This is a genomic window from Burkholderia sp. MSMB1072 (assembly GCF_001524725.1).
Taxonomy (GTDB): Bacteria; Pseudomonadota; Gammaproteobacteria; order Burkholderiales; family Burkholderiaceae; genus Burkholderia.
Genome location: NZ_LOYC01000035.1, coordinates 113,593 through 341,828, shown reverse-complemented (window position 1 = coordinate 341,828; position 228,236 = coordinate 113,593). Strand labels below are relative to the sequence as shown.

The following is a 228,236-nucleotide window of genomic DNA, read 5'->3' as shown; positions in this document are numbered from 1 at the left end:
GGCCGCGTAGCAGCGGCCGCCGTTTTTTTGCATCGAATCGACGTCAGGCCGACGCGTGCACGACGCGCAGCATGTCGTGCACGCCGGACGTCATCAGCGCGAGGAACGCAAGCAGGCCGACGTAGCAGAGTGCGTAGGTCGTCTTCGTCTCGGTCGACGTCGCGTAGTACTCCCGATTCTCCGGCGCGTCGGGATCGTAGCGCCACGCGCGCTTCAGTTGCGGCAGCGCGAGGATCGCCATCACGATCAGCAGCGGGCTCGGCCGATACACGAACAGCGCGATCAGCACCGGCACGCCGGCGAACCAGATGCGCGGCGACAGCACCGCGGTGATCCGCCCGCCGTCGAACGGCGACAGCGGAATCATGTTGAAGAGATTCAGGAAGAAACCCGTGTACGACAGCGCGAGCAGCAGGTTGCTGTCGTAGTGGCGCGCGGCCGCATAGCAGGCCAGCGCGCCGAGCGTACCGACAAACGGCCCGGCGAGCCCGACGTATGCCTCCGTTTCCGCGTCGTGCGGCATTTCCTTCAACTGGATCCACGCGCCGACGAACGGGATGAAGGTCGGCAGCCCGACGTCGAGCCCGCGCCGCTGCGCGGCGACGTAATGGCCGGCTTCGTGCACCAGCAGCAATGCGACGAAACCGGCCGCGAAACGCCAGCCGTAGAACAGCGCATAGACCGCGATCGACGCGAGCATCGTGCCGGCCGATACGAGCACCTTGCCGAGCTTCAGGCCGCCGAAGATCAGCAGCAACAACTTGGTCATTCCTTGCGCTCCGTGGCGGACGCGTCGGATGCGTCGGCGACGGCCGGCACTGCGGCCGCCTTCGGCTTGCGCCCGAAGAAGCGCTTGAGCGCCGCTCCGCCGGCCAGCAGCGCGACCGCGCCGATCTTGAAGAACTTCGCCGCGAACGCGCCGATCAGCGCGAGCAGCCCGAGCTTTTTCGCGCCGACGCCGACGATCAGCGCCGCGAGCCCGTACTCGGCGACGTGGTCCGTCGACTTGTTGAAATCGGCATAGCGCTTACCGTCGTTGAAGCTGATGTTCGCCAGCAGCGCGTCGGCCGATGCCTTGTACTTGGGCAGATCGGCGAGCGTCGACGCCATCGTCAGCGACAGGTAGCCGTCGCGGCCGAGCACGAGCGTCCGATAGTTCACGCCGTCGTTCCCGGCATTCGGCGCCGCGCCCTTGTCGCGGATGATCGCCGACCACACGAGCCGGTGCGTGGCCGCGTCGTATGCGGGCGCCTTCGCCCAGCCGACCACCTCGGTTTCGGGCAGGCCGCGCTCCTTGCGCGCCGGGTTGTTCGCCTCGGTGCCGGCCTGCAGGCTTTTCAGCAGTTCGTCGGGCTTCCAGTCCTTCGCGTCGTCGTCGCGGATGTAGCCGCTCGGCTCGAACGACACGACAGAGATCCAGTCGGCGTCGGGATCGTCGGGCAGCACGAGGCCGACCAGCTTCGATTCGTCGATCGCGTTGCCCATCGAACGCAGGTAGCGGCCGGCCTCGGCTGCCGGCACGAACGATTCGCCGGCCTTCAGCTTCAGCACGGCTTCGTGTTTCACGTCGATGTCGGTCGGCCCCTTCACGACCGCTTCGTTGGCGGCCGCGGCGGCGGCCCTCATTTCCACCTGCGCAGCTTCGGTCTGCGCGTGGCCGCTGGTCGCGGCGAGTGCGAGCGTCGCCACGCAGGCGAGCCGGACGGCGAGTTTTTTCATTGTTGGATTCCCCTGGAATGCCTTGTTGTCGATGTGCGCGGCGGCCGGCCCATGCGTTGTCGTCGCGGGTCCGGCGCCGCCTCTCAGGTGGCACGGGGGCTATGGTAACGCAGCGGCTGTGCGCGTCGGGGTGGGCGTGGCGCGGCGCTTACCTCGCAGGTAATGCCAAAGCGGCGCGGGATTGCCTATCATCTGCGCCATGAACCCGACCGCCGCCCTCCATTCGCCCTCCCCGTCCGCCGGCCGCGCGTCCGGCATCGGTCCGCTGCTGCGCACGTGGCGGCAACGCCGGCGCCTGAGCCAGATGGCGCTCGCGCTCGACGCGGAGGTTTCCGCGCGCCACCTGAGCTTCGTCGAATCGGGCCGCGCGCAGCCGAGCCGCGAGATGGTGCTGCATCTGGCCGAACGCCTCGACGTGCCGCTGCGCGAACGCAATGCGCTGCTCGTCGCGGCCGGCTTTGCGCCGCTGTTTCGCGAACGGCCGTTTTCGGACCCGGAACTGGATGCGGCGCGTCATGCGGTCGAGGCCGTGCTGCGCGGGCACGAGCCGTACCCGGCGCTTGCGGTGGACCGCCACTGGACGCTGCTCGCGGCGAACCGGATGCTCGGCGCGCTGGTCGCGCAGGCCGATCCGGCGCTGCTGCAGCCGCCCGTCAACGTGCTGCGGTTGAGCCTGCATCCGGACGGTCTCGCGTCGCAGATCGTCAACTGGCACGAATGGCGCGCGCACATCCTGCATCGGTTGCAGCGGCAGATCGATGCGAGCGGCGATCGCACGCTGCATACGCTGCGCGACGAACTCGCCGCGTATCCGGCGCCGGCCGGCCAGCCCTACGACGCGCCCGCGCGCACCGATTTCGCGGATATCGCCGTGCCGCTGCGGTTGCGCACGGCGAGCGGCGAGCTGACGTTCTTCAGTACGACGACGGTGTTCGGCACGCCGGTCGACGTGACGCTGTCGGAACTGGCGATCGAGGCGTTCTTTCCGGCGAATCCGGAAACGGTGGATGCGATGCGGGCGCTGGCGGACGCGTTGCCGGCGGCGTAGCGCCGGCCGGCGTGCCGGCATCGTGCCCGATCAGCGGCGCTCGAGCGCCAGCTTCACGCCCAGCGCCAGCAAGACGACGCCGCTGACGCGATGCATGCGCGTCAGGATGCGCGGGTTGCGGCGGATCGACGCCGACAGCAGGCCGGCGAACAACGCGACCGGCCCCTTGACGAGAAACGTCAGCCCGGCGAACGTCGCGCCGAGCACGAACAGCGACAGCATCGGATGCGGGGCGCCCGCCGGAACGAATTGCGGCAGGAACGCCAGATAGAAAAGCGCGACTTTCGGGTTCGACACGTTGGACAGCGCGCCTTGCACGAACGTCCGGAGCCGCGATGCCGGCGCATTGCCGTTGCCCGCGAGCGTCAATTCGCCCGACGAACGCAGCAGCGTGATGCCGAGGTACAACAGGTACAGCGCGCCGATCGCCTTCAGCGCGGTGAACAGCCATTCGGATGCCTGAAGCAGCGCACCCAGCCCGAGCGTCGCGAGCATCGTATGGACGAGCAGCCCGACGCTGACGCCCGCGGCGGTCACGAGGCCCGCGCGCGTGCCGCCGGACAGCGTGCGCGACATCACGAGCACCATGTCCTGGCCCGGCGTCAGAATGATCAGAAGGGAGGTGGCCATGAACGGCAACCAGGCGACGTGCAGCATCGGGAAGCTCCTGAAAGTGGCGCCGCGGCGGGCGGGGATCGCGCGCCCGGGCCGGGCAGTCGTCAGATTATCGGCAACTTCCGTTGGAGATTGGATGCAAACTCGGCTATTTTCCGCTATGTATTTGGAGTTATTCTCCAATAATCGTATTGCGGGTAGCCAAAAATGCCAATCAAACTGGATGCGATCGATCGACGCATTTTGCGTGCATTGCAGCAGAATTCGAACCAGACGAACGCCGACATCGCGCAGCAGGCCGGACTGTCGCCCACGCCGTGCCTGCGCCGCGTTCACCTGCTCGAGGAACAGGGCGTAATCGACGCCTATGTCGCGTTGCTGAACCCGGCGGCCGTCGAACTGCGCTTCACGGCATTCGTGCGCGTCACGCTGGAGCGCCAGGACAAGACGACGGTCGAACGCTTCGCGCGCGAGATGGAACGGGCGCCGGAAGTGCTCGAATGTCATCTGATGGCCGGCAGCTACGACTATCTGCTGCGCGTGATCGCGAAGGATCTCGACGACTATCAGCGCTTTCAGATGGAAACGCTCACGCAGATCGAGGGCGTACGCAACGTCGAAACCGAGATTCCGCTGAAGCGCATCAAGCAGACGGTACGGCTGCCGATCTAGGTGTCGAGAAACGTCACGGCCTCCCCGGCCGGCTGCCCGTTCAATTCGCCGTCACGCACGACGACCTGCCCGCGCACGACCGTATGCACGGGCCAGCCCGCGACCGCGCATCCGTCGTACGGCGTCCAGCCGCTCACGCTCGCGATCCATTCGTCGCGGATGACCCGCCGCGCGCGCAAGTCGACGATGCTGAAATCGGCGTCGTAGCCGGCCGCAATGCGCCCCTTTCCTTCGATGCCGAAGATGCGCGCCGGCCCGGCGCTGGTCAGGTCGACCAGCCGTTCCAGGCTCAGGCGGCCGGCATTCACGTGATCGAGCATCAGCGGCAGCAGCGTCTGCACGCCGGTCATCCCGCTCGGCGAGCGCGGATACGGGCGGCGCTTTTCGTCGCGCGTATGCGGCGCGTGATCGCTGCCGATGACGTCGACCACGCCGTCGCGGACGGCCTGCCACAGCGCGTCCCGATGATGCCGTTCGCGCACCGGCGGATTCATCTGCGCGAAGGTGCCGAGCCGCTCGTAGCAATCCGGCGCATGCAGGCTCAGGTGATGCGGCGTGACTTCGACCGTCACGCGCCGCCGGTGCCGCGCGAGAAACGCCATTTCATCCGCCGTGGACACGTGCAGCACATGCAGCCGGCGCCCTGCCTCCGCGGCCAGTCCGACGATGCGCCGCGTCGCGGCCAGCGCGCTTTGCGCGTCGCGCCAGCGCGGATGGTCGCGCACGTCGCCGCTGGCCTCGGCGATCGCCTTGCGTTCGCGTAGCCGCGCCTCGTCCTCCGCATGCACGGCCATGCGTCGTTGCCCGTTGCGCAGGATCCGGCGCAACACGGTTTCGTCGTCGGCCAGCAGATCGCCGAACGAACTGCCCATGAAGACCTTCACCCCCGCGCAGCCGGGCAAACGTTCGAGCACCGGCAACCGTTCGGCATTGGCGGCCGAGCCGCCGATGTAGAACGCGTAGTCGCACCACGCACGACCGCGCGCAAGATCCCGCTTGGCGTTCAGATCCTGCTCGCTCAACGTCAGCGGATGAGTATTGGGCATCTCGAAGATCGTCGTGACGCCGCCGAGCACTGCACCGCGCGTGCCGGCCTCGATGGTCTCCTTGTGCGTGAGCCCCGGTTCGCGGAAATGCACCTGACTGTCGACCACGCCGGGCAGCACGTGCAATCCGCGCGCATCGAGCAGCACGTCGGCGCTCCACGTCCCACGCAACACGCCCAGCGCGACGACGCGGCCATCCACGCACGCGACGTCGATCCGCTCGGCGCCGTTGGGCGTCATCACCGTGCCGCCGTACACCAGCAGATCGACGTGGCGTCGTTCCACCCGGTCGCAGCGTTCCCGTCGCACCCGCTCGCCCATGAATCAGAACTCGTTCTGGATGTGCTTGTAACCGCGCACCAGCGCATTGTTCGTCCGTGCGACGTCCTCGGAGAAATCGCTCGCGTCGGGCGTCACCTGCGGCAACGCGGCGAGGTCGGTTTCCGGCCCGATGCGTTCGGTCGAGCGCACGTAGAAGCCTGGCGGCAGGCGGCAGCCGTCGACGACCGCGTTGTAGCGCACCACGCAGCCGTCGTCGATCGTGCAATTGAACAGCACGCTGTTGAATCCGACGAACACGCCGTCGCCGACCGTGCACGGCCCGTGGACGATCGCGCGATGCGCGATCGACGTGTGCCGGCCGATCGTCACGCTCGCGCCCGATTTCGAATGGATCACGACGCCGTCCTGGATGTTCGAATGCGCACCGATCACGATCGGCGCGATCTGGCCGTCCGCATCCGTTTCGTCGGCGCGGATCACCGCGTACGGGCCGATGAACACGTTCTCCTCGACGATCACACGCCCGCACAGGATGGCGGTCGGGTCGACGAACGCGTTCGGATGAATCTGCGGCAGGTCGCCGCGCGGGTTCTTCCTGATCATGAGGATTCCTGTATGGAAAGGACCTGGCCGCGCTTGAGCCGCTCGAACAGGCCCGGATCGCGCCACTGCGCGACGATGGCGGGCGCGAAGACGATCGCGTCGAGGTCGATGCGGCCCATGCGCGGGTTGAATGCATCGTCGCGGAAGCACTGTGCGTAGCCGGTCTCGGTTTCGTGAACGATCACCGAATACAGTCGCACGTCGGCTTCGCCGTTCGACATCGGCGTGCCCGACAACGCGGCATCGACGAGCCGGAACAGCACGCGCGAGAATTGCTCGGCGCTCGGCGACACCGGCAGCCGCACCCAGCGCTCCGAATGCCGGCTCATGCTTTCGACGTAGCGCGGATCGTCGTCCGACCACAGCGTCACCGCGTGGTCGAACGCGTCGATCAGGTCGCGCACGTCGCCCTTGAGCAGCCCGAAGTCGTAGATCATCTGCCCGTGATCCAGCGCATGCGCTTCGAGCAGCAACTCGACGCGGTACGAGTGGCCATGGATCGAATGCGAGCAACGCCGCGTGCTGCAGCCGCGTACGACGTGTGCGTTCTCGAACCGGAACAGCTTGCGGATCAGCATGCGTCGCCTCCTTCGCGTACCGGTGCGGCCCACGCCACTGCATTGTGCGGATGCAGGCTTTCGAGATGGCGCACGTGCACGCGCGGGCTTGCATGGCGATCTTCCAGCGCGGCCTGCACGCGGCGCGCGGCATCCTCGACGAACATCAGGTTCTCGCCGTTCAGCACCGCGAACGCCTGCTCGTCCGCACGCTTGACGGCCGTCTGCACCGGCGTGCCCAGCGCATGCTCGACGCGATCGATGAGGTCGATCAGCCCCAGTGTCGCGCCATCGGCCGGCAGCGCCACGCCGACGACGGCTTCGCTGCGCTGGCTGTGCGGCGTGGCGGCCGTCGCATGCCGTTTCAGCCACGCGGCGACCGCCGCCGGCTCCACGCGATCGTCGCGGCCGAATGCCGCCAGAAACGCCTGTTCGACCCAGTGCCGCGACAGCGCCGCCGAGCACGGGCACGTCGACGAATAGACGATCGTCGCCTGCGCACGCAGCGCGAACGCATCCCCGGCCAGCGTCGCGTCGATCTGCACCGGATAAGCCTTCCAGCCGGCCAGCCCGTCGGTCACGAGCGCGGCACGACGGGCCAGCAGGTCGAAGCGCAGCCGCACGCGCGCGCTGCGCGTGTCGCAGTCGCGGTGGCTGTCGATCATCGCGCGCAGCATGCGCTGCAAGCCTGCCGGCGACAGCGCTTCACCATCGGCCAGCCGGTCGAGCAGCCCGTACAGCCGCGACATGTGGATGCCTTTCACCCGCGGCGCAGGCAGATCGACCTGGACGTCGGCACGCGCATGCGCGTCGCGCCGGCAGCCGGGCTCCGCCACGACGACGGGCAGATCGATGCCCTGCATGCCGACCCATTCGAGCGGGCCAAGGCCCGGCGCGGCATCGGTCAGTGAAATATCGGGAAGCGCTGCATTCATGTCTGGAATCCGGTGGAGCGCCTTCTCCATCCGGATCGATGCAGGCAGCGCGCGTTCAGGTCAGGGCCAGTCGCGAAACGGGTTGTCCCACGTGGTCCAGTGTTCGGGGCCGGTCGCCATCTCGGCATCGGTCAGCAGGCACGCGTCGAAGCGCGCGCGCAGCGCCGGCTCGTCCATGTCCATGCCGATCAGCACGAGCTCCTGCCGTGCGTCGCCGACGTGCTCGTCCCAGCGTGCGCGGATCTGCGCGACGGCTTCCGGATCCTGCGGCCAGCGCTCGGGCGGCACGGCCGCCCACCAGTGGCCGGCCGGCCCGTGCCGCGCAACCGCGCCCGCCTGCGACCACGAACCGGCGACGGTCGGATGCGTGGCCAGCCAGAAGAACCCCTTCGAGCGGACGACGCCCGGCCATTCGCTTTCGACGAGATCGAGGAAGCGCTGCGGATGGAACGGCCGCCGCGCGCGATAGACGAAGCTGCGAATGCCGTATTCGTCGGTCTCCGGCGTGTGCGTGCCGCGCAGCTCCTGCAGCCAGCCCGGCGCGCGCGACGCCGCGTCGAAGTCGAACAGGCCCGTGTCGAGCACACGCTCGAGCGGCACCTTGCCGAATTCGGCGATCTCGATCCGCGCACGCGGGTTCAGCCCGCGCAGCAGCGCGACCAGCCGCTCGCGCGCGCTGCCGTCGATCAGGTCGATCTTGTTGATCACGAGCACGTCGCAGAACTCGATCTGGTCGATCAGCAGATCGACGACCGTGCGTGCGTCCTCGTCGCCCATCGATTCGCCGCGCGATTGCAGGCTGTCGCGCGACGCGTAGTCGCGCAGGAAATTGAACGCGTCGACCACCGTCACCATCGTGTCGAGCCGCGCGACTTCGCCGAGACTGCGGCCGTCCTCGCCTTCGAACGTGAACGTCTCGGCCACCGGCAGCGGCTCCGAGATGCCGGTCGATTCGATCACGAGCTGATCGAAGCGCCCTTCGCGCGCAAGCCGGTCGACTTCGATCAGCAGATCCTCGCGCAGCGTGCAGCAGATGCAGCCGTTGCTCATCTCGACCAGCTTCTCGTCGGTGCGCGACAGCCCCGCGCCGCCGTCGCGCACGAGCGCCGCATCGATGTTGACCTCCGACATGTCGTTGACGATGACCGCGACGCGCCGGCCCTCGCGGTTGTTGAGGATGTGGTTGAGCAGCGTCGTCTTGCCCGCGCCGAGAAAGCCGGACAGGACGGTTACGGGAAGCCGCGTGGACGGGTGAAGGGCGGGGCTCATCGGCGATTCCGGAACAGGGCGTTGAGAATGAAATGATATATTGTATCGATACGATATAACATATCATTCCGGACGTCCAGCAGGCCGGCTCATCGATGTGGCAACGGCGAAGGCGGCAGCACGCGGCGCCTTGCCGGTGCCGCCGCGCTGCGTATCACGTATAGAGCGACGCCGGCGGCAATTCCGCGGTGAGCGCGAACCGGCCCACGTCGCGCAGCCGGTAGTCGAGCGGGTCGTGCAGCGTATGGGTGCGCGCATTCCGCCAGAAGCGGTCGAGGCCGAGCGATGCGGCCGTCGCGCGCGCGCCGCACGCATCGAACAGCGCCTCGCCGTTGTCGAGCGCCGCGCGCTGCGCGACGATCTTCGCTTCCGATACCGCGAGCGCGACTTCGGCGCGTTCGTCGGCCGTCAGCGCATCCTGCCGCGCCCACGCGTGCTGCAACGTGCCGGCCGCGCGATCGGCCAGCGCCGCCGCGGCGATCGCGCGCACGCGCATGTCGCCGAAGCGCTGGAGCGTGTACGGATCGTCTTCGGCCCGCTCGACGCCCGAGTGAATCCACGGGCGGCCATGCCGTCGTACGTAATCGCGCGCCTCGGCCAGCGCGCCTTCCGCCAGGCCGACGAACAGGTTCGTCAGCACGAGCTGCGACACGAGCGTGCGCAGCGTCGCGCGCGGCGTCGGCGGAGTCTCGGAACGATGCAGCACCTCGTCCGCCGCGAGCGCCACGCCGTCGAAGCGCACGCTGCCGCTGTCGGTCTGGCGCTGGCCGATCGGGTCCCAATCCTCGTTGACGGTGATCCCCACCCGATCGGTCGGCACCACGCCGAACACGGTCCGGCCGGTGGCGGGATCGTGCGCGGACACCGTCATCCGCTGCGAGCCGCGCGTGCCGGAACAGAAGCCCTTCACGCCGTCGAGCCGGTAGCCGCCGTCGGCCGTCGCCGTGGCCACGAGCCGCGTGTCGAGCGGATTGACCGCGTTGCCCCACCACCAGCGCTCGTCGACCGTGCCGCGCAGGTAGCGCTCGCGCTGCGCGGCGCTGCCCCACACGTCGACGCTCACCACTTGCAGGCACTGGAACCCGACGAGATGCGCGAGCGCGCTGTCGACCCGCGCGACCTGCCGGATGACGTCGTAGATCGCGGGCCACGCCGCTTCCTGACCGCCGAATGCGCGCGGCACCGCGAGCGTCAGCAGGCCCGCATCGGCGAGCCACTGCTTCTCCTGCGCCGCATGACCGCCCGCGCGGTCGCGCTCCGCGGCGCTCGCGCGCAGTGCGTCGATCGCGCGCGCCAGCGCAGCGCGGTCGACGGCCGGCGGATCGGTATCCGGCTCGAGAGTCGCCGGGCGGCGTGGATCGTTCATGCGACGGCTTCCTGTTCAGCGGTTTCGCCCGACAGCGGTACGAGCGCGCCGAGCCGGCGGCCGGTCAGCCGCGACAGGATCTCGCGCCGCCAGTCGTCGTAGATCGCACGATATTCCGCGATATCCGCGCCGAACACCAGCGCCGTGTGCGCGTACTCGTCGTGCAGGTAGCCGTCGAGCCGCGCCTGGGTTTCCTCGTCGGCCGCGATCACACGATCGATCAGCGCGTCGCGCTCGGCGGCCGGCAGCGCCTGCAGCGTGTCGAACCACCACTGGACGATCTGCACGCGATGCCACTCCTCGTCCGGGCGAATCCGGTTCTCGCCGTGCTCGCGCATCGCACTGTCGCCGATGCGGCCGGTCTTGCGCTGAATCCACAGCTTCGCGAGGATGTGCAGCTCGTAATGCCATTCGAACGCGAGAAACCCCGCGATGTCGCGCACCGCGATGTCGCCGATGCGTGCCCAGTGCGCGGCGACGAGCCGGTCGACTTCCGGCAGCGGGTCGCGCCCGGTGAGTGCGGTCACGCGCTCGCGGCCGATCACCGCATGCGCGCCGTCGTCGCCGAGCTGGCGCGACAGGATCAGCTGGAAATGCGGATCGTCGCGGAACAGCGTGTCGATCGCCTTCGCGACGACCTGCACGATGAACAGGTCGTGCGACGCCATCTTCGTGTAGTAGTCGGCGACGGCGGCCAGCTCGTCGTCGTTGCGCGGCTCGCGCGGCGGCGTCGCCAATTTGTCGGGGAAGTCCGGACGATGGCGTCGCGCCACGTCGAGAAACAGCGCTTCCTCGAATTGTCCGTTCCATTCGCGCGGCGCGCCGAGGGGCAAGGTCATCGTTTTTCTCTCTCAGGATCGTGAAGGAAGCGAGCGGACGCTCGTGGCGTCGCTCAGGTGCGCCGGGTCACGCGTCGGACCAGGCGGTCGCCCGTGATTTGCACGGCCGAGACGAGCGCGATCAGGATCACGATCACGGTCGCCATGACGGTGGTGTCGAAACGTTGATAGCCGTAGCGGATCGCGAGATCGCCGAGCCCGCCCGCGCCGACGGCGCCCGCCATCGCGGTCGAGCCGATCAGCGCGACGACGGTGATCGTGAACCCGCCGAGCATGCCGGGCAGCGCTTCGGGCAGCAGCACGTGCCACACGATGTGGCGGCGCTTCGCGCCCATCGCGAGCGCGGCCTCGATCAGCTCGCGATCGACTTCGCGCAGGCTCACTTCGGCGATCCGCGCGAAAAACGGGATCGCGGCGATCGACAGCGGCACGACGGCCGCCCAGACACCGATCGTCGTGCCGATCAGCACGCGCGTGAACGGCAGCAGTGCGACCAGCAGGATGATGAACGGCGTCGAGCGGAACACGTTGACGAGCGCGCCGAGCACCGCGTTCACGCCGCGCCGCGCGTAGATGCCGCCGGGCGCGGTGGTCACGAGAATCACCGCGAGCGGGATGCCGATCAGCGCGGCGATCGCGGCCGACGCGGCGACCATCGACAGCGTGTCGCGGATCGCGTCGAGCAGTTCGGGCCACCAGAGCTCAAACATAGCCGAGCACCTCCGCGCGATTCGCATGGCGGCGCGCGCGTTCGAGCAGCGCGGCGACCGCACCGCCGCGCGCCGCCGACTGGCCGGCGTCGTCCGCACGCGGCGTCGCGGCGATCACGAGCCGCCCCTGCGCATGCCCGCGGATGCTTTCGATGCCGCCGTGCAGGAACCGCACGGAGCCGCCGAGCGCCGCTGCTAGCGCGCCGACGTCCGGCTCGCCGCCGCTCTCGCCCGTATAGCGGACGTCGAGCACGACCTGCGCGCCGTCGGGCAGCGCGGCCGGCTCGGGCAGCGGCCGCACGCGCGCGGCCAGCTCGGCCGGCAGGTCGTACCCGAGCGTGCTCAGCAACGCACGCGTCGCACCGTGGCGCGGATCGCCGAACACGCGCCATACCGGCCCCGTTTCGACGACCTCGCCCTGTTCGATGACCGCCACGGTGTCGCACACCGCGCGAATCACCTCCATTTCGTGCGTGATCAGCACGATCGTCAGCCCAAGGCGGCGGTTGATGTCCGCGAGCAGCGCGAGGATCGATTGCGTGGTTTCCGGATCGAGCGCCGACGTCGCCTCATCGCACAGCAGCACCTCGGGATCGTGCACGAGCGCCCGCGCAATGCCGACACGCTGCTTCTGTCCGCCCGACAGGCTCGCCGGATACGCATCGCGCTTCGCGGCGAGCCCGACGAGATCGAGCAACGCCTCGACCTTGCGCACGCGTTCGGCCTTCGGCACGCCGGCGATCTTCAGCGGCAGCGCGACGTTCTCGAACACCGTCTTCGCGGACAGCAGGTTGAAATGCTGGAACACCATGCCGGTGCGGCGCCGCAACGCGACGAGGCCATCCTCGTCGAGCGCGCCGACGTCGACGCCCTGCACGCGCACGCGGCCCGAGCTCGGCCGTTCGAGGCCGTTCACGAGCCGCAGCAGCGTCGACTTGCCGGCCCCGCTGCGGCCGATGATCCCGAATACCTCGCCGCGCCGCACGTCGAGCGTCACGTCGCGCAGCGCGACGGCGTGGCCGCGCGGCGTCGCGAACACCTTGCCGACCTGCTCCAGCGACACGGCCGCGCCGTCGGCCGGCGCGGCCGTTTCCTCATGCGCCGTCGCAGCGGCGCCGGCGCGTACGGCCGATGCCTCGATGAAACCCAGCGTATCGAACAATTGCGTCATCGCTTCGCTCCGTCACGTTCAGGCATGCGCGGGATGCGCGGGTTCCGATACAGCCGTCGGCCGGTGCTGCGCGCCGGTGTGCCACGCGGGCAGGCGCGGGCCTGCGCCGAACAGCTTCTCGCGCAGCGTCGGCGCGGGATCGTAGTCTTCCTTGTAGACGCCGCGGTTCTGCAGCTCGGGCACGACCCAATCGACGAAATCCTCGAACGATTCCGGCATCACGGTGCGCGTCAGGTTGAAACCGTCGATGCCCGTCTCGTCGATCCACGACTGCAGTTCGTCCGCGACCTGCGACGGCGAACCGACGATCGGCGCATAACGGCCGCCGAGCGACATCTGCTCGAGCATCCGGCGCACCGTCCACGTGCCCGTCGTGCTCTTGCGCGAGATCGCGTCGACCGCCGACTGGATCGAATCGGTCTTCACGTACGAGATCGGCTCGTCGAGGCCGTATTTCGCGAAGTCGATGCCGGTCGAGCTCGCGAAGTGCGCGAGGCCGGCTTCCGGGCTCGCGTAGCGCCGGTACTCGTCGAATTTCTCGCGCGCGAGCCGCTCGGTCTCGGCGGTCACGACGCTCACCCCGGCGAAAATCCTGATCGATGCCGGGTCGCGCCCCTGCCGCGCGGCGGCCGCGCGGATGTCGAGCGCCGCCGCGCGCGCCGCGGCCTTGCTCTGCCCGTTCACGAACACGCATTCCGCGTGGCGGCCCGCGAACTCGACGCCGCGCGCGGACGAGCCGGCCTGGTACAGCACCGGCGTGCGCTGCAGCGACGGTTCGCTCAGATGAATCGCATCGATCGAATAGAACGGGCCGTCGTGCTTCACGCGCCGCACCTTGCCCGGCTGCGCGAACACACGCGCCTGCGCGTCGCGGATCACCGCGTCGTCGTCCCAGCTCCGTTCCCACAGCTTGTAGACGACGTCCATGTAATCGTCGGCGCGCTCGTAGCGGTCGTCGTGGCCGATCTGCTGCGCGAGGCCCATCCCGCGCGCGGCGCTGTCGAGGTAGCCGGTCACGATGTTCCAGCCCACGCGCCCTTTCGTCAGATGATCGAGCGTCGACATGCGGCGCGCGAACAGGTACGGCGGCTCGTAGGTCAGGTTCGCGGTCACGCCGAAGCCGAGATGCCGCGTGACCTGCGCCATTGCCGGCACGAGCAGCAGCGGATCGTTGACGGGCACCTGCACCGATTCGCGCAACGCGGCGTCGGGCCCGCCGCCGAACACGTCGTACACGCCGACGATGTCCGCGAGAAAGATCCCGTCGAATTTGCCGCGTTCGAGCGTCTTCGCGAGATCGGCCCAGTAGTCGAGATCGGTGTAGTGCGCGGAGCGGTCGCGCGGATGCGTCCACAGCCCATGGTTGATGTGCCCGACGCAGTTCATGTTGAACGCGTTGAGCAGGATCTTCTTGCGGTTCGCCGTCGTCATGTCTCGCTCCATCACCACGCGATCGCGTACAGCGAGCCGAACGCGTTGTCGAGTGCCCGGCGCACGGCCGGCGAGTGCTGGTAGATCGCGATGAACTTGCGGATGCGCGGGTCGTTCGCGCTCTCGGGCCGCACGACCCACTGGATCGCGAAGTTCTTGTTCTCGGTGCCGTCGAACAGCAGCGCGCTGTTCGGGTCGGCCGTGCCCGCGAGCTTGATGAAGCTCGGGTAGCCCTGCGCGAGGTCGACGTCGTCGAGCGAACGCGCGAGCTGCGACGCTTCGAGCGGGATGATCTTCAGGTGCTTCGGATTGGCGACGATGTCGTGCGTCGTCGCACGGTAGTCGGCGCCCGGCTTCAGCGCGATCAGCCCCGCGCGCTGCAGCAGCAACAGCCCGCGCCCGCCGTTGACCGGATCGTTCGCGATCGCGACGCGCGCACCGTCCTTCAGCTCGGCGAAGCTTTTCACCTTCTTCGAATAGAGGCCGATCTTCATGATCGTGCCGGGCGCGATCGCGATGAAGTCGTAGCCGCCCTGCTTCTTCGCGTTCTCGAGAAACGGGATGTGCTGGAAGTAGTTGACGTCGATGTCCTTGTTCGCGAGCGCCGCGTTGGGCGTATTCCAGTCGGTGAATTCGACGATCTTCACGTCGAGGCCCTGCGCCTTCGCCTCCTTCGCGGCGATCTTCAGCGCCTCGATCTGCGGGCTGGTCGAGATGCCGACCTTCAGCGGCGCGGTGTCGGCGCGCGCGCCGTTCGGCAGCACGAGGCCAAGCCATGCCGCGAGCAGCGCGGCCGTCAGCAGGCGGGCCAGGCGGCCGGCGGAAAAGCGGGCGGAAAAAACGGGATGCAGCATGGAAACCACTCTCCTGTCCAAAGACGGTATCGACGGATGAGCGACGCCGCGGCGAACGCACGGGCGTTCTCCGGACAGTCGTCGTTGCATCGGAAAAGGATCAGCCGATGATAGAGAGCGGCGGGAGGGCGGTCTACGAAGCGATTGTGCGAAGAAAATCGCGCGCGGCGATATGGCGGCGTCGGGCGCGCTGCGCCGCCCGGCAGACCGAATACCGGCCATGCCGCGCCGATCGCCGGCGCGCGCCGTAGCGGAGCAACAGCCGGCTGCCCGGGCGCCGCCAGGCCGAAATCTCGGCCTGCCCGCCGCGCCGATTCCGAAATCTCGGCCAGCCGGTGTGGAGAACCCTTTCCGCAGACGAAATAAATCCCTTATGAATCAATGCATTAAAAATATTCCGGCGGGCTGCGATGTTGGCACGGGGGTTGCGTAATAGACGGCACACGATGCCGCGATGCGAATGCAGGCATTCCAAACATCAGGAGACACGTCTTGCAGACCTCTATCCAAACCCCGTCCCATCCCGAGCCGATTGCCGCAGCCGGTCCCGCCACGCGCGAACGCTTCTGGCCGCAAGGCTGGTGGAAGCTGATGGAAATCCGCATCGGCATCATCCCGCTGCCTGTCTACGTGATCCTGTTCGGGCTGATCGTCGGCTTCGCGGTGACGGGCAAGGTGCCCGGCGAAATCTCGATGGCGATCGCCGTCCTCGCGTTCTTCGGCTTCACCTGCGCGGAACTGGGCAAGCGCCTGCCGCTGCTGCGCAACATCGGCGCGGCCGCGATCTTCGCGACCTTCGTGCCGTCGGCGCTCACCTATTACCACGTGCTGCCGAAGCCGGTGCTGAACCTGACGGTCGAATTCACGAAGTCGACCAACTTCCTGTACCTGTTCATCGCGTCGATCATCGTCGGCAGCATCTTGAGCATGGACCGGCGCGTGCTGATCCAGGGCTTCGTGAAGATCTTCGTCCCGCTCGCCGTCGGCTCCATCGCGGCCGCGATCGTCGGCACGGCGGTCGGCACCGCGCTCGGCCTCGGCGCGCGCCACACGCTGCTGTACATCGTCGTGCCGATCATGGCGGGCGGCGTCGGCGAAGGCGCGATTCCGCTGTCGATCGGCTATTCGGAACTGATGCACCTGCCGCAAGGCGAGATGTTCGCGATGGTGCTGCCGTCGGTGATGCTCGGCAGCCTGACCGCGATCATCCTGTCGGGCGCGCTCGACATGCTCGGCAAGCGCCTGCCGCACCTGACCGGCAACGGCCGCCTGCAAGTCGGCGAAAGCGGCGACATGACGCCGGAAAGCGAGGAGATCCGCGGCCACGTCGACGTCACGCACATCGCGGGCGCCGGCATCACGGCGATCACGCTGTACCTCGTCGGCTTGATGGCGCACAAGCTGTTCGGCCTGCCCGCGCCGGTCGCGATGCTGTTCCTCGCGGTGCTGGTGAAGCTCGCGCGTGCGGTGTCGCCGCCGCTGCAGGAAGGCGCGTTCGTCGTCTACAAGTTCTTCTCGACCGCCGTCACGTATCCGCTGCTGTTCGCGATCGGCGTCGCGATGACGCCGTGGGACAAGCTGACCGCCGCCTTCACGATCGTCAACGTGGTCACGATCGTGTCGACCGTCGCGACGCTGATGGGCACCGGTTTCGTGGTCGGCCGCCTGCTGAAGATGTACCCTATCGACACCGCAATCGTGAACGCCTGCCACAGCGGGCAAGGCGGCACCGGCGACGTCGCGATCCTGACCGCCGCGAACCGGATGCAGCTGATGCCGTTCGCGCAGATCGCCACGCGGATCGGCGGCGCGATCGTCGTCACGGTGACGCTGATCCTGGTCGCGCACTTCGGATAACGCGCGGCCGCGCGCATCGTCGCGCCGGCTGCTTCGCACGCGCCGCCGCCGGCCCTGCCGGCGCGCGGCGCGCGTCGTTCGGAGCGGGTGGTTGCGGAGGGCCGGTTGCGGAGGGCCGGTAGCGGACGACCGGTAGCGGGCTTGATGAGGGCGAACGTGCAGAAGAGCTTCAAGGGAATCCCGTGGTGGGGCTGGGCATCGGCCGCGGTGCTGTATGTCGGCGTGGCCGGCGCGGCCGTCGATTTCGCGTGGGAACGCGCGATCGACGCGCTCGAGGAGGCCGGCGCGCACCGGCTCGACCTGTACGCGTCGAGCCTGAAAAGCGAGCTCGGCCGCTTCGAGATCCTGCCCGGCCTGGTCGCGCGGCAGGACGGCGTGCGGGCGATGCTGAAAGCCGCGCCGAACGATGCGCCCGAACTCGTGCATGCGGTGAACACCTACCTCGAAGCCGTGAATCGCGACGCGGGCAGCGGCGCGGTCGACGTGATCGATCTGCAAGGCGACGTGATCGCCGCCAGCAACTGGAACGAGACGATCAGTTTCGTCGGCACCAACGTGTCGTACCGGCCGTATTTCAAGGACGCGCTCGCGCGCGGCAGCGGCCGCTTCTTCGGCATCGGCACCAACACCGGCGTGCCGGGCGTCTACTTCGCGAGCGCGGTGCGCAGCGACGGCGTGCCGATCGGCGTGGCCGCCGTGAAGATCAGCGTCGACCCGCTCGAATCGGCGTGGCGCGCGCCGGGCGTCGCCGCGCTGGTGGTCGACGGCAACGGCGTGGTCGTGATCTCGACCGAGCCTTCGTGGAAATTCACCGCGCTGCGCCCGATCACCGCGCAGCAGCAGCGCGACATCCAGGCGTCGCGCCAGTACGCGGGCCGCACCGTCGACGCGCTGCCCTATCGCCGCATCGGCGACCGCAGCTCGGCCGCCTGGTTCGGCACCTTTCCCGATCCGCACCGCGCCGGCCGCACCGCGCGCTATCTCGTGATGTCGCGCCCCGCGCCGCAGGCCGGCGATTCGCTGATGGTGCTGCTCGACATCGCGGGCGCGCGGCGCCAGCAGCAAACCGCGTTCGTGTTCGTCACCGGCGCGTTCCTGATCGTCGCGCTGCTCGTCGGCTATGCAATCCAGCGCCGCCGGGCGATCATCGCGCGGCTGAGCGCGCAGGACGCGCTGCGCCGCGCGAACGACCAGCTCGAGCTGACGGTCGCGCAGCGTACGGCCGCGCTCACGGCCGCGAACGAGCGGATGCAGCGCGAGATCGACGAGCGCGAACGCACCGAGCAGCGCCTGCGCGCGTCGCAGCAGGAGGTCGTGCACGCGGGCAAGCTCGCGGTGCTCGGGCAGATGGCCGCCGGCCTCACGCACGAGCTGAACCAGCCGCTCGTCGCGATCCGCACGCTGTGCGACAACGCGCGCACGTTCTTCGAACGCGGCCAGCCGGCGCCGGCGCTCGCGAATCTCGAACGGGTCGGCAAGCTGGTCGACGGCATGGCCGTGCTCACCGGCGAGTTGAAGACCTTCGCGCGCAAGCCCGACGTCGAGCGCGTCGCGGTGTCGCTGAACGAGGCCGTCGCGCATGCGCGGCTCATCTACGACGCGCGCATTCGCGACGAAGGCGTGCGGCTCGACGTGAACATCGCACCCGGCACGATGGTATCGGCCGAATCGAGCCAGTTGCAGCAGGTAATCGTGAACCTGCTCGGCAACGCGCTCGACGCGGTGCACGACGCGCCGGTGCGCCGCATCGTCATCGAGGCGGCCGGAGCGGACGATGCCGGCCGCGTGCGCTTCACGGTGGCCGACAGCGGCGCCGGCATCGCGCCCGACGTGCTGCCGCACCTGTTCGAGCCGTTCGTCACGACCAAGCCGCGCGGCCAGGGCCTCGGGCTCGGCCTCGCGATCACGTCGCGTATCGTCGAGGCGTTCGGCGCGAAGATCGCCGCGGCGAACCGCGACGAAGGCGGCGCGCAGTTCACCATCGAATTCGCGGCGGCGACGCCGCAACAAAGGACAGAGCATGGAACATGAGATTCGGGTGCTGGTCGTCGAGGACGATGAGAACGTCCGGATCGGCGTCGAGCAGGCCGTCGCGCTCGCCGGGTTCCCGGTCGACGCGTTCGCATCCGCCGCCGACGCGCTCGCCCACGTCGCGCCCGGCGCGCGGGTGGTGATCGTGTCGGACGTGCGGATGCCGGGCATCGACGGGCTGCAGTTGCTCGACCGCGTGATGGCCGTCGATGCGCAGATCCCGGTCGTGCTGATCAGCGGCCACGCGGACATCTCGACGGCCGTCGGCGCGATGCAGGTCGGCGCGTACGACTTCATCGAGAAGCCGTTCTCGTCGGACCTGATCGCCGGCCGCGTCGCGCGCGCCGTCGAGAAGCGCCGGCTCACGCTCGAGGTGCAGGGGCTGCGTGCGGCGCTGAACAACTGGCAAGGCATCGAGGCGTTCGTGCTCGGCAAGTCGCCCGCGATGGCCGACGTGCGCAAGAAGATCCTGCGCCTCGCGGATACGTCGGTGTCGGTGCTGATCACCGGCGAGACGGGCACCGGCAAGGAGCTGATCGCGCGCAGCCTGCACGACTTCGGCGGCCGGCGCGATGCGCATTTCGTCGCGCTGAACTGCGGCGGCCTGCCCGAGCAGGTGTTCGAGAGCGAGCTGTTCGGCCATGAAGCCGGCGCGTTCACCGGCGCGATCAAGAAACGCATCGGCAAGATCGAATGGGCGAACGGCGGCACGCTGTTCCTCGACGAGATCGAGACGATGCCGATTGCGCTGCAGATCAAGATGCTGCGCGTGCTGCAGGAGCGCGTGATCGAGCGGCTCGGCGCGAACGAACTGATTCCGGTCGACTGCCGCGTCATCGCCGCGTCGAAGGCCGATCTCGCCGAACTCGCGGCCGACGGCCGCTTTCGTGCGGATTTGCTGTATCGCCTGAACGTCGCGCAGATCGAGCTGCCGCCGCTGCGCGAGCGGCGCGAGGACGTGCCGCTGCTGTTCGAGCATTTCGTGCTCGCGGCCGCGCGGCGCTTCGGGCAGCCGGCGCCGGTCGTCACCGCCGCGCAGGTGTCCGAGCTGATGACGCACGCGTGGCCCGGCAACGTGCGCGAGCTGCAGAACGTGGCCGACCGCTTCGTGCTCGGGCTGACCGGCGACAGCCTGCTGTCGTCCGGCGGCGCGCCGACGGCCGGCAGCACGCTCGCGGAACAGCTCGCGTATTTCGAGCGGATGCTGATCGAGGACATGCTGCGGCGTCACGGCGGCAACGTCGCGGATGCGAGCGAGGCGCTCGGCATGCCGAAGAAAACGCTCTATCACAAGCTGCGCCACCTGCGGATTCCCGCGCGCGGCGATGCCGCGGCCGACGGCGGCGAATGACGCGAACGAGAGGATACGCACATCGGCATGGATCGCATCGACATCACCGAACGGGGCCGTCTCGCCGGCCACCTGATCCGCGGCGTCACGCACGCGCGGAAAACCTTTCGCCCGAGCGACTGGCCCGAGCGGCTCGCGGGCGTCATCACGCTGTTCGTCGGCGAACGGCGGCCCGGCTATCCGTGCGCGCTGTCACGGCTCGCGATGCCGGTCGTCGACGGCGGCGTCAAATGCCTGTTCGTGTCCGACGAGTTGCGCGACGTGTGCGCGGATGCGTTCGATTTCGCGATGCGGTTCGCGGCGGACAATGATCTGCCGGTCGAGGTTCGGAGCGCGCCGGTGTTGGCGGTGCGCTGATGCGTGCGAAACCTCGAATAACGATCGCGAGTCATTTCATCTGTTACCCATGCGACCCATCGATCAGACCACGTAGGTAGCGAGATGAAACAGAATCTCCAACAAGGTCACGATGACGAACGCGATACACCATTTGCGTAACGACCAACGTCTATATGCAATAGCATTGAGCACAGCACAAGCGATCGATGGCCATAGAAGAATGAAGAGCATCGTCGCGACCGAGCCAACGTGAGATGCGCAGGACTCTCCGCAACCGACTGCCGGGAGTGACGGCTTGGCCCAATCCGTGCGGTTGAATACATAGAATGATGCCCCCGTCACCAGAAGTCCCCACACGAAGCCTAGAACAACGACAGCTATACGCTTCATTTCACTTCCCAAAATAAAATCTCTTTGGATTCCGCCAGGTCTGATATCCAGTTCTCGTTCCTGCCGGGACGGAACCAGGACCGTAGGTCCGGCATCGTCCGTCGACCCAGGCGAAACCGCCAGAACGATGCAAAGGACGGCGTAAGCGTGTCTTTGTTCCATAGGTCGATATGACCGCCGCTCAGTGAATCGGCTGAGTCGCCATCCTGACGCCAATATCCGAAGAAGTAGATGATACCGGTTCGGTTTTTTATCTTGTCCTGCCAATTCGGACCGGTGATGTTTTCGGGTTTGCCAAGCCCCAGGAACGGGCGAAGCTTCAACCACTCAGCGAGCTCGTAAGCGCGTGTCGCCGTCGCTTTCCCGCCGAGTATCAGGCGACCCAGCGTCTTCTTGCCGGGCATCGGCTTCAGCACGTTTTGAGAAAACGACTTCATGTCGCTTCCGATGGCGTGAAACGCGACGCTCATGCGAATGGCGCATTGATTCTCATATTCGCCAGTGGGTCGTCGTAGGGGTCATTCTTCGGGTACGCGTTCCAAAGCGCTTGAAAGGACAATGCTCGCAGTTGCACGGACTTCTTCGAATTCGGGGTGTCGTTCGTGCGGACCTTCGCCGGGGGATTAGGCATGGCTTACCCCGTCGTGTTTTTTTTTGCGATGGCTTCGTCACCCCAAAAGACGGTGTAATTTCCTGATCCGTCGCCGGTGTTGACGCGCGGTAGCTCGCCGCTTGCATCGAGTACGCCGGAATGAATGCGGCCGTCTGCCGTCTCGATGTAATAGGGATAGCCCTCCTGACCGGTGGCAGCACAGCCAAGGGTCACCGCCTCGATCTGTTCATCAAACGTGCCTTTCTTGAGCGACATGACTCCGCCCGTTGCTGTGCGGCTCGAAACAACTTCACCGAGCCCCTGAAGTCGATCGTCGCACCACACTTCACCCGCAAGTTCGGCGACGATGCTCGGTGGAGTCGAACAGCCGCAAAGGACGATATCGCGGCCGAGTGCAACCTCGCCTTGAAACTTGAGTCGATAGGGGCCGCCAGCTTTTGCGATGATGCCGGTGCTTTGGCAGGCGGTGCAGAACGCACGACCGCCGATCAAGGCTGCCTGATGCTCGTGGGCCAGAAATCGTGGTCCGTTAAATGAGCTGATTGTTCCGCCACTTGAAAGACTATCGCCAACAACCGCAATTCTTCTATTCATTGACCGGCCTCCTCGGAAAGCCGTAATCGTAGCTTCGCGACGCAACTATATATCTCGATATTGTTCGGATATCTCAATTAAACGAACGCAATTTTCCTGCGAGAAGCCATCTTCTCCTTCATCAACGTTCGGTGCTTGTGCAGATCTCCAGCGCGCCACGAGCCTCGCCCGACCAAGTGTCACTTCTACACTGACACCGTTACCGACAGGCATCCAACCGGATGCCTTCGCATATAGAGCCTGAACATCGGACGCCGATACCGCGAGCAGATCGTTCTGCCCTCTCGGTCCGACAAGGGTTTCTGGCCGAGCCATCAAAAAAATTGATCGTCACGATGAAAATTATGCGTTTTGCTTGCAGCTCGCCGTGATGCATAGTTGCGTCGTGTTGACGCACCTTTGAGTCTTTCAGTCATGAACATGCGAATCGAGCCTTCGGTGCTCGCGAACCCCGACCTGCAATTTGCGACGCTTTCGTCAGGCATCAGCCTGCCGTATGTCGAGCGGGGCAGCGGCGCGCCGATGGTGTTCGTTCACGGTTCGCTGTGCGACTACCGTTACTGGGATCCGCAACTCGCATCGCTGTCGGCTCATTACCGCTGCATCGCGCCGAGCCTGAGCCATTACTGGCCGGCCGTCGAAGCGGGCATCCAGGACGAGTTCAGTTGGCAGAACCACGTCGACGAGCTCGCCGAATTCATCGACGCGCTCGATCTCGGCCCCGTGCATCTGGTCGGCCATTCGCGCGGGGGCAGCGTCGCGTTCAACGTCGCACGTCAACATCCGCACCTCGTCGAATCGCTGACGCTCGCCGATCCGGGCGGCCCGCTCCAGCAACCCGGCGTGCGCGAAGCCGCGCTGCCGGCCGCCGCGCTCGCGCTGCGCACGAAAGCCGTGAACCTGATCGAGCAAGGCGATGTCGAGGCCGGCCTCGAGATGTTCGTCGATTCCGTGAGCCTGCCCGGTGCATGGAAGAAGAGCACGTCGCGCTTTCGCACGATGGCGATCGACAACGCGAGCACACTGCCGAAGCAGCTGCGCGATCCGCTGCCCGCCTATTCGGCCGAAACCGCAGGCGATATCGCCTGCCGCACGCTGTTGATCGACGGCCAGCGCAGCCCGAAGATGTTCCGCCACAACGTCGACACGCTGTCGCAATGGATCGGCAATGCACAACGGCAGACCGTCGCCGGCGCATCGCACGGGATGAACGCGGCAAGCCCCGCGGTGTTCAATCGTTACGTGCACGAGTTCGTCGCCGCGTAACGCGATCGGGCGGGGTTCGTCCCGCCCGTCTCCCCTTCTTTCCTGAAGTCCCACAGCAATGCACGCATTGCGCTTCACCACCAGCCGCCGCGCGTAGCCGCGGTACCGGTGGTCGATGCTCGCCGACTCGACCGTTAGTTGCAACTACCGCACTGTCGCTGCGGCAGTCTGAATCGCCATCCGCGACCGATCACGAATTGCATCGGTGCGTAGCCGTGCAACCGCACGCAGGCGCGCTGCCCGTAAAAAAACCCGATCCGCGTCGCCACGGATCGGGTTTTCGTTTCGACATGCGGCCGTTTCGGCCGCCGTCGCATGGCGCTGCGCGCGCCACTGACACTCACCGCGCAGCCACATCCTCCTTGCCGGTCGCCGCACCGCCGACCGCCGTCGGCGCCGCACCCCACCCGCCACCCAACGCACGGATCAGGTTGACGGTCGACACCGCCTGCGCCCCCGTCAACTGGTTCGCCTGCAATTGCGACTGCAACACCGAGCGCTCGCTGTCGATCACGTCGAGATACGCGACTTCGCCCTCTTGGTACTGCGTACGCGACAGCTTCGCCGCCCGGCGCGACGCGTTGACGGCGGCATCCTGCGCGCGGATCTGGTCGTCGAGCAGGCGCAGATCGGCGAGATTGTCCTCGACCTCGCGGAACGCGACGAGCACCTGCTGCCGGTAGTTCGCGACCTGTTCGTCGTACTGCGCGCGCGCCTGCTGCACGCCGGCCGCCCGTCGCCCACCGTCGAACAGCGGCAACGTCAGCGCGGTGCCGGCGAACGGCCCGAGCAGGAACGTGCGGCTCGACCACAGGAACAGGTTGCCGAGCGTCGACGCCTCATAGCCGAACGATCCGGTGATATCGAGCTTCGGGAAGTACGCCGACTTCGCGAGCCCGATCCGTGCGTTCGCGGCCGCCATCGCGCGCTCGGCCGCCGCCACGTCCGGGCGGCGTTCCAGCAGCGCGGACGGCAGGCCCGGCGGAATCTTCACCGCGACCGGCACGATCGGCGTCTCCTTGAACGCGAAATCCGCGGGCGCCTTGCCGAGCAGGATCGCGAGCGCATGCTCGGACGCCGCGCGCCGGCGCGCGACGCCGACCGCATCGGCCTGCGCGCTGGCCAGTTCGTTCTTCGCGCGCGACACGTCGAGCTCGCTGATGTCGCCTTCGTTGAAGCGGCGTTGCACGAGATTCAGCGCCTGCTGACGCAGCTCCACCGTGCGGCGGTACAGATCCTGGTCCGAGTCGAGCTGACGCAGCTCGAAGTAGTTCTGCGCGACGTCGGCCTGCAGGGCGAGCTGCACCGAGCGGAACAGCGCTTCGCTCTGCGCCTGGTCGGCACGCGACGCCTCGACGTTGCGGCCGACGCGGCCGAACAGGTCGGCCTCGTACGACACCGTGCCCTGCGCGCGCCACAGCGTCGCGTTGGTCGGGCCCGTGCCCTGCGGCTGGAACTGCGATGCCGACGACAGCCCCTCGCGCGTCGGCCCGAACCCGGCGCCGATCTGCGGGAACCATTGCGAGCGCGCCGAACGCGTCGCCGCACGCGCTTCCTCGACCCGCGCGGCCGCGGCCTTGAGGTTCTGGTTCGCGGCGAGCGCCTGCGTCTCGAGCGAATCGAGCACCGGATCGCCGAACACCTTCCACCATTCGCCGCGATGTTCGCCGTCCGACGGCTCGGCCGTCTTCCACGTGCCGGCCTGCTCGCCGGCAGCGAGGGTCGGCGCTTCCTTGAACGCGGCGGGCGCCGCCGCATCCGGACGCTTGTAGTCTGGGCCGACCGCGCACGCGGCGAGCAGCGTCGCGAGCAGGGTGCTCGCGGCCGCCACCTTCGCGAAACGCATCAGGCCATTCGTGTTGTGCAAGTTATTCATTTTCTGGTCCTCAAGCATCGGGCGCCGGTACGCCGTACCCCGTCGAATCCTTGCCGGCGACGTGGATCTTGCCGCCCGCGAGCGTACGCAGCACGACGTAGAACACCGGCGTCAGCATCAGCCCGAACAGCGTCACGCCGAGCATCCCGAAGAACACCGCGACCCCCATCGCATGGCGCATTTCCGAACCGGCGCCCGTCGACGTGACGAGCGGCACCACGCCCATGATGAAGGCGATCGACGTCATCAGGATCGGGCGCAGCCGCAGCCGGCTCGCCTCGATCGCGGCCTCGAGCGGCGTCCTGCCGTCGTGTTCGAGCTCGCGTGCGAATTCGACGATCAGGATCGCGTTCTTCGCCGACAGCCCCACCAGCACCATCAGGCCGATCTGCGTGAAGATGTTGTTGTCGCCCTGCGTGAGCCACACGCCCGTCAGCGCCGACAGAATGCTCATCGGCACGATCAGGATCACCGCGAGCGGCAGCGTCAGGCTTTCATACAGCGCGGCAAGCACGAGAAACACGAGCAGCACGCTGATCGGGAACACGTACATCGCCGAATCGCCCGCGAGGATCTGCTGGTACGTGAGGTCGGTCCACTCGAAGCGCACGCCGCGCGGCAGCGTTTCGTGCGCGATGCGTTCGACCGCGGCCTGCGCCTGCCCCGACGAGAAGCCGGGCGCCGGGCCGCCGTTGATGTCGGCCGCCGTGTAGCCGTTGTAGCGCACGACCATTTCCGGGCCGAACGTCGGCGTCACCGTGACGAGCGACGACAGCGGCACCATCTCGCCACGGTCGTTGCGCGTCTTCAGTTGCAGGATGTCGTCCGCGCGCTGGCGGAACGGCGCATCGGCCTGCACGCGCACCTGGTACACGCGCCCGAAGCGGTTGAAGTCGTTCACGTACAGCGAACCGAGATACACCTGCATCGTGTTGAACACGTCGGTCACCGGCACGCCGAGCTGCTTCGCCTTCACGCGATCGAGATCGACGTTGAGCTGCGGCACGTTGATCTGGTAGCTCGTGAACAACGGGCCGAGCTCAGGCGCCTGCTGCGCACGCTTGATGAAGTCGTTGGTCGCATCCGACAGCTTCGCGTAACCGACCGCGCCGCGATCCTCGATCTGCATCTTGAACCCACCGAGCGTACCGAGGCCGAGCACCGGCGGCGGCGGGAACACCGCGACGAACGAATCCTTGATCGCGCCGTATTTCTGATTCAGCGCACCGGCGATCGCGCCGGCCGACAGCGCTTTGCCGTGCCGTTCCGAGAACGGCTTCAGCGTGACGAACACGATGCCCGCGCTCGAGCTGTTGGTGAAGCCGTTCACCGACAGCCCCGGGAACGCGACCGCGCTCTCGACGCCCGGCTGCTTCAGCGCGATCGAACCCATGTCGCGGATCACCTTCTCGGTACGGTCGAGCGACGCACCGTTCGGCAGTTGCGCGAACGCGATCAGGTATTCCTTGTCCTGCGCGGGCACGAAGCCGCCCGGCACGACCTTCGACACCAGCACCGTCGCCCCCACCAGCACGAGGTACACGCCGAGCATCAGCGTCTTGCGCGACAGCACGCCGCGCACGCCGCGGCCGTAGTTCTCCGCGCCGCGATGGAACACCTTGTTGAAACGGCGGAAGAAGCCGCCGAGCACGCGGTTCATCACGCGCGTGAGCCAGTCTTCCTTGTCGCCATGGCCCTTGAGCAGGATCGCGGACAGCGCCGGCGACAGCGTCAGCGAGTTGAACGCCGAGATCACCGTCGAGATCGCGATCGTCATCGCGAACTGCTTGTAGAACTGGCCGGTCAGGCCCGACATGAACGCGAGCGGCACGAACACGGCGACGAGCGTCAGCGCGATCGCGATAATCGGCCCGCTCACTTCCTGCATCGCCTTGTAGGTCGCCTGCCGCGCGGTCATCCCGTTCTCGATGTTGCGCTCGACGTTCTCGACGACCACGATCGCATCGTCGACCACGATCCCGATCGCGAGCACCATCCCGAACAACGACAACGCGTTGATCGAATACCCGAACGCCAGCAGCAACGAGAACGTGCCGACGATCGACACCGGCACCGCGATCAGCGGAATGATCGACGCGCGCCACGTCTGCAGGAACACGATCACGACGATCACGACCAGCGCGATCGCCTCGAGCAGCGTGTGCACGACGGCCTTGATCGACGAACGCACGAACTGCGTCGGGTCGTAGACGATCTTGTAGTCGACGCCCGCCGGCATGTCCTGCTTCAGCTCGGCCATCGTCTTGCGCACTTCGTCGGAGATCTGCAGCGAGTTCGCGCCCGGCGACTGGTTGATCGCCATCGCGACGGCCGGCTTGTTGTCGAGCAGCGAGCGCAGCCCGTACTCGGACGCGTCGAGCTCGATCCGCGCGATGTCGCGCAAGTGCGTGACGCCGCCGTCCGGCGTCGTCTTCACGACGATGTCGCCGAACTCTTCTTCCGTCTGCAGACGGCCGCGCGCATTCACCGACAGTTGCAGCGGCGTGCCGGGCAGCGACGGCGATGCGCCGATCACGCCGGCCGCGACCTGCACGTTCTGCTCGCGGATCGCCTGCACGACGTCCTCGGCCGACAGCCCGCGCTGCGCGACCTTCTGCGGATCGAGCCACACGCGCATTGCGTAGTCGCCCGAACCCCACAGCTGCACCTGGCCGACGCCCTGGATCCGCGACAGGCGATCCTTCACGTTGATCAGCGCGTAGTTGCGCAGGTAGGTCATGTCGTAGCGGTTGTCCGGCGAGATCAGGTGGACCACCATCGTCAGCGTCGGCGAGCTCTTCACCGTGGTGATGCCGAGCCGCTGCACGTCTTCCGGCAGGCGCGGCAGCGCCTGGTTCACGCGGTTCTGCACGAGCTGCGTGGCCTTGTCCGGATCGGTGCCGAGCTTGAACGTGACGGTGATCGTCATGTTGCCGTCGCTGTTCGCCTGCGACTGCATGTAGAGCATGTCCTCGACGCCGTTGATCTGTTCTTCCAGCGGCGACGCGACCGTCTCGGCGATCACTTTCGGGTTCGCGCCCGGGTACTGCGCCTTCACGATCACGGAAGGCGGCACGACTTCCGGATATTCCGAAATCGGCAGCAGGAACATCGCGATCACCCCGCCGAGCAGGATGACCACCGATAGGACTCCTGCAAAGATCGGCCGGTCGATAAAGAATTTGGAAATGTTCATGTGTGGCTCTGTCTGGTTGAACGCGGATGCGAAGCGGGCGCGCCGCTTACGAATCCGCCTTCGCCGGTGCGGCCGGCTTCGCGGTGTTCGCGAGCGGCGCGGACGGCTCGTCGCCGCCCGTCATCGGGACCATGTGCGGCTTCACCTGCTCGCCGGGGCGCACGCGCTGCGTGCCGTTCACGATCACGCGATCGCCGGCGGCGAGACCGCTGACGATCACGCGCCGGTTGCCGTGCTGCATCCCCGGCTGCACTTCGCGATACGACACGCGGCCCTGCTGGTCGACGACGAACACGAACTTCTTGTCCTGGTCGGTGTTGATCGCCGCGTCGTCGACGAGCAGCGCTTCGTGCGGCGCGCTGCCGCCCACCTTCACGCGGGCATAGAGGCCCGGGACGAGCGTGCCGTCCGCGTTGTCGAAGCGTGCGCGCACGCGGATCGTGCCGGACGACGTGTCGAGCCGGTTGTCGACCGAATCGATCTCGCCGCTGCGCGAGTAGCCGGTTTCGTTGGCGAGACCGAGCTCGACCGGCACCTTGCGGCCGCTGCGCGCGCCGTTGATGTATTGCAGGTAGGTCTGCTCGTCCGCATCGAACGATGCGTAGATCGGCGACACCGACACCAGCGTCGTCAACGGCGCGGCCGATGCGCCGGCCGACACGACGTTGCCGAGCGTGATTTCCGCGCGCGACACGCGGCCCGATACCGGCGCGGTGATGCGCGTATAGCCGAGGTTGATGCGCGCCGTTTCCAGCGCGGCTTCGGCAGCCTTCAGGTTCGCGCTCGCTTCGCGTGCCGCGTTCTGCTTTTCGTCGTAGTCGCGTTTCGCGATCGCGTTGTCGCCGATCAGCCGCTGCGCGCGCTGCCAGTCCGTCTGCGCGTAGCCGTTGCGTGCCTGCGCGGCCGCGAGCTGCGCGGCCGCGCGGTCGACTTCCGCCTGATACGGGCGCGGGTCGATCACGAACAGGACGTCGCCCTTCTTCACGAGCGCGCCGTCCTTGAAGTTCACCGCGACGATCGTGCCCGACACCTGCGGGCGCACGTCGACTTTCTCGACCGCTTCGAGACGGCCCGAGTAGCTTTGCCAGTCGGTCACGGTCTGCGGCACGACGGTCGCGACGTCGACTTCGGGCAGCGGCGCCGCCGCTTTTTCGGGTGCGTTCGCGTTGACGCGCATCGCGCCGAACGTGCCGAGGCCGACGACGGCGAGCGTGACGATCGCCGCGGTCGCGATTCGGGAACGGGTGGTGCGTAGGATGGCCATGTGGATCTCCGGTAAGCGTGGATTGGTCTGGTTATTCGGAACGGTTCGGCTGGCGCGCCTGGAAGCGGCACTGGAAGAAGCGCACGGCTTCCTCGAACGCGGCTTCGTGCGTGGCGAGCGCGGCGTGCGTGATGTCCGGATAGCGGATCACCTGCGTGAGCACGCCCGACGAAATCAGGCAGCCCGCATATTTCTCCGCTTCGACGTGCAGCACGTCGTTCTGCGCGGTGACGACGAGCGTCGGCGGCAGCCCCGCGAGGCGCACCGATTCGATCGGCGCCGCGTACGGGTGCATCCGCTGCGCCGCCTGCGGCAAGTACGCGCGATAGCACGCCGCGCATTCGCGCGCGGTGATGTCGGACGCGAGGCGCTCGGCGTCGCCGATGCGCGTCATGCTCGGGTCGAGCATCGGCCCGAACAGCGCTTGCGCGACGATCGACACTTCGCCGCGGTCGCGTGCGATGAAGGCCAGGCAATTCGCGAGCTGGCCGCCCGCGTCGTGCCCCGCGACCCCGATCTTCTTCGGATTGCCGCCGAACGCGCGGGCGCGCGTCGCGGCCCATACGGCGGCGCGATATGCATCCTCCGGCGCGGCCGGAAAAGGAAAGGCCGGCGCGAGCGAATAATCGACCGACACTACGAGAGCTGGTAAGCGTTCTGCTAAAAAGCGCGCGGCGAAGTCCGCGTCTTCGAGCGAACCGCGGACGAAGCCGCCGCCGTGGAAATAAAGCACTACTGGCAACCCGGTCTTGTCCGGGCGGCGGTAGAGGCGCAGCACGATGTCCTGTGCGTAGCCGGGAATTTCGACTTCGGCCACCGTCAGTGCCGCGCCCGCCATGGCTTGCGCGGGCAATGCGGCTTTCAGGAATTTGCTGAATTCAGAAGCGTCCATGACGATGCAGCATCCATTTCGAGATGGAACGAATTCTGGGTCCGGCAGACATTGGGATAAATGCCTATAATCCGGCAACACAATTCAACGCCCCCGAACAATCCGAGGCTGCGTTTACCCACGAGGTAGCGCAGCCTTGTCGTTCGCGGGCTCATTAGATTGCGGAGGTTGTGATGGACCGGCTTCAGGCCATGCAGGTGTTTACTCGCGTCGTCGATACAAGCAGCTTCACCAAGGCAGCAGAAACGCTCGGCTTGCCGCGAGCGTCCGTCACGACGATCATCCAGAATCTCGAAGCATTCCTCGGCGTGCGGCTGATGCACCGGACCACGCGCCGGCTCTCCCTCACGCCGGACGGCGCCGCCTACTACGAACGTTGCGTGCGGATCCTCGCGGACGTCGAGGAAACCGAAGCAAGCTTCCAGGCCAACAACCGGAAGCCGCACGGAAAGTTGCGTATCGACATGCCGGGCTCGATCGGGCGGCTGCTCGTGATTCCGTCGCTGTGCGAGTTTCATACGCGCTATCCGGACATCGACCTGCAACTCGGCCTGTCCGATCGGCCGGTCGACCTGCTGCAGGAAGGCGTCGACTGCGTGATCCGCGTCGGGGCGCTGCAGGATTCGTCGCTCGTCGCACGCCGCGTCGGCCTGTTCGAATGCGTGACGGTCGCATCGCCCGACTATCTCGAGCGCCACGGCGAGCCGCAGACGATCGACGACCTGAGCCAGCACAAGGCCGTCAACTACTTCTCGAGCCGCACCGGCCGCACGATCGACTGGACGTTCCTGATCGAAGGCAAGGAAGTCGAGATGAAGATGGAGGGCATCGTGTCGGTGAACGACGCGGATGCGTACGTGACGTGCGGAATCGAGGGCTTCGGCCTGATCCAGCCGCCGCTGTTCATGGTGCTGCCGCACCTGCGCGAAGGCCGGCTCAAGGAAGTCCTGCCCGGCGTCAAGCCGCTGCCGATGCCGATCTCGGTCGTGTATCCGCACAGCCGTCATCTGTCGCCGAAGGTGCGCGTGTTCGTCGACTGGATTGCCGAGGTGTTCGACCGGTGCCCGCTGTTGAGCGGCAAGGGCAGCCTCGACGCGACGTGCAGCAAGCGCACGTTCGAGGAAGCCGAGCGCGCGCCGGTGCTCGATACGCCGGTCATCAACGAGTGGGTCGCGTAATTGTCCGACCTCCACGCGCGGGCCGCAGCGCCCGCGCGCCATCCTGCCTGAGCGCGGCCTGGGCACACCTTTCGCGCGCGGCGCCGCGATCCTTCCCGAATCCGCAGTAAATCCTTGCGCGGCGTGCGGCAATCGGCCGCGTGCGTCGTTGCGTGTCGTTGCGCGTCGCCGCCGCACCTCCCTGCGAAGCCCGTGCCGCGGAACTCCCGGCCATTTCCGCATAACCCTGCCGGCGGTGCGGATGGCGATTGTTCCACTGACACGACAATTCAATTCGCGCCTGCTGCATTTATCGCGACGGAACGGCAACCTAGAGTAAACCCTGTCGCGCACCTCGTTGCGCATCGAACAGATCCCGCCCGCGGGACCGGAGTCAGCGCTCAGGCGCGCGCTCCGACATCTCCAGGAGTTACGCCATGAACCGCCGCCATCTTCTCTCGGCCCTTGCGCTCACGCTCGCCGTGTCCGCACCGGCCTTCGCCGATTCGGACACCCCGCACGCCGGCAACTACGGCAACACGTCGTGGTACGCGCAGCACAACGGCCCGCGTACGCGCGCCGAAGTGAGCGCGGAAGTCGAGCAGGCACGCAAGGACGGCACGCTCGCGTACCTGCGCAAGGCGACTTCGTATCCGCAAGGGCTCGAACTCGCGCAAGGCCCGTATCGCCCGATCCCGGAAGGCAACCAGCTCGCCGGCGGGGGCCGGTAAACGCACGACGCCGCGCAGCGGATTGCCCGGTGCGCGGCGTCTCGAACGACGTTGTCGACGACTCGTCGAGTCAGTCAGTTAGTTGCAGGAGTACATGATGAACGACCCACTTCCTTCGCCGCTCGATCACTGGGACGACACGACTCCGGTGTGGACGCCGTTCCGTTCGGCCCCGCAATCGCATTGACGCCGGTTGAATCATCGTCCGGCCGTCAACGGCGCGGCACGCCGTCGCGCCATTCGCCCCAGTGCGTGACGATGTCCTGCACCAGCGGATTGCCCGCGCGGTACAGATTTTCGGTCGCCGGGGCGAAACCGCCCTGGTCCGCGTAGTTCAGCAGGTTGTCGGCGCTCGTCTGCCCCGCGTACGGCCGATCGAAATCGGACCCCGTGCGCAGCACGGCCACGCGCGACAGGTCGACCCGCTTCACGCTCGCCGCGCGCTTGAGCGCTTCGTACGTCGCGTTGTCTTCCTGCGCGGTCATGCAGTAGGTGCCCTTGCCGTCCGTCAGGATCTTGGTCCACTGGCGTGCGCGCTCGCCGATCAGCGTGCCCGAGAACCACGTGTTGCCCGATGACGTGTCGCACTGGATCACCGTCGGCGGCCGGTTCGCCGGCGCATACGTGAACTTCGCACGCGCGGCCTGCGCCTGCGCGCTATCTGCCAGCACGACGTTGCGCGACAGCGCGTAGGCGGCGTCGGTCAGTTGCGGGTTGAGCTGGAACACTTCGGTGCGATAGTCGAGCGGCGGCTTGTCGTTCGGGCTCTTCGTGTTGATGCCGAGATAGCCGGTGTTCCAGCCGGCCGGAATCTCGCGCGCATCGAGTTCCCACTGCAGGCTGAAATCGACGAGGTATTTCGACCACGCGGCCGATCCGACCGTACCTTGCGCGGGGTCGACGCCCGCGATGCCCGAGACCAGGAAATACGTGCGGCGCAAATCGAAGCGTTGCGAGAACGTGAGCGCCATGATCGTCGCCGACGCATTCGCATAGCCCATGCCGGTCGTGACCACGCACACGTCCTGCTTGTTGCAGTGGACGGCCGGATAGTCGGGCGACAGGCCGGGCACGGCGATGTCGCGCCACGGGCCGAGCCGGTCGAGCCACGCCTGGCCCTCCGGCCCGAACATCGTGATGATCATGACCTTGACCGGGCGGCCATGCGAGCCGGTCTCGGCGAATGCCGCGTTGCCGGCATCGTTGCCCTGGTTGTCCTGCGCGATCGACGGCGCGGTCGCGCAGGCGGCAAGCGAGAATGCGGCGGCGGAAAGAATGGAGCGAGTCAGCATCGGCGTTCCTTGTTTCGGTGACGTTGGGTGAGAACGGCTGTCGGAGACTGCGCGACGAGTATAGAACGGGCATGCGCGATGCGGAACCCGACTACGAAACGACTGGCGATGTTTCGTGCGAACGGATGCGTGTTGCGCGACGGAAAATCGCGCGTTCGTCACCGCCTTTAAAACATCAGGAATGCTATCGGGTTCGTCGCCGCGTGCGACGTCGGCTGCTTCGCGCCGCCCTACACGCGCATCAGCCCAGCCACGCCGTAACCGAGCACGACGAGTGCGGCGACTACATGGCTCGCGGCGAGCCACCCCGGCGATTTCACGAAGCGCCCGATCGCGCTGCCGCCGAACGCGAACACGAGCTGCCCCGCCAGGCTACCCGCAAACACGCACGCGGCGCCGAACAACCAGTGCCGATGCGCACCGGCGGCAGCCGTCGCATAACCGTAGAACAACAGAATGGTCAGCGGGTTCGCGAGCGTGACGAAGAACATCGACATGAACGGGCGATCGCCCGGCGGCGGCGCTCCGTCGCCGTCGAGCGAGCGGCGCCGGTCACGCAGCGCCTCCCACAGCATCCGCGCGCCCATCGCGAGCAACACGAGCACACCGACCATACGGAACAGCGCCAGATGCGACGCAAGCGTGTTCGCGAGCATCGCACCGATCGTGAACGCGACGACCGCATAGCAGCCATCGGCAGCGGCTACCCCGATCGCCGCGCGCACGCCGGCCGCCGTGCCGGCGCGCATGCCGTAATTCGCGATCATCAGCGCGACGGGCCCGACCGACAGCGCGATCGTCAGCCCGAACAGGAAGTCGCTCATCGGTCGTCCAGCGCATCAATTCAATACCGTCGATGGAAGACATCGATTCCAGCGACGTCGAAACGATTCGGTGTGTGAATCGGCACTCAGGCGACGTCGACGCGTGCGGGCCCGTCCACCATCTCGCCGATCACGGCCGCGCGGTCGAACCCGTCGGCACGGAAGCACGCGAGCACGTCGTCGACCGCTTCCGGCGCGCACGCCACCAGCAACCCGCCCGACGTCTGCGGATCGGTCAGCAGCGCCTGCGCGACGGGCGGCAGCCCGTCGGCGAGCCGCACATCGGCGCCGTACGCGGCCCAGTTGCGGCCCGACGCGCCGGTGAACACCCCGTCGGCAACGAACGTCTCGACGCCCGCGAGCCACGGCAGCGACGCATAGTGCACGCGCGCGGCGAGTTGCGCGCCGCGCGCCAGTTCGAGCGTATGGCCGAGCAGCCCGAAGCCCGTGACGTCGGTCAGCGCATGCACGCCCGGCAGCGCGGCGAGCTCGGCGCCCGGCCGGTTCAGCTTGGTGGTGGTCGCGACCATTTGTGCGTAACCGTCGGCATCGAGCTGGTTCTTCTTCAACGCGGCCGACAACACGCCGACGCCGAGCGGCTTGCCGAGCACGAGCACGTCGCCCGCGCGCGCGGCCGCGTTGCGCTTCACGCGCGACGGATGCACGACGCCGATCGCCGCGAGCCCGTAGATCGGCTCGACCGAATCGATCGAATGGCCGCCCGCGACCGGAATGCCGGCATCCGCGCACACCGATTCGCCGCCGCGCAGCACGGCGGCGATCGTCTCGTGCGGCAGCACGTTGATCGGCATGCCGACCAGCGCAAGGGCGAGGATCGGCTTGCCGCCCATCGCGTAGACGTCGGACAGCGCATTGGTCGCCGCGATGCGGCCGAAGTCGAACGGATCGTCGACGATCGGCATGAAGAAATCGGTGGTCGCGACGATCGCCTGCTCGTCGTTGAGCCGGTAGACGGCCGCGTCGTCGGAGGTTTCGGTGCCGACCAGCAGGTCAGGGAACAGCGCGGGCGGCGTCGCGCGCTTGAGCAGCTCGGACAGCACGCCCGGCGCGATCTTGCAGCCGCAGCCGCCCCCGTGCGACAGGCTCGTGAGGCGCGGAACGGCAGGCTGGGCTTGAGTGGCTTCGGTCATCGTCGGCATCCGGTGAATACGGTGAATAACAACGCTCCATTATCGACAATTCCGCGCGAGCGCGCCCGATACCCACATAATTGACGGCCCTTGGCCGCTCCGGCCCTCGCTCGCACCTTCATCGATCGATGGATCACCTCTTCGTCGCCCTCGTGCTGTGCTCGGCTCTGCTGCACGCGATCTGGAACGCGTTCCTCCACGTCAGCGAAGACCGGTTGGTGCAACTCGGCACGATGTCGCTGCCGTATCTCGCGTTCGGCATCGCCGGCGCCGTGCTGCTGCCCGCGCCGGCGCCCGCCGCATGGCCGTACGTCGCCGCATCCGCGGTGCTCGAGGTCGCGTACTGCTTCACGCTCGCGCGCGCATACCGCAACGGCGAATTCGGGCAGATCTATCCGATCGCGCGCGGGATGTCGCCGCTGCTGGTGTCGGTGCTCGCGTTCGCCGTGCTGCACGAACGACCGACTTCGCTCGGCTTCGCGGGCATCGCGCTCGTATCGTTCGGGATCATGTCGCTCGCGCTGCGGCGCGGCTTCAGGTTCTCCGGAGAAGGCGTGCCGTACGCGTTGCTCACGGGCGTGTTCATCGCCGCGTATTCGCTCTGCGACGGCATCGGCTCGCGCGTGTCCGGCAGCGCGCTCGGCTACATCGCATGGGTGTACCTGCTGTGGAGCGTGCCGCAACTCGCGCTCGTCTGCGCATGGCGCGGCGGCCCGCGCGCGGTGCTCGGCTCGCGCACCGCCCTTGCGCAGGGCGCGATCGCCGGCACGATCTCGCTCGCCGCGTACGGGATCGTGATCCTCGCGTACCGGCACCTGCCGGTCGCGACCGTGTCGGCGCTGCGCGAAACGAGCTCGATCTTCGCGGTCGCGATCGGCTGGTTCGCGATGCGCGAGCGGCCTGGTCCGCAGCGGCTCGTCGCATGCGCGCTGGTGGTGACGGGCGCGGCGTTGATCCGGCTGTAACGCCCGCACCGGGCCCATAGCCGGTGCCGGCCTTCACGACCGATTCCGCGAGATGCCCTCTCCGCGCCGCTGCGCCTTGCAATACTGCCCGCCGCTCTTGCCCGAGGGGGAGCCGCATGAACCGGTCGGCGACTCCGGTTCAACGACGCGGAAGCAGGCGGGCTGGCAGCGCGCGAAAAACACGCGCCTCGTTGCGGAGCGTATCGAGCTTCGACGGAATCGCAACGAGTCGATATCGCCGTACTCGCACGTCACGCCACCGCAACGGCCCCGCCGAACGCCCGCTCGTCGATCGCCTCGGCCAGCGTCGCGAACGCCGTCGCGATCTCGTCCTCCGGCACGCATGCATAGCCGAGCAGCAAGCCCGACGCCGCGCGCTCGCGGTGCGCGTAGTAGCCGGACAACGGCCGCACGACGATGTTGCGCTCGAGCGCGGCCTGCGCGACGGCTCGATCGTCGGCACCGTCCGGCAGCCGCGTGACGAGATGCAGCCCCGCGTCGCTGCCGAGCGCGTGCAGCGTATCGCCGTAGCGGCGCGCGACCGCGTCGAGCAGCACCTCGCGGCGTTGTCCGTACAGCGTGCGCATCTTGCGGATATGCGACACGAAGTGCCCTTCCGCGATGAACTCGGCGAGCACGGCCTGCTGCAGCAACTGGCCTTCGCGATACAGCTCGGCGCTCGCGGTCGCGAAACTCTCCGCGAGCGGCTCCGGCGCGACCAGATAGCCGACCCGCAGCCCCGGGAACAGCGTCTTGCCGAAACTCCCGACGTAGATCACCTGCCCGGCCGTGTCCAGCCCCTGCAGCGACGCGAGCGGCCGGCTGCCGTAGCGGAATTCGCTGTCGTAGTCGTCCTCGATGATCCAGCAGCCGTGCTGGCGCGCGTATTCGAGCAACATCCGGCGGCGCGCGAGGCTCATCACCATCCCGAGCGGATACTGATGCGACGGCGTGACGAGCATCAGCTTCGGCGGCGCGGCGAGATCGGCGGCCGACGGCGCGATGCCTTCGTCGTCGACCGGAATCGGCCGCGTGGTGAGCCCCGACACGTTCAGCACGCTGCGCACGCCCCAATAGCACGGATCCTCGGTCCAGATCGCATCGCCCGGATCGGTCAGCAGCCGCACCGCGAGGTCGATCGACTGGTGGATGCCGGTCGTGATCACGATCTGCTCGGGCGTGCAGCGCACCGAGCGCGACGTGCGCAGGTAGTCGGCCAGCGCCTCGCGCAGCAGCGCGAGCCCGCCGCCGGGCGCATAGGTCAGCAGGTCCGGGCGCAAGCGCCGCCAGTACTTGTTGTGCAGCCGCGTCCATACGCGCGCCGGAAATCGCGACACATCGGGCACGCCCGGCATGAACGCGCCGCCCTGACGCTTCGACACGCCGGCGCCTTCGACGAGCCGCGTGCCGCGCGCGGACAGGCGCCGCACGGACGGCGTCACGACGGCCGGCCCGGCCGCCGTGTCGGGGGGCGCGCCGACGATCTCGTCCGGCGCGCTGTCGGCGACGAACGTGCCGCGACCCGTCGCCGAGTGCACATAGCCTTCGAGCACAAGCTGTTCGTATACCTGCGTGACCGTGTTGCGCGCGATCCCGAGCTCGGCGGCCAGCAGCCGCGACGACGGCACGCGCGTGCCGGCCGGCAGTTCGCGCGACAGGATCGCCTGTTGCAGCAGCCGGTGAAGCTGGCGGTAGATCGGCTGTTCGCCGCCGCGCACGAGGCGCTGCGCCAGCCAGTCCGACAACACGCTTGCGCGCATGATTGGCTCCTGAATATTTATTGAAATGGCTCTGATTGCCGGAGCCAAATGTGATTATAGTCGCGTCCATGGGCTGCCAAGGCGCCCGATTTTCTACCCACCGGACCGAACATCAAGGAGATGACCGTGAAGAATGCCGACCTGCAGGCCCGCAAGAACGCCGCCACCCCGCGCGGCGTCGGCGTGATGTGCGACTTCTACGCAGCCCGCGCCGAGAACGCGGAGCTGTGGGATGTCGAAGGCCGCCGCTTCATCGATTTCGCCGCCGGCATCGCGGTGCTGAACACGGGCCACCGCCACCCGAAGATCGTCAAGGCGATCGCGGATCAGTTGAACAGCTTCACGCACACCGCCTACCAGATCGTCCCGTACGCGTCGTACGTCGAGCTGGCGGAAAAGATCAACGCACGCGCGCCGGGCGACTTCCCGAAGAAGACGGCGTTCTTCACGACCGGCGCCGAAGCCGTCGAGAACGCGATCAAGATCGCGCGTGCGGCGACCGGCCGTCCGGGCGTCATCGCATTCTCGGGCGGCTTCCACGGCCGCACGATGATGGGCATGGCGCTGACCGGCAAGGTCGCCCCGTACAAGCTGAACTTCGGCCCGTTCCCGGGCGACGTGTTCCACGCGCCGTACCCGAACGCGCTGCACGGCGTGACGACGGCCGACTCGATCAAGGCGATCGAGATGCTGTTCAAGGCCGACATCGATCCGAAGCGCGTCGCCGCGATCATCTTCGAACCGGTCCAGGGCGAAGGCGGCTTCAACCCGGCGCCAGCCGAGTTCGTGCGCGCGCTGCGCAAGATCTGTAACGAACACGGCATCCTGCTGATCGCCGACGAAGTGCAGACGGGCTTCGCGCGCACCGGCAAGCTGTTCGCGATGCAGCACTACGACGTGCTGGCCGACCTGATCACGATGGCGAAGAGCCTTGCCGGCGGCATGCCGCTGTCGGGCGTCGTCGGCCGTGCGGACGTGATGGACGCGGCCGCGCCCGGCGGCCTCGGCGGCACCTACGCGGGCAACCCGCTGGCCGTCGCGTCGGCGCACGCGGTGCTCGAGATCATCGACGAAGAGAAGCTGTGCGAGCGCGCGACGCAGCTCGGCGACGTGCTGAAGGCGAAGCTGAATGCGCTGCAGGCGGACGTGCCGCAGATCGCCGACGTGCGCGGCCCGGGCGCGATGATCGCGGTCGAATTCCTGAAGCCGGGTTCGGGCGAGCCGGATGCCGAGTTCACGAAGCGCGTGCAGGCGCGTGCGCTCGAGCGCGGGCTGCTGCTGCTCGTGTGCGGCGTGTACTCGAACGTCGTGCGCTTCCTGTTCCCGCTGACGATCCCGCAAGCCGTGTTCGACGAAGCGCTCGCGATCCTCGAGGAAGTGCTGAAGGAAACGGTCGGCGTGCCGGCCTGAGTGCCCCTCCCCGACTGAATGCGCCGCCGCCGTCGTGAAGACGGCGGCGGCCGTTTGCATCCGTCCTTTTCAAAGCAGGTGATTCATATGAGCACGGTTCAGGAAACCCTGGCACTGAAAGATCCGTCGCTGTTCCGCCAAGAGGCGTACGTCAACGGCGAATGGCAACGCGCAACGAACGGCGAGACGTTCGACGTCCGCAACCCGGCGACGGGCGGCCTGCTCGGCACCGTGCCGGCGATGGGCGCGGCGGAAACGCGTCACGCGATCGACGCCGCGAATGCCGCATGGCCGGCGTGGCGCAAGAAGACCGCGAAGGAACGCGCGGTCATCCTGCGCAAGTGGCACGACCTGATGATGGAGAACGCCGACGACCTCGCGCTGATCCTCACCACCGAGCAGGGCAAGTCGCTGGCCGAAGCGAAGGGCGAGATCGGCTACGCGGCATCGTTCCTCGAGTGGTTCGCGGAAGAGGGCAAGCGCGTGTACGGCGACACGATCCCGACGCCGGCGAGCGACAAGCGCATCGTCGTGACGAAGGAAGCGATCGGCGTGTGCGCGGCGATCACGCCGTGGAACTTCCCGGCGGCGATGATCACCCGCAAGGTCGGCCCGGCGCTCGCGGCAGGCTGCCCGATCGTCGTGAAGCCGGCCGAGGCGACGCCGTTCTCCGCGCTCGCGATGGCCGTGCTGGCCGAGCGCGCGGGCGTGCCGGCCGGCGTGTTCAGCGTCGTCACGGGCGACCCGAAGGCGATCGGTGGCGAACTGACGTCGAACCCGATCGTGCGCAAGCTGTCGTTCACGGGCTCGACGCCGGTCGGCCGCCTGCTGATGGCGCAGTGCGCGGCGACGGTCAAGAAGGTGTCGCTGGAGCTCGGCGGCAACGCGCCGTTCATCGTGTTCGACGACGCCGATCTCGATGCGGCCGTGCAGGGCGCGATCGCGTCGAAGTACCGCAACAGCGGCCAGACGTGCGTGTGCACGAACCGCTTCTACGTGCATGAAGCCGTGTACGACCAGTTCGCGCAGAAGCTCGCGGCGGCCGTCGGCCAGTTGAAGGTCGGCCGCGGCACGGAGCCGGGCGTCACGCAAGGTCCGCTGATCAACGAAGCAGCCGTGCTGAAGGTCGAGGCGCACATCGAGGACGCGCTCGCGAAGGGTGCGACCGTCGTGACGGGCGGCAAGCGTCACGCGCTCGGTCACGGCTTCTTCGAGCCAACCGTGCTGACGGGCGTCACGCCGGCGATGAAGGTCGCGAAGGAAGAGACGTTCGGGCCGCTCGCGCCGCTGTTCAAGTTCGGCAGCGACGACGAGGTGATCCGCCTCGCGAACGACACCGAGTTCGGCCTCGCCGCGTACTTCTACAGCCGCGACATCAGCCGCGTGTGGAAGGTCGCCGAAGCGCTCGAATACGGGATGGTCGGCGTGAACACGGGCCTGATCTCGAACGAAGTCGCGCCGTTCGGCGGCGTGAAGCAGTCGGGCCTCGGCCGCGAAGGTTCGCACTACGGCATCGACGACTACGTCGTGATCAAGTACCTCTGCCTGGCCGTCTGACGGTTCAGGGCCTGGCGCGCGAGCGGCAGGCCCCGGCCGCCCGGCCGGAACCGGGCGGTCACGACGCGGGCCGGTATCCTTCTCCGCCGTGCCCGCGTCACCTGCCTTCTCCGCAATCAGCGGAATACGTTCACCGCCTCCACCAGCCGCGTCGCCTGCTGCTTCAGGCTCTCCGACGCCGCCGTGCTCTGCTCGACGAGCGCCGCGTTCTGCTGCGTGATGTTGTCCAGATGCACGACCGCCTGGTCGACCTGCGCGACGCCCGTGCTCTGCTCGGCCGTCGACGAGCTGATTTCCGCGATCAGACCGGACACGCGCTTCACCTGCGTGACGATGTCCTCCATCGTCCGGCCCGCCTCGTCCACGCGCCGCGCGCCCGACTCCACCCGCTCGACGCTCGCGCCGATCAGCGTCTTGATTTCCTTCGCCGCGTTCGCGCTGCGCTGCGCGAGCGCACGCACCTCGCCTGCGACCACCGCGAAACCACGACCCTGCTCGCCCGCGCGTGCTGCCTCGACCGCCGCATTCAGCGCGAGGATGTTGGTCTGGAACGCGATGCCGTCGATCACGCCGATGATGTCGGCAATCTTGCGCGAACTCTCGGTGATCTCGCTCATCGTCGCGACGACCTCGCTCACCGCCTGCCCGCCACGCTCGGCCGCGTCGCTCGCGGAAACGGACAACCGATTCGCCTGCAGCGCCGTTTCCGCATTGCTCGACACGGTGGCCGTCATTTCCGCCATCGACGCGGCGGTCTGCTGCACGCTGGACGCGGCCTGCTCGGTACGCGCGCTGAGGTCGTTGTTGCCTTGCGCGATCTCGTTGCTCGCGCGCTGCACGTTGTGCACCTGCTCGCTGACGTCGTCGACGAGCCAGCGGAACATCAGCCCGAGCTGGTTGATCGTGCGCAGCGTCATGCCGATCTCGTCGACGCGATTCATCCGCACGCCGCGCCGGCTCTCGCCGGTCGCGACGTTCAGCGCCTGCTCGTGCAGCCGCTTCAGCGGTTGCACGATCTGCGCATCGAGCCACCAGCCGGCGGCGGCCGCCACGCCGATCGTCACACCGGCAAACGCCGCGAGCCCGTTGCCGGTCAGCCCGCAGGCCCAGCCCGCGCCGACGACCGCCGGTGCCAGCACACACGATGCCGAATGAACGCGCGCACGCACCGACATCGTCTGCGGCAGCGACGCGATCCGCAGCAGCCCGGTGCGGATGACGAGCCCCTTGTGGAACCGGCGCCGACCGTTCTTGCCTTCGCGAAACGCGCGATACAGCGCGTCCGCGGCCTGGGTCTCGTCGCGCGTCGCCTTCGTGCGCACCGACATGTAGCCCTTCGGCTGCCCGTTGCGCATCACCGGAATCGCGTTCGCGCGCACCCAGTAATGGTCGCCATTCTTGCGGCGGTTCTTCACGAGCGCGGTCCACGGCTCGCCGCGCCTGAGCGTCGCCCACATGTCGGCGAACGCCTCCTTCGGCATGTCCGGGTGCCGCACCACGTTGTGCGGCTGGCCGACGAGTTCCTCGTTCGAGAACCCGCTCACCTGCGCGAACGTCGTGTTCGCGTAGGTGATGACGCTGTCGGCATCGGTCGTCGACATCAGTGTGACGTCGTCGGGAAAATCGAATTCCTGTTGAGTAACGGGCTGGTTGTTGCGCATGCAAGGCTCCGAAAGGCGGATCTGTCGTCCGCATCGCGCTGAAATCGCGCTCAGTAGCCGAAAAACGGTTGATCGCTTTACGACACTCTCGTCCTTTGTCGGCAATGCACCGGGAAACCTTAATCCTGTCGCGCATCATGCATGCAATTCCGCCATTACCATGATTTCGATCAAATATTCCGGCGATAATCGCGGCACGTGTTTATCGACTTGTCACAACGCGCCGCCCGGCGTGCCGATGCCGGCATCCGTTGCGCGCGGCGAAACGATTTGACTTATCCTGCTTCATTCCACCGGAATTCGAATTCGATGAAAAAGGCATTGCACGAACTGAATCGGTTGTCCTGGAATAAGGCGACGGTCGCGCATAACAGCCATAAAGGCGATCAGGCTGCATTTTTCCGCAATGGCGGCTCGACGCTGTTTCCGGAAGAACGCGAACTGCTCGGCGATCTCGCGGGTCTGCGGCTCTTGCACCTGCAATGCAACGCGGGGCAGGACACGCTGAGCCTCGTGCGCGAGGGCGCGAACGCAACCGGCGTCGACATCTCCGACGAGGCGATCGACTTCGCGCGGCAACTGTCGGCCGACGCGGGCCTTCCCGCGCGATTCGAGCGCGCCGACGTACTCGACTGGATGCCCGAAGCCGCCGCGCGCGGCGAGCGCTTCGATCGCGCGTTCACGTCGTACGGCGCGATCTACTGGCTGTCGGACCTGACCGCATGGGCGCACGGGATCGCCTCGCTGCTCGCACCGGGCGGCCGCTTCGCGATGGTCGAGTTCCATCCGTTCTCACTGTATTTCGACGAACACTGGCAGCCGCACTACGACTACTTCAAGGACGACGCGACCGAGGAACCCGCAGGCGTCGGCGATTACGTCGCGGCGTCCGGCACGGGGCTCGGCGCGCAACACGACCGCCCGGGCATCGTCGATTTCGCGAACCCGCATCCGAGCTACGAGTTCATGTGGGGCATCGGCGAAGTAGCGAATGCACTGATATCGGCCGGTCTCGCGATCGATCGCTTGACCGAATATCCGTACGCGAACGGCTGGAAGGGCTTCGACGGCATGCGCGAGCTGGACGGCCGCCGGATGGTGCCGCCCGAAGGCATGCCGCGGTTGCCGTTGATGTACGCAATCGCCGCGCACCGGGTGGCCGCATGACGCGCCGCACCGCCGCCGCGCGCGACGCGCTGTCGGCCCGCCTGCTGGCCCGCGACGACGTGCCGCTCGTGTGGACCATCGACCGGCGTGAAATCATCGAACACCTGTACGTGCTGCGCGACGGCGCGCTGCATCTCGTGCCCGAGTTCTACGACGTGGCCGGCTGGCCCGACGGCGAAGCCGAGCACTACACGCCGATCCTGCTCGACTGTCACGACCGCGGCGGCTGGTTTCTCGGGCGGTTCGACGGCACGCGGCTCGTTGCGGCCGTCGTCGTCGACAGCCGGCCGCTCGGCCCGCGGCGCGACATGCTGCAGTTGAAGTTCCTGCACGTGAGCCACGATTGGCGCGGTTGCGGGCTCGGCGAACAGCTCTATCGCGCGGCGCAGGCGCAGGCACGCACGATGGGCGCCGAGCGTCTGTACGTGTCGGCCACGCCGTCGCAGCGCACGATCGACTTCTACCTGCGGCTCGGCTTCACGGTCAGCGCGGCGCCCGATCCCGAGCTTTACGCACTCGAGCCCGAAGACATTCACCTCGAAGGGCCGACGGCGTGACCGCCCGGCATGCGGATGAAGCGTAGAATTTTGCGCGCCGCCACAGCCCCATCAGTTGCCGTCAGCACGTCACGGAGTGCGACATTGAACGACGACCCGCCACCGCCCGCCACGCCGAAGATCCTCGTCAGCATGTGCGTGGTCGGCCATCCGGTCCGTTACAACGGCTCGGCGAAGACCGCCGCGCACGAGGCGCTCGAACGGTGGCAACGCGAAGGGCGTCTCGTGGCCGTCTGCCCGGAACTGGCGGGCGGCCTCGGCGTGCCGCGCCCGCCTGCCGAGATCGCCGGCGGCGCATCGGGGCAGCAGGTGCTGTCGGGTCACGCCCGCATCGTCGACGTGGACGGCACCGACGTGACGGCCCCGTTCGTGGCCGGCGCGCAAACCGCGCTGGCCCTCGCGCAGGCACACGGCTGCCGCTTCGCGATCCTCGCCGATGGCAGTCCCTCGTGCGGCAGCACGTTCATTTACGACGGAAGTTTCGAGAGCCGGCGGCACGCGGGCGCCGGCGTCACGGCGGCGCTGCTGCGCGCGCATGGCATCGAGGTGTTCGCGGACACCGAGATCGACGCGCTCGACGCACGCCTCAGACAACTGTCGCCGGCCGGTTAACGACGATGGGCGGCACGAGACACCTCGTGCCGCCCATCGTGGCGGAAACGGCGCGGCGGTAAAGCGGCGCGTATCCGGCCGCTTCACCCCATCGCGCCGGTCAGACGCGTTCGATCGCGATCGCGATGCCCTGACCGACGCCGATGCACATCGTGCACAGCGCAAAGCGGCCGTTCGTGCGATGCAACTGGTACATCGCGGTCGTCACGAGGCGCGCACCCGATGCGCCGAGCGGGTGACCGAGCGCGATCGCACCGCCGTTCGGGTTCACGCGCGGATCGTCGTCGGCGACGCCGAGCATGCGCAGCACCGCGAGACCCTGCGACGCGAACGCTTCGTTCAGCTCGATCACGTCGAACTGGTCGATCGTCATCCCGAGCCGCGCGAGCAGCTTCTGCGTGGCCGGCGCGGGGCCGATGCCCATCACGCGCGGCGCGACGCCGGCCGTCGCGATCCCCAGCACGCGGGCGCGCGGCGTCAGGCCGAAGCGCTTCGCGGTTGCCTCGTTCGCCAGCAGCAGCGCGGCGGCGCCGTCGTTGACGCCCGACGCGTTGCCGGCCGTGACCGAGCCGTCCGGGCGCACGACGCCCTTCAGCTTCGCGAGCGCTTCGAGCGACGTTTCGCGCGGATGCTCGTCACGCGACACGACCACGGGATCGCCCTTCTTCTGCGCAATCGTGACTGACACGATTTCCTCGGCGAGCGTACCGTCCTGCTGTGCCCGCGCGGCCTTCTGCTGGCTGCGCAGCGCGAACAGGTCCTGATCCGCGCGGCTGACGTGGTAATCGACTGCGACGTTCTCGGCCGTCTCCGGCATCGAATCGACGCCATACAGCTGCTTCATCAGCGGATTGACGAAACGCCAGCCGATCGTCGTATCGTAGATGTCGGCCTGACGCGCGAATGCGCTCGCGGCCTTGCCCATCACGAACGGCGCACGCGTCATGCTCTCGACGCCGCCCGCCACCATCAGCGCGGCTTCGCCCGACTTGATCGCGCGCGCGGCCACGCCGACCGCATCCATTCCGGAGCCGCACAGGCGATTGATCGTCGAACCCGGCACGCCCTCCGGCAGGCCCGCCAGCAGCGCCGACATGCGCGCGACGTTGCGGTTGTCCTCGCCGGCCTGGTTCGCGCAGCCGTAGATCACGTCGTCGATCGCCGTCCAGTCGACGTCGCGGTTGCGCTCGACGAGCGCCTTGAGCGGCACCGCGCCCAGATCGTCGGCGCGCACGCCGGACAGTGCACCGCCGTAACGCCCGATCGGCGTACGGATCGCATCACACAGAAAAGCTTCGGTCATCAGTGTCTCCGGTCCCGTGAAAGGCTGGGAAATGAACGGGGCGCCCCCTTGCATTGCCCGCCGGGATGCGCTTAAATGTTCTATATACGAACATAAGATCGTGTATCGAACGTTCAACGCATCATAGGGAGTGCAGGGACGACCTGTCAAGGGCGCGGTCCGCCGTGCGGTTGGCGTGTCGGGCCCCTTGCGCTATCTTCTCGGCTGCACGACATTCCAGGCGCTCATGACAACCGACGATATTCAAACGAAACCCGGCGACTCCTATGTGCAGTCGTTCGCGCGCGGCCTCGCGGTGATCCGCGCATTCGACGCGGCGCGCCCGGAGCAGACGCTCACCGAGGTCGCGTCGGCCACCGGCCTCACGCGCGCGGGCGCGCGCCGGATCCTGCTCACGCTGCAGACGCTCGGCTACGTCGAGGCCGACGGCCGGCTGTTCCGGCTCACGCCGAAGATCCTCGAACTCGGCTTCGCGTACCTGACGTCGATGCCGTTCTGGAATCTCGCCGATCCGGTGATGGAGCAGTTGTCCGCGCAAATCCACGAAAGCTGCTCGGCCGCGGTGCTCGACCGCACCGAGATCGTCTACGTGCTGCGCGTGCCGACCCGCAAGATCATGACGATCAACCTGTCGATCGGCAGCCGGCTGCCCGCGTACTGCACGTCGATGGGCCGCGTGCTGCTGTCCGCGCTCGACGACGCGACGCTCGACGAAACGCTCGCGCAAAGCGGGATCCGCGCGCATACGCCGCGCACGATCACCGACATCGGCGAACTCAAGGCGACGATCGCGCAGGTGCGCCAGCAGGGCTGGGCCGTGGTCGACCAGGAGCTCGAAGCGGGGCTGATGTCGCTGTCCGCGCCGATCCGCAACCGGCGCGGGCAGATCATCGCCGCGATGAACATCAGCGGCAACGCACAGCGGCATACCGCGAAGCAGATGGTGAAGGAATTTCTCGGGCCGCTGCAGCAGGCCGCGCAGACGGTATCGGAGCTGGTGGCGCGGCGCGGCTGAGCGATCGTTCGCCCGGCGAACCGGCAAGACGGGGAGGGAGGGATCGCGTGGCGCGAAGCGGATAAAAAGACGGGCGGCATGCGCCGCCCGCTCAACTCTCTGACTCTGTTTGCAACGTCCTTCTCACGGAACACGGAGCGCGCTCCGCATCGCCCAATTTAGGAGCGCGGCAACGCCCGGTCAATTTGACGAGAACGAAATTGCACGGCGCATTTCGGACACCGCGCGCACCCGGCGCCGCTCACGCGCCCAGCAGCATCCCCGTTCGCACCGGCACCGTGCCCGTCACGCGCCCGAGCGGCGCACCGGCCGTCACGAAACGGATCGCGCGCCGCATGTAGAACACGCCATCGGTCGCGCTCGAGATCGTCGTGACCGCATCCGTCAGCGGATCGACGATGTCGAACAGCGGATCGCCCGCACGGATCGTCGCGCCGATCGCCGCACGGTGCACGAGAATCCCGCTCACCGGCGCGTAAAACTGCTCGCTGCCCGCAAGCGGCGTGGCCGGCGCGACCAGCGGCGGCAGCGGCGCACGTTCGCCGCGCACCGCGCCGCACCACACGAGATAGTCGACGAGCGCGTCGGCGTCGCGTTGCGCATAGTCGTACGTCACGTCGCGCTGGCCGCGGCACTCGACGGTCACGGCCACGGTGCCGGCGGCCATCGGCGTGCCCTCCGGCAAATGCGCGCGCAATCGCGACCACAGCAGGTGATGCGCGTCGTCGAACGCATGGCCGCCCGAATCCTCGGCGAGCAGCGACACCTCCGCACCGAGATAACGCGCGAGCGGCTCGACGTCCGGCCACGCGGTATCGCTCGTGTATACGTGCATCACCGCTTCGAGCGAGCAATGCAGGTCGATCACGACGTCGGCGTCGTGCGACAGCTTCAGCAGCGCAAGCTGCAGCGCATCGAATTCGGTGCGCGGCGCGATGTCGTCGAGCGCCGCGCCGACGCATTCGCGCACGATCGCGCGATTGCGCGCGCCGTCGCCGCCCAGCCGGTCGCGCGCCCGCGCGGCGATCTCCGCGAGCGGCAGGAAGCCGCGATTGAAGTTGCGGCCGCTCGCGAGGTCGAAACGGCCGATGAACTGCCCGAGCAGATGATGATTGAGACCGACCGGGTTCGACACCGGCACGAGCACGACTTCGGCCGCGAGCCGGCCTGCGGCATCGAGCTGCGCGAGGCGCTGCTTCAGCACGACCGCCGCGAGCATCGCCGGCGTCTCGTCCGCGTGCAACGCGGCCTGCAGGTAGATCTTGCGGCCGCTGCCGGCCGGCCCGAAATGAAAGCTCGTCAGCGTGCGCTGCGTGCCGATCGACGGCGACAGGAGCGGCGTGGTGCGAATCTGCATCGATGGTCTCGAACGGATGAAAACGGGGAATCGGAACGACGGGCCTGCACGGCGCTCAGTCGCCGTACGGATTGAAATCGAAATACTGCTTCGCGATCCGGTCATACGTACCGTCCTTCAGCATCGACGCGATCGCGCCGTCGATCGACGCCTTGAGCGCGGTATCCGACTGCCGCATGCCGATGCCGACGCCGCGATCGCCCATGTCGAGCGGCGCGCCGACGAATGCGAAGCCCTTGCCGCGCGGCTGGCGCAGGAACCCGTAGTCGGCTTCCACGGTGCCGAGCAGCGCCGCGTCGAGACGGCCGTTCACGAGATCGGCGAACACGTCGTCCTGGCTCTTGTACGGCACCACGCCGACGCCGGCCGGCGCCCAGTGCGCGAGCGCCCACGATTCGAACTGCGTGCCCGACTGCACGCCGACGCGCTTGCCGGCCAGCGACGCCGCCGTGCCGTCGAGCCCGCTGCCGGGCCGCGCGACGAGCCGCGACTTGAAGCGGAACAGCTTCGACGAGAACAGGATCTGTTTCTCGCGCTTCGCGGTGATCGCCATCGACGACAGGATCGCGTCGATCTTGCGCGCCTGCAACGCGGGGATCATCCCGGAGAATTCGAGCTCGACCCACTGGCAGCGCAACTGCGCGCGGCGGCAGATTTCGTTGCCGAGATCGACGTCGAAGCCTTTCAGGCTGCCGTCGGGCGCTTTCGCATCCATCGGCGGATAGGTCGGGTCGATGCCGAGCCGCACCACGTGCGCGTCGAGCGCAAACGCGGACGTGGCCGCCAGGCCAATGCACAGGGAAACGAGCGGGACGAGGAGACGTTTCATGGTCGACGATGGGCAGGTAGCGGGACGAACGGCATGCGCCGGACTGCCTGCGATCGTAGGGGCCGCCGGCTGCCGCCGGAACCATCGGCTGACTTATCATGATCGGTATTTCCGATCACCGGCCTCGCAGCTTCCCATGGCGTTCACGCTGTCCCAGCTCCGCATCTTCCAGGCCGTCGTCGAGCACGGCAGCCTGCGCGCGGCCGCACGCGCGCTCGGTCTCGCGCAAAGCGGCGTCTCGCAGCAACTGCAGAGCCTCGAGGCGACGCTCGGCGCGACGCTGTTCACGCGCACCAATCGCGGGATCGTGCCGACGGCCGTCGGCCAGCGGCTGCTCGCGCGCTCCGGTTCGATCCTCGGCGAATGCGATCAGGCCGAGCGGGAAATTCGTCAGTTGAGCGGCGCCTACGAAGGCACCGTCACGCTCGGCCTCGTGACCGAGCCGCTGATCGACGCGTTCGCGCCGGTGCTGACCGCGTTCCGCGCGCGCTTCGACAAGGTGGACGTGCACCTGCGCACCGGCACGTCGCGGATGATGATCGGCTGGCTGCGCGAAAGCGCGGTCGATTTCGCGATCGCGCTGGTCGCGAAGCAGACCGACACGACCGATCTCGCGGTCACGCCGCTGCGCACGTCGGCGCCGGTGGTCGTCTGCCGCAACGGGCACCCGGCGATGCATGCGCGATCGCTCGCCGAGCTGGCCGGCCACGCGTGGGTGTCCACGCGCTCGCCGAACCTGAGCGCCGACCCGGTCGTCAACCGGCTGCTCGCGTACTTCGACGCGCACGGCCAGCCGCCGCCGAAGATCCTCGCGACCGTCGAAGGGATGTTCGAGACGCTGCAGATCGTCACGCAGACCGATTCCCTCGCGCTCGAAACCGAAACGATCACGCGGCACGGGCCGTTCGCCGGCGCGCTCGTGAAGGTGCCCGTGCGCGAACGGGCCGAAGCGCAGGACGTCTGCCTGCTGCAGCGCGCGGCCGTACCGCTGACGCCGGCCGCGCAGGAACTCGCGACGATGCTCGCGTCGTATCTGAGGGTGGTGAGCGGACGGTAAGCGCATACGGCCGCGCGCGCCGCCCCCATCACGCCTCGCGCGTCAGTCCAGCGATTCGCGCGCGGTCTCGCGCAGCATCGCGACCGCGATCAGCGACAGCACCACGCACGCGGCCACGTAGCCCGCCGGTGCGAGCTTGCTGCCGGTCGTCTTCACGAGCCAGGTCGCGATCAACTGCGCGGTGCCGCCGAAGATCGTCACCGCGAGCGCATACGCGATCGAGATGCCCGTCGCCCGCACGTGGCGCGGCAGCGACTCGCACATCAGCGCCATTTCCGATGCGGAGCCGAGCGAATAGAACAGCAGCATCAGCGCGGTCAGCGGCAGGATCACCGACAGCGTCGGATGATGGTTCATCAGCCAGAATGCCGGAAACAGCAGCGCGACCAGCACGCCGCGGCCGACGAAGATCGGCAGGCGCCGGCTGCCGAGCTTGTCCGACAGCCAGCCGAACAGCGGGCACGTAACCAGCATCACGCAGCCCGACGCGACGCCGACGAACATCGACAGCTTCATCGGCAGGCCGAGCGTGTGGATCGCGTAGGTCGGCATGTAGAACGTCAGGATGTAGGTCGACACCGTGCCGCCCATCACCGTGAGCATCAGCAGCAGCACCGTGCGCGCGTGCTTCGAGAACAGCTCGTGCAGCACGCCGCGCTCGATGCCGTGATGGCGGTCGCCGGGCGCGTCGTCCGCGAGCCGGCGACGCAAAAACATCCCGACCGGCGCGATCAGCACGCCGACGAGGAACGGCAGCCGCCAGCCCCAGCCTTCCAGCGCGTCCTTCGTCATCGTGTTCGACAGCAGCGCCGCGAACCCCGAGCCCATCAGCGCGGCGCCGCCTTGCGTCGCGAGCTGCCAGCTCGCGCGGAACCCGCGGCGCGACGTGCCGCCCTGTTCGAGCAGCGTCGACGTCGCCGCGCCGAATTCGCCGCCTTGCGAGAAGCCCTGCAGCAACCGCGCGAACACCACGAGCAGCGGCGCGGCCACGCCCACCTGCGCATAGGTCGGCGCGATCGCGATCAGGCCGGTGCCGAGCGCCATCAGCATGATCGTCAGGTTCAGCGCGGCCTTGCGCCCCTTGCGGTCGGCATAGACGCCCAGCACGACGCTGCCGAGCGGCCGCGTGAAGAAGCCGGCGGCGAACGTCGCGACCGACAGCAGCAGCGACGTGGTCGGGTCGCTCGACGGGAAGAACAGCTTGCCGATCAGCACCGCGAAGAAGCCGTACACGGTGAAATCGAAGAATTCCAGCCAGTTGCCGATCACGGCCGCGGCGATCGCGCCGCGCCGCGTGACGGCAGGCGCGCCGGGCGCCCCGGCTTCGGCGGCGCCCGGCGACGCGGGGTGCAGCGCGAGATGGTCTTTCTGCATCGCTCTCCTCTCCTCTCAATGCGGCCGGAAGCGCCGGCTGCGCGCCGCCGTTGCGATCACTGCCCGAGGTAACGCTCGACGAGGCGCGTCCAGAACGCGGCGCCGATCGGCAGGTTGCGATCGTTGAAGTCGTATTTCGGGTTGTGCACCATGCAGCCGTCCTCGCCTTCGCCGTTGCCGAGCCGCACGAACGAGCCGGGCCGCTGCTGCAGCATGAATGCGAAATCCTCGCTGCCCATCAGCAGGTCGGCCTGCTCGACCACGTGCGCATCCCCGACGAGTTCGCGCGCGACCTGCGCGGCGAAATCCGTTTCGGCATCCGTATTGACGACGACCGGATAGCCTTCGATGTACTCGACGTTCGCGGTCGCGCCGTAGCTCGCGGCCTGCGTTTCGGCCAGCTCGGTGATGCGACGCTTGAGCAGCGCGCGCACCTCGGGGCTGAACGAACGCACGCTGAGTTCGAGGCGCGCGCCGTTCGGAATCACGTTGTTCGCGGTGCCCGCGTGCATCGAGCCGACCGTGACCACCGCCGGCTGCGACGGGTCGACGTTGCGCGCGACGATCGTCTGCAGCGCCATCACGATGCTCGCCGCGACCACCACCGGGTCGACGGTCAGATGCGGCCGCGCCGCGTGGCCGCCGACGCCTTCGATCGTGACGATCGCCTTGTCGCCCGCCGACATGAACGGGCCGCGCCGCGTGAGGAAGACGCCGGGCGCCGCGCCCGGATGGTTGTGCATGCCGAACACGGCGTCGCACGGGAAACGCTCGAACAGGCCGTCGTCGATCATCTTCTTCGCGCCGCTGTCGACGCCGTGCTCTTCCGCCGGCTGGAAATACAGGTGCACGGTGCCCGAGAAGTTGCGCGTCTTCGCGAGATGCTGCGCGGCGCCGAGCAGCATCGTCGTGTGGCCGTCGTGGCCGCATGCGTGCATCTTGCCGTGCGTGCCGCTCGCATACGGCAGGCCGGTCGCCTCGACGATCGGCAGCGCATCCATGTCCGCGCGAATGCCGATGCTGCGCGCGCCGTCGCCCACCCGCAGCGTGCCGACGACGCCCGTCTTGCCGACCCCGCGCGTCACCTGCCAGCCCCATTGCTCGAGCTTGTCCGCGACGAGCGCGGCCGTGTCGTGCTCTTCGTACGCGAGTTCGGGATGGTGATGGATGTGGTGACGGATCTCGCGCAGCCCGCCTGCGGCGGGCATCAGATCCTCGACTTCGGTGAATCGGGTAGCGGTGGTCATCAAGGGGCTCCTGCCGTTCGTCTGCGCACGCGGGGATGCGTGCGGGAAAGCGAGCCACTATAGCGAGCCGATATCCGCGCAATAAGATGCGGAATTTTTCACCGCGATAAGGTTTTTTAATCAGGGTTAATACGGGGGCATCGGTCCGGTGTGGCTTTCGATCGGATAGGGATACAGGCTCACGATGGATAGCCCGTACACCCAGTCGAAAACGGCTTTCCACCCTGACCGGGAAGCCCGACCCGGCAAGTGGCGCCGCCCTTTCATCGCGTGCCGCGGCGAAGGATGTATCGCAATCGCTTCAAGCCTCGGCCGCCGACGTGACCAACATGTCGATCAAATTGCGGGACGCGGCCGACAGGCGGCGATGCGGCGCGTAGACGACCGAAAACGGCCGTGTGCGCCCGCGCAGATGGGGTAACACTTCGACGAGATTTCCGGCCCGGATCCGATCCTGAACGATGAAGTCGTAGGTCTGGCAGATACCGCCGCCACTCTGCGCCATCGACACGACACCGAGCACATCGTCGGACACCGCGACGTTCGAAGCCGGCAGCCAATCGATGTCCCGATCGCCGTCACGGAATACCCAGGGCGCGATACGGCCGCTGCTGGGCAGCATGAACGGCAAACAAAGATGGTGCTCCAGGTCGGCCACGTTTGCGGGCGTGCCGGCGTGGGCGACGTACTCGGGCGACGCGACAAGGCACAGCGCCGCATCCTCGAGCTTGCGCGCGACCAGACCGCTGTCCGGCAATTCGCCCAGACGGATCGCCAGGTCGAAACCTTCGGCCACGAGATCCACGTTCCGGTTCGCGATGTTCAACTCCACGCGAACGTGCGGGTGTTCCCGCGTGAACCGTCGAAGCAGCGGCGGCAGACGATAGTGCCCGTACGTCGTCGGTACGCTCAGCCGGACATGGCCGGTCAAGGTACCGCCGTGCCCCTGAATGGCCCGCTCGGCGTCATCGATCAGCAAAAACGCCGCGCGCGATTGCTCCAGATAGAGCCTGCCGTGCTCCGTCAGGCTCAACCGCCGCGTGGAACGACGCAACAACTGCGTGCCCAGCCGGGCTTCCAGACGGGTGATGGCCCGGCTCAACACGGACGGCGTGCTGCCCAATGCCACCGCGCCGGCCGTCATCGAGCCTTTTTCGACCACCGTCACGAACGCTTCCACGTCACCGAGATGGTCGAATTTGCGCGCCATCTTGTCCTCCAAAGAACAAAAGATTTACTTTCGCGCGAGTTTATCTCCGCTGGCGAGCCAAATAAAGTGCGTGCGTCGTGACTGCATCGCCGAGTCACCCATTGAAATCCAGGAGCACAGCATGAATGGCCAACATCGCGACCGGCAGGATCTGTCGGTTCTATTCGTACTCACGAGCCACGCGAAGAAAGGCTCGACCGGCGAGCCGACCGGTTTCTATCTCGGCGAAGTGACGCATCCGCTGGCCGAACTGGACGCCGCCGGCATTCCCGTCGAATTCGCGTCCATTCAGGGCGGCGAACCGCCGGTCGACGGGCTCGATCTCGACGACGAAATCAACGCGCGCTATTGGCGCGATGCCGCTTTCCGCGATGCATTGCGCCATACGCAGCGGCTCGGCGACGTCGATGCGTCGAAATACGCGGCGGTCTTCTTTGCCGGCGGTCATGGCGCAATGTGGGATTTTCCCGGCAATGCCGACGTGGAAAAGGTGACGCGCACGATCCATGAAGCGGGTGGCGTGGTCGGCGCCGTCTGTCACGGCCCGGCCGCATTGGTCGACGTGAAGCTCGACGACGGGACATATCTCGTCGCCGGCAAGAATCTGAGCGCATTCACGGACGAAGAAGAACGGGCGGTCCAGCTCGATCGCGTCGTCCCCTTCCTGCTCGCGAGCACCTTGAAGCAGCGTGGCGCACTTCACGATCCCGCGCCGAACTGGACCGCGAAGGTCGTCGTCGACGGACGGCTCGTGACTGGCCAGAACCCGCAGTCGGCTTCCGGCGTAGGCGCCGCGATGCGTCATCTGTTGCTCACCCGTTCACGACAAGCCTGAAACTTCCCGATGGAGAAAACGATGTATTCGATGCGCAAGCTCGCCGTGGCGGCACTGCTCGGCATGGCCGCATACGGCGCTCACGCGGCCAACGTGCTCGTGGTGTTGTCGGATTCCGATCACCTCGACCTGAAGGATGACAAGGTTTTCGCGACGGGCTTCTACCTGAACGAGCTGATGCAGCCCGTGAAGGCGCTGCTCGATGCCGGCCATCAGGTGACCTTCGCCACGCCGCAGGGCAAGGCGCCGACGCTGGACGTCACGTCGGCCGACAAGATGTACTTCGGCGGCGACGACCACGCGATGCGCGACTACCGGGCCTTGCTCGACCGGCTACACATCACGTCGCGCGAGCATTCGCCGGTGATCAGCCTGGCTCGGGTGGAGCAGATCGGTTACGGGAACTTCGACGCCGTCTATGTTCCCGGCGGCCATGCGCCGATGCAGGACCTGTCGACCAGCCCCGCCGTGGGCAGATTGCTGGCCGACTTTCACGCGCGCGGCAAAACCACGGCGCTCGTTTGCCATGGCCCGATCGCGCTGCTGTCGACCCTGCCCGATGCGCCCGGCTTTGCACGAAAGCTCGCGGCGGGAAACGCAGGCGACGGCGACACGAAATGGATCTACGCCGGTTACCGGATGACGGTGATCAGCAACGCGGAAGAAGAGCAAGCCAAAGGGCTGCTCGGCGGCGGCGCGATGAAGTTCTATCCGCAGACTGCATTGCAACGCGCGGGCGGCATTTATAGCAGTAACGAGGTGCCGTTTACCGCGCACGTGGTGACCGACCGCGAATTGATCACCGGACAGAATCCGGCGTCGGCGCTGGACGTCGCCGGCGAAATGCTGAAGCGGCTCAAGTAAGCCGTGCAATCGACCGGCAATGCCGGTTCCTCGATGAGCCAAGGAGAAGCAAACCGTGGATCTGCAACTTGAAGGAAAAACCGCGATCGTCACCGGCGCCACTGCCGGCATCGGCATGGCGATCGCGCGAACGTTGGCCGCGGAAGGTGTCGCGGTCACGATCACCGGGCGGCAACGTGACAAGCTCGACGCGGCCGTGGCCGAGCTTTCCGCTAGCGCGCAGCGTGGCAACGTCCGCGGCATCGTCGCCGACGTGAGCAACGACCGAGGTGCCGCGGAACTGATCGATGCCCAGCCGGACACGGATATTCTCGTGAACAATCTCGGCTACTACGAAGCGAAGCCGTTCGCGGAGATCACCGATGACGACTGGCTGAAAATGATCAACGTCAACGTGATGTCGGGTGTCAGGCTGTCACGTCATTACTTTCCTCGCATGCTTGCGAAGAACTGGGGGCGTGTGATCTTCATGTCCAGCGAAGTCGGCGCATTCACACCGCCGGACATGGTGCACTACGGTGTCAGCAAATCGGCTCAACTCGCGGTCTCGCGCGGAATGGCCGAACTGACGAAGGGAACCGGCGTGACCGTCAACAGCGTACTGCCATCCGCCACGCGATCCGAAGGCATCGTCGCCTATCTTCGGCAAACCGCGCCACAGCCCGATATGACCGATGCGGAAATCGAATCGCACTTCTTCGACACGTATCGTCCAAGCTCGCTGATTGCCCGCATGATCGAGGCCGACGAGATTGCCGCGATGGTGGCGTTGCTGGCCAGTCCTCTTGGCGCGGCATCCAATGGCGCCGCGGTGCGCGTCGAGGGCGGCACCTACCGCTCGATTCTCTGATCGCGAATGCCGACAAGCGGTCCTTGGCGACCGTCGGCTTCTCGCCCCGATACCACGCGACACGGTCGTAGCCGTCCCTGAGCAAGCACTGGCTCCGTCCGCCTTCAAACGTATCGCCCGATTGCGGACGACATCGTTTCGTTGGCGGCTTCAAGTTCGCGACATCCTCCCGCGCTATGCAAATCCGTACAACTTCGCCGGGTTCGTGACGAATATCAATTGCTGCCAGTCCCGCCGCTCGATCCAGCCGGCGATCACGTCCAGCATGCTTGCATCGTCCGGCTTGTCCGTCTTCTGCGTCGGGTGCGGCCAGTCGGTGCCCCAGAGCATGCGTTCCGGTGCCATGTCGATCAGCGCCTTCGCGACCGGTGCGACGTCGTCGTATGCAGGCGCGCCCGTCTTGCTGTCGACGTACGGTCCCGATAACGTGATCCACGTATGGCCCTTTTCAACGAGGCGTTGCGCGGTACGAAACGCGGCCGACGACAGCCCGCCGGGCTGCGGCACATGCGCGATATGGTCGATGACGAGCGGACAAGGCAGCACCGCGAGATGACGCTCCAGCTCCGGTAGCCGCGCGCCCTGAACCACCAGCTCGATATGCCATCCGAGGTTCGCGATACGGGCGGCGAGTGGCGCCAGCATGTCGAGCGTCGTCGCGCCCGGATAGCTCAGGTTGAACCGGATCGCACGGATGCCGCCGCGATCGAGCGCCCGAAGTTCGTCGTCGCTCACTGTGCCGTCGACCACGGCGACGCCACGCGCGTCGGCGCCGAACTGCGCGAGCGCCGCCAGCGTGCAGCGATTGTCCGTTCCGTACGTCGACGGCGTCACGACCACGTTGCGCTTCACGCCGATACGCGCCTGCACGCTTCGGTATTGCGCGACGGTCGCATTCGGCGGTCGCAGCGTCGTGCCCGGCGCGACCGGGAACCGGTCGTCGTAGATGTGCATGTGACAGTCGACCGCCCCTTCTGGCAACTGGAACGCCGGCCGCTCGGTGCCGCCCGACCACGTTTCGGCGGCGGCGGCCCGCCTCGGCAATGCCGTCGAAGCCAGCGTCGCGCCGGCGATCCGGAGGAACCCGCGTCTCGCGATGCGTGCCATGATCAGATGGTCCCCGTCTTGCCGACCAGCTTGCCGGCCGCATGATTGCGCGTGAGCAGCAACAGCGTCGCGACGCTCACGAGCGTGAGGATCGCGAGCGGCATCAACGCGAGCGCGTAGCTGCCCGTCGCCGCCTTCACCCACCCGTACACGTTCACCATCAGCCCGCCGCCGAGCAGGTTCGCGATCGCGTTGACCGTCGCAAGCCCGGCCGCCACGGTGCTGTTGGACAGCATGTCGGTCGCGAGCGCCCAGAACGGGCCCTTGAACGAATACGCGCCGACCAGCACCGCGCAGAGCATGCAGATCGTCGGCAGCAGCGATCCGCTCAGCGATGTCGCGAACAGGCCCACGCCGATCAGCAGCATCGGCACGACCGTGTGCCAGCGACGTTCGCCGACGCGGTCCGAGCGCCGGCCCCAGTAGACCATCAGGATCGAGGCCACGGCGTACGGCACCGAGTTCAGCAGGCCCGTTTCCATGACCGTCAAGCCGAACGACTTCAGCAACTGCGGCTGCCACACGGACAGCGTGCTGCCTGCCGCGGAAGCACACGTGTCGACGAGCGCAAGGCACAGTACGTAGCGGTTGCGGAACAGCTGCGTGAGCGGCAGCGACGGCACTTTCTTGCGTGTCTTGTGGCCGGCAGCCAGCGCGCTCGAGAGCCACGCGCGTTCGTCGTCGCCAAGCCACCTCGCGTTTTCCGGCTTGTTCGTCAGCATGAACAGGCACGCGATGCCGAGCAGCACGGTTGGAATGCCTTCGAGGATGAACAGCCAGTGCCAGCCACGCAGCCCCCAGACACCGTCCATCTGCAACAGCAGCGCGGAGATCGGCGAGCCGATGAAACTCGCGGCCGGAATCGCGACCATGAACGTCGCGACGATCCGCGCACGGTACTGCGCGGGAATCCAGTACGACAAATAAAGTAGCACGCCCGGGAAGAAGCCGGCCTCGGCCGCGCCCAGCAGGAAACGCAGCACGTAGAACGTCGTCGCGTTGTGCACGAGCGCGGTCGCCGCCGACACGATGCCCCACGTGATCATGATCCGGGCGATCCAGATCCGCGCGCCGTATTTCTGCAGCGCGAGATTGCTCGGCACTTCGAAAAAGAAGTACGAAATGAAGAACAGGCTGCTGCCGAAGCCGAAGACCTGTGCCGACATCCCGAGATCGTGGTTCATCTGCAGCGACGCCATCCCCACGTTGCCCCGATCGATGAAGGCAAGCAGGTAGCAGAGCATCAAGAAAGGGATGAGTCGCCAGACGACCTTTCGTATGGTCCGGCGCTCGATCGCGGACGCGTCCATGAAACCGGTTTGCATGTTGTCTCCGTTTATTGTGCGCCTGAGCGCGTTCCTGTGAACCGTTGCCACGCGATGACCGCGATGACCCCGCACGCGAGCACGGCGGCCATGGCGGCAAAGGTGTGTCGCACGCCGAGCGCTTCCGATGCGCTTCCGACGAGCAGGTAACCGAACGGCATCGTGCCGTTGTAGGCCATGCCGTACATCCCGACGAGCCCGCCGCGCACCCGATCCGGACACTGGCGCTGAATGGTCGCGTTCGTCGACGTGGCCGCGAACGTGAGGCTGAAGCCGAGCGCATAGAACGCGGGAATCGATCCCGCCGCATCGGTCGTCGCGGCCAGCACGGCGAGCGCGCCGACTGCCGTCCACGGCGCATACGCGATGAACCGGTGCGACGCGCGCGGCCCGAGCGCCGACGACAGCAGCACCGCCGCGCTCAACGAGCCGGCGCCGGCGCAAGCGAAAAACACGCCGGTAAAGCGTGCTGCGTCGTGAAAACCCTGGTCCGCGAGCAGCGGCACGAGCGTCTGGTAGCTGCCGGCGAACAGGCCGATGCACGCGAGAATCGGCAGATAGCGGGCCGAGAACGCATCGGACAGCACGTAGCCGACCGCGTCACGCAGGCCGCTCTCGGCGCGCGACGGGCGGTCCGCCGACGCGGTCCGGATCGACCGCACGCACGTCGCCATGAAGCAGAGCGCGAGCGCATAGATCGCAAACGACGTCCTCGGCCCCAGCGTCGGATAGACGAACCCGGCGATGGTCGGGCCGACCATGCGCCCGACGTTGTAGACCATCGTGTTCATCGCGACCGCGTTGGAGGTGTGCGTCGCATCCTGCAGGCTCGTCAGCAGCAGCACCTGCCGCGCGGGCGTTTCCACCGCGCTCGACACGCCAATCGCGAGCGCATGCGCGAGGATCAGCTTCACGCCGAGCAGGCCGAGCAGCGACCACGTGAAGAGGCTGCCCGTCAGCAGCAGCGACGCCATCAGCACGCATAGCGTCACGCGGCGCGCGTTGGCCGAGCCGATGCGCGAACCCGCTACCGGCGCGACGATCAGCTGCGGCCCGTACAGCAGAAAATTGAGCAGCGCGAGGATCGCTCCGGAGCCGGACAGGTGATAGATCAGCAGATTGAGCGTGACGTTCTGCGTCCAGCTGCCGAGCACCGACGCGACCTGCCCGCTCAGATAGCGCCGCAGCGACGCCTCCGACAGCGCGGGAAACAGCCTGTTCACCCACCCGGCTTGCGTTGCCACGTTCATGACAGCGCCTTTCCGCGCGTTTCGGGCGCGAACAGCACGACCGCGGCCGCGGCGATGAACGCGACGATCGTCGTCGCGAGCCCGAGCACGAAACCGCCCGACGTCGACGCCAGCGCACCGATGACCAGCGGCGCGATGAACCCGCCGAGCCGGCCGCCGTTATACGCGAGGCCCATGAAGAACCCGCGCGAGGCCGTGTTACCGATGATCTCCGCGAGGAACGGGCCGGCGCCCGCGAAGATGCCGTTCACGCTGAAACCGGTCACAAAGATCGCGGCCATCAGCAGCCACGGATTCGCCGACACGATGTACACGCCGACGGCCATCGCGCCGACCAGCAGGTAGGCCAGGAACATCGGCCGCCGGCCGAGCCGGTCGACCCATGCCGAGAACAGCAGAAACCCGGTGATCGCGCCGAACTGCAGCGCCAGCACGAACTTCAGGCTATGCACGAAGTCGAGGTGCTTTACCGTGATGAGGAACGTCGGCGTCCACGTGAATACGCCCCAGTAGAGGTATTGCAGAAAGAAGATGAAGCAAAACGCGGTGAGCAGGCCGCGCACGTTCAGCTTCTCGCGACTCACCGTGTCGAGCTTGCGGGCCTGCGACTTCGCCTGCCGGCGCTCGAGCCAGATCGGCGATTCCGGCGTCTTGCGCGCGACCCAGAACAGAATGAAAAACGGCGACGCACCGATCAGGAACAGCAGACGCCAGCCGTCGCCGGCCAATCCGCCCTGAGCGGCGCCGACGATGCCCGAGATCGCGATTGCGAGAATCGCGCCGATCGGCAAGCCCATCTGCATCAGCGCGCCGCCTTTGCCGCGCCGGCTCGGGTGCCAGGTCTCCGCGATGAGCGCCGCGCCGGCGGTCCAGGTGCCGCCCATGCCGAGCGCGCCGAAAAAGCGCAGCGCGGCAAACGAGTGCGCGTCGGGCGCGAATGCGATCAGGCCGGAGAACAGCGAGTAGATGCCGACGCAGAGCATCGCGGTACGCACGCGTCCGATCCGGTCCGACACGAAGCCGAACAGAATGCCGCCGACGATCTGTCCGGCCGCCGTGACGCTCGTGAACATGCCGAGCTGCGCCTTGCTCAGCCCGAACTGCAGCGCGAGCGTCGGCAGCAGCAGCGAAAGCAGGAACGAGTCGTAGCTCTCGAACGTCCAGCCGAGCCCCGCGAGCGACAGCGCACGCCACTCGATACCGGTCACGCGCGTCAATCCTTTTTCCGCGGCTGCGGAATCGATTTCCTGCGTCGCCACGGTTGCACTCGTCTTCATGGGTTGTCTCCGGGAATCGCGACGCGATACGTCGTTGCGGCTGTCCGGCTGAACAGCGCGGCCTTTTCATCGGCCGACATCGCGGCCGCGAGTCGTTTGAAGGCGTTCCACAGTACGCGATAGCTGAACATCCCCTTGTCGACGGGGAAGTTGCTTTCGAACATGCAGCGATCGACGCCGAAGCGTTCGACGCAGGTGTCGAAATACGGCTGCCACGCCGCCGCCAGCTCCTGCGACGACGGCGGCAGGTCGCGCGCGGCGAAGTCGGAACCGAATACGGTCATGCCCGCGCCGCCGAGCTTGATGCGCGTGTTCGGCAGCGCGGCGAGACGCGCGAGTTGCCGTTTCCATTGCGCATGCACTTCGGCACGCCGGCCGGCATGCGGACCCACGCCGACCGGGCCGCCGAAATGGTCGATGACGACGATGACGTGCTCGGATGCGCGTGCGAGTTCGTACAGGTCGTCGAGCTGCGTGTGATAGACCCACGCGTCCAGCGCCAACCCATAGCGAGCGAGCGCGGTCACGCCCTGCCGGAAAGCGGGATCCGACATGCGGTCGCGCGGCGGCGTCACCGGGCTCGATCGCACGTCGGGGCTCGCATGCCAGGCGAGCGGATTGCGGATTCCGCGCAGTCGCCCGCCGGACACCTGCAGCATCGTGTCGAGCACCGCATCGAGTTCTGCGCCGAGCGACAGATCGGCGCCGCCGACGATGGCCTCGCAGCATCGCACGGGGCCGTAAGCGCCGCTGTCGAACATCGCGGCGATGCCGCTCGCGAATTCCACTTCGCCAACCGGCTTGAGCGCGTCCGGCCCGCTTGCGCGCAACATCGACCGGCACTGTACGTAGACCGTCGACACGATCCGATGCCCGCTGCGCAGATCCGCGCCGAACTCGTCCGCGAGATAGCGTCCGGTCTGGCGGTCCCACAGGTGATGATGGGCATCGACGATGGCCAGCTCGGGTTCGAGCACCGGCTCGTCGCGCAATGCGAGCCACTCGGGCCGGACAGGAAGATGGGGTGCGTGAACGGTCTGCATCGCCCTCGCCTCAGAACTTCTGGCGCATGCCGATCACCACGCCCGTCTGGTTGTGATCGGGTGCGACCGTGCCATAGCCGTTCACGCCGAGCGCGGAGCCGCCCTTGTTGCGCGCGAAACCCGCCGTCGCATAGATATCGGTGCGCTTCGACAGTAGATAGTCCGCACAGAGCACGGCGAGCCACGGATCGGCGCCGGTCGAATGCACGTCCTGGTAATAGGCGGTTGCCGTGACCACGAATGCCGGCGACACCGCGTATTGCGCGCCGGCCCAGTACAGGTTCGCCGCGCTGGCTTCGGCGCCGTTCGCGACGCGAATCGGGTTCGCCGGCATGAACACGTTCGACGCACGGAGATAGCGATAGCCGGCGAAGCCCTTCACCGACCCGATCGCATACGACGCGGCGGCCGTGGCGCGCCGCTCGGTGCCCGTGTTCGTCGCGACGGTGTTACTGTTGCGCTGCTCGTACGACACGCTCGCGGCGAGCGGCCCTTGCGCGAAAGTCAACGCCCCGCTGAAGAAGCGGCCGGTGAGTTGCGCGCCCGGCACCTCGGCGCCGTACCCGGTGTCGTAGCGGGTGCTGACCATCGCCTGCGCCGTCACCGGACCGAACACGCCGGTGTACTTCGCCGAATTGTCGATACGTGCGGCCGCCGCGTAGTCGAGCGACAGCACCGAGTACCGCGATGACGCGCCCATCGGGTCGAAGGCCACGGCCTGGTCGTAGAAGAGTGCGTTCTGGCGGCCGAACGTCAGTTGCTGGCCTCGGTACGACAGCCCGACCCACGCCTGCCGGCCGAAAATTCGCGACGTCGTGGCGGCGTTCGGACCAAGGCCTTTCGTCGACTGCGCAGTCGTGCCGTCGTTGATGTTGAAGCCGTCTTCCAGCTGGAAAATGGCCTTCATGCCGCCGCCGAGCTCCTCGACGCCCTTCAGCCCCCAGCGCGAACCGGACAGATTGCCCGATGCTTCGCGCGTCTGCGCGCCGCCGGTGCTCGTGTTGTTGATGTGCTCGATCCCGACGTCGGCAATGCCGTACAGCGTGACGCTGCTTTCTGCATGGGCGGCACCGCACCACGAGGCCGCGCTCGCGACGGTGAGGGCGCCGAGCACGAAGCGGGATGTCGGGCGGGTATTGCGGCTGACCTGATTCGACAACATGGAGTCTCCAAACTGTTTTTTATGGGTGGGTCTGACGAAGAGAAATTCACGTCCGGCGGGCTGCGGCCGCTTCGCCGGCGCCCGAGCCCGGATCGCCGAGCCACGCAATGGTCAACGCGCCGAGCAGCAGCACACCCGACACGGCGATGAGCGGCGCGGTGAAGCCACCGGAGAATTGCTTGAGCGCGCCGATCAGCGACGGCCCGACGAAGCCGCCGAGATTGCCGACCGACACGATCAGCGCGAGTCCGCCCGCGGCGGCCCGGCCGGTGAGGAATCCTGACGGGATCGCCCAGTACGTCGCCTGGAACGCGAGGATCCCGCTCACCGTGATGCACAGCGCGATCAGCTTGAACACCGGCGCATGAATGAAGGCGCTCGCGCACAACGCCACGGCGGCAACGGCCAGTGCGCCGGCGACGTACGGAATGCGGTTGGCCACGCGATTGGCCACACGCGCCCACCAGAGCATCATGACGGCACCAATTGCATACGGAATGGCCGCCAGCCAGCCGACCACCGCGTGTTCGACGCCGAACTGCTTGATGATCTGCGGCATCCACAAGCCGACACCGAGCGAGCCGACGATCCCGCAGAAGTTGATGAACGCGAGCACGAACACGCGCCAGTTCGTCATCGCGTCGCGCAGATTGCTGCCGTGCTTCGCGCCGATGTCGCGCTGCTCGAACGCGAGTCGCTTCGCGAGCGACGTCTTCTCTTCGTCACTGAGCCACGCCGCTTTCTCGGGACGGTCGGCCAGCACGAACAGGCACGCGATGCCGAGCAGCACCGCAGGGATGCCTTCGATCAGCAGCAGCCACTGCCAGCTGCGCAGCCCATGCAGGCCGCCGAGTTCGAGCAGCGCCCCGGAAATCGGCGAGCCGACCATGTTCGCGACGGGAATGCCGACGAGGAATGCCGCCGTCGCCTTCGCGCGCCACTTGCCGGGAAACCAGTGCGTGAAGTACAGGTAGATGCCGGGCGTGAACCCCGCCTCGGCGAGCCCGAGCAGGAAGCGCGCCGCCGCAAAGCTCTTCGGTCCGACGACGAACGCCGTCGCCATCGAGAACAGGCCCCACGTGATCATGATTCTTGCGATCCACACACGCGCGCCGACCTTCTGCATGATCAGGTTGCTCGGAATCTCGAACAGGAAATAGCCGATGAAGAACAGGCCGGCACCGAAGCCGAACTGCTCGGCCGTCAGCCCGAGATCCTTGTTCATCGTGAGTGCGGCAAAACCGACGTTGGTCCTGTCGAGATAGCTGATCACGTAGCAGACGAAGATGAACGGCAGAATGCGCCGGAACGCCTTGGCGAGCGTGCGCTCGCTGGCCGCGAAATCTTCGGCGGCAAGGCGCCCCGTGGCTGGCGCGTCGGCGCGCGGCGCGTCATCGCCGGCACGCAGCACGTGCGAAATGGTCATGCTTGTCTCCTTCGTCGCGCGGCTGGCGGCGCGATCTTTCGGCATGCGGACAGGAAGCCGGCGAGCGGCTTCCCGGCTCGTGGGTCTCAGTCCTTCTTCGCGGCCTGTTTCGGCAGCGGGCCGGCAATGCTCATGTCCGCTTTCAGGACGGAACCGGACGTCGATTCGGTGATGAAAAGCGTCTTCATGTCCGGCCCGCCGAAGCACACGCTCGTGAGCGACGCCCCTTTCGGACCGGTCAGGATCTCGACCGGCTCCGCGCAGTGGTTGAGTACCCACACGCGGCCGAGCCCCGGATTCGCGACGAACAGGCGGCCTTCGAGATCGACGGTAAGGCCGTCGGGGCCGCTCGGTCCGTACGACGTGAAGAACTGGCTGACCTTGGTGACCGACCCGTCGGCCTGCAGCGGCATGCGCCAGACGGCATTGCCGCGCGTCATCGCGACGAACAGCACCTTCTCGTCGCGCGACAGGACGAGCCCGTTCGGGCTCGGGCACGTGCCGAGCAGCATGTCGAGCTTGCCGTCGGGCGACAGCCGATACACGCGGCCCGTCGGATCGTGCAGCCCGGTCTGCCCCTGGTCGGTGAAATAGAGGTTGCCGGCCGAATCGAACGTCAGGTCGTTCACGCCCTTGAAGCGCTCGGTGTTGCGACGCTCGAGATAAGAACGCACTTCACCGCGCTCGATATCGAGCAGCATCAGGCCGTTCCGGTAGTCGGTGATGATCAGGTGCGATGCGTCGAAGCGCTTCATCCCGTTGGGCTCGCCGTCGTATTCGGCGACGAGATCCCAGTCGCCGGACGGCGAAATACGGAAGATGCGTCCGTGCGGAATGTCGGTGACGAACAAATAGCCGTCCGGATCCCACACCGGCCCTTCGAGAAAGGAGTCCGTGACCATGCCGCCGCGGTTCGCGCGCGCCCATTCGGTGCGGACGTCCGGCTTCCGGAACTTCTCCGGCATGCGCGCGAACACGTCGGCTTCGCGCACCTCGGGACTCGTCAGATAAAACATGCGTACCTCGATGTTCAGGGTTCAAGCCGCGCTGTGCGCGCGTTCGTCGAGCACCGCGAGAACGTTGGCGGCCGCGCCCTTCCCCATGTTCACGTACGCGGCATCGCTCACGCCGCCGATATGCGGAGACAGAATCACGTTCGGGATCTGCTGGAACGGGTGCGGCGCCGTCATCGGTTCCACGTCGAAGCTGTCGAGCCCGGCCGCGCGCAAGTGGCCGCTCGCCAGCGCGTCGGCAAGCGCGGCTTCGTCGATCAAACCGCCGCGTGCGGTATTGACGAGAATCGCCCCGCGCTTGAAACGCGCGAGCGTGTCGCGGTTGAGCATCCGGCGGTTGTCGGCCGTCAACGGACAATGCAGCGACACGACGTCCGACTCCGCATACAGCGTGTCGAGCGGCACCCGCTTCACACCGGCCGGCGCTTCCTTCGCGAACGGATCGAACGCGAGCACCTTCATGCCGAACGCGGCGCCGATCGTGGCCACGCGCCGGCCGATCGCGCCGAGTCCGACGAGGCCGAGCGTGCGCCCGTCGAGTTCGACGGATTTGTGCGTCGACTTGTCCCAATGGCCTTCGCGCATGCGGACATCGAGCTGCGGAACCGACTTCGCACAGGCGAGCAGCAGCGCCCATGCGTGCTCGGCGACGGCGGCCGCATTCGCGCCGACCGCGGCGCGCACCGCGATGCCGCGAGCGGCGGCAGCGTCCTGATCGATCACGTCGATGCCGCTGCCGTGCTTCGAAATCACCTGCAGGTTGTCGGCCGCATCCATGATGCGGGCGTTGACCTTGCCGTACCGGACGATGATCGCGACCGGCTTGTGCCGGGTGCAGAGCGCCACGATCTCGTCTTCGGTCGGTTGCTTGCCGGCGAACACGACATCGAACTGAGCAAGCATCTTGAGCGCTTGCGGCGCAAGGTCGGCGGCGGTCACGAGGACCACGGGCTTATGCGAAGCGAGCTGCATCACAGTGCCTCGCCTTCGGCCAGCATGCCGGCCGCGCGCAGTTCCTTCTCGATCCAGCCCGGACGAAGGTCGCCCTTGTGGATCGCCTCGATACGCGCGGTTTCGACGTCGAGCTTTTTCTGCGCGAGATCGACGATGCGCGCGACGTCGGCGCGCGGAATGACGACGACGCCGTCGGCATCGCCGACCACCAGATCGCCCGGATTGACCGTCGTGCCGCCCAGCGAGATCGGCGCATTCACGCGCCCCGCGATGCTTTTGGTCGGGCCGCACGGATTGAGGCCGGCCGAGAAGATCGGATAGTCGCCGTTGGCCAGTTCGTGCGCATCGCGCACCGCGCCGTCGATGACGATGCCGGCGATGCCGCTCGCCTTCGCCTGCGCCGCCATGATTTCGCCGAGCAGTGCGCACGAGATGTCGCCCTTGCCGTCGACCACGACGACATCGCCCGGCTTCGCGACGGCGAGCGCCGCATGGATCGCCAGGTTGTCGCCCGGACGAACTTCGACCGTGATCGCCGGACCGGCGACCTTCATCTTCGGCGACAGCGGCCGCACGCGGCCATGCACCGTACCGCGGCGGCCCGCGACGTCCGCGAGGATCGCGGCCTGGTAACGCGCGGCCGCCTGAACGAGTTCCGGCGAGATGCGTTCGATGTCGCGATTGATCAGCGATGTGCTGACGAATGGGTTGCTCATGATTCGACCTCGGGTTGTGTGTTGTACTCTGTACAACTGTGGTGTACATAGTGAAATCACTATAACCAGAGGACGTACGGCATGGCACTGGCGTTTACCCTTTTACGTGGTAAACCAGCGTTTTACCTAGTACAATTTCTGTCGTGTATCGATGGGAGAGAAGAAATGGGAAATGACGGGGTCGTTGCCGTGGAAAAGGCGCTTTCGCTGTTGGACTGCTTCAAGCCGGGCGCCGAATCGCAGTCGCTCGCGACGCTGTCGCAGGCATCCGGCATGCACAAGACGACGGTCTACCGGCTGATGAACTCGCTGGAGCGAATGGGCTATGTCGTGCGCGCGCAATCCGGCAACTATTCGCTCGGACATCGCGTGCTGTACCTCGGCAAGCTGTACGAGCAGTCCTTCCATCTGTCCACGGTGGTGGAACCGGCGCTGCATGCGCTGGCCGCGCTGACGAAGGAAAGCGCATCGTACTATGTGCACGACAGCGGGCAGCGGCTTTGCCTGTTTCGGGTCGAGCCGTCCGAAGGTCTGCGTGAAACGCGGCTCGCCGGGACGATGCTGCCGCTCGACGACACGGCCATCAGCCACGTGATCCGCTTCTGGGGGCTCGGCGAACCGATCTATGACAAGCCGCCTGCACTGCCCCTCTTCACCGCCGGTGCGCGCGATGTGCACACGGCGGCGTTCGCGGTGCCGATCTTCGGCGCCGGCGACAAGTTCATGGCGGCGCTGACGCTGTCCGGTCCTGCGTCCCGCCTCAGCGTCGCGCACGAATCGGGCGAACTGGATCGACCCCAACTGGATGCGGCCGCCGATCTATCGCGGAAGCTGGGCGCCAGTGTCGCGCTCTGCGAGAACATCTACGGCAGTTGATCGCCCCATCGCGAACGTGACGAACATGCGGCCCAACGCCGAGTTTTACGCGCTGAGCCGCTGAGCAAATCGGCAGCGGCAAGCGGCACGGCTTGCGCGAGCGACGCGGTCGAGGCGCTGCCCGCGACGACGGCCGCCGTTACTCGATCGCCTTCAAAGCATCGAGCCCGTCCGGCAGCGTCGCATCCGGAAACTGCGTGGACAGCGTCGCATCGCGCCACCGCGCCGCCTCTTCCGCGCGCTGCCGCTCCGCCTGCTCGCAGACGAACAGCGCATCGCCGCCGAGGAGCAGGCGCATCGGCACGTCGTCGCGACGGGACAGCTCGACGATCAGCGCCGCGATCCGGGCGGGATCGCCGACCTCGTGGCCGCCATACGCGCCGAGCAGGTCGAGAATCTTTCCGACCGACGGCCGATAGTCCGGCAGCAGATCGTCGATCCCGCGCTTCGCCCGCGCGGCCCATTCGGTACGCATCCCGCCCGGTTCGAGCGTGCACACGCGCACGCCGAACGGCGCGACTTCCTTCGCGAGCACGTCGCTGAACCCGCCGACCGCCCACTTCGCGGCCTGGTACGCGGACAATCCCGGCGTCGACGTCCGCCCGCCGACCGACGATACCTGGAAGATGTGCCCCGCGCGCTGCGCACGCATCGTCGGCAACACCGCGCGCGTCAGGTTGATCACGCCGAACAGGTTCGTTTCGATCTGGTCGCGAAAGACGTCGGCGCCCGTCTGCTCGAACGGCGCCGTGTGGCCGTAGCCCGCGTTGTTCACCAGCACGTCGATGCGCCCGAACGCGGCGCGTGCCGCGGCGACGGCTTGCGCGGCTGCCGCTGCGTCGGTGACGTCGAGTTCGACCGGCAGCAGCCGGTCGCCATGACGCTCGGCCAGATCGGCCAGTCGCGCCGGATCGCGCGCGCCGGCCACCAGCCGGTCGCCGGCTGCCAGCACCGCTTCCGAAATCGCTCGCCCCAGGCCGCGTGCAGCCCCCGTTACCAACCAGACTTTCGACATTTTCCGCTCCTTGATCGTGATGAAACGACGAAAATGAATGATTACTCACTCATTAATATGGGCGACGTAGCAGCCCTTGCAGACTGCATCGCCCTCCCTGAAACGCTCTGCCGGTCGTCGCAGCACGCGACGCCACGACGGCGATCCTCGACTCACACCGCGCGCAACACGGCCCACAACGCGCGAAACCCCGCTTCCCGGTAGGCATCGGCCCGCGCCGGATCGCGTGCGATGGACTCCATCGCGGTTTCCGCGATCGACGTAAACAACGCCGAGCAGAACGCATGCGCTTCGTCCCGGTTCAGCGCGCCCGACGCGGCCACCTGCTCGCGCAGCAGCGTGCTGATCGCGCCGAAGCCTTCCGCGCCGGCCGCGCGATGCGCGTGGTCGATGCGCCCGCTCACGCCCAACTGCTGCAGCGCGCGCCGGCCGTCCGGATTCGCGATGCCCCACGACACATAGCCGTTCCACGCATGTCGCACGGCCTGCTCGGCCGGCGCGCGCTCCGGAAACCCGGCCATCATCGCTTCGCGCAAGTCGGCCTTCAGGCTCAGATACAGTGCGTTCAGCAACGCATCCTTGGTCTCGAAGTACGTGAACACCGTGCCTTCCGCCACGCCGGCGAGCCGCGCGATGCGTGCGGTCGTCGCGGTTGCGCCGTCCTCGGCGAGCGCGCGCGCGGCTGCGGCGAGGATGGCTTCGTGCTTGTCGGGACTACGCGGTCGGGCCACGTTCGATTCCTTTAATGAGTGAGCGCTCAATCATAAGCAACCCGACGTCGAGAATGCAAGCCCTGTTACATCCGGGGGAACGCATACGCAATCCATCAAAACGGTGCACTATTAGCGTTTTGCCGTACCGGCGCCGGCCATCCGGCGCCCGATGCCTCGACGTTCGTTTCACGTTCACCGTTTCAAACCGCGAACCTCCCATGACGAATCAGCCTTCCCAGACCGCGGCCGACCGGCCCGTCGACATGATCATCTTCGGCGGCGGCGGCGACCTCGCCGCCCGCAAGCTGTTGCCCGCGCTGTACATGGCGCACCTGCACTGCAATCTTCCGCCCGAGACGCGCATCATCGCCGTCGGCCGCCGCGACTGGGGCATCGACGGCTACCGCAAGTTCATGGACGAGCAGTCGCGCCCGTTCATCGACGAGAAGGCGTTCGACGCCGACGCGTGGAGCCGCTTCCTCGACCTGTTCAAGTACGTGCTGATCGACGTGAACGCGCCGGACGACTACCGGCGGCTCGCCGAAGCGGCACGTAGCGACGCGATCCGCGTGTTCTACCTGTCGACGTCGCCGGAGCTGTTCACGACGATCTGCGACAACCTGTCGGCCGCGCACCTCGTCGACGCGCATTCGCGCGTCGTCCTCGAAAAGCCGCTGGGCCACGATCTCGCGTCCGCGAAGGCGATCAACGACGCGGTCGGCAAGCACTTCGAGGAATCGCAGATCTACCGGATCGACCATTACCTCGGCAAGGAAACCGTGCAGAACCTGATGGTGCTGCGCTTCGGCAACCCGATCTTCGGGCCGCTGTGGCAGGCGCCGAGCATCCGCAGCGTGCAGATCACGGTCGCGGAAACGGTCGGCGTCGGCAGTCGCGCGGGCTTCTACGACCACACCGGCGCGCTGCGCGACATGGTGCAGAACCACCTGCTGCAACTGCTGTGCATCGTCGCGATGGAGCCGCCCGTGTCGCTCGACCCGGACGCGGTGCGCGACGAGAAGCTGAAGGTGCTGCGCTCGCTGCGGCCGATGTCGCTGTCGGACGTCGCGCGCGACACGGTGCGCGGCCAGTACACGGCCGGCGCGGTCGACGGCCAGCCGGTCAAGGGCTATCTCGAGGAAGACAACGTGCCGGCGGACAGCCGCGCGGAAACCTTCGTCGCGCTGCGCGCGTACATCAACAACTGGCGCTGGGCGAACGTGCCGTTCTTCCTGCGCACCGGCAAGCGGCTGCAGCGCCGCCAGTCGGAAATCGTGATCGAGTTCGCGGACATGCCGTTCTCGATCATCCCGACCGGCCCGCGGCACTACAGCAACCGCCTCGTGATCCAGCTTCAGCCGGAAGAGTCGATCCAGTTGCAGATGCTCGCGAAGGAGCCGGGTAGCGGGATGAACATGGTGCCGGTGAGCCTGAACCTCGACCTGCAGCAGGCGATCCCGGAGCGGCGCGCGGAAGCGTACGAACGGTTGCTGATCGACGTGATCCGCGGCCGCCTCACGCACTTCATGCGCCGCGACGAGCTCGAAGCGGCGTGGTCGTGGGTCGAGCCGATCCTCGACGGCTGGAAGCAGCTCGGCGACCGGCCGCGCCTGTACACGGCCGGCACGTTCGGGCCCGCGGCCTCGTCGGCGCTGCTCGCGCGCGACGGGATGTCGTGGGCCGAAGAGGCGTAGGCGCAGCCCGACGGCGCGCCGCCGCGCGGCACGCCCGTTGCCGGCCGGGGCCGCGCCGCCTGGGCCGCGTCGCTACGGCGACAGCAGCCACGTGGCCTTGCGCCGAGCCGGCGCATCGCGCCCGCTGCCGGCGCCGAGCATCTCGATCATGTAATCGACGAACGACGCGATCCGCGACGAGATCGCGGTGTTCCGGTAATACACCGCGTTGATCGGCTGCTCGACCTCGAGCGTCTGCCGCGCGAGCACCTGCACGAGCCGCCCGGCCTCGCGATCCTGCGCGGTCACGAAATCCGACAGGCACACGACGCCCGTGCCCTCCAGCGCGAGCTGCCGCAGCGTCTCGCCGCTCGACGACCAGACGTCGGGCTCGATGCGGTAAGGCTCGCCGTCCGTGCCGAGGATCGGCCATACGTTCAGCGATTCGGGCTGCGTGAAGCCGAGCAGCGTGTGCTTCGCGAGATCCTCGACCTTGCGCGGCTGGCCGTGCGCTTCGATGTAGGCGGGGCTCGCGAGCATGCGCACCCGGCTGTTGCCGATGCGCCGGCTGTGCAGCGTCGAATCCTTCAGCCGGCCGATCCGGATCGCGACGTCGGTGCGCCGCTCCAGCAGGTCGGTGATGCCCTCGTTGCTGTTCAATTCCAGCTCGACCTTCGGAAAGCGTTCGCGGTAGCCGCGCACGAGCGGCACGATCACGTGCAGCATGAACGGCGTCGCGGCGTCGACGCGCAGGCGTCCGGACGGCATCTCGCGCCGCGCGAGCATCTGCTCTTCCGCACTCTCGACCGATTCGATGATCGCGCGCGCGTCCTGCAGGAATGCGCGCCCTTCCTCGGTCAGTTCGAGCCGCCGCGTGGTCCGGCGCAGCAGTGTGGTCTTCAGCTTCTCCTCGAGCCGCGCGAGCGTGCGGCTCGTCGCCGACACGGTGAGGTCGAGGTGCTGGGCGGCGGCCGTGATCGAACCGGTGTCGACCACGGCGATAAAGGCCTGGAGTTCGTCGAGGGTGGTCTTCATTGTTGATTTGAAATCAAAACAATTTGGTTTATAGACCAGTTTTTCAGCAAAAGTAAAGCCGGCACACTGCGATCCATTCCTACTGAAACCCGGATCCTGTCATGCCACTCGCGTTGCTTGCGTTGACCATCAGCGCCTTTGCCATCGGCACCACCGAATTCGTGATCGTCGGGCTGATCCCGACGATCGGTGCGGACCTCGGCGTCAGCCTGCCGTCCGCCGGCCTGCTCGTCAGCCTGTATGCGCTGAGCGTCGCGATCGGCGCGCCACTGCTCACCGCGCTCACCGGCCGCGTGCCGCGCAAGGCGCTGCTCGCCGGGCTGATGGCGCTCTTCACCGTCGGCAACCTCGTCGCGTGGCAGGCGCCCGGCTACGAATCGCTGATCGTCGCGCGCGTCCTCACCGGCCTCGCGCACGGCGTGTTCTTCTCGGTCGGCTCGATCATCGCGACCACGCTCGTGCCGAAGGACAAGGCCGCCAGCGCGATCGCGACGATGTTCAGCGGCATGACCGTCGCGTTCGTCGCCGGCATTCCGCTCGGCACCTTCATCGGCCAGCACTTCGGCTGGCGTGCGACGTTCCTGATCGTCGCGCTGTTCGGCCTCGTCGCGTTCGTCGGCGCGGTCGCATTCGTGCCGCGCGGGCTGCCGCAGACGCCGCCGGCGCCCCTCGCCCGCCAGTTGCGCGTGCTGGCCCAGCCGCGCCTGCTGCTCGTCTATGCGATGACGGCCGTCGGTTATGGCGGCTCGCTGATCGCGTTCACCTATATGGCGCCGCTGCTCGAACGGATCGCCGGCTTCACGCCGTCGCAGGTCAGCCTCGTGCTCGTCGGCTACGGCGTATCGGTCGCGGTCGGCAACGTGTGGGGCGGCAAGCTCGCGGACGCCGTCGGCCCCGTGAAGGCGCTCAAGCGGATCTTCCTGCTGCTCGCGATCGTGCTGCTCGCGTTGACCTTCACGATCCACGCGAAATGGCTCGCAGTCCTGACGATGCTCGCGTGGGGTGCCGTGGCGTTCGGCAACGTGCCGGGGCTGCAGGTGTACATCGTCAAGCAGGCACGCCACTTCGCGCCGGACGCCACCGACGTCGCATCGGGCTTCAACATCGCCGCCTTCAACCTCGGCGTGGCCGGCGGCTCGTCGCTCGGCGGCCTGATCGTCGCGAACGTCGGCCTCGGCCACACGCCGTGGATCGCCGCCGTCGTCACGCTCGGCGCATTCGCACTCACCGCGCTGAGCGGCCGTCTCGACCGCCGCCACGGGCTGCCCGAGCGCACGGCCGGCCCCATCGAACTCGCCCATTGAACGCCACTTTTTTACAGGAGCCACCAGCATGAACGCATCGACCTCACGCCCGCCGTTCGCCGGCAAGACTTTCGAAGTCCGTTACGACGGCCTCACCGCGCTCAACGCATACGACGAAGACGGCCGTCACATGCGCTACGAGATCACCGAAGGCCCGTACGCGGGCGCGAAGGGCGAAGTCGAATACACGTGGCAGCGCGTCGCCGGCGAGACCTACGCGATCTCGTGGCAGGAAGCCGATCGCGCCACCGTCGTGCATATCGACGATTTCGCCGCCGGCACGTCGCGCTCGTTCTTCACCGCGTCGTCGCTCGATTTCTACCGGCTCGACGGCAGCCTGCGCGCGGTCTGAACGGAGGCGCCATCATGTCCACGTCGCTCGACAAGCTCGCAGACGGCGGCTTCAGCATCGGCATCGAACTGCCGATCGACAACGACTGGTCGCCGGCCGGCGACGCGAAGCGCCAGCATGACGGCCGCCGCCCCGGCGTGCCCGATATGGAGATCCACGCGGAGCTCGCGCAACTGGCCGACACGCTCGGCTTCCGCGCGCTCTGGGTGCGCGACGTGCCGGTGTACGACCCGTCGTTCGGCGACGCCGCGCAGGTGTTCGAGACATTCTCGTATCTCGGTTACCTCGCCGGGATCACGCGCGACATCCTGCTCGGCACCGCGGCCGTCGTGCTTCCGCTGCGCGAACCGCTGCTGACGCTGAAATCGGCGGCGACGATCCAGGAATTGAGCGGCGGGCGCCTGCTGCTCGGCGTCGCGAGCGGCGACCGGCCGGTCGAATATCCGCTGTTCGGCCGCGACTTCTCCACGCGCGGCGCGACCTTCCGCGACCAGGTCGCGCTGCTGCGCGACGGCGCGCGCGGGCATCTGCCGCCCGGCCTGGACGTGCTTCCCGCGGCCCGTTCGCCGGTGCCGCTGCTCGTCGCGGGCCTCGCGCAGCAGACGCCCGCGTGGATCGGCGAGCACATGGACGGCTGCCTCGCGTATCCGGGCACGCCTGCCGATCATCTGCAGCGCGCCGCGAGCTGGCGTGCGGTGGCCGGCGACAAGCCGTACGTGAGCTTCATCCATCTCGACCTCGCGGAAGATCCGCACGCGCCGCTGCAGCGGCACCGCTTCGGCGCCCGCGCGGGACGCGTCGCGCTGACGGAGGAACTCGCGGCGATGCGCGACGCGGGCGTGCAGCACATCGGCCTGCATTTCCGCCGCAACCGGCGGCCGCTCGACGAAACGATGGCCGAGATCGCGGCGGACGTGCTGCCCGCATTCCATCCGCAAACGAATCCGCAGACGCGGGCCGCATAAGGCCGACGAGCGTCTTCCCATAGGCGAAGCGCCGACCAATATTTGATTTCAAATCAAATATTTTTGATATCTAAAGGCGTTTATTTCATCAGTTTCAAGCGCCAGAATGATTCCGATACCGCAATCGTTCCCCCTCTTTCAGGAGCACAGATGAGCAAGATTCCCGCCTTCGGCCTCGGTACGTTCCGCCTGCAAGGCCACGTGGTCATCGACTCGGTGCGCAACGGCCTCGAAGTCGGCTACCGCGCGATCGACACCGCGCAGATCTACGGCAACGAAGCCGAAGTCGGCGAAGCGATCGCCGCGTCGGGCGTGCGCCGCGAAGACCTGTTTCTCACGACGAAGATCTGGGTCGACAACTACGCGCCGGACAAGCTGGCGGCCAGCCTCGAGGAAAGCCTGCGCAAGCTGCGCACCGACTACGTCGACCTGACGCTGATCCATTGGCCGGCGCCGGGCAACGGCGTGTCGATCGACGCGTTCATGACCGCGCTGGCCGACGCGAAGGCGAAGGGCCTCACGCGCAGGATCGGCATCTCGAACTTCAACATCGAACTGACGAAGGAAGCGATCGCGGCCGTCGGCAAGGACGCGATCGCGACGAACCAGATCGAGCTGAGCCCGTACCTGCAGAACCGCAAGCTGGTCGAGTTCCTGAACGCCGAAGGCATCCACGTGACGTCGTACATGACGCTCGCGTACGGCAAGGTGCTCGGCGATCCGGTGCTCGGCGCAATCGCGCAGCGCCACGACGCGACGCCGGCGCAAGTCGCACTCGCATGGGCGCTGCAGCTCGGCTACTCGGTGATTCCTTCGTCGACCAGGCGCGAGAACCTCGCGAGCAACCTGCTCGTGCAGACGCTGCGCCTGACCGACGAAGACATGGCGCAGATCGCCGCGCTCGAACGCAACGGTCGCGAAGTCGACCCGGCCGGCCTCGCGCCGAAGTGGGACTGAGCGCGCCGCGCCCTCATCCGACATGACCCGTCGCGGCCCGCCGGCCGCGGCACCGACAGGACACCACCATGACCCAGGACCCGCTTTTCCAACCGCTGCGACTCGGCGCGCTGACACTGCCGAACCGCATCGTGATGCCGCCGATGACGCGCTCGCGCGCGAGCCAGCCCGGCGACGAAGCCAACGAACTGATGGCCGCGTATTACGCGCAGCGCGCGAGTGCGGGGCTGATCATCAGCGAAGGCACCTACATCGCGCCGCTCGGCAAAGGTTACGCATGGACGCCGGGCATCCACACGCCATCGCAAGTCGCCGGCTGGCGCAAGGTGACGGACGCCGTGCATGCCGCGCACGGCCGCATCTTCGCGCAGCTGTGGCACGTCGGCCGGCTGAGCCACACGAGCCTGCTCGGCGGCGCGCAACCCGTGTCGTCGTCGCCGCTCCAGGCGAAGGGCGTGAACGTGTTCATCGCCGGCGAAGACGGCAGCACGCCGGGTTTCGTGCAGGCGTCCGAGCCGCGCGCGCTGTCGATCGACGAGATCCGCGAGATCGTCGATCAATACCGCGCCGCCGCCCGCCACGCGATCGAAGCCGGCTTCGACGGCGTCGAGCTGCACGGCGCGAACGGCTACCTCGTGAACCAGTTCATCGACTCGAACGCGAACACGCGCACCGACGCGTACGGCGGCTCGCTGGAAAACCGGCTGCGCTTCTTGCGCGAAGTCGCGCAGGCGCTGATCGAAGGGGCCGGCGACGCATCGCGCGTCGGTATCCGCCTGGCGCCGCTGACCACGCTGAACGGCTGCGTCGACGACGATCCGGAAACGACCTACGTCGCCGCCGCGAAGCTGCTCGGCGAACTCGGCGTCGGCTACCTGCACATCGCGGAAGCCGACTGGGACGACGCACCGCTGATGCCGGTCGCCTTCAAGCAGCAATTGCGCGCCGCGTTCCCGGGCGTGCTGATCTATGCCGGCGCGTACACCGCCGAGCGCGCACGCGAAGCGATCGCCGCCGGCTGGGCCGACCTCGTCGCATTCGGCCGCCCGTTCGTCGCGAACCCCGACCTGCCCGAGCGGCTGCGCACCGGTGCCGCGCTCGCGCCGCACGACCGCAACACGCTGTTTGGCGGCGGCGCCCACGGCCTGACCGACTACCCGACGCTCGCGCAAGCCGCGGCCTGAACGATTCTCCCGTTCGTGCCCGGTCAGCCGCTGTCCGTCGGCTCCACGCAGGTCAACATCAACCCGGTCGCGATCCGCTGATCGCACATCCGTCCTTCGGCAATCGCGGCGACTATCGCCGCGATTGCCATTTCCGCATTGCAGCCTGTGCGATCGACGTCTAACGTTGACGGGATCGACGCCGTACGACCGTCACCCGACCTGAAAGGACGCTCCGTCATGCCAAGCCTCTCCCCGACACGCGACATGCTGCTGGCCCTTGCGGCCGGTTTTTCCCTGGTGGCCTTTACCTCGCCCGCACAAGCCGACGAGGCCGCCGGCCTCACGGCGCCAGCGCCGGCCACGCCGGTGCTGACGACCACTGCGACCGGCGTGCAGATCTATTCGTGCGAATACGATGCCGACCACCGGCTCGCGTGGACCTTCAAGCGCCCGGAGGCGATGCTGTTCGACGGCGGCGGCACGCTCGTCGTCCGGCACGGTGCGGGGCCGTCGTGGGAAGCACTCGACGGTAGCCGCATTACCGGCAAGAAGCTCGCGGAAGCGCCGAGCGCAAGCCCGGCCAGTATTCCGCAACTGCTGCTCGCGGCGACGCCGGCCGCAACCGGCACGCTCGCCGGCGTGCGCTTCGTGCAGCGGCTCGACACGGCGGGCGGCACGCCGCCGGCCGCGACGTGCACGACCGAGCATGCGGTCGGCCGCTTCCCGTACTTCGCGCGATACGTGTTCCTGAAGTGACGCGCGCGGCGTCGCAAGCGACGGGTGTCATCCCGTCGCCTTCCGCCACGCTTCCATTTAATCAGTTTTCCTATATTTGATGCGGGGAACCGTGAAATCGCCAGCCCTCTCGTTCCCTCTGGTCAGCGTAGCCGCATCGACACTTCGACGTCGCCACCGAACGGCACCGACAGATAGCCGTTTTCCGCCGCACGCACGTAAGCAAGATAGTCGGGGCTGTATTCCGCGTTGTCGGCCACGACGAACGCCCCCGCCCTGAGCCGCGGCTCGAGCAGCGCGAGAATCTCCGGGTACAGCGCCTTCGCCCCGTCGAGCAGCAGCAGGTCGACCGAATCCGGAAGACCGGCGGCCAGCGTGCGCAGCGCATCGCCTTCGCGAATCTCCACGAGATCGGCCAATCCGCCCGCCGCCAGGTTCGCGTGCGCACGCACGACCTTCGACGGCTCGAACTCGCTCGTGATCAGCCGCCCGCCGCCGTTGTCGCGCAGCGCGGCCGCGAGATGCAGCGTCGAAATGCCGAACGACGTGCCGAATTCGACAATTACCTTCGCACCGACGCCGCGCGCGAGCATGTACAGCAGTGTGCCCGTCTCGCGCGACACGGCGAGCGGATAGTCCTTCAGGCGCGCATACAGATCGGCGTAGTCCGTCTTGCTGCGCATCAGCCGCGCTTGCTCGTCGCGCGACACGTTGGCGAAGTCCGGGCTCGTCGCGGGCGACGACGCGTCGGCTTCGTCGAACAGGCGCGCCAGCAGCGAAGCCAGCGGGTCGAGCATCAGGGTGGTCATGCGAATCTCCTGTATCGGGTTGAGTGCGACTAGAATATGACGAACTATTCAGGTTTTACTATTCGCATTGGCAGACCGCTCATGGCCGACCGCCGAAACACCCCGATTGCCACGCGCAAGCAGCCTCGGCAGGCGCGTTCGACCCGTCTCGTCGAGGACGTCCTCGAGGCGGCTATTCAGGTTTTGGCGAGCGAAGGCGCGCAGCGCTTCACGATGGCGCGCGTCGCCGAGCGGGCCGGCGTGAGCGTGGGCTCGCTGTACCAGTACTTCCCGAACAAGGCGTCCGTGCTGTTCCGGCTCCAGCACGACGAGTGGCGGCAGACGCACGACATGCTGTGCGGGATGCTGCAGGACACGCGGAAGACGCCGCCCGAGCGGCTGCGCACCGCCGTCCACGCGTTCATCCGTTCGGAATGCGACGAGGCGCCGATGCGCGTCGCCCTCGACGATGCCGCGCCGCTCTATCGAGACGCCCCCGAGGCGCAGGCAGTGAAGGCGGAGAGCCACCGGGTGTTCAACGCGTTCATGCGCGAAGCGCTGCCCGACGTATCCGACGCCACGCATGCGCTCGCGTGCGAGCTGATCATGACGACGCTCACGGCCGGCGGCAAGGCGTTCTCCGAAACGGCGCGCACGCCGGCGGAAATCGACGCCTATTCCGCCGCGATGGCCGACATGTTCTGCGCATATCTCGCACATCTCGCGCACGATTGAGCCCGCGCCGGCACGGAGGCCGCGCACGCGCGCCAGCCGTATCGCCCGCATGCAGGTTGCGCGGCCGCGAATTCCGCCGCCCGCCCCTGTTCGCACCGGCGCTCCCGGCCATATTGAAAGTCGTTCGTAATATCCAATGCGTCGCCCGCTTCCACCCCGCCCGCCGACCCTGCATTCAAATAGTCGCCTTAACGGATTCGAACTAGGCGTATACACGCGTGTCGGCGCGACGAAGCCCCGTCGCACGCCGATATAAGCGTTGCGACATGCGCTGCATGCTCGTCCCCCGATGGGACGTGATCGGCGGCTCGCCTAACCTTCGCTACGGCAAAGCACACGTGACGGGGTCGACCACACCACGCGTCGTCCGACGCGACACCCTCGCGATCGTTTCGATTCGCACGTCACGACGCGCATCGCGCGTCATTCGTCTCCACGACGTTGCCGAACAATCCCAACCAGATACGAGACACCCTGACGACGGTTCGCTACGGACCGTTTCAGCATGCTGATAAAGGAGCAAGCTCATGAGCGATACCCCGGTGCAGCCGACGGTCGGCGTCGGCGCGGAAGAAACTGACTTTGGCGCCCAGGGAGTCATCGACCGGTACTTCGGCATTTCGTCGCGCGGCAGCACGCAGCGCCGCGAGATCATTGCCGGCGTGACCACCTTCCTCGCGATGGTCTATTCCGTGTTCGTCGTGCCCGGCATGTTCGGCAAGGCCGGTTTCGACACGAGCGCCGTGTTCGTCGCGGTCTGTCTCACCACCGCGTTCGGCTCGCTGCTGATGGGCCTGTGGGCGAAGCTGCCGATCGCGATCGGCTGCGCGATCTCGCTGACCGCATTCACCGCGTTCGGCCTCGTGCTCGGCAAGGGGCTGCCTCCGACTGTCGCGCTCGGCGCCGTGTTCCTGATGGGCCTCGTGTTTACCGGCATCTCGGTCACCGGCGTGCGTTCGTGGATCCTGCGCAATCTGCCCGCGGGCGTCGCGCACGGCACGGGGATCGGCATCGGACTGTTCCTGCTGCTGATCGCATCGAACGACGTCGGCCTCGTGATCAAGAACCCGGGCGCCGGCCTGCCGGTCTCGCTCGGCCAGATCACCGCGTTCCCGGTCATCATGTCGATCGTCGGCCTCGCCGCGATCTTCGGCCTCGAAAAGCGTCGCGTGCCGGGCGGCATCCTGCTCGTCGTGATCGCGATCTCGGTATTCGGCCTGATCTTCGATCCGGGCGTGAAATACCGCGGCATCTTCGCGCTGCCGTCGCTCAGCGCGCCGGGCCACGCATCGCTGATCGGCGCGATGGACATCAAGGGTGCGCTGTCGATGGCCGTACTGCCGAGCGTGCTCGCGCTGGTGATGACCGCCGTGTTCGACGCGACCGGCACCATCCGCGCGGTCGCCGGGCAGGCCGGCCAGCTCGACGAAAACGGCCGCATCGTCAATGGCGGCCGCGCACTGACCGCCGATTCGATCAGCTCGATCTTCTCCGGCTTCCTCGGCGGCGCGCCGGCGGCGGCCTACATCGAGTCGAGCGTCGGCGTGGCCGCCGGCGCGAAGACGGGCCTCGCGGCGGCCGTGGTCGGCTTGCTGTTCCTCGTCGTGATGTTCTTCTCGCCGCTCGCGGGACTCGTGCCGTCGTACGCCACCGCACCGGCGCTGATGTACGTCGGCCTGTTGATGCTCGGCAGCGTGAGCAAGCTGCACATGGACGACATGGTCGACGCGATGTCGGGCCTCGTGTGCGCGGTGTTCATCGTGCTGACCGCGAACATCGTGACGGGCATCATGCTCGGCTTCTCGACGCTCGTGATCGGCCGCATCGCCAGCGGCGAATTCCGCAAGCTCAACGTCGGCACCGTGCTCATCGCGGCCGTGCTCGTCACGTTCTATCTCGGCGGCTGGGCAATCTGAGCGCGACACCTGCTCGACGTCGCCTGCACAAGGGTGACGCGCATCGGGACGAGATCGTCTCCTCCACCATCGTCGTCGATGGTCTCCAGGCCTGGGAACGCGAGTTTCCAGGCTTTTTTTGCCCGTACGGCGCCGCGTGACGCGCTTCGCGACAACGGCGCGATACCCGTTCGCGCCCGGCGCCACGTTCGCGGCGTCGCGCCGTCAGAACGGCTTGATCACGGCCAGCCCGACGACGAGCGCGATCGCGACGATCGCCGCGCCCGCCGCTTGCCCGAGCCACGGCGCCGGCATGACGACGAGATCGTCGCGCTCCATGCGCCGCAGCGTGCCGGCCAGGATCCCGTGCAGCACCGACAGCGCGGCGACGAGCGCAAGCTTCGCCGACAGCCACGCGGCGCCGAACCAGTGACCGCTCAGCGCGAGCGCGATGCCGGCGATCCAGACGAGCGCGAGCGCGGGCGCCGTCACCGTGCGATCCCAGCGCCGCACCGCGCGATGCACGGCGAGGTTCGCAATCCGGACCCCGACGGACGACAACAGCAACCCGCCGACGAACGTGACGACGGCGACCAGATGCACGGCCTTCAGCACCAGGTAGATCATCGTGCGTGCCGCCTGCGCGCGATCCAGCCCGCGCTCGCCAGCCCCGCGAACGGCACGACGGCCGACAGCACGAGCCGCGCGACCTCGCTCTTGCTCCACAGCCCGCTCGACGCGGTGCCGACCACCGCCCATCCATACATGACGAACGCGATGCCGTGAACCGGGCCCATGATCGATACCGCGACCGGATAGCCGGCCAGATGCTTGAGCGGCACGGCCACGCACACCAGCACAACGAGTGTGGTCGCCTCCAGCAGCGACAGGTATTGCAGGTTCCGCAACGCGTTGCGATCGTCTTGTTTCATCGGCGGGCTCCAGGTAGGTTCGCCGCGATTGTCGCGTGTGGTGCGGGTCCGAGCCATTGGCTAGAATGACATCTTTCAACGGATTCCGGCCACGGCCGCACACGCCATGCACACGGTCGCCGTTCTTGCGTTGCCCGATGTCGTCCCGTTCGATCTGGGCGTCGCCTGCGACACGTTCGCGCGCGTGCGGGCGCCCGACGTCGCGCCCGCGTACCGCGTGCGCGTGTGCAGCGAGCAGCCGCGCGTCGGCGGCGAGCTGTTCGAGCTGCGTCCGCCGTTTCGTCTCGATGCGCTGGCCGACGCCGATACGATCATGGTGCCCGGCACGTCGGCGCCGCTCGCGCCCACGTCGCGCCGCGTGCTCGACGCGCTACGCGCGGCGGCCGCGCGCGGATGCCGGATCGCGTCGATCTGCAGCGGCGCGTTCGTGCTCGCGGAAGCGGGGCTGCTCGACGGCCTGCGCGCGACGACGCACTGGCTCGCAGCCGCCGAACTCGCGCGCCGCTACCCGACCGTCGACGTCGACCCGAACGTGCTGTTCGTCGACAACGGCCAGATCCTGACGTCGGCCGGTGCAGCGGCCGGCCTCGATCTGTGCCTGCACATGATCCAGGCCGACTATGGCGCGGCGGTCGCCGTGGACGCCGCCCGCAGCGCGGTGGCGCCGCGCGTGCGCGAAGGCGGGCAGGCGCAGTTCATCGCGCCCGAATGGCCAGCCGGCGGCGACGGCCTGCACGACCTGATGGACTGGCTGCAGGCCAACCTGCGCAAGCCGCTGACGCTCGACGCAATCGCGCGCAAGGCGTCGACGAGCGTGCGCACGCTGACGCGGCGCTTCCGGGAGCAGACGGGCACGTCGCCGGGGCAATGGCTGCAGATCGCGCGCGTGCGGCATGCGCAGCAGTTGCTGGAGGTGACCGAGCTGTCGATCGAACATGTGGCGACGGAAGCCGGGTTCGGTTCGGTCACCGCGTTTCGCGAACGCTTCGCGCGCATCGTCGGCACCTCGCCGCAGCGTTACCGGCAGGCGTTCCGCGCGCGCGCCGATGCGTGACGCGCATCGGGATCGCCCCGCCGCAGCATGAATCCGTCGCCCCCTTCCGCGCCAACCGGACTCGCTCCATGACCCGCATCCGCAACCCCTTGAACATCGCGCAGCTCCAGGCGTTCGTCTCCGCCGCGCACCACAAGAGCCTGCGCGCCGCCGCCCGCGAGCTCGGCGTCACGCAGCCGGCGATCACGCACACGATCCGCGAGCTCGAAACCGCGCTCAACGCGGAGCTGCTCGCCCGCAGCGTGCGCGGCGTCGAGCTGACCGCCTGCGGAGAGGCGCTGCTGCCGCGCGCCGAGCAATTGCTCGGCGACATCCGCCGCACGGTCGAGGCGGTCGAGCAGGTGAAAGGCGAGATGTCGGGCCGCGTCGCGGTCGGCACGATGCCGTCGATCGCGCTGACCGCGTTGCCGCACGCGGTGACGGCATTCCGCGGGTCGATGCCGAACGTCAGCCTGCATCTGGAGGAAGTGACGGTACCCGACGCGCTCGCGCAGTTGCGCAACGGCACGCTCGACATCGCTGCGATGCACCATGTGCCCGCGCTCGACCGCGATTTCACGCAATTGCCGCTGCTGTCGACCGAATTCACGATCGTGATGCGCGACGGTCATCCGCTCGCGCATGCGCGCCGGTTAGAGGAACTGCTCGACGCCGAATGGATCGTCACCGTCGGCGCCGAGCAGTTTCCGCACAGCGTGATGGTCGGGATGTTCGAGGCGCACGGGCTGCCGCTGCCGAAACGTTTGCTGCGCTCGCCGATGTCGTTCGCGGTGACGCTGGGGCTCGTCGCGCGCTCGGACGTGATCGGCTGCTTCACGCGCCCGCTCGCCGCGATGGTCGCCCCGCTCGGCATCCGCACGGCCGAACTCGACGAAAGCATGCCGCGCTTCGACCTGTCGATCATCGCGCGGCGCGACCTGCTGCCCACGCCGGCCGTCTCGCACTTCGTCACGTGCCTGCAGCGCGCGGTCAACGAAACGCTCGGCTGAATCGTTCCTGTGTGTGAAACGGCGGCGCGTCCGACGCGCCGCCGCCGGGCCCGGTATCGGGGCTTGTCCTAGGCGCCCTGCCGGTATTTTGTCTTGATAATCTTGCGCACGTCGCGCGCCCCCATCGGGCGGGCGAAACGGACTGTCCGACGCGAAGCCGCGGCGGGCCGAAGGCTTACGGCGCGGCACAACCGCGCACCCATCGAACAAAACGAGGAGTCACCGAGTGAAAAAGATTCTTGCGGCTGTGACCGTGGCCCTGCTCGCCGTATCGGCCGGCAGCGCGTACGCGAAAGACTGGACGACCGTGCGGTTCGGCGTCGACGCAAGCTACCCGCCTTTCGAATCGAAAGGCGCCGACGGCAAGGTGGTCGGCTTCGACGTCGATCTGGGCAACGAAATCTGCCGCCGCTTGAACGCGAAGTGCGTGTGGATCGAAAACGACTTCGACGGGATGATCCCGGCGCTGAAGGCCCGCAAGTTCGACGGCGTGCTGTCGTCGATGTCGATGACGCCGGCGCGTCAGGAACAGATCGCGTTCTCGGCGAAGCTGTTCAACACGCCGACGCGCCTCGTCACGAAGAAGGGCGCCGGCCTGATGCCGACGGCCGAATCGCTGAAGGGCAAGTCGGTCGGCGTCGAGCAGGGCACGATCCAGGAAACCTACGCGAAGACGTACTGGGCGTCGAAGGGCGTGAACGTCGTGCCTTACCAGAACCAGGACCAGGTCTACGCCGACCTGATCTCCGGCCGTCTGGACGGCGCGCTGCAGGACGCGGTGCAAGCCGAGATCGGCTTCCTGAAGACGCCGCGCGGCGCGAACTTCGACTTCGCCGGCAAGGATCTCGACGATCCGAAGACGCTCGGCAACGGCGCCGGTATCGGCCTGCGCAAGGAAGACACCGACCTGAAGGCGAAGATCGACGGCGCGATCGCCGGCATGCGCAAGGACGGCACGTACGACAAGATCGCGAAGAAGTACTTCGATTTCGACGTCTACGGCAAGTAATCCGGCCGACGCACGCGCGAATCGGCGCAAAAAAACGGGCTCCGCGAGGAGCCCGTTTTTTTTGCGCGCGGCGCCGGCGACGTTATTTTTTCCGCGTCAACCCGATGATTCGCAACGGAAAACCGCGCGTTCTGGCGCCGGTTTGATGGCGGCGAGAAAGGCAACGTACAATCGATCTTCCACGCACATGGATCATTCGCGGCTGCGCCGCACTCCCCTCATCATGCAAACGCAGACCCATCCGCTGATTTCCCCCGCCGTCGGTACCGAACGCCAGATCACCAGCTTCCATTACGGCCCGCGCGGCGGCAAGAAGGTCTATATCCAGTCGTCGCTGCACGCGGACGAGCTGCCCGGCATGCTGGTCGCCACGCTGCTGCGCCGCAAGATCGCCGCGCTCGAAGCAGCCGGCAAGCTGCGCGGCGAAATCGTCGTCGTGCCCGTGCCCAATCCGATCGGCCTGTCGCAACACGTGTTCGGCGATCACCTCGGCCGCTTCGAGCTCGGCTCGATGCAGAACTTCAACCGCAATTTCTACGATCTCGCGGCGCTCGTGCTGCCGCGTGTCGAAGACCGCCTCACGAACGACGCGCAGCGCAATCTGGCCGTCGTGCGCACCGCGATGCGCGAAGCGCTCGACGAGCAGAAGCCGCGCACCGAACTCGACTCGCAGCGCCTCGCGCTGCAGAAGTTGTCGTTCGACGCCGATATCGTGCTCGACCTGCACTGCGACAGCGATGCGGTGATGCATCTCTACACGAATCCCGATCTGTGGCCGGACGTCGAGCCGCTGGCGCGCTATCTCGATGCCAAGGCGTCGCTGCTCGCGCTGAATTCGGTCGGCAACCCGTTCGACGAAATCCACAGCTTCTGCTGGTCCGACCTGCGCAGCCGCTTCGGCGACCGCTTCCCGATCCCGAACGGCGCGATTTCCGTCACGGTGGAGCTGCGCAGCGAACGCGACGTGTCGTACGAGTTCGCGGAAAAGGACGCGCAGGCGATCGTCGAATACCTGACCGAGCGCGGCATCGTCGAAGGCACGCCGGCGCCGCTGCCGCCGCTCGCGCACCCGGCCACGCCGCTCGCGGGCACCGATCCGCTCGTCGCGCCCGTGTCGGGCGTGATCGTGTTCCGTACGCCGGTCGGCGCGATGATCGAGGCAGGCCAGGCCGTGGCCGACATCGTCGATCCGCTGACCGATCGCGTCGTCACGCTGAAGAGCAGCGTGTCGGGCGTGCTGTACGCGCGTCAGGTCGTGCGCTTCGCGACGGCCGGCATGGAAGTCGCGCGCATCGCCGGCGCCACCGCGATCCGCACCGGCTCGCTGCTGTCCGCCTGAGCCTGGGTGCGCGGCCCGCGCGCCGGGCCGTCCCGCACTGCGCATGCACTCGCATGCACCAACGCAATCGCCCGCTAGCGCGGGCGATTGGCTTTCCGGAGCGCGCGTCGGCGGCTGGCGATCGTCCGCCGGCGGCCGTGCGCGAACGCCGTTCAGAACGCCGGCACGATCGCGCCGCCGAACTTCCGGTCGATGAACTTGCGCACGTCGTCCGATTCATAGGCCGCGACGAGCTTCTTCACCCACGGCTTGTCCTTGTCCTGCGCGCGCACCGCGATCAGGTTCGCGTACGGCCCGCGCAGATCCTCGATCGCGATCGCATCCTTCACCGGCGTGAGCCCGGCCTTGACCGCGTAGTCGGTGTTGATCGACGCGGCATCGACGTCGGGCAGCGCGCGCGGCAGTTGCGCGGCGTCGAGCTCGACGATCCTGATCTTCTTCGGGTTCTCGGCGACGTCGAGCGGCGTCGCGTTCACGCCGTTCGTGCCGACGCCGGCCTTCAGCTTGATTACCCCGTACTTCTGCAGCAGCAAGAGCGCGCGGTTGCCGTTCGACGGATCGTTCTGGATCCCGACCTTCGCGCCGACCGGCAAATCCTTCAGCGACTTGAGCTTCTTCGAATAGAAGCCCATCGGCGCGGTATAGGTGAGCCCGACGTTGACGATCTTGTAGCCGCGCTGCTTGATCTGGCTGTCGAGGAACGGCTGGTGCTGGAAGCCGTTCGCATCGAGATCGCCGGCATCGAGCGCCGCGTTCGGCTGCACGTAGTCGTTGAATTCGATGACCTTGATCGCGAGACCTTCGCGCGCGGCGACCTTCGTCACTTCGGTCCAGATCTGCGCGTCGGGGCCGCTCATCGTGCCGATCTTCAGCGTTTGCGGGTCGGCGTGCGCGCCGGGCGCGGCGAATGCCAGCGCAGCGGCGAGTGCGCCGAGGCCGGTCAGGATCGAACGTCGCATGGTGTCCTCTTGTCCCGTGTCGTTGTTGAAGCGCGCATCGTGGCACGGGGCCGGAACGGCACCAACCAAGCTTATTTCATGTGCATATTCCTGGCCCTCATCGAATCTCAGGCGGAATCGGTATAACTCCCTGCTGTACAACCGGGCAAAATCCAGTGTCGCATCGGCACCACACATTCTTCATATGACAGTCGCTGTCATATTCATTACGTGGCCCGCCGATAAAGTTGCGCCGGTCCGTGAAAGCGCCCATAGAGTGCGCCGGAACCGCAACTGGACACGCCATTCATTCGCTCGGAGAATCCTTTGAACAAGAAACTGTTGACCCTCGCCGCCCTGGCAGCAACGGCCGGCACGGCACACGCACAAAGCAGCGTGACCCTGTACGGCGTCATCGATGCCGGTATCAGCTATGTGAACCACAGCAAGACCGCCAATGGCGGCACGGGCAAGCTGTTCAAGTACGACGACGGCGTGGCCCAGGGCAGCCGTTGGGGCCTGCGCGGCACCGAAGACCTCGGTGGCGGCCTGAAGGCGATCTTCGTGCTCGAAAACGGCTTCAACAGCGGCAACGGCACGATCGGCCAGGGTGGCGCGATCTTCGGTCGCCAGGCTTACGTCGGCCTGAGCCAGTCGCAATACGGCACGGTCACGTTCGGCCGCCAGTACTCGTTCTCGACCGACATCCTCGGCTCGAACTACTCGACGGGCGGCAACACGGTCGCGGGTAACTACGCGTACCACGTGAACGACATCGACCAACTCACGTCGAGCCGCATCAACAACGCCGTGAAGTTCCAGAGCGCGAACTACTCGGGCTTCACGTTCGGCGCGTTGTACGGCTTCTCGAACTCGACCGACTTCGCAGGCGCACCGGCGACGACGACGGGCACGACGACGACGGCAGGCTCGTCGCGCGCATACAGCTTCGGCCTGAACTACGCGAACGGCCCGTTCTCGCTCGGCGCTGCCTACACGGACATCCGCTTCCCGAGCCAGTCGACCCCGGCCTTCTCGACGACGATCGCGAACCTGAGCACCGGCAACGTCCGCGACCTGCGCACGTACGGCGTGGGTGGCCGCTACGTCTGGGGCCCGGCGACGGCATGGCTGCTGTGGACGCGTACGCAGTTCTCGACCGTGTCGGGCGCGGGCGGCACGTTCTACAACGCATATGAAGCAGGCGCGAAGTACGCGTTCACGCCGGCACTGTCGGGCGGCCTCGGCTACACGTACACGAACGCCACGCAGAACGGCAACTCGTGGCACTGGAACCAGGTCAACGGTATCGCCGACTACGCACTCAGCAAGCGTACGGACGTGTACGGCCTGGTCGTGTACCAGCAAGCGTCGGGCAAGGGCGTGCAAGCGCAGATCGGCTCGAGCACGAGCTACTTCAACACGTCGGGCACGGGTTCGAAGAACCAGATCGCCGCACGTATCGGTATCCGTCACAAGTTCTAAAGCATCCGCTTAACTGTCCGCGCCACGCGCGGATCACGACGGCAAGCAGCGCCCCGCTTCACGCGGGGCGCTTTTTTATGGGCTTTTAAGTTTCGCTTAATTCTGGGCTGAGAGGATGCTCTCACCCCCCCTGTTGGCCGCCTGAGCATCGGCGGCTTTTTTTTTGAGACACCCCTACGGCACCGCCATCAACTGCCCACAAGACAGGATCGGAGGCCACGATGATCGAAGATACCGTTTTCAGCCATCTGCACGCGATTCTGACGTGCCAACACTCGCTGCCGGTCCAGAGTTGCCGGGTCTCGGTGGAAATGCAGCGCCCCTGGGGCCGTCCGTATCGCCTCGTCGAGTGGACGATGCATCTCGACGCACCCGCGCGGCGCCAGATCGTGCCGGCCGAATCGACCGACGAAGAGATCGCCGAGGTCGTCGCGTCGCACGTGCCGGGCCGGCTTTACGGCGACGGCCGGCTGCAGTTCTGAGCGCGTTTGCGCTCCACCCGCCTCCCGTCTTTTGGCCGCGCCGCACGTATCGTGCGGCAGTCGGTCTCGTTTGACGCGGCAACGAAACCTGCTACGCTGCGCGTTTTCGTCCACGCAACACACGATGGAAAACGCATTCAACGAACGTGGCGTCATGGTCACGCGCAACGGCCTGTCGGCCGCCGGGCAGGTATTCGCACTGCGTGACATTCGCCATGTCGACGTCGTCAAGATTCCGAAGAACCGGCTCGTGCCGTCGCTGATCTCGCTGATCGGCGCGGCCATCGCCGTCGCCGGCGGCGTCGGCGCGTCGAGCGCCGCGCTGGTGGTCGGCGTGATGCTCGTCGTCGTCGGCTATCTCGCCTGGGCCACGCAGGACATCACGTATCGCCTGATGGTCGAGATGCCCGACGGCAAGCGCGAAGCGCTGTCGAGCGTCGACGCCGCGTTCGTCGAACGCGTCGCGCAGGTCGTGCGCGATGCACAGGCCGCGACGGCGGCCGGCTGATTCCATTCGCATCGCGGCACGCTTCGGTTCGCGATCCGCGGATGCACGCGGCGCGTATCGGCTCGCGCGGCACCTCGTCGTTTCGGGCCGAGGCATCGTCGTCGAATCGGCTTCCCGCGTCACCGTCTCGCGTGCCGCGCGTGCGCGGCGACTGTCGACCGCCTAGTATGGAAAGAGCGGCCCGCCGCCGCATCGTCCGAGGAGGCCAGCATGAACGCCCAATCGCTGTCCGGCATGCTTCGCGCACAGGAACTGCTGATCGTGTCGATGATCCGCGCGCTTCCCCTTGACGAACGCCGTGCGCTCGTCGATCTCTACACCGAACAGATCGCGTTCGCCGAACAGGCCGGTATCGAAGGCCACGGCGATCGCGCGACACACGATGCGTTCATCGCGCATGCGCGCAACCTGCTGATTCGCATCGAAGCGCTCGCTTAAGGCCCCATTTCCCCGGAATTTCCGTCCCGGCTCGCGCGAGCCGCGCATGCGAGCACTCACTCGCGTGGGTCGCTTCGTGTCCTTGTATTGATAATAATTCTCATTTACACTGACAAAATTGTCAGTTGCCTTTCAAATCGCCGTTTGCCGCATGCCGCGCGCAAACGGGCCAGCCAGGTGAACGCGTCACCCAGCCAGCCTTCGGGCTTGTTATCGTCAATGGGAGACCACCTGTGCATTGCTATACGCTGGCGCGGCGGCCGATCTGTGCCGCGCTGTTCGGCGCGTTCGGCCTGTCCGCCGCCACGGCTCACGCCGATTCGTCGCCGCAAGGCGCCACCCCGCCTGCCGCCGTCCTGACCGCCGCCGCGTCCACGCGCGGCGATGCGGCGCTGCTCGACCCCGTCACCGTCACGGCCACCCGCACCGCCACCGCGGCGAGCCGCACGGCGGCGTCCGTGTCGGTGATCACCGACGAGGATCTCGAAGCGCAGCAGGCCACCAACATCAAGGACGCGCTGCGCTACGAGCCCGGCATCACGGTGCGCCGCACCGCGTACCGGCCCGGCAGCGCCGCGCTCGGCGGCGGCCGCGACGGCGATTCGAGCATCAACATCCGCGGCCTCGAAGGCAATCGCGTGCTGCTGATGGAAGACGGCATCCGCCTGCCGAACGCGTTCTCGTTCGGGCCGCTCGAAGCGGGTCGCGGCGACTACGCCGATCTCGACACGCTCAAGCGCATCGAGATCCTGCGCGGGCCGGCGTCGGCGCTCTACGGCAGCGACGGCCTGACCGGCGCGGTGAACTTCATCACGAAAGACCCGAGCGACCTGCTGTCGATCCACGACAAACCCTATTACTTCTCGTTCCGGCCGAGCTACGACTCGACCGACCGCAGCATCGGCGCGACCGTGTCGGCAGCAGGCGGCAACGACCGCATCCAGGGGATGATCATCGCCGACGGCCGGCGCGGCCACGAGGTCGACACGCGCGGCGGCAACAACTCGGCGAGCACGCTGCGCACGACGTCGAACCCGCAGGACGTCTATTCGGAATCGCTGCTCGGCAAGCTCGTGCTGACACCGACTGCGCGCGACACGGTCAAGTTCACCGCCGAAACGGTGCAGCGGCGCGTGAGCACGGACGTGCTCTCCGCAATCAATGCGCCGGCGACGCTCGGCCTCACGACTCACGACCGGCTCGAGCGCAACCGCTTCAGCGTCGACTACGACTTCCGCGACGACGCATTCCGCTGGTTCCAGACCGCGCACGTGCAGTTCTACTACCAGGACGCGAAGCAGGACCAGTACGCGTTCGAGACGCGCAGTGCGCCGCTGAAATCGCGCTCGCGCGACAACCAGTACAAGGAACGCACGTTCGGCGGCGCCGCGTTCGCCGAAAGCGGCTTTGCGACCGGCCCGCTCGCGCACAAGCTGCTGTATGGCGTGGACGGCAGCCTGTCGCGCGTGACGAACATGCGCGACGGCACGGTGCCGGGCGTCGGCGAAGCGTTCCCGAACAAGGCGTTCCCCGACACCGACTACACGCTGTTCGGCGCGTTCGTGCAGGACCAGATCGGCTACGGCCGCCTGCTCGTCACGCCGGGCCTGCGCTTCGACACGTACCGGCTGAGCCCGACCGAAAACGATCCGCTGTTCACCGGCAAGGCCGTGTCGACGAGCGCGAACGAACTATCGCCGCGCGTCGCCGTGCTCTACGAGATCACGCCCGCGGTCATTCCGTACGTGCAGTACGCGCACGGCTTCCGCGCGCCGACGCCCGACCAGGTGAACAGCAGCTTCTCGAATCCGGTGTACGGCTACACGTCGATCGGCAATCCGAACCTGAAGCCCGAAACCAGCGACACGTTCGAAGCCGGCCTGCGCGGCAAGGCCGGCACCGGCTACGGCGTCGTGCGCTACAGCGCGGCCGCGTTCACCGGCCGCTACCGCAACTTCATCTCGCGCACGACGATCGCTGGCAGCGGCCGCCCGGTCGACCCGTTCGTGTTCCAGTACGTGAATTTCGCCGACGCGCGCATCCACGGCCTCGAAGGCCGCGCCGAATGGGTGATGCCGAACGGCATCACGCTGAAGACGGCGATGGCGTTCACGAAAGGCTCGACGCAGAACGACGGCGCGGCCAGCCAGCCGCTCAACACCGTGAACCCGTTCTCGGCCGTGTTCGGCGTGCGGTACGAACCGGGCGAACGCTGGTTCGTGCAGACCGACCTGCTGTTCCAGGCCGCCAAACGCGACAAGGACATCGACAAGTCCGACTGTTCGAACAAGGCGTGCTTCACGCCGCCGTCGTCGTTCGTCGTCGACCTGCGCGGCGGCTACCGCTTCAACAAGCACGTGAGCGCGACGATCGGCATCCGCAACCTGTTCGACCGCAAGTACTGGAACTGGTCGGACGTGCGCGGCATCGCGGCCGATTCACAGGTGCTCGATGCGTATTCGTCGCCCGGTCGCACGGTCGCCGTCAGCATGAAAGTGGATTTCTGATGCGCGGTGCCCGCGCTGCCACCCCAACCGTTACTTGAAGGAGTCCGACATGATGCCATCCGCCCTTCCCGGTCAATCGGCCACGCCGGCCCGCGCGGCCGCCGCGCTGCGCGACGCGTTCATCAAGCTCAAGACCGAGCGCCAACTGCGCAACCGCGACGTCGCGCAAGCGCTCGGCGTCAGCGAAGCCGAGGCGCTCGCCGCATTCGTCGGCGAGCACGTCGTGCGGCTCGACGCGCGCTTTCCGACCATGTTCGAGGAAATGCCGCGTCTCGGCCGCGTGATGGCGCTCACGCGCAACGACACGGCCGTCCACGAAAAAGACGGCGAGTACGCGCAGATGAGCCACGACGGCCCCGTCGGCCTCGCGCTCGGCGACATCGACCTGCGCATCTTCTATCGTCACTGGGTGTCGGCGTTCGCGGTGCGCGACGAAACCGCGCACGGTCCGCTGAAGAGCCTGCAGTTCTTCGACGCGCAGGGCCATGCGGTCCACAAGGTCTACCTGCGCGCGCACAGCGATCATGCCGCATACGACGCGTTCGTCGAACGCTGGCGCGCGCCGTCGCAGGAGCCGGGCCTCGAGGTCGCGCCCGCCGCGCCGAAAACGCCCGAGCGCGCGGACACCGAGATCGACGTCGCGGGCTTTCGCGCCGCGTGGGACGCGATGACCGACACGCACCAATTCTTCGGCATCACGCAGCGCTTCGGCGTGAGCCGCATGCAGGCGCTGCGCCTCGCCGATCCGCAATACGCGTATCCGGTCGAAACCGCGCATGCGTTGCGCCACGTGCTCGAACAGGCGGCCAAAAGCGGCCAGCCGATCATGGTGTTCGTCGGCAACGCGGGGATGATCCAGATCCATACGGGCCCCGTCGCGAACGTGCGCGAGGTCGGCGCGTGGATCAACGTGCTCGATCCGGGTTTCAACCTGCATGTGCGCGAAGACCTGATCGCCGCCGCCTGGGTCGTGAAGAAGCCGACGAGCGACGGCATCGTCACATCGCTCGAGCTGTTCGACCGGCAGGGCGACCATGTCGCGCTGCTGTTCGGCGAACGCAAGCCGGGAAAGGTCGAACGCGACGACTGGCGCGCGCTCGTCGCGACGCTGCCGCCGGCCGCACGCGGAGCCGCGCGGTGAGCGCGCGGCCATTCGATCCGCGCCGCCGTACGCTGCTGGCCGGCGCGGCGGCCGGCGCGCTCGCGGCGGGGCTGCCCGGTAGCGTGCTCGCACAAGTTGCGCCCGCCGCACCGAAGCGCGTGATCGTGATCGGCGGTGCGCTCGCGGAGACCGCGTTCGCGCTCGGCGGCGCCGAGACGCCGCGTTACCGGCTCGTCGGCGCCGACACGACCTGCACGTATCCCGACGCCGCGAAGCGCCTGCCGAAGGTCGGCTACCAGCGCGCGCTGTCGGCCGAAGGGCTGCTGTCGCTGCGGCCCGATCTCGTGCTGGCATCGGCGGAAGCCGGCCCGCCGACGGCGATCGCGCAGGTGAAAGGCGCCGGCGTGACGGTGACGACGTTCGACGAACACCACGACGTCGAATCGGTGCGCGCGAAGATCGCCGGCGTCGCGCAGGCGCTCGACGTGCGCGACGCCGGCGCCGCGCTGCTGCGGCGTTTCGATCGCGACTGGCAGGCCGCGCGCGACGCGGTCACCGCGCGCGTGCCCGGCGGCGCGCAGCCGCCACGCGTGCTGTTCGTGCTGAACCATACCGGCACCCAGGCGCTCGTCGCCGGCCAGCGCACCGCCGCCGACGCGATGATCCGCTATGCGGGCGCGCGCAACGCGATGCAGGGCTTCGATCACTACAAGCCGCTGACGACCGAGGCGCTCGCGGCGGCCGCACCCGACGTCGTGCTGATCTCCGACGAAGGGCTGGCGGCCGTCGGCGGTCACGCCGCGCTGCTCGCGACACCCGGCTTCGGCGCGACGCCGGCCGGCCGCGCGCGGCGCGTCGTCTCGCTCGACGCGCTGTTCCTGCTCGGCTTCGGCCCGCGCCTGCCGCTCGCCGTCACGACCCTGCATCGACGCCTGTCGGATGCGCTCGCCTGATTCCGGATCGACCCGATGCCCGCTCACGTTTCGCCCTTCAACGCGCCATCGTCCGCCTCGCGCGCCGGCGCCGCGCGCATCGGCACGTCGCGCCGCTTCGCGCCGTTCGTCCTGGCCGCGCTCGCCGTTCTGGTGGGCGCGATGTCCGTCGTCGCGCTGTGCGTCGGCGCGTACCGCATTCCGCTGGCGCAAGCCTGGGCCGCACTGAGCGGCGACGCAGCCGCGCAACAGGCGCGCGCCGTGCTGTTCGACATCCGCGCACCGCGCGTCGCGCTCGCGCTGCTGGTCGGCGGCGGCTTCGGCGCAACCGGCGCCGCAATGCAGGCGCTGTTCCGCAATCCGCTCGCCGATCCGGGACTCGTCGGCGTGTCGAGCGGCGCCGCGCTCGGCGCGACCGTGCTGATCGTGCTCGGTCCCGCGCTCTTCGCCGCACACGCGAGCGCGGCCGCGCTGCCGGTTGCCGCGTTCGCGGGCGGCCTCGCGGTCGCGGCGCTCGTCTACCGGCTGGCCGCATCGCGCGGCCGGCTTGCGCTGCCGCTGCTGCTGCTCGCCGGCATCGCGATCAATGCGCTGGCCGGCGCGGCGATCGGGCTGCTCACGTTCGTCGCCGACGATGCACAGCTGCGTTCGCTGACCTTCTGGAGCCTCGGCAGCCTCGGCGGCGCGCAATGGTCGACGCTGGCGGCCGTCGCGCCGTGCGTCGCGCTCGGCTGCATGCTGCTCGTGCGCGAACGCGATGCGCTGAATGCGCTGCAGCTCGGCGAAACCGAAGCGCTGCATCTCGGCGTACCCGTGCAGCAACTGAAGCGGCGCGTGCTCGTCGCGGTCGCGCTCGCCGTGGGCGCGCTCGTGTCGTGCGCGGGCATCGTCGGCTTCATCGGGCTCGTCGCGCCGCATTGCGTGCGCCTCGCGTGCGGTCCCGACCAGCGCATCGTGCTGCCCGGCGCCGCATTGCTCGGCGCGTTGCTGACGCTCGCTGCCGATCTCGCCGCGCGCACCGTCGCTGCGCCCGCCGACATTCCGCTCGGCGTGCTGACCGCGCTGCTCGGCGCGCCGTTCTTCCTCGCGCTGCTGTGGAAGAACCGCGGCGCGCTCGGCGGGTAACCCCTTCTTCACGACGACCATGCTGACCGCCCACCACCTCGACGTCACTCGCCGGCACGGCACGATCCTGCGCGACCTGTCGCTGTCGATCGAACCCGGCCGCGTGACGGCGCTGCTCGGCCGCAACGGCGCGGGCAAGAGCACGCTGCTGAAAACCTTCGCCGGCGAGCTGATCGGCAGCGTCGCGCCGAACGGCGTGCGCGTGAGGGGCGACGTCACGCTGAACGGCGAACCGCTCGCGCGCATCGACGCGCGGCGGCTCGCGTGCCTGCGCGCGGTGCTGCCGCAGGCCGCGCAGCCGGCCTTCCCGTTCAGCGTCGACGAAATCGTGCTGCTCGGCCGCTATCCGCATGCGCGGCGCGGCGGTGCGCGGCACGTGATCGCACACCGCGATCGCGACATCGCGTGGCGCGCGCTCGAACGCGCGGGCGCCGATGCGCTCGTCGGCCGTGACGTCACGACGCTGTCGGGCGGCGAACTCGCGCGCGTGCAGTTCGCCCGCGTCCTCGCGCAGCTGTGGCCCGACCACCACACGACGGAACCCGGCCCGCGTTACCTGCTGCTCGACGAGCCGACCGCCGCGCTCGATCTCGCGCACCAGCACCGCCTGCTCGATACCGTGCGCGCCGTCGCGCGCGAATGGCAGCTCGGCGTGCTCGCGATCGTCCACGATCCGAACCTCGCCGCGCGGCATGCGGATGCGATCGCGATGCTCGTCGACGGCACGGTCGTCACGCATGGCGCACCGCGCGACGTGATGACGCCTGCCCATATCGCGCGGTGCTATGGCTTCGCGGTGAAGATGGTGGAAACCGGCGACGGGACGCCGCCGGTGATGGTGCCCGCGTAGCGCGGGCGTGTGTCGCACGATCGTTGCGTCGCTCGATGTCGTACGCTGCCTTTGGCTGCGGCGTTCTTTCCAGATCCGTCGTATCTCCCCTTCGAGGAGCCCTCGTGCCGCTTCCGATGACCCGCATCATCCTGTACGTCCGCAACGTCGCGTTGCTGAAGGCGTTCTATCGACGGCATTTCGCGCTGCCCGTCATCGAGGAAATCGACGGCGAATGGGCCGTACTCGACGCGGGCGCAATCGAGCTGGCGCTGCATCGGGTCGGCCCGGCGTTCCGCCATGCGGCCGCATCGGCAAGCACGAACGCGAACGCGGCCGCCGGCAACGTGAAGCTCGTATTCACGATCGACGCCGATATCGACGCGTATCGCGACCGGCTCGCCCGCGACGGCGTGACCGTGCGCGCGCTGAAGCGCTACGACGGCTTCCCGTACCGGATGGTCGACGGCATCGATCCGGAAGGGAACGTCTTTCAGGTGATGCAGCCGGACTGAATGCCGGCGCGCAGGCCCGGGCGCGAGCGCTCAATGCTCGACGTCCGCCGCGCCGAAGCGCCGCATCTTCCAGCCGAGCCGCACGGCGAGCATCCGCATCGAAAAGCCGGCCGCCAGCGCGACGAGCGCCGCGCATCCCGCGTCGATGCCGACATGCTGCATCCCGACATACAGCGCGCCCGTGACGAACGCGACGCTCGCATACAGTTCCTCGCGCAGGATCAGCGGCATCTCGTTGCACAGCAGGTCGCGCAGCATCCCGCCGCACACGCCCGTGATCGCGCCGGCCAGCACGACGATGATCGGCGCCGTGCCGGTCGACGCGCCGACGTCGCAGCCGATGATCGTGAACGCCGCGAGGCCGATCGCATCGACGGTGACGAACAGCGTCTTCATCCGCGCGACGTGCCGCGCCGCCCACGACGCGACGGTCGCCGCGACGAGCGTGATCACCAGGTATTCGGGATGCGCGATCCAGCCGAGCGGATAGTGGCCGAGCAGCACGTCGCGCACGGTGCCGCCGCCGAGCGCCGTCACCGCGCCCACGAGTGCGAGCCCGAAGCGGTCCATCCCGCGGCGCATGCCCATCAGCGCCCCCGACATCGCTTCCGCGACGATCGCAATCAGATAGAGCGTATGCATGGCGCGCGTCAGTCGTCGGTCCGGAACAGGTCGAGCACGCGTTCGCGCTCGGCCGCATCGACGACGGCAGGCATCGGTGTGTCGCGCTTGCCGTGGTCGGCCGGCGCATCGGCGGCTGCCGCGCCGCCGCATGCAAAGCGGCTGCGGATATACGGCGGCACGTCGGCCGTGCACGTGCCGTGCGTGTATTCGGCGTAGACGAAATCGCCGTCGACGAGCGCGACGTCCTGCGGCGGCGTCGCAGCGACCGGCGTGCGCCCGTCGACGGCCGTCTTCATGTAGTCGAGCCAGACCGGCAGCGCCAGCGTCGCGCCGGTCGCGCGCCCCATCGGGCGCGGCGTGTCGTAGCCGAGCCACGCGACCGCGACGATGCCCGACGAGTAGCCGGCGAACCATACGTCCTTCGACCCGTTCGACGTGCCCGTCTTGCCCGCCGTGTCGTCACGCCGCAGCGCGAGCGCGCCGCGCGCGGTGCCGGCCCGCACGACGTCGCGCAGCATGCTGTCCATCACGAACGCATTGCGCGCCGACACGACCCGCTCGCCCGCCGGCACGGTCGCCTCGTACATCGCGCCGCCGTGGCGCTGCTTCACCGACAGGATCAGGCGCGGCTCCATCCGCGTCCCGCCGTTCGCGAACACGCCGTATGCGCTCGCGAGTTCGAGCGGCGTCACGGCGCCCGCGCCGAGCGCGAGCGGCAGCGACGCCGGATTGCGCTGCGCGTCGAAGCCGAAACGCACCGCGTGCTGCTGCACGTAGCGCGCGTCGGCGGCCTGCATCAGGCTGACCGCGACCAGGTTCTTCGAGCGCACGAGCCCGCGCCGCACCGGGATGAAGCCTTCGTAGCGATTGCCGAAATTACGCGGACGCCACGGCCGCGCGCCGGTTTCCGCGTGCGTGAGCGTGCGCTGCGTATCGTCGACGAGCACGCCGGGGAAGTAGCCCTTCTCCAGCGCGGCCGAATAGACGAACGGCTTGAAGCTCGAGCCCGGCTGGCGATACGCCTGCAGTGCATGGTCGAACACGTTGCGCTCGAAATCCGCGCCGCCGACCAGCGCGAGCATGTCGCCGGTGGCCGCATCGAGCGACACGAGCGCGCCTTCGAGCCCGTTGCGCATGTCGCGCTTCGCGCGCGGCTGCCGGCTCAGCGTGCGCTCGAGCGCGGCTTCGGCCGCGCGCTGGTCGCGCATCGAGATCGTCGTCGTCACGTCGAGGCCCAACGTGTACGCGTCGTCGTGAAACCGCTCGACCATCATGCGGCGCGCGCGCTCGGCGACGTACGGCGCCGCGACGATCCCCGGCGGCGGCGTGGTCGCCAGCACGATCGGCGCGTCGACGGCCGTGCGATACGCCGCGTCGTCGAGCCGGCCGAGCGCATGCATCCGGCCGAGCACGTAGTTGCGCCGCGCGGTCGCGCGCGCCGGGTTGACGACCGGATTGAACGCGGACGGCGCCTTCGGCAACCCGGCGAGCACGGCCGCCTCGCCCGCGCTCAGCGCATCGAGCGGCTTGCCGAAGTACACGTGCGCGGCCGCCGCGAAGCCGTACGCGCGCTCGCCCAGATAGATCTCGTTCATGTACAGCTCGAGCAGCTTGTCCTTGCTGTATTCGCGTTCGAGCTTGGCCGCCATCAGGATCTCGGCGAGCTTGCGGCTCAGCACCTTGTCGCGCGTCAGGTAGAAGTTGCGCGCGACCTGCATCGTGATCGTGCTGCCGCCTTGCCCCGGCTGCCCGGTGACGACGTTCGCGAACGTCGCGCGCGCGAGGCCGCCGACATCGACCGGGCCGTGTTCGTAGAATTTCGCGTCCTCGGCCGCGAGCAGCGCATGCCGCATCAGCGGCGGGATGCGTTCGAGCGGCACGAACTCGCGCCGCTCGACGCCGTATTCGGCCAGCAGGTCGCCGTCGCGCGAGAAGATCCGCAGCGGCAGCGCGGGACGATAGACGGCCAGGTGTTCGACGGACGGCAACTGCGTCCAGATGCGATCGATCGTCCATGCGCCGATGCCTGCGCACGCAAGCGTCAGGCCGAGCAGCGCGCCCGCGAGCGTACGCCATACGCGACGGCGGCGCAGCGGTGCGGATGGAGGCGCGGGCGGCGGCGGACTGGCAGTGGGGTCGGTCATGTCGGGCTCCTTCTTCAATGCCGCGACGGCCGGCGCGCGAGCGGCGCCGATCGGTCGCGAAAGGCGCGCATTGTCGAAGGGATCACGTGAAACCGGAACATTCTTTAGCCAAAGTTTGGCTGGCTAAATTTTATTTTGGAAAGCGCTTTGGGGCCCGCTCGCGCCGTGTATGCGGGTCTGCGGCACGTCGTCGCGACCGAGCGCACCGGGCGCATGAACCGGTTCGCTTGTACCATCGTCGGATGTTCGATCGATATCTCGACCTGTGGGGCCTCGCCCCCGACGGCGGCCCGATCCTGACCGCGAGCGGCGGCCTGTTGCCGGTCGTCTGGCACGCGCGGCCCGCGATGCTGAAAGTCGCCACCTGCGACGAAGAGCGCCGCGGCAATGCGCTGATGGCCTGGTGGAACGGGCAAGGCGCCGCGCAGGTGTGGCGGCACGACGGCGACGCGATCCTGCTCGAACGCGCGCAGCCGGCGCCGTCGCTGGCCGCGTTGTCGGCGGCGGGCCACGACGACGACACGATGCGCATCGCCTGCGACGTCGTCGCGCGGCTGCACGCGCATCGTGCGCCGCAGGTGCCTGCGGTCGTGCCGCTGCACGACTGGTTCTACGCGCTGCTGTCGAGCGATGCCGACAACGACACGCTGCGCCGCTCCGCAACGATCGCACGCCAGTTGCTGGCCGAGCCATCCGTCGACGAAGTCGTGCTGCACGGCGACATCCATCACGACAACATCCTTCATTTCGGCGATCGCGGCTGGCGCGCGATCGACCCGAAAGGGCTGCGCGGCGAGCGCACGTTCGACTACGCGAACCTGTTCTGCAATCCCGCGCACGACATCGCGGTCGATCCGGTGCGTTTCGAGCGGCGCGTCGTGCTCGTGGCCGACGCGGCGCAACTCGACCGGCGGCGGTTGCTGCAATGGATACTCGCGTGGTCGGGGCTGTCGGCAATATGGTTGATCGAAGACGATCTGCCGCCCGATACGCGGCTGCAGGTCGCCGCGCTGGCTGCGGCCGCGCTTGACCGGTAACCCCACACCGCGCGCATCGCCGATGAAAAAAGCCCACCGGCTCACACCGGCGGGCTTTCGCGTCCCACTTGCGCGGCGCTTCAGCGCGCCGGGTTCAGCGTCAGGTTCATGTGACGATTCACATCCTTGTACAGCAGATAACGGAACCGCCCAGGCCCGCCCGAATAGCACGCCTGCGGGCAGAACGCGCGCAGCCACATGAAGTCGCCGGCTTCCACCTCGACCCAGTCCTGATTCAGGCGATAAACGGCCTTGCCTTCCAGCACGTACAGGCCGTGCTCCATCACGTGCGTTTCGGCGAACGGAATCACGCCGCCCGGCTCGAACGTCACGATGTTCACGTGCATGTCGTGGCGCATGTCGCTCATGTCGACGAAGCGCGTCGTCACCCATGCGCCGTTGGTGCCCGGCATCGGGATCGGCTCGACGTCCTGCTCGTTGGTCACGAACGCTTCGGGCAGCGGAATGCCGTCGACGGCCTGGTAATGCTTGCGGATCCAGTGGAAACGCACCGCCGCATCGCTGACGTTGTGCAGCGTCCAGTCCGCGCCCGGCGGAATGAACGCGTAGCCGCCCGGCTTCAGCGTGTGCTGCTTGCCTTGCAGCGTCAGCTCGGCTTCGCCTTCGACGACGAACAGCACGGCTTCGGCGTTCTTGTCCTGCTCGGGCTTGTCGCTGCCGCCGCCCGGATTCACTTCGACGATGTACTGCGAGAAGGTTTCCGCGAAACCCGACAGCGGGCGGGCGATCACCCACAGGCGCGTGTGGGTCCAGAACGGCAGCCAGCTCGTGACGATGTCGCGCATCACACCCTTCGGAATCACCGCGTACGCCTCGGTGAACATCGCGCGATCGGTCAGCAGATCCGTTTGCGGCGGGTGGCCGCCGTGCGGCGCGTAATACGTTGTCTTAGACATATTGCATCCAGGCAATGGGTTGGTCCGGCCCCGGGCGCAAACGGCATCGGGCGGTTCGCATGCGCGTGGGGCACGCATGCGACGGCGGGACATCGTTGCCGGGGTGGCTTGAAAGCGCATGCGCCTTCGATCGGTCGGCCAGGCTTCGCGTCGGGTCCGTCCGGTTCGGGGGACGCGGCGGCCCGGGTCGTCGGGCCGGCGGCCGGGCCGCCGCACTCGCGATCATGCGGCGAGGCGCGGACGACGGCACGGTTCGACTCCGTACGCGAGCATCGCCGACGATAGCGAAGCCGATCGCGATCGACCAATTAAATGTTGCGATGACATCCATTCGATTTACCACTACCCGTCGGCGCCTGCGACGCGCGGTCGGGAGGCGTCGCGAGGCGCGCTGACTATCAGGGAAATCCTGACGGTCGCGACGTTCGTGCAATGCGTCCATACACGGCAACGCGGCGCGCAAGCGACGGTCTCGGTGCATTTCGTGACGCGGATCGAAGTCGGTTGCTACGTGCGCGGCAGCGGATCGCTGCGGCAGGATCGCGGGAGACGATCAGGTCAAGTCAGGTTGGAACGAGTCGACGTGTCGAAGGAAAAGCAGATGTCATTCGGCCGATCCTGTGCGGACGCATCGGACGCGTTACGACGCGGCGACTGGTGTCGTCGAGAAACGGGCAAAACGGCGGGAGGAGAATGGCCGGCCGTCGATCGGGCACATGACAGCGGCTGATGCAGTTGGAGGACAATCGCCGGTCTGGCCGGCGAAGCGGCCCGGCAGGACGCCGGGCTGAAGCTCGCGTCGGGATGCCGACGCCGTCGGCGCGCCGGTGCGCGGCTCGCGCACCGTACCGCGCCAGCGGCGATCAGTCCCAGTCGCGGTGGTGACGATGCTTGCGGTGACGGTAGCCGCGGTCGCCGTGATCGCGATCGTACGAACTGCGCGACATGTTGCCGCCGAGTGCTGCGCCGGCGCCGCCGCCGACTGCCGCGCCCAGCAGGCCGCCCGTACGGCCGCCCATTGCGTTGCCTGCGGCGGTACCTGCGCCGCCGCCAAGGGCGCCGCCGATGATCGCGCCGGTGCGCTCGCGACGGTTCGACGTCACCGCGCCGCCGGCGCCGCCGCCGATCGCGCCGCCGATGACGGAGCCGGTGCTGCCGCCGACCGCGCCGCCGACCGCTGCGCCGGCAACCCCGCCGAGCGCGCCGCCGAGCGCGTTGTTCAAGTCACCGGCCACTGCCGGCAGTGCGGTCGCGCCGGTCAGCACGGCGACGACGAGAGCGGGGGCGATTTTCTTCCACATTCCCGTATTCTTCCTTGTTCGCAATTCTGGTTATCGAAGTCCGCTCGTTACGACGATCTGAATCGATCGACGTCGGGCCAGGCATTGTGCCGAACCGCGGACCAATTCATTTCAATGAGCTTGCGGCGAAGAATAGCACCGGTCCCGCATTCCTGCCGTGGACATTCTGGTAACAAGTTGTTTACGAATCGCGCATGTCGAACGCGTACCGGAAATCGCTCGAAATCCTTGCTGGTATTGACTCAAGCAAGGGTCCGGCCCCACACCGTCGCAGACCGCTCATGCGCGCGAACGCACGTTTGAGACACACGTGGCAACACATCTGCACATGCCGTAAGGGGCATCCAAACGACGGGCGGAGAAAAGATGGCGGGGTCAGTACACGCCAGGCAGCAACCGCCACGTCCGCGCGCAGTACGCGTCGTATTCGGCGCCGAATTGCGAACGCAGCAATGCCTCCTCCGAACGGATCCGTGCAACGAGCGGCACCAGCATCAGGGCGACCAGCAGCACGCCGATGCCCGAGCGAAACGCCAGCGCCCAGCCAAGCGAATTGACGAGCAGACCGAGATAGCTCGGATTGCGGATGCGGCTGTAGACGCCGCCCGTCACGAGCGTATGGCCCGGCTGGATCGCGACGAGCCCGCTGAAGCGCTTGCCGAGCACGAACACGGGCCAGATGCGCAGCACGCCGCCCGCGATGTACAGCACGACGCCGGTCCAGCGCACGGTGTCGCCGCCGAAGGCCCAGACGTCGAGCCGGTCGGTCAGCGCGGGCAAGTACGCGAGCAGGAAGCCGCTCGCCGCGAACGCCGCGAGCACCCAGCGATTGTCGCGGTTCTCGCGCTCGCCGCTGCTCAGGTTGCCTTCGGTGAACAGTGCGGCGACGGCCATCGCGAACGTCGCGACGACGACGACGATCAACGGCGGATGCGAGAAGAACACGGCGAACCCGCCGCTGCCGAGCACGGCGAGCCCGAGGTAGACGAGCGTGGCGACGCTCGACAGGACGACGACCTTGGGGGTAACTGTCATGATGACGGCCTCGCGGGGGCGTGCTTTCCCGTGAAGTATAGGAACTGCACACACCCGGTGCCGTGCGCCGCCGTCATGCGGCGCGCGCGTTCGCGCGCATCGTCAAGCCGCACGCGGCCAACCGGGGCCGGTATGGCCCGGGCTGGCGCACTGCGGCGGATCAGCGGATGCGGAAGTGGCCGCCGATTCCGACGCTGACGGGCGGCGCGTAGTACGCGGGCGCATAGCCGTAGCCGTACCCGTAGTAAGCCGGCGCGGGCGCGTAGCCGTATGGCGGCGCGACGTAGCAGCCGGACAGGCCGCCGATCAGGGCAAGCATAATGAGAAGTCTGGACATGGCTCGGTTCCCGGCGCGAAAGACGAATGGCACCGCGCGAAGGCCGTGCCGCCGCGACGGGCGGCGGCCGGCACGAAGAGGCGATCCGCCCTTCCTGTCGCTCGATGAAACAATGCGCGGAGTCTAGCGCCGGGCCCGGCCGGCCGAGTTTCCCGGCCGGTTACACGTGTTACCTGGTGTGACCGCTGAAACAGGCTCGGGCGGCACGGCGGCCGGTAGACGGCGGCTGCACCGGGTGCGTCGGGCCGTTACACGAAGCGGGCGCGGATGCGCTGCGCGAGCGCTTCGAGCGTCGCCGCGTCGGCGACGTCGCGCGCATGCATCCGCAGCTCCGCGCCTTCCCAGCGCGGAATCACGTGGAAATGCACGTGCGGAACCGTCTGGCCAGCGGCCGCGCCGTTGAACTGGCCGATGAACACGCCGTCCGGCTCGAGCGCCGCGCGCACTGCCGCCGCGACGCGCTGCGTCATGCGGATGCCGGCCGCGGCCGCATCGCCGGACAGCTCGAAGATCTGCGCGGCCGGCTCCTTCGGAATCACGAGCACGTGACCGTCGGCCTGCGGCATCAGATCCATGATCGCGAGCGTCGCGTCGTCTTCGGCGACCTTCACGCAGGGCAGTTCGCCGCGCAGGATCCTGGCGAACGGGTTGTTGTTGTCATAGGACATGGCGTTTTCCGATCTCGGTTGGACAGTGGGACGGGGAGAGAGCAATGCCGGACGATTATCGGCCGATGGCCGGCCCGATATCAACTCGCCGATCGCACGACGCCGGCCGGCCCGTCGGGCACGCGGCAGCGCGAACGCACGCGGCCGTCATCGCGCGTCACGCGGCTGCGATTGCAACGTCTCGCCCGAACCTGCGACACTGCCGGATCGTTGCCGGCCGGCACGCCACCGAGGATGCTCGCGCATGACGATCCCCCTCAAGAAGCTGATTCTGCGCGGTATCGCGTTCGCGCTCGTTGCCGCGATCGGCTACACGGGCTACATGCTGTCCCGGCTTGCGCCGATCGCGACCGGCTATGCGGCCAAGGCGCTGTGCTCCGCCGTGTTCGTGTCGGGCCGCCCGGCCGCATCCGTGATCGACGTCGACATCATGGCCGGCGTCCATCCGTTGCTGAAACTCGTGCGCCCGTCGATCGACCCCAACCGTCATCGCGCGGTGGCGACCTTCGCCGGCTTCGCCGAACGCGAAGCCGACTTCCGGCCGGGACTCGGCTGCACGCTCGCACTCGTGCCCCCGACCGGTGCGGCGGCGGCCACCTTGCCCGCCGCGTTGCCGCCCCTCCCCGATCCGCCGCCCGCACCGCCCGCGCCGGCCACGCCGCCCGCCGGCATCGACACACACAAGCTGCAAACCGCACTCGACCGCGCGTTCGACGAACCCGATCCGGCGCGGCCGCGGCGCACGCGGGCGGTGGTCGTGATGTGGCGCGGCCAGGTGATTGCCGAACGCTATGCGCCCGGCTTCACGGCCGACACGCCGCTGCCCGGCTGGTCGATGACGAAGACCGTGACGGCCGCGCTGGTCGGCACGCTGGTCGCGCGGCACAAGCTGTCGCCGGACGCGTCGGCGTTGCTGCCCGAATGGCGCGGCAGCGGCGATCCGCGCGCGGCCATCACGCTCGACGAGCTGCTGCGGATGACGAGCGGCCTGCAGTTCAACGAGGACTACGACGACCCGCTGTCCGACGTCGCGGTGATGCTGTTCACGCAGCCCGATACCGCGCGGTTCGCATCGGCGAAGCCGCTTGCCGCGACGCCCGGCGCGCAATGGTCCTACTCGAGCGGCACGAGCGCGATCGTCGCGCGCGTGATGCGCGAATCGCTGGGCGGCAGCGACGCCGACTACCTCGCGTTTCCGCGCCGTGCGCTGTTCGCGCCGCTCGGGATGCACAGCGCGGTGTTCGAGCCCGATGCGTCCGGCACGCTCGTCAGCGCGTCGTACATGTATGCGAGCGCACGCGACTGGGCGCGCTTCGGGCAACTTCTGCTGCAGGACGGCGTGTGGAACGGGCAGCGGCTGCTGCCGGAAGGCTGGGTGCGCTACCTGACGCGCGCGACGCCGCAGTCGTCGCGGCAGGAATTCGGCGCGCACCTGTGGGTCAAGGTGCCGGAGCCGTTCAACGATCTCGATCCGCATGCACACGCGATGCCGGCCGACGCGTTTCACGCGGTCGGCCATGAAGGCCAGTTCGTGAGCGTGGTGCCGAGCCGTCAGTTGGTAGTCGTGCGGCTCGGGCTGTCGCGGCCGGAAGCCGCGTGGAATCACGAGGCCTTTCTCGCGCGCGTGCTCGACGCGGTGCCCGCGCCCGGTGCGTGACGACGGGCCGTGGCCCGCCGGACGCGACAAGGCGGCGGCAGGAACGCCGCCGCTTCGCGCGCTATCTGCGCTGCATTACGGATTCGCGCTGCCCGCGTACTGCTTGAAACCCTCGCGCGTCGCGAGACGTTCGATATAGCGCGACACCGCCGGCAATTCCGGATGTTCGAACGGCGTGCCGAACCAGCGGTTCACCGACAGGCCGATCGGAATGTCCGCGAGCGTGAACGTGTTGCCGGCCACGTACGCACCGGTCTTTTCGAGCTGCGCATTCAGCACCTGCATGTGCTTCGTCCAGCCCGCGATCGACTGCGCGATGCCGCCCGGATCCTGGTGATCGGGCGATTTGCGCACGAGGCCGAGGAATGCGCCGACCCACGAGCGGTTCAGGTCCGAGCCTTGCCAGTCGATCCACTGGTCGACCCGCGCACGCGCCTGCGGCTCGGCCGGATACAGCGCATCGCCGCCGTAGCGGTTCGCGAGGTAGCGGATGATCGTGTTCGATTCCCAGAGCACGAAGTCGTCATCCTTGATGACGGGTACGAGCGCGTTCGGATTCAGCGCGAGATAGGCCGGATCGTGGGTGGTGCGAAAGCCCGCGCCCCAGTCTTCCTGTTCGAACGGCAGGTTCAGTTCGGTGCACAGCCACAGCACCTTGCGGACGTTGATGGACGGAATCTTGCCGAGGACGTGCAGCATGCGGTCTCCTTGTGGGGGCGGGTGCGGGGCGTTCGGGGCGCACGGCAGGCTCCGAACGCGTTCACGCGGAATTTATACACGACCTCGCGGGAAACGGCAGGTCTCGGGCGCGAAATCGGCGTGCGGCCGACTCGTCAGGTCGCGCAGCGCGTGCTCGGCCGTCGGGAAGCGGAACATGAATCCGTCCTGATGCAGCCGTGCCGGCACCACGCGCTGCCCGTCCAGCAGCAGCTCGGCCATCTCGCCCATCGCGGCGCGCAGCGGCGCGGCCGGTACGTGCAGGAACGCCGGGCGGCGCAGTACCTTCGTCACGACCTGCACGAATGCGCGCTGGGTCAGCGGCGCCGGTGCGACCGCGTTGTAGACGCCGCGCATGCCCGCGTTGGACATCGCTCGCGCGACGATCCGCAACACGTCGTCGCGGTGAATCCAGCTCATCACCTGCGCGCCGTCGCCGAATCGGCCGCCCAGCCCGAAGTAATGCGGCATCAGCATCGGGCGCAACGCGCCGCCCGGGCCGAACACGATGCCCAGCCGCAGCACCACCGCGCGCACGCCGTGGCGCTCGAGCGGTTGCACGGACTGCTCCCACTGCCGGCACAGCTCGGACATGAAGCCGGTGCCGATACTGCTGCCTTCGTCGAGCCGTTCGTCGCCCGGCCGCACGCCGTAGTAGCCGATCGCCGACGCCTGGATCCACGTACGCGGCTTGACCTCTGCGGTTTCCACCCAGCGCATCAGTGCCTGCGTGACGCCGACGCGGCTGGCGAGCAGCAGCGCCTGCCGGCGCTTGCTCCAGCGTGCGCCCAGCACCGGCGCGCCGGCGAGATTGACGACCGTGTCGAAGCGCTCGTGCGGCTGCAATTGGTCGACGGACGTCACGCTGCGCACGCGGCCTTGAAACAGGTAAGCCGCGCGCAGCGGATCGCGTGCCAGCAACGTGACCGTATGCCCTGCATCGAGCAACCGGTTCACGAGCGTTTCGCCGATGAAGCCGGTCCCGCCGGTGACGAGCACGTTACCCGGCCGCTGCCCCGCGAACGGGTTGGCGGCCGGCGCGCGTGGCGCGATACGGTACGCGGCGATCCCGTCGCGCACGCCGGACACCGTCACGCCGACGGCGAACAGGCCGAGCAGCCAGCCGCGCCAGCCGAGGTCAATCGCGTGCAGCGCGGTGGGCGCGCGCACCCACACGGCGAGCTGCATCGCGATCATGCCGAACAGCGCGCCGCCGTTGACGGCCAGCAGCGTATGCAGCACGCGCTCGGTCGCCGGCAGCTTGCGGCTCTGGTCCTCGACGACGAAATCCCACAGCGTCAGCACCACTTCGACGAGCACGACCGCCGCGAGCGCCGCGACCCACGCGCCGTGAAACGCGACGTTCGCGATCGACGCGAACACGAGGCCGTACAGCACGGACCGCACCGCGTGAATTGCCAGTTCGAGCCGCGCGCGCGGGCTGTGCGGCAGGTCCTGCGTGAGTTCATGGTGGTAAAGCGTATCGAATGCGCCCATCGCGCCCTGCACGATCAGCAGGTCGAGCGCCCAGTCGAAAGCGGGCAACGTGTTCATGCGGTATCCCTCCTCCACAACCAGACCAGCGGCGACACCATCGCGACGAGTGCGGCCACGTCGATCGCCACGTGCCCCCACACCTGCGCCTGCCACGACAACAGCATGTCCTGCGGCGCCCAGATCAACAGGCCGGCCAGCAGCCAGCCCCACACTTCCCGCTTCCGCAACCGGTTGCCGAGATGGACGAGCGCGAGCATCCAGACCGCGGTGCACTGCACCGTCGCGCCAAGCAGCGACATCCACCAGACCTGCTGGGCGCGCGCGGCGTCGGGCGCCGCGGTCGACCGGAAATGCCACTCGATGCCGCGGTGATAAGCGTCGAGCCACGATGCGCCGGCAATCCACGGAATGGCCGCGCCGACGAGCAGGTGCGCGATCGCGGCTGCGTACATCCAGCGCACGACGGTGCGGCGCGGGATGTCGCGCGGCGGGCGATTCGCTGCCGCGCTTTCGGCGTTCCTGCCGAGGCTGCACGCGCCGCCTTCACGGCAGGCTTCCGCGCGATACCCGAGCCAGTGCGATACCGCATACCGGTTGCGGGCCAGGCGGCGATACAGCGGCGCGAACACGGCACGCATCGCCGGCACGCGAAGCAGCGAGGCGAACCAGCGACGCCCAATCAGCGCATGAGCGACCGCGATGCCGTCGATGCCGGTCAGCATGCGTCCGTCGGGCAGGCGCGCATGCAGCTCGCGATTCAGCGCGGGCAGGTCGACGCCCAGCGACCCCGGATCGAAACCCGGCTCGGCGATGTCGACGAACGCCAGCCGATGTCGCGCGTCGCGCTCGCCGAGACGCCGGACTTCCGCGACGCATAACGGGCATCGCCCGTCGAAGTAGAGAATCAATTCACTTGCGTCCATGCTTTGCATTCCTTCTTGTTATCGCTGGCATCACGAACCGGTCGATCGACTGCTTTCCCGCGTACGCCGCCGCGCCCGCGCGACGGTGACGGCGCCGGGCTTACATCGGCTTGACCACCATCAGGAAATAGACGGTCAGCATCGCGAAGAACGCCGGATAACCGAGCAGCTCCCAGCGCTTCGCATAGCGCCAGTAGCGCTCGGGCAACGCGGCGTCGCCGTTCGCGTACGCGAGCTTCGCCATCGATGCAAGTTCGAGCTGCAGCCACACGACCGGCAGCCAGCACGCGCCGGCGAGCGCATACAGCACGATCGACGCGAGCAGCCACGGCGTATGCCACGGCCAGCCGGCCGTGTGCGCGAGCCACAGCCCGGACGCCGGCTGGAAAATCACAGCCGGTGTCGTGAACCACCAGTCCGCTCGCACCACGAGCCGCGATACGGCCGCGATCGCGGGCACCGACCGCGTGCGGTTCGCGAAGAACAGATAGAACGCGGTGCCGAAACCCGTGCCGACCAGCAGCACCGAAGACAGGATATGAAGCGCCTTGATGACGAGATAGGTATTCATGCGTGTTCTTCTTCTGAATAGAGGATCAACAGGATGGCGAGAATCGGCACGTTCTTGAGCACGGGGCCGAACGGTTCGGCCAGCAGGGCCGGCATCGTGACCGCGATGACCGCCGAGTACGCGACGATCAGCGCGGCTTGCGCGGCCCACAGGCGCCGCGACGGCGCGACGACGGTCGCGATGCCGAACGCGAAATCCAGCGCGCTGGCCGCGTAAAGCGCGATCAGCGCGGGCAGGCCCGTCAGGTGCGCAGGCGCCAACAGCGCGAGGCTCGCGTGCAGCGGATGGATGAAGGCGCTCGCGATCGCCGTCCAGATCCACACGATCGCGAGCGCGCCCAACAGCAACGGGCGCCGCCACATCGCGAGCGCGTCGCGGCGCAATGCGCCGGCGTCCGCGCCGATGAAGCTGCCGAGGCCGCGCGGCGGCCGGCCCAGCACGGCGGTGGCGGCCGCCGGATCGCCGGTGTTGCCGCCGCGCAGCATCGTCCACGTATCGCGCGTCAGCATCGCCCCCGGCAGCGTGCCCAACAGGGCGGCCGCCGCGCCGACCAGCGGACCCGGCAGTGTCACGCTGGCCGCCGGCGGAAATCCGAGCGCGGCGCGGTAGCCGGCCAGCATCTCGCGGTATTCGACCTCGTCGCCGCCGACCACGTCGATCACGCGGCTGCCCGCCGCCCGCGAATCGCCCGTGTGCTCGACGAGCCGCGCCACGACTTCGGCGAGATCGTCGACGTGCACCGGGCGCAGCCGCTGACGCCCGCCCGCCGGCAGTCCATGCACGGGCAGGCTCGCGAGCATCCGGAAAAACCGCGCGGACGCGCCGGCCGCCCCGTAGACGAGCGCGGGGCGCACGATGCGGAAGTCGATCGGCAACGTCTGCAGGAAGCGGTCGGCCGCGTGCTTGCTCGCGAAGTACCGCGTGTCGCCGCGCTCGACCCCGAGCGCCGAGATCTGGATCACACGCCCCACGCCGGCAAGGCAGCACGCGGTAAAGAGCGCGCACGGCGCGGCGCGATGCACGGCGTCGAGCGTCGCGCCGCGTCGATCGGCCAGCATGCCGACCGCGTTGATCACCACGTCGACGCCCTTCAGCCGCGCGCGCCACGCTCGAGGATCGACGTCCCGCGCGAAGTCGATCGCGACGTCGCGCGGGCCGGCCGCGCGGCGCACGCCGCGCAGCACGCGATGCCCGCCGCCTTCGAGCCGCGCGCACAGCGCCTGCCCGATGAAACCGTTCGCGCCGCACACGAGCACGGTCATGCCGCGCGCGCCGGTGCGATCGGGCAAACAGGTCGATGGCAAGGCTGCGTTCATGTTCATCCTCTATTTACAGTTATTTCTGTACAGACAGAAATAAAAACCCCGAAAAAAGCGGGCTGCGTGCCCGCTCTGCCGTGACCGCTTACTTCGACGGCTTGCGCCTGACCGTCTGGCTGATCTTCGCGCCGATGCCGAGCGCCTTCATCAGCGTATCGGGCTTGAGCCGCAGCATTTCGTCGGACCAGGTCGTGAGCGTCTCGACGAACTGTAGCGTGTCGCGAATGCGCTGTTCGGTCTCGCGGCTCTCGTTCGCGATGTCCGGATTCGTCAGGCAATCGCGCAGCACCGTGAGTGTCGGCTCGATCTCGCGTTGCCGCCGCCCTTCGACGATCAGCTTGAACAACTCCCAGATGTCGGTCGACGTCTCGAAGTGGTCGCGGCGATCGCCCAGCACGTGCACGACCTTCGCGAGCCGCCACGCCTGCAGCTCCTTCAGGCTCGTGCTGACGTTGGAGCGTGCGACATTGAGCGTCTCGGCGATCTCGTCGGCCGCAACCGGCCGTCCGGCCAGGTAGAGCAGCGCGTGAATCTGCGAGACAGTACGGTTGACGCCCCACCGCGAGCCCATTTCGCCCCAGTGAAGAATGAATCGTTCGGCAATCGGTGTGAGTTCCATGGTGGGGAATTTAGATATTTCAGTTATTTCTGTCAAGAGAGAAATAGCCGGGCGATCCGACGCCTTCCGGCTGCGCCCGCCCGCGATCGGCCGCTTCCTTTACAATGCGCGGGATTTTTCCGATTTCAGGCCGTCCCCGCCTTTCTGATAGACAGAGGTTTCCATGATCATCAAACCGCGCGTGCGTGGCTTCATCTGCGTGACGACTCATCCCGTCGGCTGCGAAGCCAACGTCAAGGAACAGATCGACTACGTGACTTCGCACGGCCCGATCGCCAATGGCCCGAAAAAGGTGCTCGTGATCGGCGCGTCGACCGGCTACGGCCTCGCCGCCCGGATCTCGGCCGCATTCGGCTCGGGCGCGGACACGCTCGGCGTGTTCTTCGAGCGCGCCGGCAGCGAAACGAAGCCGGGCACGGCAGGCTGGTACAACAGCGCCGCGTTCGAGAAATTCGCCGCGGAAAAGGGGCTGTATGCGCGCAGCATCAACGGCGACGCCTTCTCCGACAAGGTCAAGCAGGTCACGATCGACACCATCAAGCAGGATCTCGGCAAGGTCGACCTGGTCGTCTACAGCCTCGCGGCGCCGCGCCGCACGCACCCGAAGACGGGCGAAACCATCAGCTCGACGCTCAAGCCGGTCGGCAAGGCCGTCACGTTCCGCGGCCTCGACACCGACAAGGAAGTGATCCGCGACGTGTCGCTCGAACCGGCGACGCAGGAAGAGATCGACGGCACCGTCGCGGTGATGGGCGGCGAGGACTGGCAGATGTGGATCGACGCGCTGGCCGACGCCGGCGTGCTGGCCGACGGCGCGAAGACCACCGCGTTCACGTACCTCGGCGAGCAGATCACGCACGACATCTACTGGAACGGCTCGATCGGCGAAGCGAAGAAGGATCTCGACAAGAAGGTGCTGTCGATCCGCGACAAGCTGGCCGCGCACGGCGGCGATGCCCGCGTGTCGGTGCTGAAGGCCGTCGTCACGCAGGCCAGCTCGGCAATCCCGATGATGCCGCTGTACCTGTCGCTGCTGTTCAAGGTGATGAAGGAAACCGGCACGCACGAAGGCTGCATCGAGCAGGTGTACGGGCTCCTGAAGGACAGCTTGTACGGCGCGACGCCGCGCGTCGACGAGGAAGGCCGCCTGCGCGCGGACTACAAGGAACTCGATCCGCAAGTACAGAACAAGGTCGTCGCGATGTGGGACAAGGTGACGAACGAGAACCTGTACGAGATGACCGACTTCGCCGGCTACAAGACCGAGTTCCTGCGCCTGTTCGGCTTCGAGATCGCCGGTGTCGACTACGACGCGGACGTGAACCCGGACGTGAAGATCCCGGGCATCATCGACACGACGGTCTGACGGCACGCCCCGCCGCCGCGCGTGCGGCGGGCCCGCATTGCCGGCGGCGTCAACGCGGCGCCGGCTCTTCCAGATAGACGCCCGACGACAGCGCGGCCTTCACCTGCCGCGTGAATTCGTCGGTCGACACTTCCTCCGCCCCCGCTTCGATGGCGTCGTACGCCTGGCGCACGACGTCGGCCGGCGTGGCCTTCGGCACGTCGAGGCCGGCCGTCAGGTCGGTATCGATGAAGCCGGCATGCAGCCCGACCACCTGCGTACGCTGCTCGCGCAGCGAATGGCGCAGCCCGTTGGTCAGCGCCCATGCGGCCGATTTCGATACGCCGTAGCCCGACAGGATCGGCCGGTTCACCCAGCTCGCGACCGACAGGATGTTCAGGATCGCGCCGCCGCCGTGAGCCGCGAGGGTTCCCGCAAACGCCCGCGACATCGCCAGCATCCCGAACACGTTCGTCTCCAGGTGAGCGCGCAATGCGTCGACCGCACCGTCGTCGGTCAGGCTACCGAGCCGCGCGATGCCGGCATTGTTGATCAGCAGCGTGACGTCGCGTGCGGCATCGGCCGCCGCCGCGACCGCCGCCGGATCCGTCACGTCGAGCTTCACGGGCACGACGCCCGGCAGCGTCACGCTGGCCGGATCACGCGCCGCTGCATAGACCTTGCGCGCCCCTCGGGCGAGCGCCTGCTTCGCAAACTCGAGCCCCAGCCCGCGGTTCGCGCCCGTGACGAAAACGACTGCACCTTCGATCTTCATGATCTTTCCTTTCGCGTGATGAATCGCCTGCGCGCCGGCTCGCCGCGCGCATGAGATCCGGAGAAAAACGAGGCTGCCGTCGCGAGCCGAGCCGTTGCGCCGCCGGTGGCGAACGACGAGCCGTCCATCCGCTGCCGGCATGGCCCGCGACGTCGCAAACGTCGACCGATTGCCATTCCTGCCCCCGCCCTGGCTTTGCATTGCCTGCCAAGTCGGCTACACTCGATGTCAATGGCGATCACCATCGTCTTTGCGATGCATTGTGTTCGCGCCAGGCGAGTGTGTCAATGGCGATCACCATTGTGTTTTTCAATCGAGGCGATCGGCAACAATCAGGGAGAGATCGATGGGCGTATCCAGACAGCAGGCGGCCGAGAACCGAAGCGCGATCGTCGCGGCCGCCGAGCGGCTGTTCCGCGTGCGCGGCGTCGATGCGGTGGGATTGACGGAGCTGATGAAGGAGGCCGGCTTCACGCAGGGCGGCTTCTACAACCATTTCAAGTCGAAAGACGCGCTGGTCGCCGAAGTCATGGAAAAGGCGATGCGCGACCGCGCGGATTCGCCGAACGCCGGCAGCCTCGACGCGCAGGTGGCAGCGTATCTGTCGCCCGCGCATCGCGACAACGTCGAGGCCGGGTGTCCGCTGTCCGGCTTCGCGGGCGATGCGCCGCGGCTGACCGATACGGCGCGCGGATGCTACGCGCACGGACTCGCCGCGTATCTCGATCGACTGGAACGGATGGTGGCGACCGACGGCGCCACGCCGGAGCAGACGCGTCGCGACGCGCTCGCCGTTTTCAGCCAGATGGTCGGTGCGCTCGTGCTGTCCCGCGCGATCGCCGGCAGCGATCCCACGCTGGCCGACGAGATTCTCGACGCGGGGCGGGACGCGCTGACCGGCCGACACGGCGATTCAGTCGCATCGGCGTAACGGCGCGCGTTTCGGCGCGCCGCCGCCGTCCTGGTCGCGCTATTCGATTGCCCGCGCGGCATCCCACAGCGGCTGCGTGCCGCGCGCCGCATTCCACGCGGCGAACTGCGTGCGCCACGATTCGAACGGTTGCGCGAGCGGATGGCGCGGATCGTCGCTGAGCGAATACGCCATCCCTTCGATCAGCCAGCGCGGCTTGGTCAAGACGGCCAGGTTGCCGAGCACTTCGGCCTGGCGATGATGGATCAACTCGTGCGCGAGAAAGTAGGTCTGCCAGCCGCGCGGCGCGATCACGATGCCGAAATCGCCGAGCGTCAGCGCCGCGCGCGTGCCGAGGCCGAATGCATCGGCGCACGTGCGCGTCGCGCAGAACACGACGCGCGGTGCGGCGCGGAACGCGCCGACGGCCGCCGCCGCGCGCGCGGCGCCGTCGCGATAGAGCTGCTGCGCAGCGCCGAGCGCCGCGGCATCGTCCGTGCAGATGTCGGCGCTCGGGCACGACACGCCGGGAACCAGCGCGGGCGCGACGACGCGCAGCGGCTTGACGAGCGCATACGCGGCAATCGGCAGCGTGACGAGCAGGCCCGCGAGAGCGAAAGCGATATGGGTGCGTTTCATCGAGGCGGCGGTTTGACGGATGCCATCACGCGAGCTGCTTGTGGAAATACGTCGTCGCGCAGAGTGCGCCGTCGGGCATCAGCGCGTAGTTCGGCACGACGCCCACGCGTTGCCAGCCGGCCCGCTCGTACAGCCGCTCGGCGTCGCCGCCCGTCACCGTGTCGAGCACGAGCACGGTCTTGCCGGCGTCGCGCGCGGCCGCGTCGGCCGCCTCCATCAGCCGCGCGGCGATGCCCTGCCGGCGCGCGTGCCGCGCCACGAGCATCTTCGCGACGTCCGCACGATGCGGCTGGTTCTCGGGCTGCGCGGTCACGAGCTGCACGGTGCCGACGATCCGGCCCGACGTATCCTCGGCGACGAGCAGGATGCGCTCGTCGTTCGCGACGCCCTCGGCCACGCGCGTCCAGAATGCGACGGCGGTCGGCCGCTCGATCGGCAGCATGAAGCTGACGGATGCGCCGCCTTCGACGCAATCGATCAGCACGTCGGCCAGCGCATCGACACAGGCCATCGCTTCGCTCGCGCCGACGCGGCGGACGGTAACAGGTTCGGTCATGCCCTCTCCGGTAATCAGATGGGCCGCATGCGCGGGTTCGGCATGGGCCGGAATCGGAACGCACGCCGGCCGGGTATCGAGGCTCGCGCGACGGCGGCAGGCGTCCGGTAACGCGGCGCCCGATCGGCGCGTGTTACCGCCCCATCATCGTACGCGATGGAAATTTTCGCTGCACCGGTTTCGACATCGGTTACACTTAGCCAAATGGATAACCTTCAACCCGGCATCAGCGACGTGTTCCATGCCCTCGCCGATCCGACGCGCTGCGCGATCGTCAGCGCGCTCGGCCAGGGCGAGCGGACCGTCTCCGCGCTGGCCGCGCCGTTCGACATGGCGCTGCCGTCGTTCATGAAGCATGTCGCCGTGCTCGAGCGCAGCGGCCTCGTGGCAACCCGGAAAACCGGCCGCTCGCGCACCTGCGCGCTGGTCGGCAGCCGGCTGACCGAGGCCGAGGCATGGCTCGCCGCGCAGCGCGCGCAGTGGGAAGCGCGATCCGATCGTCTCGTCGAATTCGTCGAACGCCGTCACCAGGAGGAGCAAGATGTCAGCAAGCCACGTCGAACCCGCTGAAGCCAACGATCTCGTCATCACGCGTACGTTGCGCGCGCCGCGCCACGCGCTGTGGCGCGCATGGACCGACCCCGAACTGCTGAAGGAATGGTGGTGCCCGAAGCCGTGGACCACCGAGGTACGCGCGTTCGACCTGCGGCCGGGCGGCGCTTTCCATACGTTCATGCGCGGCCCCGACGGCGGCACGAGCGACAACCCCGGCTGCTTCCTCGAAATCGTGCCGGAATCGCGCATCGCGTTCACGTCGATGCTCGCGGGCGGCTGGCGGCCGCAGGCGCCGTGGCTGGGCTTCACGGCGATCGTCACGATGGCCGACGACGACGCGGGCAGCCGCTACGAGGCGCGCGTGATGCATCCCGACGCCGCGACGCGCGAGCGCCACGAAGCGCTCGGTTTTTTCGAGGGCTGGAACACCTGCATCACGCAGCTCGACGCCTTCGCCGCGACGTTGCGCTGAGCGCGGCTTCGCATGCGGTCATTGCATGCCGCCGCGCCCGCGCCTAGGATTCCAGAAGGAAGCACGACGACACGCCGGGCGCCGGCGTGCACCGTCGCGCGCGCTTGGCGGGAGGCGACATGTTGCACACGCACACGCATTCGACCCGGGTCAGCCGACACCTGAACGCCCCGCGCGGGCGCGTCTATCGCGCGCTGCTCGACCCGCACGCGGTCGAACAGTGGAAGGTGCCCGACGGCATGACCTGCCGCGTGCATGCTTACGATGCGCGCGAAGGCGGCGCGCTGCGCGTGTCGCTGAGCTACGACACGCCGTCGGCCGGCACCGGCAAGACCGCCGCGCGCACCGACACCTATCACGGCCGCTTCGTCACGCTCGTGCCCGACCAGCAGATCGTCGAGATCGATGTATTCGAAACCGACGACCCGATGCTGCGCGGCGCGATGACGATCACGATCACGCTGTCCGACGAAGCGGGCGGCACGCGCGTGGACGCCGTCCATGACGGCGTCCCGCCCGGCGTGCCGGCCGCTGACAACGAGACCGGCTGGCAAATGGCGCTGGCGCGGCTCGCGGCGCTGGTGGAAACCGGATGACGCCGCGCAAGCGCATCAGCCGAGCCGGTACACCCGCGTAGCCGTGCCGCGGAACAGCGCGTCGCGCTCGTCCGCGCCGGCCTGCGCGGTCAGTCGCTTGAACGCGTTCCAGCCGTTCACGAACGCATACGATCCCTTGTCGACCGGGAAATTGCTTTCGAACATGCAGCGGCCAGGGCCGAATGCGTCGATGCAGGTCATCATCCACGGCTTCCACGCGTCGGCGAGCTGCGCCGACGACGGCGGCTTCTCGCCTTTCTCGAAATCGAACCCGTTGATGCGCATCCCGAGGCCGCCGACCTTCACGTACACGTTCGGCAATTGCGCGAGCGTGCGCATCGACGCCGACCAGCGCGCGAACACCTCCGCCCGCTTGTCCGCATAACTGGCAATCCGCACGACGCCACCGCAGTGGTTGACGACGATCCGCGTGTCGGGGTTCGCTTTCGCGAGGTCGAACAATTCGGGCAACTGCGGAAAGAACAGCCACGCGTCGTACGACAGCCCGAGCGGCGCAAGTTGCGCGACGCCGGCCCGGTACGCGGAATCGGACAGCAGCCCGCGCGGCACCGCCGACAGCGGATTGGCGAGCGTCGGATCGGCATCCCACGTCGTCAGGTGCCGAATGCCGCGAAACCGCCCGCGCCCGGCTTCGACATGCGCTTCCAGCACGTCGCGCACACGCGCGCCGAGCCGTAGATCCGCATGGCCGACGATGCCTTTCGCGACGGCCACGGGGCCGTGCTGCAGCGGCTCGATCACGCCGGCGACATAGGCCGTCTCGCCCACCGGCTTCAGTTCCGCCGGGCCTGAATCGCGATAGCGCGTCTGCGCCTGCATGTAGACGGACGCCTGGATGTTGTGGCCCGAGCGTGCATCCTGCAGATAGTCGTCGAGCATGTAGATCCAGCCCGGCCGTTCGTAGAAGTGATGATGCGCGTCGACGATCGGCAGGTCGGGCTCGAGCGCCGGTTCGAGCGCCGACGCGAGCCAGTCGGGACGGACCGCGAGGTAGTTGCTTTGCGTCATGCGGGGAGCTCCGTCGTGGGCCGGCGTGTCGGCGAACGCGGGCAGCGCGAGCGATGCGGCGGTCGCACCGATCAACCGGCGCCGTTTGATCGAAAAGGTCATGTCATTCGCTCCGGTCGAACGCGTACAGCGACAGCGTGAGCAGTGTCGTGATCGCCAGGACGATCGCGAGGCCGAGCATCCCGGCCGTGAAAGTGCCGAAGCTGTCCTTCAGGTAGCCGACGAGATAGGGGCCCGCGAAGCCGCCGAGCGCGCCGATCGAATTGATCAACGCCAGCCCGCCGGCCGCGGCCTGGCCGGACAGGAAGTGCGACGGCAGCGTGTAGAAGATCGTGCGGCCGGCAATCGTGCCGATCAGCGCGAGCGTGATGCCGACGAGCGCCGGCCCGAGGGTCACGAAATGCGTCGACACGCCGAGCGCCACCGCGCCGATGAACAAGCCGATCGCCAGGTTCGCGATCGGGCGGCCGCGACGGTCCACCCGCTTCGCCCACCCCAGCAGCGCGACCGTTGCGAAGAAGTACGGCACCGCGGACAGCCAGCCGGTCTGCATCGTCGACATCCCGTGCGCCTTCAGCATTTGCGGCAACCAGATGCCGATCCCGTACGAGCCCATCGTGAAGCCGAACGAAATCAGCGCGAGCACGTACACGCGCACGTCGCGCAACGCGACGCCGAAGCGCTTCTTGCGGCCGGCCGCCGCGCCGTCGCGCTCGAACGCACGCTGCAGCGCGGCACGCTCGTCGTCCGACAGCCACGCGGCATTCGCCGGCGAATCGGACAGCAGCTTCAGCACGAGGAAACCGAGCGCACACGCAGGCAGCCCTTCGACGATGAACATCCACTTCCAGCCGGCGAGCCCGAGCGTGCCGTCGAGCTGCAGCAGCCACGTCGACAGCGGGCCGCCAATCAGCGACGACAGCGGCGTCGACACGGTGAACCACGCCAGCACGCGCGTGCGGTAGCTCGCCGGAAACCACACGGCGAGGAAGAAGATCACGCCGGGAAAGAATCCGGCTTCGCCGATGCCGAGCAGCAGCCGGATCGCGTAGAAACTCGTCGGTCCCGTCGCGAGCGCGGTCGCGGCCGCCATCAACCCCCACGTGATCATGATGCGGGCGAGCCAGCGGCGCGCACCGAAGCGGTACAGCGCGAGATTGCTCGGCACTTCGAACACGCAATAGCCGGCAAACATGATCCCCGCGCCCCAGCCGAACTGCGTCGCGGTCAGCCCGAGATCGCGGTTCATCGTGAGCGCCGCGAATCCGACGCTCGTGCGATCCAGATAGTTGAAGAAATACGCGAGCGCGAGCAGCGGGATGAAGCGCCACGCGGCCTTGCGCACGGCCCGTTGCTCGATCGACGCGTCGGTCTCGCGATCGGCGGCCAGCGCCGGGGAAGCGGATGTCATGGTTGTCTCCGTGGATGCGGCGATCCTCCCCCGCACGACGCGCGGCCGGGACGCCTTTGTTCGTTCGATGAATCGCGGCCGCGCTACGCGCTCGCCATTTCGTTCGCCGAAGGCGCGCCGCCCGGCCCGTCGTCGCCGTGCGCGGCAGCGTCCGCGCCGTACTGCCCCGCTACGACGCCGGCATTGAGCAGCGCACGCGCATCGTCCGGCGTGTAGCCGAGTTCGCCGAGCAGCGCGCACGTGTCCTGGCCGAGCGCGGGCGGCGCCAAGCGCAGCCGCAGGCGCTCGCCTCCGAGCGTCAGCGGCAGCAGCGCGGTGCGCGTGTCGACCGGCCGCCCGGCGCTGCTCGCGTCGGCAGGCAGCGTCACGGCTTCCAGGCCGCCCGTGGCGAGCAGATGCGGATCGTCGAACAGATCCTGCGGCTTCGTGATCGGCGCATACGGCAGGCCGGTCGATTCGAAGATCACGCCGATCTCCGCGGCCGAGTACGGCGCAAGCCGCGAACGCAGCTCGGGCAGCAGCCAGTCGCGCGCCTGCACGCGCAGGTTGTTGGTCGCGAGGCGCGGATCGTCCTTCAGCGCGGGCAGGCCGAACGCATCGCAGAACAGCGCCCACTGCGTGTCCGACACGACCGCGAGGAAAATCTGTTCGTCGTCCTTGACGGAGAACACGTCGTAGACGGCCCACGCGGAAATCCGGCTCGGCATCGGCGACGCGGCCTGCCCGGTCACCGCGAACTGCATCATGTGCTGCGCGACGAGGAACACGTTGTTCTCGAACAGCGAACTCTGCACCTGCTGGCCGCGGCCGGTGCGCTCGCGCTGCGCGAGCGCGGCCATCGCACCGATCGCGCCGAACATGCCGCCCATGATGTCGTTCACGCTCGCGCCCGCGCGCAGCGGTCGCCCTTCCGGGCCCGTCATGTAGGCCAGGCCGCCCATCATCTGCACGACCTCGTCGAGCGCGGTGCGATGCTCGTACGGCCCCGGCAGGAAACCCTTGTGCGATACGTACACGAGGCGCGGATTCAGCGACTCCAGCGCCGGGTAGCCGAGACCGAGCCGGTCCATCGTGCCGCTCTTGAAGTTCTCGCTGAAGACGTCCGCCGTCGCGACGAGCCGCAGCACGATCTCCAGCCCGCGCGGATCCTTCACGTCGACCGCGAGGCTCTTCTTGTTGCGGTTGAACATCCCGAAGAACCCCGCGCCGGAACCCCGCAGCGCCCGCGTGCCGTCGCCCGCGATCGGCTCGATCTTGATCACTTCCGCGCCGAGATCCGCGAGCAGCATCCCGCACGTCGGGCCCATCACCATGTGCGTCATCTCGATCACGCGCACGCCCGCATACGGCAGCGTGGAAGCCGATTGCCGATCGTTCATCGTGCGACTCCCGGCAGACATCCTTCCGGTTGCACGGCCGACGGAGCACGGCCATCCGCATAGCGAAAGCCCTTCGGCAACCCTGCGTCGGGCACGTGGCCGTACAGCGCGTCGGACGGCAGCGCCGCATGCAGGATCGCGCGCGCGGCGAGCAGCGCGTCGACGTCGACACCCGTGTCGTATCCCATCGCTTCGAGCAGGAACACGAGATCCTCGGTGACGATGTTGCCGGTCGCGCCCGGCGCATACGGGCAGCCGCCCAGGCCACCCTGGCTGGCGTCGATCGTCGTCACGCCCGCATCGAGCGCCGCGACGACGTTCGCGAGCCCCTGGCCGCGCGTGTTGTGGAAATGCGCGCCGCCGGCCTTGTCGCCGACTTCGCGCCGCAGCCGCGTGAACAGCCGGCGCACCTGCACGGGATTCGCATAACCGCTGGTATCGGACAGGCCGATCTCGTCGACACCGCATTCGGCCATCGCGACAGCCATCGCGATCGTTTCGTCGTCGGAGACCGCGCCCGCAATCGTGCAACCGAACGCAACCGACACGCCCGCCTCGATCTGCACCGACGGGAACCGCGCGTCGCGCAGCGCGACGATCGCGCGCACCTCGTCGATCATCTGCGCGGGCGTCTTGCGAATGTTCGCCAGCGAATGCGCTTCCGTCACCGAGACGGGCAGCGTCAGCTTGTGCACGCCCGCGCCGAATGCGTCCTCGGCACCGCGCAGGTTCGGCGCGAGCGCGGCGACATGCAGCCCGGGAATCGCGAGCGCGTGCGCCACGACTTCACGTACGTCGGCCATCTGCGGCAACAGTCTGGCCGGCACGAACGACCCGACCTCGATCTCGCGCAGGCCGGCCGCGGCCAGCGCGGTGATCCAGCGCAGCTTGCCGGCCGTCGGCATCACGGTCTTGATGCTCTGCAGCCCGTCGCGCGGCCCGACCTCGCTGACCAGCACCGCCGGATTGTTGGAAATCTTCATTCGACACCTCATCGTTCTATCTGAAAGAACATAGTTCTGTTTGACGGAACTTTAAGCGTGTGCCGAGTGGACGATAAGCGGGGTATACCCGGGAAATTGCGTTTTTCTGGAACTTGAGTTCTGCCAGATAGAACGATATAGTCGACCGACCGTTATCCGAAGGAACCAGGTAGTGCCGAGGAATCCAGCAAATCAGGCCGGCGACGCATCCGATCCGGCGACCGAAGAAGCATCCAGCGGCGTCGCCGTGCTCGACCGCGCGTTCGCGATCCTCCGTGCGTTCGGCCAGACCGACGACCGGCTGTCGCTCGCCGAATTGTCGCGCCGCACCGGGCTGTACAAGAGCACGATCCTGCGCCTGCTCGCCGCGCTCGAACATGGCGGTTTCATGCGCAAGCTCGACGACGGCCAGTACGCGATCGGGCACGAGCCGTTGCGGCTTGCGGCGCTGTACCAGCGCTCGTTCCGCGTCGGCCCGGTGGTCGAGCCGCTCCTCGAGACGCTGAGCCGCGAACTCGGGGAAACGGCATCGTTCTATGTGCGCCAGGGCGACGTGCGCTCCGTGCTCTATCGCGTCGAGCCCGCGCGGGCGGTGCGCGTATCGATCCGCGTCGGCGAGGAGTTTCCGGTCGGCCAAGGCGCATCGGGGAAGGTGCTGCTGGCCTTCACCGACACGCAGGACGCCCGCTGGAACGACGTGCGCGAACAGCTGTGGGCCGCGTCGTACGGCGAGCGCGACCCGGAGACGGCCTCGGCGTCCGTGCCCGTGTTCGGCGCGGCCGGCGAATGCGTCGGCGCGCTGACGGTATCGGGCCCGAAATCGCGGCTCGCCGCCGCGCCGGCGATGACGGCGGCGCTCGCGATGCTGCTGCCGCTCGCGCAGAAGGCGACCGTCGCACTCGGCGGCGCGGGCGCGCGCTACGACGCGCCCGCCGTGCGCGACAGTCTCGCGCGGCTCGCATCGTCGGCGGACGACGTCGCCCGGTCGTAGGGAGTCGGTTGCATCCGGCACGCGACACGGCAGCGCGAAAGGCAGCCGCATGCGACACTGGCCGCCGATGCACGCAGCGCGCCGTTCGCAGGCAACGCACCGCGCGTGCAACCGTCAACCGGACCCGCACGAGGAGACACCGCGATGAACGCCGCGCGCACCGCCACCTGGTATTTCGATTTCGTTTCGCCGTTCGCCTACCTGCAACAGGAACGGTTCGACCGGTTGCCGCCCGCCGCCGCGTTCGAGCCGCGACCGATCGTGCTCGGCGCGCTGCTCGCGCACTGGGGCCAGAAAGCGCCGGCGGAGATCGCGGCCAAGCGTGTGTTCACCTATCGGCATGCGCAATATCGCGCGGACAAGCTCGGCATTGCGTTCCGGATGCCGCCCGCGCACCCGTTCAATCCGATCAGGCCGCTGCGCCTCGCGATCGCGATGGGCAATTCGCCGGACGCGATCCGGCGGATCTTCCGGCATATCTGGCGCGACGGCCAGGACGTCTCGACGCCGGCAGGCTTCGCCGCACTGTGCGAAGCCGTCGGCTTTCCGGAAGGCGTGACGGCCGTCGAGGCCCAGCCGGTCAAGGACGCGTTGCGCGCGAACACGGATCGCGCGATCGCCGACGGCGTGTTCGGCGTGCCGACCTTCGCACTCGACGGCGACCTGTTCTGGGGCGAGGACGCGACCGACATGTTCGTCGACTGCGCGACGTCGCGCGCGTGGCTCGACTCGCCCGAAGTCCGCCGCATCAGCGCGCTGCCCGAAGGGATCCGGCGCGGCTGACCGCGAACCGCCTCCCGGGTGCCGCCCGCTTCAGCCGTCGCGCCCTTCGACGAGCGCCGGCACGGCCTCGCGCATCATCGCGGCGAACCGCACGAGCCGCGACGGATAGAACTGCGCATGCGGATAAGTCAGGTAGACGGGCAGCGGCGCGGCCTGCCATTCGGGCGCGAGGTGCACGAGATCGCCGCGCGCGAGATCGTCGGCCAGCATCCATGACGATCCGACGCATGCGCCGACGCCCAGCAGCGCCGCGCTGCGCAGCGCATACAGGTTGGCGGTCGTGATGCGCGGGCGGATCGCGATGCGCCGCGTGTCGCCGGTGGCTGCATGCGTGAGCATGAGCTCGGTACGGTAGTACGTGCGCAACGCGAGCCACGGCAGCGCGGCGAGCGCATCCGGATCGGCCGGCACGTCGGCACCGTTCAGTATGGACGGCGCGGCGACCACGAAGCGCGGCACCTTCGTCAGCCGGATCGCGACCACGCCCGGATCGGTCGGCTCGCCGACCTGGATCGCGCAATCGATGCCGCTGCCGACGAAATCGCGCACCTCGTCCTGCAGCAGCCACTCGACCGACACGCGCGGATAGTCGCGCAGGAACTGCGCGAGCGGCGCGACGAAACGCTGCTGCCCGAACGCGTGCGGCACCGCCACGCGCAGCAGCCCGTCCGGCTCCTCCTGCGCGCCGCGCAAATCGGCCTCGAACGCCGCCCAGCTCGCCAGCAGCTCCTTCGCCCGCTTGAAGCAACGCTCGCCGTCGACGGTCAGCCGCATCGTATGGGTCGTGCGTTGCAGCAGCCGCATGCCGAGCGAATTTTCCAGCGCCTGCAACCGCCGGCTGACGGTCGGCTGCGTCGTATGCAGTTGCACGGCGGCGGCCGACAGGCTGCCGGCCTCGACTATGCGCACGAAGGTTTCCATCAGCTCGAAACGATAGCCGGCGCCATCCACCGGCACCGTCTGAATGCGCCGAGACCCGCCAGCATCGGGAGAGGGAGAGGATTTTTCGGTCATGCGTGTAGCGTATAACAAATCTGCGCCAGCCGGCACTACCGTCACCGGCCGCGTACCGCCACACTCGCGTCCATCCCATTCTTCAACCGAGGATGTACGCGATGTCCACCCCGACCCGTCTCGACACCACGCCCCGCGTGGCGCATGCCCCGGCCCATCCGGCCGCCCATTCGATGCCCGATCGCCGGCTCGTGCTGCTGCTCGCGGCGGCCGCCGGCCTCGGCGTCGCCCCGCTCTACTACGCGCAGCCGATGCTCGGCGCGCTCGCGCCCGATCTCGGCGCCTCGGCGCGAGCAATCGGCTTCGTGCCGACGCTCACGCAGCTCGGCTATGCGCTCGGCATCCTGCTGCTCGCACCGCTCGGCGACCGCTTCGACCGGCGCCGCGTGATCGTGACCAAGGCCGCCGCGCTGGTCGTCGCGCTGCTGCTGGCCGCCGTCGCGCCGTCGCTCGGGCTGCTGCTCGCGGCGAGCTTCGCGATAGGCCTCGCCGCGACGATGGCGCAGGACGTCGTGCCGGCCGCCGCGACGCTCGCGCACGACGCGCATCGCGGCCGCATCGTCGGCACGGTGATGACGGGGCTGCTGCTCGGCATCCTGCTGTCGCGCGTCGTGGCCGGATTCGTCGCCGAGACGGCCGGCTGGCGCGCGATGTTCGCGCTCGCGGCCGTCAGCGTCGCCGCGATCGGCGCCGTGGCCGCACGCGGGTTGCCGCGCTTCGCGCCGACCACGCGGCTGCCGTATCGTGCGCTGATCGGCTCGCTCGGCGCGCTGTGGCGCGACCATTCGGCACTGCGTCGCGCCGCCCTCGCGCAGGGGCTGCTGGCCGTCGGTTTCAGCGCGTTCTGGTCGACGCTCGCGGTGATGCTGCACGGCGCGCCGTTTCACCTCGGCAGCGCGGCCGCCGGCGCCTTCGGCCTCGCGGGCGCCGCGGGCGCGCTGGCCGCCCCGATCGCCGGACGCCTCGCCGATCACCACGGCCCCGAGCGCGTCACGCGGATCGGTATCGGCATCGCGACGGTGTCGTTCGCGTCGATGGCCGCGGCGCCGCTGATGTCGCCGCATGCGCAGCTCGTCCTGCTCGCGCTCGCGACGATCGGCTTCGATCTCGGCGTGCAGGCCACGCTGATCGCGCACCAGGCGATCGTTTACCGGATCGATCCCGCATCGCGCAGCCGCCTCAACGCGGTGCTGTTCGTCGGCATGTTCATCGGGATGGCAGCCGGCGCCGCGATCGGCAGTTCGTTGCTCGCGCAACTGGGCTGGAACGCGGTAACTGCGCTGGCCGTCGCGACGTCGCTGGCCGCGCTCGCCGTGCGGGTGTGGCGCAACTGAAATCGGCATCGCGCCATGCCGGCGGGCAAGCCCACGCGGTTTGCCCGCTTTTTTTATTTTCGGTAGGCGCGCGCATGACGCTGCGCCGTGCGGCAGATTCGCGCCGTTCCGGCACGGCAATCGCTCATCCGGCGCAAGGACGACGGCGGCCTGCCGAATTGTCCAGTTCACCCAAATATTTTTCCGACGCATGTGCACGCCCGTCCGCAAACGTCGGATGAATCGTTCCTGCCGCACCGCACGGCGCGCTCCCATCCGGCCCCACCACACGGCTCCGGTTTATCAGGGGATTCCCGGTATTTTTTCGCATTTTCTTCGAAATAACGGGTGACATACTTGCCCCCCGTTGCGCTCCGTGCGAGCGCGCTTTCCGATCCAGCCGGCCGCCCGTCATGCGCTGCGCGTCCGCCCGGGTCGCACAGAACATGAACGATTTCGACACCACGATCCAGATCTTCCTCACCCACGTGACGTTCGGCCCGTTGATGAATCACGCGATCCGCGTGGTAGCGGGTCTCTACACATTCAAGGGCTTCGTGCTCGTTCCCGTGCTGTGCTGGCTGTGGTTCCAGCCCGGCCCGAACCGCGAACGGCAACGCGAGCTGGTCGTCGCCACCGTCGCGAGCGGGCTCATCGCGCTGGCCGTCGGCCGCGTGCTTGCGCAGGTGCTGCCGTTCCGCGTGCGGCCGATCTACAACCCCGACCTGCACCTGCACTTTCCGTCGGCCGGGCTGCGCGCGGCGACGCTGCAGACATGGAGTTCGTTTCCGAGCGATCACGCGATGCTCTGGATGGCGATCGCGACCGGCATCTTCATCATCGCGCGCCGCATCGGCCTCGTCGCGCTGCTGTATTCGGTCGTGTTCATCTGCCTGCCGCGCGCGTATCTCGGCTTTCACTATCCGACCGACCTGATCGCGGGCGCGGCGATCGGCATCGCGATCGCATGGCTGCTGACGCGCGACGCGATCCGGTCGCGCTTCGCGCCGCCGGTGCTGGAGATGATCCGGCGCTTTCCCGCGCCGGCCTATACGCTCGCGTTCCTGCTGTGCTTCGAGTTGATCACGCAGTTCGACGAGTTGCTGACGCTCGCGCAGTCGGCCACGCGCACGATGTGACGGGCCCCCGCGATGCTGCCGCTGCTGCTGTCGTTCCGTCGCCCCGGCGCGCGCGGCCGCCCATGCGCGGCCGCGGCACGCCGTGCGACGGCCGCGCCCGTCAGTCGCGATCGGGCGCGCCGAGCGGAAAGAACGAACGATACGGTCGCGCCTCGTCGACCGCGCGCGCGAACGACGGCCGCGCGAGCAGACGCTTGCGGTACGCGATCACGTTCGCGAACGCCGGGTCGATCCGGTGCGTCCAGTCCGCGTAGAACAGGAACGGCGCCGCGCCGCAGTCGGCGAGGCTGAAACGGTCGCCGGCCGCCCATTCGCGATCGGCCATCGTCTTGTCGAGCCACGCATACGAAGTGTCGAGCATCGCGCGCGCATCGGCCACCCCACGCGCATCGCGTTCGGCTTCCGGCCGCAGCGCATCGAACACGACCTTCTGCTGCGGCGTCGCCACGTAGTTGTCGAAGAAGCGGTCCATCGTCCGCACCTCGAGCGCCGCGCGCGGATCGTCGGGCAGCAGGCGCACGGGACCCGGATGGTTCAGGCCGAGATACTCGATGATGATCGACGCCTCGATCACCGTGCGGCCCGCGTCGACGAGCACCGGGAAGCGCTTCAGCGGCCACAGCGCGGCCAGCTCCTGCATCGGCTTCGGATCGTCGTGCGCGAGCACGCGATAGTCGAACGGCGTGCCGTTCTCGTACAGCGCGGTCAGTACTTTCTGGCAGTAAGACGAAAAGGGATGGGCGTAAAGCGTCGGCATCATTGATGGTCTCTCAGGGTTTCGGCGCCGCGTCATGCAGCGCCACGTGATCGGATACCTTGACGACGAACGGCGCCCGGCCGTTTCGACATCGATCCGGAATTTTTTTCGAGGGGCTGCCCGGGCCGCTACGATCGGCCATCCGCCACGACACGCCCTTCGGCACGCCAGCGCAGCATCCCGCCGCCGAGATTCGCGACCGCGTCGAAGCCGGCCTTCTTCAGGATTACCGTCGCCTGCGCGGAGCGCCCGCCGGCCCGGCACACGGTCACGACCGGCCGCTCGCGCGCGATCTCGCCGGTGCGCGCGGCCAGTTCGCCAAGCGGGATCGGCATCGCGCCGGGCAGATGGCCGAGCGGGCCCGCGAATTCGTCCGGTTCCCGCACGTCGACGACCTGCACGGCCGGCAGATGATCCTCGAGCCATTGCGGATCGATTTCCCAGAAACCGGCGAACGTATAGACGAGCGGTGCCCAGTTGGCTGCCGCCCGCGCATCGGGCGCGTTCGCGGCGACGCCACACTGGAGGTTCGCCGGCACCGCGACGTCGATCTGGCGCGGGTGCGCGAGCCCGAGGTTGCGCATGTAGCCGGCGAAATCGTCTTCGCTGAGATCGCCGCCGAGGCGCGGGTTGAAGCGCCGCTCCTCGCCGACGCTCGTCACCGTGAGCCCGCGATAGTCGTGCGCGGGATACAGCAGGCACGCGGCCGGCAGCGTGAAAAGCCGGCCGTGCACCGCGCGATATAGCGCGCGCGGGTCGCCCTGCTGGAAGTCGGTGCGGCCGGTGCCGCGGATCAGCAGGCAATCGCCGGTGAACGCCATCGATTCGTCGTCGAGCACGAGGCTGATGCACCCGCTCGTGTGACCGGGCGTCGCGCGCACGGTCAGGTAGCGCGAGCCGAACGCGCAGCGGTCGCCGTCGTTCAGGTAGCGGTCGGCGCCCTGCGCGCCGCTCGCGGCCGAGATCGCGATCGCGCTGCCCGTGTGCTGCTTCAGGAGCCACGCGCCCGTCACGTGATCGGCATGCACGTGCGTGTCGACGGTCGCGACGAGCCGCAGCCCGAGTTCGTCGAGCAGTGCCGCGTCGCGGCGCACCTGCTCGAACACGGGATCGATCAGCAGCGCCTCGCGCGTTGCGCCGTCGGCGAGCAGATACGTGTACGTCGACGATTGCGGGTCGAAAAGTTGCCGGAAGATCATGGCGCTGGTGCTCCGTTGCTGGTGCTTCAGTGGGGTGTAGCCTGATCGGAATGCTACTTGGCGTCGCCGGGCGTCGGCGTCGGCGTCGACGTCGGCATGACGACATCGAGACCGCGCGGGCGGCATCGCGCCCGCCGCGTTTCGCACATCCATACAGCGTAAATCAAAATGCCTGCGCCGCCGGCATCGCCCTGCCCCGCAACCGATTCCGTCGACAAATCGCGCACGGCGGGACGATGCGCGGCACCCGGGCGGCCGCTCACGCTGCCTTACACTACGGCCTCTTCTCGTCTCCGATCACAGGAATGCCCTCGACATGTCGATGACGATCGATCCGAAGCAGGCCGCCGCACTGCTGGCCGTCGCCGATACCGGCAGCTTCGAGCAGGCGGCCGTGCGCCTGCACGTGACCGCGTCCGCCGTCACGCAGCGGGTCCGCGCGCTGGAGGCGAGCCTCGGCACGCCGCTCGTGCTGCGCACGCGGCCGTGCCGCCCGACGGTAGCCGGGCAGCGCGTGCTGCAGCACCTGCGCCGCGTCGCGCTGCTGCAGGCCGACCTGCAGAGCACGCTCGCGGCCGAGCGCGAATCGCCGATCTCGGTGACGATCGCGCTGAATGCCGACAGTCTCGGCACGTGGTTCCTGCCCGCGCTGACGTCCGTGCTCGCGGGCGAGCGGATCCTGTTCGAGCTGATCGTCGAGGATCAGGATCACACGTTCGCGCTGCTCGAAAGCGGGATGGCGGTCGGCTGCGTGACGACCGAGCCGAAGCCGATGCGCGGCTGCATCGCGACGCCGCTCGGCACGATGCGCTACCGGCTGCTCGCCGCGGCCGCGTTCGCCGGTCGCTGGTTCCCGCGCGGCCTGAACCGCACGAGCGCGCGCCACGCGCCCGTCGTCGCGTATTCGCGGCGCGACACGCTGCAATCGTCGTTCCTGAAGGAGAAGTTCGGCTTGCCCGAAGGCGCGTACCCGTGCCACTACGTGCCGGGCACCCATTCGCACTTCGCCGCGGTGCGGCACGGGCTCGGCTACGCGATGGTGCCGGAGCCGCTGATCGGCACCGCGCCGCTCGACGCGCAGGGGCTCGTCGATCTCGCGCCCGCGCATCCGACCGACGTCACGCTGTACTGGCATGCGTGGACCGTGCAGTCGCCGACGATGGCGTCGCTGTCCGCGCGGGTCGTCGAAGCGGCGCGCCGGCTGCTCGCGCCATTGCCGTGACGCGCTGGCGCGCGGGCGATCGACGTTGCCGGCGCGGGATGCACGGCGACAGGAAAGTCGGCCGCGCCGCCTATACTTTTTCCATCGGCCTCGCGAACGCGCCGCGCGGCCGACCATCCAGGTCCGGCCGTTCCCTTTCGTGTGAGGAGAACATCATGTCCCGCCGCTATATCGATTGCCGCGAGTTTCCCAGCGCGACGCATTGCTCGGTCGCAATCTCCGCCGACTCCGACAACGAACTGCTGGAGGCCGCCGTGCAACATGCGGTCTCGGTCCACCAGCACACCGACAGCGCCGAACTGCGCACGCAGCTGAAATCGTTATTTCACGACGGCACACCGCCTGCCGACATGCCGCGGCAAGCGTAATCCGCCGGCACGGCAACGATCGATCGACCACGCGCCGCGTCACCCCTTCGTGTGTGACGTCATGTCATGCCACGCCGCGCCGGCCCGTCGCCGGCCGGCGCGTTCCGCTTCACGCGCGACGCTGCGCGAAATACGCGCCGACCGCGCCGACGAACGTGTCGATGTCCGCGCGCGACACGTCGCAATGCGTGACGAAGCGCGACGCATACAGCATCTGCGTGAGGATCCCGCGCGCCTTGAGCCACGCCTCGAGCGGCGCGCAATCGGCTTCGGGGAATTGCGCGAACACCATGTTCGTCGCATGCGACAGCACCTTCACCGCGTCGATGCGCGCGAGGCCGGCCGCGAGATGCGCGGCATTCGCGTGATCGTCCGCGAGCCGCTCGACGTTGTGATCGAGCGCATACAGGCACGCCGCCGCGAGAATGCCCGACTGCCGCATCCCGCCGCCCAGCACCTTGCGCCAGCGCTGCGCGCGCTCGATCAGCGCACGGCTGCCGACCAGCACCGAGCCGACCGGCGCACCGAGCCCTTTCGAGAAACAGATCGACACGGTGTCGAACGGCGCGCACAGCTCGGCGATCGAGCGACCCGATGCGACGGCCGCATTGCATACGCGTGCGCCGTCGAGGTGCGTGGACAGCCCGCGGCTGCGCGCGAACGCGACGGCTTCCTGCACATAGCCTTCCGGCAAGACCTGGCCGCCGATCGTGTTTTCGAGCGCGAGCAGCCGCGTGCGGGCAAAGTGATTGTCGAGCGGCTTGATCGCCGCGGCGATCTTCGCGAGCGGCAGCGTGCCGTCCGGCGCGTTCTCGATCGGCTGCGGCTGGATGCTGCCGAGCACGGCCGCGCCGCCGCCCTCGTACTTGTAGGTGTGCGCGAGCTGGCCGACGATGTACTCGTCGCCGCGCTCGCAATGCGACATCAGCGCGGCCAGGTTGCTCTGCGTGCCGCTCGGGAAGAACAGGCCGGCCTCCTTGCCGGCGCGCTCGGCCGTCACCGCCTGCAGGCGCAGGACGGTCGGGTCGTCGCCCCAGACGTCATCGCCGGTTTCGGCGGCGGTCATTGCAGCCAGCATCGCCTGGCTCGGACGTGTCACGGTATCGCTGCGTAAATCGATCATCGCTGTGCCCTGAGTAAACGAGCCGGCATCCCTGCGTCCGGCCCTGCCGAAAACGAGACTCAGAGTGTACGCAATTCACGCAGCGCGTGCCGATGAAGGCACGCGATCGCGCGGATCAATATCGCGGCGGCGGCGGCTGGACGCCCGCCGGCGGCATCGGGGGCGCCGCGCGCGGCGCGGTGCCGTAGCCGCCCCCGCCATACCCGCCGCCGCTACCGCCACTCATGCCGCCCGGCACCGGCACACGGTTGCCGGTCGCATACATGCACTGCAGATACGCGTAGTCGTAGCGGCGCTGGATATCGTAGGCCGAGCCCTGCGCGGCGCCCGCGCCGACGACGCTGCCCGCGAGCAACCCCGCGCCCGCGCCGACCGCCGCGCCGGTGCCGCCGTTGAACGCGGCGCCGGCCGCCGCGCCGAGCGCGGTGCCGACGGCCGCGCTGCCGACCGCGCTCGCGGTCGACGCCTGCCCGGCGCTCACGCCGCCCGATTGCTGGAACGCATACTGGCGACAACTGCCGTCGTCCGCTCGGAACTGGTCGAACGACTTGCCGGTACCCGGCAGCGCCATCACGCTCGGGCCGGTCGGCATGTATGCGCATGCGCCGAGCAGCGCGGCCAGCGCCAGCGCGGCCGGCAGGCGCAGTGGTCGAAATACCGTCTTCATCGTCGCGCCTCCGTCACTGCGGCCGCGCCGGCACCGTGCGCCAGCCCGACTTGCAGGTCTTCACATACGGGTAGTAATGCTTCGACGCGTCGCAGTAGTACCAGAGGTTCGCGTCGCCGTCGTCCTGCGGCTGCCCCTTCTCGACATACTCGGGCGGCGGCGGAGCGACCGGCACCGCGACGACGGGCGGCGGGTAGTAGTACGGCGCAGGTACGACAGGGGCGTAGTACGGGTAGCCGGGGCCGATATAGACCCCGACCCGGGCGGCATGCGCCACGCCGCCCGTCGCGACCGCCACCGCGGCCGCCGCGCCCAGTGCGAGCTTCAATCCATTCACGTCACGTTCTCCGGCAGGCCGGTTCGTCGATCCGAACCGGACATCCCGAACGCTACGCCGCACGCGATCCGGTATCCATTACGGGCGGGCGCGCGAATGTTGCGCGACGTTACCCGTGTGACGGACGCCCCGCCCGTTCGGACGCGCGCGTTACGCGTTTAACGCATCGAAACCGATTGCCGTCCCGGCACACGGTTGTCGTCCGCGCAAAACCGTTCCGATGACGCGACGCGCCATATTGACGCACGTGCGTCAGACCGCCACGCCGCGGCCACGCGCGCCGCGAACGGCCTTCTTGATACGAATCAACGATTTAACCCGAAAGGGCGCGCGACGGGCTGGACATCTGCGACGAGTTGGCGCATTTCGCGGTGCAACATCGCGGCCCATACTCCAGCCAACCCCGACGCCGTCCGCCGGGGTCCGCCGGCACCCGCCGGCGGGTATCGTCAAGTCTCGGTCAACTGGTATGGACACCGCACTTTCGGCCCTCGATCTGGCCCGCCTGCAATTCGCGTTCACCGTCTCCTTTCACATCGTCTTTCCGGCGCTGAGCATCGGCCTCGCCAGCTTCATCGCCGTGCTCGAATATCGCTGGCTCAAGACCGGCAAGCAGTACTACAAGACGCTCTGCCTGTTCTGGTCGAAGATCTTCGCGGTCGCGTTCGGGATGGGCGTCGTGTCCGGCGTCGTGATGAGCTATCAGTTCGGCACCAACTGGTCCGGCTTCTCGAGCTTCGCCGGCGCCGTCACCGGCCCGCTGCTGATGTACGAGGTCATGACCGCGTTCTTCCTCGAAGCCGGCTTCCTCGGCATCATGCTGTTCGGCTGGAACCGCGTGAGCCCGCGCGCGCACTTCGGCGCGACGCTGATGGTCGCGATCGGCACGCTGATCTCGACGTTCTGGATTCTCGCGTCGAACAGCTGGATGCAGACGCCGCAGGGCTTCGAGATCGTCGACGGCCGCGTCGTGCCGACCGACTGGTTCGCGATCGTCTTCAACCCGTCGTTCCCGTACCGCCTGTTCCACATGGCGATCGCCGCGTTCATCGTCGCCGCGCTGGTGGTGGCCGCGACGGGCGCGTGGCACCTGCTGAAGGGCCGCCGCGACAAGGGCGTGAAGAAGATGTTCTCGATGGCGCTGTGGCTGCTGCTGGTGCTCGCGCCGCTGCAGGCCGTGATCGGCGACCAGCACGGCATCAACACGCTGAAGCACCAGCCCGCGAAGATCGCCGCGATCGAAGGGCTGTGGGAAACCGAAAAGGGCGGCACGCCGCTCAACCTGTTCGGCATCCCCGACATGAAAGCGGAGACGACCCGCTACGCGGTGAAGGTGCCGCACCTCGGCAGCCTGATCCTCACGCACAGCTGGGACGGCGAGATCCGCGGGCTGAAAGACTTCCCGCCGCAAGACCGCCCGAATTCGACGGTCGTGTTCTGGAGCTTCCGGATCATGGTCGGCCTCGGCTTCGCGATGATCGGCCTCGCCGCGCTCGCATGGCTGCTGCGCCGCCGCGGCCGCCTGTATGAATCGAAGGGGTTCCAGCGCTTCGCGCTCGCGATGGGCCCGACCGGTTTCGTGTCGCTGCTCGCGGGCTGGGTGACGACCGAAGCCGGCCGCCAGCCGTGGGTCGTGTATGGCGTGATGCGCACCGCGCAGGCCGTGTCGCCGCTGTCGGTGCAGCAGGTCAGCCTGTCGATGATGACGTTCGTGATCGTGTACTTCCTCGTGTTCGGCACCGGCGTGTACTACATGCTGAAGCTGATGAAGGCCGGCCCCGCGCTGCCCGCCGTCGAGCACGACGCGACGCACGACCTGCCGGACACGCGCCCCGATCACACCGCGCGCCGCCCGATGTCGGCCGTCGACGAGCTGATCGAGACCGTCTGAGCCCATTCCTTTCGCATACGAGAAAACCTATGGACGTCACCGTAATCTGGGCCGCGATCATCGCATTGGGGCTCTTCATGTACGTCGTGCTCGACGGCTTCGACCTCGGCATCGGCATCGTCTTCCCGTTCTTCCCGGACGAGCGGGAACGCGACCTGATGATGAACACGGTCGCGCCCGTATGGGACGGCAACGAGACCTGGCTCGTGCTCGGCGGCGCCGGGCTGTTCGCGGTATTTCCGATCGTCTATTCGACGGTGCTGTCGGCGCTGTACCTGCCGCTGATCTTCATGCTGGTGTGCCTGATCTTCCGCGGCGTGTCGTTCGAGATCCGCGCGAAGGCGCGGCGCACGAAGCAGCTGTGGGATCTCGCGTTCATCGGCGGCTCGGCCGGCGCGACGCTGTTCCAGGGCATCGCGCTTGGCGCGTTCCTGCAGGGCATCGACGTGAAGGACGGCGTGTATGCCGGCGGCGCGTTCGACTGGCTCACGCCGTTCAGCCTGCTGACGGGCCTCGGCCTGATCGTCACGTACGCGCTGCTCGGCTGCTGCTGGCTCGTCGCGAAGACCGAAGACGACCTGCAGCGGCGCCTGCATCGCGTCGTGTGGCCGCTGACCGTCGTGCTGCTCGGCTTCATCGCGATCGTCAGCCTGTGGACGCCGCTGCAGGATCCGGCCGTCGCGCAGCGCTGGTTCGATTCGGGGCTGTTCTGGCGCCTGCTGCCGGTGCCGTTCCTGGTGGCCGCGTGCGCGGTGTGGATGCGTCGCGCGGTACGCGACCGGCACGACATGACGCCGTTCGTGCTCGCGCTGGCGCTGGTGCTGCTCGGCTACGTCGGCCTGCTCGTCACGCTGTTCCCGTATGCGATTCCCCAGACGATGACGATCTGGGAAGCGGCGGCACCGCGTTCGAGCCAGACCTTCACGCTGGTCGGCGCAGCGGTTATCCTCCCGATCATCATCGCCTACACGACGATGGGTTACTGGGTATTCCGAGGCAAGGTGCGCCATGAAGACCAGCATTACTACCACCACTGATTCCGCCGATCGCCTGCCTGCGGCACCGCGGCCGCGGATGCGCGGCTGGATGTGGTTCGTCGTTCTGTGGGCGGGCGGCGTGATCGGCGCCGTCACGCTCGGCTATGCGTTCAAGATCTTCATGAACCTCACGCTGTTTGCGGTGAAGTAGGCGAAGCGGGGTGCAACGCCCCGCATCCGGCCCTCGCCCGTCTCGCCGTATTGCACGCTGCCGTAGCGCCTTGTGACATCGGGTCGGCAATCGGCGGCGCAGGACGGCGGCGAATGCGCGACCGGCTACGCGTCCTGCCGCACCACGCCCAGTTTGAGCCCCAGCATGCCGAATATGCGGTTCATCGTCTGCACCGTCCCTTCGCTGCGCCCCTGTTCGATATCCTGAATCGTCTTGGTCGACACGCCGGCAAGCGTTGCCATTTCCGCACTCGTCAGCCGCATCGTCTTCTTCAGGTACCGCACGGATTCGCGCAGCGACCATTCGGGATGCGCGAGAACGCCCTCGATCGCTTGCCGCCGGAGCAAAAGCTGTTCGGGAAGCGGCAGCGCGTTGTAGCGTTTGTCCATCGTGTCGTCCTCCGCCTAACCCAGCGCATCCAGTTCACCGGCGAGCCGCTCGAGTCCAGGCCTCAGGAACGCATGCACATCGTCCTCCAATCCGAGCCCGGCGCCATGATCGGCGATTTCCTGCAAACGCGGCGCCATCGCACTCAGCCGCGCCTGCAATGCAGCACGGTCCAGCGCGACATGCGTCTCGCCCGCCCGCGGCTCGCTAGACCGAACGACCGCATCAAGCACGCGCGCCCAGTCCGGCCGGCCGCCGTCATTTCCTTCCCACCGAATACGCCTCGCAATGCCGTCCGGATGCAGATACATCGGTGCAAAGTCGTAGAGCGGTGTCAGCGCGATGCGGCCGTCGAAATCGCGCTGTAACGCGGTGTTTCGCGCATGGTTATCCTTGTTGCCCAACGCGAGATTCGCGACGTCGCGGCACAGGTATTCAGCCACCTCGGCCTGGGGATTCGTGCATTGACGCACGAGATGCCGGCATACCTCGTCATGGCTCGGCACGACACCGAAGCCGGCGTTGCCCGTCAACGAAGCAACGCTTTCCTGAGCGAGCCGGACAACGCGACCGCCCACACGCGCACGATCGAAACGCCGAATGAAGAGCGAGCGGTCGCGCAGCACCAGCGGTGCATGCACGCGCAAGCCGAGACGCTGGGCCAATGACATGTAGGGCGCTTCGTGACGCAGGATCTGCGCAAGGCGTGCGTTCGTGCCGCGTCCGAACTTGACGATGTAATGCTCGACCGCGCGCTCGTCCGGCAGCGTGTGATCGAGATAGAGCAGCCCGTCGTCCGCGCGGGTCAGCAGCAGCTTCGGCCACTCGCCCTGCACACCCGAAGAGCCCGCAACGAAGAATCCGTGCGCGGCAAGATATTCGCTGAACGCGTCGCCTCGCGCGACCACCTCCTCGTCGGTAAAGCCTTGCCGCGGCCCCTGATGCTCGGCAAGCCATTGCGCCGCCTCCCTGACACGCAGATTTCCGATCGAATTACCGGCCCCCGCGAGCAGCAGCGGCCAGTCGGCATGCTGCTCTGCCGTTTCCGGCAAACCGAGGCGGCGCAACAGTTCCTCGCGGCCGAAGCCTTGCGGCAACAGATCGATCAGGAAAACAGGCCAATGCGGTGTCTCCAGTGGCTCGAGGCCAACCGGAAAACGGCACGTCATCGCATGCGCGTCGCGGGCAGGCCGATGCCGAATGGCCCACTCGACGTCGTACCCGGTATAAGCACGCGCGCGCCAACCTTCCCCGGGGTCGCCGAACAGGGTGACGACGCCGATATCGTGCCAGGCACCGTCGGCATGGAGTTGGATCGTGCAGGACGCGCTCATTTTCTGGAAGAAATATATATAAATTACTAGACGACCAGCAAGTAAAGTATATATTTTTCTACCGAAATACCAACCTTCTTTGTCGAGCACGCCTGAGCAGGCGCAATCTTGAATCAGCTTCTGCGGGTCAGCGCCGCCTCGATCTTGCGATCGGTCTTGTACTGGCTCAGCGCGTACACCGACCAGATCGCGGCCGGCAGCCAGCCGATGATCGTGAGTTGCAGGAGCAGGCAGATCACCCCGGCGATCGGGCGGCCGATCGTGAAGAACTGGAACCACGGGAGCAGCAGGGCAAGCAGAAGGCGCATGAGCGGTCCTTTTGAGTACGTCGTTGAACGGGCGATACTCGGCCAATATGGCGGGTTGCGCACGCCGTTTCAAGCCCGGGCGCGACGCGCACCGGGCGAAGCGTCGTACCGATGCGCCCGCGCTACGCCGAATCGGCCAGCCACTGCGCGACGCGCAGGACGAGCGGATCCGCGTCGTCGAAGCACTCGACGCCCGCGACCTGCGGTGCACCGCAAATCGTGAACACCGGCTTGCCCCACTGCAACCCGAGCGCGATTTCGGACAGCGTGCCGAGCCCGCCGCCGACCGCGATCAGGCACACCGACGCGCGTGCGACCAGCGCATTGCGCGTGATGCCGAGCCCCGTCGGCAACGCGACGCTCAGGTACGGATTCGCCAGCGCGGCGTCGTCTTCGGGCAACAGCCCGATCGCGCAGCCGCCGGCCGCATGCGCGCCTCGCGCGGCGGCCTCCATCACGCCCTGCTTGCCGCCGCCGACGAGCGCGATACCCGTGGCCGCCACCGCGTGCGCGATCCGTTCCGCGACCCGCATCTGTTCATCGGTCGCGTCGCGCGGGCCGATCACACCGACCGGCATCCGGTGCCGGTGCATGCCGCGTTGCCGTTGCGCCAGTCGCGCGAGCGCGTCGCGGGCCGGTTCGGACCACGCGCATTCAATGACGTCGTTGGCGAACAAGGCCTTCCCCCAGTGCCAGAACGCAGGTACAGATGGCCGTCAGCCCGATCGACAGCACAGCCGCCTGCGAGAAATCGGTTTGCCCGTCCGACAGCTTCAAATACATCAGCAGCGGCAGGATGTTGATCTGCGTGCCGGCCAGCGCCAGCGCCGTGCCGTACGTGCCGAGCGCGATCGCGGTCACGAGGCACCATGCGGATGCGACCGACGGCCACAGCTCGCGCCACGCGACGTCGAGCCACGCGCGCCAGGGCCGCGCGCCGAGCGTAAGCGCCGCCTCGAGCGGCCGCCGGTCGAGATTCGCGAGCGTGGGGTAGATCATCAGCGCGACGCGCGGGATCAGGTAATACGCATAGGCGACCGCGAGTCCCGGCATCGTGTAGATCGCGCCGCCGATCACGGTCGGATCGGCGCCCAGCGCGGCCAGCAGCGTGGTCACGAAGCCTGAGCGGCCGAACGCGAGGATGAAGCCGTACGCGATCACCAGCCCGGAAAACGCCAGCGGCACGCCGAGCAACGCGAGCGACCAGTGACGACGGGCCGGCGACTGTCCGGCCAGCGCGAACGCGACCGGCACGCCGACGGCGACCGACAGCGTGCCGGCACCTGCAGCCAGCGCCAGCGAGCGCACGATCGCATCGGCGACGAGCGGATCGCGCCACACCGCCGCGAACGCGCGGCCGCCGCCCGCGCATGCCGCGTCGACGAGCGCGGCCAGCGGCAGCACGAAGCACACGGCAAGCAATGCCGCCGCAGGAAGCGCGCCGAAGCGGCGCAGCACGCCGCGTTCGGGTAAGGAAGCCTGCATCCCTCGCCCCTTACTGGCCGAGCGTGGCCTGCGACCAGAGCTGGTCGACCTCGGCCTTGCGCGCCGCCGCCTTCGCGACATCGAGCGGGCGCACCTGCGGCGCGTTCGGCAGCTTCGCCGCGACTTCCGGCGCGACCGGCGTGCCCGGCACCGCCGGACGCACGTAGCCTTGCGCGAACAGCGCCTGCCCGACGTCGCTCATCACGAGGTTGAGCCAGAGCTGCGCGGCGGACGGATTCGGGCCGTTCTTCACGAGACTCATCGCGTAGGGCGCCGACACGCTGCCGTCCTGCGGAATCACGACGTCGGCCGCGTCGCCCATGCCGTCCGCGTACTTCGCCTTGAGGCCGTCGTTCTCGTAGCCGATCAGGATCGGAATCTCGCCCTTCACGAACTTCGCGTACGGCGTCGTGCCCTCCACGCGCAGCACGTTGCCGGCCTGCTTCAGCTTGCCGAAGAAGTCGGCGCCCGGCTTCGGATTCTCGACGCCGCCGCCGTTCGCATATGCGGCCGCGAACACCGCGACCTGGCCCTGCCCGGTCGAGCGCGGGTCGAGATAGACCACCGCGTTGCGGTACTCGGGCTTCAGCAGGTCGGACCAGCGCTGCGGTACGTTCTTGACGAGCTTCCGGTTGACGAGGAACGCGATGTTCAGCGAATGCACGGCGAACCAGCGAGCGTCGGTCGCGCGGAACACGCCCGGCAGCCTGTCGAAGTTGATGGGCTTGAACGGCGCGACGACGTCCTTGCCTGCGGCATCGAGCGCCGACGCGGCGAAGTAGTACGCGGTATCGGCCTGCGGGCGGCGGCGCGACTTGTCGAGCGCGACGACGGTCGCGGCCGAGCCGATGTCGTTGTAGGTGATCTCGACCTTCGGGTAGCGCTTGCGGAACTCGGCGAACAGCGCCTTCCAGTTCGCCCATTCGGGGCCGGTATCGAACGACACGACGAGCCCTTCGTCGGCCGCCTTCGCGTACAGCGCGTCTTCGCCCGGATACAGCGGCGCGGCCTGCGCCGCCGCGCAGGAAAGCGCGACGAGCGCGCCCAGCGCCAGCACGCGGGCGCGCATGGCCTTCACAAGAGAGGAGCCTGCAAACATCGTGAATCTCCGTTGAACGAAAGAAATCAGCGCGCATCCGGCGATGCCGGCAGCACGAGCAGATGGCGCGGGTCGATCGCGATGCTGCGCGCGGCGGGCTCTCGCCCTTCGCACAGCAGCACGTCGGCCGAGCCGTCCGGAATGAAGTCGTAGCGCTGCGTTGCGCCGAAGTAACGCACGTCCCCGCGACGGCCTTCGATGCGATTCGCGCTCTGCGCCGGCGGATCGGCCTGCACGTGCTCGGGCCGCACCAGCACCGCGATCTCCGTCCCCGGCCGATGCGCGCCCGTTTCCGCGCGCAGCGTCGCGAAGCGCACGTCGATTTCGCCGTGCGCGAGCACGCGGCCGCGCAGCAGCGTCGAATGCCCGACGAAGCGCGCGACCTGGGCGGTCGCCGGACGTTCGTACAGGTCGCGCGGCGTGCCGGACTGAAGCACGCGACCGCCGTCGACGATCGCGACGCGGTCGGCCATGCTCAACGCTTCGTCCTGGTCGTGCGTGACGAACAGCGTCGTCGCGCCGCATGCGCGCTGCAGTGCCCGGATCTCGTCGCGCAGCTGATGACGGATGCCGGCATCGAGCGCCGCCAGCGGCTCGTCGAGCAGCAGCAGCTTCGGCTCGATCACGAGCGCCCGCGCAAGCGCGACGCGCTGCTGCTGTCCGCCGGACAGCATCGCGATGCCGCGCGTCGCGTGCGCCGACAACCCGACCCGCTCGAGCATGTCGAGCGCGCGGCGGCGCCGGACGTCGGCCGCGACGCCGCGCATCCGCAGCCCGTACGCGACGTTGTCGACCACCGACAGGTTCGGGAACAGCGCGTAGTGCTGAAACACCATCCCCACTTCGCGCCGCCACACGGGCACGCCGGCCACGTCGTCGCCGCCGATCGCGATGCGGCCGCGCCAGCCGTCGAGCAGTCCGGCCGCGAGCCGCAGCAGCGTGGATTTGCCGGACCCGCTGCGCCCCATCACCGCGAGCAGTTCGCCCTGCGCGGCGGACAGCGTGATGTCCTCGACGCCATGGCGGGCGCCCGGATACTGGAAGCTGACGTGTTCGAATTCGAGGCTCATGGATGACTCACTTCAGACGTTGCACGGTGCCGACGGACACGAGCGTCGCCAGCACGGCGAGCACGAGCAGCACGACGGTGGCGGCGCACGCCATCCCCGTCGCGCCGTAGAACGCCTGCAGCAACACGATCGGATAGTTCCGGTAGCGGAAGCCGGCGATCAGGTTCGAGATCTGGAATTCGCCGATCGACAGTGCGGCCACCATCACGAGCCCGGAAAACAGGCTATGGCGCAGGTTCGGCAGCACGATCGTGACGAACTGGCGCAGCGGCGTCGCACCGAGCGTCGCCGCGCAGGCCTCGAGCCGCGCGAGGCCGAGATGGCGCAGGTCGCCGAGCAGCGTCTGCAGCAGATACGGCAGCGTCAGCACCGCGTGCGCCGCGATCATCAGCGGCAACGTGCCGAGCCACGGCAGCGCGTCGCCGCTGAAGATCGCGATGTAGCCGAAGCCGAGCGTCAGCGCCGGCACCGCGACCGGCATCAGCATCACGACGCGCGTCGCGAACCCGCCGCCGGCCTGCGCGCGATGATGCAGCGCATACGCGAGCGGCAGGCCGATCACCGCGTTGAGCGCGCAGCACGCCAGCGCGACGATGAAGCTCACGCCGAACGCGCGGGTGAAGCTACGGTTCGCAGCCAGGTCGGCGAACCAGTGCCCGGTGACGCCGGCGGGCAGCAACGTGTTCGTCCACGATTCGCCCACCGCGCCGATCAGCAGCAAGGCGATCGGCAACAGCAGGTAGAGCGTGAACGCCGCGAGCAGCGCCTGCAGCAGCAGGCGCCCGACGGGCGGCCGGGCCGGTTTGTTACGACGAATCGGAATACCGTCGGCCACGGCCGGGGCGGTTGACGCAGGCATGAACACACTCGCTGACGATCGGAAAAATCCTCGCGCAACGCCCGCCGGACGAGGCCCGCATGCGTTGTCGAAGCCGGCGCAGTGTGCGGTTCCGACATGGCATCGTCATGAAAAAAACGTAAAAAGCGCGCATCGACCTGTGCAAGGACGGAACAGCTCGCCATGAAGCACCTGTATCCGAACGTGGCGGAACTGCATGCATTCGCCACGTCCGCGAAGTACCTGAACTTCTCCTACGCGGCCCGCGAACTGGGCCTGACGCCGAGCGCGGTCAGCCGGCAGATCGCGAACCTCGAGGCGCTGTTCGGCGTGAAGCTGTTCGTGCGCGAGGGGCGCGGCCTCGCGCTCACCCGTGCCGGCCAGGTGTATCACGCGCGCGTCGTCGGCCCGCTGCGCGAAATCGGCAACGCGTCGATCGAGCTGCTGAGCGCCCGCGAGAACAGCGACCTGCTGACGATCGCGAGCGTGCCGACCTTCACGACGAAGTGGCTGTTGCCGCGGCTCACGCGCTTTCTCGCCGCCGCGCCGGGCGTCACGCTGAGCTTTCGCCGTCATCTCGCGCCCGGCGACGTGTTTCCGTTCGGGCTCGACGCGGCGATCCGCTACGGCGACGGCGGATGGGAAGGCGTGCGAAGCGACTATCTCGGCGGGCGGACCTTCGTGCCGGTCTGCTCGCGCGAATTCGCCGACCGGCATGCGCTGCATGGGCCTGCCGATGCAGCGGCGGCGCCGCGCCTCGTGCACGAACAGGCGGAGATCGCGTGGTCCGCCTGGGCGGAACGTCATCGCGCGTCGCAAATGAACGCGCTGGCCGGGCCGCGCTTCGAGCAATATTCGGTGCTGATTCAGGCGGCCCAGGCCGGGCTCGGGATCGCCCTCGTGCCGCGCTTCCTGATTCTCGACAATCTCGCTGCGGGCACGCTGGTCGAGCCGTTCGACGCGCCGGTCGACGTGGACGCGCAGGGACACTACCTGTGCTACGCGCCGGAGCGTCTCGACACGAGCGATGCGTTGCGGCGTTTCAGGGCATGGATGCTGGACGAAGCCGGGCGCGCGCAAGACGGCACGCCGCCGCCCTGAAACGAACGGCGCGCACCGCCTGCGGCGGCACGCGCCCGTTGCCGGACACCGCGCGACGTCGGCATCCGGCATACACCGTCAACGCCCGATACCGAGCCCCGGCAGCACGCGCGTATTCTCGGCCACGACCGCCTGCAGCAGGCGCGGGTCGGCGCCGAGCAGCGCGAGGATCGTCGGCGCGACCTGCTTCGTGCCGACGAGATCGTTCACCGTGCGCGCACGATGCAGGCCCGGATACGACACGAGCAGGCCGAGGTGGCTGTCGTCCGGCGCGTTGCCGCCGTGCTCCTCGTCCTTCTTCGTGCTCGACGTGTAGATCACGCCAGGATTCGGCTGGACGACGATGTCCGGCGTGCGGCCGTTGGCCGGATCGCCGAAGCGGTCGGCCAGCGCCGCGCCGTACAACACGTACGCCTGCGGGCCGTCCGCGCAGATCCCCGGCGCGTTGCAGCCGAGGTTCGCCTTCAGCGTCTGGACGACCGCCGTGCGCTGGCTGCGATCGCGCAGCCAGATCAGCCCGACGTCGTCGGTCTGCACGAAGCCCGTGCCGACCAGGCCCGAACCGTCGTTCAGGTTGCCCGTCGCCGTGTTGTTCTGGCCGAAGTTGCCGTTCGGGTCGATGAAGTTGTTCGCTTCGAGCAGCTTCGTCAGCGTGTCGCCGTTCTTCACGAGCTTCGTGTGATCGGTCGGCGACTGGCCGTGCTTCGCCGTGACGATCACGGCCGTCGACGTGTACAGGTTGGCCTGCTTCAGCGCCGCGACGACATGGCCGATCGCGTCGTCGACGTACGTGATCGCGTTCGCGACCTGCCCGTTCGGCGTGAAATCGGCATCGAGATAGCCGCCGCCCTTCGCGACCGGCGCCTTCTGCGCGACGCTCAGCGTCTGGAAGTTCGCGCCGAACAGCGTCGGCACCGGCGCGTTCTTCGTGCCGGTCGAATCGCGGCCGCCGATCTGGTTGATCAGCGCCTGCACGTGCAGGTTGTCGAAGCGCGCGGTGTGCGAGTAGACGTCGGTATAGGCGGTGTTGGTCGCCGGGTCGATCGAATTGATCTCGGTGCGCATCAGGTCGTCGACGCCAGTGCCCGACGGGCCGTTCAGCCAGTCGTAGCCCCATGCATGCTTGTCGGCCCATGCGGTGTGCGCATTCGGCACGCCGGCCTTCACGGCCTCGAACACCGTGTTGGTCTTCACGTAGTTGTGCGGGTAGACCGGCACGCACTGGCCGTTGACCTTCGCATGCGGGATCGCCTGCGGATTGAACGCGCCGCCGCCGTCGAGGTGCACGAGCGCGCCGCCGTTGAACGCATCGATGCCGGCCGTCTCGTCGAACACGACGTTCCAGCCCTGCTTGCCCGAGCACGTCGTGTCGCTCGGTGCGTACAGGTTGCGGTCGTACGACACGTCGTAGAACAGGCCGGCCGTCTTCGGCGAGCCGCCCGTCACGAGCGCGGCGAGGCCCGGGAACGAATCCGACAGGCCCGGCGTGTACGCATTCGCGTACGTCACGCCGCTCTTCGCCAGCACCGCGATGTTCGGGCACGTATTCGCACCGATGCAGCGGGCGAGATCCTGTTCGTGCAGGCCGTCGATGCTCAGCAGCAGCACGTGCTTCACGACGCGGCTCGCCCGCCCGTTGCCCTCGCCGTGAGCGTTGCCGTCCTGTTGCGCCGCATGCACGCCCGCGCTGGCGAGCGCCAGCGCAGCCGCCACCATCACCGCCACTTTCCGTTGCTTGATGAACCTGGAAATCATCACCCCACCTCACCGATTGATGTTGAACTACGCGACTTGCCGTCAGGCGCGCAAAATATCGCCGCGTCGTGCGGCGGTCGGATGAAGCGGGGCTTTCTGTTCTCTGTCAAACGTAACCAATCGCAAATGACACGAAGCAGTCGCAATACGCGGCCTTGGCGTGCGCCGGCCCGCGCGGCCGGATTTTTTTTCGGCTTGGCCCGCGACTATTGGCGTGTGATAAAGGGTTTTCCCTGACCCGGAGCACGACTATGTCAACCCTGGAAGCTCTCCGGTTCGTGCTGGACGATGCACGTACCCCCGAAATCATTCGCCATCACGTCGTCGACGCGCTGCAGTACGCATTGCGCAACTACGGACAGGTGTTCACCGCCAAGGAAGTCGAATGGCTGACGCAGTGGGACGACGCGCGTCTGCCGCTGGCCGCGAGGAAGGAACTGGACAAGCGCGAACCGGCGATCGCCGGGCGCTGACAAAACCGCCGCGCCCGGCGGGTGCGGGCGCGGCGGCGGAGGGCGACAATGCTTACTGCAGCCCGAAGTCGACGCGGGTCGTCGCGCCCTTGTCCGAGATGCCCTTCGCGTCGAGCTTCGGCGCGACGACGAACATGCGGCTCGAGTCGATCTTGCCGTCAAGATACTGGCGCACGACCTGCGCGCGCTGCTGCGCGAGCGCACGCAGCGCGTTGTCGTCGGCCGGCGCGTGATCGGCGAGCGCCTGCTTCATGTCCGCATCGGGCAGCGTCTTCTGCAAGCCGACGAGGTTGCGCGGCTTCTTGAAGTCGGCGGCCTTGTACGCGCGCGTCAGGTACTTCGAGTATTCGGCCTTGTCGACCTTCACCGACATCGGATCGACGCTCTCGCCCTGGCCGACCACGTCCTTCAGCTTCTGCTGGCGCACCAGCCGCTCGACGTACGCGTCGCGCAGCCCCGGCGTGTCCTGCGCCGGATCGACGCGGCCGATCAGGTCGAGGCGGATCGACGGCTTCTCGGTCAGCATCTTCACGACGGTGTCGAGCTTCTTCTGCTGCGCGCCGGTCAGCTCGTACGAACCCGGCGCGAACTCGACGTAGCCGAGATCCTCGCCGCCGCTGCCGCCGAACGCATTCGCGAGCAGCGTGAACGGCGACGTGACGGCTTTCGCGATCAGGTTCAACACCGCGTGCCAGATCAGCCCGCCGACGCTGAACTCCGGATTCGACAGCGAGCCCGACACCGGCAGGTTCACGTCGATCTGGCCGCGCGTGTTCTTCAGCAGCGAAATCGCGAGCTTCACCGGCAGCTTCGTCGCCGTGTCGTTCTCGACACGATCGCCGAACGTGAGCTGATCGATGAAGATGTGGTTGTTCGCCGACAGCTGGTCGTTCGCGAGCTGGTAGTGCAGATCGACGTTGAGCTTGCCCTTCGTGATCGGGTAGCCCGCGTACTTCGCCGAATATGGCGTCAGGTTGGTCAGCTCGATGTCGTGCGCGGTCGCCGTGAGGTCGAGCGCCGGTTTCTCGATCAGCGGGTTCACCGAGCCCTTGATCGAGATCGGCCCGTTGCCCGCGAGGTTCGCGGCGACGTCGACCGGCGCGGACGTCGTCGAATCCGTGCCGAACGCGCCGATCGTGCCCTTGATCGCGACGAGGTTCGCCGTGTAGTTCGGCTTGATGAAGTTGTCCGTGTACGTGACGCGACCGTTCTGCAGCAGCAGTTCGCCGAAGTGCATCCGCACCGGATTCTGCGGCTGCGGCGCGGCCTTCACGACCACCGTCGCCGACGCGGCGGCCGGCATGGACGCCTGCTGCGCGGCCGCGGCCGATGCGGCCTGCGCAGCGGCCGGCGGCGTCACGCCCGGCGACAGCGGCACCGGCTCGCCCTTGCTCGCGTCGCGCGTGAGCGACTGCGCGGGGCCCGACTCCTTCGCGACCACGTCCTTCAGGTTCAGGCGCCCCTGCGCGTCGAGCAGCACGCGACCGTAGAAGTTCGAGAACGTCACGCGCGCGGCGTCGACGTCGGTGCCCTTCTCGTCGTAGTTCGCCTTCAGGTTCGACAGCGCGAGCGAGCGCCACCCTGCGAACGGGTCGGAGGTCGCCTTGTCGAGCATCCGCACGTCGACCAGCGCGACGTCGCCGCGATAGGTCGCGCGCGGCGTGTCCTTCACCTGCGCGAACGTCAGGTTGCCTTGCGCGTTGAGCAGCGCGCTCGCGATCGTCGCGTTCAGCGCGCTGCCGAAGTACGGCTCGAACGCGGCCGCGTCGAGGCGGTTACCGTTGATCTTCAGGCCGACCTTCAGCGGCTGCGCGGTCACATCGCCCGACACGTTCAGCGAGCCCTTGCGGTTCAGCGTCGCCTTCAGTTGCACGGGCAGCGGCTTCGTCAGGTCGTCGCTCACCTTCTGCACCGACAGCTCCAGCGGCTTGATCGCCAGCTTCACCGGGCGCGGCGTCGACAGGTCGGTGAAGTTCGCGGACGCGTCCTTCACGTTCAGCGCATCGATCCGGTAGTGCCACGACGGCGCGGCGGCCTGGGCCTTGCGCGCGACCGTGCGCTGCGGCACCGCCGCCTGCGCGGGTTCGGCCAGCGCCGCGAGGTCGATCTTGCCGTCCTTCAGGCGCTTCACGTCGAGCGCGAGCCCGCTCGCGTCGACGCTCGCGATCTCGGCGGTGCGTGCGGCGACGTCGACCTTCGCGATCTTCGCGCTCGCGTCGGGCAGCGCGATCGCGGGCGCCTTGTCGTTCGGCGCGGCGATCTTCAGCGACTTCAGGCTGATCGTGCTGTCCGCGACTTCCGCGGCGAGCGGCGTCTTGCCCCAGTCGGTCTTCGCGTTGACGGTCGCGCCGAGCGTGCCGTCGAGCACGCGCGCGCGCGTCGCCTCGCCCAGGTACGGCTGCAGCGCCGGCAGCGCGAGCGCGGCGACCGTCAGCTTCGTGTCGGCCTGCTTCGCGGCGAGATTGAACGCGCCTTCGGCCGTCACGTCGCCGCCGCGCGACAGCGACGTCGACAGCGTGTATTTCGCGGGTGTCTTGCCCTGCAGCGAGAAGCCGTCGAGCGTCGCGGCGAGCTTCGTCAGCGACATCGCGGTCGGCGTCGCCGGCACGCGGTCGTCGACGTTGATCGTGCCGCCGTCGATCGCGAAATGACGGATCGTCAGGTCGAGCGGCGGCGCTGCCTTCGCGGCGGCGCTGCCTTCGGCCTTCGCGGCGCTGGCGGCGCTGGCCGCGGCGACGGTGGCGCCGGAAGCGCCGGAAACGGCGACGGCCGACGCGGCCGGCTTGCCGGCTTCGGATTTCGGTGCGGCGGCCGGCTGCGCGACGAGCTTCTCGACGTTCAGCACGCCTTCCTTGTCGCGCGACAGGTCGACCACCGGCTGGTCGATCCGGATCTCGTCGAAGTGCATCGCGTTGCGCAGCGGCTCGAGGCCAGCCGCCGCGACGTGCACGCCGCGCGCGGCGAACAGCGGCGCCGACGCGCGGTCGGTCACCTTCGCGTCGTTCAGGTCGACGGTACCGGACACGCGCAGCGCGGGCGTCTCGCCGCTCATCACGAAATTGACCGTGAGGTCGCTGCTCAGCAGGCCGCTCGTCACGGCCACCGGCAGCTTCGCCGGCACGTACGAGATCAGCTTCGGCACGTCGAGGCGGTCGAACTTCAGCGCGATCTCCGATTCGCGCGACTGCGCGAACGGCTTGGTCTTGCCGTCGATCGAGAGCGGGCTGCCGTCGAAGCGCGCGCGCAGCTTCGGCTCGACGAAGATGTCGGTCTTCGAGGCCAGCGTCGCGATGTACGGAATACCGAGCGTCCAGTTGTCGACGACGTGCTTTTCGTTCAGCAGGCGATCGTCGAAGTCGATCCGGCCGTCGTTGACCTGGATGTTCGACACCGAGAACTGCGTCGGCTTGCTGTTGGGTTGCGGCGACGGCGACGAGAACTTCTCGGTCAGGTCGGTGAAGTTGAAGCGCTGCGCGTCGTAGCGGACGATATGAAAGCGCGGCGAATCGAGCCGGATTTCGTTGACGATCGGCGCGCCGCGGAACAGCGACGACCACGACGGCCTCACGACGAGCTTGCCGATGTCGATGAAGTCGCCCTGGCCGCCGCGCTCGCCGAGGTGGATGCCGTCGGCTTCGAGGTTCAGCGTGTACGGGTTCAGTGCGATGCGCTGGATCGTGGCCGGACGGTCGAGCTGCTTGCTCAGTTGCTGTTCGGCGACATGGCGGATCAGCGGCGGCGCCGCGAAGAAGCCGAGCAGTCCGAATAAAACGACGAAGATCAGCACGCCGATGCCGATACGCCGGGTCCGGCGCGAGCGTGCAACGCCACCGAGGGCATGGAGGGTCGAGGGTATGGTTTCTTTGTCTGCGCTTGCCATGCTTGAATGTCTCGGAAATGGATGACGGGCCGCACCGGAGAACCGGGCGGCCGCGCACGCTATCCCGAAAGTATAGGCTCAGGAGGTGACGGTACGGAGGTCGGGCGCCACCGCCGCGCCCGCCGGTCGGACAACGGCGGCAGTCAACCGTTCATTTCCGGACGACGACGGGCGGCATCCACGACCCGTCGCTCGCCTGCGGCTTCGGCGCGTACAGGCGCAACGCGAGCGCGAAATCGGTACGCGGCGCCGGCAGCCAGTTGGCCGCATGCGTGCCGCCCGGCGACGCCGACACGACGATGTCGATCGAGCCGTCGTGGTTGCGGCGCAGCCGGTCGCGGTCGCCGAGCGAGCGGCGCGCCGACCCGACGTCGGGCAGCGCGCCGTTGGTCGTGTACGGCGTGAGCGTCCAGAACGCGCGCACCGGCGGCAGTGCGCCCGGCGCGAAATGCAGCACGTAGCGGTTCGCGCCGTTCAGCGGATGGCCGTCGCTGTCGACGCGGGTGATCGCGAGCGTCTCGTCGTCGCGCGTCGCGGTGCCGAACTGCGTGTAGGCCGCGTACGCGCGCAGCGCGTAGTCCTGGCCGTACTTGCCGGCCGTGTCGCCGATCCAGTTCCAGCCGTTCGCGCTCAGCAGGTTCGACGGCGGCGTCGCGAGCCGCGCGCGCGCCTCGGCAATGCCGGCCGTCGCGGCCGTGAGACGGTCGCCCGTCCACAGTACCGGGTAGCCGGCCTTCACGCCGATATCGGCGAGCGATTCCTGGGCGTGCGCGTCGTCGGCCGGCGCCGGATTGTCCTGCAGCGCCTGCGCGAAGCGCGTGAAGAACGCCTTCGGGTCGAGCGCGGCCACCTGCTCGGCCGGCGTGCCGCCGCCCACCGCTTCGGACGGCGCGCTGCCCGCATGGACCGCGACCGACGCGCCTCGCTCGGCGCCCGTGTAGACCGACAGCGGCACCACGCGGATCGCGCGCTGCAGCTTCTTCACGTTCGTCAGGTCGCGCCCGCCGCTCGTCTGCAGCCGCACTTCGAGCCACGCGTTGGCGGACGGCACGTCGACGCGCAGCGCGCCTTTCGGCAACGTGCCCTGCCAGTCCTTGGCGGCGAAAGCAATCGTTTGCGACCGTCCGGCGCCACGGGCGCCGCGCGCCGCCACGCTCGACGACGACCACAGCACGTTCGTCCACATGTCGAGCGCGCGCGCGTCCCAGTAGCGGCCGCGCGTGTCGGGCAGCGTGACAATCACGGGTTCGGCGGCGACGTCGAGCCAGCCGGTCGAGTCGAGCGTGTCCACGCCCGGCAACGGCGGATTGACCGCGCCGACGGGCGGCAGCGCCTGCGCGTGGCGCAGCGTGTTGAGCGGGGCCTGCCCCGGTTGCGCGCCGTCGCCGCCCGTCGCCGCTTCCTTCGCGACGTCCATCAACACGAGCGGATACGCATAGATATAGGAGTCGGCGACTTCCGCGCGCATCCAGCCGGTTTTCCGCTGGATCGCGTCCGGTTGCGACGCGCACCCTGCAAGCAACGCCGCAATGGCCAGCGACGCGCACGCGCGTCGCAGAGAAACTGATTCTCGCTGGTTTTCAATCATCGATTACTGGCCGAATATCATTCTTTTCAGTCAACGCCCTGTTCGCCTCGCGAACGGCGAAAACAAGGCACCCCAGCGTGCCCGGATGACCGTTTCGCTACGATTCGTAACGGTGGGCGCTGATGTCAGGCCGGTATCATAGCGCCTAAGGGCATCCCCCAATATGCCGAATAACGGGTAGAACGCTAGCCGAACCGTCAAAAAATCCGAAATAGTCCACGGGATTCGGCAAAAATCTGGAACTGCGCCGGGAGCATCAACCCGTCGACGTCTCGCGAGCGCCCAGCCTGGCGCCTCAGCGCGCACCGGCTGTCCGTCTGGAAGCCGGGGCGATCGCCTTTTTCCGCATTGTGACAATCTGTGTGCATCGACATGCGTCGCATCGTCGCCGACGCTTGACCTTACCATCATGGGAATGTTGATACTGGAACCATTCGCGGCACGAACCGCGCCTTTGGGGAATCCGACATGACTGAACCACTTGCCTCCGCAGCGCTGCACACGATCGAACTGAGCGTCGACGGCATGCATTGCGGCGGCTGCACCGGCCGCGTGCAGCGCGCGCTGGCCGCCGTGCCGGGCGTCATCGGCGTGGCGGTCGATCTCGATGCGCATGCGGCAACCGTCACCGCGCAGGAGACGGTCGAGCCCGGTCGGCTCGTCGATGCCGTCCGCGAGGCCGGCTACCGCGCAGCGGTGCGCGAAGCGGCGGTCGAAACCGTCGCGGCCGCGCATTCGGCGCGCGCGCCCCTCCCCGCAACGCCGCCGACGCCGGCTGCCGCCGCGACGATCGAACTCGACATCGACGGCATGACTTGCGCATCCTGCGTGTCGCGCGTCGAGAAGGCGCTCGTGAAGGTGCCGGGCGTCACGCGCGCATCGGTCAATCTCGCGACCGAGCGTGCGACGGTCGATGCCACGGCCGGTGTGTCCGCCGCGCAATTGGCGGATGCCGTGAAGCAGGCCGGCTATGACGCAACGCCGACGGGGCCGGACATCGCCGTCCCAGCCGCTGCCACTGCCTTGCCCGCCGCACCCGCAAGCATCGAACTCGACATCGACGGCATGACCTGCGCGTCCTGCGTGTCGCGCGTCGAGAAGGCGCTCGCGAAGGTGCCGGGCGTCACGCGCGCATCGGTCAATCTCGCGACCGAGCGCGCGACGGTCGATGCGTCGGCCGACGTCTCCGCCGCGCAGCTTGCCGAAGCGGTGAAACAGGCCGGCTATGACGCGACGCCGGCTGCCGTTTCCACGCCTCCCGCCACCTCCCCGGTCGCAGACGTCGAACTCGACATCGGCGGCATGACCTGCGCGTCCTGCGCCGGCCGCGTCGAAAAAGCGCTGGCCGCCGTGCCGGGCGTGGCGCGCGCGACGGTCAATCTCGCGACCGAACGCGCGTCGGTACACGGCGCCGGCGCACTCGATCCCGCCACGTTGATCGCGGCAGTCACCACGGCCGGCTACCGTGCGTCGCTTCCCGCCGCCTCACCCGCAGGTGAAACGACCGGCGCCGACTTACGACCGGCCAGCTCCGCGCAGGACCCCGACGCACGCAAGCGCCGCGAAGCGATCCGCGAACGCAACCTGGTGATCGGGGCCGCCGTGCTGAGCGCGCCGCTCGTCGCGCCGATGCTCGCCGCGCCGTTCGGCATCGACCTGATGCTGCCCGGGTGGCTCCAGCTCGTGCTCGCGTCGATCGTGCAGTTCGGCTTCGGCGCGCGCTTCTACCGCGCGGCCTGGCATGCGGTGAAGGCGCTCACCGGCAACATGGACCTGCTCGTCGCGCTCGGCACGTCGGCCGCGTACGGGCTGAGCCTGTGGATGCTGCTGCGCGATCCCGCGCATCCCGGCCATCTGTATTTCGAAGCGTCGGCCGTCATCGTCACGCTCGTGCGCTTCGGCAAGTGGCTCGAATCGCGCGCGAAGCGCCAGACCACCGAGGCGATCCGCGCGCTCAACGCGCTGCGCCCCGATCGCGCGCGCGTCGTCGAGCACGGCATCGAACGCGACGTGCCGCTGTCGCAGGTGCGCGTCGGCACGCACGTCGGCATTCGGCCCGGCGAGCGCGTGCCCGTCGACGGGCGGATCGTGTCCGGCCGCTCGCACATCGACGAATCGCTGATCACCGGCGAAAGCCTGCCCGTGCCGAAGGACGACGGCGACGCCGTCACCGCCGGCTCGATCAACGGCGAAGGCGCGCTCGTCGTCGAAACCACCGCGATCGGTGCGGAAACGACGCTCGCGCGCATCATCCGGCTCGTCGAATCCGCGCAGGCCGAGAAGGCGCCGATCCAGCGGCTCGTCGATCGCGTCAGCGAGGTGTTCGTGCCGGCAATTCTCGGCATCGCCGTGCTGACGCTGGTGGGCTGGCTGATCGCCGGCGCGGGGATGGAAACCGCGATCCTCAACGCGGTCGCGGTGCTCGTGATCGCGTGCCCGTGCGCGCTCGGTCTCGCGACGCCCGCCGCGATCATGGCCGGCACGGGCGTCGCAGCCCGGCACGGCGTGCTGATCAAGGATGCGCAGGCGCTCGAGCTCGCGCAGCGCACGACCGTGATCGCGTTCGACAAGACCGGCACGCTGACCGAAGGCAAACCGTCCGTGACGGCCTTCGACGCCGTCGGCGTGCCGCGCGACGAAGCCCTCGCGCTCGCGGCGGCCGTGCAGCGCCAGAGCGATCATCCGCTCGCACGTGCGGTGGTTGCCGCGCATGACGCGGACGTGGCCGCACGGGGCGGCGCCGCCGGGTCGGTCGTCGCGACCGACGCGCGCGCCGTGGCCGGACGCGGCGTGGAAGCCCATGTCGGCGGGCAGCGGCTCGCGCTCGGCAGCACGCGCTGGCGCGACGAACTCGACATCGCGGTACCGCCGGCGCTCGACGCCCGTGCGGCGGAACTCGAGGGCGCCGGCAACACGATCTCGTGGCTGATGCGTGCCGACGTGCCGCGCGCGGTGCTCGCGCTGATCGCATTCGGCGACACCGTGAAGCCGGGCGCCCGCGACGCGATCGCGGCGTTGTCGGCGCGCGGCGTCGCGAGCGCGCTCGTGACGGGCGACAACCGCGGCAGCGCGGCGGCCGTCGCGGCGACGCTCGGCATCGGCGAAGTCCACGCGCAGGTATTGCCCGACGACAAGGCGCGCGTCGTCGCCGAGCTGAAGCGCACGCACGGCGGCGTCGTCGCGATGGTCGGCGACGGGATCAACGACGCGCCCGCGCTTGCCGCGGCGGACGTCGGCATCGCGATGGCGACGGGCACGGACGTCGCGATGCACACGGCCGGCATCACGCTGATGCGCGGCGACCCGGCGCTCGTCGCCGACGCGATCGATATCTCCAGGCGCACGTACCGCAAGATCCAGCAGAACCTGTTCTGGGCGTTCGTGTACAACTTGGTCGGCGTGCCGCTCGCGGCGCTCGGGTGGCTGAACCCGGTGATCGCGGGCGCGGCGATGGCGTTTTCCAGCGTCAGCGTCGTGACCAATGCGTTGCTGCTGCGGAGATGGAAAGGCCACGCGCGTTGATGCGGCCGGCGGTGTATGCCGGATGAGCGAACAGGTCGGCGCTCGACCAGCAGGAAGGGGCGGGAAGCGTGCCGACGTTGGCCGGCTACACGGCGTGCGGAACCGGCAGCACGTCACGACGCATCGCGCGCTGGCGGATTCAGTCCGACACGACCGGTTTGATCAACGTCGTGGTGATCGGCGCGAAGCCGCACGCGCGATACAGCGCACGCGCCGCCGCGTTGTGATTGAACACCGACAATCCGATCTCGGTGACGCCGTACCGGCGTGCCTCGGCATCGAGCGCATCGAGCGCGCGCGTGGCCCAACCCTGGCGACGCCGGGACGGGACGATGTCGAGGTCGTAAATGAACAGTGTGCGGTTCGGCCCTTCGGGGACGATCGCGTACCAGAGGTCGCCCACCGGATCGCCGCTGGCGCCGTCGATGAGCGTGACGAGGGTCTGGCCGGCGGTCAGCAAGCCGTCCGGCAGCAGCGTGTCGAAACAGGCGCGCGCACGATCGGCCGCGTCTTCGACAGCATTTTGCCCGGAGGAAACGAGATCGCTCGCGTAGCCGTCGATGGCTCGCGTGCGGTACGCGCGGAATTCGCCGGCCGTCATCGGCCGCATCTGCAGCATGGCCCGGTCGCCGTGAACGGAATCGAACTTCCAGTGTAGCGGGACGGGCGCACCGGCGCGCAATGCGGCGGTGGAAAACGGGCAGACAGGTTGGTGCGGCGGACGCCGCGCCGAATCAGCGAATCAGCGAATCAGCGAATCAGCGAATCAGCGAATCAGCGAATCAGCGACGATACAGAACGATCGGCACCAGGTTTGCACGGCGCACGCGCTCGGCCTCGGCGTGACGTGCGGCGTACGAGTATTCGGCGTCGAGCGGCAGGTGCGGGGATACGAACAGGTCGTCGATTTTTTGCAGCAGGGCGAAGATGAAGCTCATGTGAGACTCCTGACAGATATGGCTAGGGTTTTCCCTTAGACGATTACCATTCTAAGGGTTTTCCCTAAACTCTGCCAGTGGACTGCATCGGTTTGCCGCACGTGCGCGACAGCCGATCGCCGCCTCAGAACGGCGATCCTTGCCCCGTCAGGTCTCCAGGATAGGGTCGAAACGATTAACGCGTGCGACGAACCCGCTTCGCGACGGCCGCGTCACGGTTCGCGTTGCGCTGAAGTCGGTCGACTTGCGACAGGAGCGCTTCGTGGTGCTCCTCGAGCGTCATCAGCGTGGCCTGCTGCGTCGACAGATCGGCCGCGAGGCGATCGATCCGTTGCTGCTTGGCGGCCACGTCCTGCTTCAGGTGCGCGATCTGCCGCGTTTGCAGCACCAGCGCGACGAGCCCCGCCAGCACGACGACGGCCAGCGCGAGCAGCAAGCGGTTGACGCGGCGCATCTCGCGATCGGCCGAGCGCGTCAGGCCGTCCACGTCGGACTGCAGCGCGGCGAGCCGGTCGGTCAGCGGGCGCAGGTGCGTGTCCGGATCGAAGGCTGGCGCGGCCGGCTGCGTACGCTCCGATGATGGCCGGGTCACGAACGACGCAGCGGATGCCACGGGCTGCGCAACCGGCGACGGCCGGGTGGCGGGTTGCGGGGCAGCATCACGAGGCGGCGCGGCCTGCATGGCGATTGCCGGCTGGGCGGGCCGGCCCGGCGTCTGCACGCCGATGGGCGCGGCAGCGGCCGCCGACGGCTTCGACTCAGTCGCTTCCGGTACCGTATCGACGTGCGTTGCGACCGGCTCGGACCGCATCGGCGCCACCGCTTCGCTTGCACCGGCCGCCGCCCGACGTCTGCCGCCGAACGACGCGCGGCGCTCCTTCACGGCATCACCGGGCGGTCGCCCTCCACGTGATTTGACGGCCGTTGCACCGACGGTGGCGGCAAGGACCGGTGCCGCGACTTCACCGCCCGCCGCGTGCCGCTCGATCGCGGCCATCGCAGCGGCATCGACCAGGGGCGCGTCGTTGGCCTTCGTTGCGGCACCGTCGGCCGCAGGCAAACGATCGGCAATCGCGGCCTCGCCCTCAGGCGCCGACGCACCATCAGCCGGCACGGCGCGCCCGGTTTCCGCCGGTCCGGCCGCCGTCGCGCCCTCCGGCGCGCTGAACCCGTCCAGCGTTGCCTGCATTCCCGCGGTGGCATCCTCGGCGGCACCGGTCGCCGCGTCGGTTTCCTCTACGACTTCGTCAAGCGACGCGACCGGCGCCCGTTCAACAGGCTCGAGCACCGGATCGCCGAACAGGTCGAGCGTGAGCGCATCGCGCGACGCATCGCCGCCCGACGCACTATCGGGGCGCGCGGTCGTCCTGGCGAACGTGTCGCCCGCAGCAGCGGCTGAACGCATGCGGGACCGGCCGGGTGAACGGTTGGAACGGGAACGTAAGCGAGGTGAAGCTTCGGTCATGTCTGCCAAATTATTGTCCGAGGGCGTCCGTCAGAAACCAAGTATTCTGCAATAAATCAATAACTTGCATCATCAACTTGTCGAATTTACTCCAACGCCATCCAGCCCGAGCCAGCGACGCTTGATGGGCAATAGGCGACGTGATGGGCCGAAAACCGATGCTAACCGACAAACGAGCCAAAACGCTCAAACCAACCGACAAACCAGTCTTTGACGGAAAGGTCACGGGGACTGCTTGCCGCTCCCCACGAAGTCGGGCTTCAAATAGACCCTACGCTTCACCCGCCCCGTGACGGGTAAGCAATGCGACGCGGGCTTGGGCGCCTACCCCGAAATCTCTCACTGAGGTAAATGAGAAAACGATTGCGCTGCGCAAACCCATCGATAACAACGAAAATCCAGTCGACCAACGCAATCGGGATCGAGAAGCGGCCAGCATTGCCACCGCTGTCCTGACATTCGAGAAAGCCGCCCGCCGGGTTCATGAAAAACTGAAGCCGAGATGGAAAGGCGAGAAGTATGCAACTCAATGAAGGCACGCGAAAAAGTGCCGAACGACACGACGTCGACAGGATTCCTCCGCGCCCCAAAGTCGAAAGCAATACGCGCGGCTGCGTTGCCGCTCACGGCTTCCTATCCAGTTTCCGGAATTGGGCCAGCGAACCCATTCGACCTGAACAATGTCCAATGGGTATTTCGCGACTAGCGAGCCTGGCGCTATCATCGCGTCGGTCTCACGATGCTGCGCCCAGCGCCGGGAAATTGTGGTGCGGATCACCGACACGTCGCAGGCGTGTGTTAGCCGGCTCGCTCCGGAGGATCCGCCGCAGAATACGCGTCGTTCCCTCAAGACGGATCTTCAGTTTTGATATGCACGCTGCGCGCTGGACGTTCGCGCAACTTGTGCGGCGTGGGTTTGGCGCGATACTGTCCGCGATTCCATTCATGAGCCTTCCAACGCACCATGACTCGCAAGCTATTCTGGGAAGATGCCTACCTCAGCACGCACCGTACCGTCGTCACTGACGTGAACGGTCCCGATGTGCGACTGGCCTCGACGATTTTCTTCGCATTCTCGGGCGGGCAGGAAGGCGACGCCGGCACGATCGGCGGCCACCCGGTCTGCGAAGCGCGCAAGGACGCGCTCGACATCGTTTACCGGCTGGGCGCCGGCCACGCGCTCGAAGTGGGCCAGACCGTCGACATCGAGATCGACTGGGCGCGCCGCTATCGCCTGATGCGGCTGCATTTCGCAGCCGAAATGGTGCTTCAATTGATCTATCGGCAGGTGCCCGGAATCGTGCGGATCGGCGCACACATCTCCGTCGACAAGGCGCGCATCGATTTTGCGCACGACACGAGTCTCGCCGCCCTGCTGCCGTTTCTGGAGCAGGAAACGGCAGCGCTCGTCCGAGCGGATCTGCCGATCGTGACCGGCTACACCGACGTCGCGCTGCAGCGCCGCTACTGGCGAGTCGACGGCTTCGCGACGATGGCTTGCGGCGGTACGCACCCCCGCACGACGGGAGAAATCGGCACGCTCGTGCTCAAGCGCAGGAATCCCGGCAAAAGCAAGGAGCGCATCGAAGTCACGCTCGGCTGAGACGGAGCGCTCCATGTCAGGACGCCTCGCGCTTCGCTGCAACCGCCCCAGGGCGGTCGCGTGCATACGAATCCTGCAGGAAGGACAGCGCGCGTCTGTCCCGCGCATACGCGACATTGATCCTCAGCCACGGAGACACGTTGTTGTCGACGTGGTAATAACTCCCCGGCGCGATCGTGACGCCGTGATATTCGGCGTTCGCCGCAAGCTCTGCGGAATCGTCGATACCGGGCAGCCGCGCCCACAGCAGCGAGCCGCCTTTCGGGCGCACAAACAACTCCCAGCCTGAAGCCTCGAGCTCACGCATCGTGTCGTGCATCGCCGCGTGCAGGCGTGCGCGCAAACGCTCCGTGTGCCGCCGGTGCCCGCCCCGCCGAAACCACTCGTAGACAACCGCCTCGGCAAAAGGAGAGCACCCGACCATCGTGTGAGCCTTGACGTCGGCGAGCATGTCGATCACGGCGGATGACGCGATCACGTAACCGATACGCAGTGACGACGACAGTAACTTCGACAATCCACCGACGTGGATGACACGTTCGCGTCCGCCCAGCTTTGCCAGGCGATCGCTCGGTTCGAATTCGAGATCGGCGTGAACGTCGTCCTCGACGATCTTCAGGTCGTACGTCTCGGCCAGGAACAGCAATCGCATGCAAACCCGCGGATCGATCGTGGAACCGGTTGGATTGTGCAGCACCGTGTTGACGAAATAGAACGTGGGCCGGTGCGTCTTCACGAGCGTTTCGAGGCAGGCGAGATCCGGCCCGTTGGGCAGGCGCGGCACCCACGACATGCACGCCCTGCATTCGCAACAAATTGAATAGATTGAAATAGCCCGGATCGTCGACGAGCACGGTATCGCCGCGTTGTACGAAGCAGCGCACGACCAGATCGAGCCCGTGACTGATGCCCGCTGTCAGCATAATCTCGGGCATCGTCGCATCGATTCCGAAACGCGCCGCCTGCTGCAACAATGCCGGAGGGTTGATGGAGTTGATCGTTCTGTCGGTTGGACGCCAGCTCGACATCCTGCCCCCTTCCGTCTACGCGATGTTCGTTGTGTTCGCACTGCTGACGACCGCTATGACAGCGCCCGTAGTTCGGTTCGCGACGCGCAACCACGCACGCATCGCAACCCGCGCGTCGGGTTCGGGTGCCTGATCCGCTCGGACTCGAACCCTGAAACGATAAAAATAGTTTGGCATCACGGGAACGACAGGGGGAATCCCATAACTGAAGAAACGGGCGATCGATACGCGAGACGGTACTTCCGGTTTGACCCTGCCATATCGTGTTACTCGATAAATCGGTACAGGATGAGCCCAAGCCATCACCAACACATTGAGTTCATTGGCCTCGTTGAAACGATTTAGCAGGTCATATCGGATGGTAGGCCCGCGTGCAAAATCGATGCCGAAACGGAATCGGTGACCAGCCATCGTCGCATGCCTCGCCACTGGTTCAACCGATCCAGCAGGCAGCACCGATGTGCCTATCCATCGCCGGACAGCCCGCTTCCTTTCTCGAAGCGCGTGACCCCCGGCAGCGCGCGCAGCTTGTCGCAGATCGCCTTGTACTCGAGTTCCGACACCCGCGCCAGCGCGATGCGCACCTCGTCCTGCTCGCCCGAGTCGTCGGCACGCTGCACGATGAACTGCTTCACGCGCGCACTGTCGGGGCCGAGCGCCGCGTGCAGCGAATCGAACGTCAGCGTGCCGCTCGCAACCGTCAACGCAAGCTGGCGCCGCTGGCGCACTGTGAAATAGCGCTGCTCCAGCGGCTTGATGCCGGCCAGGATGATCAGGATGATGATCGTCGCCGAAATCGACGCGACATAGAGCCCGCCGCCCACCGCAAGGCCGATCGCGGCGACCGACCACAGGCTCGCGGCCGTCGTCAACCCGCGCACGATCTCCCCGCGCAGCAGGATCGAGCCCGCGCCGAGGAAGCCGATGCCCGACACGACCTGCGCGGCGATCCGCGACGGATCGAGCACGACGTGGTCGCTGGTGCCGAGCACGTCGGCGAAACCGAACGCCGACACGATCATGATCAGCGCCGAGCCGACGCACACGAGCATGTGCGTGCGCAGGCCGGCCGCCCACGACAGGCGCTCGCGCTCGAAGCCGATGACGCTGCCGAGCGCCGCCGCGAGCACGAGCCGCATCACGAGTTCCAGGTTGCTGAGCATCCGATTTCTCTCCTTTTTTTGGTGCCGACCGCGCGGAATGTTTTATCCTTGGCCCCGGCCGCGCCGATTTCCGGGCCGCGCCGATACGTTTCGATCCAAGCGCTCAACCCCGCCATGTCCGTTTCCGACTCCGCTTCCGCCCAGGCCGCCCAACTGCGCCACCATTTCGCGCACGTCGTCTTGCCGATCTGGCGGGGTTCAGGGTTCGACCCGGCGTTGCACCTGCCGTTCGAGGCCGTCGATCCGGCCGCCCACGCGCCGCTGCCCGTGACCCGTTATCGCGCAATGGCGTGCGCACGGCAACTGTTCGTGTTCGCGCAGGCCGGCGACTCCGCGCACGCGGCCACGCTGTTCGACGCGCTGCGCCGGCACTTTCGCGACCCGCGTCATGGCGGGTGGATCTACAGCGTCGACGCTCAGGGCGCGCCGCTCGATACGACCAAGGATCTCTATACGCACGCGTTCGTCGTGTTCGCGTGCGCCGCATGGTATGCGGCGTCGCGCGACGCCGCCGCGCGCACGGCGGCGGAAGAAACCGCCGCGCTGATCCAGGACCGCTTCGCGCCGCGCCACGGCGACGCGTTGCTCGATGCCGCGCGCCACGCCGATTTCTCGTCATCCGGCAGCGGCCCGCTGCAGAATCCGCTGATGCATCTGACCGAAGCGTGGCTCGCGGCCGCCGATGCGTTCGGCGACCCGGCGTTCGACGATGCGCTCGCGCGCACCGTGCAGGCCGTCGAGCGCACGTTCGTCGATGCGGCGACCGGCTGCGTGGCCGAGTTGCCGCTCGGGGCGGCCGACAACCGTTTCGAGCCCGGCCATCAGTTCGAGTGGTTCTATCTGGTCGACGCGGCCGGCGCGCGGCTCGCGCAGACCGGGCTTCCCGCCGCGCTGTCGCGCGCGTTCGCGTTCGCCGAGCAATACGGCGTCGATCCGCAGACGGGCGGCGTGTGCGCGGCGCTCGACGCGCAAGGGGCATGCATCGACGGCACGCAGCGGATCTGGGCGCAGACCGAATACCTGCGCGCGCTCGCGACCCACGGCGGCAGCCCGGCCTCGGCGCCGCTCGCGCGCCAGATCGAGCGGTTCGCCGCGCGCTTCCTGCATCCGCGCGGCTGGTTCGAGTGCAAGACGGCGGACGGCCAGGTGTCGCGCGCCGACATGCCGTCGACCACGCCCTACCACCTCGCGACCGCCTACGCGGCGCTGCCGGCCGGTTCGTAACCCGTCGCGGCGAACGACGGCGCCGCGCGGCCGCCCGGTGCGGCGCGTCCGTCGCCCAGCTCGAACACCGACACCGCCTGCATCAGATGTGCGGTCTGGTCGTTCAGCGATGCGGCCGCGGCCGCGACTTCCTCGACCAGCGCCGCGTTTTGCTGCGTGAGCTGATCCATCTGCGTGACGGCCTGGTTCACCTGCTCGATCCCGACGCTCTGCTCGACCGACGCCGCCGTGATCTCCGCCATCGTCTGCACGACCCGCGTGATCGACGCCGACACCGTGCGCATCGCGTCGCCGGCGCGTTCGACGAGCTCCGCTCCGCCGTCGATCTGCGCGACCGACTCCTCGATCAGCGCCTTGATCTCCTTCGCCGATTGCGCGCTGCGCTGCGCGAGCGAGCGCACTTCGCCCGCGACCACCGCAAAACCGCGCCCCTGCTCACCCGCGCGCGCGGCCTCGACCGCCGCGTTCAGCGCGAGGATGTTGGTCTGGAACGCGATGCCGTCAATCACCGAGATGATTTCCGCGATCCGCCCCGAGCTCTGCGCGATGCCGCGCATCCGGTCGATCACGCTGTCGACCACGCCGCCGCCGTGGCTCGTCGCTTCGAGCGCCGCGTCGGCCAGCGCGCTCGCCGCACGGGCGCTGTCGGTGTTCTGCCGGACGGTCGCGGTCAGTTCTTCCATGCTCGCGGCGGTTTCCTCGAGCGATGCGGCCTGCGTGCCCGTGCGCGCCGACAGGTCGGCGTTGCCGCCCGCGATCTCGCCCGCGCCGAGGTGGATCGCATCGGACGCGTGGCGCACCGTGCGCACGGTGTCCGCGATGCTCGTCTGCATCGTGGCGAGGCCGCGCAGCATCCGGTCGATCTCGAACACGCCGCCCGCCTGCACGGCTTCGTCGAGACGGCCCTGCGCGATCCGCTCGAAATGACGGCCGGCCTGCTCCAGCGGCGCGACGACCGCACGCCGCGCGGCCGCGTAGATCGCGGCGCTCGCCGCAAGCATCGCCACCAGCAGCACGATGCCGACCGACTTGAACCACAGCATGCCGCCGTCGATGGTGTCGAGCGCCGCGCGGCTCGAGGTGCCGCCATAGTCGGTGAAGCGATGCAGTTCGGCGATGTACGCGTCCTGGAAGCCTTGGGTCGGCTGGTCGAGGAACGCCTGGATGTTGTCGGCGTCGAGGAACTGCACGAGCTCGCCCAGCGCGCCGCGCAACGCGCGATAGCGTTCGGCGAGCGCCGCGACGCGTGCGCGGTTGGTGTCGTCGACCGGCTGCGCGGCCGTCAGCACGGCGAATGCCTTGTCCGCTTCCGCGAGCGACGCGCCCGCGTGGCGGATGATGTCTTCGGGCTTCGGGCCGCCGCGCACCATCCGCGTGCCGGCACGCGACAGGTTGATGCGTGCGTCGAGCAGTTGCTCGGTCGCCCGGCTGGCCGCATCGACCTGCGCGATCGCGACGTTCGACAGATCGTCGACGCCGCTGCGCGTCGACGCGAGCGTCCAGAAGCCGAGCGCTTCGATCGCGAACAGGAAGAGACAGAACACGGCCAACACGCCGAGCAGACCCGACGCTAGCTTGATTTTTCCGAACATGGAGAAGTTCCTGGAGAGCGGACGATGAGGCAATGCCCCGGCATTAGCGGCATTTCTTCGTCGGACTTTAGGCCGATTGCCGGCTGCGCAGGTCGATCGCGCGCTTCGCGCGCGCATTCGCGTCGAATCGCCCCCAAATGCGGAGATTTTGGGTATTCGACGCAATAATCGCGTCGCATCGCACCGGAATTTGCCCGAAACGCGAACGAATTTCCTTGCTTATCGGCAGCCCCCTTCCTAGAGTTCAGCGCAAGCGGGCACTCATTAAGGAAGTTCGATGACCGACATCACGGACCACGCGCGCGGCGCATTGCGCGCGCAACCGTTCAGCATGCTGCTGGGCACGGAGCTGATGCATATCGGCGACAACGAAGTGTCGCTGTGTCTGCCCGTGCGCGAGGAACTGCGGCAACAGCACGGCTTCGTGCACGGCGGCGTCATCAGCTATCTCGCGGACAACGCGCTGACGTTCGCCGGCGCGCTCGTGCTCGGCCCGCGCGTGATCACCGCCGAATACAAGATCAACTACCTGCGGCCGGCCGTGAACGGCACGCTCGTCGCCCGCGCGAAGCTCGTCTACGCGGGCCGGCACCAGGCGACCTGTCAGTGTCACGTGTTCGTCATCGACGGCGATCACGAGCGACTCGTCGCGATCGCGCAAGGCACGATCAACCGCGTCGGCGACGGCAAGGTGCCGGACAGGCCGGAGGAAACGGCGTGAGACGACGCCCGTCGCGAGGTCAATGAGAGAACGCCGAACACGCAGCGCGTGTCGCGCTAGCGCTTCATCGCGGCGAGATAGACCGCATCGCGCTCGCGACGCCCCACCGCGACTACCAGTACGACGACTTCCGCATCGCGCACTTCGTACACGAGGCGATAGCCGATACTGCGCAGCTTGATCTTGTAGCGGTCCGGATGACCGTGCAGCTTCGCCGAAGGAATGCGAGGGTTCTCGAGCCGTTCGACGAGTCTGGCCTTGAACTGATCGCGAATGGTGCGATCGAGCTTCCTCCACTCCTTCAACGCAGGTTCGAGAAAGGCGAGCTCAAAGGTCATCCAACTTGACCTTGACGGCTTTCTCCTTGGCGCGCGAGTCGGCCAGCACGTTGTCTTCGATATCTTCGAGACGTTCGACCATCGCCTCCCATGTCTTCGCCGGAATGCAATAGAACGCGGGTTCGTTGTGATTCAGGATCGCGACCGGGAACCCCTCTCCCGCCGCCACGGTTCCCATCGGGTTCCGCTTCAGCTCCGAGACGCTCGCCGTCACGCTAGCCAGGATGGTATGGGGCATGTCTGCTCCTTTTTCGATCGAATTTACATTGTACTTTATTTGACACTATATTTAGTGCGATTTCTGGTGCCAAACAGGCGGTACCGAATTCGCTCTCGACCCGTGAAGTTTGGTATCCCTACTCGGCCCCGCCGCCCGCCAGCGGCATAAACCGCGGCGCCACCCGCGCCCGGACGTTCCCGTACTCGTCCGTCCGATAAATCCCGCGCGCCGTGTTGTGCGGATGCACGGCCGCGTCGGCCACGCTCAGCACCGGCGCGAAACACGCGTCGGTGCCTTCGAGCAGCGCGCGCCAGTGCGCGGACGGCTGCTCGGCGAACACCTGCGCGAAACGCGCCTTCAGCGCGGGCCAGCGCGCCCGGTCGTACTGCGACGCGGGATCGACGTCGGTCAGCCCGAGCCGTTCGACCAGCAGCGCATAGAACGGCGGCTCGAGGGCGCCGATCGTCACGCATTCGCCGTCCGCGCAGCGATACACGTCGTAGAACGGCGCGTCGTGGAACAGGCTCGGCTGCGCGCTGTCGAGCTGCCCGTTCGCGCGTGCCCACAATGCGAGCGCCCCGAGCATCGACACGATGTCGACGATCGCGCCGTCGACCACGCGCCCCGGCCCGCCGCCGCGCACGTCGAGCAACGCACAGACGATCCCGAACGCGAGCCCGAGCGCGCCGCCCGCATCGCCGACGACGGTCGGCGGCACGCCCGGCCGGCCGTCGCGCGGCGCGGACAGCGACAGCAGCCCGGTCAGCGCGACGTAATTCAGGTCGTGCCCGGCTGCGGCCGCGAGCGGGCCGCGCTGGCCCCAGCCCGTCATGCGTCCGTAGACGAGTTTCGGATTGCGGCGCGCGCAAGCGTCGGGCCCGAGGCCGAGCCGCTCCATCACACCGGGCCGCAGCCCCTCGATCAGCGCATCGGCCTGTGCGACCAGATCGAGCGCGGCGTCGCGCCCGGCCGGCGCCTTCAGGTCGAGTTCGACGATCGTCTTGCCTTCGCGCAGCAGGTCGCCATCGCGGGCCCGCAGCGCGTCCGGCGCGCTCGTGCGGCCGGACGGTCGTGCGACCAGCGTGATACGTGCACCCATGCCGGCGAGCATCCAGCCCGCGAGCGGGCCGGGGCCGAGCCCCTCGAACTCGACGATGTGGATGCCGGAAAGCGGGGCATCAAGCGACATGCGATTCTCCTCTCGACGGACGCGGGCCCATGATTCGCGGTCGACCTGCGCGAGCGCGCCGGTCCGATGCCTTGTTCATCGAATTGCTTCCTCCACGCACCCAGCCAACAAAAAATCCCTGCGCAGCGGATTCGCTTCGCAGGGATCGCTTCAAGGTTCTGTTGCGCCACGCCGCACGCACGAACCGCCAGGCATCAGAACGCGTCGCCCGGCACGCGCACCCAGCCTTCCATCAGCACGCGCGCGCTGCGGCTCATGATCGCCTTCGTGACGGTCCACTCGCCGTTTTCCCGTTTCGCTTCCGCACCGACGCGCAACGTGCCCGACGGATGCCCGAAGCGCACCGCGTTGCGTTCGCCGCCGCCCGCCGCGAGATTGACGAGCGTGCCGGGGATCGCCGCAGCCGTGCCGATCGCGACCGCCGCCGTGCCCATCATCGCGTGATGCAGCTTGCCCATCGACATCGCGCGTACCAGCAGGTCGACGTCGCCAGCATTCACGCGCTTGCCGCTCGATGCGACGTAATCGGCCGGCTTCGCGACGAACGCGATCTTCGGCGTGTGCTGCCGCGTCGCGATTTCGTCGAGCGTGTCGATCAAACCCATCCGCAACGCGCCGTGCGCGCGGATCGTCTCGAACTTCTCGAGCGCCTTCGCGTCGCCGTTGATCGCGTCCTGCAGCTCGGTGCCCGTATAGCCGATCGCCTCGGCCTCGACGAAGATCGTCGGGATACCCGCGTTGATCATCGTCACCCTCAGCGTGCCGACGCCCGGCACGGCCAGATCGTCGACGAGGTTGCCGGTCGGGAACATCGAGCCGCCCGCGCCTTCTTCCTCGGCGGCCGGGTCCATGAATTCGAGCTGCACTTCGGCGGCCGGGAACGTGACGCCGTCCAGTTCGAAGTCGCCCGTCTCCTGCACCGCGCCGTTCACGATCGGCACGTGAGCGACGATCGTCTTGCCGATGTTCGCCTGCCAGATCCGCACGGTCGCGACGCCGTCGCGCGGCACGCGCGCCGAATCCACGAGGCCGCCGGCGATCGCGAACGGGCCGACGGCCGCCGACAGGTTGCCGCAGTTGCCGGTCCAGTCGACGAACGCGCGATCGATCGCGACCTGCCCGAACAGGTAGTCGACGTCGTGGCCCGGCCGCGTGCTCTTCGACACGATCACCGTCTTGCTGGTGGACGACGTCGCGCCGCCCATCCCGTCGATCTGCTTGCCGTACGGATCGGGGCTGCCGATCACGCGCAAGAGCAGCGCGTCGCGCGCGGCGCCGGGCGCCTGCGCGGCATCCGGCAGATCCAGCAGCCGGAAGAACACGCCCTTGCTGGTGCCGCCGCGCATGTAAGTGGCGGGAATCCTGATTTGAGGAATATGAGCCATGTCTGTGTTCCCAATGTGCGCCGTTCAGGCGGCCTGCGACGATTCGAGAAAATCCTGCGCGAAACGCTGCAGCACGCCGCCGGCCTCGTAGATCGACACTTCCTCGGCCGTATCGAGCCGGCACGTCATCGGCACCTCGACGCGCTCGCCGTTCCTGCGGTGAATCACGAGCGTCAGGTCGGCGCGCGGCGTGCGCTCGCCGATCACGTCGAAGGTCTCGGTGCCGTCGATACCGAGCGTCGTCCGGTTGGTGCCCGGCTTGAACTCGAGCGGCAGCACGCCCATCCCGATCAGGTTGGTGCGGTGGATCCGCTCGAAGCCTTCGGCGGCGATCGCCTCGACGCCCGCGAGCCGCACGCCCTTCGCGGCCCAGTCGCGCGACGAGCCCTGGCCGTAGTCGGCGCCGGCGATCACGATCAGCGGCTGCTTGCGATTCATGTACGTCTCGATCGCTTCCCACATCCGCATGACCTTGCCTTCCGGCTCGACGCGAGCGAGCGAGCCCTTCTTCACCGCGCCGTCGACGACCGCCATCTCGTTGATCAGCGTCGGGTTCGCGAAGGTCGCGCGCTGCGCGGTCAAGTGGTCTCCCCGGTGCGTCGCGTACGAGTTGAAGTCCTCTTCCGGCAGGCCCATCTTCGCGAGGTACTCGCCGGCCGCGCTGTTCGGCAGAATCGCGTTCGACGGCGACAGGTGGTCGGTCGTGATGTTGTCGCCGAGCACCGCGAGCGGGCGCATGCCCTTCAACGTGCGCTCGCCGGCCAGCGCCCCTTCCCAGTACGGCGGGCGGCGGATGTAGGTGCTCTGCGCGCGCCAGTCGTACAGCGGCGCCGCGCGCTCGCCGGCGTCGGCGCTGCGCGCGAACATCGGCTCGTAGACCTTGCGGAACTGCTCGGGCTTCACGCTCGACGCGACGATCGCATCGATCTCCTCGTCGGTCGGCCAGATGTCCTTCAGCGTGACGGGCTGGCCGTCGGGGCCGTGGCCGAGCACGTCCCGCTCGATGTCGAAGCGGATCGTGCCGGCGATCGCATACGCGACCACGAGCGGCGGCGACGCGAGGAACGCCTGCTTCGCATACGGGTGAATGCGGCCGTCGAAATTGCGGTTGCCGGACAGCACGGCCGTCGCGTACAGGTCGCGATCGACGATCTCCTGCTGGATCTTCGGGTCGAGCGCGCCCGACATCCCGTTGCAGGTCGTGCACGCGAACGCGACGATGCCGAAGCCGAGCTTCTCGAGTTCCGGCAGCAGGTTCGCTTCTTCGAGATACAGCTGAACCGCCTTCGAGCCGGGCGCGAGCGAGCTCTTCACCCACGGCTTGCGCGTGAGGCCCTTCGCATTCGCGTTGCGCGCGAGCAGGCCCGCGGCGATCACGTTGCGCGGGTTGCTGGTGTTCGTGCAGCTCGTTATCGCGGCGATGATCACCGCGCCGTCGGGCATCTGGCCCGGCTTGTCTTCCCACTGGCCGGCGATGCCGCGCGCGGCGAGATCGGACGTCGGCAGCCGCTTGTGCGGGTTCGACGGGCCGGCCATGTTGCGCACGACGCTCGACAGGTCGAACGTCAGCGTGCGCTCGTATTGCGCATCGGCCAGCGTGTCGGCCCACAGGCCGGCCGCCTTCGCGTACGTCTCGACGAGCTTCACCTGCTCGTCGCTACGGCCGGTGAGGCGCAGGTAGTCGATCGTCTGGCCGTCGATGAAGAACATCGCGGCCGTCGCGCCGTATTCGGGCGCCATGTTCGAGATCGTCGCGCGATCGCCAAGCGTCAGGCTCGCCGCGCCTTCGCCGCGGAACTCCAGGTACGCGCCGACCACCTTTTCCTTGCGCAGGAACTCGGTCAGCGCGAGCACCACGTCGGTCGCGGTGATGCCGGGCTGGCGCTTGCCGGTCAACTCGACGCCGACGATGTCGGGCAGGCGCATCCACGACGCGCGGCCGAGCATCACGTTCTCGGCTTCGAGGCCGCCGACGCCGATCGCGATCACGCCGAGCGCGTCCACGTGCGGCGTGTGGCTGTCGGTGCCGACGCAGGTGTCCGGGAACGCGACGCCATCCTGCGCCTGGATCACCGGCGACATCTTCTCGAGATTGATCTGGTGCATGATGCCGTTGCCCGGCGGGATCACGTCGACGTTCTCGAACGCCCTCTTCGTCCACTCGATGAAGTGGAAGCGATCCTCGTTGCGGCGATCCTCGATCGCGCGGTTCTTCGCGAACGCGTCCGGATCGAAGCCGCCGCATTCGACGGCGAGCGAGTGGTCGACGATCAGTTGCACCGGCACGACCGGGTTCACCTTCGCCGGGTCGCCGCCGCCGTCCGCGATCGCGTCGCGCAGGCCGGCGAGATCGACGAGCGCCGTCTGCCCGAGGATGTCGTGGCACACCACGCGCGCCGGGAACCACGGGAAATCGCGTTCGCGCTTGCGCTCGACGATCTGCTTCAGCGACTCGGCGAGGATCGCCGGATCGCAACGGCGCACGAGGTTTTCGGCGAGCACGCGCGACGTGTACGGCAGCGTGTCGTAGGCGCCGGGCGCGATCGCGTCGACCGCGGCACGCGCGTCGAAATAGTCCAGCGACGTGCCGGGCAGGGGTTTGCGGTTGGCGGTATTCATGATGTGGGGCGGGAATTCGGGGTATGACGCGCCGCGCGCGCCTGCCGCCCGCCTCGCGGGCGCCGGTGCGCGCGGCGGGCGTGTCAGCGCTTCTCGATCGGTACGAACTGCAGGTCTTCCGGGCCCGTGTAGTTCGCGCTCGGGCGGATGATCTTGTTGTCGATGCGCTGCTCGATGATGTGTGCGCTCCAGCCCGACGTGCGCGAGATCACGAACAGCGGCGTGAACATCGCGGTCGGCACGCCCATCATGTGATACGACACCGCGCTGAACCAGTCGAGGTTCGGGAACATCTTCTTCGCGGCCCACATCACCGATTCCAGGCGCTCGGCGATGTCGTACAGCTTCAGGTCGCCCGCTTCCTTCGACAGCTTGTGCGCGACGCCCTTGATCACCTTGTTGCGCGGATCGGAGATCGTGTAGACCGGGTGGCCGAAGCCGATCACGACTTCCTTGTTCTCGACGCGGCGGCGGATGTCGGCTTCGGCGTCGTCCGGCGAGCTGTAGCGGCTCTGGATCTCGTACGCGACTTCGTTCGCGCCGCCGTGCTTCGGCCCGCGCAGCGCGCCGATCGCGCCGGTGATCGCCGAGTAGATGTCCGATCCCGTGCCCGCGATCACGCGGCCCGTGAACGTCGACGCGTTGAATTCGTGCTCCGCGTACAGGATCAGCGACGTGTGCATCGCCTCGACCCACGACTTCGACGGCGTCTTGCCGTGCAGCAGGTGCAGGAAGTGGCCGCCGATCGAGTCGTCGTCGGTTTCGGTCTCGATGCGCTTGCCGTTGTGCGAGAAGTGATACCAGTACAGCAGCATCGAGCCGAGCGACGCCATCAGGCGGTCGGCGATGTCGCGCGCGCCCGGCAGATTGTGGTCGTCCTTCTCCGGCAGCACGGTGCCGAGCACCGACACGCCCGTGCGCATCACGTCCATCGGGTGGGCCGACGCCGGAATCTGTTCGAGTGCGGCCTTCAGCGCGCTCGGCAGGCCGCGCAGCGCACGCAGCTTGGCCTTGTAGGCGGCCAGTTCGGTCAGGTTCGGCAGCGTGCCGTGCACGAGCAGGTGCGCGATTTCCTCGAACTCGCACGATTCGGCGACGTCGAGAATGTCGTAGCCGCGATAGTGCAGGTCGTTGCCGGTCTTGCCGACCGTGCACAGCGCGGTGTTGCCGGCCGTCACGCCCGACAGCGCCACCGACTTCTTCGGCTTGAATGCGCCTGCGGCGGCCGGTGCTGCTGCGTCTTTCGTCTCGCTCATGTTTTCCTTCTCCAATGGGTATCGGGGGGTGCGGGCCGCGTTACTTCTTGCCCTGCGCGAACAGTTCGTCGAGCTTGCGCTCGTATTCGTGATAGCCGAGGAAGTCGTACAGCTCGGCGCGCGTCTGCATCGTCGGCACGGCTGCCTTCTGCGTGCCGTCGCGGCGCAGCGTTTCGTAGAAGTTCAGCGCAGCCTTGTTCATCGCGCGATACGCGCCGCAGCAGTACAGCGCGATGTCGACGTTCGCCTCGCGCAGCTCTTCGACCGTAAACAGCGGCGTCGAGCCGAATTCGGTCAGGTTCGCGAGGATCGGCACCTTCACGGCCGCCTTGAAGCGACGATAGTCGTCGAGCGTCTTCATCGCTTCCGGGAAGATCATGTCCGCGCCGGCTTCGACGTACGCGACCGCGCGCTCGATCGCCGAGTCGATCCCTTCGGCGGCGGCCGCATCGGTACGCGCCATGATCACGAACTGGTCGTCGGTGCGCGCATCGACCGCGGCCTTCACGCGATCGACCATTTCGTCGGTCGGCACGACTTCCTTGCCCGGGCGGTGGCCGCAGCGCTTCTGGCCGACCTGGTCCTCGAGGTGCACGGCCGCGACGCCGGAGTTGATGAACGAGCGGATCGTGCGCGCGATGTTGAAGGCGCCGCCCCAGCCCGTGTCGATGTCGACCAGCAGCGGCAGGTCGGTCGCGTTGGTGATCCGGGTCGCGTCGATCAGCACGTCTTCCATCGTGCTGATGCCGAGGTCGGGGATGCCGAGCGAGTTCGCCGCGACGCCGCCGCCCGACAGGTACACGGCCTTGAAGCCGACGGCCTGCGCCATCTTGGCCGCGTACGCGGTGATCGCGCCGACCACCTGCAGCGGCTGCTCGGCCGCGACTGCCGCGCGGAATTTCGCGCCGGCGCTCTGAAGATGCGTATTGCTCATGAACGGCCTCCTGATGGAATGCCCGATAACAGCAAGGACCGGGCCAGCTTGCGAAACGCCGCTAACCCACTGATTCTTAAGCAACCGCCGAGCGCGTTGCATCGGTCGCTCATTTCAATTCGGCAATTTCATGTTTCAAAAATGAAATCGCGCGCGCATAATCGGCCGTCATGGACCTCTCTTCGACCAAGCCCGTCGGCCCTGCCGACCGCATGGTGCGCCCGCGCATCTGGGCGATGGGTATCAGCCGCCTGCGCGACCTGTTTCGCGAGATCGCCGGCGAATTCGACGAACGCGCCGACGTGCGCATCGTGACGCGCGCGTACGAGGACGCGCTGAGCGCGATCGCCGAGGCCGGCGCCGCGCGGCCCGACGTGATCGTCGCGGCCGGCTCGAACGGCGGCTTCCTGAAAACGCGGGCGCAGGTGCCGGTGGTGGTCGTGTCTCCGACCGGCTTCGACGTGATGCAGGCGCTCGCGCGCGCGCGGCGCGATGCAGCGCGGATCGCGCTCGTCAGCGCCGGCGAAACGCCGCCCGAGGTGCGCCGCTTCGTCGCCGCGTACGGCCTCGACGTGCAGTTTGCGTCATATCAGTCCGCGCAGGAAGCGGAAGCCTGCGTGCACGACCTGCACGATCGCGGCATCGAGACGATCGTCGGCCCGGGCCTCGTCACCGATCTCGCGGCGAGCGCCGGCATGGGCGCGGTGTTCCTGTATTCGCATGCGTCGGTGCGCAAGGCGGTCGAGACGGCGCTCGAAGTCGCGTATGCGACGCACGCCGAGACATTCCGCCGCCAGCGGCTCGACACGCTGCTGCAGCACCTGCGCGACGGCGTGGTCGCGCTCGACGCGCACGGCCGCGTCGAGGCGATCAACGAACGGCTCGCGTCGGCGCTCGGGGTCGAACCGGCGGCGGCCGTCGGCCGTGCGCTCGTCGACCTGCGGCCCGAGCTGCGCACGCTGCGCGGCGAAGACGGCGACGCGCTCGCGACGATACGCGGCGTGCGCTACGTCGTGCATCGCGGGCCGCTGGTCGATCGCGGCGTCACGTCGGGCAGCGTGCTGACGTTCCAGGAATCGCGCGCGGTCGAACGGCTCGATCGCGCGTTGCGGTCGCAACCGACCACGCAGCAGTTCGCCGCACGCTACGCGCTCGACGACGTGGTCGGCGCATCGGCGCCGATGACGCGCGTGCGCGAGCTCGTGCGCCGCTACGCGAAATCCGACGCGACCGTGCTCGTGCTCGGCGAAAGCGGCACCGGCAAGGAAATGATCGCGCAGAGCCTGCACGCGCTGTCCGCGCGGCGCAACTATCCGTTCGTCGCGGTCAACTGCGGCGCGTTTCCGGAAGCGCTGCTCGAGAGCGAACTGTTCGGCTATGAAGAAGGCGCGTTCACCGGCGCGCGGCGCGGCGGCAAAACCGGCTTGTTCGAGGCCGCGCACCGCGGCACGCTGTTTCTCGACGAGATCGGCGAGATGCCGCCGTCGCTGCAGAGCCGGCTGCTTCGCGCGCTGCAGGAGCGCGAGGTGATCCGCCTCGGCTCGACCGAGCCGATCCGCATCGACGTGCGCGTGATCGCCGCGACGCACCGGCCGCTGCTCGCGGCCGTCGAGGCCGGCACGTTCCGCGCGGATCTCTATTACCGGCTCAACATCCTGAACGTCGGCCTGCCGCCGCTGCGCGAGCGCGCGGCCGACATTCCCGCGCTCGCGGCGACGCTGCTCGTGCAGGCTGCGCGGCGCGAGCCGCGTCTCGCCGAACGCGTGCGCGACACCGACGACGCGCTGCGTGTGCTCGACGCGACGCAAGCGACGCTCGCGCGCTACCGCTGGCCCGGCAACGTCCGCGAACTGCAGAACGTGGTCGAGCGGATCGCGGTGGAGCTGGCGGAGGAAGCCGACGAAAGCGATCCGGGCGCCGCGTGCGCGGCGCTCGCCCCCGGAGCGCTGCAGGCGATCGCGCCCGAACTGTTCGCCGCGCCGCCCGACGCCGACGACACGCAAACACTGCATGCGCGCCGCCGTCGCGCGGAAGCCGACGAGATCCGTGCGGTGCTCGACGCGTGCGGCGGCGACCGCGACCGCGCGTGCGCGATGCTCGGCATCAGCAAGACGACGCTGTGGCGGAAGCTGTCGGCGAAATAGGTTCGGGCCGCCCGGTCATTCGGCCTTGTGATAGTGGCGATACGCCTTCGCGCGATTGCCGCACGACGACATCGAGCACCAGCGTCGGCTGCCGTTCTTGCTGTCGTCGATGAACAGCCACTGGCATGCATCGTTCGCACAGCGCTTGACCTTCGCGAGCCGCGTGCCGCCGAGCAGGTCGATCGCCGACCACAGCACCGGGCTCAGCAGCCCCGCGAGCGTGGCGCCCGGCGCGTCGATCCGCCACGCATAGCGGCCATCGACGCGCACCGGCGCAACGCGCGGCGACGCTTCCGCCAGAAAGCCGCCGAGCAGCGCGAGATCGGCATCCCGCGGCTCGCGCTGCTCCGCCTGGGCGTGAAACAGCCGGTATAGCGCCTCGCGCAACGCGAGCGCCTGCGCGAGCATCGTCGGCGCGTCGCCCTTTTTCTCTTCGTCAGGCACGCGACATGCGTCGGCCAGCTCGGCCGGTACGCCCGCCTGTTCGCGGCACCACGCCAGCAGGTCGTCCAGCGTGCCGAAGGTTTCCGTCGGCGGGTCGCTGCCGCGCCAGTACAGCGTGTTCGCGAAATCGAGGCTCAGCGTTTCGGACGGCGCCGGGATCAGGCAGTCCGTCGTGACGGAAGGTTGCGTTTTTCTCATGGTGCGATCGTATCTAACCACCATGCCGGTTGACAAGCGTCCGAGCGATTTCTAACATAACCGCCATGGTGGTTAAAAACAGGGGGCTGCACTGCCCTTCGATCCAAGGAGACACAGATGATCGATCGTCTTTCGTTCAACGTTATCCACATCGCCGCCGGCCGCACGTACGACGACATCACGCTCGGCGCGCTTCGCTACAAGCGGCTGGCATGGTGTCTATAAGCAGGTTCGCCGCACTGAAGTCCCCCTCAGTCCAAAGGAGCTACAGATGATCGATCACCTTTCGTTCGGCGTTGCACACATCGGCCGCAGCCGCACCTTCTACGACAGCGCGCTCGGCGCACTCGGCTACAAGCGTCTGTATAGCGACGACGGCGCCATCGGGTACGGCACGACCGAGCCCGAGCTGTGGTTGCAGCACGCGGCTCGCCCCGTCGTCGCCGATCCCGATTCGGGATTGCACCTGTCGTTCAAGGCCGCGTCGCCGGTCGAGGTCGATGCGTTCTACCGCGCCGCGCTCGAGCACGGCGGCAAGGACAACGGCGGGCCCGGCAAGCGCGAGCACTACGGCCCCGGCTATTACGCGGCGTTCGTCGTCGATCCCGACGGGTATCGGCTCGAAGCGCATTGCGAGCTCGACAACGTCGTCTGATCCGCTGCGTGCGGACGCCGACGAACGACAAAGGCCCGATTCCGCATCGCGCGGAATCGGGCCCATGGTTTCGGCTACATCGTCGTTCGGTGCGCGCCGGTCGCGGCGGCGGTCGTGCCCACGGGTCGGGCAGCATGGCCCGCGCGCGCGGCTACATGCTCCCGCCGGCCCGCGCCGTTCACGCGCTCATTGCGCGTTACGCGTGCTCTGCAACTGCTCGCCGAGCCCTTCGATCCCGAGGCGCACCGTCTGGCCGGCCCTCAGGAACACCGGCGACGGCTTGATGCCCATGCCGACGCCCGGCGGCGTACCGGTCGTGATCACGTCGCCCGGCTGCAGCGTCATGCAGGTCGACAGATACGCGATCAGTTGCGCGACCGTGAACACCATCGTGCGCGTGTTGCCGTTCTGATAGCGGTGGCCGTCGACTTCGAGCCACAGGTGGAGACGCTGCGGATCCGGCACTTCGTCGCGCGTGACGAGCCACGGGCCGAGCGGGCCGAACGTGTCGAAGCCCTTGCCCTTGTCCCACTGGCCGCCGCGCTCGATCTGCCATTCGCGCTCGGACACGTCGTTGACGACGCAGTAGCCCGCGACGTAATCGAGCGCGCGCGCTTCGTCGACGTCCTTGCACGTCGCGCCGATCACGACACCCAGCTCCACTTCCCAGTCGGTCTTGACCGAACCCTTCGGGATGTCGATGCCGTCGTTCGGGCCGCAGATCGAACTCGTCCACTTGCCGAACACGACCGGCTCCTTCGGCACCGCCATGCCGGCTTCGGCCGCGTGGTCGGCATAGTTCAGGCCGATGCCGATGAACTTGCCGACGCGACCGACGCACGCGCCGATACGCGGCTCCCCGGACACGAGCGGCAGCGTGGCAGGATCGATCGCGCGCAGCCGCGCGAGACCCGCGTCGGACAGCACATCGCCGGCAAGGTCCGGCACATGCGCGGACAAGTCGCGAATCCGGCCGGCCGCGTCGAGGATGCCGGGCTTTTCCTGGCCGGACGGGCCATAGCGAAGCAGTTTCATCGTGCTTAACCTCTGTTGTCGAATGGGACAGGATACCGGCCGACGCGGCCTTTCGCGGCCGCGCGCCGGACGGGTTGTCGATCGTCGAGTGCACGCGTCGGCGCCGTATGCGGCGTGCCGTCGACGCGCGAGAGTCGCGCGGGCGCAGCGATCGCGGCGCCGTACGACGGTACGGCGCGCATCGAACGGGCGGCCGCCGGTCTGCGCATCGGCGACGACGGCCCGGCATCCGCGACGCGTGCCGGCCTATGCCGGCCGGCTGCACGCGCGGCCGCGCCGTCGCTGGCCCGCAAGCCTTTGTACCATCGGCCGCGCGCCGTGAAATGACGCGCGACGGATACCGACTATTGGTGCGCCTGCCGACGCTGCGGCGCAGCACCCGCTGCACCCACGTCGATCGCTCGGCCGTCATTCGCGGCGGTGCCTGCCATCGGTGCATGAATACTGGCAATTCGGGGTGCCCCTGTCATCGAAAACGTTTGCCCATCCGTTCTTGTTCGGTAACGATCGGTAAAAAGACGCTGCATTGCACACTGTATGTTTATTGCTAAGCTCACACGGATGGTTTCCATGGCTCCGCGGGGCCGCCCTATACGCGTGCAGAACCGGCCAGCGTGCGTCGCCGACCGATCGACGGTAATCCCCCAACCTCACACCGACAATGCAGACAACCAACGACCCGCTTCCCGGCTGCGACGCACGGGAATCGATGGCCGCAATCGACCGCTATCGCGCACCCGCGCTCGACAAGGGCCTCGACATTCTCGAACTCCTGTCCGAGCAGAAGGAAGGACTCACCCGCACCGAAATCACGAAGGAGCTCGGCCGTAACGCGAGCGAGATCTACCGGATGCTCGAACGCCTCGTCGCGCGCCGCTACGTGATGCGTTCGACCGGCGGCGACCGCTACACGCTCAGCCTCAAGCTGTTCGCACTTGCGCACCGGCATCCGCCGATGAACCGGCTGATCGCCGAGGCGCTGCCGCCGATGCAGCGCTTCGCCGATGCCGCCGAGCAGTCGTGCCACCTGTCCGTCTACGATCGCGGCAACCTGCTCGTGATCGCGCAGGTGGACGGGCCCGGCCCGTGGGGCGTGTCGGTCCGGCTCGGCTCGCGCGTCGGCCTCGCCGATACGGCGTCGGGCTGCATGATGCTGGCGTACCAAAGCGCCGAGCAACGCGCGCATATGCTGGCCGAGCACTGCAAGGTCAAGGGCGAGGCGCCGCTGAACGAGCAGGAGCTCGCGAATGCGTGTCAGTCGATCCGGCAGTCCGGCTATCTGCGCCAGGACAGCCGGCAAGCGTACGGCGTGACCGACCTGACCGTGCCGATCCTCGGGCCGGCCGGCCACGCGATCGCGGTGCTGACCTGCCCGTACATGCGCCGGATCGATGCGCACATGGCGCCGTCCGTCGACGTGGTCGTCGGGGCACTGCGCGATACGGCCGCACATCTGTCGATGTGCCGCACCGAGACCTGCTGACGCGCGGGTTACCCGGCAAAATGCACGGGCACGGCGCAGCGGCGCCGGCTCCGGGTATGCGCGACGCCCGTGCGGTGCCCGATGCGCGGCGTCGCATCGGGCACCCGCGGCGCTACGCTAGAATAGCGGCCCTCTCAAAAACTACGGCGGCCGGTTGTCACGGCCGTCGTATTCGATGGATGTCATGGCCAAACTTCTGAACGATCAAGAATTCCAGCGTTTCTCCGAACTTCAGCAGAAGCAGGCAAGCTTCACGATCACGCCCGAGGAAGCGGACGAGTTGCGCGATATCGTCGCGCGCGCGCAGAAAAAGCGCGACGATCGTGCCGCCGCAATGCAGGCGATCGAAAACTACATCGAGCAGTTCGACATCACACCCGACGAACTCTTCTCGCCCGAGCAGATCGGCGACGCGGCGCGCACCTACGGGCTCATCACGGCGACCAAGAAGGAACGCACGCTGCCGCCGTCGATCACGTTCAACGGCAAGCCGTACCAGTGGACCAAGACGCTTCCCGACGACGTGCGCGGCGCACTGTTCGACGCGTTCACGTCCGGCGAGTCGGTCAGGCGCTTCATCGCGATGCCGAAAGACACCGCGCGTTGTGCGCTCACGATCGCCCGCCTCGAACGCGAAACCGGTGCAGTCTATGCCGATGCGCACCTCGAGGAACTCGCGATTTCGCGCGACCAGGTGAACGACGCGGCGTCGAAACTCGCTGCGTGAATGTAATCGCGGGCACGGTTCCTGCGTGCCCGCACTCGCGCTTCACGCCGGCACGGGCCGGCGTCGCGCCCACGGGAGCCGTGCGTCAGCATGCTCCCGAAAAAGCTCACCTCGGCATCCTGCAAGCGCTCACCATGGTCTCCCGAAAAGCCTCACCCGAGACTCCGGAGACGCTCACTGACGGCTCCCGAACGTCCTCACCAATCGCTCCCGCAGGTGCTCACCGAAGCCTCCCGGAAAGGCTCACCGGCGTCTCCCGCAGGTACTCACCGGCCGTTCCCGGGAGAGCTCACCGAACCCTCCCGTATCGGCTCACCATGCTGCCCCGGAAAAGCTCACTCGCCGCTCCCGAAAAGTCTCACCTTGGCGACGGCTTTGAAAACGCGAGGCCGGAACACGGCAGCGAATGCTTGCAGGCACATCGGTGGAAACGGCTGCGGCGGACCAATATCGCAGCACGCTGCGAGCATCGCCGGACACCATGCGTGCGTTGCTGTATCGCTTCGACCGGCAGCTCCGACACGTTGCCGAACGCTTTGCTTCAAGGCCGCCCCGAATGCTTTGCATTCCTTATTTAGCGTGCGACATGGCGAGATGTTCGGACGCGTCGACGCCATGCGCTGCCCCAAGCGCCGGACCTGAAGCCGACGCCTACGGCTGCAACTTCATCCTGAAACCCACGACGCCGGGCTCCTCCGTCGTCGACACCGCAAACCCGCACGATTTCGCGAGCGAGATCATCGCCGAATTCTCGCGCAGCGCCTCGCCGACCATCCAGGTGGTGCCGCGCGAGCGCGCGTAGTCGATGATGCGGGTCATCATCAGCCGGCCGAGCCCCTTGCCCTTTTGATCCGGCCGTACCGCGATCGCGAACTCCGCCGTCTCGTTGTCGGGATCGGCGACCGCACGCGCGACCGCGAGCGTGTGGTCGCGCCCCGACACATCGGTGAACGACACGATGAAAGCCATCTCACGGTCGTAGTCGATCTGCGTCATGCGCGCCACCTGCGAGTGATCGAAGCTGCGCACCGCGCCGAAGAAACGCATCCGCAGATCTTCCGGCGTCATCGCACCGAGCAGCTCGTTGTGTGCGGCCTCGTCTTCCGGACGGATCGGACGGATCGTCACCGTCTCGCCGCGCCACTCGAGCGTCTGCTCGAGGTGCCGCGGATACGGCATGATCGCGAGCCGGCTACGCCCCGAAGCCAGCGTGATGCGTGACGCGACCACCCACGTTCGGTCGGACAGCACGCGCAGCGTGATCGACATCGCAACGACTTCGCGCACGTCGCACACGACCTGCGACAGCGCCGTCAGCGCGTCGAGCGTCGGCTCGACGGGCGTGCTGCGCGCATACGGCGAACGCTCCATCACTGCGCGGGCGAGCACCGTGTTCAGCGGCGGCAGGCCGTAGACGACGAGCGGCGCCGATACGCCGTCGGCCGGTGGCACGGCATAGCGAAACACCGGACCGAAGTTCGAATCGTCGTACATGTCGACCGTGATGTCGACGACGTTCTTGCCGGCCGGTTCGTTGGGCTGCTCGCCCTGCAGACCGAAACGGGACAGCCAGTGCAGCGCGGCTTCGCCGGCCAGCTCATGCTGACCGGCTTCGACCATGCGACGTGCGTCGGCTTGGGCAGACGCCACGCACTCGGCCGGCTGCGGCGGCGTACCCTCCGGCGTCTGCATCAGCAATTGGCGCCCGAGGTTGTAGTCGACGAGACGCGCATACGCGCGGGCGAGCCGCTGCGGCGTCGTGTGCACCGGAATGCCGTTCGCGTGCAGCGCATCGCGCGTCGCCGCGTCCACCGCGCCGAAGAAACACGCGAGGATGCCGCGATGCGCATGCTGCCGCGCGTCGATCAGCGTGCGCGCGACCGAATCGGCCGGCGCGCTGTGCGAAGTGGAATGAACGACGAACAGCGTGCCCGTCTGCGGAAACGGGGCGAGCGCCTTGATTGCCGCGGCAAAGTGCTCGGGGCGCGCGTCGTCGCCCAGCGTGAGCGGATTGCCGGGCGCCGCGAGGTGCGGCAGCGCCGCCGCGATGGCCGACGTTGCCGCGGGCGACCAGGCGGCCAGCACGTCGCGCACTTCGGCAACCGCATCGACCGCGAGTTTCGCCACGCCCGCATCGCTCGTCACGAGCGTCGCCGCGCCCCGCGCGGTGACGCGGCCGACGCCGAGCGTCTCGATTTCGTCGAGCAGATCGTCGAGCGCGTCGACGCGCACCATGCCCGCGCGCTGGAACGCCGCCGTATAGAGCGCATCGCCGGGATCGGCACGGCCGGTGCGCAACGCGAGCACCGGCTTGTTGCGTGCGGCCGCGCGCGCCGCCGACATGAACTTGCGCGCCGCGCGCACGGTATCGAGCTCGAGCAGGATCGCGCGCGTGCCGGGATCGCTCGCCAGATAGTCGAGGACGTCGCCCGCATCGACATCGGATTCGCTGCCGAGCGCGACGACATGCGAAAAGCCGAGGCCCCGCGCATCGGCCCAGCCAAGCACCGCGTTCGTCAGCGCATTCGATTGCGACACCCACGCGACGCCGCCCGATCGCGCCGTATAGGCAGGCGCGCCGAAATGCGCATGCCGCGCGGGCGACGACACGCCGAGACTGCCGGGCCCGACGATACGGAGCACGAACGGCTTCGCCGCCTTCAGCGTGCGATCGACCGCGGCGCGATCGGCCTCGGTGCGCGCCTCGCCGACGATCACCGCGATGCGCGTGCCGAGCTCGCCGAGCTTGCGCACGATGCCGGCCCAGGTCGCGGGCGGCGTGCAGATCACCGCAACCGACGGCGGCGTGGGCAGCCGGTCGACATCGGAGACGACCGCATGCCCGTCCAGCTCGCGATATTTCGGATTGACCGGCCACACGGGCCCCCGGAACGCGCCGTCGAGCACACGGGACCACACCATCGCGCCGATACTGCCGGCGCGCGACGACGCGCCGACGACCGCCACGGACTTGGGCTGGAACAACGCATCGAGATGGCGAACGGTCACATCGGCTCCCTGCGGTGACGAAAGACGACACGATCGGCATGCGGCCACGCAGGCCGTGCGCCGATCGACGCGAATCCCAAGCATAGGCGAAGCGCCCGCGACTGCCTATATGCCGAACGGCCGGCTATTCGACGGACGTCAATGCTCGCACCATGGACTGCAACCCACGCGGCCGGCGTCGCAGCACCAGTTCTTCCCGCGATGCACGTAACGCGGCACGACGCTGCAGCCGCTTCTCAAAGGTGAGGATTTACAGGAGCCAAGGTGAGTATCTTCGGGAATTGCACGACACACCGCGCCAGCATGCGAAAGGTGATGAAAATCCGCGTCAGGCATGCACCGCGAAAAGCGCGAATGGCAATGCGCATGCATTGCGCCATTACGCGGCTGTTTACGGGAATTCGCGGCAATATGCGGCCGGATCGCGGCGAATTCGCAAAACGGGATCCGTTGATTGCGCGACGTTGCACTTCAATTCGCCCGGGAAAATCGCATGACGATTGCGCCAAAACAAAACGGTGCGAAGGCCGCATGGCCGTTCGCACCGTCGGTCGGCGCACGAAAGGTGAGGATTTTCGGGAGTCAGTCCTTGATCAGGAAACGTCCGCGATTCTTGCCCAGCCATGCGGGCGCCCGCCCGCGGCCGCTCCAGGTTTCGCCCGTCTTCGGGTTCAGGTACTTCGGCGGCAAGGGTCGCTTGGGCTTCGCAGCGGTAGCGGTGGCAGCCGATTTTGCCGGAAGAAAACCGAGCTCTTCCGGCGTAATGTCGTATTCGTCGATTTTCGCGCGGATTTCCGCAATCGCGTCGGCAACCGCCTTTTCACGTTCCTTGTCGATTTTTTGCTGAAGCCGTTCGAGCTGCGCGCTCAGTTGCCTGTAGGTCGCCATATGGATGGGACTCCATGAGTGTTATTCGTGAAAAACAAGGGACTCAAAGCAAACAGAAAAGCGCGTCGCCCGATCGTGATCTCCTCAGCAGGTCATTTCGGGATCAATAACCGCTCTTCTTCTTGCATGCGAAGAGAAGATTTCGCACGGCGTCATCCGTCGATTGCTGGATCACGTCGAAATCTCCGTTGCACATGGCCCGGGCATTGTCGGTGCAATTACTCCAGTCGCTGCCGGTGCATTGCACCTGAGTGGTCGGACGCCCGTCCGAAGTGAACAGCGGAGCACTGCCGCCGCACCCGCCGAGCCCTGCAACCAGAGCCAACATCACGGCCGCCCGAGGCCACCGACAGACCGACGCAAGCATGTGTTTCATCGTTCTTCCCGTCAACCTTTTTTTGAATGTCGCGAGTATGCCATGGGCAGCCCTTCGGCCGTCAGTCCGGCGTGCGCTCGGGTTGCCCGCGCGCCTTGTACGGCAAGTGCTTGCGCGGATCCTCGGTGATGCGAACGAAAACCTGCTCGACGTCCGGAAGCGCCTCGAATTCGCGTTGCAGCGCCTGACGATCGAACGTCGTATCCGCGCATCCTTCGACGTAGATGAAACGTCGCTGTACGGTGATCCACAAGCTCGTGCCGCGCAGACGATCGGAGCCGGCGAAGTGCGCCTTCGCGGCATCGGCGATCGACGCGTCATACATATACGAGTTCGGCTTCGTGCAGCGATGGGCGAGCCAGCAGGTCGTGCCGCGTTCGGCGCGGTAGTGCGCATCGTCCGTCATCTCGGCGCGCGTCATCCACGGGCCGAGCGGCAACGGGCATTCGGCCACGTCCTGCGACAGCGCGACGAACGGATCGTTGTACCAGTTGCGCCGCGCCTCGGGCGCATCGGCGTCGCCAGCCTGCGCGAGTGCGGCGCTCGCGAGCAACATGGTCAGCCATCCTGCAATGCCGATCCGCTTCATCGTGATCTCCCGTTCGATGCGTTACGTCGAGCCGCATCGGCATCGCCGATCGGCCTACCGGTCGATACCGAGCGCCGCCAGTTTCTTGTACAGCGTCGCGCGGCCGATCCCGATACGCGCGGCCGCTTCGACGACCTTCCCGTCACAGGCCGCCAGCGCATCGGTCAGAAACCGTCGCTCCCACGCCGCCAGCGCATCGGCATACGAGGCGGCCGGCGCACCGGATGCCGTCGACGCATCGCCCGCGCGCTGCTCGGCCGGTGCCGCGGCAACCCGCTGCGCCGGCGCGGCGCCCTCCGGCGAGATGCGCACCGGCCCCAGAAACGGCGCGAGCGCACGCGCGTCGATCACCGAACGGTCCGACAGCATCAGCGCGCGTTCGAGCGTATTGCGCAACTCGCGCACGTTGCCGGGCCACGGATACGCGCACAGCATCCGCAACGCATCGTCGGTCAGCTCGCAGTGCGCGGCGCGCCCGTGCTGGGCCGCCAGTTCCTCGAGCGTCGCGTAGACGAGCGCCGCGATGTCGGATGCGCGCTCGCGCAACGGCGGCGCATGAATCGTCAGCACGTTCAGCCGGTAATAGAGATCCGCGCGAAACCGCCCGGCTGCCACGAGCGCCGGCAGGTCGGCCGACGTGGCGGCAATGATGCGCACGTCCGCGCGCACGATCCGGTTCGAGCCGACCGGCTCGAACTCCTTGTCCTGCAGCACGCGCAGCAGCTTGCCCTGCAACGGCAGCGGCATGTCGCCGATCTCGTCGAGAAACAGCGTGCCGCGATCGGCCAGCTCGAATTTTCCGACGCGCCCCTTGCGATCGGCACCGGTGTACGCGCCGGGCGCCGCGCCGAAGAATTCGGTTTCGAGCAGCGTGTCGGGAATCGCGGCGACGTTGACGGTCACGAGCGGCTGGAGCGCACGCGCCGACGCCGCGTGAATCGCGTGAGCGAGCAGTTCCTTGCCGGTGCCCGTCTCGCCGAGCAGCAGCACCGGCGAATCGACCTGCGCGGCGCGACGCGCCTGGCGCTTGGTCTCGAGGCTCGCGGCACTCGTGCCGACGAAGCTCGCAAACGTGTATTTCGCGCGGCGCGCCTGGGCGAGCGAGCGCTGCGTCGCAATCAGTTGCTGCTGAAGCTGCGCGTAGCGGGAAAAAATCGGCGTGAGCGTCTTCAACTGGTCGAACAGCGCGAAGCCGATCGCGCCAACCGTCTCGCCGGCCTCGTTCTTCAACGGCAGGCGCGTGACGACGAGCGGCTCGCGGCCCGTCTCCATGATGTCGAGCAGGATCGGCTGCCCGGTCGACACGACCTCGCGCATCAGGCTGTTCGGAATCACGGCCTCGCAGTCGAGACCGACGGCCTGCTGCGGATCGGCGAACCCGAAGCGCGCCGCGTAACGCTCGTTCATCCACACCACGCGCGCGTTGCGATCGACCACCACCGTGCCCGCACTCGAATCCTCGAAGGTCCGGAACAGCGACTCGGCAGCGCGCCGCAGCACGTCGCCGTAGTTGACGGGCAGGCGGGCCCAGTCGTTCATCATCGTGTCTTCGTCTCCGTTTATCGTCGGCCGGATGTCTCCGGAACGAGACGGATTATCTCACTCCGGAGACACGCCGCAATGCGTTGTCCGGGAAAGCCCTGCACGATTTCGACGGTCGACCGGATGGCTAAAACGTCTCCGGATGGAGACGTTTTATGTAGAATCATCAGACCTGCACCGGCGCGAGGCCGCCGGCCGCAGGCGGACCCATGTCCGGCGGCGCAATCCGGCCGATGGCACGAAACCTGCACGAACCTGAGCCGGTCCGCGGCGCACCGCGCGATCGAACAACAACCAAAGCCATTAGGAGACTCCCTTGTCTTTCGTGATCGTCCTCGCCGCGCTGGCGTTCCTGATGTTTGCCGCGTATCGCGGCTACAGCGTGATCCTGTTCGCGCCGATCGCCGCGCTCGGAGCGGTGCTGCTGACCGAACCCGCCGCCGTCGCACCGGTCTTCTCCGGCATCTTCATGGAGAAGATGGTCGGCTTCGTCAAACTGTATTTCCCGGTCTTCATGCTCGGCGCCGTGTTCGGCAAGGTGATCGAACTGTCCGGGTTCTCCGAGTCGATCGTCCATGCGGCGATCCGCTACATCGGCCGCTCGCGCGCGAATGCGGTGATCGTCGCGGTGTGCGCGCTGCTCACCTATGGCGGCGTATCGCTGTTCGTCGTGGTGTTCGCGGTCTATCCGTTCGCGGCCGAACTCTATCGTCAGAGCAACATCCCGAAACGGCTGATGCCCGGCGCGATTGCACTCGGCGCGTTCTCGTTCACGATGGATTCGCTGCCCGGCACGCCGCAGATCCAGAACATCATCCCGACCACGTTCTTCAAGACGACTGCCTGGGCCGCGCCCGCGCTCGGCACGATCGGCTCGCTGTTCATCATCGTCGTCGGCCTCGCGTATCTCGAATGGCGCCGCCGTTCGGCGATGGCGAAGGGCGAAGGCTACGGCACGTCGCTCGTCAACGAGCCGGAGCGCGTCGAGGCAACGGCGCTGCCGCATCCCGCGCTGGCGATCCTGCCGCTGATCCTCGTCGGCGTGTCGAACTTCGCATTCACGAAGCTGATCCCGCAGTGGTACGGCGCCGCGTCTTACACGGTCGCGCCGGAAGTGCTGCCGGGCGTGCACGCGCCGGTCACGACGTCGATCAAGACGGTCGTCGCGATCTGGTCGGTCGAGGCCGCGCTGCTGCTCGGGATCGTGCTGGTCGTGCTGACCGCATTCAAGCGCGTCAGCGATCGCTTCGCGGCCGGCTCGAAGGCCGCCGTCGCCGGCGCGCTGCTCGCCGCGATGAACACCGCGTCGGAATACGGCTTCGGCGGCGTGATCGCCGCGCTGCCGGGCTTCCTCGTCGTCAGCGATGCGCTGAAGAGCATCCCGAACCCGCTCGTCAACGCAGCCGTGTCGGTCAGCTCGCTCGCGGGTATCACTGGCTCCGCGTCCGGCGGCATGAGCATCGCGCTCGCCGCGATGTCGGACCTGTTCATCAAGGGCGCGCAGGCGGCCAACATCCCGATGGATGTGCTGCACCGGGTCGTCGCGATGGCGAGCGGCGGCATGGACACGCTCCCGCACAACGGCGCGGTCATCACGCTGCTCGCCGTCACGGGCCTCACGCACCGCGAGTCGTATCGCGACATCTTCGCGGTCACCGTCATCAAGACGCTCGCGGTATTCTTCGTGATCGCCGTGTACTACGCGACGGGGCTCGTGTAAGCGTTGGCATCGGGGCGGCGTTTCGTGCGCCGCCTTCTCGCCTTTCAGGATCGGACCGCATGCGCACCGGAACGGATTCCGGCAAGCGCATCCGGTCCGATTTTCATTTCCCTGCGCCAAATCGACACGCCGGCCGTCGTCCGAGCCATCCCCCACCCATTGTTACCCGCAGCAAAACACTGCGTTGGGCGCGATCGCATTTTTCAGGCACCCGCCTCGGCCTACACTGGTTTCAACGCTCGCGGCGCTTCGACGAACGAAGCGCCGCGATTCACCGGAAATCGTGGAGGTCCCCATCATGAAACGCCTGATCCAAGCCATTGCCATCGCGCTGGCCGTCTCGGCCCCGTTCGCCGCGCAGGCCCAGTCGAACCCGCCGCTCACGCGCGCGCAGGTCCACGCCGAAGTCAAGGCGCTCAAGCAGGCCGGCTTCCAGTCGAGCGACTGGTTCTATCCGGCCAGCATCGTATCCGCCGAAGCGAAGATCGCCCGTCAGCACGACGCCGGATACGGCAGCGATCGCGGCGCGTCGTCGGAGTCGGGCCGGTAATCGTCGGCCCGCCCGGCGATCCCTCCGTGCGCCGTTACGCCTTCACGGGCTGGATCAGCTTCGCGCACGCCGCCGCCTGCGGATCACCCGCCGGCAGCTTCCCGCACACGCCGTCGAACTGCTTCACGACCGACCTGACCGACGCATCGTGCGCGCCGCTGCCGCGCCAGCGGTTCAGTTGCGTGACGACCTTGGTCAGCGCGCGCAGGTTCGCGCCGTAGAACGCGTCCCGGGTCTTGTCGGCCTGCGCGAGCACACTGGCCGCAATCCCTTCGATGCGCGCCGAATCGTCCGGCGCCAGTTCGACCGCATTCGCAAAATAAGTCGCGCCCCAGCGCAGCTTCGTCGCCGGCCCGCTCGCCGCGTCGTACGCCTTGCGATACCAGTCGAGCGCGGCCGCCTTGTCGCCGCGCGCCTTCGCGTTCGCGGCCAGCCCCGACATGAAGTAGTACGGCGTGGACGAACGCGGCAGCTCGGCCTTCAGCAACGCATCCGATTCGTCGTACAGCCCTGCGTCGGTCAGCGTGTCCGCGCCTTCGCTGACGAGCGCCTGCCGCTCGTACGCGTTCGCCGCGCGCTGCACCGACGCGGCGATCTGTTTGCGCGCGGTGTCGGCGAGCGCCGGTGCGGCGGGCGGTGCGCCCTTGCGCGCGTCGCCGCGCGCGAGCAGCACGCGGCCGTGCAGCGCCATCAGCCGATCGATCGACGACAGCGTGCCGTCGGTCGACAGGCGCGCCAGCGCCGTGTCGTACGCGCCGCGCAACTTCGTGCGCTGCGCGTCGTCGCCGCCGAGATACGCGACCACGCGCGCAGGCGCCGCGACCAGCACATCCGAATCGGCCCGCGACAGCGCCGGATCGCGCAGCACCGTGCGCAGCGAATCGGCAAGCGCGGCCTTGTCGAGCGCACCGGCCTGCGCCGGGTCGTCCGACGCGGCGACCACCGCCGACTTCAGCGCGAAGCGCGCCGATTCGGCTTTCGCACCCGCCGCCCGGGCGCGTTGCGCAAGCGACTGCAGCGTCTCGGCGACGCGATCGGCCGGCACCGGCAACGCGCCGTCGGTATCCCACGAATAGTCGGCCAGCAGGCGCCATTCGTCCGGCGTCAGCGACGCGCCGTTCTTCAGCGCCGTCGCGAGCGTCTGCCGCACCGGATGCGCGGCCGTCATCCCGAGCGACAGCGCCTGCATGTAGCGGTCGAGATCGGCTTCGCCCGGCAGCCGCGTCACTTCGGTGCCGTCGGGGCGGAACAGGATCATCGTCGGATAGCCGTGCACCTTGAAACGCTCGCCGAGCTTCTGCGCGCTTTCGGTATCGCCGTCGAGATACACGGGCACGAAGAACGACGAACGTGCCTTGAATGCCTGCTGGCTGAAGATCGTCGACTTCACCTGGTTGCACGACGGACACCATACCGCGCCCCAGTACAGCAGCAGCGGCTTGCCCTCGCGCTTCGCGAGCGCGAACGCGGCATCGACGTCGCCGTGTTGCCACGCGATGCCGGGCGGCAGATGCGCGCCGTCGGGCGCTGCGTTCGCCGCCGGGACGCCCGCGGGCGCGGCAGCGGCAAGCGCCGCAGCGGCGGCAGCGAACAGGCAGGCGGCGGTGAGATTGCGGAGAACGGTTTTCATCGAAGCGGGTTCCGTTGAAAAGGACGGTTTCAGGGGGATGCCGCGTGCGCAACGAGGGCCGCGATGCGATGGCGATGAGGCCGAACGCCGTGCAGCGCCGCGCATGCATCGATACGGAAACACGAAGCCGGCCGCAGCGACCGGCAAATCGTTTGAAGATACGACAGGTATAGCCGAAGGAAAACGAACGAATTCTCGATTGAATATGACGCGCGGCGCCGCGGCCGCGTGCCGTCACGTCCGCGACGGCCGGCCCTTCATTGCCGCGTCCTGATGCGGGCCATGTGATACACGGACGCATGCACGCCGTCGCGCAACGCGTAATCCGGCGATTCGCCTTCGATGCGGAAACCGTGTTGCTCGTAGAGTGCGATCGCCGCTCGGTTGTCGGTAAACACGGTCAGCTCGAGACGCGTGATGTTCAGCCAGTTCTCCGCGAGATCGATCGCGGCCGCGAGTAGCCGGCCGCCGATGCCGCGCCCGTGATGGGCCGCGTCGACCATCATGCCGAGCGCCGCCGCGTGGCGCCGGCGGGGATTCGGCTCGGGATGCAGGCCGAGATGGCCGACCACCGTGCCGTCGATTTCGGCAACGAGGCTCACGCCGTGCTCGCGCACGTCGTCGAGCCGCTTCCGCCATTTCTCGAGCGACGGAAATGGCTGCTGCAACGTATTCGTGTACACCGCGGGATGCGCGGCGATCTGCCGGATCGCGTCGACGTCGTGCGTCTCGCTGTGCCGGATCCTGATATCGGTCATGGGTGGGCCGGTTCCGAAAAGTCGCGCCGAACGCGCGGACTGCGCACGTGCGCAGCAACGCGTCGAGCTTAGCCGATTTCACGCATTTGAAACATGGGCGTCACGCCGGCGCACGTCAGGTTGCATCCGCAACGAAACGCGCGTGTGCCGTCCTCGCAACATCCGGAAAATTCCGACCGGTCGCCCCTGCGACGATCGGTAATTTCTTACCATACTCGGCCTCGCATTCGCGCTTGAACGAATCGTTGCACACACAACGTCACGCACGCGACACGCGATGTCATTTCTTCATCACGTCGACGTCATGTCGTGTCCCTAGACTGGGCGCCGCCTCAGCCCGGCCATGCGCCGGGACGGTGTGTGCCGGCACCTGCCCCGCGCATCACGAGCGTGCGGCGCACAGGATCGCGACGGCAAGGCCGCAGTATTCGCGCAACGTCGCGCGTCGGGCGCGATACGCGCACCGCCGCGACGCACGGCCGATGCCCCGAACACGCACGCATCGCGGATCGTCCCGGGGCGGGACCACGCGCGGGCACCGCCGGACGAACTCACGAACGCTCCCACCTTCACAGGATCCGAACGCCATGACGTCACGTCGCAAATTCCTTCAGCAGACCGCCGGCTCCGGCCTCGCCGCCGCCGCGCTGTCCGCGTTTCCGCCGAGCATTCGCCGCGCGCTCGCCATTCCCGCCTTCCATGAAACGGGGACCATCCAGGACGTCAAGCACGTCGTGCTGCTGATGATGGAGAACCGAGCGTTCGACAGTTACTTCGGCACGTTCAAGGGCGTGCGCGGCTATGGCGACCGCTTCGCGGTGCCGTCGCCGAACGGCCGCGACGTGTTCTATCAGACGCACACGAAGGCGGCGCCCGCCGCGACCGTGACGCCGTATCACCTCGACGCGCGCCAGGGCAACGCGCAGCGCGCGGGCGGCACGCCGCACACGTGGGCCGACGCGCAGGCCGCGTGGGATCACGGCCGGATGAACCGCTGGCCGGACGCGAAGACGCCGCTGTCGATGGGCTATTACGACGCGGCCGAAGTGCCGTTCCAGCGCGCGCTCGCCGATGCGTTCACGCTGTGCGACCACTATCACTGCGGGATGCACACGGGCACGATCGCGAACCGCCTGTTCTACTGGAGCGGCACCAACGGCCCGAACGGCATCAGCCCGGCCGACGGCAGCCGCGTGAAGATCGCCGCGCTGAACAACCAGTTCAACGGCGGCAACGACATCGGCCCGTCAAGCCAGGGCTGGACCTGGACGACCTATGCCGACCGGCTGCAAGGGGCGGGCGTGAGCTGGAAGGTCTACCAGAGCCTGATCGACAACTTCGGCTGCAACGAGATGATGAGCTTCCGCCACTGGCGCGCGGCGATCGAGCAGATGCCGGCCGCACGCCGGCCCGCGTACGTCGCGTCGACCGATATCACGCAGCCGGTGACGGCGGCCGGCGCGTTCTACGACCCCGCGATCGACGATCCGCTGAGCCCGCTCGCGAAGGGCTTCGGCAACACGATGCCGTACGGCTTTCTCGAAACGTTCCGCGACGACATCCGCAACGGCAAGCTGCCGGAAGTGTCGTGGATCATCCCGCCGTCCGCGTACAGCGAGCACCCGGGGCCGTCGAGCCCCGCGCAGGGCGGCTGGTACGTGCAGGCCGTGCTCGACGCGCTGACGGCGAACCCGGAGGTCTGGAGCAAGACCGTGCTGCTGGTCAACTACGACGAGAACGACGGCTTCTTCGACCACATGCCGTCGCCGGCCGTGCCGTCGCGCAACGCCGACGGCACGCTCGCGGGCGGCCATACGCTGTCGGCCGCCGACGTCGCGGTCGAGTATCACGACTTCACGCCGGCCACGTCGAGCCAGCCGGCAACCGACGGCCGTCCGTACGGCCCGGGCCCGCGCGTGCCGATGTGGATCGTGTCGCCGTGGAGCCGCGGCGGCTGGGTCAACTCGCAGGTGTTCGACCATACGTCGACGCTGCGCTTCCTCGAGGCGCGCTTCGGCGTCGCGGAGCCGCAGATCGGCGCGTACCGCCGCGCGGTGTGCGGCGACCTGACGAGCGCATTCAATTTCCGCACGCCGAACAACGAGCCGCTGCCGACGCTCGCGGGCCGTACGACGAAAAGCCAGGTCGACGCGCTAAGCGCCGCGCAGCAAACCGCGCCGAAAATCGTGCCGCCCGCGACGCCCGCGCTGCCCGCACAGGCGACCGGCGTGCGCCCGTCGCGCGCGTTGCCGTACGAACTGCACGCGAGCGCACGCACCGATGCCGGCGCCGGCACGGTCACGCTGAAGTTCGCGAACACCGGCCGCGCCGCCGCCGTGTTTCACGTCTATGACAAGCTGCACCTCGACCGGCTGCCGCGGCGCTACGTCGTCGAGCCCGGCAAGACGCTGCACGGCGACTGGGCCGCGCGCGCCGACGATGGCGGTAAATATGACCTGTGGGTGCTCGGCCCGAACGGCTATCACCGCCGCTTCACCGGCGACCTGAGCCGTCTGGCCGGGGCGCGCGCGCCGCATCCGGAAGTACGCGTCGGCTATGCGGGCGCGAGCGGCAACCTGCACCTGCGGCTGCGCAACGACGGCGGCGGCACGGTGCGCTTCACGGTGAAGTCGAACCAGGTCTACGGGCCGCTGTCCGGACACGGCGGAAACGACGACCACGGTCATGGCCGCGACAACGAAAATGGTAACGACCAGGGTCGGGGCAACGGCCATGGCGCCGGCACCACGTGGACCGTCACGGTGCACGCCGGCGACCAGTCCGAACTGCACTGGAAGCTCGACTCGACCGGCTACTGGTACGACTTCATCGTCACCGCCGACAGCGACGCGAGCTTCTCGCGCCGCGTGGCCGGCCGCGTGGAAACCGGCCGGCACTCGGTCAGCGACCCGGCGATGGGGCTCGCCGACCGCTTCTGACGCCGCCGCGGCGACGCGCGGCGCAGCGCGCGTCGCCGCCCGTGTCGGCACGGCCGAGAACGCCGCTCGGGCACCGGTTTCGGCCGGCGCCCGATCCGGTGCAGACGCCCGCCCGGCGCGGCTCAAACATCAGAAGGATCGGTGGTTCAGCCCTCATTTCACCGCCACGAAAATGCTCCGTGTTGCGGCCCGTTCGCGTTAAACTGCGTCAAGCCGTATTCAACAAAGACATCTTTGCCGCCAAGGCATCCACGACACGAGGATAGGTTCGATGCGCACTACCGGCTCATCCGGGGCAATGACCCTGCTCACCGAACACGACGCGGCCGATGGCCGCGAACTGCGCTCGCTCCGGCTCGAAGCGACCGGCGACGGCAAGAGCGTGCTGCTGATCGAGATCGACGAACGCAAGCCCGGCATCCACCGCGAAGTCCGCTACGAGATCACCCCGGCCGAACTGATCGCGGCGATCCGCTCGCACGGCGCCGAGCTGCCCGGCGAAAACCACGGCGCCGCATCGCTCGCCCGCACGCCCTCCTGATTCCGAACGGTGAGCCGCGCGCAATGCGTCGGCTCACCCACATCCCCCTGCCGCCGTCAGGCGCTTTGCATCATTCCCGCCGCTGCGTTGAAAAAGGCCGATAATCGGCCCATCTGCATTTCCCGCCACGCGTTTCCTTTTCGGCCAGCCGTCATGCTCCTACGTGACCTCGTCGCCCAGTACGGGCCGCTTCTCGTGTTCGCCAACGTGCTCGCGGCGGCCATCGGCCTGCCGGTGCCCGCGATGCCGACGCTCGTGCTGTTCGGCGCGATGTCGGCGATGCATCCGGCGATGATCGGCTCGCAGCTCGTGACGGTCGTGGTGCTGTCGGTGCTCGGCGCGCTGATCGGCGACACGGTCTGGTACGTCGCCGGGCGGCGGTACGGCGGCACGACGCTGAAGACGATCTGTCGGCTGTCGCTGTCGCGCGATACCTGCGTGAAAAAGACCGAACGCTTCTTCGGCCGCTACGGCGTGCGCGTGCTCGCGGTCGCGCGCTTCATTCCCGGATTGTCGCTGGTGTCGGTACCGATGGCCGGTGCGCTCGGCACGCGCTATCGCACGTTCGCCGGCTACGACGCGCTCGGCGCCGCACTGTGGACGATCGTCGGGCTGGTAGCCGGCCTCGTGTTCTACCGGCAGATCGACTGGCTGTTCGCCGGCGCGAGCCGTCTCGGCCGTGCGGTGCTGCTCGTCATCGTCGCACTGCTCGCCATCTATGCGGCCGTGCGGTGGATGCGCCGCCGCGCGCTGATCCGCCAGCTCGCGAACGCGCGGATCGGCGTCGACGAGCTCGACGTGCTGCTGCGCGACACCGCCGCCCCGGTGGTGCTCGACGTCCGCTCGCCCGAGCACCGCAAGCTCGACCCGTTCGCGATTCCCGGTGCGCAGTTCGCCGACGAGCGCCAGATCGCCGACATCGTCGCGCGCTATCCGCTCACGCAGAAGTTCGTCGTGTATTGCTCGTGCCCGAACGAGGTGACGGCCGCGCTGATGGCGAAGCGTCTGCTCGATGCAGGCTTCACCGATGCGCTCGCGCTGCGCGGCGGCCTCGACGCATGGCGCGATACGGGCCGCCAGCTCACGTCGCTCGTGGAAGAAACGCCCGCCGGGAGCGATCCTGTCGCGGGATGGCACAAGCCGGCCTGATCGCACCGATCGCAGGCCAGCCGTGCGAGAGTGGGGGCCTTGCGCCCCCTTCCGTCAGAACGCGTGCAGCGGCAGGTTCACGACCAGACGGTACTCGGTGTTCGACGCGTCCGAGTAGTGTGCCGAGCCGTTGTGCCACATCGCGATGAACGTGACCTTCGTGTTCTTCAGCTTGCCGCTCTGGAACGTGTACGACGGAATGAAGCCGAACTCGTGGTGACGGCCCTGCACCGGCGCACCGTTGCTCCAGTAGATGCTCGACTTGCTCGGGTCGTTCGCCGCGCCCGCGCTGCCGTCCGCACCCCAGCCCGTCACGCCCCACACCATCGCCTTGAAGCCCGGCAGGCCCGCTTCCTTGCCGTAGAACGTGTAACGCAACTGCAGCGATTTCTCGTGCGGGGCGTTGTAGTCGACGTCCATCGAGTTGGTCAGGAAGATGCCGTTCGTTTCGTTCAGGTAGTCGAAGAACTGGTCGCCGAGCACTTGCTGGAAGCCCAGCAGCAGCTCGTGCGGGCCATGCTGCGCGGCCAGCGACAGGCTGTACGCGTTGTTGTTGATCTTGCCTTGCAGCGCATCGCCCGTGTCGTGCGTCGAATAGACGTTGCCGAAGCCGGTCCACTTGATCGTCTGCGGGCTGCCGATGCTGTGCTTCACCGACGCGTAGTACTGGTGCCACACGTCGTCGGCCTGGTTCGCGTACAGCGCGACTTCGCCGTTCGGTGAGTAGTCCCACGTGCCGCCGACATAGGTCAGGCGATTGATGCGCGTGCCGCCGTATTGCGTCGTCAGGTTGGTGAGCGTCGTATGGCCGCGCGCGTCGGTCTTCGTGAAGCTGCCGGCCTCGAGCATCACGTTCTTGAATTCGTTGCTGACGAGCGTCGCGCCGAGGAACGTCGGCGGCAGCGCACGGTTGTCGTGCTGCTCCATGAACGGATTGTCGACGGCCTGCAGACCATACTTGACCACCGTGTTCGAAATGCGCGCCTTGACGTCGTAGATGCCCGGGTAGGCCCACGCGAGCTGGTTGCCGCCGCCGCCGCCCTTCGCGATGTGCACCATGCTGCCGGCGCCCTGACCGCCGTCGAGCTTCAGCGCTGCATACAACGACGCATCGAAGCCGATCCCGATCAGGCCGGTCGTATAGCCCGACTCGAAGTTCGCCATCGCGCCCTGGATCCACGCATGGCGATGCGGCCCGCCCTTGGCGTCGAGCACGTCCGCATAGTTGCGGAACAGGAAGTCGAGATGGCTGTCGGCAATGAAGCCGTTCGATTTCGACTGCGCCGACGGCTCGTCGGGCGGCGTGACGGCCTGGGTCGCCTCGGCGTTGACAACGGCGTTCGGAGTCGTTGCCTGCGCAACGGTCGCGCCGGTACCGGCAGCCGGCGCGGCCTGCGCGACCGTCAGCGGCGCGCTCGCCGCGTCGTCGGCGTGCGCGACGCCCGTCAGCGAAACGCCTGCGAGCGCCGGCAGTCCCCATGCGAGCAGCATCTTCGATGCCGTCCCGATCGTCTTCTGCTTTTTCATCGTAATAATTCTCATCTTGTGTTGATATCGTCCACACCGGTTGCGATCCGCTCCCGGCCCCCCGGCGAGCCCGGCTAAGGGCGCGCCTGTACCCGCGGCGCGAAGATCGTTCGCGCCGCACCTACCCCTGTTGACCTGCCTTGGTTATGTTTGCTGCGTCACTTCACATCACGCCGCGCCCGCGCGGATGCACGCGACGCGCGCCGCCGATCCCTGCCGCACTTCCGGCAGCGGCACGTCCTGCGCGCACGCGTCGATCGCGACCGGGCAGCGCGTGCGGAACGCGCAGCCGGACGGCGGGTTGAGCGGCGAGGGCATCTCGCCCGCCAGCAGAATCGGACGGCGAGCACGCTCGCGCGCCGGCTCCGGCGTCGGCGCCGCATCGAGCAGCGCCTTCGTGTACGGGTGTTGCGGCACGCCGTACACGTCATGCCGCGTGCCGAACTCCATCACGCGGCCGAGATACATCACGAGCACGCGCTGGCTGATGGCCTTCACCACCGCCAGGTCGTGCGCGACGAACAGATAGGACAACGACAGTTCGCGCTGCAGATCGCGCAGCAGGTTCACGATCTGCGCCTGGATCGACACGTCGAGCGCCGAGACGGGTTCGTCGCAGATCACGAGCTGCGGCTCGCCGATCAGCGCGCGCGCAATGCCGACGCGCTGGCACTGCCCGCCGGAAAATTCATGCGGATAGCGCAGCAGGTGATGCGCGTTCAGCCCGACGCGTTCGAGCATCGCGATCACGCGGCGGCGCACTTCGGTGCGGCCGAGGCCAGGCTGGTGCGTGACGAGCGGCTCCGCGACGACCTGCTCGATCGTCATGCGCGGGTCGAGCGACGCGAGCGGATCCTGGAAGATCATCTGCACTTCGCGCCGCATCGCGGTGCCGCGCAGGTGATCGGGCGCCATGGTCTGGCCGCGCCATTTCACGGTGCCGGCCGTCATCGGCACGAGGCCGATCAACGCGCGCGCGAGCGTCGATTTCCCGCAGCCCGATTCGCCGACGAGCCCGACCGTCTCGCCGCGCCTGACGTCGAACGACACGCCGTCGACCGCGCGCAGCGTGCCCTTCGGCGACCACGGATAGCCGCCGAGCGGCACGCGAAAATGCACCTTCAGATTCTCGACGGACAGCAGCGTGTCGTCCGTCGCGCCGGCTTGGCGGCGTTCATCGACGCTCATCGCAGACCTCCCGTCAGATCGGCCACCGGGCGGTGGCACGCGCGCACCGCGCCCATGGCGCCATAGGTTTCGAGCGCCGGGCGCGCGGCGGCGCAGCGTTCTTCCGCATACGTGCAGCGCTTCGCGAACGCACAGCCGGCCGGCGCGGCGCCGGGCATCGGCGGGTTGCCGGGAATCGCGACGAGCGGCGCATCGTCCGCGTCGGTGAGGCGCGGCAGCGCGTTGAGCAGCCCGATCGTGTACGGATGCGACGGCGCCGCAAAGATCGATTCGGCCGGCGCGTATTCGACGGTACGGCCCGCGTACATGACCATCACGTCGTCGGCGAGGCCGGCGACCACGCCCATGTCGTGCGTGATCAGCACGATCGCGGTGCCGCGCTCGCGGTTCAGCTCGCGCAGCAGGTCGATGATCTGCGCCTGCACGGTCACGTCGAGCGCGGTGGTCGGCTCGTCCGCGATCAGGATTTCCGGTTCGGACAAGAGCGCCATCGCGATCATCACGCGCTGCCGCATGCCGCCCGAGAACTCGTGCGGATACATGCGGATGCGGCGCGCCGCATCGGGAATGCGCACCGATTCGAGCGCCTCGATCGCGCGCTTGATCGCTGCCTTGCGCGACAGCTTGCGATGCAGCTGCAGCGTCTCCGTCATCTGCCGCTCGATCGTCAGGAACGGGTTGAGCGACGTCATCGGATCCTGGAAGATCATCGCGATCCGGTCGCCGCGCACCGCGTTCAGCGCGCGCGTATCCATGTCGAGCAGGTTGTCGCCGCGGTAGCGTGCGGTGCCGGTCGTCGTGCCGTTGCCGGCCAGGAGGCCGAGCAGCGCCATCACGGTCTGGCTCTTGCCCGAGCCCGATTCGCCGACGATGCCAAGCGTCTTGCCGGCTTCGAGCGAGAACGACACGCCATTCACGGCGTCGATCGGCGGCGCGTCCTTGCGCGTGAAGCGCACGCCGAGGTTGTCGACTTCGAGTAGTGCAGTCATCTCAGCGATCCTTCGGGTCGAGCGCGTCACGCAGGCCGTCGCCGACGAAGTTCACGCAGTAGAGCGTCACGCACAGCATGACGGCCGGGGCCAGCAGCAGCCACGGCATCGATTCCAGTTTCTGCGCGCCGTCCTGGATCAGCACGCCCCAGCTCGTCATCGGTTCCTGCACGCCAAGGCCGAGGAACGACAGCACCGATTCGGTCAGCACGATATTGGGCACCGAGACCGTCGCGTACACGACGACCACGCCGAGCAGGTTCGGCACGACGTGACGCAGCACGATCGACGCCGGCGACACGCCGATCGCGCGCGCCGCATCGACGAACTCGCGGTTGCGCAGCGACAGCGTCTGGCCACGCACGACGCGCGCCATGTCGATCCACGAGAACGCGCTGATGGTCAGCACGACCAGCATGAACGAGCGGCCGAACAGGGTCATCATCAGGATCGCGATCAGCAGGTACGGGATCGCGTACATCATGTCGACGATGCGCATCATCACGGAGTCGACGCGGCCACCCGCGAAGCCCGCGGTCGCGCCCCACGCGACGCCGAACAGGCCCGATACGAGCGTGCCGAGCAGGCCGACCTCGATCGATACGCGGCCGCCAATCAGCGTGCGCACGAGCAGGTCGCGGCCGAGCTCGTCGGTGCCGAACCAGTGCTGGTTCGCCCAGGTCGGCGGCAGGCTGATCGAGGCCCAGTCGCTCGCGGCGGGATCGGCTGCGAGCAGCCACGGGCCGACGAAACAGGCGAGCGCGATCAACGCGAGCAGCACGAGGCTGAACACGGCCGCGCGGTTGTGAAGGAAGCGCGCGAACGCGAGCTCGAGCGGCGAGCGCGAACGCGGCGGCGAATCGGTCTGCACGGGCAGGCCGACGACGGGAGTGGTCGGAGTCATCGCTGTGCCTCGCTCAATAACGGATGCGCGGATCGAGCCACGCGTACGCGAGGTCGACCAGCAGGTTGAACAGCACCGCGAAAACGGTCGTCAGCACGACGAGGCCGAGCACCAGCGTGTAGTCGCGGTTGATGGCGCCGTTCACGACGAGTTGCCCGAGGCCCGGCAGTGCGAACACCGATTCGGTGACGACGGCCGCCGTGATCGACGTGATGCAGACCGTGCCGAACAGCGACACGACCGGCATCAGCGCGGGCTTGAGCGCGTGGCGCAGCACGATCGTCGAGCCCGGCAGGCCCTTCGCGCGCGCGGTGCGGATGTAGTTGCTCGACAGCGTCTCGATCATCGAGCCGCGCATCACGCGCGCGAGCAGCGACACGTTGATGAAGGTGAGCAGCACGATCGGCAGCAGCCGGTACTGCCAGCCGCCGTCGCCCCAGCCGCCCGCCGGCAGCCAGCCGTTGCCGGCCGACGTCTTCAGCAGGATCGCGAAGATCCACACCAGCACCGGGCCGAGCACGAACGGCGGCACGACGTTGCCGAAGTTGCCGATCAGCATCACGAAGCGATCGATCACGCTGTCGCGGCGCACGGCCGCGACGGTGCCGAGCAGCACGCCGACCACGATCGAGATCGGGATCGACACGCCGCCCACGCCGAGGCTCACGGGCAGCGCCTTCTTCACGAGATCGTTCACCGACCAGTCGACGTAGCGGAACGACGGGCCGAGATCGCCGTGCAGCAGCGAGCCGAGATACAGCAGGTACTGCTTCCACAGCGGCTCGTCGAGGTGATACTTCGCGTTCAGGTTCGCGAGCGTCGCGGCGGACAGCTGCTTCTCCGTATCGAACGGGCCGCCGGGCGTGAAATGCAGCAGCAGGTAGCAGACGGTGATAACCGCGAGGATCGTCGGCACCGCCCACAACGTGCGCCTCAATGCGTAGGCCAGCATGATCGCTCCGCTCAGTGCTTGATCAGGTACATGTCCTGCGAAGCACGCATGTCGATCACGTTCTTCAGCGAATAGCCGCCCACGTAGGGCTTCACGAGACGGTCGGCCGAATACTGGAACAGCGGCACCATCGGCGTGTCGTTCATCGCCATGTCGTGCGCCTGCGTGAGCAGCGCGACGCGCGCCTTGTCGTCGAGCTTCTGGTTGCCTTCGTCGACGAGCGCGTCCATCTGCTTGTTGCAATAGCCGACGGTGTTCTGCGAGCTGCCGCAGCGGATCAGGTCGAAGAAGGTCATCGCGTCGTTGTAGTCGGCGAACCAGCCGTCGCGCGCGATCTGCACCTTGCCGTCGTGCCGCTGCTTCATCAGCACCTTGAACTCGACGTTCTCGAGCTTGGTAGTGATGCCGAGCTTCGTGCGCCATTCCGATGCGGTGAACAGCGCGACCTTCTTGTGCAGGTCGTTGGTGTTGTACGTGAGCGTGAACGACAGCGGCTTCGCGTCCGAATAGCCGGCCTGCTTCAGCAGGTCCTTCGCGGTCGCGATGCGCTTGGCCATCGGCCACGACGCCCATTCCGGCGTGAACGGCTGCACGCCCTTCGTGCCGTTCGGCATCAGCCCGTACATCGGCTTCTCGCCGGCCTGCGTGAGCTTCGACGTGAGCACGTCGCGATCGATCACCATCGACAGCGCCTGGCGCACGCGCTTGTCCTTCAGCGCCGCGTCGCTGTTGTTCAGGTAGTAGTAGTAGGTGGCGAGCTGCAGGCCCGGGCGCAGTTCGCCGCCGAACTGCTTGCTCACCTGCTGGAAGATGCCCGACGGAATCGAGTAGCTGTAGTCGATCTGGCCGGCCTGGTACATGCGCATCGCGGTTTCGTCGCTTTCGATCGGCAGATACGTGACCTTGTTGATCACGACCTTCGACGCGTTCCAGTACTTCGCGTCCTTCGTCGCCACGATGCGGTTGTTCGGCTGCCAGTCGACGAGCTGGTACGCGCCGTTGCTGACGATGTTGCCCGGGCGCGTCCATGCGTCGCCGAATTTCGCGACCACGTCCTTGTTCACCGGCGCGAGCGGCGCCATCGCGGTCAATTCGGGGAAGAACGCGACCGGCACGTCGGTCGTCACCTCGAGCGTGTACGGATCGACGGCGCGCACGCCGAGCGTCGACGGCGCGGCCTTGCCGGCGATGATGTCCTTCGAGTTCTTGATGAACTCGACGAGGATCGTGTATTTCGAGCCCGTCTTCGGATCGACGAGGCGCTGCCACGAATAGACGAAATCGGCGGCCGTCACCGGCTGCCCGTTGCTCCACTTCGCGTCGTGGCGAAGCTTGAAGATCCACGTCTGCGGCGTCTTGCGTTCCCACGACAGCGCGACGCCCGGCACGATCTGGCCGGCCGCATCGATGCGCGCGAGCCCTTCGAACAGGTCGAGGCCGATCGTGTTGCCGGTCCACGATTCGATGTGCGCCGGGTCGAGCGACTCGACTTCGGCCGGCACCTGGCGCGTCAGGTCCTGTTGGGGAGCGAGCGCGACGTTCGACGGAACGGTTACGGCGTGGGCGACGGGCGTCAGGGCGAGCGCGGCCAGCACGGCCGACATGGCATGCAAGGATTTCATCGTGGCAGTCTTGAGAAGGTTGTTCGGTGAGCGTCGCGCGGCGGATGCCGCGGATTACGCGTGAGACGCTGACGGGTGCAGCGATCGAGGAGGCCCGTGGTTCTCGTATTGCATGTTAGTATTCCTTACATTTCTTTCGACGGGCATTCCGTCGAAGAAACGAAGGAATACCCGTGCGTTAGAACAGTCGCGGCGTACCGACCCAGACCACCACCGACTCGATCTTCGCGGTGTTGACCCAGCTGTGCGGGACCGTCGACTGATAGTGCGAACTGTCGCCGGCCTGCAGGACGAACGTCTTGCCTTCCAGCGTCAGCGACACTTCCCCTTCAATCACGTACAGGAACTCCTCTCCTGCATGTGTCGTCACCTCCGACCGTTTCTGCCCCGGCGGCATCCTCACGAGGATCGCCTCCAGCTGGCGCCCTTCGGACACGTTGGTCAGCCTCGCGAACAGGTTCGCCGAATCGGCAAACCCGAAGAAGCGCAACTGATCGCCTCGGCAAACCGAGCGTTCCTCGCTCGGCGTATCCACGAAGTACTGCACCGTCACACCGAGCGCGTGCGCGATACCGGCCAGCGACGTCAGCGACGGTGACGCGAGCCCGCGCTCGACTTGAGACAGAAACGGCTTCGAAATCCCCGCGGCGGTAGCCGTGTCGTCGAGCGTGCGCTTCAGACGTTGGCGCAACGCGCGAATCTTGCTGCCGAGTGCGACAGCGTCTGCCGATCGCGAGTTTTCAGTGGGGGGAACCATAGCAGGCCGAAAAGTGGTCGTCAAAAAATGTTTGATGGAAAGTAACTAAGTTAATACGAGATAGCTTAATCTTCGGGTTCGCACACGCCTTCGGCGTTGAGCCCGGTGCACTAAACAGGGCCCGAAGCGAGCGAAACGACGCGCTATCTTGCCAGACTCGCCGGCTTCACAGGCAAGCTGCAAGCGGCTCTCCGGGAATCTGCGGAGAACGGGCGTCAAGCTTACAAGTAGATGATGAGACAAATGTTCCTGAAAGCTGCTGCCACATCGGGAGTTTCCCTAAGTGGCGCGGACCTGACGCACCGGACCGGCAAACGTTACCATTCGCGCGCCGGTCGGGGCCGCGCTCCGCCTTGTCGGGCGGAGTCCGACCCCGGCCCGGGCCAACCGCCCGACTGCTCCATCGCCGACGCAAGCCTACCCGGCCACAGTGCTCCGGCGCCAGTTCGACCCCCATGGCGACGCGCGATCCGCGCCGTCCGTTTCAAACGAGATTGATGATGCACGCACCTGTTTCACAGACCCGATCGTTCACGACGGTCTTCCTCATCGAAATGTGGGAGCGCTTCGGCTACTACGGCATGGCCGCGCTTCTGGTCCTCTTCATGGTCGACCGCCTCGGCTTCACCGACAGCCACGCGAACCTGACCTGGGGGGCGTTCACCGCACTCGTCTACGCCGCGCCGTCGATCGGCGGCTGGATCGGCGACAAGGTGCTCGGCGCGCGCCGCACGATGATCATCGGCGCGTCCGTGCTGTGCGCCGGCTATCTGATGCTCGCGGTGCCGAACGATCACCTGGCGTACATGTACGCATCGCTCGGCGTGATCGTCGTCGGCAACGGCCTGTTCAAGGCCAACGCGGCAAACCTCGTGCGCCGCATTTACGAAGGCGACGACGCGCGCATCGACAGCGCGTTCACGATCTACTACATGGCGGTCAACATCGGCTCGACGGTGTCGATGCTCGCGACGCCGTGGATCAAGGATCACTGGGGCTGGCACACCGCGTTCGCGGTCTGCTGCGGCGGCATGCTGCTCGCGATCCTCAACTTCATGCTGATGCACCGCACGCTCGCGCACATCGGCTCGCAGCCGGACGACGAACCGATCCGCTGGAAGCGCCTCGGCGCGGTCGCGGCCGGCGGCGTCGCGCTCGCGCTGATCACGCTGTATGTGCTGCAGCACAAGCAGCTCGCGGTCGCGAGCGTGTGGACGGCCGCGTTCGCGATCCTCGCGATCTTCGCGTACATGATCGCGAAGTCGGAGCGCTCGGAGCGCGCGGGCCTGATCGCGGCGCTCGTGCTGATCGGCCAGGTGATCCTGTTCTTCATCTTCTACGTGCAGATGTCGACGTCGCTGACGCTGTTCGCGCTGCGCAACGTCGACCCGCGCTTCATGCTGTTCGGCACGACGCTGTTCACGTGGAGCGCCGCGCAGTTCCAGGCGCTGAACCCGATCTGGATCATGCTGCTGAGCCCGGTGCTCGTGTGGGTCTACAACGCCGTCGCGAAGGGCGGCCGCGACCTGCCGGTCGCCGCGAAGTACGCGCTCGGTTTCGGCGCGGTCGCCGCGGGCTACCTGGTGTTCACGATCAGCGGCCGCTATGCGGTCGACGGCCGCGTGTCGTCGTGGTTCATGGTGTGGGGCTACGGCCTGTACTCGCTCGGCGAGCTGCTGGTCAGCGGCCTCGGCCTCGCGATGATCGCCCGCTACGTGCCGGCGCGCATGAGCGGCTTCATGATGGGCGCGTATTTCGTCGCGACGGGCGTGTCGCAGTATCTGGGCAGCGTCGTCGCGAACTTCGCGCAGATGCCGTCGCACGAACTGCCGGCCACCGAATCGCTGCCGCTCTACCTGTCGCTGTTCGAGAAGCTCGGCTGGCTCGCCGCGATCGGCATGCTGCTCGCGCTGCTGCTGCTGCCGCTGATGAACCGCCTGTCGCGCCAGCATCAGCGCTGCGCGGAAGAGCGCCGCGAGGAAGCGCTGCAGGCGCAGGTCGCCGCCGCGCAGTAAGTACTATCCCTCGGCGTGCGGCTTGCACGCCACATTCTCCCGCCAGGTGCGCGAACGCGTCCTACACTGGTTGCAGGCAATGCATCCGCTTCGCGAGATGCGCACTGGTGGGAGAGCACGATGAAAAGCAAGACAACGCGGCTTTTGCGGATCCTGTCGGACATCCGGCACGCGCAGCACTGCACCGCGATGCGCGCCGCCCGGGCCGCGGCCGAAGCCGACGCGGTCCTCGCGGAGCGCGACGACCCGGCACAGGACGAACGCGACGACGCCGAAGCCGACGACGCAACCGCCCCGCCCCGCTCCCGTATCGGCTCACCTCACTGACGCCGCGCGGCGCCTGCCGCGCCGCATGCGCCTCGCTCGCGCCTACGCCGCCGCGCCACGCCATCGCGCGATCCACGTTCCCGAACCGGCCACCGCCATCATCAGCCCAAGCGCGCACGCGTCGGCCACGAGGCCCACGCCGACATGCCGCAGATCGGCGCTGCGCACGACCGGATGCAGCAACGAATCGATCACGAGCGAGATCGCCGCGCCCGCGACGAAGCAGATCAGCCCGCGCTGGCCGACCGCGACGACGGGCCGCACGCCCTGCGCGATCCGCGCGATCCAGCCGAAGCGCACGCAATCGGCCATCAGCCACGCGACGGCCGCGAAGCTCACGACGCGCGGCAGCGCGAGATCGCGCTTGAGCACGCCTTCGGGCACCGGCAGCCCCGAGAACAGCTTGTAGCTCGCGCAGCCGAGCACGATCGCGCACGCGAGCCCGGTCGCCGCGGCGCCCCAGCGGCCGAGCGCGATGTGCCGGTAGAACGGCTGGCAGCGCGCGAGCACGCCGGCGACGAACATCAGTTGCCATGCAAACGGGTTGAAGCTCCAGCGGAAGCCGTCGGTGTCGAGCAGCTCCGGGCCGAGCCAGCCCGCCGCGAGCCACGACGCGGCGCTGATCGCGACGAGCAGCCACGGCTGGCGCCGCGCGAACGGCACCAGCACCGGCGACGCGAGCGCGAACAGCACGTACATCGGCAGCACCGACGCGAGATACGGCTGGCGCTGGAACGTCAGCAGCTCGGCTGCGCCCGTGAGCGGCGACGCGAGCATCACGCTGACGTCGTCGAGCGCGAGGTTCGGCGCATCGATGCCGTAGTGGTCGAGCACGGCCGACACGACGAGCATCAGCGTCGACGTCGCGAGAAACGCCCGGTAGATCTGCATCGCGCGCCGCACGAAACGCCGTTGCGCGGCGCGCGCGCCGTGCCGCTCGGCGATCGCGCCGTACGCGCTCGCGGTCGCGAAGCCGCCGAGGAACACGAACACTTCGGCCGCATCGCACAGTGCGAACGCATGCAGCGTCACGCGCGACAGCACGCTCGCGCCGATGTGATCGACGACGATCATCAACAGCACGAGCCCGCGGAAGAAATCGACTTCGATCAGGCGGCCGCTGCGCGACGACTGCACCGTGGCGGAGTGCAGCGGGCTCAACGACATGAGCGCACCTGTGCGGCGGCGGTGCGCCGCGCACCGGAGAAGGGATCGGGAAAAAGCAGGCGAGCGCGATCGGCGGCGATACGCGTATGCTCGCATCGCGCCAACCCGGCCGGCCCGGCACGGAGGTGACCGTTCATTGAAAAGCTGCATACGGAGGAAAGTCGGTCAAATCAGTTTAATGACCGATCGGGGGAGACCCTAAGTAACAAAATGCAACCGAATCTTCTCTTCGATTACAAGCGCGCGCGTTGCGCGCGAAGCAGGCAGCGTCGCCAGATTCGCGTCAGCGCGGCGCCAGTTGACGGTCAGTATCGACGGATTCGGCAGAGAAACGAGCGCTTTTCGATGGTCGACGATGCACGCGATGCGCGGCACGTTCCGCACGGCCGGCACATCGCGACGATGCGGTTAGCCGCGCGCGGGCAGGCGCCGCATCAGCATCGCGCTGTGCCACGCGGTCAGCGCGACGGCGACCCAGATCGGCCCGTACGTCGCGAGCTGCGCGACGCTGAGCGTCTCGCCGAGCAGCAGCAGCGACACCACGACGAGCAGCACGGGCTCGACGTAGCCGAGAATACCGAACAGCGCCATCGGCAGCATCCGGCTCGCCTTCAGATAGCTCGCGAGCGCGAGCGTGCTGAGGATGCCGAGCCCCGGCAGCAACGCGGCCCACAGCAGCGGATGGCCGTCGACGCGCGTCGCGCTCGTCGCGACCATCGCCAGCGCGATCGGGCACAGCAGCACGATCTCGATCGCGAAGGCGGCCAGCGAATCGGCGTTGATGCGCCGGCGCAGCACGAAATACGGCGGATAGCCGAGCGCGACGACCAGCGTCGGCCACGCGAACGCGCGCGTCGCCCACACCTCGTGCGCGACGCCGAGCGCCGCGCACGCGACCGCCGCCCATTGCAGCGGGTCGAGCCGTTCGTGATAGTAGAAGCGGCCGACGAGCACCATCGTCAGCGGCAGCAGGAAATAGCCGAGCGACACTTCGAGCATGCGGCCGTGCAGCGGCGCCCACAGGAACAGCCACAGCTGCACGCCGAGCAGCGCCGCGCTCGCCGGCAGCGCGATCAGCAAGCGCCAGTCGCGCGCACCGCGCCGCGCAAGCTCGACGAGCGCCGGCCAGCGGCCGCGCAGCGCGATCAGCGCGAGCGCGCCCGGCGCGGTCCACACCACGCGCCACGCGAAGATGTCGAGCCCCGTGAGCGGCGCGAGCAGTTTCGCGTAAACCGACATCAGCGCGAACAGCGTCGACGCCATCACCGACAGCGTGAGGCCGCGCCCGGCTTCCGGATACCCCGTCACGATCGTGCCGTGCCGCTTACTGCTGCTGAAAGCGCTCGAAGCGCCGCTCAGTCGGGCGTTCCTCGAACGTCACCTCGGTCACGCGCGCGGCGGGCGGCCCGTGACGCAGCCATGCGAGCATCCGGTCGATCTGCGCGCCGGGCCCCTGGATCATCGCCTCGACGGTGCCGTCCTCGAGATTCGCGACCCAGCCGCGCAGCTTCAGCGCATGCGCCTCGCGCACCGTCGCATGACGAAAGCCGACGCCCTGCACGACGCCGCGCACCCGCACGTAGTAGGTCTCGATCCGTTCGTCCAGTTCATTGCGGCTCATCGCGTCGCCCTCCCGTTGCATTCAAGCCCGGCATTGTAGTCGCGTCGGCCGCTTCGCACACGCGCCGGCCGGGCGTCGCCGCGCACGCCGACCACGTACAATCTCGCCGATGCCCAACCGCCGCGCCGCGCGCGCGGCCCTGAAGGAAACGCATGACTGATACTTCCCGCGATCTCGTTCTCGTCACCGGCGCGTCCGGTTTCGTCGGCTCGGCCGTCGCGCGCATCGCGCAGCAGAAAGGCTATGCGGTGCGCGTGCTCGTGCGCCCGACCAGCCCGCGCACGAACGTCGCGGATCTCGATGCCGAGATCGTCACCGGCGACATGCGCGACGAGGCGTCGATGCGCGCCGCGCTGCGCGGCGTGCGCTACCTGCTGCACGTGGCGGCCGACTACCGGCTGTGGGCGCCCGACCCCGACGAGATCGAGCGCGCGAACCTCGAAGGCGCGGTCGCGACGATGCGCGCCGCCCGCGCGGAAGGCGTCGAGCGGATCGTCTACACGAGCAGCGTCGCGACGCTGAAGGTGACGAGCGCCGGCGACCCGTCCGACGAGAACCGGCCGCTCACGGCCGAGCAAGCGATCGGCGTCTACAAGCGCAGCAAGGTGCTCGCGGAGCGCGCGGTCGAGCGGATGATCGCCGACGAAGGGCTGCCCGCCGTGATCGTCAATCCGTCGACGCCGATCGGCCCGCGCGACGTCAAGCCGACGCCGACCGGCCGCATCATCGTCGAGGCTGCGCTTGGCAAGATTCCCGCGTTCGTCGACACGGGGCTGAACCTCGTGCACGTCGACGACGTCGCGCACGGCCATTTCCTCGCGCTCGAGCGCGGCCGGATCGGCGAGCACTACATCCTCGGCGGCGAGAACCTGCCGCTGCAGCAGATGCTCGCGGACATCGCGCAGATGACGGGCCGCAAGGCGCCGACGATCGCGCTGCCGCGCTGGCCGCTGTACCCGCTCGCGGTCGGCGCCGAAGCGGTCGCGAAGTTCACGAAGAAGGAGCCGTTCGTCACCGTGGACGGGCTGCGGATGTCGAAGAACAAGATGTATTTCACGTCCGCGAAGGCCGAGCGCGAGCTCGGCTACCGTGCGCGCCCGTACCGCGAGGGGCTGCGCGATGCGCTGGACTGGTTCGGCTCGGCGGGCTACCTGAAGTAACACAAAGCGGCGCATCTCGCGCCGCTTCGCGCACTTTGTTACACGTCGCGCGCGGACCGGTATCGGCGCAGCGGTTAAAATCGCGGGTCTTACGCAGAGAAGACACGCATGAACCTGAACGATCAGATCGCTTCGCTCGCCACGGGCGTCGATCAGCTCCTCCACGATCACCACGCCGCCCAGCAGGCGGCCCGCAGCGCGGAAGCCTTCGCGCGCGCCGCGGCGGCGGAAGCCCGGGCCGCGGCCGAGCGTCACGCGGCGGCGGAAGCCGAAGCGCAGGCCGCCGCGCAGCGCCACACGGCCGCTGCCGCCGATGCCGAAGCCGCGCAGCGGCGCCACGCCGACGCCACCGCCGCCGCCGAAGCGGCCGCCCAACGTCACAACGAAGCCACCGCGCAGGCCGAGGCCGCGGTCCAGCGGCACGCCGAAGCGACCGCGCTGACCGAAGCGCTCGCGCAACGTCACGCGGATGCCGAAGCCGCGTCGCAGCGCCACGCGGCCGCGATCGCCGAAGCCGAGGCCGCCGCGCAGCGTCATCACGCCGCCGCAACCGAAGCCGAAGCGGCCGCGCAACGCCATGCCGCGGCGACCGCCGAAGCCGAAGCCGCCGCGAAGCGCCATGCGGAAGCGACCGCCGAAGCCGAAGCCGCCGCACAACGCCACGCGGCCGCGATCGCCGAGGCCGAGGCGCTCGCCCAGCGTCACACGCAGGCGCTCGCCGACACGCAGGCGGCCGCCCAGCGTCACGCCGAAGCCACCGCCGAGGCCGAAGCGATCACGCGGCGTCACGCCGAAGCGATCGCCCAGGCCGAAGCCGCCGCGCAACGCCACGCCGAAGCCACCGCCGAAGCCGAAGCCATTACGCGGCGCCATACCGAAGCGATCGCCCAGGCCGAAGCGGCCGCGCAGCACCACGCGAAGGCTGTCGCCGACGCCGAAGCGCTGGTCGAGGCCGTCGTCAAGGAAGCCGCGACGAGTGCGGTTACCGCCTCGGCCGCGACAGCCGACGTCGTCGAGCCGGCAGCGGCGGCGCAAGCGCCCGTAAACGCGGCCGCGCCAGCGGTGACCGAAGCGGCCGAAACGGTCGAAGCGGTCGAAGCAGCCGACGCCCCGGCCGATACCGAGACCGCACCGGTCCCGGCAGCACAAGCCGAAATCGCGGTTGAAGCCGGCACCGCTGCCGCGCCGGCCGACAAGGCGACGCTGCACGTCGCGCGCCCGTCCCAGAATGAACTCACGCTGACCATCAACGGCGAATCGATCACGCTGCATCCGGAGCAACTGGGCCAATTGATCGAGGAACTCGCGCACGCGCGCGCGTCGATGCAGCCGGAGCCGCCGCCCGGCATTCCGGCCGGCTGGCGTTTCGTGACGACGAAGAACCCGATGATGGCCGTGCAGAAGCAGTCGAACGGCGACCGCCTGCTGGTCGCCCGCCATACGGGCTACGGCTGGGTGCCGTTCACGTTCTCGCCGGACGTCGTGATCCAGATGTACATGATGCTGACGCAGCGGTAAGCGTGCGCGTCGGCCTGAAACCGGCCGGAAAGCAAACAGCCCGAATCGGCTTGCGTCGATCCGGGCTGTGTGTTTTCAGCGTTCCGGTTTATCGGGACGGCCGGTATCCGCCGTTGATGGTCAGCGCTCCACCGGCGCCTGCACGCGCGCCTTCCACTGGCCGCCCTTACCGCGCCAGTAACGCCACGCGGACGCGAACGTCGCGCCGACGTAGAACAGCGCGACGAGCGGCAGCGCGGGCGCCCACAGCGGCGAGCGACGGTAGTAGCGCAGCATCGGCGCATACGCGGCGCACATCGACGCCCATGCGAGCCACGCCGGCCACGCGCGCGCGCCATAGGCGAGCGCGGCGACGGGCGGCACCAGGTAGATGATCGTCATCCCGAGCAGCGTGCCGGCCAGCAGCAGCGGCGAATAGTGCAGCTGCGTGAACGCGGTGCGCGCGATCATGTTCCAGATGTCGCGCCAGCTGTCGTACGGGCGCAGCGACACGCTGCGATCGGCGAGATCGAGCCGGATCGGATGGCGGCCGCTGCCGCGATGCTTGATCTGCGCGGCGAGGCTGCAGTCGTCGATCAGCGCGCCGCGAATCGATTCGATGCCGCCCGCTTCCTCGAGCGCCGTGCGCTTCACGAGCATGCAGCCGCCGGCCGCGCCGGCCGTCCGGTTGCGCGGGTCGTTGATCCACGAGAACGGGTACAGCTTCGCGAAGAAGAACACGAACGCCGGGATCAGCGCCTTTTCCCAGAACGAGTCGCAGCGCAGCCGCACCATCAGCGACACGAGATCGCGATTCTCGGCCTGTGCGCGCGTGACGAGCTGCGCGACGGCGTCGGGCGGATGGCCGATGTCGGCATCCGTCAGCAGCAGGTAGTCGGCCGGCAGGCCGAGCGTCTGCACCGCCGCGATCCCCTGCGACTGCGCCCACACCTTGCCCGACCAGCCGGCCGGCAGCGGCTTCGCGCTCAGCACCGTCAGCCGGTCGGCGCGGTTGATCGCGAGCGCGGCCGCGCGGGCCGCATCGGCGGTGCCGTCGTCGCTGTGGTCGTCGACGATGATCAGATGGAACTCGCCCGGATAATCCTGCTCGAGCAGCGAAGTCGCCGCACGGGCGATCACGTCGGCTTCGTTGCGCGCCGGCACGACCGCCACGACGGCCGGCCAGCCGGCTTCGGCCGCGGCGCCGCGGGCGTCGGGCGGCAGCGGCCGCGCGGGCTGCGCGCGCCAGAAGCCGCCGCGCGCGGCGAGCAGCACGATCCAGATCACCAGCGACAGGCCGGACACCAGGAAAGCGATCGCCAGCATCATCGGCCTGCCTCCCGCCGGGCGACGGCTTCGACGGCACGAATAAGGGTCGGAAACGAAACACCCAAACCCGCACGGGCGGATGGGCAATACGCGTAAGAATCGACGGTCATCGAATGGCCTTGAAATGAGCGCGATGGCGGGCAGCCGGAGCGGCCGACCGCGAAACCGCGCAGTTTACCGGGTTCCGCGCGCGCCAGCGCCGACGCAGCTCTCCCGCAATTGCAACGGTTCGACACGGCACCGAAGCAAGGACGGCGCGATAGGGTTAAAATGCGCGATTAATTCGGGGTTCCGGGGCCTGGCCGGCCGGTTCGTTCCTGCCTTCATAACATCAAGCCGGGGCGAGCAAGCGTGTGCCAGCGCCTCGAACCCCGGCGTCTGTCGTCGGAGTTCGCTCACTTATGCGAGTCATCCTTGCCCAGCCCCGCGGCTTCTGTGCGGGGGTTGTCCGTGCGATCGAGATCGTCGATCGCGCGCTGCAACAGCACGGTGCGCCGGTCTATGTGCGTCACGAGATCGTGCATAACCGGCATGTCGTCGAAAATCTGCGTAATAAAGGGGCACGATTCGTTGAGGAACTCGACGAGGTGCCGCACGGCGCCGTCGCGATCTTCAGCGCGCACGGTGTCGCCCAGACGGTCGAGCACGACGCGCAAGCGCGCGGGCTCGACGTGCTCGACGCGACCTGCCCGCTCGTCACGAAAGTGCACGTGCAGGGCCGCCAGTACGTCGCGGCGGGCCGCCGGCTGATCCTGATCGGCCATGCGGGCCACCCGGAAGTCGAGGGCACGATCGGCCAGATTCCGGCCGAGGTGATCCTCGTGCAGAGCGAAGCCGAAGTCGATACGCTGACGCTGCCCGTCGATACGCCGGTCGCGTACATCACGCAGACCACGCTGTCGGTCGACGACACGCGCGGCATCATCGAAGCGCTGCAGCGCCGGTTCACCGACCTCGTCGGCCCGGACACGCGCGACATCTGCTATGCCACGCAGAATCGCCAGGCCGCCGTGCGCGAGCTGAGCGAACAGGTCGACGTGCTGCTCGTCGTCGGTGCGACGAACAGCTCGAACTCGAACCGCCTGCGCGAGATCGGCACCGAAAGCGGCGTGCCGAGCTATCTCGTCGCCGACGGCTCGGAAGTGAAGCCCGAATGGTTCGCGGGTGTGCAGACGGTCGGCCTGACCGCCGGTGCGTCGGCGCCCGAGGAAATGGTCGAGGATGTAATCGGCGCGCTGCGCGCGCTGGGGCCCGTCGATGTCGCGACGATGGCGGGCCGTGAAGAAAAAGTCGAATTCAAGTTGCCGGCGAAGCTCACGCAAGCTGTCGCCCGCGAAGTTTAAGGAGGACATCCCTTGTCTATTCCGCTGCTCCAGCAAGTCCGTGTCGGCGCCTACATCGTGCGCCAGCACCTGTCCGGCAACAAACGCTATCCGCTCGCGCTGATGCTCGAGCCGCTGTTCCGCTGCAACCTCGCGTGCAACGGCTGCGGCAAGATCGACTATCCGGATCCAATCCTGAACCAGCGTCTTTCGGTCGAGGAATGCCTGCAGGCCGTCGACGAGTGCGGCGCGCCCGTCGTGTCGATCGCCGGCGGCGAGCCGCTGCTCCACAAGGAGATGCCGGAAATCGTCAAGGGCATCATGAAGCGCAAGAAGTTCGTGTACCTGTGCACGAACGCGCTCCTGATGGAAAAGAAGATGGACGACTACCAGCCGAGCCCGTATTTCGTCTGGTCGGTCCACCTCGACGGCGACAAGGACATGCACGACCATTCCGTGTCGCAGGAAGGCGTGTACGACAAGGCGGTCGCGGCGATCAAGGAAGCGAAGCGCCGCGGCTTCCGCGTGAACATCAACTGCACGCTGTTCAACGATGCGATCCCCGAGCGCGTCGCGAAGTTCTTCGACACGCTGGGCCCGATCGGCGTCGACGGCATCACCGTGTCGCCGGGCTATGCATACGAGCGCGCGCCGGATCAGCAGCACTTCCTGAACCGCGACAAGACGAAGAACCTGTTCCGCGAAATCCTGAAGCGCGGCGAAGGCGGCAAGCGCTGGTCGTTCAGCCAGTCGTCGCTGTTCCTCGACTTCCTGGCCGGCAACCAGACGTACAAGTGCACGCCGTGGGGCAACCCGGCACGTACGGTGTTCGGCTGGCAGAAACCGTGCTATCTGGTCGGCGAAGGTTACGTGAAGACCTTCAAGGAACTGATGGAAACGACCGAGTGGGACAACTACGGCGTCGGCAACTACGAGAAGTGCGCGGACTGCATGGTCCACTGCGGCTTCGAGGCCACGGCCGTGATGGACACGATCTCCAACCCGCTGAAGGCGCTGCGCGTGAGCCGCAAGGGCATCAAGACCGACGGCCCGTTCGCACCGGACATCTCGATCGCGAAGCAGCGTCCGGCCGAGTACGTGTTCTCGCGCCACGTCGAGATCAAGCTCGAGGAAATCCAGCGCGCCGGCAAGGGCAAGCTGCAGAAGCCGGCGAAGTCGGCGACGGCCGCTTAAGCGCGTTACGCCGTGCGAAGGTTCGCGCCTTCGCAGCGGCCACGCATCGAAAAGCGCCACGGAGTTCGCTCCGTGGCGCTTTTTGTTTTGTCGGACGCCGAGTCACGCATTGCGCTTGCGCGCCTGCGCGCAGACGCGCGCCGTCGATTGCCTAGCTTCGCGACTCCGCCGCGGCGATCAGTTGCCAGGCGGTCGGCCCCGGATCGAGCAGCGGGTCGGACGGCGGATCGAGATCGTGCGGATGCGCTTCCTCGGACGGCAACGTCTGCGCTTTCGCAATACCGATTTCGTCGCCGCACACGGTGCATCGATAGATACCCGCCACCGTCACCTTGCTGCCCGGCGGCAGGTTCTCGCTGAATGCGCGGCCACTTCCGCATGTGAAGTAGCCGCCGCTCCTGTATAGCGCCATCGCTCCTCCCTGACTGAAACGAATACGTTCGCGTCGACACGCACGTTCGTCGTCAACGCGAGGATGAATCGTCGTCGCCCGGCTCGCCGGGGTTCCAGTCATGTCATTAGACGGCACGCGGCCGCGCGATGAAATGAGACGCGTATGAAACACGGCCCGCGGGCCGCCACTCAATGCAGAACGGCCGGCGCCCGCATCTTCGCCGCGGCCTGCGCGACCAGCCCCGGCTGTTCGGCTGAAGCGAAAGTGCAGACATGACGCCACAGCTCCGCCAGCCGATGACGCGTGAGCGTCGCGACGCATGCATCGTTCGCCGCGAGCACACGTTCGAGCACCGCGCATTCGTCGTCGTGCAACGTCCAGGCACCGCTTTGCGCGGCGCGCGCCACGCTCGCGTCCAGCACGCGCTCCGCGTCGACGCACAGGTCGATGGTCGCGTCGGGCGAGACCGCATCGTCGAGCGCGAGGAACACCAGATACACGCTCGTGCGCAGCCGCATCAGCAACGCTTCGCTACCGTGCTCGCCGCGCAGCGCGACCAGCGCCATGTGGCATTTCAGCGAGATGTCGCGTGCATGCGCGGGCGGCAGCGGCAGCAGCCATTCGCGCGTCAACGGCGGATGGCGACGGCCTTTTCGGGCAGCCTTCATGCTTCGCCCTCGCTCGCGGACGCGCTGTCCTCCGCCGACCCGGGCCACACACTGCGGCACACGGCGGCGCTGCGGCCCACGTCGCGCAGGGTGTTCGCCCGATGTCGCATGCCGTGCACATCGGCGCGCCGTCGCGTCGCGCACGCTTGCGGCAGCCTGCGTATCGCCGACGCACGCAACACGCCGCACCATCGGTCGGGGCATGCCATGTTCGTCTCCTGCGTCAAAACGTGTTCTCGCCTTTCAGGTAGTACGCGGTTTTCACGAAGAACGCCTTCACCGGATGGCCGCTCTGCGCGTCGCGGGCCGCCCGCGCTTCCATCGCGGCCTTTTCGTCGCGCCACCGGTCGGGCATCGGGTTGTTCACGCGCTCGAGCGCCCGCTGCATCGCGAGCGGGTAGTTCTGGTTGCCGGCCGCCGTCGCGCGATAGCCGGCACGCGTCATCTGCATCAGTTGCACATCGGTTTCGGCACGCGCCGCCGACCAGGTCAACGGCGCGGCATGCGGCGTGTCGCCGGCACCGATCGACTGCGCGAAGCCGACGGCCGGCAGCGCAGCGAGTGCGCAGGAAAGAACGGCAACGGGAACGAGGGATCGCATAGTGGCCTCCAGATGGTTGTCCCCGCATCGATCCATCATCGATGCGTTGAAATCATCGTATGTCGGGGCGCATGTCGCTTGAATAGCCGAATCCGCAATTGTTATTTTCAGCCGCGCATTCGGCGTGCGGACGGCGTCGCTCGCGAATCCCGTCGGAATGGAATTTCTTTATTTCATTCAACGATCTGATCGGATTTTTATCGGCGATTCGACGGGTGCTCATTCCGCTCTTTCGATTTCGGAAATGACGTGTTGCCTGTGCGATTCCGGTCGCTGTGCCCGCCCACAAGGCGTCGGCGTGATATCGCGCATGCGGATACTGCCGAGACGGCCTCATCGGATCAGCCGATTCTTCGATATAGGACAAATCATCTGCATCGGCTTGCCGGATTGAGACACGACGCAATCGGCGAGGACGCGCGATAATCACGCATCGGCCGTTTCGCACGGCATCTCTGGCATTCCCCTTTTTAATCGAGTCTCTCCATGGCCGCCTTCGACACTACCGCCATCGACAGCTGGCACGCGCACGTCTATTTCGATGCGGCAAGCCGCGACGCGGCCTGGGCGTTTCGCCAGGTCGTCGACGCGTGGTTCGGCGCGACCATCGAACTCGGGCGCTTTCACGAACGCCTCGTCGGCCCGCATCCGGCCTGGTCGTACCAGATCGCGTTCGGCGCCGCGCGATTCGACGACATCGTGCCGTGGCTCGTGCTGAATCACGGCGCGCTCGACATCTTCCTGCATCCGAATACCGGCGACGATCTGCGCGACCATCGCGATTGCGCGGTGTGGATCGGCAAGTCGCATGAGCTGAACCTCGGCGCGCTGGACGGCTGAGGGCCTCCGGACCGAGAGGTCTGCGGAGGGAGGGGCTCGCAGGCCGCACGATCGTGTCCGGCACATGCAGCATCCACGTTTCGGCCCACGCTGAAACGTCCGGCGGCAGGGCGTCGATACAGTGGTTCCGTTATCCACGCTTGCCGCCATCGCCATGACCCTCGCAGACCATACCGATGCGCACCGCATTCATCAGAACTGGCACGCCGCCGTCGTCGCACGCGATCTCGACGCGCTGATGTCGCTCTACGCGGACGATGCGATACTCGAAACACCGCTGATCGTCGTCGCGCTGCCCGGCCACGGCTCCGGCATGCTGCGCGGCAAGCCGGCGATCGGCCAATTCTTCGCGGCCGGCCTGCGTAATCCGGGAAACCGGCTCGGACGCTGGTACCGCACCGGCGTGTTCTTTTCGAACGGACGGCAACTGACGTGGGAATATCCGCGCGAAACGCCGGAAGGCGATCAGGTCGATCTCGTCGAGGTGATGGATCTGCGCGACGGGCTGATCGCTCATCATCGCGTCTACTGGGGATGGGTCGGGTTCAACGTGCTGCGCGGCGCAGCATCGACGGCCGAGCGCGCATGACCGCCATCGCGCCGAAGCGCTCGCCCATGCGGCACGGCGCGCCGCTCACGCGACATACATTGCGACACTGACGAACTGACACAGGCTGCCGGCCAGCACGAACAGATGCCAGATGCCGTGCCCGTGGCGAATGCGTTCGTCGTTGATGAAGAAGTAGATCCCCGCGCTGTAGATCACGCCGCCGGCCACGAGCCATGCGGTGCCGATCGGGGGCAGCGCATGGATCAGCGGCCGCACGGCGACGAGCGCGAGCCAGCCCATCAGCACGTACAGGATCATCGACAGCAGGCGCGTGCGGCGCCCGAGCGTGAGTTCCTGCACGATGCCGAACACGGCGAGCCCCCAGCTCACGCCGAACAGCGACCAGCCCCACGGGCCGCGCAGCGTGACCAGCGTAAACGGCGTGTAGCTGCCGGCGATCAGCAGGTAGATCGCCGAATGATCGCATTTCTGCAGGATCGCCTTCAGGCGCGGGTTGCGCACGCTGTGATACGCCGTCGAGATCGCGTAGAGCAGGATCAGCATCGCGCCGTACACGCTGAAGCTCACCACCTTGTACGGATCGCCTTCGAGCGCGCCCATCGTCACGAGCGCGACGAGACCTGCCACCGACAGCACCGCGCCGACGAGATGGGAAATGCTGTTGAAACGCTCACCGACATGCACGACGTGTTCTCCTGCGGTCCATCGGGAAAAGAAAGAGCCCTCATGATACTGGCGGCTGGATGCCGCCGCGCTGCGGCCGGGCAAACGGCGCGCGGGCGCCGTGCGATGCGCGCCGCCGGCCCGCCAAAGAAAAAGCGCCGCGATAGCCATCGCGGCGCTTTCCGTTTCGATACCGAACCGATTCGTCAGTGCATTGCAACGGCCCGGTTCAGCAACACTTCCCTGCTCCCGACCCGTACCGCGCATTCTGACGCTCGCGGAAGAATTCCTCGTACGTCATCGGCTCGCGGTCCGGGTGGGTGTCGCGCATGTGCGCGACGTAGGTATCGTAGTCGGGCAGGCCGACCATCAGCCGCAACGCCTGCCCGAGGTAACGCCCCGCACTGCGCAGGTCGCTGCCGAGATCGGTGAACATCGCGGCCTCCCGTCAACGTCCGCTGCCGAGCGCCTGCGCGGCCGGCATCGCTTCGTACGGCGTCTCGCGCACGGTCGGCTTCGCTTCGCGGCGCGCGCGCAGCACGGCGATCAGCCCGTACACCGCGATGCTGAGCACGACGAAGATGAACAGCCCGGCCAGCGCCGCATCGATGTAGTCGTTGAAGATGATGCGCTTCATCTGCGCGATCGACTTCGCCGGCGCGAGCACCTTGCCTTCGTCCACCGCGGCCTGCAGCTTCGCGGCGTGCGCGAGGAAGCTGACCTTCGGGTTCGCGTCGAAAATCTTCTGCCAGCCGGCCGTCAGCGTGCAGATCAGCAGCCACACGGTCGGCACGATCGTCACCCACGCATAGCGCTCGCGCTTCATCTTGAACAGCACGACGGTGCCGAGCACCAGCGCGATCGCGGCGAGCATCTGGTTCGAGATGCCGAACAGCGGCCACAGCGTGTTGATGCCGCCGAGCGGATCGACCACGCCCTGATACAGGAAGTAGCCCCACGCGGCCACGCACAGCGCGGTGGCGACGAGGTTCGCCGGCAGCGACTCGGTGCGCTTGAGCGCCGGGTGGAACGTGCCGAGCAGATCCTGCAGCATGAAGCGGCCCGCGCGCGTGCCGGCGTCGACCGCCGTCAGGATGAACAGCGCCTCGAACAGGATCGCGAAGTGATACCAGAACGCCATCATCGCTTCGCCGCCGATCACCTGGTGCAGGATGTGCGCCATGCCGACGGCCAGCGTCGGTGCGCCGCCCGCGCGCGCGATGATCGTCGTTTCGCCGACGGCCTTCGCGGTCTGCGTGAGCATGTCGGGCGTCAGCACGAAGCCCCATTGCGTGACGGTGTTCGCGACGGCTTCCGGCGTCGAGCCGAGCACGGCGGCCGGTGCGTTCATCGCGAAGTAGATGCCCGGCTCGATCACGCACGCGGCCACCAGCGCCATGATCGCGACGAACGATTCCATCAGCATCGCGCCGTAGCCGATGAAGCGCGCGTTGGTTTCGTTGTCGATCAGCTTCGGCGTCGTGCCCGACGAGATCAGCGCGTGGAAGCCCGATACCGCGCCGCACGCGATCGTGATGAACAGGAACGGGAACAGATTGCCCGACCACACCGGGCCCGTGCCGTCGACGAACTTCGTCAGCGCGGGCATCTTCAGTTCCGGTGCGACGACGAGGATGCCGATCGCGAGGCCGAGGATCGTACCGATCTTCAGGAACGTCGACAGATAGTCGCGCGGCGCGAGCAGCAGCCACACCGGCAGCACCGACGCGACGAAGCCGTAGCCGATCAGGATCCACGTGAGCTGCGTGCCGCTGAACGTGAACCACGCGGCGAGCGCCGGCGAATCGTGCACGGTCTGGCCGAACGCAATCGACGCCATCAGCAGCACGAAGCCGATGATCGATACTTCGCCGATGCGGCCGGGGCGGATGTAGCGCGTATAGACGCCCATGAACAGCGCGATCGGAATCGTCGCGGCGACGGTGAACGTGCCCCACGGCGAATTGGTCAGCGCCTTCACGACGATCAGCGCGAGCACCGCGAGGATGATCACCATGATCAGGAACGCGCCGAACAGCGCGATCACGCCGGGCACCGTGCCGAGCTCCATCTTGACGAGGTCGCCGAGCGAACGGCCGTCGCGGCGCGTCGAGATGAACAGCACGATGAAGTCCTGCACCGCGCCGGCGAACACGACGCCGGCCAGGATCCACAGCATGCCGGGCGTGTAGCCCATCTGCGCGGCGAGCACGGGGCCGACCAGCGGCCCGGCGCCGGCGATCGCGGCGAAGTGATGGCCGAACAGCACGTACTTGTTGGTCGGCACGTAGTCGAGGCCGTCGTTGTACTTGACCGCCGGCGTCATCCGCAGCCCGTCGAGCTGCATGACCTTGCTGGCGATGAAACGGCTGTAGAAGCGATACGCGATCAGATACACGCAGACTGCGGCGATCACGATCCAGAGGGCACTGACGCGCTCGCCGTGTGCAAGCGCGATCGTGCCGAATGCGAACGCGCCGAGCAGCGCGACCGCGATCCAGAGCAGGGTACTGGAAGCCCGATTCATGGCGTCTCCTGGTCTCCAATGTGTTTTTGAGTGGATGCGGCGAGGGGCCGAACCCGCGTGACGTCGATGCGTCGTGCCGCGGCCTCGCAGAGACCGCGGCGATGGGCCGTAGTATTCCGCGCGACGGGGGCCCCTTACAAGCGGATAACTACGTATGAGGATCTACGTAGAATTACGTAGATGCGCGCGAAACATTCAGAAGCGTCGGTTTGCACGGACGCGCGCGTTGCCAGCGACGTTCACAAACGTTCATGTTTTCGTCGAAACGATCAGTCCGTCTCGGCGAATCCCGCGAGGGCGGCGCACGCGCAAGGACCGGTGCCGGGCGCACGATACTTTGAAAGTTCCGCTCACGCGACTTAAGATCGTGGCGCTTGGTGCCGCACTTTTTTCAACCTTCGATCATCGGTCATGCACTTCACTCGACTTGCCGTTACGACGCTCGCCGGTTTCTGTGCTCTTTTCTCTACGAACGCGCTGGCGGAGGGCACGCTGCATCTTGATGTCGAAGCAGCCCATGTGGACGAAAATTCACCGCGCGTGTCGCTGCTTGTGAAGGTCACGGATACTGACGCCAGCAAGGACAACTTCGGTCAGGTTACCGGAACGTCGCTTCCCCCGCCGGGTACTTGCATTGCGCGGTTCGACGGTGACGAACAGCACCGGGTGGGGCCGTGTGCCGCAGTGCACATCCGGGAAAACGGGAACCCTGTCAAGACGGTCAACGTGCGCGTTCTGGATACACACGGCGACCATAACTGGATGGTCTTGACGTGGAATTCCGAATTTGCGGTTCCACGTTCGCAGCGATCGGTCAAAATGATCGTCGGCGTAGCCAACGGCTGGTATTCCAACAATCCGGAAGAAGCTTTCCCGTTCGGCAATTTCCCGTCATTCGATCCCGCACGTCCCCACGACTGGCTCTATCAACGGGCCGATCGGGCGCTCAACGATACCTACCGCCGCATTCTTTCCCGCTATGCAAAAAACAGCGATGAGGCTCAGGCTCGCGGTTTGCGCCTCTCGGAGCGGGTCTGGGTCAACCACAAGGAGGAGGAGTGTCGCGATGATGGCGAGCCCGAACGTTGCCGCTGGCTGGCGACTGAAGATCGGCTCGATATTCTAGAAGGCGACGACAAGTAGCCAATTCATCGTCACGCCAAGGCTTCCGCACGCGGCATGAGGCAAAACGGCGGGCATCGGATGTGCCGGCCGCCAGCGCGAATCGAATGTATCCCGCGTCGCGGAACCGAGCGCGTGTCAAACCGGGTCGTCGATGCAACGACGTGACCGCCAATCGGGCAGCCCGCCGGACGTCGGGCGCATCGAATCTTCCGGCGCCGCGCCGTGCCCGAACGGCATTGATCGCGGCCCGCGCACCCCGTACAGTGTTCACCTGCCTCCATCCCGGAACCGCCATGCCGATCGGATTTCAGAAGATGAACGCGAATGGCGATGACTTCGTCATCGTCGACCTGCGCGGCCGGGAACACGATCCCGCGCAGCGCATCGATCGCGACCTCGTGCGGCGCATGGGTGATCGGCGTCGCGGCATCGGTTTCAACCAGCTCGCGGTGATCTCGGATGGCGACGACGCAGCCGCGCGCGTCGCGTTCTGGAACCCCGACGGCTCGGCGCTCGATACCTGCGGCAGCGCGACGCGCGGCGTCGCATGGAAGCTGATGCGGGAAACCGGCGCGGCCTCGGTCGTGTTGCGCACGAATCGCGGGCGCCTGCACTGTGCGCAGGAGGCGGACGGGCCGATCGCGGTCGAAATGGGCGCGCCCCGGCTCGGCTGGCAGGACGTGCCGCTCTCGGAAGCCGTCGACACGCTCGCGCTGCCGCTGCCCGGTGCGCCGGCCGCATGCAGCATGGGCAATCCGCACTGCACGTTCTTCGTCGACGACGTCGCCGCGCTCGACATCGAAGCGCTCGGCCCGCCGATCGAAGCCCATCCGCTGTTTCCGCTGAAGACCAACGTCCATTTCGTGCAGATCGTCAGCCGCACGCATATCCGTCTACGCATCTGGGAACGCGGCGGCGGCGTGCCGCTCGGCTCCGGCTCGTGTTCGTGCGGCGCGGTGGTCAACGGGATCCGGCGCGGGCTGCTCGACGACACCGTGCGGGTGACGTGCGACGGCGGCGACGTCACGGTTCGATGGGACGGCGCAGGCAGCGCGTTCCTGAGCGGGCCCGTGACGTTCGGGTTCGACGGAGTGTGGCTGTGACGCCCGACGACGCACGAACTTTCCACGCGCTGCGCCCGCGCCTGCAGAAGATCGCGTACCGGATGCTCGGTTCCGTCGCGGACGCCGAGGACATCGTGCAGGACGTATGGCTGCGCTGGCACGACGCGGCGCGCGACAGCATCGAGAACACCGAGGCATGGCTCGTCGCGGTCACGACGCGGACGTCGATCGATCGCCTGCGCGCGGCGAAGCTTCGGCGCGAGCACTACACGGGTATCTGGCTGCCCGAACCGGAACTCGGCGAATCGCCCGCGACGCCCGAGGAAATGACGGAGCGCGCGAACGACGTGTCGGTGGCGTACCTGCTGTTGCTCGAACGGCTGACGCCGGAAGCGCGCGCGGCGTTCCTGCTGCATGAAATCTTCGAGTTCGACTACGACCGGATCGCCGAGGCGATCGGCAAGACCGAAGCCGCGTGCCGGCAGCTCGTCAGCCGGGCCCGGGCGCGGCTGCGCGACGATACCCTGCCGCGGCATGCGGTGCCGCACGAAACGCATCGCCGGCTGCTGCAGACGTTCACGCAGGCGCTCGCGCAAGGCGACTTCCCGTCGATCCAGGCGCTGCTCGCCGAAGATGCGATGCTGATCGGCGACGGCGGCGGTCACGTCCAGAGCTTCCCGAAACCGATGGTCGGCGGCCGGCGAATCGCTCAACTGTTCTATGCGACGTGGTTGCGCTGCGGCAGCGGTGTCGAGATGCGGCCGGTCGTGCTCAACGGCCAGTGGGCGCTGCTGCGCTTCATCGACGGACGACTCGAAGCGGCGATGTCGTTCGAGACCGACGGTACGCGCATCGGCCGGATTCTCGTGCAACGCAACCCCGACAAGCTCGCCCGCATCGCCGCTGCCTCCGCCGCCGGCTGACGCGTGCATCGCGCGCCGGCCGCGGCCGCGGTCGAGCGCGGATTGGTGCAGCGCGCGCAACACGATGCGTCCCCGTGCGTGGCTACCGCGCACCGGCGCACACTCCTAAGATGATTTCGCGCGGCGCCCTGCCGCCCACGACACCCGCGCAGCGCGGGCCAGCCTCTTCGTCGCCAGGAGAAATCATGACGCAGCGTATCAACTACATTCAACAGTCGCCCGAGCTGTTCAGGACATTCCTCGAACTCAGCAACCAGCTGCGCAACAGCGCGATCGAGGAATCGATCCGGGATCTCGTGTCGCTCCGCGCATCCCAGATCAACGGCTGCGCGTTCTGCGTCGACATGCACGTGAAGGAAGCGCGCATCCACGGCGAGCGCGAGCTGCGCCTGCACCATCTGGCGACGTGGCGCGAATCGACGCTCTTCTCGCCGCGCGAGCGGGCCGCGCTCGCATGGACCGAAGTACTGACGAAACTGCCCGAGCACGGCGTGCCGGACGATCTCTACGATCGTGTGCGCGGCCAGCTCTCCGAAAAGGAATTGTCGGACCTGACGTTCGAAGTGATGGCGATCAACGGCTGGAACCGCGCGAACGTCGCGTTCCGGACCGTGCCGGGGTCGTCCGACAAGGCGTTCGGCCTCGACAAGGCGAATCTCGCTTAACGGCCTCCCGCCGCCCTCCTTCGCTGCCGGCCGTCGGCCGGCGGCCCACCGGAAGCCACCACCATGATTCGCATGAAACACGTGATCGCGTCCGCGCTCGTCGTCGCGGGCGCCGCGACCGGCGCCGTTCGCGCGGCGCCCTCGGCCATCGTCACGCCGCTGATGACGAAGCCGCTCGACGCGTACCCGGGCAAGGAAGCGCTGATGATCTCGGTCGAATATCCGCCCGGCGCGGTCGATCCCGTCCACCGCCACCACGCCGACGCGTTCGTCTATGTGGTCGAGGGTTCGATCGTGATGCAGGTGAAGGGCGGCGAGCCCGTCACGCTGAAGCCGGGCGAGACCTTCTACGAGGGCCGGAACGACTTGCACACGGTCGGACGCAACGCGAGCCGGACCCGGCCCGCGAAGTTCATCGTGCTGCTGTTGAAGGACAAGGGCGCACCCGTGCTCGTGCCGGAAAAAT

The 228,236-nt window shown here is 67.7% G+C and carries 213 protein-coding genes and 1 pseudogene (1 of these 214 running past the window's edge); 90 read left to right on the top strand and 124 right to left on the bottom strand.

The window, feature by feature from the left end; all coding sequences use genetic code 11:
• Positions 1–43 precede the first annotated feature (43 nt).
• A complete protein-coding gene (locus WS89_RS20390) occupies positions 44–769 on the bottom strand; it encodes a site-2 protease family protein (RefSeq protein ID WP_059792991.1) in 726 nt (241 codons plus the stop codon).
• Positions 766–1,719 carry a DUF2167 domain-containing protein gene (locus tag WS89_RS20385; RefSeq protein WP_059792989.1) on the bottom strand — a complete coding sequence of 318 codons (954 nt, stop codon included), beginning with the start codon at positions 1,717–1,719 and terminating at the stop codon, positions 766–768. Before WS89_RS20385 ends, WS89_RS20390 begins: the two co-directional genes overlap by 4 nt.
• A gap of 199 nt (positions 1,720–1,918) precedes the next feature.
• On the opposite strand from WS89_RS20385, the gene WS89_RS20380 reads away from it, so the two are divergent.
• Positions 1,919–2,767, top strand: coding sequence for a helix-turn-helix domain-containing protein (locus WS89_RS20380; protein ID WP_059792986.1), 849 nt, complete (start codon positions 1,919–1,921; stop codon positions 2,765–2,767).
• A 30-nt stretch (positions 2,768–2,797) separates the two neighbouring features.
• On the opposite strand, the gene WS89_RS20375 is transcribed toward WS89_RS20380, so the two are convergent.
• A complete protein-coding gene (locus tag WS89_RS20375; RefSeq protein ID WP_059792984.1) occupies positions 2,798–3,424 on the bottom strand; it encodes a LysE family translocator in 627 nt (208 codons plus the stop codon).
• 165 nt (positions 3,425–3,589) lie between these two features.
• Between WS89_RS20375 and WS89_RS20370 the strand changes: the two genes are divergently transcribed.
• Complete coding sequence (locus WS89_RS20370) at positions 3,590–4,054, top strand: Lrp/AsnC family transcriptional regulator (RefSeq protein WP_059780030.1); 465 nt, start codon at positions 3,590–3,592, stop codon at positions 4,052–4,054.
• Here the strand turns inward: WS89_RS20370 and WS89_RS20365 are convergent.
• The 11 genes from WS89_RS20365 to WS89_RS20315 all read right to left on the bottom strand — a co-directional run bounded on the left by WS89_RS20365 (position 4,051) and on the right by WS89_RS20315 (position 15,117).
• Entirely contained in the window at positions 4,051–5,421 is a 1,371-nt protein-coding gene (locus WS89_RS20365) for a dihydroorotase (RefSeq protein WP_059792982.1), read from the bottom strand. The two genes, WS89_RS20370 and WS89_RS20365, sit on opposite strands and share 4 nt — an antisense overlap.
• Positions 5,422–5,424: 3 nt before the next feature.
• Entirely contained in the window at positions 5,425–5,985 is a 561-nt protein-coding gene (locus WS89_RS20360) for a gamma carbonic anhydrase family protein (RefSeq protein WP_034206075.1), read from the bottom strand.
• Positions 5,982–6,563 carry a 6-pyruvoyl trahydropterin synthase family protein gene (locus tag WS89_RS20355; protein WP_059792980.1) on the bottom strand — a complete coding sequence of 194 codons (582 nt, stop codon included), beginning with the start codon at positions 6,561–6,563 and terminating at the stop codon, positions 5,982–5,984. The genes WS89_RS20360 and WS89_RS20355 overlap by 4 nt, the downstream gene beginning before the upstream one ends.
• Positions 6,557–7,477: a GTP cyclohydrolase FolE2 gene (gene folE2 / locus WS89_RS20350; protein WP_179949876.1), complete on the bottom strand. Its 921-nt coding sequence runs from the start codon at positions 7,475–7,477 to the stop codon at positions 6,557–6,559. Before folE2 ends, WS89_RS20355 begins: the two co-directional genes overlap by 7 nt.
• Before the next feature lie 60 nt (positions 7,478–7,537).
• Positions 7,538–8,746: a zinc metallochaperone GTPase ZigA gene (gene zigA / locus WS89_RS20345; protein ID WP_059499378.1), complete on the bottom strand. Its 1,209-nt coding sequence runs from the start codon at positions 8,744–8,746 to the stop codon at positions 7,538–7,540.
• A gap of 154 nt (positions 8,747–8,900) precedes the next feature.
• Positions 8,901–10,112, bottom strand: a complete 1,212-nt coding sequence (locus tag WS89_RS20340) for an acyl-CoA dehydrogenase family protein (RefSeq protein ID WP_059499379.1) — start codon at positions 10,110–10,112, stop codon at positions 8,901–8,903.
• The gene (locus WS89_RS20335; protein ID WP_059792976.1) at positions 10,109–10,951 is read right to left on the bottom strand and encodes a hypothetical protein; all 843 of its coding nucleotides are present in this window, start codon (positions 10,949–10,951) and stop codon (positions 10,109–10,111) included. Before WS89_RS20335 ends, WS89_RS20340 begins: the two co-directional genes overlap by 4 nt.
• 53 nt (positions 10,952–11,004) lie before the next feature.
• Positions 11,005–11,661 (bottom strand): methionine ABC transporter permease, encoded by a 657-nt coding sequence (locus tag WS89_RS20330; protein WP_059792975.1) that lies wholly within the window; start codon positions 11,659–11,661, stop codon positions 11,005–11,007.
• A complete protein-coding gene (locus WS89_RS20325; RefSeq protein WP_059792973.1) occupies positions 11,654–12,832 on the bottom strand; it encodes a methionine ABC transporter ATP-binding protein in 1,179 nt (392 codons plus the stop codon). Before WS89_RS20325 ends, WS89_RS20330 begins: the two co-directional genes overlap by 8 nt.
• Before the next feature lie 18 nt (positions 12,833–12,850).
• A complete protein-coding gene (locus WS89_RS20320) occupies positions 12,851–14,263 on the bottom strand; it encodes an LLM class flavin-dependent oxidoreductase (RefSeq protein WP_059792971.1) in 1,413 nt (470 codons plus the stop codon).
• An 11-nt stretch (positions 14,264–14,274) separates the two neighbouring features.
• Entirely contained in the window at positions 14,275–15,117 is an 843-nt protein-coding gene (locus tag WS89_RS20315) for a MetQ/NlpA family ABC transporter substrate-binding protein (protein ID WP_059499384.1), read from the bottom strand.
• 492 nt (positions 15,118–15,609) lie between these two features.
• Here WS89_RS20315 and WS89_RS20310 point away from each other — a divergent pair, with 492 nt between their 5' ends.
• The 4 genes from WS89_RS20310 to WS89_RS20295 all read left to right on the top strand — a co-directional run bounded on the left by WS89_RS20310 (position 15,610) and on the right by WS89_RS20295 (position 20,713).
• Positions 15,610–16,974, top strand: a complete 1,365-nt coding sequence (locus WS89_RS20310; protein ID WP_059499385.1) for a 2-hydroxycarboxylate transporter family protein — start codon at positions 15,610–15,612, stop codon at positions 16,972–16,974.
• Positions 16,975–17,118: 144 nt separating this feature from the next.
• A complete protein-coding gene (locus WS89_RS20305) occupies positions 17,119–19,005 on the top strand; it encodes a sensor histidine kinase (RefSeq protein WP_059792969.1) in 1,887 nt (628 codons plus the stop codon).
• Positions 18,995–20,356, top strand: a complete 1,362-nt coding sequence (locus WS89_RS20300) for a sigma-54-dependent transcriptional regulator (protein ID WP_059792968.1) — start codon at positions 18,995–18,997, stop codon at positions 20,354–20,356. Before WS89_RS20305 ends, WS89_RS20300 begins: the two co-directional genes overlap by 11 nt.
• A 27-nt stretch (positions 20,357–20,383) precedes the next feature.
• The gene (locus WS89_RS20295) at positions 20,384–20,713 is read left to right on the top strand and encodes a DUF3579 domain-containing protein (protein ID WP_059499388.1); all 330 of its coding nucleotides are present in this window, start codon (positions 20,384–20,386) and stop codon (positions 20,711–20,713) included.
• 368 nt (positions 20,714–21,081) lie between these two features.
• On the opposite strand, the pseudogene WS89_RS20290 reads toward WS89_RS20295, so the two are convergent.
• Together WS89_RS20290 and WS89_RS20285 are read right to left on the bottom strand one after the other, a co-directional pair.
• A pseudogene (locus WS89_RS20290) lies at positions 21,082–21,716 on the bottom strand (type VI secretion system amidase effector protein Tae4).
• A 3-nt stretch (positions 21,717–21,719) separates the two neighbouring features.
• Complete coding sequence (locus WS89_RS20285) at positions 21,720–22,292, bottom strand: PAAR domain-containing protein (RefSeq protein ID WP_059792964.1); 573 nt, start codon at positions 22,290–22,292, stop codon at positions 21,720–21,722.
• A gap of 414 nt (positions 22,293–22,706) precedes the next feature.
• Between WS89_RS20285 and WS89_RS20280 the strand changes: the two genes are divergently transcribed.
• Complete coding sequence (locus WS89_RS20280) at positions 22,707–23,558, top strand: alpha/beta fold hydrolase (RefSeq protein ID WP_059792962.1); 852 nt, start codon at positions 22,707–22,709, stop codon at positions 23,556–23,558.
• 340 nt (positions 23,559–23,898) lie between these two features.
• On the opposite strand, the gene opcM is transcribed toward WS89_RS20280, so the two are convergent.
• From opcM to WS89_RS20260, 4 genes are read right to left on the bottom strand one after another with little or no spacing between them, the layout of a single operon-like run.
• Positions 23,899–25,434: a multidrug efflux transporter outer membrane subunit OpcM gene (opcM, locus tag WS89_RS20275; RefSeq protein ID WP_059793045.1), complete on the bottom strand. Its 1,536-nt coding sequence runs from the start codon at positions 25,432–25,434 to the stop codon at positions 23,899–23,901.
• A gap of 10 nt (positions 25,435–25,444) precedes the next feature.
• Positions 25,445–28,630, bottom strand: a complete 3,186-nt coding sequence (gene ceoB, locus WS89_RS20270) for a multidrug efflux RND transporter permease subunit CeoB (protein WP_059499390.1) — start codon at positions 28,628–28,630, stop codon at positions 25,445–25,447.
• Between the two features lie 46 nt (positions 28,631–28,676).
• Complete coding sequence (ceoA, locus tag WS89_RS20265) at positions 28,677–29,894, bottom strand: multidrug efflux RND transporter periplasmic adaptor subunit CeoA (protein ID WP_059499391.1); 1,218 nt, start codon at positions 29,892–29,894, stop codon at positions 28,677–28,679.
• Between the two features lie 31 nt (positions 29,895–29,925).
• Positions 29,926–30,786: an alpha/beta hydrolase gene (locus WS89_RS20260; RefSeq protein ID WP_034206051.1), complete on the bottom strand. Its 861-nt coding sequence runs from the start codon at positions 30,784–30,786 to the stop codon at positions 29,926–29,928.
• A gap of 173 nt (positions 30,787–30,959) precedes the next feature.
• Between WS89_RS20260 and ceoR the strand changes: the two genes are divergently transcribed.
• Together ceoR and WS89_RS20250 are read left to right on the top strand one after the other, a co-directional pair.
• On the top strand, positions 30,960–31,964 hold the full coding sequence (gene ceoR / locus WS89_RS20255; RefSeq protein ID WP_059499392.1) for a putative multidrug efflux transcriptional regulator CeoR: 1,005 nt from the start codon (positions 30,960–30,962) through the stop codon (positions 31,962–31,964).
• A 416-nt stretch (positions 31,965–32,380) separates the two neighbouring features.
• Complete coding sequence (locus tag WS89_RS20250) at positions 32,381–32,674, top strand: DUF4148 domain-containing protein (RefSeq protein ID WP_059792959.1); 294 nt, start codon at positions 32,381–32,383, stop codon at positions 32,672–32,674.
• Between the two features lie 212 nt (positions 32,675–32,886).
• On the opposite strand, the gene WS89_RS20245 is transcribed toward WS89_RS20250, so the two are convergent.
• The 3 genes from WS89_RS20245 to selD all read right to left on the bottom strand — a co-directional run bounded on the left by WS89_RS20245 (position 32,887) and on the right by selD (position 35,941).
• On the bottom strand, positions 32,887–33,966 hold the full coding sequence (locus WS89_RS20245) for a purine-nucleoside phosphorylase (protein WP_059499394.1): 1,080 nt from the start codon (positions 33,964–33,966) through the stop codon (positions 32,887–32,889).
• Positions 33,967–34,196: 230 nt separating this feature from the next.
• Positions 34,197–34,790, bottom strand: coding sequence for a LysE family translocator (locus WS89_RS20240; RefSeq protein ID WP_059792957.1), 594 nt, complete (start codon positions 34,788–34,790; stop codon positions 34,197–34,199).
• Between the two features lie 86 nt (positions 34,791–34,876).
• A complete protein-coding gene (gene selD / locus WS89_RS20235; protein WP_082741911.1) occupies positions 34,877–35,941 on the bottom strand; it encodes a selenide, water dikinase SelD in 1,065 nt (354 codons plus the stop codon).
• Between the two features lie 128 nt (positions 35,942–36,069).
• Between selD and WS89_RS20230 the strand changes: the two genes are divergently transcribed.
• Positions 36,070–36,906: a DMT family transporter gene (locus WS89_RS20230; protein WP_059792953.1), complete on the top strand. Its 837-nt coding sequence runs from the start codon at positions 36,070–36,072 to the stop codon at positions 36,904–36,906.
• A 251-nt stretch (positions 36,907–37,157) separates the two neighbouring features.
• On the opposite strand, the gene pdxR is transcribed toward WS89_RS20230, so the two are convergent.
• Positions 37,158–38,666, bottom strand: a complete 1,509-nt coding sequence (gene pdxR, locus WS89_RS20225; RefSeq protein ID WP_059792952.1) for a MocR-like pyridoxine biosynthesis transcription factor PdxR — start codon at positions 38,664–38,666, stop codon at positions 37,158–37,160.
• A 126-nt stretch (positions 38,667–38,792) separates the two neighbouring features.
• Here pdxR and WS89_RS20220 point away from each other — a divergent pair, with 126 nt between their 5' ends.
• Together WS89_RS20220 and gabD are read left to right on the top strand one after the other, a co-directional pair.
• Positions 38,793–40,076: a 4-aminobutyrate--2-oxoglutarate transaminase gene (locus WS89_RS20220; protein WP_095211605.1), complete on the top strand. Its 1,284-nt coding sequence runs from the start codon at positions 38,793–38,795 to the stop codon at positions 40,074–40,076.
• 87 nt (positions 40,077–40,163) lie between these two features.
• Positions 40,164–41,633, top strand: coding sequence for an NADP-dependent succinate-semialdehyde dehydrogenase (gene gabD / locus WS89_RS20215; RefSeq protein WP_059792951.1), 1,470 nt, complete (start codon positions 40,164–40,166; stop codon positions 41,631–41,633).
• A gap of 116 nt (positions 41,634–41,749) precedes the next feature.
• On the opposite strand, the gene WS89_RS20210 is transcribed toward gabD, so the two are convergent.
• Positions 41,750–43,294 (bottom strand): methyl-accepting chemotaxis protein, encoded by a 1,545-nt coding sequence (locus WS89_RS20210; protein WP_059792949.1) that lies wholly within the window; start codon positions 43,292–43,294, stop codon positions 41,750–41,752.
• Between WS89_RS20210 and WS89_RS33875 the strand changes: the two genes are divergently transcribed.
• The 4 genes from WS89_RS33875 (at position 43,293) to WS89_RS20195 (ending at position 45,630) form a co-directional block, all read left to right on the top strand.
• Complete coding sequence (locus tag WS89_RS33875; RefSeq protein ID WP_156440575.1) at positions 43,293–43,568, top strand: hypothetical protein; 276 nt, start codon at positions 43,293–43,295, stop codon at positions 43,566–43,568. The genes WS89_RS20210 and WS89_RS33875 overlap by 2 nt on opposite strands.
• 35 nt (positions 43,569–43,603) lie before the next feature.
• Complete coding sequence (locus WS89_RS20205; protein ID WP_059792948.1) at positions 43,604–44,461, top strand: class I SAM-dependent methyltransferase; 858 nt, start codon at positions 43,604–43,606, stop codon at positions 44,459–44,461.
• On the top strand, positions 44,458–45,018 hold the full coding sequence (locus tag WS89_RS20200) for a GNAT family N-acetyltransferase (protein WP_059499403.1): 561 nt from the start codon (positions 44,458–44,460) through the stop codon (positions 45,016–45,018). Before WS89_RS20205 ends, WS89_RS20200 begins: the two co-directional genes overlap by 4 nt.
• 132 nt (positions 45,019–45,150) lie before the next feature.
• Positions 45,151–45,630 carry a DUF523 domain-containing protein gene (locus tag WS89_RS20195; protein WP_441294215.1) on the top strand — a complete coding sequence of 160 codons (480 nt, stop codon included), beginning with the start codon at positions 45,151–45,153 and terminating at the stop codon, positions 45,628–45,630.
• Between the two features lie 100 nt (positions 45,631–45,730).
• On the opposite strand, the gene pcaF is transcribed toward WS89_RS20195, so the two are convergent.
• Complete coding sequence (gene pcaF / locus WS89_RS20190; RefSeq protein WP_059499405.1) at positions 45,731–46,933, bottom strand: 3-oxoadipyl-CoA thiolase; 1,203 nt, start codon at positions 46,931–46,933, stop codon at positions 45,731–45,733.
• A 226-nt stretch (positions 46,934–47,159) separates the two neighbouring features.
• Here pcaF and WS89_RS20185 point away from each other — a divergent pair, with 226 nt between their 5' ends.
• The gene (locus WS89_RS20185; protein WP_059792947.1) at positions 47,160–47,948 is read left to right on the top strand and encodes an IclR family transcriptional regulator; all 789 of its coding nucleotides are present in this window, start codon (positions 47,160–47,162) and stop codon (positions 47,946–47,948) included.
• 241 nt (positions 47,949–48,189) lie between these two features.
• Here WS89_RS20185 and WS89_RS20180 read toward each other — a convergent pair whose 3' ends face one another.
• The gene (locus tag WS89_RS20180; RefSeq protein ID WP_059792945.1) at positions 48,190–49,305 is read right to left on the bottom strand and encodes a succinylglutamate desuccinylase/aspartoacylase family protein; all 1,116 of its coding nucleotides are present in this window, start codon (positions 49,303–49,305) and stop codon (positions 48,190–48,192) included.
• A gap of 55 nt (positions 49,306–49,360) precedes the next feature.
• Positions 49,361–50,134 carry a transporter substrate-binding domain-containing protein gene (locus WS89_RS20175; RefSeq protein WP_059499408.1) on the bottom strand — a complete coding sequence of 258 codons (774 nt, stop codon included), beginning with the start codon at positions 50,132–50,134 and terminating at the stop codon, positions 49,361–49,363.
• A gap of 136 nt (positions 50,135–50,270) precedes the next feature.
• On the opposite strand from WS89_RS20175, the gene WS89_RS20170 reads away from it, so the two are divergent.
• Complete coding sequence (locus tag WS89_RS20170; RefSeq protein WP_059792944.1) at positions 50,271–51,191, top strand: LysR family transcriptional regulator; 921 nt, start codon at positions 50,271–50,273, stop codon at positions 51,189–51,191.
• Between the two features lie 42 nt (positions 51,192–51,233).
• On the opposite strand, the gene WS89_RS20165 is transcribed toward WS89_RS20170, so the two are convergent.
• The 3 genes from WS89_RS20165 to WS89_RS20155 form a co-directional block, all read right to left on the bottom strand.
• Positions 51,234–52,565 (bottom strand): MFS transporter, encoded by a 1,332-nt coding sequence (locus WS89_RS20165; RefSeq protein WP_059499410.1) that lies wholly within the window; start codon positions 52,563–52,565, stop codon positions 51,234–51,236.
• A 56-nt stretch (positions 52,566–52,621) separates the two neighbouring features.
• Complete coding sequence (locus WS89_RS20160) at positions 52,622–53,812, bottom strand: M20 aminoacylase family protein (RefSeq protein WP_059792942.1); 1,191 nt, start codon at positions 53,810–53,812, stop codon at positions 52,622–52,624.
• Positions 53,813–54,113: 301 nt separating this feature from the next.
• Entirely contained in the window at positions 54,114–55,022 is a 909-nt protein-coding gene (locus tag WS89_RS20155; protein WP_059792939.1) for a LysR family transcriptional regulator, read from the bottom strand.
• A gap of 121 nt (positions 55,023–55,143) precedes the next feature.
• On the opposite strand from WS89_RS20155, the gene WS89_RS20150 reads away from it, so the two are divergent.
• From WS89_RS20150 to WS89_RS20140, 3 genes are read left to right on the top strand one after another with little or no spacing between them, the layout of a single operon-like run.
• Positions 55,144–55,857: a type 1 glutamine amidotransferase domain-containing protein gene (locus WS89_RS20150; protein ID WP_059792937.1), complete on the top strand. Its 714-nt coding sequence runs from the start codon at positions 55,144–55,146 to the stop codon at positions 55,855–55,857.
• 9 nt (positions 55,858–55,866) lie between these two features.
• Positions 55,867–56,721, top strand: coding sequence for a type 1 glutamine amidotransferase domain-containing protein (locus tag WS89_RS20145; protein WP_257128188.1), 855 nt, complete (start codon positions 55,867–55,869; stop codon positions 56,719–56,721).
• A 55-nt stretch (positions 56,722–56,776) separates the two neighbouring features.
• Entirely contained in the window at positions 56,777–57,571 is a 795-nt protein-coding gene (locus WS89_RS20140) for an SDR family NAD(P)-dependent oxidoreductase (RefSeq protein ID WP_059792935.1), read from the top strand.
• Between the two features lie 174 nt (positions 57,572–57,745).
• Here the strand turns inward: WS89_RS20140 and WS89_RS20135 are convergent, their stop codons facing one another.
• The 10 genes from WS89_RS20135 to WS89_RS20090 all read right to left on the bottom strand — a co-directional run bounded on the left by WS89_RS20135 (position 57,746) and on the right by WS89_RS20090 (position 68,844).
• Complete coding sequence (locus WS89_RS20135; RefSeq protein ID WP_059792933.1) at positions 57,746–58,678, bottom strand: amidohydrolase family protein; 933 nt, start codon at positions 58,676–58,678, stop codon at positions 57,746–57,748.
• 2 nt (positions 58,679–58,680) lie between these two features.
• A complete protein-coding gene (locus tag WS89_RS20130; protein WP_059792931.1) occupies positions 58,681–60,003 on the bottom strand; it encodes an MFS transporter in 1,323 nt (440 codons plus the stop codon).
• A gap of 11 nt (positions 60,004–60,014) precedes the next feature.
• Complete coding sequence (locus WS89_RS20125; protein WP_059792929.1) at positions 60,015–61,253, bottom strand: MFS transporter; 1,239 nt, start codon at positions 61,251–61,253, stop codon at positions 60,015–60,017.
• Positions 61,250–62,530, bottom strand: coding sequence for an MFS transporter (locus WS89_RS20120; protein ID WP_059792927.1), 1,281 nt, complete (start codon positions 62,528–62,530; stop codon positions 61,250–61,252). Before WS89_RS20120 ends, WS89_RS20125 begins: the two co-directional genes overlap by 4 nt.
• Complete coding sequence (locus WS89_RS20115; protein ID WP_059792925.1) at positions 62,527–63,573, bottom strand: amidohydrolase family protein; 1,047 nt, start codon at positions 63,571–63,573, stop codon at positions 62,527–62,529. The genes WS89_RS20120 and WS89_RS20115 overlap by 4 nt, the downstream gene beginning before the upstream one ends.
• Before the next feature lie 10 nt (positions 63,574–63,583).
• Positions 63,584–64,735 (bottom strand): porin, encoded by a 1,152-nt coding sequence (locus WS89_RS20110; protein WP_059792923.1) that lies wholly within the window; start codon positions 64,733–64,735, stop codon positions 63,584–63,586.
• A gap of 46 nt (positions 64,736–64,781) precedes the next feature.
• Positions 64,782–66,161, bottom strand: a complete 1,380-nt coding sequence (locus tag WS89_RS20105; protein ID WP_059793040.1) for an MFS transporter — start codon at positions 66,159–66,161, stop codon at positions 64,782–64,784.
• An 86-nt stretch (positions 66,162–66,247) separates the two neighbouring features.
• Positions 66,248–67,177 carry an SMP-30/gluconolactonase/LRE family protein gene (locus tag WS89_RS20100; protein ID WP_059792922.1) on the bottom strand — a complete coding sequence of 310 codons (930 nt, stop codon included), beginning with the start codon at positions 67,175–67,177 and terminating at the stop codon, positions 66,248–66,250.
• A 21-nt stretch (positions 67,178–67,198) separates the two neighbouring features.
• Positions 67,199–68,146: an NAD(P)-dependent oxidoreductase gene (locus WS89_RS20095; protein WP_059792920.1), complete on the bottom strand. Its 948-nt coding sequence runs from the start codon at positions 68,144–68,146 to the stop codon at positions 67,199–67,201.
• Positions 68,146–68,844: a methyltransferase gene (locus WS89_RS20090; RefSeq protein ID WP_059792917.1), complete on the bottom strand. Its 699-nt coding sequence runs from the start codon at positions 68,842–68,844 to the stop codon at positions 68,146–68,148. The genes WS89_RS20095 and WS89_RS20090 overlap by 1 nt, the downstream gene beginning before the upstream one ends.
• Positions 68,845–69,009: 165 nt before the next feature.
• On the opposite strand from WS89_RS20090, the gene WS89_RS20085 reads away from it, so the two are divergent.
• Positions 69,010–69,720: an IclR family transcriptional regulator gene (locus WS89_RS20085; RefSeq protein WP_059792915.1), complete on the top strand. Its 711-nt coding sequence runs from the start codon at positions 69,010–69,012 to the stop codon at positions 69,718–69,720.
• Between the two features lie 139 nt (positions 69,721–69,859).
• Here WS89_RS20085 and WS89_RS20080 read toward each other — a convergent pair whose 3' ends face one another.
• Positions 69,860–70,735, bottom strand: coding sequence for an SDR family NAD(P)-dependent oxidoreductase (locus WS89_RS20080; RefSeq protein ID WP_059792913.1), 876 nt, complete (start codon positions 70,733–70,735; stop codon positions 69,860–69,862).
• Positions 70,736–70,887: 152 nt separating this feature from the next.
• Positions 70,888–71,466 (bottom strand): TetR/AcrR family transcriptional regulator, encoded by a 579-nt coding sequence (locus WS89_RS20075; protein WP_059792912.1) that lies wholly within the window; start codon positions 71,464–71,466, stop codon positions 70,888–70,890.
• A gap of 200 nt (positions 71,467–71,666) precedes the next feature.
• On the opposite strand from WS89_RS20075, the gene zwf reads away from it, so the two are divergent.
• Complete coding sequence (gene zwf, locus WS89_RS20070) at positions 71,667–73,142, top strand: glucose-6-phosphate dehydrogenase (RefSeq protein ID WP_059499417.1); 1,476 nt, start codon at positions 71,667–71,669, stop codon at positions 73,140–73,142.
• A gap of 72 nt (positions 73,143–73,214) precedes the next feature.
• Here zwf and WS89_RS20065 read toward each other — a convergent pair whose 3' ends face one another.
• A complete protein-coding gene (locus tag WS89_RS20065) occupies positions 73,215–74,156 on the bottom strand; it encodes a LysR family transcriptional regulator (protein ID WP_059499418.1) in 942 nt (313 codons plus the stop codon).
• 101 nt (positions 74,157–74,257) lie between these two features.
• Here WS89_RS20065 and WS89_RS20060 point away from each other — a divergent pair, with 101 nt between their 5' ends.
• From WS89_RS20060 to WS89_RS20035, 6 genes are all read left to right on the top strand, one after another.
• Positions 74,258–75,460, top strand: a complete 1,203-nt coding sequence (locus tag WS89_RS20060) for an MFS transporter (RefSeq protein ID WP_059792910.1) — start codon at positions 74,258–74,260, stop codon at positions 75,458–75,460.
• A gap of 28 nt (positions 75,461–75,488) precedes the next feature.
• Positions 75,489–75,812, top strand: a complete 324-nt coding sequence (locus tag WS89_RS20055) for a MoaF-related domain-containing protein (RefSeq protein ID WP_059499420.1) — start codon at positions 75,489–75,491, stop codon at positions 75,810–75,812.
• A 14-nt stretch (positions 75,813–75,826) separates the two neighbouring features.
• Positions 75,827–76,777 (top strand): LLM class oxidoreductase, encoded by a 951-nt coding sequence (locus WS89_RS20050; protein WP_059792908.1) that lies wholly within the window; start codon positions 75,827–75,829, stop codon positions 76,775–76,777.
• Positions 76,778–76,927: 150 nt separating this feature from the next.
• Entirely contained in the window at positions 76,928–77,734 is an 807-nt protein-coding gene (gene dkgB / locus WS89_RS20045) for a 2,5-didehydrogluconate reductase DkgB (protein ID WP_059792906.1), read from the top strand.
• Positions 77,735–77,802: 68 nt separating this feature from the next.
• Positions 77,803–78,918, top strand: a complete 1,116-nt coding sequence (locus WS89_RS20040; protein WP_059792904.1) for an alkene reductase — start codon at positions 77,803–77,805, stop codon at positions 78,916–78,918.
• Positions 78,919–79,137: 219 nt separating this feature from the next.
• Complete coding sequence (locus WS89_RS20035; RefSeq protein ID WP_059792902.1) at positions 79,138–79,656, top strand: DUF3455 domain-containing protein; 519 nt, start codon at positions 79,138–79,140, stop codon at positions 79,654–79,656.
• Between the two features lie 122 nt (positions 79,657–79,778).
• On the opposite strand, the gene WS89_RS20030 is transcribed toward WS89_RS20035, so the two are convergent.
• Positions 79,779–80,444 carry an O-methyltransferase gene (locus tag WS89_RS20030; protein WP_059792900.1) on the bottom strand — a complete coding sequence of 222 codons (666 nt, stop codon included), beginning with the start codon at positions 80,442–80,444 and terminating at the stop codon, positions 79,779–79,781.
• 36 nt (positions 80,445–80,480) lie between these two features.
• Between WS89_RS20030 and WS89_RS20025 the strand changes: the two genes are divergently transcribed.
• A complete protein-coding gene (locus WS89_RS20025; protein ID WP_059499426.1) occupies positions 80,481–81,158 on the top strand; it encodes a TetR family transcriptional regulator in 678 nt (225 codons plus the stop codon).
• Between the two features lie 527 nt (positions 81,159–81,685).
• Positions 81,686–83,074, top strand: coding sequence for an NCS2 family permease (locus tag WS89_RS20020; protein ID WP_059792898.1), 1,389 nt, complete (start codon positions 81,686–81,688; stop codon positions 83,072–83,074).
• 204 nt (positions 83,075–83,278) lie between these two features.
• Here WS89_RS20020 and WS89_RS20015 read toward each other — a convergent pair whose 3' ends face one another.
• Together WS89_RS20015 and WS89_RS20010 are read right to left on the bottom strand one after the other, a co-directional pair.
• Positions 83,279–83,680 (bottom strand): CopD family protein, encoded by a 402-nt coding sequence (locus tag WS89_RS20015; RefSeq protein ID WP_059792896.1) that lies wholly within the window; start codon positions 83,678–83,680, stop codon positions 83,279–83,281.
• Complete coding sequence (locus tag WS89_RS20010) at positions 83,677–83,985, bottom strand: DUF3817 domain-containing protein (RefSeq protein ID WP_059499429.1); 309 nt, start codon at positions 83,983–83,985, stop codon at positions 83,677–83,679. The genes WS89_RS20015 and WS89_RS20010 overlap by 4 nt, the downstream gene beginning before the upstream one ends.
• A 106-nt stretch (positions 83,986–84,091) precedes the next feature.
• On the opposite strand from WS89_RS20010, the gene WS89_RS20005 reads away from it, so the two are divergent.
• The 4 genes from WS89_RS20005 to WS89_RS19990 all read left to right on the top strand — a co-directional run bounded on the left by WS89_RS20005 (position 84,092) and on the right by WS89_RS19990 (position 88,376).
• Entirely contained in the window at positions 84,092–85,039 is a 948-nt protein-coding gene (locus WS89_RS20005; RefSeq protein ID WP_059499430.1) for a GlxA family transcriptional regulator, read from the top strand.
• 68 nt (positions 85,040–85,107) lie between these two features.
• A complete protein-coding gene (locus WS89_RS20000; RefSeq protein ID WP_059792894.1) occupies positions 85,108–86,028 on the top strand; it encodes a LysR substrate-binding domain-containing protein in 921 nt (306 codons plus the stop codon).
• Between the two features lie 226 nt (positions 86,029–86,254).
• The gene (locus WS89_RS19995) at positions 86,255–87,037 is read left to right on the top strand and encodes an ABC transporter substrate-binding protein (RefSeq protein ID WP_059792892.1); all 783 of its coding nucleotides are present in this window, start codon (positions 86,255–86,257) and stop codon (positions 87,035–87,037) included.
• A gap of 223 nt (positions 87,038–87,260) precedes the next feature.
• Positions 87,261–88,376, top strand: a complete 1,116-nt coding sequence (locus WS89_RS19990; protein WP_059499622.1) for a succinylglutamate desuccinylase/aspartoacylase family protein — start codon at positions 87,261–87,263, stop codon at positions 88,374–88,376.
• A gap of 152 nt (positions 88,377–88,528) precedes the next feature.
• Here the strand turns inward: WS89_RS19990 and WS89_RS19985 are convergent, their stop codons facing one another.
• Entirely contained in the window at positions 88,529–89,335 is an 807-nt protein-coding gene (locus tag WS89_RS19985; protein ID WP_059499433.1) for a MetQ/NlpA family ABC transporter substrate-binding protein, read from the bottom strand.
• 306 nt (positions 89,336–89,641) lie between these two features.
• Between WS89_RS19985 and WS89_RS19980 the strand changes: the two genes are divergently transcribed.
• The 10 genes from WS89_RS19980 (at position 89,642) to WS89_RS19930 (ending at position 99,237) form a co-directional block, all read left to right on the top strand.
• Positions 89,642–90,799: a porin gene (locus tag WS89_RS19980; RefSeq protein ID WP_034206016.1), complete on the top strand. Its 1,158-nt coding sequence runs from the start codon at positions 89,642–89,644 to the stop codon at positions 90,797–90,799.
• 221 nt (positions 90,800–91,020) lie between these two features.
• Positions 91,021–91,281 (top strand): DUF2866 domain-containing protein, encoded by a 261-nt coding sequence (locus WS89_RS19975; protein ID WP_011548992.1) that lies wholly within the window; start codon positions 91,021–91,023, stop codon positions 91,279–91,281.
• Between the two features lie 124 nt (positions 91,282–91,405).
• Entirely contained in the window at positions 91,406–91,789 is a 384-nt protein-coding gene (locus tag WS89_RS19970) for a DUF6232 family protein (RefSeq protein ID WP_059792890.1), read from the top strand.
• 210 nt (positions 91,790–91,999) lie between these two features.
• Positions 92,000–92,227 carry a hypothetical protein gene (locus WS89_RS19960; protein WP_034206014.1) on the top strand — a complete coding sequence of 76 codons (228 nt, stop codon included), beginning with the start codon at positions 92,000–92,002 and terminating at the stop codon, positions 92,225–92,227.
• 233 nt (positions 92,228–92,460) lie between these two features.
• The gene (locus tag WS89_RS19955) at positions 92,461–94,734 is read left to right on the top strand and encodes a TonB-dependent hemoglobin/transferrin/lactoferrin family receptor (protein ID WP_059792887.1); all 2,274 of its coding nucleotides are present in this window, start codon (positions 92,461–92,463) and stop codon (positions 94,732–94,734) included.
• Between the two features lie 49 nt (positions 94,735–94,783).
• A complete protein-coding gene (locus tag WS89_RS19950) occupies positions 94,784–95,875 on the top strand; it encodes a hemin-degrading factor (RefSeq protein ID WP_059793037.1) in 1,092 nt (363 codons plus the stop codon).
• The gene (locus tag WS89_RS19945; protein ID WP_059792885.1) at positions 95,872–96,789 is read left to right on the top strand and encodes a heme/hemin ABC transporter substrate-binding protein; all 918 of its coding nucleotides are present in this window, start codon (positions 95,872–95,874) and stop codon (positions 96,787–96,789) included. Before WS89_RS19950 ends, WS89_RS19945 begins: the two co-directional genes overlap by 4 nt.
• A 15-nt stretch (positions 96,790–96,804) precedes the next feature.
• Entirely contained in the window at positions 96,805–97,893 is a 1,089-nt protein-coding gene (locus tag WS89_RS19940) for a FecCD family ABC transporter permease (RefSeq protein WP_059792883.1), read from the top strand.
• A gap of 19 nt (positions 97,894–97,912) precedes the next feature.
• Entirely contained in the window at positions 97,913–98,743 is an 831-nt protein-coding gene (locus WS89_RS19935) for a heme ABC transporter ATP-binding protein (RefSeq protein ID WP_059792881.1), read from the top strand.
• A 104-nt stretch (positions 98,744–98,847) separates the two neighbouring features.
• Complete coding sequence (locus tag WS89_RS19930; RefSeq protein WP_059792879.1) at positions 98,848–99,237, top strand: VOC family protein; 390 nt, start codon at positions 98,848–98,850, stop codon at positions 99,235–99,237.
• 30 nt (positions 99,238–99,267) lie between these two features.
• Here WS89_RS19930 and WS89_RS19925 read toward each other — a convergent pair whose 3' ends face one another.
• Positions 99,268–99,879, bottom strand: coding sequence for a trimeric intracellular cation channel family protein (locus tag WS89_RS19925; protein WP_059792877.1), 612 nt, complete (start codon positions 99,877–99,879; stop codon positions 99,268–99,270).
• An 8-nt stretch (positions 99,880–99,887) separates the two neighbouring features.
• Positions 99,888–102,005: a penicillin-binding protein 1A gene (locus WS89_RS19920; RefSeq protein WP_059792875.1), complete on the bottom strand. Its 2,118-nt coding sequence runs from the start codon at positions 102,003–102,005 to the stop codon at positions 99,888–99,890.
• Between the two features lie 242 nt (positions 102,006–102,247).
• On the opposite strand from WS89_RS19920, the gene WS89_RS19915 reads away from it, so the two are divergent.
• A complete protein-coding gene (locus tag WS89_RS19915; RefSeq protein WP_059792873.1) occupies positions 102,248–103,042 on the top strand; it encodes an aminoglycoside phosphotransferase family protein in 795 nt (264 codons plus the stop codon).
• Between the two features lie 80 nt (positions 103,043–103,122).
• Here the strand turns inward: WS89_RS19915 and WS89_RS19910 are convergent, their stop codons facing one another.
• The 5 genes from WS89_RS19910 to WS89_RS19895 form a co-directional block, all read right to left on the bottom strand.
• A complete protein-coding gene (locus WS89_RS19910) occupies positions 103,123–103,959 on the bottom strand; it encodes a bifunctional allantoicase/(S)-ureidoglycine aminohydrolase (protein WP_034206005.1) in 837 nt (278 codons plus the stop codon).
• An 863-nt stretch (positions 103,960–104,822) separates the two neighbouring features.
• Positions 104,823–105,260 carry a hypothetical protein gene (locus WS89_RS19905; RefSeq protein WP_027781621.1) on the bottom strand — a complete coding sequence of 146 codons (438 nt, stop codon included), beginning with the start codon at positions 105,258–105,260 and terminating at the stop codon, positions 104,823–104,825.
• Positions 105,261–105,635: 375 nt separating this feature from the next.
• The gene (locus WS89_RS19900; protein ID WP_059792870.1) at positions 105,636–106,295 is read right to left on the bottom strand and encodes a methyltransferase family protein; all 660 of its coding nucleotides are present in this window, start codon (positions 106,293–106,295) and stop codon (positions 105,636–105,638) included.
• A gap of 160 nt (positions 106,296–106,455) precedes the next feature.
• Positions 106,456–106,632 (bottom strand): hypothetical protein, encoded by a 177-nt coding sequence (locus tag WS89_RS34265; RefSeq protein WP_179949331.1) that lies wholly within the window; start codon positions 106,630–106,632, stop codon positions 106,456–106,458.
• Positions 106,633–106,880: 248 nt separating this feature from the next.
• Positions 106,881–107,300, bottom strand: coding sequence for an HIT family protein (locus tag WS89_RS19895; protein WP_011548975.1), 420 nt, complete (start codon positions 107,298–107,300; stop codon positions 106,881–106,883).
• Positions 107,301–107,544: 244 nt separating this feature from the next.
• On the opposite strand from WS89_RS19895, the gene WS89_RS19890 reads away from it, so the two are divergent.
• Positions 107,545–108,957 carry a serine hydrolase domain-containing protein gene (locus tag WS89_RS19890; RefSeq protein ID WP_059792869.1) on the top strand — a complete coding sequence of 471 codons (1,413 nt, stop codon included), beginning with the start codon at positions 107,545–107,547 and terminating at the stop codon, positions 108,955–108,957.
• 75 nt (positions 108,958–109,032) lie between these two features.
• On the opposite strand, the gene WS89_RS19885 is transcribed toward WS89_RS19890, so the two are convergent.
• From WS89_RS19885 to WS89_RS19860, 6 genes are all read right to left on the bottom strand, one after another.
• Positions 109,033–109,656: a glutathione S-transferase family protein gene (locus WS89_RS19885; protein ID WP_059792867.1), complete on the bottom strand. Its 624-nt coding sequence runs from the start codon at positions 109,654–109,656 to the stop codon at positions 109,033–109,035.
• A gap of 72 nt (positions 109,657–109,728) precedes the next feature.
• Positions 109,729–111,228 (bottom strand): TIGR01777 family oxidoreductase, encoded by a 1,500-nt coding sequence (locus tag WS89_RS19880; RefSeq protein WP_059792865.1) that lies wholly within the window; start codon positions 111,226–111,228, stop codon positions 109,729–109,731.
• Positions 111,225–112,094, bottom strand: coding sequence for a thiol-disulfide oxidoreductase DCC family protein (locus tag WS89_RS19875; RefSeq protein WP_059792863.1), 870 nt, complete (start codon positions 112,092–112,094; stop codon positions 111,225–111,227). Before WS89_RS19875 ends, WS89_RS19880 begins: the two co-directional genes overlap by 4 nt.
• Positions 112,095–112,194: 100 nt before the next feature.
• Entirely contained in the window at positions 112,195–112,665 is a 471-nt protein-coding gene (locus tag WS89_RS19870; RefSeq protein WP_059792861.1) for a DUF2269 family protein, read from the bottom strand.
• Positions 112,662–113,981 (bottom strand): SDR family oxidoreductase, encoded by a 1,320-nt coding sequence (locus WS89_RS19865; RefSeq protein WP_059793035.1) that lies wholly within the window; start codon positions 113,979–113,981, stop codon positions 112,662–112,664. Before WS89_RS19865 ends, WS89_RS19870 begins: the two co-directional genes overlap by 4 nt.
• A gap of 88 nt (positions 113,982–114,069) precedes the next feature.
• Positions 114,070–114,603 (bottom strand): GbsR/MarR family transcriptional regulator, encoded by a 534-nt coding sequence (locus tag WS89_RS19860; RefSeq protein ID WP_050012168.1) that lies wholly within the window; start codon positions 114,601–114,603, stop codon positions 114,070–114,072.
• A gap of 163 nt (positions 114,604–114,766) precedes the next feature.
• Here WS89_RS19860 and fabV point away from each other — a divergent pair, with 163 nt between their 5' ends.
• A complete protein-coding gene (gene fabV, locus WS89_RS19855) occupies positions 114,767–115,969 on the top strand; it encodes an enoyl-ACP reductase FabV (protein WP_059792858.1) in 1,203 nt (400 codons plus the stop codon).
• Positions 115,970–116,018: 49 nt separating this feature from the next.
• On the opposite strand, the gene WS89_RS19850 is transcribed toward fabV, so the two are convergent.
• A complete protein-coding gene (locus WS89_RS19850) occupies positions 116,019–116,723 on the bottom strand; it encodes an SDR family oxidoreductase (RefSeq protein WP_059793033.1) in 705 nt (234 codons plus the stop codon).
• A gap of 346 nt (positions 116,724–117,069) precedes the next feature.
• Here WS89_RS19850 and WS89_RS19845 point away from each other — a divergent pair, with 346 nt between their 5' ends.
• A complete protein-coding gene (locus WS89_RS19845) occupies positions 117,070–117,654 on the top strand; it encodes a TetR/AcrR family transcriptional regulator (RefSeq protein WP_059792856.1) in 585 nt (194 codons plus the stop codon).
• Between the two features lie 39 nt (positions 117,655–117,693).
• Here WS89_RS19845 and WS89_RS19840 read toward each other — a convergent pair whose 3' ends face one another.
• Together WS89_RS19840 and WS89_RS19835 are read right to left on the bottom strand one after the other, a co-directional pair.
• Entirely contained in the window at positions 117,694–118,272 is a 579-nt protein-coding gene (locus WS89_RS19840) for a hypothetical protein (protein WP_059792854.1), read from the bottom strand.
• Between the two features lie 25 nt (positions 118,273–118,297).
• Positions 118,298–118,828, bottom strand: a complete 531-nt coding sequence (locus WS89_RS19835; RefSeq protein ID WP_059499453.1) for a GNAT family N-acetyltransferase — start codon at positions 118,826–118,828, stop codon at positions 118,298–118,300.
• Between the two features lie 204 nt (positions 118,829–119,032).
• Between WS89_RS19835 and WS89_RS19830 the strand changes: the two genes are divergently transcribed.
• The 3 genes from WS89_RS19830 (at position 119,033) to WS89_RS19820 (ending at position 120,451) form a co-directional block, all read left to right on the top strand.
• Positions 119,033–119,398 carry an ArsR/SmtB family transcription factor gene (locus WS89_RS19830; protein WP_059499454.1) on the top strand — a complete coding sequence of 122 codons (366 nt, stop codon included), beginning with the start codon at positions 119,033–119,035 and terminating at the stop codon, positions 119,396–119,398.
• Positions 119,370–119,855 carry an SRPBCC family protein gene (locus tag WS89_RS19825; protein WP_059499455.1) on the top strand — a complete coding sequence of 162 codons (486 nt, stop codon included), beginning with the start codon at positions 119,370–119,372 and terminating at the stop codon, positions 119,853–119,855. The genes WS89_RS19830 and WS89_RS19825 overlap by 29 nt, the downstream gene beginning before the upstream one ends.
• A 119-nt stretch (positions 119,856–119,974) precedes the next feature.
• A complete protein-coding gene (locus WS89_RS19820) occupies positions 119,975–120,451 on the top strand; it encodes an SRPBCC family protein (RefSeq protein ID WP_059793031.1) in 477 nt (158 codons plus the stop codon).
• A gap of 15 nt (positions 120,452–120,466) precedes the next feature.
• Here WS89_RS19820 and WS89_RS19815 read toward each other — a convergent pair whose 3' ends face one another.
• From WS89_RS19815 to WS89_RS19800, 4 genes are all read right to left on the bottom strand, one after another.
• Positions 120,467–121,582, bottom strand: a complete 1,116-nt coding sequence (locus WS89_RS19815; protein ID WP_059792851.1) for an amidohydrolase family protein — start codon at positions 121,580–121,582, stop codon at positions 120,467–120,469.
• 1 nt (position 121,583) lies between these two features.
• Positions 121,584–122,891 carry an MFS transporter gene (locus tag WS89_RS19810; protein WP_059792849.1) on the bottom strand — a complete coding sequence of 436 codons (1,308 nt, stop codon included), beginning with the start codon at positions 122,889–122,891 and terminating at the stop codon, positions 121,584–121,586.
• An 83-nt stretch (positions 122,892–122,974) separates the two neighbouring features.
• Positions 122,975–124,270 carry a CaiB/BaiF CoA transferase family protein gene (locus WS89_RS19805; RefSeq protein WP_059792847.1) on the bottom strand — a complete coding sequence of 432 codons (1,296 nt, stop codon included), beginning with the start codon at positions 124,268–124,270 and terminating at the stop codon, positions 122,975–122,977.
• Positions 124,267–125,253 (bottom strand): hydroxymethylglutaryl-CoA lyase, encoded by a 987-nt coding sequence (locus WS89_RS19800; protein ID WP_059792845.1) that lies wholly within the window; start codon positions 125,251–125,253, stop codon positions 124,267–124,269. The genes WS89_RS19805 and WS89_RS19800 overlap by 4 nt, the downstream gene beginning before the upstream one ends.
• 172 nt (positions 125,254–125,425) lie before the next feature.
• Here WS89_RS19800 and WS89_RS19795 point away from each other — a divergent pair, with 172 nt between their 5' ends.
• Together WS89_RS19795 and WS89_RS19790 are read left to right on the top strand one after the other, a co-directional pair.
• Positions 125,426–126,244 carry an IclR family transcriptional regulator gene (locus WS89_RS19795; RefSeq protein ID WP_059499461.1) on the top strand — a complete coding sequence of 273 codons (819 nt, stop codon included), beginning with the start codon at positions 125,426–125,428 and terminating at the stop codon, positions 126,242–126,244.
• A 144-nt stretch (positions 126,245–126,388) separates the two neighbouring features.
• Complete coding sequence (locus WS89_RS19790; protein ID WP_059792843.1) at positions 126,389–127,027, top strand: 2-hydroxychromene-2-carboxylate isomerase; 639 nt, start codon at positions 126,389–126,391, stop codon at positions 127,025–127,027.
• A gap of 30 nt (positions 127,028–127,057) precedes the next feature.
• Here the strand turns inward: WS89_RS19790 and WS89_RS19785 are convergent, their stop codons facing one another.
• Entirely contained in the window at positions 127,058–128,041 is a 984-nt protein-coding gene (locus WS89_RS19785) for a LysR family transcriptional regulator (RefSeq protein ID WP_082741906.1), read from the bottom strand.
• A 101-nt stretch (positions 128,042–128,142) separates the two neighbouring features.
• On the opposite strand from WS89_RS19785, the gene WS89_RS19780 reads away from it, so the two are divergent.
• Entirely contained in the window at positions 128,143–129,375 is a 1,233-nt protein-coding gene (locus tag WS89_RS19780) for an MFS transporter (protein WP_059499623.1), read from the top strand.
• 425 nt (positions 129,376–129,800) lie between these two features.
• Positions 129,801–130,493, top strand: coding sequence for a phosphatase PAP2 family protein (locus WS89_RS19775; protein ID WP_059793029.1), 693 nt, complete (start codon positions 129,801–129,803; stop codon positions 130,491–130,493).
• A gap of 100 nt (positions 130,494–130,593) precedes the next feature.
• Here WS89_RS19775 and WS89_RS19770 read toward each other — a convergent pair whose 3' ends face one another.
• Positions 130,594–131,253: a glutathione S-transferase family protein gene (locus WS89_RS19770; RefSeq protein WP_059499464.1), complete on the bottom strand. Its 660-nt coding sequence runs from the start codon at positions 131,251–131,253 to the stop codon at positions 130,594–130,596.
• Positions 131,254–131,378: 125 nt separating this feature from the next.
• The gene (locus WS89_RS19765; protein ID WP_059792839.1) at positions 131,379–132,449 is read right to left on the bottom strand and encodes a rhodanese-like domain-containing protein; all 1,071 of its coding nucleotides are present in this window, start codon (positions 132,447–132,449) and stop codon (positions 131,379–131,381) included.
• A gap of 316 nt (positions 132,450–132,765) precedes the next feature.
• Here WS89_RS19765 and WS89_RS19755 point away from each other — a divergent pair, with 316 nt between their 5' ends.
• Together WS89_RS19755 and WS89_RS19750 are read left to right on the top strand one after the other, a co-directional pair.
• Positions 132,766–133,671 carry an HTH-type transcriptional regulator ArgP gene (locus WS89_RS19755; RefSeq protein WP_059499467.1) on the top strand — a complete coding sequence of 302 codons (906 nt, stop codon included), beginning with the start codon at positions 132,766–132,768 and terminating at the stop codon, positions 133,669–133,671.
• 155 nt (positions 133,672–133,826) lie between these two features.
• The gene (locus WS89_RS19750) at positions 133,827–134,039 is read left to right on the top strand and encodes a DUF1059 domain-containing protein (protein ID WP_034205979.1); all 213 of its coding nucleotides are present in this window, start codon (positions 133,827–133,829) and stop codon (positions 134,037–134,039) included.
• Positions 134,040–134,148: 109 nt separating this feature from the next.
• Here WS89_RS19750 and ltaE read toward each other — a convergent pair whose 3' ends face one another.
• The 3 genes from ltaE to WS89_RS19735 form a co-directional block, all read right to left on the bottom strand.
• Complete coding sequence (gene ltaE, locus WS89_RS19745; protein ID WP_059792835.1) at positions 134,149–135,162, bottom strand: low-specificity L-threonine aldolase; 1,014 nt, start codon at positions 135,160–135,162, stop codon at positions 134,149–134,151.
• A 115-nt stretch (positions 135,163–135,277) separates the two neighbouring features.
• A complete protein-coding gene (locus tag WS89_RS19740; RefSeq protein WP_059792832.1) occupies positions 135,278–135,829 on the bottom strand; it encodes a YMGG-like glycine zipper-containing protein in 552 nt (183 codons plus the stop codon).
• A gap of 13 nt (positions 135,830–135,842) precedes the next feature.
• Positions 135,843–136,166, bottom strand: coding sequence for a hypothetical protein (locus tag WS89_RS19735; RefSeq protein WP_059792830.1), 324 nt, complete (start codon positions 136,164–136,166; stop codon positions 135,843–135,845).
• 469 nt (positions 136,167–136,635) lie between these two features.
• Here WS89_RS19735 and WS89_RS19730 point away from each other — a divergent pair, with 469 nt between their 5' ends.
• From WS89_RS19730 to WS89_RS19720, 3 genes are read left to right on the top strand one after another with little or no spacing between them, the layout of a single operon-like run.
• Positions 136,636–138,057 carry a cytochrome ubiquinol oxidase subunit I gene (locus WS89_RS19730; protein WP_059499471.1) on the top strand — a complete coding sequence of 474 codons (1,422 nt, stop codon included), beginning with the start codon at positions 136,636–136,638 and terminating at the stop codon, positions 138,055–138,057.
• 29 nt (positions 138,058–138,086) lie between these two features.
• Entirely contained in the window at positions 138,087–139,094 is a 1,008-nt protein-coding gene (gene cydB / locus WS89_RS19725) for a cytochrome d ubiquinol oxidase subunit II (protein WP_059792829.1), read from the top strand.
• Complete coding sequence (locus WS89_RS19720; protein WP_059792827.1) at positions 139,066–139,245, top strand: hypothetical protein; 180 nt, start codon at positions 139,066–139,068, stop codon at positions 139,243–139,245. The genes cydB and WS89_RS19720 overlap by 29 nt, the downstream gene beginning before the upstream one ends.
• A 125-nt stretch (positions 139,246–139,370) precedes the next feature.
• On the opposite strand, the gene WS89_RS19715 is transcribed toward WS89_RS19720, so the two are convergent.
• The 8 genes from WS89_RS19715 to WS89_RS19680 all read right to left on the bottom strand — a co-directional run bounded on the left by WS89_RS19715 (position 139,371) and on the right by WS89_RS19680 (position 145,808).
• A complete protein-coding gene (locus WS89_RS19715; protein ID WP_059499474.1) occupies positions 139,371–139,655 on the bottom strand; it encodes a helix-turn-helix domain-containing protein in 285 nt (94 codons plus the stop codon).
• Between the two features lie 15 nt (positions 139,656–139,670).
• Positions 139,671–140,987 carry a type II toxin-antitoxin system HipA family toxin gene (locus tag WS89_RS19710; protein WP_059792825.1) on the bottom strand — a complete coding sequence of 439 codons (1,317 nt, stop codon included), beginning with the start codon at positions 140,985–140,987 and terminating at the stop codon, positions 139,671–139,673.
• 113 nt (positions 140,988–141,100) lie between these two features.
• Complete coding sequence (locus WS89_RS19705) at positions 141,101–141,295, bottom strand: YqaE/Pmp3 family membrane protein (protein ID WP_059792823.1); 195 nt, start codon at positions 141,293–141,295, stop codon at positions 141,101–141,103.
• 122 nt (positions 141,296–141,417) lie between these two features.
• Complete coding sequence (locus tag WS89_RS19700) at positions 141,418–141,888, bottom strand: TIGR00725 family protein (protein ID WP_095211607.1); 471 nt, start codon at positions 141,886–141,888, stop codon at positions 141,418–141,420.
• 61 nt (positions 141,889–141,949) lie between these two features.
• Entirely contained in the window at positions 141,950–142,780 is an 831-nt protein-coding gene (locus WS89_RS19695; RefSeq protein WP_059499477.1) for an ABC transporter permease, read from the bottom strand.
• Between the two features lie 10 nt (positions 142,781–142,790).
• Positions 142,791–143,879 carry an extracellular solute-binding protein gene (locus WS89_RS19690; protein ID WP_059792821.1) on the bottom strand — a complete coding sequence of 363 codons (1,089 nt, stop codon included), beginning with the start codon at positions 143,877–143,879 and terminating at the stop codon, positions 142,791–142,793.
• 26 nt (positions 143,880–143,905) lie between these two features.
• Positions 143,906–144,949 (bottom strand): ABC transporter ATP-binding protein, encoded by a 1,044-nt coding sequence (locus WS89_RS19685; RefSeq protein WP_059499479.1) that lies wholly within the window; start codon positions 144,947–144,949, stop codon positions 143,906–143,908.
• A 7-nt stretch (positions 144,950–144,956) separates the two neighbouring features.
• Positions 144,957–145,808 (bottom strand): ABC transporter permease, encoded by an 852-nt coding sequence (locus tag WS89_RS19680; RefSeq protein WP_059792819.1) that lies wholly within the window; start codon positions 145,806–145,808, stop codon positions 144,957–144,959.
• A 162-nt stretch (positions 145,809–145,970) separates the two neighbouring features.
• Between WS89_RS19680 and WS89_RS19675 the strand changes: the two genes are divergently transcribed.
• Positions 145,971–146,888: a LysR substrate-binding domain-containing protein gene (locus WS89_RS19675; protein WP_059792817.1), complete on the top strand. Its 918-nt coding sequence runs from the start codon at positions 145,971–145,973 to the stop codon at positions 146,886–146,888.
• A 78-nt stretch (positions 146,889–146,966) separates the two neighbouring features.
• Here WS89_RS19675 and WS89_RS19670 read toward each other — a convergent pair whose 3' ends face one another.
• Positions 146,967–148,643, bottom strand: a complete 1,677-nt coding sequence (locus WS89_RS19670) for an alkaline phosphatase family protein (protein WP_059792815.1) — start codon at positions 148,641–148,643, stop codon at positions 146,967–146,969.
• A gap of 251 nt (positions 148,644–148,894) precedes the next feature.
• On the opposite strand from WS89_RS19670, the gene WS89_RS19665 reads away from it, so the two are divergent.
• Positions 148,895–149,116: a hypothetical protein gene (locus WS89_RS19665; RefSeq protein ID WP_011548933.1), complete on the top strand. Its 222-nt coding sequence runs from the start codon at positions 148,895–148,897 to the stop codon at positions 149,114–149,116.
• 52 nt (positions 149,117–149,168) lie between these two features.
• Here the strand turns inward: WS89_RS19665 and WS89_RS19660 are convergent, their stop codons facing one another.
• Positions 149,169–152,996, bottom strand: coding sequence for a DUF748 domain-containing protein (locus tag WS89_RS19660; RefSeq protein WP_059792814.1), 3,828 nt, complete (start codon positions 152,994–152,996; stop codon positions 149,169–149,171).
• Between the two features lie 151 nt (positions 152,997–153,147).
• Positions 153,148–154,584, bottom strand: a complete 1,437-nt coding sequence (locus tag WS89_RS19655; RefSeq protein WP_059499484.1) for a DUF1254 domain-containing protein — start codon at positions 154,582–154,584, stop codon at positions 153,148–153,150.
• Positions 154,585–155,052: 468 nt separating this feature from the next.
• On the opposite strand from WS89_RS19655, the gene WS89_RS19650 reads away from it, so the two are divergent.
• Positions 155,053–158,106 carry a heavy metal translocating P-type ATPase gene (locus WS89_RS19650; protein WP_082741905.1) on the top strand — a complete coding sequence of 1,018 codons (3,054 nt, stop codon included), beginning with the start codon at positions 155,053–155,055 and terminating at the stop codon, positions 158,104–158,106.
• 139 nt (positions 158,107–158,245) lie between these two features.
• On the opposite strand, the gene WS89_RS19645 is transcribed toward WS89_RS19650, so the two are convergent.
• From WS89_RS19645 to WS89_RS19640, 3 genes are all read right to left on the bottom strand, one after another.
• Positions 158,246–158,725 (bottom strand): GNAT family N-acetyltransferase, encoded by a 480-nt coding sequence (locus tag WS89_RS19645; RefSeq protein ID WP_059792812.1) that lies wholly within the window; start codon positions 158,723–158,725, stop codon positions 158,246–158,248.
• 163 nt (positions 158,726–158,888) lie between these two features.
• Positions 158,889–159,044, bottom strand: a complete 156-nt coding sequence (locus WS89_RS34260; RefSeq protein ID WP_011548928.1) for a hypothetical protein — start codon at positions 159,042–159,044, stop codon at positions 158,889–158,891.
• A 175-nt stretch (positions 159,045–159,219) separates the two neighbouring features.
• Complete coding sequence (locus WS89_RS19640; RefSeq protein ID WP_059792810.1) at positions 159,220–160,509, bottom strand: hypothetical protein; 1,290 nt, start codon at positions 160,507–160,509, stop codon at positions 159,220–159,222.
• Between the two features lie 964 nt (positions 160,510–161,473).
• On the opposite strand from WS89_RS19640, the gene WS89_RS19635 reads away from it, so the two are divergent.
• Positions 161,474–162,112: an alanyl-tRNA editing protein gene (locus tag WS89_RS19635; protein ID WP_059792808.1), complete on the top strand. Its 639-nt coding sequence runs from the start codon at positions 161,474–161,476 to the stop codon at positions 162,110–162,112.
• Positions 162,113–162,128: 16 nt separating this feature from the next.
• Here WS89_RS19635 and WS89_RS19630 read toward each other — a convergent pair whose 3' ends face one another.
• Positions 162,129–162,905, bottom strand: coding sequence for an aminotransferase class I/II-fold pyridoxal phosphate-dependent enzyme (locus tag WS89_RS19630; RefSeq protein ID WP_059792806.1), 777 nt, complete (start codon positions 162,903–162,905; stop codon positions 162,129–162,131).
• Positions 162,906–163,018: 113 nt separating this feature from the next.
• Between WS89_RS19630 and WS89_RS32805 the strand changes: the two genes are divergently transcribed.
• Positions 163,019–163,273, top strand: a complete 255-nt coding sequence (locus WS89_RS32805; protein WP_218921301.1) for a hypothetical protein — start codon at positions 163,019–163,021, stop codon at positions 163,271–163,273.
• Between the two features lie 331 nt (positions 163,274–163,604).
• Here the strand turns inward: WS89_RS32805 and WS89_RS19625 are convergent, their stop codons facing one another.
• Positions 163,605–164,303 carry an MgtC/SapB family protein gene (locus WS89_RS19625; protein ID WP_059792804.1) on the bottom strand — a complete coding sequence of 233 codons (699 nt, stop codon included), beginning with the start codon at positions 164,301–164,303 and terminating at the stop codon, positions 163,605–163,607.
• Between the two features lie 114 nt (positions 164,304–164,417).
• Between WS89_RS19625 and WS89_RS19620 the strand changes: the two genes are divergently transcribed.
• Positions 164,418–165,527 carry an AGE family epimerase/isomerase gene (locus WS89_RS19620; protein WP_059792803.1) on the top strand — a complete coding sequence of 370 codons (1,110 nt, stop codon included), beginning with the start codon at positions 164,418–164,420 and terminating at the stop codon, positions 165,525–165,527.
• On the opposite strand, the gene WS89_RS19615 is transcribed toward WS89_RS19620, so the two are convergent.
• Positions 165,500–167,119, bottom strand: a complete 1,620-nt coding sequence (locus WS89_RS19615; RefSeq protein WP_059499489.1) for a methyl-accepting chemotaxis protein — start codon at positions 167,117–167,119, stop codon at positions 165,500–165,502. The genes WS89_RS19620 and WS89_RS19615 overlap by 28 nt on opposite strands.
• Positions 167,120–167,396: 277 nt before the next feature.
• Between WS89_RS19615 and WS89_RS19610 the strand changes: the two genes are divergently transcribed.
• Complete coding sequence (locus WS89_RS19610) at positions 167,397–167,840, top strand: PaaI family thioesterase (RefSeq protein WP_059499490.1); 444 nt, start codon at positions 167,397–167,399, stop codon at positions 167,838–167,840.
• Between the two features lie 56 nt (positions 167,841–167,896).
• Here WS89_RS19610 and WS89_RS19605 read toward each other — a convergent pair whose 3' ends face one another.
• The 7 genes from WS89_RS19605 to prpB all read right to left on the bottom strand — a co-directional run bounded on the left by WS89_RS19605 (position 167,897) and on the right by prpB (position 175,781).
• Complete coding sequence (locus tag WS89_RS19605) at positions 167,897–168,178, bottom strand: type II toxin-antitoxin system RelE family toxin (protein WP_059780124.1); 282 nt, start codon at positions 168,176–168,178, stop codon at positions 167,897–167,899.
• Positions 168,168–168,416, bottom strand: coding sequence for a type II toxin-antitoxin system Phd/YefM family antitoxin (locus WS89_RS19600; RefSeq protein WP_059792802.1), 249 nt, complete (start codon positions 168,414–168,416; stop codon positions 168,168–168,170). The genes WS89_RS19605 and WS89_RS19600 overlap by 11 nt, the downstream gene beginning before the upstream one ends.
• A 118-nt stretch (positions 168,417–168,534) precedes the next feature.
• Positions 168,535–169,587, bottom strand: coding sequence for a CaiB/BaiF CoA transferase family protein (locus WS89_RS19595; protein WP_059792798.1), 1,053 nt, complete (start codon positions 169,585–169,587; stop codon positions 168,535–168,537).
• 194 nt (positions 169,588–169,781) lie between these two features.
• Complete coding sequence (prpF, locus tag WS89_RS19590; RefSeq protein WP_059792797.1) at positions 169,782–170,972, bottom strand: 2-methylaconitate cis-trans isomerase PrpF; 1,191 nt, start codon at positions 170,970–170,972, stop codon at positions 169,782–169,784.
• A 24-nt stretch (positions 170,973–170,996) separates the two neighbouring features.
• Positions 170,997–173,591 carry a Fe/S-dependent 2-methylisocitrate dehydratase AcnD gene (gene acnD / locus WS89_RS19585; protein WP_059499501.1) on the bottom strand — a complete coding sequence of 865 codons (2,595 nt, stop codon included), beginning with the start codon at positions 173,589–173,591 and terminating at the stop codon, positions 170,997–170,999.
• Positions 173,592–173,674: 83 nt separating this feature from the next.
• On the bottom strand, positions 173,675–174,847 hold the full coding sequence (gene prpC / locus WS89_RS19580; RefSeq protein WP_059792796.1) for a bifunctional 2-methylcitrate synthase/citrate synthase: 1,173 nt from the start codon (positions 174,845–174,847) through the stop codon (positions 173,675–173,677).
• 40 nt (positions 174,848–174,887) lie between these two features.
• Entirely contained in the window at positions 174,888–175,781 is an 894-nt protein-coding gene (gene prpB / locus WS89_RS19575; RefSeq protein WP_059792794.1) for a methylisocitrate lyase, read from the bottom strand.
• Between the two features lie 170 nt (positions 175,782–175,951).
• Here prpB and prpR point away from each other — a divergent pair, with 170 nt between their 5' ends.
• Positions 175,952–177,925, top strand: a complete 1,974-nt coding sequence (prpR, locus tag WS89_RS19570; protein ID WP_059792792.1) for a propionate catabolism operon regulatory protein PrpR — start codon at positions 175,952–175,954, stop codon at positions 177,923–177,925.
• A gap of 15 nt (positions 177,926–177,940) precedes the next feature.
• Here the strand turns inward: prpR and WS89_RS19565 are convergent, their stop codons facing one another.
• On the bottom strand, positions 177,941–178,567 hold the full coding sequence (locus WS89_RS19565) for a CGNR zinc finger domain-containing protein (protein ID WP_257128187.1): 627 nt from the start codon (positions 178,565–178,567) through the stop codon (positions 177,941–177,943).
• A 271-nt stretch (positions 178,568–178,838) separates the two neighbouring features.
• Between WS89_RS19565 and WS89_RS19560 the strand changes: the two genes are divergently transcribed.
• Positions 178,839–179,222, top strand: a complete 384-nt coding sequence (locus tag WS89_RS19560) for a VOC family protein (protein ID WP_027781675.1) — start codon at positions 178,839–178,841, stop codon at positions 179,220–179,222.
• Between the two features lie 186 nt (positions 179,223–179,408).
• Here WS89_RS19560 and WS89_RS19555 read toward each other — a convergent pair whose 3' ends face one another.
• Entirely contained in the window at positions 179,409–180,257 is an 849-nt protein-coding gene (locus WS89_RS19555) for an ureidoglycolate lyase (RefSeq protein WP_059792788.1), read from the bottom strand.
• 661 nt (positions 180,258–180,918) lie between these two features.
• On the opposite strand from WS89_RS19555, the gene WS89_RS19545 reads away from it, so the two are divergent.
• Both WS89_RS19545 and WS89_RS19540 read left to right on the top strand, forming a co-directional pair.
• Positions 180,919–181,740 (top strand): IclR family transcriptional regulator, encoded by an 822-nt coding sequence (locus WS89_RS19545; protein ID WP_059499508.1) that lies wholly within the window; start codon positions 180,919–180,921, stop codon positions 181,738–181,740.
• A gap of 175 nt (positions 181,741–181,915) precedes the next feature.
• Positions 181,916–182,467 (top strand): hypothetical protein, encoded by a 552-nt coding sequence (locus WS89_RS19540; RefSeq protein WP_059499509.1) that lies wholly within the window; start codon positions 181,916–181,918, stop codon positions 182,465–182,467.
• 651 nt (positions 182,468–183,118) lie between these two features.
• On the opposite strand, the gene WS89_RS19535 is transcribed toward WS89_RS19540, so the two are convergent.
• The 5 genes from WS89_RS19535 to WS89_RS19515 form a co-directional block, all read right to left on the bottom strand.
• Complete coding sequence (locus WS89_RS19535; protein WP_059792783.1) at positions 183,119–185,476, bottom strand: GNAT family N-acetyltransferase; 2,358 nt, start codon at positions 185,474–185,476, stop codon at positions 183,119–183,121.
• Between the two features lie 582 nt (positions 185,477–186,058).
• Entirely contained in the window at positions 186,059–186,364 is a 306-nt protein-coding gene (locus tag WS89_RS19530) for an H-NS histone family protein (protein WP_059792781.1), read from the bottom strand.
• Between the two features lie 103 nt (positions 186,365–186,467).
• Positions 186,468–186,740: a hypothetical protein gene (locus WS89_RS19525; RefSeq protein ID WP_082741903.1), complete on the bottom strand. Its 273-nt coding sequence runs from the start codon at positions 186,738–186,740 to the stop codon at positions 186,468–186,470.
• Positions 186,741–186,801: 61 nt separating this feature from the next.
• A complete protein-coding gene (locus WS89_RS19520; RefSeq protein WP_059792779.1) occupies positions 186,802–187,329 on the bottom strand; it encodes a BON domain-containing protein in 528 nt (175 codons plus the stop codon).
• Positions 187,330–187,383: 54 nt separating this feature from the next.
• Positions 187,384–188,871, bottom strand: a complete 1,488-nt coding sequence (locus WS89_RS19515) for a sigma-54 interaction domain-containing protein (RefSeq protein WP_059499513.1) — start codon at positions 188,869–188,871, stop codon at positions 187,384–187,386.
• 316 nt (positions 188,872–189,187) lie between these two features.
• On the opposite strand from WS89_RS19515, the gene WS89_RS19510 reads away from it, so the two are divergent.
• Together WS89_RS19510 and WS89_RS19505 are read left to right on the top strand one after the other, a co-directional pair.
• Positions 189,188–190,591, top strand: coding sequence for a GntP family permease (locus tag WS89_RS19510; protein ID WP_059499514.1), 1,404 nt, complete (start codon positions 189,188–189,190; stop codon positions 190,589–190,591).
• Positions 190,592–190,889: 298 nt separating this feature from the next.
• The gene (locus WS89_RS19505) at positions 190,890–191,141 is read left to right on the top strand and encodes a DUF4148 domain-containing protein (RefSeq protein WP_027781686.1); all 252 of its coding nucleotides are present in this window, start codon (positions 190,890–190,892) and stop codon (positions 191,139–191,141) included.
• Between the two features lie 34 nt (positions 191,142–191,175).
• Here the strand turns inward: WS89_RS19505 and WS89_RS19500 are convergent, their stop codons facing one another.
• Complete coding sequence (locus tag WS89_RS19500) at positions 191,176–192,771, bottom strand: thioredoxin family protein (protein WP_059792777.1); 1,596 nt, start codon at positions 192,769–192,771, stop codon at positions 191,176–191,178.
• A 257-nt stretch (positions 192,772–193,028) separates the two neighbouring features.
• Positions 193,029–193,529: a GNAT family N-acetyltransferase gene (locus tag WS89_RS19495; RefSeq protein ID WP_034205918.1), complete on the bottom strand. Its 501-nt coding sequence runs from the start codon at positions 193,527–193,529 to the stop codon at positions 193,029–193,031.
• Positions 193,530–194,116: 587 nt separating this feature from the next.
• Here WS89_RS19495 and WS89_RS19490 point away from each other — a divergent pair.
• From WS89_RS19490 to WS89_RS19480, 3 genes are all read left to right on the top strand, one after another.
• Positions 194,117–196,468 carry a phosphocholine-specific phospholipase C gene (locus tag WS89_RS19490; RefSeq protein WP_059792775.1) on the top strand — a complete coding sequence of 784 codons (2,352 nt, stop codon included), beginning with the start codon at positions 194,117–194,119 and terminating at the stop codon, positions 196,466–196,468.
• Positions 196,469–196,739: 271 nt separating this feature from the next.
• Positions 196,740–197,009 (top strand): hypothetical protein, encoded by a 270-nt coding sequence (locus WS89_RS19485; protein ID WP_006480304.1) that lies wholly within the window; start codon positions 196,740–196,742, stop codon positions 197,007–197,009.
• Positions 197,010–197,162: 153 nt separating this feature from the next.
• Positions 197,163–198,158 carry a DedA family protein/thiosulfate sulfurtransferase GlpE gene (locus WS89_RS19480; protein WP_059499519.1) on the top strand — a complete coding sequence of 332 codons (996 nt, stop codon included), beginning with the start codon at positions 197,163–197,165 and terminating at the stop codon, positions 198,156–198,158.
• A 54-nt stretch (positions 198,159–198,212) separates the two neighbouring features.
• Here the strand turns inward: WS89_RS19480 and WS89_RS19475 are convergent, their stop codons facing one another.
• The 7 genes from WS89_RS19475 to WS89_RS19445 form a co-directional block, all read right to left on the bottom strand.
• Positions 198,213–199,685, bottom strand: a complete 1,473-nt coding sequence (locus WS89_RS19475; protein ID WP_059499520.1) for an OprD family outer membrane porin — start codon at positions 199,683–199,685, stop codon at positions 198,213–198,215.
• Positions 199,686–199,853: 168 nt separating this feature from the next.
• On the bottom strand, positions 199,854–200,873 hold the full coding sequence (locus WS89_RS19470; RefSeq protein ID WP_059792773.1) for an ABC transporter ATP-binding protein: 1,020 nt from the start codon (positions 200,871–200,873) through the stop codon (positions 199,854–199,856).
• Positions 200,870–201,862 carry an ABC transporter ATP-binding protein gene (locus WS89_RS19465; protein ID WP_059499522.1) on the bottom strand — a complete coding sequence of 331 codons (993 nt, stop codon included), beginning with the start codon at positions 201,860–201,862 and terminating at the stop codon, positions 200,870–200,872. The genes WS89_RS19470 and WS89_RS19465 overlap by 4 nt, the downstream gene beginning before the upstream one ends.
• A 1-nt stretch (position 201,863) precedes the next feature.
• Positions 201,864–202,766 carry an ABC transporter permease gene (locus WS89_RS19460; RefSeq protein ID WP_059499523.1) on the bottom strand — a complete coding sequence of 301 codons (903 nt, stop codon included), beginning with the start codon at positions 202,764–202,766 and terminating at the stop codon, positions 201,864–201,866.
• Between the two features lie 13 nt (positions 202,767–202,779).
• Positions 202,780–203,718 (bottom strand): ABC transporter permease subunit, encoded by a 939-nt coding sequence (locus WS89_RS19455; protein ID WP_027781695.1) that lies wholly within the window; start codon positions 203,716–203,718, stop codon positions 202,780–202,782.
• An 11-nt stretch (positions 203,719–203,729) separates the two neighbouring features.
• Positions 203,730–205,340 carry a peptide ABC transporter substrate-binding protein gene (locus tag WS89_RS19450; RefSeq protein ID WP_059792771.1) on the bottom strand — a complete coding sequence of 537 codons (1,611 nt, stop codon included), beginning with the start codon at positions 205,338–205,340 and terminating at the stop codon, positions 203,730–203,732.
• A gap of 178 nt (positions 205,341–205,518) precedes the next feature.
• On the bottom strand, positions 205,519–206,097 hold the full coding sequence (locus WS89_RS19445; protein WP_011548888.1) for a cupin domain-containing protein: 579 nt from the start codon (positions 206,095–206,097) through the stop codon (positions 205,519–205,521).
• A gap of 497 nt (positions 206,098–206,594) precedes the next feature.
• Here WS89_RS19445 and WS89_RS19440 point away from each other — a divergent pair, with 497 nt between their 5' ends.
• Both WS89_RS19440 and WS89_RS19435 read left to right on the top strand, forming a co-directional pair.
• Positions 206,595–208,112, top strand: a complete 1,518-nt coding sequence (locus WS89_RS19440) for a peptide MFS transporter (protein ID WP_059793025.1) — start codon at positions 206,595–206,597, stop codon at positions 208,110–208,112.
• Between the two features lie 120 nt (positions 208,113–208,232).
• Entirely contained in the window at positions 208,233–208,439 is a 207-nt protein-coding gene (locus tag WS89_RS19435; protein WP_059792769.1) for a hypothetical protein, read from the top strand.
• A 42-nt stretch (positions 208,440–208,481) separates the two neighbouring features.
• On the opposite strand, the gene WS89_RS19430 is transcribed toward WS89_RS19435, so the two are convergent.
• The 3 genes from WS89_RS19430 to WS89_RS19415 all read right to left on the bottom strand — a co-directional run bounded on the left by WS89_RS19430 (position 208,482) and on the right by WS89_RS19415 (position 211,227).
• Entirely contained in the window at positions 208,482–209,606 is a 1,125-nt protein-coding gene (locus WS89_RS19430; RefSeq protein WP_059792768.1) for an OpgC domain-containing protein, read from the bottom strand.
• 408 nt (positions 209,607–210,014) lie between these two features.
• Positions 210,015–210,914: an EamA family transporter RarD gene (gene rarD, locus WS89_RS19420; protein ID WP_059792764.1), complete on the bottom strand. Its 900-nt coding sequence runs from the start codon at positions 210,912–210,914 to the stop codon at positions 210,015–210,017.
• Between the two features lie 16 nt (positions 210,915–210,930).
• Positions 210,931–211,227 (bottom strand): acylphosphatase, encoded by a 297-nt coding sequence (locus WS89_RS19415; RefSeq protein ID WP_059499629.1) that lies wholly within the window; start codon positions 211,225–211,227, stop codon positions 210,931–210,933.
• Positions 211,228–211,379: 152 nt separating this feature from the next.
• Between WS89_RS19415 and hpnA the strand changes: the two genes are divergently transcribed.
• The gene (gene hpnA, locus WS89_RS19410; RefSeq protein WP_059792762.1) at positions 211,380–212,387 is read left to right on the top strand and encodes a hopanoid-associated sugar epimerase; all 1,008 of its coding nucleotides are present in this window, start codon (positions 211,380–211,382) and stop codon (positions 212,385–212,387) included.
• A gap of 108 nt (positions 212,388–212,495) precedes the next feature.
• Positions 212,496–213,905, top strand: a complete 1,410-nt coding sequence (locus WS89_RS19405; RefSeq protein WP_059792760.1) for a hypothetical protein — start codon at positions 212,496–212,498, stop codon at positions 213,903–213,905.
• 120 nt (positions 213,906–214,025) lie between these two features.
• Here WS89_RS19405 and WS89_RS19400 read toward each other — a convergent pair whose 3' ends face one another.
• The gene (locus WS89_RS19400) at positions 214,026–215,213 is read right to left on the bottom strand and encodes a glycosyltransferase (RefSeq protein WP_059792758.1); all 1,188 of its coding nucleotides are present in this window, start codon (positions 215,211–215,213) and stop codon (positions 214,026–214,028) included.
• A 401-nt stretch (positions 215,214–215,614) separates the two neighbouring features.
• Here WS89_RS19400 and ispH point away from each other — a divergent pair, with 401 nt between their 5' ends.
• Positions 215,615–216,556: a 4-hydroxy-3-methylbut-2-enyl diphosphate reductase gene (gene ispH, locus WS89_RS19395; protein ID WP_034205903.1), complete on the top strand. Its 942-nt coding sequence runs from the start codon at positions 215,615–215,617 to the stop codon at positions 216,554–216,556.
• A gap of 12 nt (positions 216,557–216,568) precedes the next feature.
• A complete protein-coding gene (hpnH, locus tag WS89_RS19390; protein ID WP_006480287.1) occupies positions 216,569–217,729 on the top strand; it encodes an adenosyl-hopene transferase HpnH in 1,161 nt (386 codons plus the stop codon).
• Between the two features lie 151 nt (positions 217,730–217,880).
• Here hpnH and WS89_RS19385 read toward each other — a convergent pair whose 3' ends face one another.
• From WS89_RS19385 to WS89_RS19370, 3 genes are all read right to left on the bottom strand, one after another.
• Positions 217,881–218,141 carry a hypothetical protein gene (locus WS89_RS19385; RefSeq protein WP_006485063.1) on the bottom strand — a complete coding sequence of 87 codons (261 nt, stop codon included), beginning with the start codon at positions 218,139–218,141 and terminating at the stop codon, positions 217,881–217,883.
• 170 nt (positions 218,142–218,311) lie between these two features.
• Positions 218,312–218,791 carry a hypothetical protein gene (locus WS89_RS19380; RefSeq protein ID WP_059792756.1) on the bottom strand — a complete coding sequence of 160 codons (480 nt, stop codon included), beginning with the start codon at positions 218,789–218,791 and terminating at the stop codon, positions 218,312–218,314.
• Between the two features lie 223 nt (positions 218,792–219,014).
• Positions 219,015–219,392 (bottom strand): hypothetical protein, encoded by a 378-nt coding sequence (locus WS89_RS19370; protein ID WP_059499531.1) that lies wholly within the window; start codon positions 219,390–219,392, stop codon positions 219,015–219,017.
• Between the two features lie 486 nt (positions 219,393–219,878).
• Between WS89_RS19370 and WS89_RS19365 the strand changes: the two genes are divergently transcribed.
• Complete coding sequence (locus tag WS89_RS19365) at positions 219,879–220,232, top strand: DOPA 4,5-dioxygenase family protein (protein WP_059792752.1); 354 nt, start codon at positions 219,879–219,881, stop codon at positions 220,230–220,232.
• 154 nt (positions 220,233–220,386) lie between these two features.
• The gene (locus WS89_RS19360) at positions 220,387–220,821 is read left to right on the top strand and encodes a nuclear transport factor 2 family protein (protein WP_059499533.1); all 435 of its coding nucleotides are present in this window, start codon (positions 220,387–220,389) and stop codon (positions 220,819–220,821) included.
• Between the two features lie 45 nt (positions 220,822–220,866).
• On the opposite strand, the gene trhA is transcribed toward WS89_RS19360, so the two are convergent.
• The 3 genes from trhA to WS89_RS19345 form a co-directional block, all read right to left on the bottom strand.
• The gene (gene trhA, locus WS89_RS19355) at positions 220,867–221,487 is read right to left on the bottom strand and encodes a PAQR family membrane homeostasis protein TrhA (protein ID WP_059499534.1); all 621 of its coding nucleotides are present in this window, start codon (positions 221,485–221,487) and stop codon (positions 220,867–220,869) included.
• 208 nt (positions 221,488–221,695) lie between these two features.
• Entirely contained in the window at positions 221,696–221,902 is a 207-nt protein-coding gene (locus WS89_RS19350) for a YbdD/YjiX family protein (protein WP_011881067.1), read from the bottom strand.
• Positions 221,903–221,914: 12 nt separating this feature from the next.
• Positions 221,915–223,993, bottom strand: coding sequence for a carbon starvation CstA family protein (locus tag WS89_RS19345; RefSeq protein ID WP_059792750.1), 2,079 nt, complete (start codon positions 223,991–223,993; stop codon positions 221,915–221,917).
• Between the two features lie 411 nt (positions 223,994–224,404).
• Here WS89_RS19345 and WS89_RS19340 point away from each other — a divergent pair, with 411 nt between their 5' ends.
• From WS89_RS19340 to WS89_RS19320, 5 genes are all read left to right on the top strand, one after another.
• Positions 224,405–225,136, top strand: coding sequence for a lysozyme inhibitor LprI family protein (locus tag WS89_RS19340; protein ID WP_059792748.1), 732 nt, complete (start codon positions 224,405–224,407; stop codon positions 225,134–225,136).
• Positions 225,137–225,411: 275 nt separating this feature from the next.
• On the top strand, positions 225,412–226,221 hold the full coding sequence (gene dapF / locus WS89_RS19335; RefSeq protein WP_059792746.1) for a diaminopimelate epimerase: 810 nt from the start codon (positions 225,412–225,414) through the stop codon (positions 226,219–226,221).
• Positions 226,218–227,105, top strand: coding sequence for an RNA polymerase sigma-70 factor (locus tag WS89_RS19330; RefSeq protein WP_059792744.1), 888 nt, complete (start codon positions 226,218–226,220; stop codon positions 227,103–227,105). Before dapF ends, WS89_RS19330 begins: the two co-directional genes overlap by 4 nt.
• A gap of 185 nt (positions 227,106–227,290) precedes the next feature.
• Positions 227,291–227,770: a carboxymuconolactone decarboxylase family protein gene (locus tag WS89_RS19325; protein WP_059499538.1), complete on the top strand. Its 480-nt coding sequence runs from the start codon at positions 227,291–227,293 to the stop codon at positions 227,768–227,770.
• Between the two features lie 63 nt (positions 227,771–227,833).
• On the top strand, positions 227,834–228,236 hold the 5' portion of the coding sequence (locus tag WS89_RS19320; protein WP_059499539.1) for a cupin domain-containing protein. The gene runs 2 nt beyond the window's last position; only the first 403 of its 405 coding nucleotides appear in the window; its start codon is at positions 227,834–227,836; its stop codon straddles the right edge of the window (only 1 of its three bases is visible, at position 228,236).

Coding starts and splice junctions, on each gene's coding strand:
- WS89_RS20390 (WP_059792991.1), bottom strand. CDS start 769: ATGACCAAGTTGTTGCTGCTGATCTTCGGCGGCCTGAAGCTCGGCAAG.
- WS89_RS20385 (WP_059792989.1), bottom strand. CDS start 1,719: ATGAAAAAACTCGCCGTCCGGCTCGCCTGCGTGGCGACGCTCGCACTC.
- WS89_RS20380 (WP_059792986.1), top strand. CDS start 1,919: ATGAACCCGACCGCCGCCCTCCATTCGCCCTCCCCGTCCGCCGGCCGC.
- WS89_RS20375 (WP_059792984.1), bottom strand. CDS start 3,424: ATGCTGCACGTCGCCTGGTTGCCGTTCATGGCCACCTCCCTTCTGATC.
- WS89_RS20370 (WP_059780030.1), top strand. CDS start 3,590: ATGCCAATCAAACTGGATGCGATCGATCGACGCATTTTGCGTGCATTG.
- WS89_RS20365 (WP_059792982.1), bottom strand. CDS start 5,421: ATGGGCGAGCGGGTGCGACGGGAACGCTGCGACCGGGTGGAACGACGC.
- WS89_RS20360 (WP_034206075.1), bottom strand. CDS start 5,985: ATGATCAGGAAGAACCCGCGCGGCGACCTGCCGCAGATTCATCCGAAC.
- WS89_RS20355 (WP_059792980.1), bottom strand. CDS start 6,563: ATGCTGATCCGCAAGCTGTTCCGGTTCGAGAACGCACACGTCGTACGC.
- folE2 (WP_179949876.1), bottom strand. CDS start 7,477: ATGAATGCAGCGCTTCCCGATATTTCACTGACCGATGCCGCGCCGGGC.
- zigA (WP_059499378.1), bottom strand. CDS start 8,746: ATGAGCCCCGCCCTTCACCCGTCCACGCGGCTTCCCGTAACCGTCCTG.
- WS89_RS20340 (WP_059499379.1), bottom strand. CDS start 10,112: ATGAACGATCCACGCCGCCCGGCGACTCTCGAGCCGGATACCGATCCG.
- WS89_RS20335 (WP_059792976.1), bottom strand. CDS start 10,951: ATGACCTTGCCCCTCGGCGCGCCGCGCGAATGGAACGGACAATTCGAG.
- WS89_RS20330 (WP_059792975.1), bottom strand. CDS start 11,661: ATGTTTGAGCTCTGGTGGCCCGAACTGCTCGACGCGATCCGCGACACG.
- WS89_RS20325 (WP_059792973.1), bottom strand. CDS start 12,832: ATGACGCAATTGTTCGATACGCTGGGTTTCATCGAGGCATCGGCCGTA.
- WS89_RS20320 (WP_059792971.1), bottom strand. CDS start 14,263: ATGACGACGGCGAACCGCAAGAAGATCCTGCTCAACGCGTTCAACATG.
- WS89_RS20315 (WP_059499384.1), bottom strand. CDS start 15,117: ATGCTGCATCCCGTTTTTTCCGCCCGCTTTTCCGCCGGCCGCCTGGCC.
- WS89_RS20305 (WP_059792969.1), top strand. CDS start 17,119: ATGAGGGCGAACGTGCAGAAGAGCTTCAAGGGAATCCCGTGGTGGGGC.
- WS89_RS20300 (WP_059792968.1), top strand. CDS start 18,995: ATGGAACATGAGATTCGGGTGCTGGTCGTCGAGGACGATGAGAACGTC.
- WS89_RS20295 (WP_059499388.1), top strand. CDS start 20,384: ATGGATCGCATCGACATCACCGAACGGGGCCGTCTCGCCGGCCACCTG.
- WS89_RS20285 (WP_059792964.1), bottom strand. CDS start 22,292: ATGAATAGAAGAATTGCGGTTGTTGGCGATAGTCTTTCAAGTGGCGGA.
- WS89_RS20280 (WP_059792962.1), top strand. CDS start 22,707: ATGAACATGCGAATCGAGCCTTCGGTGCTCGCGAACCCCGACCTGCAA.
- opcM (WP_059793045.1), bottom strand. CDS start 25,434: ATGAATAACTTGCACAACACGAATGGCCTGATGCGTTTCGCGAAGGTG.
- ceoB (WP_059499390.1), bottom strand. CDS start 28,630: ATGAACATTTCCAAATTCTTTATCGACCGGCCGATCTTTGCAGGAGTC.
- ceoA (WP_059499391.1), bottom strand. CDS start 29,894: ATGGCCATCCTACGCACCACCCGTTCCCGAATCGCGACCGCGGCGATC.
- WS89_RS20260 (WP_034206051.1), bottom strand. CDS start 30,786: ATGGACGCTTCTGAATTCAGCAAATTCCTGAAAGCCGCATTGCCCGCG.
- ceoR (WP_059499392.1), top strand. CDS start 30,960: ATGGACCGGCTTCAGGCCATGCAGGTGTTTACTCGCGTCGTCGATACA.
- WS89_RS20250 (WP_059792959.1), top strand. CDS start 32,381: ATGAACCGCCGCCATCTTCTCTCGGCCCTTGCGCTCACGCTCGCCGTG.
- WS89_RS20245 (WP_059499394.1), bottom strand. CDS start 33,966: ATGCTGACTCGCTCCATTCTTTCCGCCGCCGCATTCTCGCTTGCCGCC.
- WS89_RS20240 (WP_059792957.1), bottom strand. CDS start 34,790: ATGAGCGACTTCCTGTTCGGGCTGACGATCGCGCTGTCGGTCGGGCCC.
- selD (WP_082741911.1), bottom strand. CDS start 35,941: ATGACCGAAGCCACTCAAGCCCAGCCTGCCGTTCCGCGCCTCACGAGC.
- WS89_RS20230 (WP_059792953.1), top strand. CDS start 36,070: ATGGATCACCTCTTCGTCGCCCTCGTGCTGTGCTCGGCTCTGCTGCAC.
- pdxR (WP_059792952.1), bottom strand. CDS start 38,666: ATGCGCGCAAGCGTGTTGTCGGACTGGCTGGCGCAGCGCCTCGTGCGC.
- gabD (WP_059792951.1), top strand. CDS start 40,164: ATGAGCACGGTTCAGGAAACCCTGGCACTGAAAGATCCGTCGCTGTTC.
- WS89_RS33875 (WP_156440575.1), top strand. CDS start 43,293: ATGCAAGGCTCCGAAAGGCGGATCTGTCGTCCGCATCGCGCTGAAATC.
- WS89_RS20210 (WP_059792949.1), bottom strand. CDS start 43,294: ATGCGCAACAACCAGCCCGTTACTCAACAGGAATTCGATTTTCCCGAC.
- WS89_RS20205 (WP_059792948.1), top strand. CDS start 43,604: ATGAAAAAGGCATTGCACGAACTGAATCGGTTGTCCTGGAATAAGGCG.
- WS89_RS20200 (WP_059499403.1), top strand. CDS start 44,458: ATGACGCGCCGCACCGCCGCCGCGCGCGACGCGCTGTCGGCCCGCCTG.
- WS89_RS20195 (WP_441294215.1), top strand. CDS start 45,151: ATGTGCGTGGTCGGCCATCCGGTCCGTTACAACGGCTCGGCGAAGACC.
- pcaF (WP_059499405.1), bottom strand. CDS start 46,933: ATGACCGAAGCTTTTCTGTGTGATGCGATCCGTACGCCGATCGGGCGT.
- WS89_RS20185 (WP_059792947.1), top strand. CDS start 47,160: ATGACAACCGACGATATTCAAACGAAACCCGGCGACTCCTATGTGCAG.
- WS89_RS20180 (WP_059792945.1), bottom strand. CDS start 49,305: ATGCAGATTCGCACCACGCCGCTCCTGTCGCCGTCGATCGGCACGCAG.
- WS89_RS20175 (WP_059499408.1), bottom strand. CDS start 50,134: ATGAAACGTCTCCTCGTCCCGCTCGTTTCCCTGTGCATTGGCCTGGCG.
- WS89_RS20170 (WP_059792944.1), top strand. CDS start 50,271: ATGGCGTTCACGCTGTCCCAGCTCCGCATCTTCCAGGCCGTCGTCGAG.
- WS89_RS20165 (WP_059499410.1), bottom strand. CDS start 52,565: ATGCAGAAAGACCATCTCGCGCTGCACCCCGCGTCGCCGGGCGCCGCC.
- WS89_RS20160 (WP_059792942.1), bottom strand. CDS start 53,812: ATGACCACCGCTACCCGATTCACCGAAGTCGAGGATCTGATGCCCGCC.
- WS89_RS20155 (WP_059792939.1), bottom strand. CDS start 55,022: ATGGCGCGCAAATTCGACCATCTCGGTGACGTGGAAGCGTTCGTGACG.
- WS89_RS20150 (WP_059792937.1), top strand. CDS start 55,144: ATGAATGGCCAACATCGCGACCGGCAGGATCTGTCGGTTCTATTCGTA.
- WS89_RS20145 (WP_257128188.1), top strand. CDS start 55,867: ATGGAGAAAACGATGTATTCGATGCGCAAGCTCGCCGTGGCGGCACTG.
- WS89_RS20135 (WP_059792933.1), bottom strand. CDS start 58,678: ATGGCACGCATCGCGAGACGCGGGTTCCTCCGGATCGCCGGCGCGACG.
- WS89_RS20130 (WP_059792931.1), bottom strand. CDS start 60,003: ATGCAAACCGGTTTCATGGACGCGTCCGCGATCGAGCGCCGGACCATA.
- WS89_RS20125 (WP_059792929.1), bottom strand. CDS start 61,253: ATGAACGTGGCAACGCAAGCCGGGTGGGTGAACAGGCTGTTTCCCGCG.
- WS89_RS20120 (WP_059792927.1), bottom strand. CDS start 62,530: ATGAAGACGAGTGCAACCGTGGCGACGCAGGAAATCGATTCCGCAGCC.
- WS89_RS20115 (WP_059792925.1), bottom strand. CDS start 63,573: ATGCAGACCGTTCACGCACCCCATCTTCCTGTCCGGCCCGAGTGGCTC.
- WS89_RS20110 (WP_059792923.1), bottom strand. CDS start 64,735: ATGTTGTCGAATCAGGTCAGCCGCAATACCCGCCCGACATCCCGCTTC.
- WS89_RS20105 (WP_059793040.1), bottom strand. CDS start 66,161: ATGACCATTTCGCACGTGCTGCGTGCCGGCGATGACGCGCCGCGCGCC.
- WS89_RS20100 (WP_059792922.1), bottom strand. CDS start 67,177: ATGTTTTATCTGACGAGTCCCGAGGTGCGCGAAGCCGACGTGTTCGCG.
- WS89_RS20095 (WP_059792920.1), bottom strand. CDS start 68,146: ATGCAGCTCGCTTCGCATAAGCCCGTGGTCCTCGTGACCGCCGCCGAC.
- WS89_RS20090 (WP_059792917.1), bottom strand. CDS start 68,844: ATGAGCAACCCATTCGTCAGCACATCGCTGATCAATCGCGACATCGAA.
- WS89_RS20085 (WP_059792915.1), top strand. CDS start 69,010: ATGGGAAATGACGGGGTCGTTGCCGTGGAAAAGGCGCTTTCGCTGTTG.
- WS89_RS20080 (WP_059792913.1), bottom strand. CDS start 70,735: ATGTCGAAAGTCTGGTTGGTAACGGGGGCTGCACGCGGCCTGGGGCGA.
- zwf (WP_059499417.1), top strand. CDS start 71,667: ATGACGAATCAGCCTTCCCAGACCGCGGCCGACCGGCCCGTCGACATG.
- WS89_RS20065 (WP_059499418.1), bottom strand. CDS start 74,156: ATGAAGACCACCCTCGACGAACTCCAGGCCTTTATCGCCGTGGTCGAC.
- WS89_RS20060 (WP_059792910.1), top strand. CDS start 74,258: ATGCCACTCGCGTTGCTTGCGTTGACCATCAGCGCCTTTGCCATCGGC.
- WS89_RS20055 (WP_059499420.1), top strand. CDS start 75,489: ATGAACGCATCGACCTCACGCCCGCCGTTCGCCGGCAAGACTTTCGAA.
- WS89_RS20050 (WP_059792908.1), top strand. CDS start 75,827: ATGTCCACGTCGCTCGACAAGCTCGCAGACGGCGGCTTCAGCATCGGC.
- dkgB (WP_059792906.1), top strand. CDS start 76,928: ATGAGCAAGATTCCCGCCTTCGGCCTCGGTACGTTCCGCCTGCAAGGC.
- WS89_RS20040 (WP_059792904.1), top strand. CDS start 77,803: ATGACCCAGGACCCGCTTTTCCAACCGCTGCGACTCGGCGCGCTGACA.
- WS89_RS20035 (WP_059792902.1), top strand. CDS start 79,138: ATGCCAAGCCTCTCCCCGACACGCGACATGCTGCTGGCCCTTGCGGCC.
- WS89_RS20030 (WP_059792900.1), bottom strand. CDS start 80,444: ATGACCACCCTGATGCTCGACCCGCTGGCTTCGCTGCTGGCGCGCCTG.
- WS89_RS20025 (WP_059499426.1), top strand. CDS start 80,481: ATGACGAACTATTCAGGTTTTACTATTCGCATTGGCAGACCGCTCATG.
- WS89_RS20020 (WP_059792898.1), top strand. CDS start 81,686: ATGAGCGATACCCCGGTGCAGCCGACGGTCGGCGTCGGCGCGGAAGAA.
- WS89_RS20015 (WP_059792896.1), bottom strand. CDS start 83,680: ATGATCTACCTGGTGCTGAAGGCCGTGCATCTGGTCGCCGTCGTCACG.
- WS89_RS20010 (WP_059499429.1), bottom strand. CDS start 83,985: ATGAAACAAGACGATCGCAACGCGTTGCGGAACCTGCAATACCTGTCG.
- WS89_RS20005 (WP_059499430.1), top strand. CDS start 84,092: ATGCACACGGTCGCCGTTCTTGCGTTGCCCGATGTCGTCCCGTTCGAT.
- WS89_RS20000 (WP_059792894.1), top strand. CDS start 85,108: ATGACCCGCATCCGCAACCCCTTGAACATCGCGCAGCTCCAGGCGTTC.
- WS89_RS19990 (WP_059499622.1), top strand. CDS start 87,261: ATGCAAACGCAGACCCATCCGCTGATTTCCCCCGCCGTCGGTACCGAA.
- WS89_RS19985 (WP_059499433.1), bottom strand. CDS start 89,335: ATGCGACGTTCGATCCTGACCGGCCTCGGCGCACTCGCCGCTGCGCTG.
- WS89_RS19975 (WP_011548992.1), top strand. CDS start 91,021: ATGATCGAAGATACCGTTTTCAGCCATCTGCACGCGATTCTGACGTGC.
- WS89_RS19970 (WP_059792890.1), top strand. CDS start 91,406: ATGGAAAACGCATTCAACGAACGTGGCGTCATGGTCACGCGCAACGGC.
- WS89_RS19960 (WP_034206014.1), top strand. CDS start 92,000: ATGAACGCCCAATCGCTGTCCGGCATGCTTCGCGCACAGGAACTGCTG.
- WS89_RS19950 (WP_059793037.1), top strand. CDS start 94,784: ATGATGCCATCCGCCCTTCCCGGTCAATCGGCCACGCCGGCCCGCGCG.
- WS89_RS19940 (WP_059792883.1), top strand. CDS start 96,805: ATGCCCGCTCACGTTTCGCCCTTCAACGCGCCATCGTCCGCCTCGCGC.
- WS89_RS19935 (WP_059792881.1), top strand. CDS start 97,913: ATGCTGACCGCCCACCACCTCGACGTCACTCGCCGGCACGGCACGATC.
- WS89_RS19925 (WP_059792877.1), bottom strand. CDS start 99,879: ATGCATACGCTCTATCTGATTGCGATCGTCGCGGAAGCGATGTCGGGG.
- WS89_RS19920 (WP_059792875.1), bottom strand. CDS start 102,005: ATGACCGACCCCACTGCCAGTCCGCCGCCGCCCGCGCCTCCATCCGCA.
- WS89_RS19915 (WP_059792873.1), top strand. CDS start 102,248: ATGTTCGATCGATATCTCGACCTGTGGGGCCTCGCCCCCGACGGCGGC.
- WS89_RS19910 (WP_034206005.1), bottom strand. CDS start 103,959: ATGTCTAAGACAACGTATTACGCGCCGCACGGCGGCCACCCGCCGCAA.
- WS89_RS19905 (WP_027781621.1), bottom strand. CDS start 105,260: ATGTGGAAGAAAATCGCCCCCGCTCTCGTCGTCGCCGTGCTGACCGGC.
- WS89_RS19900 (WP_059792870.1), bottom strand. CDS start 106,295: ATGACAGTTACCCCCAAGGTCGTCGTCCTGTCGAGCGTCGCCACGCTC.
- WS89_RS34265 (WP_179949331.1), bottom strand. CDS start 106,632: ATGTCCAGACTTCTCATTATGCTTGCCCTGATCGGCGGCCTGTCCGGC.
- WS89_RS19895 (WP_011548975.1), bottom strand. CDS start 107,300: ATGTCCTATGACAACAACAACCCGTTCGCCAGGATCCTGCGCGGCGAA.
- WS89_RS19890 (WP_059792869.1), top strand. CDS start 107,545: ATGACGATCCCCCTCAAGAAGCTGATTCTGCGCGGTATCGCGTTCGCG.
- WS89_RS19885 (WP_059792867.1), bottom strand. CDS start 109,656: ATGCTGCACGTCCTCGGCAAGATTCCGTCCATCAACGTCCGCAAGGTG.
- WS89_RS19880 (WP_059792865.1), bottom strand. CDS start 111,228: ATGAACACGTTGCCCGCTTTCGACTGGGCGCTCGACCTGCTGATCGTG.
- WS89_RS19875 (WP_059792863.1), bottom strand. CDS start 112,094: ATGGACGCAAGTGAATTGATTCTCTACTTCGACGGGCGATGCCCGTTA.
- WS89_RS19870 (WP_059792861.1), bottom strand. CDS start 112,665: ATGAATACCTATCTCGTCATCAAGGCGCTTCATATCCTGTCTTCGGTG.
- WS89_RS19865 (WP_059793035.1), bottom strand. CDS start 113,981: ATGAACGCAGCCTTGCCATCGACCTGTTTGCCCGATCGCACCGGCGCG.
- WS89_RS19860 (WP_050012168.1), bottom strand. CDS start 114,603: ATGGAACTCACACCGATTGCCGAACGATTCATTCTTCACTGGGGCGAA.
- fabV (WP_059792858.1), top strand. CDS start 114,767: ATGATCATCAAACCGCGCGTGCGTGGCTTCATCTGCGTGACGACTCAT.
- WS89_RS19850 (WP_059793033.1), bottom strand. CDS start 116,723: ATGAAGATCGAAGGTGCAGTCGTTTTCGTCACGGGCGCGAACCGCGGG.
- WS89_RS19845 (WP_059792856.1), top strand. CDS start 117,070: ATGGGCGTATCCAGACAGCAGGCGGCCGAGAACCGAAGCGCGATCGTC.
- WS89_RS19840 (WP_059792854.1), bottom strand. CDS start 118,272: ATGAAACGCACCCATATCGCTTTCGCTCTCGCGGGCCTGCTCGTCACG.
- WS89_RS19835 (WP_059499453.1), bottom strand. CDS start 118,828: ATGACCGAACCTGTTACCGTCCGCCGCGTCGGCGCGAGCGAAGCGATG.
- WS89_RS19830 (WP_059499454.1), top strand. CDS start 119,033: ATGGATAACCTTCAACCCGGCATCAGCGACGTGTTCCATGCCCTCGCC.
- WS89_RS19825 (WP_059499455.1), top strand. CDS start 119,370: ATGTCAGCAAGCCACGTCGAACCCGCTGAAGCCAACGATCTCGTCATC.
- WS89_RS19820 (WP_059793031.1), top strand. CDS start 119,975: ATGTTGCACACGCACACGCATTCGACCCGGGTCAGCCGACACCTGAAC.
- WS89_RS19815 (WP_059792851.1), bottom strand. CDS start 121,582: ATGACCTTTTCGATCAAACGGCGCCGGTTGATCGGTGCGACCGCCGCA.
- WS89_RS19810 (WP_059792849.1), bottom strand. CDS start 122,891: ATGACATCCGCTTCCCCGGCGCTGGCCGCCGATCGCGAGACCGACGCG.
- WS89_RS19805 (WP_059792847.1), bottom strand. CDS start 124,270: ATGAACGATCGGCAATCGGCTTCCACGCTGCCGTATGCGGGCGTGCGC.
- WS89_RS19800 (WP_059792845.1), bottom strand. CDS start 125,253: ATGAAGATTTCCAACAATCCGGCGGTGCTGGTCAGCGAGGTCGGGCCG.
- WS89_RS19790 (WP_059792843.1), top strand. CDS start 126,389: ATGAACGCCGCGCGCACCGCCACCTGGTATTTCGATTTCGTTTCGCCG.
- WS89_RS19785 (WP_082741906.1), bottom strand. CDS start 128,041: ATGACCGAAAAATCCTCTCCCTCTCCCGATGCTGGCGGGTCTCGGCGC.
- WS89_RS19780 (WP_059499623.1), top strand. CDS start 128,143: ATGTCCACCCCGACCCGTCTCGACACCACGCCCCGCGTGGCGCATGCC.
- WS89_RS19775 (WP_059793029.1), top strand. CDS start 129,801: ATGAACGATTTCGACACCACGATCCAGATCTTCCTCACCCACGTGACG.
- WS89_RS19770 (WP_059499464.1), bottom strand. CDS start 131,253: ATGATGCCGACGCTTTACGCCCATCCCTTTTCGTCTTACTGCCAGAAA.
- WS89_RS19765 (WP_059792839.1), bottom strand. CDS start 132,449: ATGATCTTCCGGCAACTTTTCGACCCGCAATCGTCGACGTACACGTAT.
- WS89_RS19755 (WP_059499467.1), top strand. CDS start 132,766: ATGTCGATGACGATCGATCCGAAGCAGGCCGCCGCACTGCTGGCCGTC.
- WS89_RS19750 (WP_034205979.1), top strand. CDS start 133,827: ATGTCCCGCCGCTATATCGATTGCCGCGAGTTTCCCAGCGCGACGCAT.
- ltaE (WP_059792835.1), bottom strand. CDS start 135,162: ATGATCGATTTACGCAGCGATACCGTGACACGTCCGAGCCAGGCGATG.
- WS89_RS19740 (WP_059792832.1), bottom strand. CDS start 135,829: ATGAAGACGGTATTTCGACCACTGCGCCTGCCGGCCGCGCTGGCGCTG.
- WS89_RS19730 (WP_059499471.1), top strand. CDS start 136,636: ATGGACACCGCACTTTCGGCCCTCGATCTGGCCCGCCTGCAATTCGCG.
- cydB (WP_059792829.1), top strand. CDS start 138,087: ATGGACGTCACCGTAATCTGGGCCGCGATCATCGCATTGGGGCTCTTC.
- WS89_RS19720 (WP_059792827.1), top strand. CDS start 139,066: ATGAAGACCAGCATTACTACCACCACTGATTCCGCCGATCGCCTGCCT.
- WS89_RS19715 (WP_059499474.1), bottom strand. CDS start 139,655: ATGGACAAACGCTACAACGCGCTGCCGCTTCCCGAACAGCTTTTGCTC.
- WS89_RS19710 (WP_059792825.1), bottom strand. CDS start 140,987: ATGAGCGCGTCCTGCACGATCCAACTCCATGCCGACGGTGCCTGGCAC.
- WS89_RS19705 (WP_059792823.1), bottom strand. CDS start 141,295: ATGCGCCTTCTGCTTGCCCTGCTGCTCCCGTGGTTCCAGTTCTTCACG.
- WS89_RS19700 (WP_095211607.1), bottom strand. CDS start 141,888: ATGCACCGGCACCGGATGCCGGTCGGTGTGATCGGCCCGCGCGACGCG.
- WS89_RS19695 (WP_059499477.1), bottom strand. CDS start 142,780: ATGCAGGCTTCCTTACCCGAACGCGGCGTGCTGCGCCGCTTCGGCGCG.
- WS89_RS19690 (WP_059792821.1), bottom strand. CDS start 143,879: ATGTTTGCAGGCTCCTCTCTTGTGAAGGCCATGCGCGCCCGCGTGCTG.
- WS89_RS19685 (WP_059499479.1), bottom strand. CDS start 144,949: ATGAGCCTCGAATTCGAACACGTCAGCTTCCAGTATCCGGGCGCCCGC.
- WS89_RS19680 (WP_059792819.1), bottom strand. CDS start 145,808: ATGCCTGCGTCAACCGCCCCGGCCGTGGCCGACGGTATTCCGATTCGT.
- WS89_RS19675 (WP_059792817.1), top strand. CDS start 145,971: ATGAAGCACCTGTATCCGAACGTGGCGGAACTGCATGCATTCGCCACG.
- WS89_RS19670 (WP_059792815.1), bottom strand. CDS start 148,643: ATGATTTCCAGGTTCATCAAGCAACGGAAAGTGGCGGTGATGGTGGCG.
- WS89_RS19665 (WP_011548933.1), top strand. CDS start 148,895: ATGTCAACCCTGGAAGCTCTCCGGTTCGTGCTGGACGATGCACGTACC.
- WS89_RS19660 (WP_059792814.1), bottom strand. CDS start 152,996: ATGGCAAGCGCAGACAAAGAAACCATACCCTCGACCCTCCATGCCCTC.
- WS89_RS19655 (WP_059499484.1), bottom strand. CDS start 154,584: ATGATTGAAAACCAGCGAGAATCAGTTTCTCTGCGACGCGCGTGCGCG.
- WS89_RS19650 (WP_082741905.1), top strand. CDS start 155,053: ATGACTGAACCACTTGCCTCCGCAGCGCTGCACACGATCGAACTGAGC.
- WS89_RS19645 (WP_059792812.1), bottom strand. CDS start 158,725: ATGCTGCAGATGCGGCCGATGACGGCCGGCGAATTCCGCGCGTACCGC.
- WS89_RS34260 (WP_011548928.1), bottom strand. CDS start 159,044: ATGAGCTTCATCTTCGCCCTGCTGCAAAAAATCGACGACCTGTTCGTA.
- WS89_RS19640 (WP_059792810.1), bottom strand. CDS start 160,509: ATGACCGAAGCTTCACCTCGCTTACGTTCCCGTTCCAACCGTTCACCC.
- WS89_RS19635 (WP_059792808.1), top strand. CDS start 161,474: ATGACTCGCAAGCTATTCTGGGAAGATGCCTACCTCAGCACGCACCGT.
- WS89_RS19630 (WP_059792806.1), bottom strand. CDS start 162,905: ATGTCGTGGGTGCCGCGCCTGCCCAACGGGCCGGATCTCGCCTGCCTC.
- WS89_RS32805 (WP_218921301.1), top strand. CDS start 163,019: ATGCCCGCTGTCAGCATAATCTCGGGCATCGTCGCATCGATTCCGAAA.
- WS89_RS19625 (WP_059792804.1), bottom strand. CDS start 164,303: ATGCTCAGCAACCTGGAACTCGTGATGCGGCTCGTGCTCGCGGCGGCG.
- WS89_RS19620 (WP_059792803.1), top strand. CDS start 164,418: ATGTCCGTTTCCGACTCCGCTTCCGCCCAGGCCGCCCAACTGCGCCAC.
- WS89_RS19615 (WP_059499489.1), bottom strand. CDS start 167,119: ATGTTCGGAAAAATCAAGCTAGCGTCGGGTCTGCTCGGCGTGTTGGCC.
- WS89_RS19610 (WP_059499490.1), top strand. CDS start 167,397: ATGACCGACATCACGGACCACGCGCGCGGCGCATTGCGCGCGCAACCG.
- WS89_RS19605 (WP_059780124.1), bottom strand. CDS start 168,178: ATGACCTTTGAGCTCGCCTTTCTCGAACCTGCGTTGAAGGAGTGGAGG.
- WS89_RS19600 (WP_059792802.1), bottom strand. CDS start 168,416: ATGCCCCATACCATCCTGGCTAGCGTGACGGCGAGCGTCTCGGAGCTG.
- WS89_RS19595 (WP_059792798.1), bottom strand. CDS start 169,587: ATGTCGCTTGATGCCCCGCTTTCCGGCATCCACATCGTCGAGTTCGAG.
- prpF (WP_059792797.1), bottom strand. CDS start 170,972: ATGGCTCATATTCCTCAAATCAGGATTCCCGCCACTTACATGCGCGGC.
- acnD (WP_059499501.1), bottom strand. CDS start 173,591: ATGAATACCGCCAACCGCAAACCCCTGCCCGGCACGTCGCTGGACTAT.
- prpC (WP_059792796.1), bottom strand. CDS start 174,847: ATGAGCGAGACGAAAGACGCAGCAGCACCGGCCGCCGCAGGCGCATTC.
- prpB (WP_059792794.1), bottom strand. CDS start 175,781: ATGAGCAATACGCATCTTCAGAGCGCCGGCGCGAAATTCCGCGCGGCA.
- prpR (WP_059792792.1), top strand. CDS start 175,952: ATGGACCTCTCTTCGACCAAGCCCGTCGGCCCTGCCGACCGCATGGTG.
- WS89_RS19565 (WP_257128187.1), bottom strand. CDS start 178,567: ATGAGAAAAACGCAACCTTCCGTCACGACGGACTGCCTGATCCCGGCG.
- WS89_RS19560 (WP_027781675.1), top strand. CDS start 178,839: ATGATCGATCACCTTTCGTTCGGCGTTGCACACATCGGCCGCAGCCGC.
- WS89_RS19555 (WP_059792788.1), bottom strand. CDS start 180,257: ATGAAACTGCTTCGCTATGGCCCGTCCGGCCAGGAAAAGCCCGGCATC.
- WS89_RS19545 (WP_059499508.1), top strand. CDS start 180,919: ATGCAGACAACCAACGACCCGCTTCCCGGCTGCGACGCACGGGAATCG.
- WS89_RS19540 (WP_059499509.1), top strand. CDS start 181,916: ATGGATGTCATGGCCAAACTTCTGAACGATCAAGAATTCCAGCGTTTC.
- WS89_RS19530 (WP_059792781.1), bottom strand. CDS start 186,364: ATGGCGACCTACAGGCAACTGAGCGCGCAGCTCGAACGGCTTCAGCAA.
- WS89_RS19525 (WP_082741903.1), bottom strand. CDS start 186,740: ATGAAACACATGCTTGCGTCGGTCTGTCGGTGGCCTCGGGCGGCCGTG.
- WS89_RS19520 (WP_059792779.1), bottom strand. CDS start 187,329: ATGAAGCGGATCGGCATTGCAGGATGGCTGACCATGTTGCTCGCGAGC.
- WS89_RS19515 (WP_059499513.1), bottom strand. CDS start 188,871: ATGATGAACGACTGGGCCCGCCTGCCCGTCAACTACGGCGACGTGCTG.
- WS89_RS19505 (WP_027781686.1), top strand. CDS start 190,890: ATGAAACGCCTGATCCAAGCCATTGCCATCGCGCTGGCCGTCTCGGCC.
- WS89_RS19500 (WP_059792777.1), bottom strand. CDS start 192,771: ATGAAAACCGTTCTCCGCAATCTCACCGCCGCCTGCCTGTTCGCTGCC.
- WS89_RS19495 (WP_034205918.1), bottom strand. CDS start 193,529: ATGACCGATATCAGGATCCGGCACAGCGAGACGCACGACGTCGACGCG.
- WS89_RS19490 (WP_059792775.1), top strand. CDS start 194,117: ATGACGTCACGTCGCAAATTCCTTCAGCAGACCGCCGGCTCCGGCCTC.
- WS89_RS19485 (WP_006480304.1), top strand. CDS start 196,740: ATGCGCACTACCGGCTCATCCGGGGCAATGACCCTGCTCACCGAACAC.
- WS89_RS19480 (WP_059499519.1), top strand. CDS start 197,163: ATGCTCCTACGTGACCTCGTCGCCCAGTACGGGCCGCTTCTCGTGTTC.
- WS89_RS19475 (WP_059499520.1), bottom strand. CDS start 199,685: ATGAAAAAGCAGAAGACGATCGGGACGGCATCGAAGATGCTGCTCGCA.
- WS89_RS19470 (WP_059792773.1), bottom strand. CDS start 200,873: ATGAGCGTCGATGAACGCCGCCAAGCCGGCGCGACGGACGACACGCTG.
- WS89_RS19465 (WP_059499522.1), bottom strand. CDS start 201,862: ATGACTGCACTACTCGAAGTCGACAACCTCGGCGTGCGCTTCACGCGC.
- WS89_RS19460 (WP_059499523.1), bottom strand. CDS start 202,766: ATGACTCCGACCACTCCCGTCGTCGGCCTGCCCGTGCAGACCGATTCG.
- WS89_RS19455 (WP_027781695.1), bottom strand. CDS start 203,718: ATGCTGGCCTACGCATTGAGGCGCACGTTGTGGGCGGTGCCGACGATC.
- WS89_RS19450 (WP_059792771.1), bottom strand. CDS start 205,340: ATGAAATCCTTGCATGCCATGTCGGCCGTGCTGGCCGCGCTCGCCCTG.
- WS89_RS19445 (WP_011548888.1), bottom strand. CDS start 206,097: ATGGTTCCCCCCACTGAAAACTCGCGATCGGCAGACGCTGTCGCACTC.
- WS89_RS19440 (WP_059793025.1), top strand. CDS start 206,595: ATGATGCACGCACCTGTTTCACAGACCCGATCGTTCACGACGGTCTTC.
- WS89_RS19435 (WP_059792769.1), top strand. CDS start 208,233: ATGAAAAGCAAGACAACGCGGCTTTTGCGGATCCTGTCGGACATCCGG.
- WS89_RS19430 (WP_059792768.1), bottom strand. CDS start 209,606: ATGTCGTTGAGCCCGCTGCACTCCGCCACGGTGCAGTCGTCGCGCAGC.
- WS89_RS19415 (WP_059499629.1), bottom strand. CDS start 211,227: ATGAGCCGCAATGAACTGGACGAACGGATCGAGACCTACTACGTGCGG.
- hpnA (WP_059792762.1), top strand. CDS start 211,380: ATGACTGATACTTCCCGCGATCTCGTTCTCGTCACCGGCGCGTCCGGT.
- WS89_RS19405 (WP_059792760.1), top strand. CDS start 212,496: ATGAACCTGAACGATCAGATCGCTTCGCTCGCCACGGGCGTCGATCAG.
- WS89_RS19400 (WP_059792758.1), bottom strand. CDS start 215,213: ATGATGCTGGCGATCGCTTTCCTGGTGTCCGGCCTGTCGCTGGTGATC.
- ispH (WP_034205903.1), top strand. CDS start 215,615: ATGCGAGTCATCCTTGCCCAGCCCCGCGGCTTCTGTGCGGGGGTTGTC.
- WS89_RS19385 (WP_006485063.1), bottom strand. CDS start 218,141: ATGGCGCTATACAGGAGCGGCGGCTACTTCACATGCGGAAGTGGCCGC.
- WS89_RS19380 (WP_059792756.1), bottom strand. CDS start 218,791: ATGAAGGCTGCCCGAAAAGGCCGTCGCCATCCGCCGTTGACGCGCGAA.
- WS89_RS19370 (WP_059499531.1), bottom strand. CDS start 219,392: ATGCGATCCCTCGTTCCCGTTGCCGTTCTTTCCTGCGCACTCGCTGCG.
- WS89_RS19365 (WP_059792752.1), top strand. CDS start 219,879: ATGGCCGCCTTCGACACTACCGCCATCGACAGCTGGCACGCGCACGTC.
- WS89_RS19360 (WP_059499533.1), top strand. CDS start 220,387: ATGACCCTCGCAGACCATACCGATGCGCACCGCATTCATCAGAACTGG.
- WS89_RS19350 (WP_011881067.1), bottom strand. CDS start 221,902: ATGTTCACCGATCTCGGCAGCGACCTGCGCAGTGCGGGGCGTTACCTC.
- WS89_RS19345 (WP_059792750.1), bottom strand. CDS start 223,993: ATGAATCGGGCTTCCAGTACCCTGCTCTGGATCGCGGTCGCGCTGCTC.
- WS89_RS19340 (WP_059792748.1), top strand. CDS start 224,405: ATGCACTTCACTCGACTTGCCGTTACGACGCTCGCCGGTTTCTGTGCT.
- dapF (WP_059792746.1), top strand. CDS start 225,412: ATGCCGATCGGATTTCAGAAGATGAACGCGAATGGCGATGACTTCGTC.
- WS89_RS19325 (WP_059499538.1), top strand. CDS start 227,291: ATGACGCAGCGTATCAACTACATTCAACAGTCGCCCGAGCTGTTCAGG.